The organism is Enterobacter sp. LM3 (assembly GCF_046622475.1).
Taxonomy (GTDB): Bacteria; Pseudomonadota; Gammaproteobacteria; order Enterobacterales; family Enterobacteriaceae; genus Enterobacter; species Enterobacter cloacae_P.
In genome coordinates this window covers 125,099-355,784 of sequence record NZ_JBJURN010000004.1, presented here as the reverse complement: position 1 = coordinate 355,784, position 230,686 = coordinate 125,099, and the positions used below count along the sequence as shown (strand labels likewise).

193 protein-coding genes, 8 tRNA genes, 1 other RNA gene and 3 pseudogenes (2 of these 205 cut by a window edge) are annotated in these 230,686 nt (G+C 53.9%); 128 read left to right on the top strand and 77 right to left on the bottom strand.

All coding sequences use genetic code 11. The annotated features are described in order from the left end of the window. From rpoE to acpS, 11 genes are all read left to right on the top strand, one after another. Window positions 1-105, top strand: the end of a protein-coding gene (rpoE, locus tag ACJ9N4_RS07665; protein ID WP_006176728.1) for an RNA polymerase sigma factor RpoE. Its footprint begins 471 nt before the window's first position; the window shows 105 of its 576 coding nt (coding positions 472-576); its start codon lies beyond the left edge, outside the window; it ends in the stop codon at window positions 103-105. Between the two features lie 31 nt (window positions 106-136). Continuing rightward, the gene (rseA, locus tag ACJ9N4_RS07660; RefSeq protein WP_014832926.1) at window positions 137-787 is read left to right on the top strand and encodes an anti-sigma-E factor RseA; all 651 of its coding nucleotides are present in this window, start codon (window positions 137-139) and stop codon (window positions 785-787) included. Beyond that, entirely contained in the window at window positions 787-1,740 is a 954-nt protein-coding gene (gene rseB, locus ACJ9N4_RS07655; protein ID WP_182272325.1) for a sigma-E factor regulatory protein RseB, read from the top strand. The genes rseA and rseB overlap by 1 nt, the downstream gene beginning before the upstream one ends. Then, the gene (gene rseC, locus ACJ9N4_RS07650) at window positions 1,737-2,213 is read left to right on the top strand and encodes a SoxR-reducing system protein RseC (protein ID WP_182272324.1); all 477 of its coding nucleotides are present in this window, start codon (window positions 1,737-1,739) and stop codon (window positions 2,211-2,213) included. The genes rseB and rseC overlap by 4 nt, the downstream gene beginning before the upstream one ends. Before the next feature lie 185 nt (window positions 2,214-2,398). Next, a complete protein-coding gene (gene lepA / locus ACJ9N4_RS07645) occupies window positions 2,399-4,198 on the top strand; it encodes a translation elongation factor 4 (RefSeq protein ID WP_182272323.1) in 1,800 nt (599 codons plus the stop codon). Between the two features lie 15 nt (window positions 4,199-4,213). Next, complete coding sequence (lepB, locus tag ACJ9N4_RS07640) at window positions 4,214-5,188, top strand: signal peptidase I (RefSeq protein WP_182272322.1); 975 nt, start codon at window positions 4,214-4,216, stop codon at window positions 5,186-5,188. 222 nt (window positions 5,189-5,410) lie between these two features. Next, window positions 5,411-6,091: a ribonuclease III gene (rnc, locus tag ACJ9N4_RS07635; RefSeq protein WP_003860711.1), complete on the top strand. Its 681-nt coding sequence runs from the start codon at window positions 5,411-5,413 to the stop codon at window positions 6,089-6,091. Further along, a complete protein-coding gene (era, locus tag ACJ9N4_RS07630; RefSeq protein ID WP_182918794.1) occupies window positions 6,088-6,993 on the top strand; it encodes a GTPase Era in 906 nt (301 codons plus the stop codon). The genes rnc and era overlap by 4 nt, the downstream gene beginning before the upstream one ends. A gap of 131 nt (window positions 6,994-7,124) precedes the next feature. Then, on the top strand, window positions 7,125-7,832 hold the full coding sequence (gene recO / locus ACJ9N4_RS07625; protein WP_182920057.1) for a DNA repair protein RecO: 708 nt from the start codon (window positions 7,125-7,127) through the stop codon (window positions 7,830-7,832). Window positions 7,833-7,864: 32 nt separating this feature from the next. After that, window positions 7,865-8,596, top strand: a complete 732-nt coding sequence (gene pdxJ, locus ACJ9N4_RS07620; protein WP_182272320.1) for a pyridoxine 5'-phosphate synthase — start codon at window positions 7,865-7,867, stop codon at window positions 8,594-8,596. Continuing rightward, window positions 8,596-8,976, top strand: a complete 381-nt coding sequence (gene acpS / locus ACJ9N4_RS07615; RefSeq protein WP_182272319.1) for a holo-ACP synthase — start codon at window positions 8,596-8,598, stop codon at window positions 8,974-8,976. The genes pdxJ and acpS overlap by 1 nt, the downstream gene beginning before the upstream one ends. Here acpS and ACJ9N4_RS07610 read toward each other — a convergent pair. Further along, window positions 8,973-9,233, bottom strand: a complete 261-nt coding sequence (locus tag ACJ9N4_RS07610) for a YfhL family 4Fe-4S dicluster ferredoxin (RefSeq protein ID WP_008502177.1) — start codon at window positions 9,231-9,233, stop codon at window positions 8,973-8,975. The two genes, acpS and ACJ9N4_RS07610, sit on opposite strands and share 4 nt — an antisense overlap. A gap of 56 nt (window positions 9,234-9,289) precedes the next feature. Further along, the gene (locus tag ACJ9N4_RS07605; RefSeq protein ID WP_182272318.1) at window positions 9,290-10,138 is read right to left on the bottom strand and encodes a MurR/RpiR family transcriptional regulator; all 849 of its coding nucleotides are present in this window, start codon (window positions 10,136-10,138) and stop codon (window positions 9,290-9,292) included. Between the two features lie 117 nt (window positions 10,139-10,255). Here ACJ9N4_RS07605 and murQ point away from each other — a divergent pair, with 117 nt between their 5' ends. The 3 genes from murQ to tadA all read left to right on the top strand — a co-directional run bounded on the left by murQ (window position 10,256) and on the right by tadA (window position 13,127). Next, window positions 10,256-11,149, top strand: a complete 894-nt coding sequence (murQ, locus tag ACJ9N4_RS07600) for an N-acetylmuramic acid 6-phosphate etherase (protein ID WP_182272317.1) — start codon at window positions 10,256-10,258, stop codon at window positions 11,147-11,149. Window positions 11,150-11,161: 12 nt separating this feature from the next. Continuing rightward, complete coding sequence (locus tag ACJ9N4_RS07595; protein ID WP_182918793.1) at window positions 11,162-12,523, top strand: PTS transporter subunit EIIC; 1,362 nt, start codon at window positions 11,162-11,164, stop codon at window positions 12,521-12,523. 64 nt (window positions 12,524-12,587) lie between these two features. Then, window positions 12,588-13,127, top strand: a complete 540-nt coding sequence (gene tadA / locus ACJ9N4_RS07590; protein WP_182272315.1) for a tRNA adenosine(34) deaminase TadA — start codon at window positions 12,588-12,590, stop codon at window positions 13,125-13,127. Here the strand turns inward: tadA and mltF are convergent. After that, complete coding sequence (mltF, locus tag ACJ9N4_RS07585; protein WP_182272314.1) at window positions 13,015-14,565, bottom strand: membrane-bound lytic murein transglycosylase MltF; 1,551 nt, start codon at window positions 14,563-14,565, stop codon at window positions 13,015-13,017. The genes tadA and mltF overlap by 113 nt on opposite strands. 267 nt (window positions 14,566-14,832) lie before the next feature. Between mltF and purL the strand changes: the two genes are divergently transcribed. From purL to glnB, 5 genes are all read left to right on the top strand, one after another. Beyond that, window positions 14,833-18,720, top strand: coding sequence for a phosphoribosylformylglycinamidine synthase (purL, locus tag ACJ9N4_RS07580; protein WP_411500380.1), 3,888 nt, complete (start codon window positions 14,833-14,835; stop codon window positions 18,718-18,720). A gap of 530 nt (window positions 18,721-19,250) precedes the next feature. Then, window positions 19,251-20,684, top strand: coding sequence for a two component system sensor histidine kinase QseE/GlrK (gene qseE, locus ACJ9N4_RS07575; RefSeq protein WP_182918791.1), 1,434 nt, complete (start codon window positions 19,251-19,253; stop codon window positions 20,682-20,684). Continuing rightward, a complete protein-coding gene (gene qseG, locus ACJ9N4_RS07570) occupies window positions 20,681-21,433 on the top strand; it encodes a two-component system QseEF-associated lipoprotein QseG (RefSeq protein WP_182272311.1) in 753 nt (250 codons plus the stop codon). The genes qseE and qseG overlap by 4 nt, the downstream gene beginning before the upstream one ends. Continuing rightward, window positions 21,430-22,767 (top strand): two-component system response regulator GlrR, encoded by a 1,338-nt coding sequence (gene glrR / locus ACJ9N4_RS07565; RefSeq protein WP_196390357.1) that lies wholly within the window; start codon window positions 21,430-21,432, stop codon window positions 22,765-22,767. The genes qseG and glrR overlap by 4 nt, the downstream gene beginning before the upstream one ends. A 65-nt stretch (window positions 22,768-22,832) precedes the next feature. Further along, a complete protein-coding gene (gene glnB, locus ACJ9N4_RS07560; RefSeq protein WP_003860685.1) occupies window positions 22,833-23,171 on the top strand; it encodes a nitrogen regulatory protein P-II in 339 nt (112 codons plus the stop codon). A 41-nt stretch (window positions 23,172-23,212) separates the two neighbouring features. Here the strand turns inward: glnB and ACJ9N4_RS07555 are convergent, their stop codons facing one another. The 5 genes from ACJ9N4_RS07555 to hmpA all read right to left on the bottom strand — a co-directional run bounded on the left by ACJ9N4_RS07555 (window position 23,213) and on the right by hmpA (window position 31,547). After that, on the bottom strand, window positions 23,213-24,679 hold the full coding sequence (locus tag ACJ9N4_RS07555) for an oligopeptide:H+ symporter (protein ID WP_411500379.1): 1,467 nt from the start codon (window positions 24,677-24,679) through the stop codon (window positions 23,213-23,215). 62 nt (window positions 24,680-24,741) lie between these two features. Further along, window positions 24,742-26,886 carry a lysine decarboxylase CadA gene (cadA, locus tag ACJ9N4_RS07550; protein WP_182272308.1) on the bottom strand — a complete coding sequence of 715 codons (2,145 nt, stop codon included), beginning with the start codon at window positions 26,884-26,886 and terminating at the stop codon, window positions 24,742-24,744. An 83-nt stretch (window positions 26,887-26,969) separates the two neighbouring features. Beyond that, the gene (gene cadB / locus ACJ9N4_RS07545) at window positions 26,970-28,304 is read right to left on the bottom strand and encodes a cadaverine/lysine antiporter (RefSeq protein ID WP_182272307.1); all 1,335 of its coding nucleotides are present in this window, start codon (window positions 28,302-28,304) and stop codon (window positions 26,970-26,972) included. Between the two features lie 349 nt (window positions 28,305-28,653). After that, window positions 28,654-30,207, bottom strand: a complete 1,554-nt coding sequence (gene cadC, locus ACJ9N4_RS07540; protein ID WP_182918788.1) for a lysine decarboxylation/transport transcriptional activator CadC — start codon at window positions 30,205-30,207, stop codon at window positions 28,654-28,656. Window positions 30,208-30,356: 149 nt separating this feature from the next. After that, a complete protein-coding gene (gene hmpA / locus ACJ9N4_RS07535; RefSeq protein WP_196390355.1) occupies window positions 30,357-31,547 on the bottom strand; it encodes an NO-inducible flavohemoprotein in 1,191 nt (396 codons plus the stop codon). Window positions 31,548-31,851: 304 nt separating this feature from the next. Between hmpA and glyA the strand changes: the two genes are divergently transcribed. Continuing rightward, window positions 31,852-33,105, top strand: a complete 1,254-nt coding sequence (glyA, locus tag ACJ9N4_RS07530) for a serine hydroxymethyltransferase (protein WP_014071358.1) — start codon at window positions 31,852-31,854, stop codon at window positions 33,103-33,105. 54 nt (window positions 33,106-33,159) lie between these two features. Here the strand turns inward: glyA and ACJ9N4_RS07525 are convergent, their stop codons facing one another. Next, entirely contained in the window at window positions 33,160-33,582 is a 423-nt protein-coding gene (locus tag ACJ9N4_RS07525; RefSeq protein ID WP_182272304.1) for a DoxX family protein, read from the bottom strand. A 116-nt stretch (window positions 33,583-33,698) separates the two neighbouring features. Beyond that, window positions 33,699-34,889 (bottom strand): ROK family transcriptional regulator, encoded by a 1,191-nt coding sequence (locus ACJ9N4_RS07520; RefSeq protein ID WP_182918786.1) that lies wholly within the window; start codon window positions 34,887-34,889, stop codon window positions 33,699-33,701. Between the two features lie 113 nt (window positions 34,890-35,002). On the opposite strand from ACJ9N4_RS07520, the gene ACJ9N4_RS07515 reads away from it, so the two are divergent. The 4 genes from ACJ9N4_RS07515 to ACJ9N4_RS07500 all read left to right on the top strand — a co-directional run bounded on the left by ACJ9N4_RS07515 (window position 35,003) and on the right by ACJ9N4_RS07500 (window position 41,845). Beyond that, window positions 35,003-38,278: a DUF5107 domain-containing protein gene (locus tag ACJ9N4_RS07515; RefSeq protein WP_182918785.1), complete on the top strand. Its 3,276-nt coding sequence runs from the start codon at window positions 35,003-35,005 to the stop codon at window positions 38,276-38,278. 69 nt (window positions 38,279-38,347) lie between these two features. Then, window positions 38,348-39,784 (top strand): sugar porter family MFS transporter, encoded by a 1,437-nt coding sequence (locus ACJ9N4_RS07510; RefSeq protein ID WP_182272301.1) that lies wholly within the window; start codon window positions 38,348-38,350, stop codon window positions 39,782-39,784. After that, the gene (locus ACJ9N4_RS07505; RefSeq protein ID WP_395122310.1) at window positions 39,784-40,632 is read left to right on the top strand and encodes an aldose 1-epimerase; all 849 of its coding nucleotides are present in this window, start codon (window positions 39,784-39,786) and stop codon (window positions 40,630-40,632) included. The genes ACJ9N4_RS07510 and ACJ9N4_RS07505 overlap by 1 nt, the downstream gene beginning before the upstream one ends. A gap of 73 nt (window positions 40,633-40,705) precedes the next feature. Then, a complete protein-coding gene (locus ACJ9N4_RS07500; RefSeq protein WP_182272299.1) occupies window positions 40,706-41,845 on the top strand; it encodes a 3-phenylpropionate MFS transporter in 1,140 nt (379 codons plus the stop codon). Here the strand turns inward: ACJ9N4_RS07500 and csiE are convergent, their stop codons facing one another. Then, window positions 41,846-43,123 (bottom strand): stationary phase inducible protein CsiE, encoded by a 1,278-nt coding sequence (gene csiE, locus ACJ9N4_RS07495; protein WP_182272298.1) that lies wholly within the window; start codon window positions 43,121-43,123, stop codon window positions 41,846-41,848. A gap of 125 nt (window positions 43,124-43,248) precedes the next feature. Here csiE and ACJ9N4_RS07490 point away from each other — a divergent pair, with 125 nt between their 5' ends. Beyond that, window positions 43,249-43,887: a DUF1007 family protein gene (locus ACJ9N4_RS07490; RefSeq protein WP_411500378.1), complete on the top strand. Its 639-nt coding sequence runs from the start codon at window positions 43,249-43,251 to the stop codon at window positions 43,885-43,887. Further along, on the top strand, window positions 43,878-44,858 hold the full coding sequence (locus ACJ9N4_RS07485) for a nickel/cobalt transporter (protein WP_182918783.1): 981 nt from the start codon (window positions 43,878-43,880) through the stop codon (window positions 44,856-44,858). Before ACJ9N4_RS07490 ends, ACJ9N4_RS07485 begins: the two co-directional genes overlap by 10 nt. Window positions 44,859-44,925: 67 nt before the next feature. On the opposite strand, the gene suhB is transcribed toward ACJ9N4_RS07485, so the two are convergent. Then, window positions 44,926-45,729, bottom strand: a complete 804-nt coding sequence (gene suhB, locus ACJ9N4_RS07480; protein WP_182272295.1) for an inositol-1-monophosphatase — start codon at window positions 45,727-45,729, stop codon at window positions 44,926-44,928. Between the two features lie 131 nt (window positions 45,730-45,860). On the opposite strand from suhB, the gene trmJ reads away from it, so the two are divergent. The 11 genes from trmJ (at window position 45,861) to sseB (ending at window position 54,681) form a co-directional block, all read left to right on the top strand. Beyond that, window positions 45,861-46,592, top strand: a complete 732-nt coding sequence (gene trmJ, locus ACJ9N4_RS07475) for a tRNA (cytosine(32)/uridine(32)-2'-O)-methyltransferase TrmJ (RefSeq protein ID WP_182272294.1) — start codon at window positions 45,861-45,863, stop codon at window positions 46,590-46,592. Between the two features lie 221 nt (window positions 46,593-46,813). Continuing rightward, complete coding sequence (gene iscR, locus ACJ9N4_RS07470) at window positions 46,814-47,305, top strand: Fe-S cluster assembly transcriptional regulator IscR (protein WP_182272293.1); 492 nt, start codon at window positions 46,814-46,816, stop codon at window positions 47,303-47,305. A 184-nt stretch (window positions 47,306-47,489) separates the two neighbouring features. Further along, entirely contained in the window at window positions 47,490-48,704 is a 1,215-nt protein-coding gene (gene iscS, locus ACJ9N4_RS07465) for a cysteine desulfurase (protein ID WP_182272292.1), read from the top strand. 27 nt (window positions 48,705-48,731) lie between these two features. Beyond that, window positions 48,732-49,118: a Fe-S cluster assembly scaffold IscU gene (iscU, locus tag ACJ9N4_RS07460; RefSeq protein ID WP_003860661.1), complete on the top strand. Its 387-nt coding sequence runs from the start codon at window positions 48,732-48,734 to the stop codon at window positions 49,116-49,118. A gap of 13 nt (window positions 49,119-49,131) precedes the next feature. Next, window positions 49,132-49,455: an iron-sulfur cluster assembly protein IscA gene (gene iscA / locus ACJ9N4_RS07455; RefSeq protein WP_003860659.1), complete on the top strand. Its 324-nt coding sequence runs from the start codon at window positions 49,132-49,134 to the stop codon at window positions 49,453-49,455. A gap of 77 nt (window positions 49,456-49,532) precedes the next feature. Beyond that, window positions 49,533-50,048 carry a co-chaperone HscB gene (hscB, locus tag ACJ9N4_RS07450; protein ID WP_182918782.1) on the top strand — a complete coding sequence of 172 codons (516 nt, stop codon included), beginning with the start codon at window positions 49,533-49,535 and terminating at the stop codon, window positions 50,046-50,048. A 14-nt stretch (window positions 50,049-50,062) separates the two neighbouring features. Next, window positions 50,063-51,913: a Fe-S protein assembly chaperone HscA gene (gene hscA, locus ACJ9N4_RS07445; RefSeq protein ID WP_196390349.1), complete on the top strand. Its 1,851-nt coding sequence runs from the start codon at window positions 50,063-50,065 to the stop codon at window positions 51,911-51,913. Window position 51,914: 1 nt separating this feature from the next. Further along, the gene (gene fdx, locus ACJ9N4_RS07440; protein ID WP_182272289.1) at window positions 51,915-52,250 is read left to right on the top strand and encodes an ISC system 2Fe-2S type ferredoxin; all 336 of its coding nucleotides are present in this window, start codon (window positions 51,915-51,917) and stop codon (window positions 52,248-52,250) included. Between the two features lies 1 nt (window position 52,251). Next, a complete protein-coding gene (iscX, locus tag ACJ9N4_RS07435) occupies window positions 52,252-52,452 on the top strand; it encodes a Fe-S cluster assembly protein IscX (RefSeq protein ID WP_411500377.1) in 201 nt (66 codons plus the stop codon). Between the two features lie 53 nt (window positions 52,453-52,505). Then, window positions 52,506-53,792: an aminopeptidase PepB gene (gene pepB, locus ACJ9N4_RS07430; protein ID WP_411500376.1), complete on the top strand. Its 1,287-nt coding sequence runs from the start codon at window positions 52,506-52,508 to the stop codon at window positions 53,790-53,792. Between the two features lie 112 nt (window positions 53,793-53,904). Beyond that, a complete protein-coding gene (gene sseB, locus ACJ9N4_RS07425; RefSeq protein WP_182272286.1) occupies window positions 53,905-54,681 on the top strand; it encodes an enhanced serine sensitivity protein SseB in 777 nt (258 codons plus the stop codon). A 49-nt stretch (window positions 54,682-54,730) separates the two neighbouring features. Here the strand turns inward: sseB and sseA are convergent, their stop codons facing one another. Beyond that, the gene (gene sseA, locus ACJ9N4_RS07420) at window positions 54,731-55,582 is read right to left on the bottom strand and encodes a 3-mercaptopyruvate sulfurtransferase (RefSeq protein ID WP_411500375.1); all 852 of its coding nucleotides are present in this window, start codon (window positions 55,580-55,582) and stop codon (window positions 54,731-54,733) included. A 257-nt stretch (window positions 55,583-55,839) separates the two neighbouring features. On the opposite strand from sseA, the gene ACJ9N4_RS07415 reads away from it, so the two are divergent. The 13 genes from ACJ9N4_RS07415 (at window position 55,840) to ACJ9N4_RS07355 (ending at window position 75,464) form a co-directional block, all read left to right on the top strand. After that, the gene (locus tag ACJ9N4_RS07415; RefSeq protein ID WP_411500374.1) at window positions 55,840-60,792 is read left to right on the top strand and encodes an alpha-2-macroglobulin family protein; all 4,953 of its coding nucleotides are present in this window, start codon (window positions 55,840-55,842) and stop codon (window positions 60,790-60,792) included. Between the two features lies 1 nt (window position 60,793). Further along, window positions 60,794-63,118: a peptidoglycan glycosyltransferase PbpC gene (gene pbpC, locus ACJ9N4_RS07410; RefSeq protein ID WP_182274557.1), complete on the top strand. Its 2,325-nt coding sequence runs from the start codon at window positions 60,794-60,796 to the stop codon at window positions 63,116-63,118. Window positions 63,119-63,275: 157 nt separating this feature from the next. Then, window positions 63,276-63,707 carry a nucleoside-diphosphate kinase gene (ndk, locus tag ACJ9N4_RS07405; RefSeq protein ID WP_182272283.1) on the top strand — a complete coding sequence of 144 codons (432 nt, stop codon included), beginning with the start codon at window positions 63,276-63,278 and terminating at the stop codon, window positions 63,705-63,707. Window positions 63,708-63,876: 169 nt separating this feature from the next. Then, window positions 63,877-65,043 carry a bifunctional tRNA (adenosine(37)-C2)-methyltransferase TrmG/ribosomal RNA large subunit methyltransferase RlmN gene (locus ACJ9N4_RS07400; protein ID WP_182272282.1) on the top strand — a complete coding sequence of 389 codons (1,167 nt, stop codon included), beginning with the start codon at window positions 63,877-63,879 and terminating at the stop codon, window positions 65,041-65,043. Between the two features lie 293 nt (window positions 65,044-65,336). Continuing rightward, complete coding sequence (gene rodZ / locus ACJ9N4_RS07395) at window positions 65,337-66,344, top strand: cytoskeleton protein RodZ (protein WP_411500373.1); 1,008 nt, start codon at window positions 65,337-65,339, stop codon at window positions 66,342-66,344. Window positions 66,345-66,370: 26 nt separating this feature from the next. Beyond that, a complete protein-coding gene (ispG, locus tag ACJ9N4_RS07390; RefSeq protein ID WP_411500372.1) occupies window positions 66,371-67,489 on the top strand; it encodes a flavodoxin-dependent (E)-4-hydroxy-3-methylbut-2-enyl-diphosphate synthase in 1,119 nt (372 codons plus the stop codon). Window positions 67,490-67,569: 80 nt separating this feature from the next. Then, on the top strand, window positions 67,570-68,844 hold the full coding sequence (hisS, locus tag ACJ9N4_RS07385) for a histidine--tRNA ligase (RefSeq protein WP_182272279.1): 1,275 nt from the start codon (window positions 67,570-67,572) through the stop codon (window positions 68,842-68,844). Window positions 68,845-68,857: 13 nt separating this feature from the next. After that, entirely contained in the window at window positions 68,858-69,478 is a 621-nt protein-coding gene (locus ACJ9N4_RS07380; protein WP_395122326.1) for a YfgM family protein, read from the top strand. A 10-nt stretch (window positions 69,479-69,488) separates the two neighbouring features. Then, window positions 69,489-70,667, top strand: coding sequence for an outer membrane protein assembly factor BamB (bamB, locus tag ACJ9N4_RS07375; RefSeq protein ID WP_182918777.1), 1,179 nt, complete (start codon window positions 69,489-69,491; stop codon window positions 70,665-70,667). A 112-nt stretch (window positions 70,668-70,779) separates the two neighbouring features. Beyond that, complete coding sequence (gene der / locus ACJ9N4_RS07370) at window positions 70,780-72,255, top strand: ribosome biogenesis GTPase Der (RefSeq protein WP_182274556.1); 1,476 nt, start codon at window positions 70,780-70,782, stop codon at window positions 72,253-72,255. A 301-nt stretch (window positions 72,256-72,556) separates the two neighbouring features. Further along, a complete protein-coding gene (locus ACJ9N4_RS07365; protein WP_182272276.1) occupies window positions 72,557-74,098 on the top strand; it encodes a peptide MFS transporter in 1,542 nt (513 codons plus the stop codon). A gap of 63 nt (window positions 74,099-74,161) precedes the next feature. Then, the gene (locus ACJ9N4_RS07360) at window positions 74,162-75,196 is read left to right on the top strand and encodes a Gfo/Idh/MocA family oxidoreductase (protein ID WP_411500371.1); all 1,035 of its coding nucleotides are present in this window, start codon (window positions 74,162-74,164) and stop codon (window positions 75,194-75,196) included. Window positions 75,197-75,248: 52 nt separating this feature from the next. Beyond that, complete coding sequence (locus ACJ9N4_RS07355; protein WP_182272274.1) at window positions 75,249-75,464, top strand: zinc ribbon domain-containing protein; 216 nt, start codon at window positions 75,249-75,251, stop codon at window positions 75,462-75,464. Here the strand turns inward: ACJ9N4_RS07355 and xseA are convergent. Next, window positions 75,461-76,834 carry an exodeoxyribonuclease VII large subunit gene (gene xseA / locus ACJ9N4_RS07350; RefSeq protein WP_411500370.1) on the bottom strand — a complete coding sequence of 458 codons (1,374 nt, stop codon included), beginning with the start codon at window positions 76,832-76,834 and terminating at the stop codon, window positions 75,461-75,463. The genes ACJ9N4_RS07355 and xseA overlap by 4 nt on opposite strands. Before the next feature lie 159 nt (window positions 76,835-76,993). Here xseA and guaB point away from each other — a divergent pair, with 159 nt between their 5' ends. The 4 genes from guaB (at window position 76,994) to ACJ9N4_RS07330 (ending at window position 83,715) form a co-directional block, all read left to right on the top strand. Further along, window positions 76,994-78,460, top strand: coding sequence for an IMP dehydrogenase (guaB, locus tag ACJ9N4_RS07345; RefSeq protein ID WP_182272272.1), 1,467 nt, complete (start codon window positions 76,994-76,996; stop codon window positions 78,458-78,460). Between the two features lie 68 nt (window positions 78,461-78,528). Further along, a complete protein-coding gene (guaA, locus tag ACJ9N4_RS07340; protein ID WP_182918774.1) occupies window positions 78,529-80,106 on the top strand; it encodes a glutamine-hydrolyzing GMP synthase in 1,578 nt (525 codons plus the stop codon). Window positions 80,107-80,485: 379 nt separating this feature from the next. Then, window positions 80,486-81,766 carry a DUF262 domain-containing protein gene (locus ACJ9N4_RS07335; protein ID WP_411500369.1) on the top strand — a complete coding sequence of 427 codons (1,281 nt, stop codon included), beginning with the start codon at window positions 80,486-80,488 and terminating at the stop codon, window positions 81,764-81,766. Then, the gene (locus tag ACJ9N4_RS07330; protein WP_411500368.1) at window positions 81,763-83,715 is read left to right on the top strand and encodes a DUF262 domain-containing protein; all 1,953 of its coding nucleotides are present in this window, start codon (window positions 81,763-81,765) and stop codon (window positions 83,713-83,715) included. The genes ACJ9N4_RS07335 and ACJ9N4_RS07330 overlap by 4 nt, the downstream gene beginning before the upstream one ends. A gap of 635 nt (window positions 83,716-84,350) precedes the next feature. Here the strand turns inward: ACJ9N4_RS07330 and ACJ9N4_RS07325 are convergent. Together ACJ9N4_RS07325 and ACJ9N4_RS07320 are read right to left on the bottom strand one after the other, a co-directional pair. Then, window positions 84,351-85,544: a hypothetical protein gene (locus ACJ9N4_RS07325; protein ID WP_411500367.1), complete on the bottom strand. Its 1,194-nt coding sequence runs from the start codon at window positions 85,542-85,544 to the stop codon at window positions 84,351-84,353. A gap of 66 nt (window positions 85,545-85,610) precedes the next feature. Continuing rightward, on the bottom strand, window positions 85,611-85,910 hold the full coding sequence (locus ACJ9N4_RS07320) for a hypothetical protein (RefSeq protein WP_276294358.1): 300 nt from the start codon (window positions 85,908-85,910) through the stop codon (window positions 85,611-85,613). A 495-nt stretch (window positions 85,911-86,405) separates the two neighbouring features. Between ACJ9N4_RS07320 and ACJ9N4_RS07315 the strand changes: the two genes are divergently transcribed. Both ACJ9N4_RS07315 and ACJ9N4_RS07310 read left to right on the top strand, forming a co-directional pair. After that, a complete protein-coding gene (locus ACJ9N4_RS07315; protein WP_004853132.1) occupies window positions 86,406-86,639 on the top strand; it encodes a type II toxin-antitoxin system Phd/YefM family antitoxin in 234 nt (77 codons plus the stop codon). Between the two features lie 29 nt (window positions 86,640-86,668). Further along, window positions 86,669-87,001, top strand: a complete 333-nt coding sequence (locus ACJ9N4_RS07310) for a type II toxin-antitoxin system RelE/ParE family toxin (protein WP_411500366.1) — start codon at window positions 86,669-86,671, stop codon at window positions 86,999-87,001. A gap of 5 nt (window positions 87,002-87,006) precedes the next feature. Here the strand turns inward: ACJ9N4_RS07310 and ACJ9N4_RS07305 are convergent, their stop codons facing one another. Then, on the bottom strand, window positions 87,007-87,837 hold the full coding sequence (locus ACJ9N4_RS07305) for a MurR/RpiR family transcriptional regulator (protein WP_182272269.1): 831 nt from the start codon (window positions 87,835-87,837) through the stop codon (window positions 87,007-87,009). Between the two features lie 294 nt (window positions 87,838-88,131). Between ACJ9N4_RS07305 and ACJ9N4_RS07300 the strand changes: the two genes are divergently transcribed. From ACJ9N4_RS07300 to iolB, 10 genes are all read left to right on the top strand, one after another. Next, window positions 88,132-89,637 carry a CoA-acylating methylmalonate-semialdehyde dehydrogenase gene (locus ACJ9N4_RS07300; RefSeq protein ID WP_182918773.1) on the top strand — a complete coding sequence of 502 codons (1,506 nt, stop codon included), beginning with the start codon at window positions 88,132-88,134 and terminating at the stop codon, window positions 89,635-89,637. Between the two features lie 11 nt (window positions 89,638-89,648). After that, a complete protein-coding gene (iolD, locus tag ACJ9N4_RS07295) occupies window positions 89,649-91,574 on the top strand; it encodes a 3D-(3,5/4)-trihydroxycyclohexane-1,2-dione acylhydrolase (decyclizing) (RefSeq protein WP_182918772.1) in 1,926 nt (641 codons plus the stop codon). A gap of 301 nt (window positions 91,575-91,875) precedes the next feature. Next, a complete protein-coding gene (gene iolG, locus ACJ9N4_RS07290) occupies window positions 91,876-92,862 on the top strand; it encodes an inositol 2-dehydrogenase (RefSeq protein WP_182272266.1) in 987 nt (328 codons plus the stop codon). Window positions 92,863-92,894: 32 nt separating this feature from the next. Next, window positions 92,895-93,824, top strand: coding sequence for a substrate-binding domain-containing protein (locus ACJ9N4_RS07285; RefSeq protein ID WP_182918771.1), 930 nt, complete (start codon window positions 92,895-92,897; stop codon window positions 93,822-93,824). A 50-nt stretch (window positions 93,825-93,874) separates the two neighbouring features. After that, window positions 93,875-95,422 carry a sugar ABC transporter ATP-binding protein gene (locus tag ACJ9N4_RS07280; RefSeq protein ID WP_182272265.1) on the top strand — a complete coding sequence of 516 codons (1,548 nt, stop codon included), beginning with the start codon at window positions 93,875-93,877 and terminating at the stop codon, window positions 95,420-95,422. A gap of 11 nt (window positions 95,423-95,433) precedes the next feature. After that, window positions 95,434-96,462 carry an ABC transporter permease gene (locus ACJ9N4_RS07275; RefSeq protein ID WP_182272264.1) on the top strand — a complete coding sequence of 343 codons (1,029 nt, stop codon included), beginning with the start codon at window positions 95,434-95,436 and terminating at the stop codon, window positions 96,460-96,462. A gap of 10 nt (window positions 96,463-96,472) precedes the next feature. After that, the gene (locus ACJ9N4_RS07270) at window positions 96,473-97,606 is read left to right on the top strand and encodes a Gfo/Idh/MocA family protein (RefSeq protein ID WP_182918770.1); all 1,134 of its coding nucleotides are present in this window, start codon (window positions 96,473-96,475) and stop codon (window positions 97,604-97,606) included. Between the two features lie 12 nt (window positions 97,607-97,618). Then, on the top strand, window positions 97,619-99,523 hold the full coding sequence (locus ACJ9N4_RS07265; RefSeq protein ID WP_182918769.1) for a bifunctional 5-dehydro-2-deoxygluconokinase/5-dehydro-2-deoxyphosphogluconate aldolase: 1,905 nt from the start codon (window positions 97,619-97,621) through the stop codon (window positions 99,521-99,523). 14 nt (window positions 99,524-99,537) lie between these two features. After that, window positions 99,538-100,428 carry a myo-inosose-2 dehydratase gene (gene iolE, locus ACJ9N4_RS07260; protein WP_182272261.1) on the top strand — a complete coding sequence of 297 codons (891 nt, stop codon included), beginning with the start codon at window positions 99,538-99,540 and terminating at the stop codon, window positions 100,426-100,428. 9 nt (window positions 100,429-100,437) lie between these two features. Further along, complete coding sequence (iolB, locus tag ACJ9N4_RS07255) at window positions 100,438-101,262, top strand: 5-deoxy-glucuronate isomerase (protein ID WP_182918768.1); 825 nt, start codon at window positions 100,438-100,440, stop codon at window positions 101,260-101,262. Window positions 101,263-101,327: 65 nt separating this feature from the next. On the opposite strand, the gene ACJ9N4_RS07250 is transcribed toward iolB, so the two are convergent. Then, entirely contained in the window at window positions 101,328-102,548 is a 1,221-nt protein-coding gene (locus ACJ9N4_RS07250; protein ID WP_182918767.1) for an MFS transporter, read from the bottom strand. Between the two features lie 108 nt (window positions 102,549-102,656). Here ACJ9N4_RS07250 and ACJ9N4_RS07245 point away from each other — a divergent pair, with 108 nt between their 5' ends. Further along, on the top strand, window positions 102,657-103,103 hold the full coding sequence (locus tag ACJ9N4_RS07245; protein WP_182272259.1) for a winged helix-turn-helix transcriptional regulator: 447 nt from the start codon (window positions 102,657-102,659) through the stop codon (window positions 103,101-103,103). A 90-nt stretch (window positions 103,104-103,193) separates the two neighbouring features. Here the strand turns inward: ACJ9N4_RS07245 and ACJ9N4_RS07240 are convergent, their stop codons facing one another. After that, window positions 103,194-104,399 (bottom strand): MFS transporter, encoded by a 1,206-nt coding sequence (locus ACJ9N4_RS07240; RefSeq protein ID WP_182918766.1) that lies wholly within the window; start codon window positions 104,397-104,399, stop codon window positions 103,194-103,196. A 98-nt stretch (window positions 104,400-104,497) separates the two neighbouring features. Between ACJ9N4_RS07240 and ACJ9N4_RS07235 the strand changes: the two genes are divergently transcribed. After that, window positions 104,498-105,388 carry a LysR family transcriptional regulator gene (locus ACJ9N4_RS07235; protein ID WP_182918765.1) on the top strand — a complete coding sequence of 297 codons (891 nt, stop codon included), beginning with the start codon at window positions 104,498-104,500 and terminating at the stop codon, window positions 105,386-105,388. On the opposite strand, the gene ACJ9N4_RS07230 is transcribed toward ACJ9N4_RS07235, so the two are convergent. Continuing rightward, window positions 105,385-105,573: a YfgG family protein gene (locus ACJ9N4_RS07230; RefSeq protein WP_182272256.1), complete on the bottom strand. Its 189-nt coding sequence runs from the start codon at window positions 105,571-105,573 to the stop codon at window positions 105,385-105,387. The two genes, ACJ9N4_RS07235 and ACJ9N4_RS07230, sit on opposite strands and share 4 nt — an antisense overlap. Before the next feature lie 351 nt (window positions 105,574-105,924). Here ACJ9N4_RS07230 and ACJ9N4_RS07225 point away from each other — a divergent pair, with 351 nt between their 5' ends. Then, window positions 105,925-108,165, top strand: coding sequence for an EAL domain-containing protein (locus ACJ9N4_RS07225; RefSeq protein WP_411500365.1), 2,241 nt, complete (start codon window positions 105,925-105,927; stop codon window positions 108,163-108,165). A 4-nt stretch (window positions 108,166-108,169) separates the two neighbouring features. On the opposite strand, the gene ppx is transcribed toward ACJ9N4_RS07225, so the two are convergent. The 4 genes from ppx to purM all read right to left on the bottom strand — a co-directional run bounded on the left by ppx (window position 108,170) and on the right by purM (window position 113,656). Next, window positions 108,170-109,708 carry an exopolyphosphatase gene (ppx, locus tag ACJ9N4_RS07220; RefSeq protein WP_182918764.1) on the bottom strand — a complete coding sequence of 513 codons (1,539 nt, stop codon included), beginning with the start codon at window positions 109,706-109,708 and terminating at the stop codon, window positions 108,170-108,172. 3 nt (window positions 109,709-109,711) lie between these two features. Next, complete coding sequence (gene ppk1, locus ACJ9N4_RS07215; protein WP_182918763.1) at window positions 109,712-111,772, bottom strand: polyphosphate kinase 1; 2,061 nt, start codon at window positions 111,770-111,772, stop codon at window positions 109,712-109,714. 208 nt (window positions 111,773-111,980) lie between these two features. Continuing rightward, on the bottom strand, window positions 111,981-112,622 hold the full coding sequence (gene purN, locus ACJ9N4_RS07210) for a phosphoribosylglycinamide formyltransferase (protein WP_182272252.1): 642 nt from the start codon (window positions 112,620-112,622) through the stop codon (window positions 111,981-111,983). Next, a complete protein-coding gene (gene purM, locus ACJ9N4_RS07205; protein ID WP_182272251.1) occupies window positions 112,619-113,656 on the bottom strand; it encodes a phosphoribosylformylglycinamidine cyclo-ligase in 1,038 nt (345 codons plus the stop codon). The genes purN and purM overlap by 4 nt, the downstream gene beginning before the upstream one ends. A gap of 266 nt (window positions 113,657-113,922) precedes the next feature. Between purM and ACJ9N4_RS07200 the strand changes: the two genes are divergently transcribed. From ACJ9N4_RS07200 to ACJ9N4_RS07185, 4 genes are all read left to right on the top strand, one after another. Next, a complete protein-coding gene (locus ACJ9N4_RS07200) occupies window positions 113,923-115,353 on the top strand; it encodes a 6-phospho-beta-glucosidase (RefSeq protein WP_182272250.1) in 1,431 nt (476 codons plus the stop codon). Window positions 115,354-115,526: 173 nt separating this feature from the next. Beyond that, entirely contained in the window at window positions 115,527-116,153 is a 627-nt protein-coding gene (gene upp / locus ACJ9N4_RS07195) for a uracil phosphoribosyltransferase (RefSeq protein WP_182272249.1), read from the top strand. A gap of 95 nt (window positions 116,154-116,248) precedes the next feature. Next, window positions 116,249-117,538 (top strand): uracil permease, encoded by a 1,290-nt coding sequence (gene uraA / locus ACJ9N4_RS07190; RefSeq protein ID WP_182918762.1) that lies wholly within the window; start codon window positions 116,249-116,251, stop codon window positions 117,536-117,538. Window positions 117,539-117,758: 220 nt separating this feature from the next. Next, window positions 117,759-118,460, top strand: coding sequence for a DnaA inactivator Hda (locus ACJ9N4_RS07185; RefSeq protein WP_220471161.1), 702 nt, complete (start codon window positions 117,759-117,761; stop codon window positions 118,458-118,460). Window positions 118,461-118,561: 101 nt separating this feature from the next. Here the strand turns inward: ACJ9N4_RS07185 and ACJ9N4_RS07180 are convergent, their stop codons facing one another. The 3 genes from ACJ9N4_RS07180 to celB are packed head-to-tail and all read right to left on the bottom strand — an operon-like array spanning window position 118,562 to window position 122,265. Next, window positions 118,562-119,986, bottom strand: a complete 1,425-nt coding sequence (locus ACJ9N4_RS07180) for a leucyl aminopeptidase family protein (RefSeq protein ID WP_182918761.1) — start codon at window positions 119,984-119,986, stop codon at window positions 118,562-118,564. Then, on the bottom strand, window positions 119,983-120,942 hold the full coding sequence (locus tag ACJ9N4_RS07175) for a N(4)-(beta-N-acetylglucosaminyl)-L-asparaginase (protein ID WP_182918760.1): 960 nt from the start codon (window positions 120,940-120,942) through the stop codon (window positions 119,983-119,985). The genes ACJ9N4_RS07180 and ACJ9N4_RS07175 overlap by 4 nt, the downstream gene beginning before the upstream one ends. Window positions 120,943-120,945: 3 nt before the next feature. Next, entirely contained in the window at window positions 120,946-122,265 is a 1,320-nt protein-coding gene (gene celB / locus ACJ9N4_RS07170) for a PTS cellobiose transporter subunit IIC (protein WP_182918759.1), read from the bottom strand. A 147-nt stretch (window positions 122,266-122,412) separates the two neighbouring features. On the opposite strand from celB, the gene ACJ9N4_RS07165 reads away from it, so the two are divergent. Then, the gene (locus ACJ9N4_RS07165) at window positions 122,413-123,237 is read left to right on the top strand and encodes an XRE family transcriptional regulator (RefSeq protein WP_182918758.1); all 825 of its coding nucleotides are present in this window, start codon (window positions 122,413-122,415) and stop codon (window positions 123,235-123,237) included. Here the strand turns inward: ACJ9N4_RS07165 and arsC are convergent. Both arsC and bepA read right to left on the bottom strand, forming a co-directional pair. Further along, window positions 123,234-123,590, bottom strand: coding sequence for an arsenate reductase (glutaredoxin) (gene arsC / locus ACJ9N4_RS07160; protein WP_182918757.1), 357 nt, complete (start codon window positions 123,588-123,590; stop codon window positions 123,234-123,236). The genes ACJ9N4_RS07165 and arsC overlap by 4 nt on opposite strands. Window positions 123,591-123,608: 18 nt before the next feature. Continuing rightward, window positions 123,609-125,072 carry a beta-barrel assembly-enhancing protease gene (bepA, locus tag ACJ9N4_RS07155; protein WP_182918756.1) on the bottom strand — a complete coding sequence of 488 codons (1,464 nt, stop codon included), beginning with the start codon at window positions 125,070-125,072 and terminating at the stop codon, window positions 123,609-123,611. Between the two features lie 220 nt (window positions 125,073-125,292). Here bepA and ACJ9N4_RS07150 point away from each other — a divergent pair, with 220 nt between their 5' ends. After that, the gene (locus ACJ9N4_RS07150) at window positions 125,293-126,357 is read left to right on the top strand and encodes an AI-2E family transporter (protein ID WP_182272241.1); all 1,065 of its coding nucleotides are present in this window, start codon (window positions 125,293-125,295) and stop codon (window positions 126,355-126,357) included. A 95-nt stretch (window positions 126,358-126,452) separates the two neighbouring features. Here ACJ9N4_RS07150 and bcp read toward each other — a convergent pair whose 3' ends face one another. Continuing rightward, window positions 126,453-126,923, bottom strand: coding sequence for a thioredoxin-dependent thiol peroxidase (bcp, locus tag ACJ9N4_RS07145; protein WP_182272240.1), 471 nt, complete (start codon window positions 126,921-126,923; stop codon window positions 126,453-126,455). After that, window positions 126,923-127,492 carry a glycine cleavage system transcriptional repressor gene (locus tag ACJ9N4_RS07140; RefSeq protein WP_182272239.1) on the bottom strand — a complete coding sequence of 190 codons (570 nt, stop codon included), beginning with the start codon at window positions 127,490-127,492 and terminating at the stop codon, window positions 126,923-126,925. Before ACJ9N4_RS07140 ends, bcp begins: the two co-directional genes overlap by 1 nt. A gap of 145 nt (window positions 127,493-127,637) precedes the next feature. Here ACJ9N4_RS07140 and dapA point away from each other — a divergent pair, with 145 nt between their 5' ends. From dapA to ypfH, 6 genes are all read left to right on the top strand, one after another. After that, complete coding sequence (dapA, locus tag ACJ9N4_RS07135; RefSeq protein WP_182272238.1) at window positions 127,638-128,516, top strand: 4-hydroxy-tetrahydrodipicolinate synthase; 879 nt, start codon at window positions 127,638-127,640, stop codon at window positions 128,514-128,516. Between the two features lie 16 nt (window positions 128,517-128,532). Next, window positions 128,533-129,567, top strand: coding sequence for an outer membrane protein assembly factor BamC (gene bamC / locus ACJ9N4_RS07130; protein WP_182272237.1), 1,035 nt, complete (start codon window positions 128,533-128,535; stop codon window positions 129,565-129,567). Window positions 129,568-129,676: 109 nt separating this feature from the next. Continuing rightward, window positions 129,677-130,390: a phosphoribosylaminoimidazolesuccinocarboxamide synthase gene (purC, locus tag ACJ9N4_RS07125; protein ID WP_014071282.1), complete on the top strand. Its 714-nt coding sequence runs from the start codon at window positions 129,677-129,679 to the stop codon at window positions 130,388-130,390. Window positions 130,391-130,509: 119 nt separating this feature from the next. Further along, on the top strand, window positions 130,510-131,379 hold the full coding sequence (locus ACJ9N4_RS07120) for a neutral zinc metallopeptidase (protein WP_182272236.1): 870 nt from the start codon (window positions 130,510-130,512) through the stop codon (window positions 131,377-131,379). After that, window positions 131,379-133,352 carry a tRNA(Met) cytidine acetyltransferase TmcA gene (locus ACJ9N4_RS07115; RefSeq protein WP_182920056.1) on the top strand — a complete coding sequence of 658 codons (1,974 nt, stop codon included), beginning with the start codon at window positions 131,379-131,381 and terminating at the stop codon, window positions 133,350-133,352. Before ACJ9N4_RS07120 ends, ACJ9N4_RS07115 begins: the two co-directional genes overlap by 1 nt. 73 nt (window positions 133,353-133,425) lie before the next feature. After that, window positions 133,426-134,121 (top strand): esterase, encoded by a 696-nt coding sequence (gene ypfH / locus ACJ9N4_RS07110; protein ID WP_182272235.1) that lies wholly within the window; start codon window positions 133,426-133,428, stop codon window positions 134,119-134,121. Between the two features lie 54 nt (window positions 134,122-134,175). Here ypfH and ACJ9N4_RS07105 read toward each other — a convergent pair whose 3' ends face one another. Genes ACJ9N4_RS07105 through ACJ9N4_RS07095 form a run of 3 tightly spaced genes read right to left on the bottom strand, consistent with a single transcriptional unit; the run spans window position 134,176 to window position 135,887 of the window. Further along, window positions 134,176-134,373: a YpfN family protein gene (locus ACJ9N4_RS07105; protein ID WP_182272234.1), complete on the bottom strand. Its 198-nt coding sequence runs from the start codon at window positions 134,371-134,373 to the stop codon at window positions 134,176-134,178. Window positions 134,374-134,398: 25 nt separating this feature from the next. Continuing rightward, window positions 134,399-135,526, bottom strand: a complete 1,128-nt coding sequence (gene dapE / locus ACJ9N4_RS07100) for a succinyl-diaminopimelate desuccinylase (protein ID WP_182272233.1) — start codon at window positions 135,524-135,526, stop codon at window positions 134,399-134,401. Window positions 135,527-135,536: 10 nt separating this feature from the next. Further along, complete coding sequence (locus ACJ9N4_RS07095) at window positions 135,537-135,887, bottom strand: ArsC family reductase (protein ID WP_182918755.1); 351 nt, start codon at window positions 135,885-135,887, stop codon at window positions 135,537-135,539. 387 nt (window positions 135,888-136,274) lie between these two features. Between ACJ9N4_RS07095 and ypfM the strand changes: the two genes are divergently transcribed. Next, complete coding sequence (ypfM, locus tag ACJ9N4_RS07090; protein ID WP_015572204.1) at window positions 136,275-136,334, top strand: protein YpfM; 60 nt, start codon at window positions 136,275-136,277, stop codon at window positions 136,332-136,334. 120 nt (window positions 136,335-136,454) lie between these two features. Here the strand turns inward: ypfM and acrD are convergent, their stop codons facing one another. Further along, window positions 136,455-139,568 (bottom strand): multidrug efflux RND transporter permease AcrD, encoded by a 3,114-nt coding sequence (gene acrD / locus ACJ9N4_RS07085; protein WP_411500364.1) that lies wholly within the window; start codon window positions 139,566-139,568, stop codon window positions 136,455-136,457. A 201-nt stretch (window positions 139,569-139,769) separates the two neighbouring features. Further along, window positions 139,770-141,464: a nitrate/nitrite two-component system sensor histidine kinase NarQ gene (gene narQ / locus ACJ9N4_RS07080; protein ID WP_182918753.1), complete on the bottom strand. Its 1,695-nt coding sequence runs from the start codon at window positions 141,462-141,464 to the stop codon at window positions 139,770-139,772. 151 nt (window positions 141,465-141,615) lie between these two features. Between narQ and aegA the strand changes: the two genes are divergently transcribed. The 3 genes from aegA to ACJ9N4_RS07065 all read left to right on the top strand — a co-directional run bounded on the left by aegA (window position 141,616) and on the right by ACJ9N4_RS07065 (window position 145,380). After that, window positions 141,616-143,592 (top strand): formate-dependent uric acid utilization protein AegA, encoded by a 1,977-nt coding sequence (aegA, locus tag ACJ9N4_RS07075; protein WP_182918752.1) that lies wholly within the window; start codon window positions 141,616-141,618, stop codon window positions 143,590-143,592. A gap of 67 nt (window positions 143,593-143,659) precedes the next feature. Further along, on the top strand, window positions 143,660-144,256 hold the full coding sequence (nudK, locus tag ACJ9N4_RS07070; protein ID WP_182272228.1) for a GDP-mannose pyrophosphatase NudK: 597 nt from the start codon (window positions 143,660-143,662) through the stop codon (window positions 144,254-144,256). Window positions 144,257-144,336: 80 nt separating this feature from the next. Then, on the top strand, window positions 144,337-145,380 hold the full coding sequence (locus ACJ9N4_RS07065) for a DUF1176 domain-containing protein (protein WP_182918751.1): 1,044 nt from the start codon (window positions 144,337-144,339) through the stop codon (window positions 145,378-145,380). Between the two features lie 48 nt (window positions 145,381-145,428). Here ACJ9N4_RS07065 and ygjK read toward each other — a convergent pair whose 3' ends face one another. The 6 genes from ygjK to ebgR all read right to left on the bottom strand — a co-directional run bounded on the left by ygjK (window position 145,429) and on the right by ebgR (window position 155,047). After that, window positions 145,429-147,780 (bottom strand): alpha-glucosidase, encoded by a 2,352-nt coding sequence (ygjK, locus tag ACJ9N4_RS07060; RefSeq protein WP_182918750.1) that lies wholly within the window; start codon window positions 147,778-147,780, stop codon window positions 145,429-145,431. A 17-nt stretch (window positions 147,781-147,797) separates the two neighbouring features. Continuing rightward, entirely contained in the window at window positions 147,798-148,856 is a 1,059-nt protein-coding gene (gene ygjJ, locus ACJ9N4_RS07055; RefSeq protein WP_182272225.1) for a protein YgjJ, read from the bottom strand. Between the two features lie 38 nt (window positions 148,857-148,894). Then, window positions 148,895-150,331 (bottom strand): amino acid permease, encoded by a 1,437-nt coding sequence (locus ACJ9N4_RS07050; protein ID WP_182272224.1) that lies wholly within the window; start codon window positions 150,329-150,331, stop codon window positions 148,895-148,897. A 56-nt stretch (window positions 150,332-150,387) separates the two neighbouring features. Next, window positions 150,388-150,837 (bottom strand): beta-galactosidase subunit beta, encoded by a 450-nt coding sequence (locus ACJ9N4_RS07045; RefSeq protein WP_182918749.1) that lies wholly within the window; start codon window positions 150,835-150,837, stop codon window positions 150,388-150,390. Next, the gene (ebgA, locus tag ACJ9N4_RS07040; RefSeq protein ID WP_182918748.1) at window positions 150,834-153,917 is read right to left on the bottom strand and encodes a beta-galactosidase subunit alpha; all 3,084 of its coding nucleotides are present in this window, start codon (window positions 153,915-153,917) and stop codon (window positions 150,834-150,836) included. The genes ACJ9N4_RS07045 and ebgA overlap by 4 nt, the downstream gene beginning before the upstream one ends. 146 nt (window positions 153,918-154,063) lie before the next feature. Continuing rightward, a complete protein-coding gene (gene ebgR / locus ACJ9N4_RS07035) occupies window positions 154,064-155,047 on the bottom strand; it encodes a transcriptional regulator EbgR (RefSeq protein ID WP_182272221.1) in 984 nt (327 codons plus the stop codon). Between the two features lie 137 nt (window positions 155,048-155,184). Between ebgR and ACJ9N4_RS07030 the strand changes: the two genes are divergently transcribed. Then, on the top strand, window positions 155,185-155,517 hold the full coding sequence (locus tag ACJ9N4_RS07030) for a tRNA-binding protein (protein ID WP_182918747.1): 333 nt from the start codon (window positions 155,185-155,187) through the stop codon (window positions 155,515-155,517). Window positions 155,518-155,572: 55 nt separating this feature from the next. On the opposite strand, the gene tkt is transcribed toward ACJ9N4_RS07030, so the two are convergent. Beyond that, on the bottom strand, window positions 155,573-157,561 hold the full coding sequence (gene tkt / locus ACJ9N4_RS07025) for a transketolase (RefSeq protein ID WP_182918746.1): 1,989 nt from the start codon (window positions 157,559-157,561) through the stop codon (window positions 155,573-155,575). 19 nt (window positions 157,562-157,580) lie between these two features. Next, window positions 157,581-158,531: a transaldolase gene (tal, locus tag ACJ9N4_RS07020; RefSeq protein WP_182918745.1), complete on the bottom strand. Its 951-nt coding sequence runs from the start codon at window positions 158,529-158,531 to the stop codon at window positions 157,581-157,583. A gap of 293 nt (window positions 158,532-158,824) precedes the next feature. Between tal and maeB the strand changes: the two genes are divergently transcribed. Then, window positions 158,825-161,104, top strand: coding sequence for an NADP-dependent oxaloacetate-decarboxylating malate dehydrogenase (gene maeB / locus ACJ9N4_RS07015; RefSeq protein WP_182918744.1), 2,280 nt, complete (start codon window positions 158,825-158,827; stop codon window positions 161,102-161,104). A 43-nt stretch (window positions 161,105-161,147) separates the two neighbouring features. Here maeB and hemF read toward each other — a convergent pair whose 3' ends face one another. Together hemF and amiA are read right to left on the bottom strand one after the other, a co-directional pair. Further along, complete coding sequence (hemF, locus tag ACJ9N4_RS07010; protein WP_196390321.1) at window positions 161,148-162,047, bottom strand: oxygen-dependent coproporphyrinogen oxidase; 900 nt, start codon at window positions 162,045-162,047, stop codon at window positions 161,148-161,150. After that, on the bottom strand, window positions 162,047-162,922 hold the full coding sequence (amiA, locus tag ACJ9N4_RS07005) for an N-acetylmuramoyl-L-alanine amidase AmiA (RefSeq protein WP_182918742.1): 876 nt from the start codon (window positions 162,920-162,922) through the stop codon (window positions 162,047-162,049). The genes hemF and amiA overlap by 1 nt, the downstream gene beginning before the upstream one ends. 213 nt (window positions 162,923-163,135) lie before the next feature. On the opposite strand from amiA, the gene ACJ9N4_RS07000 reads away from it, so the two are divergent. From ACJ9N4_RS07000 to pdxK, 10 genes are all read left to right on the top strand, one after another. Then, on the top strand, window positions 163,136-163,561 hold the full coding sequence (locus tag ACJ9N4_RS07000) for a GNAT family acetyltransferase (protein WP_023308738.1): 426 nt from the start codon (window positions 163,136-163,138) through the stop codon (window positions 163,559-163,561). Beyond that, on the top strand, window positions 163,548-163,997 hold the full coding sequence (locus ACJ9N4_RS06995; protein ID WP_182272214.1) for a DUF2919 domain-containing protein: 450 nt from the start codon (window positions 163,548-163,550) through the stop codon (window positions 163,995-163,997). The genes ACJ9N4_RS07000 and ACJ9N4_RS06995 overlap by 14 nt, the downstream gene beginning before the upstream one ends. A 62-nt stretch (window positions 163,998-164,059) precedes the next feature. Further along, a complete protein-coding gene (locus ACJ9N4_RS06990) occupies window positions 164,060-164,635 on the top strand; it encodes an RpoE-regulated lipoprotein (protein WP_182918741.1) in 576 nt (191 codons plus the stop codon). A 92-nt stretch (window positions 164,636-164,727) separates the two neighbouring features. Continuing rightward, window positions 164,728-165,627, top strand: coding sequence for a Dyp-type peroxidase (locus ACJ9N4_RS06985; RefSeq protein ID WP_182918740.1), 900 nt, complete (start codon window positions 164,728-164,730; stop codon window positions 165,625-165,627). A 172-nt stretch (window positions 165,628-165,799) separates the two neighbouring features. Continuing rightward, a complete protein-coding gene (locus tag ACJ9N4_RS06980; RefSeq protein ID WP_411500363.1) occupies window positions 165,800-166,813 on the top strand; it encodes a sulfate ABC transporter substrate-binding protein in 1,014 nt (337 codons plus the stop codon). Beyond that, a complete protein-coding gene (cysT, locus tag ACJ9N4_RS06975) occupies window positions 166,813-167,646 on the top strand; it encodes a sulfate/thiosulfate ABC transporter permease CysT (RefSeq protein ID WP_182272210.1) in 834 nt (277 codons plus the stop codon). Before ACJ9N4_RS06980 ends, cysT begins: the two co-directional genes overlap by 1 nt. Beyond that, window positions 167,646-168,521 carry a sulfate/thiosulfate ABC transporter permease CysW gene (cysW, locus tag ACJ9N4_RS06970; RefSeq protein ID WP_182272209.1) on the top strand — a complete coding sequence of 292 codons (876 nt, stop codon included), beginning with the start codon at window positions 167,646-167,648 and terminating at the stop codon, window positions 168,519-168,521. The genes cysT and cysW overlap by 1 nt, the downstream gene beginning before the upstream one ends. Further along, window positions 168,511-169,605: a sulfate/thiosulfate ABC transporter ATP-binding protein CysA gene (gene cysA / locus ACJ9N4_RS06965; protein ID WP_182272208.1), complete on the top strand. Its 1,095-nt coding sequence runs from the start codon at window positions 168,511-168,513 to the stop codon at window positions 169,603-169,605. Before cysW ends, cysA begins: the two co-directional genes overlap by 11 nt. A 118-nt stretch (window positions 169,606-169,723) precedes the next feature. Next, a complete protein-coding gene (cysM, locus tag ACJ9N4_RS06960) occupies window positions 169,724-170,635 on the top strand; it encodes a cysteine synthase CysM (RefSeq protein ID WP_182918738.1) in 912 nt (303 codons plus the stop codon). 5 nt (window positions 170,636-170,640) lie between these two features. Then, entirely contained in the window at window positions 170,641-171,477 is an 837-nt protein-coding gene (gene pdxK / locus ACJ9N4_RS06955; RefSeq protein WP_182918737.1) for a pyridoxine/pyridoxal/pyridoxamine kinase, read from the top strand. Window positions 171,478-171,521: 44 nt separating this feature from the next. On the opposite strand, the gene crr is transcribed toward pdxK, so the two are convergent. From crr to cysZ, 5 genes are all read right to left on the bottom strand, one after another. Next, a complete protein-coding gene (crr, locus tag ACJ9N4_RS06950) occupies window positions 171,522-172,031 on the bottom strand; it encodes a PTS glucose transporter subunit IIA (protein ID WP_003861316.1) in 510 nt (169 codons plus the stop codon). Between the two features lie 40 nt (window positions 172,032-172,071). Next, window positions 172,072-173,799, bottom strand: coding sequence for a phosphoenolpyruvate-protein phosphotransferase PtsI (ptsI, locus tag ACJ9N4_RS06945; RefSeq protein WP_182272205.1), 1,728 nt, complete (start codon window positions 173,797-173,799; stop codon window positions 172,072-172,074). Window positions 173,800-173,843: 44 nt separating this feature from the next. Continuing rightward, window positions 173,844-174,101: a phosphocarrier protein Hpr gene (gene ptsH / locus ACJ9N4_RS06940; protein WP_000487600.1), complete on the bottom strand. Its 258-nt coding sequence runs from the start codon at window positions 174,099-174,101 to the stop codon at window positions 173,844-173,846. A gap of 317 nt (window positions 174,102-174,418) precedes the next feature. Continuing rightward, window positions 174,419-175,390 (bottom strand): cysteine synthase A, encoded by a 972-nt coding sequence (cysK, locus tag ACJ9N4_RS06935; protein WP_182272204.1) that lies wholly within the window; start codon window positions 175,388-175,390, stop codon window positions 174,419-174,421. Between the two features lie 163 nt (window positions 175,391-175,553). Beyond that, a complete protein-coding gene (gene cysZ, locus ACJ9N4_RS06930; protein WP_182272203.1) occupies window positions 175,554-176,315 on the bottom strand; it encodes a sulfate transporter CysZ in 762 nt (253 codons plus the stop codon). Between the two features lie 230 nt (window positions 176,316-176,545). Between cysZ and zipA the strand changes: the two genes are divergently transcribed. The 3 genes from zipA (at window position 176,546) to ACJ9N4_RS06915 (ending at window position 179,822) form a co-directional block, all read left to right on the top strand. Continuing rightward, window positions 176,546-177,520, top strand: coding sequence for a cell division protein ZipA (gene zipA / locus ACJ9N4_RS06925; protein ID WP_182918735.1), 975 nt, complete (start codon window positions 176,546-176,548; stop codon window positions 177,518-177,520). Between the two features lie 69 nt (window positions 177,521-177,589). Next, a complete protein-coding gene (ligA, locus tag ACJ9N4_RS06920) occupies window positions 177,590-179,605 on the top strand; it encodes an NAD-dependent DNA ligase LigA (RefSeq protein WP_182918734.1) in 2,016 nt (671 codons plus the stop codon). 1 nt (window position 179,606) lies between these two features. Further along, window positions 179,607-179,822, top strand: coding sequence for a DUF3820 family protein (locus ACJ9N4_RS06915; protein ID WP_003861328.1), 216 nt, complete (start codon window positions 179,607-179,609; stop codon window positions 179,820-179,822). On the opposite strand, the gene ACJ9N4_RS06910 is transcribed toward ACJ9N4_RS06915, so the two are convergent. Continuing rightward, window positions 179,819-180,814, bottom strand: coding sequence for a bile acid:sodium symporter family protein (locus tag ACJ9N4_RS06910; RefSeq protein WP_182272200.1), 996 nt, complete (start codon window positions 180,812-180,814; stop codon window positions 179,819-179,821). The two genes, ACJ9N4_RS06915 and ACJ9N4_RS06910, sit on opposite strands and share 4 nt — an antisense overlap. Window positions 180,815-180,903: 89 nt before the next feature. Between ACJ9N4_RS06910 and ACJ9N4_RS06905 the strand changes: the two genes are divergently transcribed. Then, on the top strand, window positions 180,904-181,836 hold the full coding sequence (locus ACJ9N4_RS06905; RefSeq protein ID WP_182272199.1) for a LysR family transcriptional regulator: 933 nt from the start codon (window positions 180,904-180,906) through the stop codon (window positions 181,834-181,836). Here the strand turns inward: ACJ9N4_RS06905 and ACJ9N4_RS06900 are convergent. Continuing rightward, a complete protein-coding gene (locus ACJ9N4_RS06900) occupies window positions 181,827-182,168 on the bottom strand; it encodes a FlxA-like family protein (protein ID WP_182272198.1) in 342 nt (113 codons plus the stop codon). The two genes, ACJ9N4_RS06905 and ACJ9N4_RS06900, sit on opposite strands and share 10 nt — an antisense overlap. 193 nt (window positions 182,169-182,361) lie before the next feature. Here ACJ9N4_RS06900 and xapA point away from each other — a divergent pair, with 193 nt between their 5' ends. The 3 genes from xapA (at window position 182,362) to ACJ9N4_RS06885 (ending at window position 185,451) form a co-directional block, all read left to right on the top strand. Next, complete coding sequence (gene xapA, locus ACJ9N4_RS06895; RefSeq protein ID WP_182918733.1) at window positions 182,362-183,186, top strand: xanthosine phosphorylase; 825 nt, start codon at window positions 182,362-182,364, stop codon at window positions 183,184-183,186. A gap of 51 nt (window positions 183,187-183,237) precedes the next feature. After that, on the top strand, window positions 183,238-184,494 hold the full coding sequence (locus tag ACJ9N4_RS06890) for a nucleoside permease (protein ID WP_182918732.1): 1,257 nt from the start codon (window positions 183,238-183,240) through the stop codon (window positions 184,492-184,494). A 69-nt stretch (window positions 184,495-184,563) separates the two neighbouring features. Continuing rightward, window positions 184,564-185,451 carry a LysR family transcriptional regulator gene (locus ACJ9N4_RS06885; RefSeq protein ID WP_182272196.1) on the top strand — a complete coding sequence of 296 codons (888 nt, stop codon included), beginning with the start codon at window positions 184,564-184,566 and terminating at the stop codon, window positions 185,449-185,451. 51 nt (window positions 185,452-185,502) lie between these two features. Here ACJ9N4_RS06885 and ACJ9N4_RS06880 read toward each other — a convergent pair. The 5 genes from ACJ9N4_RS06880 to ACJ9N4_RS06860 all read right to left on the bottom strand — a co-directional run bounded on the left by ACJ9N4_RS06880 (window position 185,503) and on the right by ACJ9N4_RS06860 (window position 186,036). Beyond that, a non-coding RNA gene (locus ACJ9N4_RS06880) (RtT sRNA) lies at window positions 185,503-185,630 on the bottom strand. A 27-nt stretch (window positions 185,631-185,657) separates the two neighbouring features. After that, window positions 185,658-185,733, bottom strand: a tRNA-Lys gene (locus ACJ9N4_RS06875). A gap of 4 nt (window positions 185,734-185,737) precedes the next feature. Further along, a tRNA-Val gene (locus ACJ9N4_RS06870) sits at window positions 185,738-185,813 on the bottom strand. Between the two features lie 29 nt (window positions 185,814-185,842). Continuing rightward, window positions 185,843-185,918, bottom strand: a tRNA-Val gene (locus ACJ9N4_RS06865). Window positions 185,919-185,960: 42 nt separating this feature from the next. Next, window positions 185,961-186,036 (bottom strand) — tRNA-Val (locus ACJ9N4_RS06860). Between the two features lie 258 nt (window positions 186,037-186,294). On the opposite strand from ACJ9N4_RS06860, the gene gltX reads away from it, so the two are divergent. Beyond that, a complete protein-coding gene (gltX, locus tag ACJ9N4_RS06855; RefSeq protein WP_182918731.1) occupies window positions 186,295-187,710 on the top strand; it encodes a glutamate--tRNA ligase in 1,416 nt (471 codons plus the stop codon). 50 nt (window positions 187,711-187,760) lie between these two features. Here gltX and ACJ9N4_RS06850 read toward each other — a convergent pair whose 3' ends face one another. After that, on the bottom strand, window positions 187,761-188,156 hold the full coding sequence (locus tag ACJ9N4_RS06850) for a YfeC-like transcriptional regulator (protein ID WP_182272194.1): 396 nt from the start codon (window positions 188,154-188,156) through the stop codon (window positions 187,761-187,763). A gap of 1 nt (window position 188,157) precedes the next feature. After that, window positions 188,158-188,520 carry a YfeC-like transcriptional regulator gene (locus tag ACJ9N4_RS06845; protein WP_182272193.1) on the bottom strand — a complete coding sequence of 121 codons (363 nt, stop codon included), beginning with the start codon at window positions 188,518-188,520 and terminating at the stop codon, window positions 188,158-188,160. Window positions 188,521-188,737: 217 nt separating this feature from the next. Here ACJ9N4_RS06845 and ACJ9N4_RS06840 point away from each other — a divergent pair. The 4 genes from ACJ9N4_RS06840 (at window position 188,738) to ACJ9N4_RS06825 (ending at window position 191,451) form a co-directional block, all read left to right on the top strand. Beyond that, window positions 188,738-188,813: transfer RNA gene (locus ACJ9N4_RS06840), tRNA-Ala, on the top strand. Between the two features lie 41 nt (window positions 188,814-188,854). Beyond that, a tRNA-Ala gene (locus tag ACJ9N4_RS06835) sits at window positions 188,855-188,930 on the top strand. Window positions 188,931-188,971: 41 nt separating this feature from the next. Next, a tRNA-Ala gene (locus ACJ9N4_RS06830) sits at window positions 188,972-189,047 on the top strand. 214 nt (window positions 189,048-189,261) lie between these two features. Then, complete coding sequence (locus ACJ9N4_RS06825) at window positions 189,262-191,451, top strand: EAL domain-containing protein (RefSeq protein WP_411500362.1); 2,190 nt, start codon at window positions 189,262-189,264, stop codon at window positions 191,449-191,451. 44 nt (window positions 191,452-191,495) lie between these two features. On the opposite strand, the gene ACJ9N4_RS06820 is transcribed toward ACJ9N4_RS06825, so the two are convergent. Continuing rightward, entirely contained in the window at window positions 191,496-192,683 is a 1,188-nt protein-coding gene (locus ACJ9N4_RS06820) for a NupC/NupG family nucleoside CNT transporter (RefSeq protein WP_182272191.1), read from the bottom strand. Window positions 192,684-193,034: 351 nt separating this feature from the next. On the opposite strand from ACJ9N4_RS06820, the gene ACJ9N4_RS06815 reads away from it, so the two are divergent. Next, window positions 193,035-194,273: an Nramp family divalent metal transporter gene (locus ACJ9N4_RS06815; RefSeq protein WP_182272190.1), complete on the top strand. Its 1,239-nt coding sequence runs from the start codon at window positions 193,035-193,037 to the stop codon at window positions 194,271-194,273. 34 nt (window positions 194,274-194,307) lie between these two features. Here the strand turns inward: ACJ9N4_RS06815 and ACJ9N4_RS06810 are convergent, their stop codons facing one another. Together ACJ9N4_RS06810 and mgrA are read right to left on the bottom strand one after the other, a co-directional pair. Next, window positions 194,308-194,649 carry a DUF2502 domain-containing protein gene (locus ACJ9N4_RS06810; RefSeq protein ID WP_182272189.1) on the bottom strand — a complete coding sequence of 114 codons (342 nt, stop codon included), beginning with the start codon at window positions 194,647-194,649 and terminating at the stop codon, window positions 194,308-194,310. A 126-nt stretch (window positions 194,650-194,775) separates the two neighbouring features. Then, entirely contained in the window at window positions 194,776-195,774 is a 999-nt protein-coding gene (mgrA, locus tag ACJ9N4_RS06805) for an L-glyceraldehyde 3-phosphate reductase (protein WP_182918730.1), read from the bottom strand. 184 nt (window positions 195,775-195,958) lie between these two features. Here mgrA and ipdC point away from each other — a divergent pair, with 184 nt between their 5' ends. Next, a complete protein-coding gene (gene ipdC, locus ACJ9N4_RS06800) occupies window positions 195,959-197,617 on the top strand; it encodes an indolepyruvate decarboxylase (protein ID WP_182272187.1) in 1,659 nt (552 codons plus the stop codon). Here the strand turns inward: ipdC and ACJ9N4_RS06795 are convergent, their stop codons facing one another. After that, window positions 197,618-198,853: an ion channel protein gene (locus ACJ9N4_RS06795; RefSeq protein WP_182272186.1), complete on the bottom strand. Its 1,236-nt coding sequence runs from the start codon at window positions 198,851-198,853 to the stop codon at window positions 197,618-197,620. It lies immediately after the preceding gene. Between the two features lie 205 nt (window positions 198,854-199,058). Between ACJ9N4_RS06795 and glk the strand changes: the two genes are divergently transcribed. Continuing rightward, window positions 199,059-200,024, top strand: coding sequence for a glucokinase (gene glk, locus ACJ9N4_RS06790; protein WP_411500361.1), 966 nt, complete (start codon window positions 199,059-199,061; stop codon window positions 200,022-200,024). A gap of 37 nt (window positions 200,025-200,061) precedes the next feature. On the opposite strand, the gene ACJ9N4_RS06785 is transcribed toward glk, so the two are convergent. After that, window positions 200,062-200,793: a LytR/AlgR family response regulator transcription factor gene (locus tag ACJ9N4_RS06785; RefSeq protein ID WP_411500360.1), complete on the bottom strand. Its 732-nt coding sequence runs from the start codon at window positions 200,791-200,793 to the stop codon at window positions 200,062-200,064. A 13-nt stretch (window positions 200,794-200,806) separates the two neighbouring features. Further along, window positions 200,807-202,504 (bottom strand): LytS/YhcK type 5TM receptor domain-containing protein, encoded by a 1,698-nt coding sequence (locus ACJ9N4_RS06780; protein ID WP_411500359.1) that lies wholly within the window; start codon window positions 202,502-202,504, stop codon window positions 200,807-200,809. A 29-nt stretch (window positions 202,505-202,533) separates the two neighbouring features. Here ACJ9N4_RS06780 and ACJ9N4_RS06775 point away from each other — a divergent pair, with 29 nt between their 5' ends. Both ACJ9N4_RS06775 and alaC read left to right on the top strand, forming a co-directional pair. After that, on the top strand, window positions 202,534-202,665 hold the full coding sequence (locus ACJ9N4_RS06775; protein WP_269062536.1) for a hypothetical protein: 132 nt from the start codon (window positions 202,534-202,536) through the stop codon (window positions 202,663-202,665). A 225-nt stretch (window positions 202,666-202,890) separates the two neighbouring features. After that, the gene (alaC, locus tag ACJ9N4_RS06770) at window positions 202,891-204,126 is read left to right on the top strand and encodes an alanine transaminase (protein ID WP_182272182.1); all 1,236 of its coding nucleotides are present in this window, start codon (window positions 202,891-202,893) and stop codon (window positions 204,124-204,126) included. A gap of 55 nt (window positions 204,127-204,181) precedes the next feature. On the opposite strand, the gene ypdK is transcribed toward alaC, so the two are convergent. From ypdK to ACJ9N4_RS06750, 4 genes and pseudogenes are all read right to left on the bottom strand, one after another. Then, window positions 204,182-204,253, bottom strand: coding sequence for a membrane protein YpdK (ypdK, locus tag ACJ9N4_RS06765; protein WP_099458937.1), 72 nt, complete (start codon window positions 204,251-204,253; stop codon window positions 204,182-204,184). Window positions 204,254-204,591: 338 nt separating this feature from the next. Then, on the bottom strand, window positions 204,592-205,512 hold the full coding sequence (gene lpxP, locus ACJ9N4_RS06760; RefSeq protein WP_182274552.1) for a kdo(2)-lipid IV(A) palmitoleoyltransferase: 921 nt from the start codon (window positions 205,510-205,512) through the stop codon (window positions 204,592-204,594). A gap of 286 nt (window positions 205,513-205,798) precedes the next feature. Beyond that, window positions 205,799-206,275, bottom strand: coding sequence for a WbuC family cupin fold metalloprotein (locus ACJ9N4_RS06755; RefSeq protein WP_411500358.1), 477 nt, complete (start codon window positions 206,273-206,275; stop codon window positions 205,799-205,801). A 134-nt stretch (window positions 206,276-206,409) separates the two neighbouring features. Then, a pseudogene (locus ACJ9N4_RS06750) lies at window positions 206,410-206,676 on the bottom strand (DUF4942 domain-containing protein); the annotation flags it as partial. 479 nt (window positions 206,677-207,155) lie between these two features. On the opposite strand from ACJ9N4_RS06750, the gene ACJ9N4_RS06745 reads away from it, so the two are divergent. From ACJ9N4_RS06745 to ACJ9N4_RS06730, 4 genes and pseudogenes are all read left to right on the top strand, one after another. After that, complete coding sequence (locus ACJ9N4_RS06745) at window positions 207,156-207,281, top strand: hypothetical protein (protein WP_269475509.1); 126 nt, start codon at window positions 207,156-207,158, stop codon at window positions 207,279-207,281. Window positions 207,282-207,970: 689 nt separating this feature from the next. After that, window positions 207,971-209,326: a carbohydrate porin gene (locus ACJ9N4_RS06740; protein WP_182918726.1), complete on the top strand. Its 1,356-nt coding sequence runs from the start codon at window positions 207,971-207,973 to the stop codon at window positions 209,324-209,326. Window positions 209,327-209,518: 192 nt separating this feature from the next. After that, a pseudogene (locus ACJ9N4_RS06735) lies at window positions 209,519-210,931 on the top strand (PTS transporter subunit EIIC); the annotation flags it as partial. Window positions 210,932-211,048: 117 nt separating this feature from the next. After that, complete coding sequence (locus tag ACJ9N4_RS06730) at window positions 211,049-212,578, top strand: carboxylesterase/lipase family protein (RefSeq protein ID WP_182918725.1); 1,530 nt, start codon at window positions 211,049-211,051, stop codon at window positions 212,576-212,578. Window positions 212,579-212,648: 70 nt separating this feature from the next. Here ACJ9N4_RS06730 and ACJ9N4_RS06725 read toward each other — a convergent pair whose 3' ends face one another. The 3 genes from ACJ9N4_RS06725 to surE all read right to left on the bottom strand — a co-directional run bounded on the left by ACJ9N4_RS06725 (window position 212,649) and on the right by surE (window position 216,931). Beyond that, window positions 212,649-214,046 carry a glycoside hydrolase family 1 protein gene (locus ACJ9N4_RS06725; protein ID WP_182918724.1) on the bottom strand — a complete coding sequence of 466 codons (1,398 nt, stop codon included), beginning with the start codon at window positions 214,044-214,046 and terminating at the stop codon, window positions 212,649-212,651. 17 nt (window positions 214,047-214,063) lie between these two features. Then, entirely contained in the window at window positions 214,064-215,932 is a 1,869-nt protein-coding gene (gene bglF, locus ACJ9N4_RS06720) for a PTS beta-glucoside transporter subunit IIABC (protein ID WP_182920055.1), read from the bottom strand. 129 nt (window positions 215,933-216,061) lie between these two features. Then, window positions 216,062-216,931 carry a 5'/3'-nucleotidase SurE gene (gene surE, locus ACJ9N4_RS06715; protein WP_411500357.1) on the bottom strand — a complete coding sequence of 290 codons (870 nt, stop codon included), beginning with the start codon at window positions 216,929-216,931 and terminating at the stop codon, window positions 216,062-216,064. Window positions 216,932-217,391: 460 nt separating this feature from the next. Between surE and ACJ9N4_RS06710 the strand changes: the two genes are divergently transcribed. The 4 genes and pseudogenes from ACJ9N4_RS06710 to ACJ9N4_RS06695 all read left to right on the top strand — a co-directional run. Next, the gene (locus ACJ9N4_RS06710) at window positions 217,392-218,189 is read left to right on the top strand and encodes a histidine phosphatase family protein (protein ID WP_411500356.1); all 798 of its coding nucleotides are present in this window, start codon (window positions 217,392-217,394) and stop codon (window positions 218,187-218,189) included. Between the two features lie 93 nt (window positions 218,190-218,282). Further along, a complete protein-coding gene (locus ACJ9N4_RS06705; RefSeq protein WP_411500355.1) occupies window positions 218,283-219,626 on the top strand; it encodes an OprD family outer membrane porin in 1,344 nt (447 codons plus the stop codon). A 166-nt stretch (window positions 219,627-219,792) separates the two neighbouring features. Beyond that, the gene (gene licT / locus ACJ9N4_RS06700) at window positions 219,793-220,623 is read left to right on the top strand and encodes a BglG family transcription antiterminator LicT (RefSeq protein ID WP_182918721.1); all 831 of its coding nucleotides are present in this window, start codon (window positions 219,793-219,795) and stop codon (window positions 220,621-220,623) included. A 255-nt stretch (window positions 220,624-220,878) separates the two neighbouring features. Further along, window positions 220,879-221,001, top strand: a pseudogene (locus tag ACJ9N4_RS06695) (IS3 family transposase); the annotation flags it as partial. A gap of 53 nt (window positions 221,002-221,054) precedes the next feature. Here the strand turns inward: ACJ9N4_RS06695 and ACJ9N4_RS06690 are convergent. Both ACJ9N4_RS06690 and ACJ9N4_RS06685 read right to left on the bottom strand, forming a co-directional pair. Continuing rightward, a complete protein-coding gene (locus ACJ9N4_RS06690) occupies window positions 221,055-221,342 on the bottom strand; it encodes a tyrosine-type recombinase/integrase (RefSeq protein ID WP_411500354.1) in 288 nt (95 codons plus the stop codon). Between the two features lie 362 nt (window positions 221,343-221,704). Further along, window positions 221,705-221,779: transfer RNA gene (locus ACJ9N4_RS06685), tRNA-Arg, on the bottom strand. Window positions 221,780-222,257: 478 nt separating this feature from the next. Between ACJ9N4_RS06685 and mlaA the strand changes: the two genes are divergently transcribed. Then, window positions 222,258-223,010 (top strand): phospholipid-binding lipoprotein MlaA, encoded by a 753-nt coding sequence (gene mlaA, locus ACJ9N4_RS06680; RefSeq protein WP_182272180.1) that lies wholly within the window; start codon window positions 222,258-222,260, stop codon window positions 223,008-223,010. 44 nt (window positions 223,011-223,054) lie between these two features. On the opposite strand, the gene fadL is transcribed toward mlaA, so the two are convergent. Continuing rightward, window positions 223,055-224,395 carry a long-chain fatty acid transporter FadL gene (fadL, locus tag ACJ9N4_RS06675; protein WP_182918719.1) on the bottom strand — a complete coding sequence of 447 codons (1,341 nt, stop codon included), beginning with the start codon at window positions 224,393-224,395 and terminating at the stop codon, window positions 223,055-223,057. A 372-nt stretch (window positions 224,396-224,767) separates the two neighbouring features. Here fadL and ACJ9N4_RS06670 point away from each other — a divergent pair, with 372 nt between their 5' ends. The 4 genes from ACJ9N4_RS06670 (at window position 224,768) to sixA (ending at window position 229,445) form a co-directional block, all read left to right on the top strand. Next, window positions 224,768-225,052 (top strand): YfcZ/YiiS family protein, encoded by a 285-nt coding sequence (locus ACJ9N4_RS06670; protein WP_182272179.1) that lies wholly within the window; start codon window positions 224,768-224,770, stop codon window positions 225,050-225,052. A 240-nt stretch (window positions 225,053-225,292) separates the two neighbouring features. Continuing rightward, window positions 225,293-226,603 carry an acetyl-CoA C-acyltransferase FadI gene (gene fadI / locus ACJ9N4_RS06665; protein ID WP_182272178.1) on the top strand — a complete coding sequence of 437 codons (1,311 nt, stop codon included), beginning with the start codon at window positions 225,293-225,295 and terminating at the stop codon, window positions 226,601-226,603. After that, a complete protein-coding gene (fadJ, locus tag ACJ9N4_RS06660) occupies window positions 226,603-228,750 on the top strand; it encodes a fatty acid oxidation complex subunit alpha FadJ (protein ID WP_182918718.1) in 2,148 nt (715 codons plus the stop codon). The genes fadI and fadJ overlap by 1 nt, the downstream gene beginning before the upstream one ends. A 209-nt stretch (window positions 228,751-228,959) precedes the next feature. Then, window positions 228,960-229,445 carry a phosphohistidine phosphatase SixA gene (gene sixA, locus ACJ9N4_RS06655; protein WP_182272176.1) on the top strand — a complete coding sequence of 162 codons (486 nt, stop codon included), beginning with the start codon at window positions 228,960-228,962 and terminating at the stop codon, window positions 229,443-229,445. A 48-nt stretch (window positions 229,446-229,493) separates the two neighbouring features. On the opposite strand, the gene smrB is transcribed toward sixA, so the two are convergent. Then, window positions 229,494-230,045, bottom strand: a complete 552-nt coding sequence (smrB, locus tag ACJ9N4_RS06650; protein WP_182272175.1) for an endonuclease SmrB — start codon at window positions 230,043-230,045, stop codon at window positions 229,494-229,496. A gap of 145 nt (window positions 230,046-230,190) precedes the next feature. On the opposite strand from smrB, the gene prmB reads away from it, so the two are divergent. Next, window positions 230,191-230,686 carry the 5' portion of a 50S ribosomal protein L3 N(5)-glutamine methyltransferase gene (gene prmB / locus ACJ9N4_RS06645; RefSeq protein WP_182272174.1) on the top strand. 437 nt of this gene lie beyond the right edge of the window, so 496 of the gene's 933 nt are visible here — the first part of the coding sequence; it begins with the start codon at window positions 230,191-230,193; the stop codon falls past the right edge of the window.

Sequence of the window (230,686 nt, the reverse complement as noted above, 5' to 3'; positions counted from 1 at the left end):
GAGATAGCCGCTATCATGGATTGTCCGGTCGGCACGGTACGTTCACGAATATTCCGTGCGCGAGAAGCTATTGATAATAAAGTTCAACCGCTTATCAGGCGTTGACGATAGCGGGATACTGGAAAAGGTATTAGGCATGCAGAAAGAAAAACTTTCCGCTTTAATGGATGGTGAAACGCTGGATAGTGAGCTGCTCAACGAGCTGTCCCATTCTCCCGAGATGCAAGAGACCTGGGAGAGCTATCATCTCATCCGTGACACACTGCGCGGTGACACTGGCGAGGTTCTCCATTTCGATATCTCAGCCCGCGTAATGGCGGCTATTGAGAACGAGCCTGTTCATCAAACCACACCGCTGATCCCTGAAGCTCAGCCTGCGCCTCACCAGTGGCAGAAAATGCCGTTCTGGCAAAAGGTGCGTCCGTGGGCCAGTCAACTTACCCAAATGGGTGTGGCTGCATGCGTATCGCTTGCAGTTATCGTTGGCGTCCAGCACTATAATACTCAGTCTGAAACTAACCAGCAGCCAGAAGCGCCAGTGTTTAATACACTGCCGATGATGGGCAAAGCCAGCCCGGTAAGCCTGGGTGTACCGGCTGATGCCTCCGCCAGTGGTGGTCAGCAACAGCAGGTTCAGGAGCAACGCCGTCGCATTAATGCGATGTTGCAGGATTACGAGTTGCAGCGTCGTCTGCACTCTGAACAGCTTCAGTTTGAGCAGGCACAAACCCAGCAGGCCGCTGTGCAGGTGCCAGGAAACCAAACTTTAGGAACGCAATCGCAGTAATGAAGCAACTTTGGTTCGCCATGTCTCTGATGGCGGGTAGCCTGTTCTTCTCTGCCAACGCCTCGGCTGATGTTTCATCCGGGGCGTTGTTGCAGCAAATGAATCTGGCCAGCCAGTCACTCAATTACGAGTTGGCATTTATCAGCATCAATAAGCAGGGTGTCGAGTCGTTACGCTATCGGCATGCCCGCCTTGATAACCAGCCTCTCGCCCAGCTTTTACAGATGGATGGCCCGCGCCGGGAAGTTGTCCAGCGTGGCAAAGAAATCAGCTATTTCGAGCCAGGCCTGGAACCTTTCACGCTGAATGGCGACTATATTGTCGATTCTCTGCCATCACTCATCTACACCGATTTTAAACGTCTTGCCCCTTACTACGATTTTATCTCGGTAGGGCGTACGCGCATTGCGGACAGACTGTGTGAAGTCATTCGCGTTGTCGCGCGTGACGGTACGCGCTACAGCTATATCGTCTGGATTGATGCCGAGACGAAGCTGCCAATGCGCGTTGACCTGCTTGATCGTGATGGTGAAACGCTGGAACAGTTCCGGGTGATCTCCTTTACCATTAACAATCAGGTGGGGAGCAGCATGCAGAATCTGGCGAAAGCCAGCTTACCGCCGCTTTTGTCCGTGCCTGCGGGAGATTCCATTAATTTCAACTGGGTACCATCCTGGATCCCACAAGGGTTTAGCGAAATCTCCAGCAGCCGTCGCCAGTTACCGACCATTGAAACACCGGTTGAATCGCGCCTCTATTCCGATGGTTTGTTCAGCTTCTCGGTGAACATCAACCGCGCAACGGCAAACAGCACTGAACAAATTCTCCGTACCGGGCGTCGGACGGTTAGCACGACGGTACGCGATAATGCAGAAATCACCATTGTCGGCGAATTACCGCCGCAAACCGCGAAGCGCATTTCTGACAGCATTAAATTCAGGGCCGGACAATGATTAAAGAGTGGGCCACGGTCGTATCGTGGCAGGACGGCGTTGCGCTGGTGAGCTGTGATGTAAAAGCTTCATGCAATAGCTGTGCGTCCAGAGCCGGCTGTGGAAGTCGCGTGCTGAATAAACTTGGACCGCAGACTTCGCACACGCTCTCTGTGTCGAGCGAACAACCGCTGGTGGCAGGGCAAAAAGTGGAACTGGGTATTGCTGAAGGTAGTCTGCTCAGTTCCGCCATGCTGGTTTACCTCTCCCCACTGGTGGGGTTGTTCGTGATGGGGGGGATCTTCCAGATGCTGTTTGGCACCGATGTAGCCGCTATGTGCGGTGCTGCGTTGGGGGGCGTTGGCGGATTTTGGCTTGCCAAAGGTTTCTCCCCTAAGCTTGCCGCTCGTGAAGAGTGGCAACCCGTCATTCTTAGCGTTGCGCTGGCTCCAGACCAACTTCGTGTCGAAACGCTCTCTTCTGAGGCCCGGTGATCCACCGGGCTTTATCATTATTTACATCTCAAAAATGAAAACGACGTTTCTTCACGCTATACCTGGCTCTAAGTGCATTTCCAGGTTACAGGTATGTAGTGTAGAATGCTGCGTTTTCGCACTGAAAAACGTCAGGCTAAGAACAGCGGCCTCCAGGAATTCGTAAGGCATAATTATTTAACTATATGAAGAACATACGTAACTTTTCGATCATTGCTCACATTGACCACGGTAAGTCGACGCTGTCTGACCGTATTATCCAGATTTGCGGTGGCCTGTCTGATCGTGAAATGGAAGCCCAGGTTCTGGACTCCATGGACCTGGAACGCGAACGTGGTATCACCATTAAAGCGCAGAGCGTTACGCTCGATTACAAGGCGGCTGATGGTGAAACCTATCAACTGAACTTTATCGACACCCCAGGCCACGTTGACTTCTCCTATGAAGTTTCACGCTCGCTGGCGGCCTGTGAAGGCGCGCTGCTGGTGGTGGATGCCGGGCAGGGCGTAGAAGCTCAGACCCTGGCAAATTGCTACACCGCGATGGAAATGGATCTTGAGGTTGTACCGGTTCTCAACAAAATTGACCTGCCGGCAGCCGATCCAGAGCGCGTAGCGGAAGAGATTGAAGATATTGTCGGTATTGATGCGACCGATGCTGTGCGCTGCTCGGCGAAAACCGGCGTGGGTGTTCCTGACGTGCTGGAACGTCTGGTGCGTGATATTCCACCGCCAGAAGGTGACCCGGATGCGCCACTGCAGGCGCTGATCATCGACTCCTGGTTCGATAACTACCTGGGCGTTGTCTCGCTGGTACGTATTAAAAACGGCACCATGCGTAAAGGCGACAAAATCAAGGTGATGAGTACCGGCCAGGTCTATAACGCAGACCGTCTGGGGATCTTCACGCCAAAACAGGTTGACCGTACTGAGCTGAAATGCGGCGAGGTGGGTTGGCTGGTGTGTGCAATTAAAGACATCCTCGGTGCACCGGTTGGCGATACGCTGACGCTGGCGCGTAATCCGGCAGATAAAGCACTGCCTGGCTTCAAAAAAGTGAAGCCGCAGGTCTATGCCGGTCTGTTCCCGGTCAGCTCCGACGATTATGAGAACTTCCGTGACGCGCTTGGCAAACTGAGCCTGAACGATGCTTCCCTGTTCTACGAGCCAGAAAGTTCAACGGCGCTGGGCTTCGGCTTCCGCTGCGGCTTCCTCGGCCTGCTGCACATGGAGATCATTCAGGAACGTCTGGAACGTGAATACGATCTGGATCTGATCACTACCGCGCCCACCGTAGTGTATGAAGTAGAGACCACGTCGAAAGAGGTTATCTACGTCGATAGCCCGTCCAAACTCCCGCCGCTGAACAATATTCATGAGCTGCGTGAGCCTATTGCAGAGTGTCACATGCTGCTGCCGCAGGAATTCCTGGGCAACGTGATCACGCTGTGTATTGAGAAACGTGGCGTACAGACCAACATGGTTTACCACGGTAACCAGGTGGCACTGACCTACGAAATCCCGATGGCGGAAGTGGTACTCGACTTCTTCGACCGTCTGAAGTCGACCTCTCGTGGCTATGCGTCACTGGATTACAACTTCAAACGCTTCCAGGCCTCTAACATGGTGCGTGTGGACGTGCTGATCAACGGCGAGCGTGTTGATGCGCTGGCGCTGATCACCCACAACGATAACGCGCCGTACCGTGGCCGTGAGCTGGTTGAGAAGATGAAAGAGCTGATCCCACGTCAGCAGTTCGACATCGCGATTCAGGCGGCTATTGGCAACCATATTATCGCCCGTTCTACCGTGAAACAGCTGCGTAAAAACGTTCTGGCTAAATGCTATGGCGGTGACGTCAGCCGTAAGAAAAAGCTGCTGCAGAAGCAGAAAGAAGGTAAGAAGCGTATGAAGCAGGTCGGTAACGTTGAACTGCCGCAGGAAGCATTCCTTGCCATTCTTCATGTTGGTAAAGACAGCAAATAACTTTAAGGAGTTGGCATGGCGAACATGTTTGCCCTGATCCTGGTCATCGCTACCCTGGTGACGGGTCTGTTGTGGTGCCTGGATAAGTTTATTTTCGCCCCGAAACGCCGTGAACGTCAGGCTGCCGCGCAGGCAGCCACTGGCGAACAGCTGGATGCGAAAACCCTGAAGAAAGTCGGCCCGAAACCGGGCTGGCTGGAAACAGGTGCATCGGTATTCCCGGTGCTGGCGATCGTTCTGGTTGTGCGTTCGTTTATTTACGAGCCATTCCAGATCCCATCAGGTTCAATGATGCCAACGCTGTTGATTGGCGATTTTATTCTGGTCGAGAAGTTTGCCTACGGCATTAAAGATCCTATTTACCAGAAGACGCTGATCGAAACCGGTCATCCTAAACGTGGCGACATTGTGGTATTTAAATACCCGGAAGATCCGCGTCTGGACTACATCAAACGTGCTGTAGGTTTGCCGGGTGATAAAGTGACCTACGATCCGGTAGCCAAAGAAGTGACCGTACAGCCAGGCTGCAGCTCCGGTACTGCATGTGAAAACGCGCTACCAATCACTTACTCGAACGTTGAGCCAAGTGATTTTGTGCAGACCTTTGCTCGTCGCAATGGTGGCGAGGCAACCAGCGGTTTCTTCCAGGTACCAAAAGGCGAAACCAAAGAGAACGGGATCCGTCTGGTCGAACGCAAAGAGACGCTGGGTGATGTTACGCACCGTATCCTGACCGTACCTATTGCGCAGGATCAACTGGGTATGTACTACCAGCAACCAGGTCAGCAGCTTGCCAGCTGGATCGTACCGCCGGGACATTACTTCATGATGGGTGATAACCGCGATAACTCTGCGGACAGCCGTTACTGGGGCTTTGTGCCGGAAGCGAATCTGGTTGGTAAAGCGACCGCAATCTGGATGAGTTTTGAGAAACAGGAAGGCGAATGGCCGACCGGTGTCCGTCTGAATCGTATTGGCGGCATCCATTAATTCTCATTAATTGAACACGTAGCCGTGGTTATTCGCGGCTACGTGAATTATTTAAGCGATAAATCTGTTTGAACTAACGACATCCCCTGTCGTTGTGTATAGAATATTCCCCCGAAGTTTAAGGTTGGCCCTGTAAGGGTGCCACGGCACACGAAACCGCGTTGGTTTTCTCAGGTCGGTTTCGTGTGCTGCATTTTTGACGCATTCATTTATTGGTATCGCATGAACCCCATCGTAATTAATCGGCTTCAACGTAAGCTGGGCTACACTTTTCATCATCAGGAGTTGTTGCAACAGGCATTAACCCATCGAAGTGCCAGCAGCAAACATAATGAGCGTCTCGAGTTTTTAGGCGACTCTATTTTAAGTTTCGTGATTGCCAATGCGCTTTATCATCGTTTCCCGCGTGTGGACGAAGGTGATATGAGCCGCATGCGCGCCACGCTGGTACGGGGTAACACCCTTGCGGAAATCGCACGCGAATTTGAACTGGGTGAATGTCTGCGTCTTGGGCCGGGTGAACTGAAAAGCGGCGGCTTCCGTCGTGAATCTATTCTTGCCGATACGGTCGAAGCATTAATCGGTGGCGTGTTCCTGGACAGCGATATCCAGACCGTAGAAAAGCTGATCCTGAACTGGTATCAGACCCGTCTGGACGAAATCAGTCCGGGCGATAAACAAAAAGATCCGAAAACGCGTTTGCAGGAATATTTGCAGGGTCGTCACCTCCCGCTGCCATCTTATCTGGTGGTGCAGGTGCGTGGTGAAGCGCACGATCAGGAATTTACCATCCATTGCCAGGTCAGTGGCCTGAGTGAACCGGTGGTTGGCACAGGTTCTAGCCGTCGTAAGGCGGAACAAGCTGCCGCCGAACAGGCGTTAAAAATGCTGGAGCTGGAATGAGCGAAGAAAAAACCTATTGCGGATTTATTGCCATCGTCGGACGTCCGAACGTCGGTAAATCCACCCTGTTGAATAATCTGCTCGGGCAGAAGATTTCTATCACCTCTCGTAAGGCGCAGACCACGCGCCACCGCATCGTCGGTATTCATACTGAAGGCGCGTATCAGGCGATTTATGTCGATACTCCTGGCCTGCATATGGAAGAGAAACGTGCCATTAACCGCCTGATGAACAAGGCGGCGAGTAGCTCGATTGGCGACGTAGAGCTGGTAATTTTCGTTGTGGAAGGCACCCGCTGGACGCCAGACGACGAAATGGTGCTGAACAAGCTGCGTGATGGCAAAACGCCGGTGATCCTGGCTGTCAACAAAGTGGACAACGTGCAGGACAAAGCCGATCTGCTGCCGCACCTGCAGTGGCTGGGCAGCCAGATGAACTTCCTCGATATCGTTCCGCTGTCTGCTGAGACTGGCCTGAACGTCGATACCATCGCGGGTATCGTGCGTAAGCATTTGCCGGAAGCCATTCATCACTTCCCGGAAGAGTACGTTACCGATCGCTCCCAGCGTTTTATGGCCTCTGAAATCATCCGTGAAAAACTGATGCGTTTCCTGGGCGCAGAGCTGCCGTATTCAGTGACGGTTGAGATCGAACGTTTCCAGAGCAACGAGCGTGGTGGTTATGACATCAACGGCCTGATCCTCGTTGAGCGTGAAGGGCAGAAGAAGATGGTGATTGGCAACAAAGGTGCCAAGATCAAAACCATTGGCATCGAAGCCCGTAAAGACATGCAGGACATGTTTGAAGCACCGGTTCACCTGGAACTGTGGGTGAAAGTGAAATCTGGCTGGGCTGATGATGAGCGTGCTCTGCGCAGTCTCGGTTACGGCGAAGACCAGTAGTTTTCATACTCTATGGCTTTCGAGGTGCAGGAAGGCGGCAAGACCGCGAATCCCCGGGAGCTTACTTCAGTAAGTGACTGGGGTGAACGGGCGCAGCCAACGCACCTGCAACTTGAAAGACGACGAGTATGATGGAAGGATGGCAGCGCGCCTTTGTATTGCATAGTCGTCCCTGGAGCGAAACCAGCCTCATGCTGGACGTCTTCACGGAAGAGTCGGGCCGCGTGCGCCTTGTTGCGAAAGGTGCACGTTCCAAACGTTCTAATCTGAAAGGTGCATTACAGCCTTTCACACCGCTGCTGGTTCGCTTTGGTGGGCGAGGGGAAGTCAAAACCCTGCGCAGCGCTGAAGCCGTTTCCCTGGCGCTTCCCCTTTCTGGCATCACGCTGTACAGCGGTCTGTATATCAATGAACTCATCTCACGCGTTCTTGAACATGAGACCCGCTTCTCTGAACTTTTCTTTGATTACCTGCACTGTATCCAGGCGCTGGCTGGCGCAACCGGTACGCCTGAACCCGCATTGCGCCGGTTTGAACTGGCGTTGCTGGGGCATCTGGGATACGGCGTCGATTTTTTGCACTGTGCCGGCAGCGGTGAACAGGTCGAAGATACAATGACCTACCGTTATCGCGAGGAAAAAGGCTTTATTGCCAGCGTCGTCATCGATAACAGTACCTTCACTGGTCGTCAGCTCAGGGCGCTGTTTGAACGAGAGTTCCCGGATCAGGATACCCTGCGCGCCGCAAAACGCTTTACCCGAATTGCGCTCAAGCCGTATCTTGGTGGCAAGCCCTTAAAGAGCCGCGAATTATTCAGGCAGTTTATGCCTAAGCGTTAGATTACTGTATTAAAAGAAAATCGAGGATTGTCATGGCTGAATTACTGTTAGGCGTCAACATTGATCACATCGCTACGCTGCGTAATGCGCGCGGCACGGCTTATCCTGATCCGGTTCAGGCGGCATTTATCGCCGAGCAGGCTGGCGCTGACGGCATTACCGTTCACCTTCGTGAAGATCGCCGCCACATTACCGACCGTGATGTGCGTATCCTGCGTCAGACGCTGGATACCCGCATGAATCTGGAGATGGCCGTTACCGAAGAGATGCTGACGATTGCCTGCGACACCAAACCGCACTTCTGCTGCCTGGTACCGGAAAAACGTCAGGAAGTCACCACCGAAGGCGGCCTGGATGTGGCCGGTCAACGCGACAAAATGCGTGATGCCTGCAAACGTCTGGCGGATGCGGGCATTCTGGTTTCTCTGTTTATTGATGCGGATGTCGAACAGATTAAAGCCGCGGCTGAGGTGGGCGCGCCGTATATCGAAATCCACACGGGTTGCTATGCCGACGCTAAAGACGATGCCACACAACTCAAAGAGCTGGAGCGTATCGCCAAAGCGGCCACCTATGCGGCAAGCCTGGGACTGAAGGTTAATGCCGGTCACGGCCTGACCTACCACAACGTGAAAGCGATTGCTGCACTGCCAGAAATGCACGAACTGAACATTGGTCACGCCATTATTGGCCGGGCGGTGATGAGTGGTCTGAAAGAGGCGGTCTCAGAAATGAAACGCCTGATGCTGGAAGCACGCCAGTAATGGCCATTCTGGGCTTAGGCACGGACATTGTTGAAATAGCCCGTATTGAAGAGGTGATCGCCCGTAGCGGCGATCGCCTGGCCAGACGCGTGCTGAGCGACAATGAATGGGTTATCTGGGAAGCGCATCAACAGCCTGTGCGCTTTCTGGCAAAGCGTTTTGCGGTGAAAGAGGCGGCAGCGAAAGCCTTTGGGACAGGCATTCGCAACGGCCTGGCATTTAACCAGTTTGAAGTGTTCAACGATGAGCTGGGTAAACCGTGTCTGCGTCTGTGGGGCGAGGCGCAAAAACTGGCGGAAAAACTTGGCGTGGCACACATGCATGTGACGCTTGCCGATGAACGCCGCTACGCCTGTGCCACGGTGATTATTGAAAGTTAAAGTTTGTCCGCGTGATGCATCAGGACAAACTTGTCCCACAGTTGTTCTTCGCTTTCGACGTGTGCCGGATCTTTGAGGATAGTATTGGGGATAGGGCACACTTTCTGGCAGGTCGGCGTTTCATAGTGGCCGATGCATTCAGTGCAACGGTCGCTGTTAATCTCATAAATGCTGTCACCCATTGAAATTGCCTGGTTTGGGCATTCGGGTTCGCACATATCGCAATTGATGCATTTTTTGGTGATTAACAGCGCCATCAGGAAATTCTCAGAAACAACACAAACAGGGCGGGCATTATATGCGCATTCCCTGCTCAAACCAATTTTTTTACCAGCTCTTCACTGTGACGGATACGTTTCGGGGCGTGCTCCAGATCTTGCTGAACCAGCGCCATAAACAGCAGATCGGTCAGCATCATTTGCGCGCTGGTGGACGAGATAGCGGCGCTGCGTGTGGCCTGCTCCTCCGCAATGGTATACAGACAGCGCGTTGCCCGCTGTTGTAGTGAATTGGGGGTAAAACCGGTGATTGCCAGAATTTTACCGCCGACACGCAGGGCCTCATCGGTGGCCATGTTGATCTCGCGACGCTCGCCGGAATAGGAAATAGCCAGCAGTAGATCGCCAGGATCCATCGCCTGCACGGTGGCCAGAAGGGCATGCATATCCTGTTCGACAATGGCGTTATAGCCGATTTTTGTCAGCTTCCAGCCAAAATTACGCGCCACTAAGCCGGAGGCACCAATTCCGGTCAAAATGATACGCCGGGCAGTGCGCAGCATCGCTACGCTTTCCAGCAACTTCTCTTCAGTATTCACGTCAAGGGTGGCATGCATGGCCGCCACATTCTCTTTGATGAGCTTTTCGCCCACCAGACGCATCGGGTCATCGCCACGGATCTGATTATGCACCGGCATCGACTGCGGATTAGGGTTATTCACCAGTGCTTCGCTAATCGCCAGCTTCAGTGCCGGGAAGCCTTTAAAGCCAATCTTCTGGGCAAACTTCACCACGCTGGACTGACTTACACCGGCCTCACTCGCCAGCTGTTGCGAGCTGAGATGGCGCGCGTGATCGGGCTGAGAAAGTAAAAAATCCGCCAGCTTTTTGTCGCTTTGAGCAAAGCCCGCATAACGCTGGCGAATGCGAATTAAACAGTTCATAGGTTCTCCTGGCGAAAATGTGATTGTCTGCGCAAATAAGAATTTTGCTCGCCTGAATGAATTTTATATTCCATTATAGTGTGATTATTATGAATTAAAAATTCTCGAGGTACAAAGATGAATCTTGGCTCACTTGTTTCTGAAGCGCGTAACCCGCAAACGCTGGATCTGGATGCACTCTCCACCCTGGAGTTGGTTAACCGTTTCAATCAACAGGATACGCTGGTCGCGCTGGCAGTGAAAGAGACATTGCCGGAGGTCGCGAAGGCAGTCGATGCGGCGGCGGCGGCGCTGAAAGCCGGCGGTCGCATTATTTATATGGGAGCGGGCACCAGCGGGCGTCTTGGGGTACTGGATGCATCCGAATGTCCGCCGACCTTTGGCGTCCCACACGGTCTGGTTGTCGGGCTGATTGCCGGTGGGCCTGGTGCATTACTGAAAGCCGTCGAAGGGGCGGAAGACAGCAAACAGTTGGGCGAGGACGATCTGAAGGCACTGAATCTGACCGCGCAGGATCTGGTTGTCGGGCTGGCAGCATCCGGACGTACACCTTATGTCATTGGGGGGCTGGAATACGCCAGACAGACCGGCTGCACCACGGTGGCTATCTCCTGTAACCCAGGTTCGCCGATTGCGCAGGTTGCTGCCATTGCAATCTCCCCGGTTGTCGGGCCAGAAGCGCTTACCGGCTCCACGCGTCTGAAATCAGGAACGGCACAAAAGCTGGTGCTCAATATGATTTCCACGGGAGCAATGGTGAAGTTCGGTAAGGTCTACCAGAACCTGATGGTGGATATGAAAGCCACCAATATTAAGCTGGTGGACAGAGCCTGCCGTATGGTGGTGGAAGCGACAGGGGCAAGCCGTGAAGAGGCTGAAGCGGTACTCAAACAGACGGACTACGACGTGAAGCCCGCCATTCTGATGATCCTGAGTGGGCTGGATGCTGCTGCTGCGAGAGCGAAGCTCAATGTGCATCATGGATTCTTACGGGCGGCATTAGAAAACTAAAAAGAGGCGTGTATGGAAAAAACAGCAGCGCTCGCCAGCGGGATTTTGCAGGGTATCGGCGGGGAAAAAAATATTCAGCGTCTGGAAAACTGCATGACGCGCGTGCGCGTCGAAGTGCATGATGATGACCAGCTTGATATCGCGCGTCTTAAGCAACTCCCCGGCGTGAGCGGATACGTCAAACAGGGGCAACAGCATCAGCTGATTGTCGGGCCGGGTAAGGCGGCGCAGGTCGTGGATAAGATGCGTACGCTGATGGGCGGGAAGGCGGAGGCGTCGTTTGACGATGCCGAACGCACCAAAACGCAGGTTAAGGCCAAATACAAAGCCCCGATGAGCGATGCGCTGCGACAGCTGGCAAACGTCTTTATTCCGCTGATCCCGGCGTTTATTGCCTCCGGGTTGATCACCGGGATCATCAATATCCTCAAGCGCCCGGATATCGTGGGGGACTTTGCGACCCACTATCCAAATTTACTGGGCATTCTGGGGATCTTCGGCAGCGCCGTGTTTGCCATCATGAACATTCTGGTGGGGGTCAACACCGCGAAGGTGTTTGGCGGCTCGCTGGCAATGGGCGGCGTGATGGCGGGCATTCTTTCCAGCCCACAGCTGGCTCAGATTACGCTCTTTGGTGAGGCGTTACAGCCGGGGCGCGGCGGTGTTATCGCCGTGCTGCTGGTGGTCGCGCTGATGTGCTGGATAGAGAAGCGGCTGCGGAACATTCTGCCGGGTTCTCTGGAGCTGATCCTCAATCCGCTGCTGACCACGCTGGTTACGGGCAGCATTGCTATCATTGCGCTACAGCCACTGGGCGGCTGGATCTCCGAATCCATTGCGCATGGGGCATCCTGGGCTATCGATCGCGGTGGGTTCCTCGTCGGTGCGGTGCTGGCCGGGACTTTCCTGCCGTTGGTGCTGACGGGGCTGCATCAGGGGCTGGTGCCGATCCACGTTGAACTGGTTCAGGCGCATGGTTATAACGCACTGTTCCCGATACTGGCGATGGCCGGGGTCGGGCAGGTGGGGGCTTCGATTGCCGTGCTGATGAAAACCCGTAATACGCGACTGAAAAAAGTGATTAAAGGGGCACTGCCGGTTGGCTTGCTGGGGATTGGTGAACCGCTAATTTTCGGTGTCACGCTGCCGTTAGGCAAACCTTTCCTGGGAGCCTGTCTTGGCGGTGCGGTGGGCGGGGCGCTGATCAGCTACTGGAAGGTGGCGACGGTGATCACCTTTGGGATCTCCGGTTTACCTCTGGCGCTCACGATCGTCACCGGAAAAGTGATGCTCTATCTGGCAGGTTTTCTGGTCGCGGTGATCGCCGGGTTCCTGTTTACCTGGCTGTTAGGATTCAACGATCCCGAAGAGTGAGTTCTACCCGGTCAAAGCAAGATCTCAGCAACTCGAATAGTCTTATCCATAGCGGGTGTGTATAATGCCGCCCGCTTTTAGACTGGAGTATCAACCGTTGTCCAACCCCGAGCTTGATCATGAATACTGGATGCGCCACGCGCTGATGCTGGCTCAACGCGCGTGGGATGAAGGCGAAGTGCCCGTGGGTGCGGTGCTGGTTCATAACAACCAGGTGATTGGGGAAGGGTGGAACCGCCCTATTGGCCGCCATGACCCCACCGCTCACGCTGAAATCATGGCGCTTCGTCAGGGCGGGCTGGTGCTGCAAAACTATCGCCTGCTCGACACCACGCTGTATGTCACCCTTGAACCGTGCGTGATGTGTTCCGGCGCGATGGTACACAGTCGTATCGGTACTCTGGTCTTTGGTGCGCGGGATGAAAAAACCGGCGCGGCCGGTTCGCTGCTGGACGTGCTTGGACACCCGGGGATGAACCACCAGGTGAAGACTATCGGCGGGGTACTTGCACCAGAGTGTTCGGGGCTATTAAGTGATTTCTTTCGAATGCGGCGTCAGCAGAAAAAGCAACAAAAGGCAGAATTGAAGTTGTCGGACGATTAATTTCGTCCGGAGCCACGACCGGATAGCTTTGTGCCAGCTGTTTGGTCTCTACCGCCTCTTTTTCCTTCTCCAGCAGATAACCTACCAGGCTAATCTGATACTTACGAATATTCTCCACATAGGCGTAGGCTTCATGCCCGCGCGCATAACCGTAGGTCAGCTTGTTGTACCACGGCTTCTGGCTCAGCAGCGGCAGACGCTGTTTTACGTCAGACCAGCTATCCGGGTTGCCTTTCGTTTTGGCCGTCAGCGTGCGTGCATCCAGCATATGTGCGTAGCCCATGTTGTAGGCTGCCAGCGCAAACCAGATACGTTCCTCTTCCGGCACCGTGTCCGGGACTTTGGTCATCATATCCTGCAAATAGCGCGCACCGCCGCTGATACTCTGTTCTGCATCGGTACGGTCGCTCAGGCCGAGGCTCTGCGCAGTATTTTTGGTCAGCATCATTAAGCCGCGGACCCCGGTGGGGGAGGTGGCCTGGGTATCCCAGTGCGATTCCTGATAGGAGATGGCTGCCAGCAACCGCCAGTCGATCTCCTGCGCGTACTTTTCGAATAGCGGTTGCAGATCCGGCAGTACGCTATCTACTGCGCGCAGGAAGGTGCGGGTATCGACGTAATCAAAGTCTTCGCCATGCCCAAGATACTTCTCTTCCAGGCGCGCCAGCGTGCCATCCTCATTGATGGAGTTGAAGAAATCGAGCATCGCTGCCGGAACGGTCTGATCGTCATCCCGCTGTGTGAACCAGGTCACTGGCTGTTCGTCAGTGACATCAAGTGCCACGGCGATTTCAGGATGAACGCGCTGGAAAAGGCTAATCGCTACAGAATCGGCAATGGTGTAGTCCAGCTTCTTGTCTTTCACCTGCTCAAGCAGTTCAGTCGTGCCAAGTTTAGGGTCAACCGTCCAGCTGAGTGCCGGGTATTTCTTCTCTTTAAGCCCACGTAAATCGTCAATCACCACATGTCCGGGAGCGATGATTAATTGCTGATCGTTAATGGCGGCCAGCGTTCGCGGACGCTGATTGCCGACGCGGTAAACCAGCTGCTGTGAAACGGAGTAGTAGGTTGGGCCTGGCTGATAGTTCTTGCTGCGCTCGCTGTTGTACACCAGCCCGGCGGCAAGGATATCGGCATCGTCGTTATCCAGGTCATCAAACAGCTGGCTGATGTTCTGGCGTACGGTAATTTTGAGCTTCACACCCAGGTAGCTGGCGAACTGCTGAGCCAGTTCATAATCCAGACCGATCGTTTTGCCGTTGATGTCGCCGTAAATCAGCGGTGAGCTCAGGGTACTGACGCGCAACTCCCCCCGCGCCTTAATCGCAGCGATACGGTTTTCGGCTTTGCCGAACCAGGGGATAGAAGGCCAGAGGGCCACTGCCAGCAGCAAGGTAACAATGCCGATGAGCAGATAATTAATCTTTAATTTTTTCAATTAGTTAATTCTCTGCGACGCCGGTTGCCTCAGTATGCTGTAGCCATGTTAAGAATAAGGTTTGTCATTGAATGAGCGGCATTTTGCGCAAAGTTACGCCACTTGGCAACAAATTAGAGAGACAGGTCACATCTATCGTTAAACGTAAACGTTGATTTTATTTCGACGCAAACGGTTTCGTCTGCGCTCAGGATTCTCTATAATGACGCCCGTTTTCCCCCCTTGCGCACACTGTAAGCGCCCCGGCGCTTCGAAGACGAGAGACTTATGATGGAAATTCTGCGTGGTTCGCCTGCACTGTCTGCCTTCCGTATTAACAAATTGCTGGCACGTTTTCAGGCAGCCGACCTTCCGGTAAGCAATATTTACGCTGAGTATGTCCATTTTGCTGACCTGAATGCACCCCTGAATGCAGAGGAGCGCGTACAGCTGGAACGCCTGCTCAAGTATGGCCCAAGTCTGAGCAGCCATACGCCAACCGGCAAACTTATCCTTGCGACGCCTCGTCCTGGTACCATCTCCCCCTGGTCTTCCAAAGCCACCGACATCGCCCACAACTGCGGTCTGAGCCAGATTAACCGTCTGGAACGCGGTGTGGCGTACTATGTGGAAGCCTCTACCCTGAGCGAAGAGCAGTGGCAGGCCGTTGCCGCTGAGCTGCACGATCGCATGATGGAGAGCGTGTTTACCTCTCTGAACGACGCGCAGAAGCTCTTCTCCCATCACCAGCCTGCGCCAGTACAGAGCGTGGATTTGCTGGGGCAGGGCCGTCAGGCGCTGATTGACGCCAACCTGCGTCTCGGTCTGGCGCTGGCAGAAGACGAAATTGACTACCTGCAGGATGCGTTTGTTAAGCTGAACCGCAACCCGAACGACATCGAACTCTATATGTTTGCGCAGGCCAATTCTGAGCACTGCCGCCACAAGATTTTCAACGCCGACTGGATTATCGACGGTGAACAGCAGCCGAAGTCGCTGTTCAAAATGATTAAAAACACCTTCGAACAAACCCCTGACCACGTGCTGTCTGCCTATAAAGACAACGCAGCGGTGATGGAAGGTTCCGAAGTAGGCCGCTTCTTCGCCGATCGCGAAGCCGGGCGCTATGACTTCCATCAGGAGCCTGCGCATATCCTGATGAAAGTCGAAACTCACAACCACCCGACGGCGATCTCTCCGTGGCCAGGTGCCGCGACCGGTTCCGGCGGTGAAATCCGTGATGAAGGCGCAACCGGGCGTGGCGCTAAACCGAAAGCGGGTCTGGTCGGTTTCTCTGTTTCCAACCTGCGTATCCCGGGCTTCGAACAGCCGTGGGAAGAAGATTTCGGCAAGCCGGAACGTATTGTTACCGCGCTGGATATCATGACCGAAGGCCCGCTGGGTGGCGCTGCGTTCAACAACGAATTTGGTCGTCCGGCACTGAACGGTTATTTCCGTACCTATGAAGAGAAAGTGGAGAGCCACAACGGCGAAGAGCTGCGCGGTTACCACAAACCGATCATGCTGGCGGGCGGGATCGGCAACATTCGTGCCGATCACGTGCAGAAAGGCGAGATTGTCGTCGGTGCGAAGCTTATCGTACTCGGTGGCCCGGCGATGAACATCGGTCTGGGCGGCGGGGCGGCTTCGTCTATGGCCTCCGGCCAGTCTGATGCAGACCTCGACTTTGCTTCCGTACAGCGCGACAACCCGGAAATGGAACGTCGTTGCCAGGAAGTGATCGACCGTTGCTGGCAGCTGGGCGATGCCAACCCCATCCTCTTTATTCACGACGTGGGCGCGGGTGGTTTATCTAACGCCATGCCAGAGCTGGTGAGCGATGGTGGTCGCGGTGGTCGTTTCAACCTGCGCGACATTCTGAGCGATGAGCCGGGCATGAGCCCGCTGGAAATCTGGTGTAACGAATCTCAGGAACGCTACGTGCTGGCGGTTGCCGCCGACCAGTTGCCGCTGTTTGACGAGCTGTGCCGCCGCGAGCGCGCTCCGTATGCCGTTATCGGTGAAGCCACCGAAGAGCAGCACCTCTCCTTAAGCGATACCCACTTCGACAACCAGCCGATCGATCTGCCGCTGGACGTCCTGCTGGGTAAAACGCCGAAGATGACCCGCGACGTGCAGACCCGTAAAGCGGCGGGTAAAGCACTGGATCGCCAGGGCATCACCGTTGCTGAAGCGGTCAATCGCGTACTGCACCTGCCAGCCGTGGCAGAGAAAACCTTCCTCGTGACCATCGGCGACCGTACCGTGACCGGTATGGTGTCGCGCGACCAGATGGTCGGCCCGTGGCAGATCCCGGTGGCGAACTGCGCCGTGACCACCGCGAGCCTCGACAGCTACTACGGTGAAGCAATGTCGCTGGGTGAACGTACCCCGGTGGCGCTGCTGGACTTCGCTGCTTCTGCCCGTCTGGCTGTCGGTGAAGCGCTGACCAACATCGCCGCGACGCAGATTGGTGATATCAAACGCATCAAACTGTCTGCAAACTGGATGGCCGCAGCGGGTCACCCTGGCGAAGATGCCGGCCTGTATGAAGCGGTAAAAGCGGTTGGTGAGGAGCTGTGCCCTGCACTTGGCCTGACCATTCCGGTGGGTAAAGATTCCATGTCGATGAAAACCCGCTGGCAGGAAGGTAATGAGCAGCGCGAGATGACCTCTCCGCTGTCGCTGGTGATCACCGCGTTTGCGCGTGTGGAAGACGTGCGTCATACCATCACCCCACAACTGGTGACCGAAGACAACGCCCTGCTGCTGATTGATCTTGGTAAAGGCAATAACGCCCTGGGGGCGACTGCACTGGCACAGGTTTATCGCCAGCTGGGTGATAAGCCCGCTGACGTGCGTGACGTGGCGCAGTTAAAAGGCTTCTACGACGCCATTCAGGCGCTGGTGGCACAACGTAAACTGCTGGCCTACCACGACCGCTCCGATGGTGGTCTGCTGGTGACCCTGGCTGAGATGGCCTTCACCGGCCACTGTGGCGTTGAGGCGAACATTGCTTCTCTGGGTGACGATCGTCTGGCGGCGCTGTTTAATGAAGAACTGGGCGCAGTCATTCAGGTGCGTGCGGTAGATCGCAATGCGGTTGAAGCTATTCTGGCTCAGCATGGCCTGGCAGACTGCGTACACTATCTGGGTAAAGCCGTAGAGGGCGACCGCTTCGTGATTGAAGCAGACGGCCACGCGGTATTCAGCGAAAGCCGCACTACGCTGCGTATGTGGTGGGCAGAAACCACCTGGCAGATGCAGCGTCTGCGCGACAACCCGGAGTGTGCCGATCAGGAACATGACGCGAAGGCCAACGACAACGATCCGGGCCTGAACGTGAAACTCTCCTTTGATATCAACGAAGATATCGCCGCACCGTACATTGCGACTGGCGCGCGTCCGAAAGTGGCCGTGCTGCGCGAGCAGGGTGTCAACTCCCACGTTGAGATGGCGGCTGCCTTCCACCGTGCGGGCTTTGATGCCATTGACGTTCACATGAGTGACCTGCTGGCAGGGCGTACCGGTCTGGAAGATTTCCAGGCGCTGGTCGCGTGCGGCGGCTTCTCTTACGGTGACGTGCTGGGTGCGGGTGAAGGCTGGGCGAAGTCCATCCTGTTCAACAGCCGCGTGCGTGACGAGTTCGAAACCTTCTTCCACCGTCCGCAGACGCTGGCTCTGGGCGTGTGTAACGGCTGCCAGATGATGTCTAACCTGCGTGAGCTGATCCCGGGCAGTGAAGCCTGGCCGCGCTTTGTACGTAACCAGTCTGACCGCTTTGAAGCGCGTTTCAGCCTGGTCGAAGTGACGCAAAGCCCGTCTCTGCTGCTGCAGGGTATGGTCGGTTCACAGATGCCAATTGCCGTTTCTCACGGTGAAGGTCAGGTTGAAGTGCGTGATGCAGCACATCTGGCTCAGCTTGAAAGCAAAGGCCTGGTGGCGCTGCGCTTTGTCGATAACTTCGGCAAGGTCACGCAAACTTATCCGGCTAACCCGAACGGCTCGGTAAACGGTATCACCGCGGTGACCAGTGAAAGTGGCCGTGCAACCATTATGATGCCGCACCCGGAACGCGTGTTCCGTACCGTGAGCAACTCCTGGCACCCGGAAAACTGGGGCGAGGACAGCCCGTGGATGCGTATCTTCCGCAATGCGCGTAAGCAGTTGGGTTAAGTTTTAAAACGAGTGCCCTCACAGGCCCGGTAGGCGTAGCGCCACCGGGCTTTTTTTTGTCGCAATACTGCGACAACCCGATAATACAACCGTCTCCAAAAGGCGACACTTAACTTGTTGATTTATATGTATCTGATAATGTTCCCGTTAAGGTGTTGCTAATTAACGACACTTAGCTCGAAAATCATTCACGGATTAATGAATTTAAAGAATCACTTAAATCCATTATTATCAATGAGATAAGTTATTTGTTTGCATTCTGGCACGGCTGTTGCATAATAACAGCCAGTGGCTCATTCACCCTCTTATGTCAGCCCCTTCGGGACGCGCTACATAAACTTAGAATGACGCACAAAAAGGTGCCTGCCGTCCAACTACTGATTATAGCGATGCTTTATCAGGCCAGGGCGAAACGTCGAGTTAGGCACCGCCTCATTTCATAACAAAGCCGGGTTTTTACCCGGCTTTGTTGTATCTGAAGGGCAGACTCAGTTACGCTCTCCTCACCCCCATATTAAGAGAGTAATGCGTTGAAACGCTGGCCTGTTTTCCCTCGCTCCCTGCGACAGCTTGTCATGATGGCATTCTTGCTGATCCTGTTGCCCCTGCTGATACTGGCATGGCAGGCATGGCAAAGTCTGAATGCGCTAAGTGCCCAGGCGGCATTGACTAACCGCACGACGTTGATTGACGCCCGGCGCAGTGAAGCCATGACCAATGCAGCGCTGGAGATGGAGCGCAGCTACCGGCAGTATTGCGTGCTGGACGATCGCACCCTGGAAAAGGTCTATCAGAACCAGCGTAAACGCTACAGTGACATGCTGGATGCCCACGCCGGTGTGTTGCCGGACGATAAGCTGTATCAGGCGTTGCGTCAGGATCTAAACAGCCTTGCTCAACTACAGTGTAAAAACAGCGGGCCAGATACCGATGCCGCTGCGCGTCTTGAAGCGTTTGCTGCGGCCAATACCGAGATGGTGCAGGCCACGCGCACGGTGGTGTACTCGCGCGGGCAGCAACTGCAACAGGAGATTGCCGAGCGCGGTCAGTTCTTTGGCTGGCAGGCGCTGGTGCTGTTCCTGGTCAGTCTGGGGCTGGTTTTGCTGTTTACCCGCATGATCATCGGCCCGGTGAAAGGTATCCAGCGGATGATTAACCGTCTGGGGGAGGGGAAATCCCTCGGGGACACGGTGGCCTTTAAAGGTCCGCGTGAGTTACGCTCCGTCGGTCAGCGAATTATCTGGCTTTCTGAGCGTCTGGCATGGCTGGAGTCGCAGCGTCACCAGTTCTTGCGTCATCTTTCTCATGAGCTCAAAACACCACTCGCCAGTATGCGCGAAGGGACGGAACTGCTGGCGGACGAAGTGGCGGGGCCGCTAACCTCTGAGCAAAAAGAGATTGTCGAGATCCTGGATGCCAGTAGCCGTAATCTGCAAAAGCTGATTGAACAACTGCTGGACTACAACCGTAAGCTGGCTGATGGGGTGGTGGTGCTGGAAAAAGTCGAGATTGAGCCACTGGTGGACATGGTGATCTCCGCCCACAGCCTGCCAGCAAGAGCTAAAATGATGCATACGGAGGTGGATCTCAATGAGTCTGCCTGCCTGGCTGAACCCATGCTGTTGATGAGCGTTCTGGATAATCTTTATTCCAATGCGGTGCACTATGGTACTGAATCCGGTACCATTTACATCCGAAGTTATACCAGGGGTTCCCGGGTGTTTATCGATGTAGCGAATACGGGTACCCCCATTCCGGATGACGAAAAAACGATGATCTTCGAGCCCTTTTTCCAGGGGAGTCATCAGCGAAAAGGTGCGGTAAAAGGAAGTGGTCTGGGGCTCAGCATTGCCCGCGACTGCATACAACGCATGCAGGGTGAGCTTAAGATCGTCAGTGACGATCGTTCGGATGTGTGTTTTCGTATTGAACTGCCTCTTGAGCCGGAAAAAACAATGAAATGAGTCTATATCTGGTGAGTATGTCACACGTCTTTTCCCGCGCAGTGCGCGCGGTATTTTCCAGCAAAACAATGCGTCTGAGCGTCTCCTGTTTGCTTCTTGCGGGATGCGTTTCCCATGCACCTAAAAGTGCTATCAGCGATAAACAAAACGATAAATGGCCGGAGAATCAGCTGGCGGATTTCCTGACCACCCGGTGTGACGATCTCTGGAATTTGTCCGGGCATGAGGTTGACTCGAACCCGCTGTACTGGTTACGCGGGATAGATTGTTCCCAGCGCCTTGCTCCAGCCGCTGCCCGCGCTCAGGCAGCGCTGTGGGGCAATGAAACCTGGCAGGAAAATTTCAAACGCGCGATTTTACTGGCTGATGCCAAAATCACGCCTGTCGAACGCCGCGCCAATACCGCACGTCTGGATGCCGTCAGCGCAAATATTCCCGCGCAGGTTCGCCCGGTTTACCAGCTGTGGCGTGACGGGCAGGCATTACAACTGCAGCTCTCTGAGGAGCGTTCTCGCTATAGCAAACTGCAGCAATCGTCTGATGCCGAACTCGATACACTCCGCCAGCAACAGCAATTTTTACGTACACAGCTGGATACCACGACGCGCAAGCTTGAAAATCTGACCGATATCGAAAGACAACTTTCGACGCGTAAACCTGCGGGCAACTACCTGCCTGACGGGTCGAAAGGCAATTCTGCCACGACACCGGACAACGATACGCAGAAACAAGAGGATGTGAAGCCATGACAAGCCGTAAACCTGCCCATCTGTTGCTGGTGGATGACGACCCGGGGCTGTTAAAGCTGTTGGGGATGCGCCTGGTCAGTGAAGGCTACAGCGTGGTGACAGCGGAAAGCGGGCAGGAGGGGCTGAAAGTGCTTGGCCGCGAGAAAGTTGATCTGGTGATAAGCGACCTGCGGATGGACGAAATGGACGGCATGCAGCTGTTCGCGGAGATCCAGAAGCAGCAGCCAGGCATGCCGGTGATTATCCTGACTGCGCACGGGTCGATCCCGGATGCCGTTGCCGCGACACAGCAGGGCGTGTTCAGCTTCCTGACCAAGCCGGTGGATAAAGACGCGCTCTATAAAGCTATCGACAGTGCGCTTGAACACACGGCTCCATCGAATGATGAAGCATGGCGGGAGTCGATTGTCACGCGTAGCCCCATTATGCTGCGTCTGCTTGAGCAGGCGCGGATGGTGGCGCAATCTGACGTCAGCGTGCTGATTAACGGCCAGAGCGGAACCGGGAAAGAGATCCTGGCACAGGCTATCCACAACGCCAGCCCGCGCAGTAAAAATGCCTTTATCGCCATTAACTGTGGCGCGTTGCCGGAGCAACTGCTTGAGTCTGAACTGTTTGGTCATGCCCGTGGAGCCTTCACCGGCGCGGTGAGCAGCCGGGAAGGGCTGTTCCAGGCGGCTGAAGGCGGTACGCTGTTCCTCGACGAAATTGGCGATATGCCAGCGCCGTTGCAGGTCAAACTGCTGCGGGTGTTGCAGGAGCGAAAAGTTCGTCCGCTTGGCAGCAATCGCGATATCGATATTAACGTGCGTATTATTTCCGCCACGCACCGCGATTTACCGAAAGTGATGGCGCGCAATGAGTTCCGTGAAGATCTCTACTACCGCCTGAACGTAGTGAACCTGAAAATTCCCGCCCTGGCCGAGCGTGCGGAAGATATCCCGCTGCTGGCGAACCATCTGCTGCGCCAGTCTGCCGATCGTCACAAACCTTTTGTGCGCGCGTTTTCCACTGATGCGATGAAACGGCTGATGACCGCAAGCTGGCCGGGCAACGTGCGCCAGCTGGTGAACGTTATTGAGCAGTGCGTGGCGCTGACGTCATCGCCGGTCATCAGCGATGCGCTGGTAGAGCAGGCGCTGGAGGGGGAAAACACGGCGCTGCCAACCTTTGCGGAAGCGCGCAACCAGTTTGAGCTTAACTATCTGCGCAAACTGCTGCAGATCACCAAAGGCAACGTGACCCACGCGGCGCGTATGGCCGGGCGCAACCGCACCGAGTTCTACAAGCTGCTGTCCCGCCATGAGCTGGAAGCAAACGATTTTAAAGAGTAATGCCGTATGGTACTGTGGGCAATCGATTACGAGGCAGCTTACAGGCAAGAGTTTAAGGACCCACCATGAAAAAGATTGATGCGATTATTAAACCTTTCAAACTGGATGATGTACGTGAAGCGCTGGCAGAAGTTGGCATCACCGGGATGACAGTGACAGAAGTGAAAGGTTTTGGTCGCCAGAAGGGCCACACCGAGCTTTACCGTGGCGCAGAGTACATGGTGGACTTTCTGCCGAAAGTGAAAATTGAAATCGTGGTGAGCGACGATATCGTGGATACCTGCGTGGATACCATTATCCGCACGGCGCAGACGGGTAAAATTGGCGACGGTAAAATCTTCGTCTTTGACGTGGCGCGTGTGATCCGAATTCGTACCGGTGAAGAAGACGACGCGGCGATTTAAGTGCGGCCCTTCGCTGCCACTCCCTGGCGGCGAAGGTGAGGTTAATTGCGCTCCGTTTCCGGTAAGGTGAGCGGCGTGTGGTTAAAGCGCCTTCTTATGCAGACGAGCGCCACGATCAACACCACGCAGCCCAGCGTCCACTCGCCCATCTGAGAGAAAAAGTGTTCGTAGGCAGCAATTGCCGTGTCGCTGATTTGCGATTCTGTGGTTTGTTGCGCCACCAGCCCCGCCAGCCAGTTGGCGACCGCACCGGTTGCCAGCATGTAAATCCCCGTCAATACACCCATTACGCCAGGCAAATTCAGGCGGGTGATTTGCGCCATCGCCACCGGGTCAATAAACAGTTCGGCAAATCCCATCAGCGCCAGACCGGCGATCATCATCCCCATCGAAGCCTGACCGTGAAGCCCGCCACGGCGCGCATTGAGCGCCAGCAGCATAAAGCCGCCACCCATTAACAGCAGGCCAAGCGCGAACTTCAGCCACACGCGTATTGTGGAGCGGATGTTGCTTTCAGGGCGCGCAAGCCAGGTTAATGCAATACCTGCAGCCATAACCGCAACGGCGTTTACCGACTGAAACAGCGCTGTCGGTACTTCAAAACTGAGCAGGTGGCGGTTAACAAAGTGATCGATAAACAGGCTAATAGAGCTGCCGCCTTGCTGCGCCAGTACCCAGAACAGCGTCCCCGCCATCATCAACAGCACGATTTGCCACAGTGCGCGGCGATGTTCGGGGAAGGCGAGCATAATGCGTGTGACCACCACAATGGCAAAGACGCACACCACCGCCAGCAGATAGCCTGACCCGTTGTTTTCCAGCAGCAGGGTGAAGAATACCGGTGCGACGCACAGCATCACCAGCAGCCAGCCCCAGACAGGAAGCGCACACTTCACGGTGCTGAGCGCCCGTTTGTCGATGCCGCGCGTATGGCGGAAATGGCGATGACCGCTGAGGAAAATGAGCAAACCAATAAACATGCCAATACCCGCCAGAGCAAAGCCAACATGCCAGCCGTACCACTGTGCTGCCAGCCCACAGGCAATCGGTGCTGCGATAGATCCCACGTTTCCTGCGGCATAAAGCAGGGAAAAGCCGCCATCGCGACGTGGATCGTCGTGGGCGTAAAGTTCTCCCAGCAGGCAACTGATATTGGATTTAAACAGACCATAGCCGCAGATAATGATCGCCAGCGCGACATACAGACTCCATGTTGAATGGGATCCCATGCCCAGTACAACGTGTCCAAGCGTCATCAGCAGCGCGCCGGCAATGACCGCCGCACGGTTGCCGAGCAGGCGGTCGGCCAGCCAGCCGCCGAGAATAGGGGTAACGTAAACCAGAGACGCGTAGGCGCTGAAGAGCGTAATGGCATGGCTGTCATCAAAGCCAAGCTGGTGGGTGAGGTAGAGGATGAGGAGGGCACGCATGCCGTAAAAGCTGAAATATTCCCAGATCTGGATCGCTACGATGTAATAAATCGCGCGCGGTTGTGAGGGTGTTTGCATGTCATCTCCTGAACGGCGTGAAAAAAGGGAAGCGGCAGACCACTTCCCTTTGATACTTCTACTTATTTAGTGTTTTCTTTCAGCACTTTAACGGTGTAGCGACCATCCGCCTGGCGGTACGCGCCGTGGATATCGGTTTCAAAGCCCGGATAATGAGCGCCGATTTCACACAGCATCTGCAGGAATTCCAGTACCGGACGGCTCTCTTCAGCGATCATCTCGCCTGGCATAACCAGTGGTACTCCCGGAGGATACGGCAGGATCATGTTGGCGTTAACGCGGCCCACCATCTCATCGAGATAAACCTCTTCCGTCTCGCCATGCAGCTCTTTCTGGAACGCGGTGTACGGGGTCATAACCATTGTCGGCAGCACTTCAAACGCGCGGAACATCAGGTCAGGCAGGTTGTGGTGTTCAACCAGCTTGTGAATGTTTTGCGCCAGATCCTGAATACGCATGTCTTCGTAGAATTCAGGGTTCTCGCGATAGAGCGAAGGCAGCATGTTTTTCACGCGCAGGTTCAGGTCAAAGGCGCGTTTGAAATCGGTGAGCGCGCGCAGCAGGCTCAGCGCTTTAGTTTTATCGATACCGATGCTGAACAAGAACAGCAGGTTGTACGGACCGGTTTTCTCTACCACGATACCTTGCTCATCGAGGTATTTCGCCACGATGCTGGCCGGAATACCGAAATCGCTCATGGTGCCGTCTTTCTTCATCCCCGGCGTCAAAATGGTGACTTTAATCGGGTCGAGGTACATGTGCTCGTTATCGATGTTTTTGAAGCCGTGCCATGCGCTATCGGAACGCAGTGCCCAGCATTCAGGCTCATCAATATGTTCTGGCTGCCACACGTCAAAGAACCAGCCGTCAGACTCGCCGTTCAGACGTTTGATCTCTTTACGGAAGCGGATGGCACGCTGGATAGAACCGTCGATCAGACGTTTACCCGAATTCCCTTTCATCATCGCTGCCGCGGTTTCGATGGAGGCGACGATACCGTAGTGCGGAGACGTCGTGGTGTGCATCATGTAGGCTTCGTTGAACGTCTCTTCGTTTACATCACCCTTCACGTGGATCATGGACGCCTGAGAGAATGCTGCCAGCAGCTTGTGTGTGGACTGGGTTTCATAAATCACTTTACCTTCCACACGATCGCCGCTCATCCCGCATTTACCCGCGTAAATCGGTGAGAAGTTGGTGTAAGGCACCCATGCAGAGTCAAAGTGGATGGATTTTACATCCAGCGTTTTCTTGATGTAATCGGTGTTGTAGAGCAAGCCATCATACGTTGAGTTGGTGATAACTGCATGCACAGGCCAGGTCGCGTTCGGCGTCTCTTTCACGCGTTTGGCGATGGTCGTATGCTGGAATTCGCTCTGCGGAATACCGCCGAGAATGCCGTACGCGTTACGGGTCGGACGGAAGTAGAGCGGCGTAATGTCACTCATCATCATCAGATGGGTCAGCGATTTGTGGCAGTTACGGTCAATCAGTACGGTGCTGCCAGCAGGCGCGGAGTACATACCAACGATTTTATTCGCGGTGGATGTCCCGTTTGTCACCATATAGCTGCGTTCGGCGTTGAATGCGCGGGCGATGTACTCTTCGGCTTCTTTATGCGGACCGCTATGGTCGAGCAGCGAACCGAGTTCAGAGACGGAAATCGAGATATCCGACTTCATCGTGTTCGGGCCAAAGAAGTCGTAGAAAATGCTGCCGACCGGACTTTTCTGGAACGCGGTGCCGCCCATATGACCTGGCGTACAGAAAGTGTATTTCCCTTCACGCACATATTTAAACAGCGCTTTGGTCAGCGGTGGCAAAATAGTGTCGATGTATTCATCGGTGTTCTGTTTGATCTTGGCAGCGATATCGTCAGCAGCGCCGAGGGCATATTCAAAGAAACGCACTTTCATGCGCAGATCGTTCAGGCTGACATCAAGCGTTGAGTAAGTGTTCGCGAACGCGTACAGAGGCATGTACTCGTTCATTTTGCTGATCTCTTCGCACAGTTCGAGATTGTATTTGTCCCAGTCGAAAATCACGCCGCACAGTCGCGAATTGTTCTCAATCAGTTTCAGTAAATCTTCGCGGTCGTTAGGGTAAACAATGCGGAAATCCAGGCGCTCAAGGGCGCGATGCAGTTCACGAATAGGCTCTTCTTTAAAGTAGACGCCCATGTGATTCATAATTGCGATAACGTTCATAGTCGTATCTCCAGGTGTAAAAGGCCCCTCCCGTCACGGTGTGACAGGTGTCAGGAGGAGCTCAGAGAAAGGGGGGTTAGTGATTAACGCGCGTCGGCGACACGACTTTCAGCATCAATGTTGTTCTGGCGCTGGTACATTTTGCGGCCGTAGAACATCAGGATGATGAGGCTGACGATAAAGGTACCGGACAGTTCGAACGAGTTAGCACCCATCAGCGCGATGAAGCAGAATGCACAGCCGAGTACGGAACAGATGAGGCTTGTCAGATTGCGGACGTTAACGCCTTCAAAGCGAATCAGGTCAACACAAGAGTAGAAGTACGGCAGCATGGTCAGCAGGACGGCAATACCGGTCAGTTCGCCGAACAGGTCGGAGGCTTTACCACCGCTGGAGTTCATCACGGTGATGAGTACCATCAGCACGGTCATTTTGACGGCGGCCAGCAGCAGACCTTTTTTCGGAATACCGTTGCTGTCGACTTCGCCATACACTGCCGGGAAGTTACCGTCAGTGGCGGCACGAACCCCGGCCTGACCTACCAGCATCATCCAGGAACCCAGAGAGGTCAGGCAGGCGAATGCGGTGAAGGCGGAAACAATTGGCGCGGCCCAGCTGCCCATGATGGTTGATGCGCTGATAGCGAACGGCGCACCGGACGCGGCCATCTCTGAAGCCGGATACATACCGGAAATAACCTGAGTCGCGGCAATATAGACGATACCTGCCAGTGCAGTACCCAGCATGGTTGCCAGCGGTACGGTGCGTTTCGGGTTTTTCACCATGCCGGTGCTGACCGCTGCGGATTCAACGCCAACGAATGCCCACAGGCACAGCAGGATACTTTTGACCACCGCATGTGGATCGGTTGTGGTTGAGGTGTTCCAGTTTGCCTGATAGATAGCGGCGTCAAACCAGTGCCAGCCCGCGATAGCAGTAACAACCACCGGGATCAATACCAGCACCAGGCCGATGGTGGTCAGACGGCTAACCCAGGTACCACCCAGCATATTCACGAAGGTGAAGATCCAGACAATCGCAATACAGGCGAGACCTGCCGGTATAGGGTTATTTAATGCCGGGAAGAACGTGGAGAGATAAGATACGGCGGTAATACCGATAGCCAGGTTACCAATCCAGTTTGCATGATAATAAAGCACGCCGGTCTGGAAACCGAAAGCTGGGGATAATTCTCCCGCGTAAGCAATCGGACCACCCTGTTGTGGGTTTTTGGTCGCCAGTCGTGCATAAACATAGGCCAGAGACATCGCACCGATAATAGAAATCACCCAACCCCAGATAGCAATACCGCCGATACTGGCAAGGTTCGCCGGTAATAAAGCAATACCGCTACCCATCATATTTCCGGCGACGACGCCGGTACAGGCAAATAGCCCGATCTTTTTGGCTGAACTCATGTTCATTTCTCCTGAGCTTTATTTTTTGAGGTGCGGGTCGTTATCTGATGTCACTCAGCGATCCGACCGACTGGCGACAAGATTACGGATGCGGGAAGGAAAAATCCTAAAGATAAAATGAAATAAAAAACAACTTCAAAAAAATGACACCATGAGGTTTTTTTATTAACACATCAGGATAAAAAGTTTAGGTCAGGAAAAGATAAATATTGTTATTTTATAGTCTGTTGGTGATGTAATCTGGCGGGGTGTTTATGTTGCCATGAGGTAACAATCAATACACCATGGCAACAATTTAACTACTTTAATAAGAGTGTTATTTAACGCGGTAATGATGCTGCGCTATTTTTCACTGTTCATTTTTCAGAAAGGTTTGTAAGTACGGAACGATTTTTTTGATTGAGGTATGAAAAACACCATTCTCAATCCAGTAGAGCGTGTTATCCCCTGGGCGTAAATTAAACGCTGTAATATAGGCGTCGGCAGCCAGACGATTTTCGCCCTTCATTTCGTATACTTTTCCTAACAGCACATAATTTAACCATGACATTTCAAGATCAATGCTTTTATTAATGTCAGTGTATGCGTCATCAATATCGCCTTTAGTTAGCGCATCGATGGTTTGTATTTGATACCACGGCGCAGTGTCCTGAACGCCTGGTCGTTGTGCTATTTTGTCCAGCTCATTATTGAGCCCTTGCAGCTGTGTTTTATCAAATTGCTGCTGCGAATGACGTAATACATCAACCAGAATTTTTCCCGATAAGGCGAAAGTAAAGTCTGGTGCGTCTTTCGTGACCATCTCAAGTATTTCACTGGCTTTATTTAATGATGCAACATCACCTTCCACAATCAGCTGGTTTGCCTGGTAGTATTGCGCCAGCGGCATACTTTTCGAATGGCGGAATTGCTCAAGCAGTGCCTGCATGCGCGGCGGCCAGGGCTGCGTCAACACCGAGGAAAGGCTATGGAGGAGATCCTCCTGCACTGATAGCAGCGTGTTGTCGGTAATAAAATAACGCTTGTCCAGCATGATGGAGCTGTCGGCGTTATCGACCAGCAATACCGACATAAAGCACTGCTGTGCCCGGTAGTGGCGCTGATTTACGAATTTGATGGTGAGCGTTTTCCCTGAACTGCTGGGCTCTGTCACGTTATAGTTGGTCTTGTCATGCACCATAAAGGTGGAGAAGGTATTCAGCGACGTGGTGATCAGATTGCCAAGGCCAATCGCATAGGACTGTTGAGACGTCCAGCTATTACAGGAGTTACCGGGCTCAAAGCGCACGTCAATATCTCGCGGATTGAGCAGCAGGCGCGTACTGGTGACCGGGGGATGGGAGTTGACAAGCGACATTAATACCAGCGCAATCAGCGCGCCGAGTGAAGACAAAAACAGTAGCCAGGTCCAGAACGTTGCGATGCGCTTGCGCCGATCGACTTTGTCCCGTGCCAGGCGAAATGAGGGTGACGGTAAAGCTGACGAGGTCATCGTCTGAGGCTGTGTTTCTGTTACCCTGATGGGAAGCACTGCGGGTGGTGTGGCGAGAGAAGGGGGAGTGATATCTGGCTCTTCTTCCGTACACCAGACGGCAGTGGCGGTAAGCTTGTAGCCGCGCTTTGGCACCGTGGCGATATATTCAGGGCTTTGTTCGTTACCATCCTTCAGCGACTTACGAAGTTCAGAAATGCTCTGGGTCACTACATGACTGGTGACAATGTTGCGCATCCAGATGTTATCAATAAGCTCATCCCGGCTCAGTACCTCATCGGGGTGTCTGGCGAAATACATCAAAAGGTCAATTAAACGTGGTTCAAGCGTTAGCTGACGGCCCTGACGGCTAATTTGATTTACGGACGGGGTAACCAGCCAATCGCCAACGCGCACAACAGGTTGTTGCATAAAAAAAGCGCCCTAAAGCGGAAAAGGGGAAGGATCAATCATAACACAAATGACTTACCCATTATTGATAAGCAACATGAGTCAGTACCGGGGATGAAAATAACAAAACGGGCACCGCAGGACGCGGCACCCGGGGGGAAATGTGGAGTTTACAGTACCTTATGTGGGCCAAAACACTCGTAATGAATGTTTTCTGGCTTCACGTTCAGTTCTACCAGCTGCTTCGCGGCATACTGCATAAACGCCACTGGCCCACAGACGTAGAACTGCATCTCTGGTGCGCTGAACGCACCCTCATGCTGGCTTAAATCGATCAGACCTTCGCTGTCGAAACGGGCAGCGGCGCGGTCGGCCTCCGTCGGCAGACGATACCAGGTGTGTGCGTTAAAGCGTGGCAGGCCAGTCGCCAGCGTTTTCACTTCATCCGCAAATGCGTGTACATCGCCGTTCTCGGCGGCGTGGAACCAGTTCACCTGTGCATTGTGATGAGACTTCGCCAGCGTATCCAGCATCGCCAGCATTGGCGTTTGACCCACGCCCGCGGAGATCAGCGTTACAGGCGTATTCGCTTCAACGGTCATAAAGAAGTCGCCGGCAGGTGCCGCCAGCTGAACCACATCGCCCACATTCGCTTCATTATGCAGCCAGGTAGAAACCTGACCACCGTCTTCGCGTTTCACGGCAATGCGATAACCTTTACCGTCGGGTTTGCGGGTCAGGGAGTATTGACGGATCTCCTGGTGCGGGAAGCCTTCAGGCTTCAGCCAGACGCCCAGATACTGGCCTGGCTGATAATCAGCGACCGGCTGGCCATCAACCGGCTCGAACTCAAAGCTGGTAATCAATGCACTGCGTGGTGTTTTCCCGACGATGCGGAATGCACGTGTACCTTCCCAGCCGCCGTTTTTATTGGCGTTCTCGCTGTAGATCTGTGCTTCACGGTTGATAAACACGTTTGCCAGCACGCCGTAGGCTTTACCCCATGCGTCCAGAACGTCCTGACCCGGGCTGAACATCTCATCCAGCGTCGCCAGCAGGTGGCCGCCGACAATGTTGTACTGCTCTGGTTTGATCTGGAAGCTGGTATGTTTCTGCGCAATTTTCTCTACCGCAGGCAGCAGCGCCGCCAGGTTTTCGATATTGCTGGCATAAGCCGCGATGGCGTTAAACAGGGCTTCACGCTGATCGCCGTTACGCTGGTTGCTCATGTTGAAAATCTCTTTGAGCTCCGGGTTATGCGTGAACATGCGATCGTAGAAATGGGCGGTGAGTTTAGGACCCGTTTCAACCAGCAGGGGAATAGTGGCTTTAACGGTAGCGATGGTTTGAGCGTCGAGCATAGCAGCTTCCTTCAGATGTGACTTTAATGATGTATTTTTAATGCATCTTATAAAAAATACCCCTGCGTTGTAAATGGTTCTTTGCATCATGAAAAATATGCATCACAAACCTGAAAAGAAATCCATTGATAATGGCGAGGGCTTTATTCCTCAAACCCTTGCGTGGCGTGAAGGAAAACGTTTGCGTAAAATCGTTTGTCAAGACCTGTTATCGCAGAACTAATCAGTTATACTGTTGCGCGTTGTCCAACTGGACTGCCTTTTCAGGCCAAAATTTTATTGTTAGCTGAGTCAGGAGATGCGGATGTTAAAGCGTGAAATGAACATTGCCGATTATGATGCCGAACTGTGGCAGGCTATGGAGCAGGAAAAAGTACGTCAGGAAGAGCACATCGAACTGATCGCCTCCGAAAACTACACCAGCCCGCGCGTTATGCAGGCGCAGGGTTCTCAGCTGACCAACAAATATGCTGAAGGTTACCCGGGCAAGCGCTACTACGGCGGTTGCGAGTACGTTGATATCGTTGAGCAACTGGCGATTGATCGTGCAAAAGAACTGTTCGGTGCTGACTACGCTAACGTGCAGCCGCACTCAGGCTCTCAGGCTAACTTCGCGGTCTACACCGCTCTGCTGCAGCCGGGCGATACCGTTCTGGGTATGAACCTGGCACAAGGCGGTCACCTGACTCACGGCTCCCCGGTTAACTTCTCCGGCAAACTGTACAACATCATCCCTTACGGTATTGATGAGTCCGGTAAAATTGACTACGAAGACATGGCGAAGCAGGCTAAAGAGCACAAGCCGAAAATGATCATCGGTGGTTTCTCTGCTTACTCCGGTATCGTTGACTGGGCAAAAATGCGTGAAATCGCAGACAGCATCGGTGCTTACCTGTTCGTTGATATGGCGCACGTTGCAGGTCTTATTGCCGCAGACGTTTACCCGAACCCGGTTCCACATGCTCACGTTGTGACTACCACTACCCATAAAACCCTGGCAGGTCCACGCGGTGGCCTGATCCTGGCGAAAGGCGGTAGCGAAGAGCTGTATAAGAAACTGAACTCTGCCGTCTTCCCAAGCGCGCAGGGTGGCCCGCTGATGCACGTTATTGCGGGTAAAGCGGTTGCGCTGAAAGAAGCGATGGAGCCAGAGTTTAAAGTTTACCAGCAGCAGGTTGCGAAAAACGCCAAAGCGATGGTAGAAGTGTTCCTGAACCGTGGCTACAAAGTGGTGTCTGGCGGTACTGAAAACCACCTGTTCCTGCTGGATCTGGTTGATAAAAACCTGACCGGTAAAGAAGCTGACGCTGCCCTCGGCCGTGCCAACATCACCGTGAACAAAAACAGCGTGCCTAACGATCCGAAGAGCCCGTTCGTGACTTCCGGTATCCGTATCGGTTCTCCGGCTGTCACTCGCCGTGGCTTTAAAGAAGCAGAAGTGAAAGAGCTGGCTGGCTGGATGTGTGACGTTCTGGACAACATCAATGACGAAGCGGTAATCGAGCGCGTCAAAGGTAAAGTTCTGGATATCTGCGCACGTTTCCCGGTATACGCATAATTCCTCTGCTTTGCAGAAATAAAAAAGGCCGCGTTTGCGGCCTTTTTTTATGGTTTAGCGCCGGTCAAGGGATATTGCCCCCGGCCCCACGATAGCCAGCAAAATAAATGCACCAGCAATACTGATATTCTTGTAGAAGTTAATCATGTTTGGCACAACCGCATCACCGGTCATATCCCAGTAACGGTGGCCAATAATTGCCGTACCCAGCGTGTAGAAAATAAAGAGCACGGCGACAGGGCGGGTGAAAAAGCCGAGCACGATCAGAATTGCAGCGGGGATCTCCATCACCACCGCAATAATCGCTGCCAGCATCGGCATCGGTGCGCCCAGTGAGGTCATATATTGTACGGTTCCGCTAAACCCTATGAGTTTCGGATAGCCAAAGATGATAAACAGCACAGCAAGTGCGATACGGGCAATCAACAGCAACAGGTGGCGTGACTGACCGAAATCAAAATAGCGTAGAGTGTTCATAGCAGGCTCGTTTTTGAGGGGACCTGTTTTAAAACTAATACACAAATCAATACTCTGCCATTCAGCTTTTCTTCATAAATCAGGTATCAGGGTGATTTAAAAAATGGGTATCGCTATTATTCACCTAACTGCGATTCCACATATAAATAACCAATCCCCAGAATTTGCTGCGTGCGGCTGAGTCGGCCAAAACTGATATGCGTTGCTTTAATTCCCGGCCCATCATTTTTATCAAAAGGGTTAAATCCTGTTTGGTGAGTGATGGCATTGAGCCAGCTCTCTCCAAACGCGCAGCTACGCCCGTAAAGCCATATCTGGTTAATATTCAGGATATTGAGAAAATTATACAGGCTCAGACCAATAGCGTTGGCCGCGTTTTCTACCCACGCCTGAACCCGTACGTCTCCTTGCTGCCAGGCGTGGATCAGTGCGCTGGTCGTGAGTTGTTCCGGTGAGAATTCTGCTCCAGGCTGGGTTTTTAACCAGACGCGGGCCTGCTTCTTCAGAGCGCTCAACGAGGCGATCGTTTCAAGGCAACCGTAGCGGCCGCAGTCACAGGCGTTGCCGTCTGGATCCACAATAGTGTGCCCGATCTGTCCACTTCCGTAGAGGTTGCCGCGATAAATCTGATCGTTTATTACAAAGGATGAACCAATTCCGTAATCGACGTTTATGACGCAAAAATCTTGATCCGCCCCAGGGTTTTGCCATTTTTCCGCCAGAGCCAGCATCACGCAGTCATTATCTATCCTGACGTGGATCCCCAGCTGTTCCTCAAGCAGATATTTCATCTCGAGCGGTGCTTTCCACTGCGCTTGTGGCATCGTTTGCGATACCCCTGTGACCGGGTCGACCTGCCCATGCACGCCCAACGCAAGATTGATTCGCTGTTCAGGGTAACGTTTGTGATACTGCCGCCAGCAGTTTGCTATCGCGCCGAGAAGGGTCTGTGGATCGGGCGCATTGATGGTGATGTGCTGAAGATCGCCCACTGCCAGCAGGCGGGCATCCGCAAGCTGACACTCAATGCTGGTGGGTGAGACCGTCATGCATAGCGTCCATGCTCCATGATGGGGGATTTGATAGCTACCACTATTGAGCCCGCGGGCACTCATTTTTTCTGCCGAATGGCTGATTCGCCCCTCATCAAGCAGTTCTTCAAGAATGTTGCTCACCGCCGGAATTGACAGCCCCGTCAGCTGCGCCAGACGCGATTTACTCAGCTGTTTTTCACGCCATAAATGCGACAAAAATATCACCTTGTTGGCCTGACGAACCCGTGCATTATTCAAACCCGCTCGCAACATATACTTAACTCCCTTAACTGTATTGCGTGAACGCTGCGCATTTTAGCAGCGAATACACACTATAAACTCGATGTATTCCATTTTTTACTTTATTTCATTTAGTGGAGAGCAGAATGCACGGTTCAGTTAAGGTATGGCAGGAAACCATTACCCTTCCGACGTGGACGACAGGGGCTGAAGATCCCAACCCCATGTTTCTGGAAAAACGCGTCTATCAGGGCTCCTCAGGCGCGGTCTATCCCTACGGCGTCATTGATACGCTGACCGGGGAACGCGAAATGCGCGACTACCAGGCGGTTTGGCTGGAGAATGATTTCATTCGTGTGATGCTACTGCCTGAACTTGGCGGACGTATCCATCGTGCTTACGACAAAGTAAAGCAGCGTGATTTCGTCTACTACAACGAAGTGGTTAAACCTGCGCTGGTGGGGTTGTTGGGGCCGTGGATCTCCGGTGGTATCGAGTTCAACTGGCCGCAGCATCACCGCCCAACAACCTTTATGCCGGTTGATTTCACCCGGCAGGCTGGTGAAAACGGCGAGCAAACCGTCTGGATGGGGGAAGTGGAGCCGATGCGTGGCCTGCAGGTGATGACGGGATTTACTCTCTATCCTGACCGCGCGTTGATCGAAATCACCGGCAAAGTCTTTAACGGTAATGTGACACCGCGCCATTTCCTGTGGTGGGCGAACCCGGCTGTCAAAGGTGGCGATGCGCACCAGAGTGTCTTCCCACCGGATGTCACCGCCGTTTTTGATCACGGTAAGCGTGATGTCTCGGCTTTCCCTATCGCCACGGGTACTTACTACAAGGTGGACTATTCGGCGGGAGTGGATATCTCCCGCTACCGAAATGTACCAGTACCAACCTCCTACATGGCTGAAAAATCAGATTACGATTTTGTCGGGGCTTACCATCACGATGAACGAGGTGGCCTGCTGCACGTTGCCGATCACCATGTCTCGCCGGGTAAAAAACAGTGGAGCTGGGGTTACGATGATTTTGGCCAGGCCTGGGATCGTAATCTGACTGATGAAAATGGCCCCTATATCGAACTGATGACCGGAGTGTTCACCGACAACCAACCAGACTTCACGTGGCTCGCACCGTTTGAAGAGAAGATCTTCGTTCAGAACTTCCTGCCCTATAGCGAGTTGGGGATGGTGCAAAATGCCAGCACTCAGGTGGCGATGAAATTGGTCAGAGAGTCGCCGCTGCTGCAGACTGGGATCTACGCCATTGCCCCGCTGGATAACATCCTCGTCGAACTGAGTGCCGACCAGAAGCCGATTTTTGAAACCCATCTGACGTTAGCGCCGGGAGAAAGCTGGCAACAAACATTGCCGGATAATTACCCGCAGCGCTTAACCATGACGGTTAAGTCGGCACAGGGCCAGACGCTACTTCACTATCAGGAACATCAGGCACAGGAGACATCGTTACCCGATCCTGCCCGCGCCCCTGCAATGCCAGAAAACATCACTAACGCTGATGAGCTCTATTTTATTGGTCAGCATCTGGAACAGTACAACCATGCCAGCCGCTTTGCGGCTGATTATTACCGCCGGGCGATTGAACTCGACCCATATGATTATCGTAACAACGTTGCCCTGGGCACGCTTGCACTTAACTCCGCTGACTGGGTACTGGCGGAACGCTGTGCCCGCGCCGCACTCACGCGTGCCCATCGGTTGAATAAAAACCCCCGCGATGGAGAGGCCAGCATGCTGTTGGCAACGGCACTCGAGCGACAGGGGGATATCACAGGGGCATGGGATAACTACTTCAAAGCATCGTGGAGCGGCAACTGTCGGGATGCGGCATTTTGGGCACTGGCACGTCTGGCGATGAAGCGTGGCGATGCGAAAGACGCCCTCGAAAAAGTCACTGTTAGCCTGCAGGTAAACGGGGCAAACCATCTGGCAATGGGGCTGAAAGCACTGGCGCTATTTGATTGCGGGCACCAGGACGAGGCACTGGACTTTATCAGTCAAAGTCTGACGCAGTATCCGCTGAGCTATCCGCTTCACTGTGCGCGTTGGCTGCTCGCTCAGGACCCGGAATCACAGGCGATGTTGTTGCAGGTCACCGGGCGGCGCGGGATTAACGCCAGTATGCTCTCCGGGTGGCTGGTTTCTCTGGGACGCACAGATGCGGCAGAGAAGGTGCTGATGCTGCTGGACTGCCAGGAGACAATTCCGTTGCTGTGGCAGGCATCACTGAGCCAAAAACGAGAGGTGCGTGAGCGCTTACTGGATGCGGCGCAGAACTGCCACGCCCGGCATGTTCGTTTCCCCAATACGCTCGATGAAGTTCAGATGCTGCAGACTCTCAAAGATGATCCGTTTGCAGGTTATCTGCTGGGCTGTTTCTGGTATAGCAAACGCCGGTATGACGAGGCCGTTTCCTGTTGGCAGGATACTTTAGTGCGCCTGCCGGACTATGCGCCTGCGCACCGTCTGTTGGGGATCTATGCCTGGAATAAGCAGCACGACGCGACAGCTGCGATGGCCAGACTGCAGCGGGCCGTTGACATCGAGCCGGACAATGCCCGTTTTCTGTTTGAGCTGGATTACCTGAAGAAGCTAACAGCCACAGCGGCCAGCGAGCGCCTGAGCCTGCTTGAGACTCATATGGCGGTTGTTATGCGACGTGATGATCTGACGGCGGAGCTGTTAAGTCTGTGGAATAGCCAGGGGCAGTATGCGGCGGCGGCGCAGATCCTACAGACTCGCCAGTTCCATCCCTGGGAGGGCGGCGAGGGCAAAGTCACCGGGCAATATCTTCTCAACCAGATGCACCAGGCGTTAGATGCCATTGCGGAGAACGACATCCCCGCGGCCATGCGCTGGCTGGGAGAAGCGCTCCAGTATCCGCGCAACCTGGGGGAAGGGCGCTTACCCGGACAGACAGATAATGACATCAGATATCTGCTTGGCTTCTGTGCGCTGAAAAAAGGTGAGCTGCAGCAGGCGCAGTTGCACTTCCAGCAGGCTGCGTGCGGTGGCACAACGCTCGACGCTGGCCGCTACTACAACGACCAGCCAGCGGATTATCTGTTCTGGCAGGGTATGGCGTTACGGGCAGGCGGTCAGGTGGAAGAGGCCGGGCGGCACTTCCGTAGTTTCCTGAAATGGGTAGAGCATCACCACAACGATATCCCCGAAGCCGATTTCTTTGCAGTATCGCTTCCGGATCTGGTTGTTCTTGATACGTCTGCAGCGGTGCAGCACCAGCAACACTGTCTGTTTATCGAGGCGTTGGGGCATCTGGGGCTGGGCGAAATGTCAGCCAGTCAGAAAGCGATGCAACAACTGCTGGCGATAAATCCTGCTCACGATAAAGCGCATCTTATTCTGCATGCACAGCGATGCGGCATCTTTGCCTGAACCTTAACCGGGCGGGAGAACCCGCCCAAACCCTACTGTTCCCTGCGTTTCCCTTATAGAGGAATCAAAATGAATAACGCGCAGACACATCTCAAAATGGGCTACATCTGGACGATCTGTCTGGTGGCGGCCTGCGGTGGTTTATTGTTTGGTTATGACTGGGTGGTGATTGGTGGTGCGAAGCCGTTTTATGAGGCGTACTTTTCGATTACCGATCCTGCTCAGTCTGGCTGGGCGATGAGTTCTGCTCTGGCCGGATGCGTGTTTGGCGCGCTCATTTCTGGCTGGTGCGCCGACCGTCTCGGACGAAAGATCCCGCTAATTCTCTCGGCAATCCTGTTCAGCGCGTCGGCGTTGGGTACGGCGCTGGCGAGCAATTTCGATATGTTCATTATCTACCGCATTGTCGGTGGGTTGGGGATTGGTCTGGCGTCGGCATTGAGCCCGCTCTATATCGCCGAGGTCAGCCCGGCGGAAAAGCGTGGACGCTTTGTTGCCGTTAACCAACTGACCATTGTTATCGGTGTGCTGGCGGCACAGTTGGTAAACCTGATGATTGCCGATCCTGTTGCCAGCGGTGCCACGCAGCAAACACTCCTCAACACCTGGAACGGCCAGGTGGGCTGGCGCTGGATGTTTGGTGCAGAGCTGCTCCCGGCAGTGGTCTTTCTGGTGCTGATGTTCCTGGTGCCTGAATCACCGCGCTGGCTGATGAAAGCCGGAAAAACGGAGCGTGCCCGGGCCACACTTGAACGAATTGGCTCCACGGCTTATGCCAGTCAAACCTTGCAGGAAATAGCCCAGACGCTGGTGAAAGACAACAACAAAGTCTCTTACTCTGCGCTGCTCGCCCCTCAGGTTAAACCCATCGTCATTATCGGGATGGTGCTGGCGGTGTTTCAGCAGTGGTGCGGTATCAACGTCATCTTTAACTACGCTCAGGAGATATTTGCCTCCGCCGGATTTGATATCAACGGAACCCTGAAATCCATCGTTGCCACCGGTATTATCAACCTGGTCTTTACTATCGCGGCATTGCCGCTGGTGGATAAACTTGGGCGACGCAAGCTAATGTTACTGGGCGCAAGTGGTCTCACCGTGATCTACGTGCTGATTGCCGGAGCTTATGCGTTGGGGATCATGGGGTGGCCGGTACTGGTGCTGGTTCTGGCGGCTATTGCCATTTATGCCCTGACGCTGGCCCCGGTAACCTGGGTGCTTCTCTCTGAGATCTTTCCTAATCGCGTGCGTGGTATGGCGATCTCGCTGGGAACGCTGGCGCTGTGGATCGCGTGCTTCCTGCTCACCTACACCTTCCCGTTGCTGAATGCCGGGTTGGGCGCAGCGGGCAGCTTCCTGCTGTACGGGATCATCTGTGCGCTGGGCTTCATCTATATTCTGCGAAATGTCCCTGAAACCAAAGGTGTGACGCTGGAGGCACTGGAAACCCAGCTGGCGCAGCGACACGGGGTGGCCCCTGCGGTTAAGCAGGAACAGGCACACTGATGGTGCAGGCTATTACTCTGGAAAACGCGCATCTGCGGTTGCGCGTTGATCCACAAGGTGGTGCGATAAACGCGCTGTTCTCACTCCATCATCAGCGCCCTGTTTTGCAGGCACCGCCGGGCCAGCAGCCGCTGTTTCCAATGCTGCCGCTGGCAAATCGGGTCGCCGGGAATCGGTTTTTGCTGCATGGTCGTGAGGTGGTATTACCGAAAAGCCCGCGTGACACCGATTTTTATCTGCATGGTGACGGTTGGATCAAGCCCTGGCAGGTTGTTTCCTTCTCCGCCACCGAGTGTGTATTACAGCTTCGAAGCATAGAGCCCTGCGGTTTCGACTATCTGGTGCAACTGTGTTACCGACTTGTCGATAATGTGTTCCATGTCAGTCTGACGCTCACCCACTGTGGCACAGAACCCATGTTGTATGGATTAGGGGCTCATCCCTGGTTCTGTTTTGAACCTGGGAGTACGGCACAGTTCAGCGCCAGTGGTTACTGGCCGGAAGGGGAAAACCACCTGCCGCTGCAATGGCAGGGGGAGCTACCCGCTCACGCGGATTTTCATTCGGCGCAATATGGACGAGATGAGTGGCTGAATGTCTGCTATTCCGGCTGGAGTGGGCAGGCGATATTGCGAAATAATGAGATGGAAATCACACTTCTTTCGCAAACTCCCTGGTTGATGCTATTCAGAATGTCGGGGCAGTCATTTCTTTGCCTTGAACCTCAAAGCCACCCGGTAAATGCCCACCAGATGCCGGGACAGCCAGGTTTGGTGATGCTTTCTGGCGGGGAGGAAACCCATTTTTCAATGGCAATAGTGGTCAATTCAACAGTGGAAAAATGTTAATTTATTGTTAATGTGACACTTGCGCCTCCCGGCGTTTACCGCCAGACTAGCGCCTTCATTTCGGGAGGGATTCATGGTTTTGCATTCCACGCGCTGGCTGGCGCTCAGCTATTTCACCTACTTTTTTAGCTACGGCATTTTTCTGCCTTTCTGGAGCGTCTGGCTCAAAGGCATCGGGCTTACCCCAGAGACCATCGGTGTGTTGCTTGGCGCAGGACTGGTGGCGCGATTTCTGGGAAGCCTGCTGATTGCACCGCGCGTCAGCGATCCCTCCTTACTGATTAAAGCGGTGCGTATTCTGGCGCTGTTGACGCTGGTCTTTGCCGCCTGTTTCTGGGTCAATAACACGTTTGCCTGGCTGATGGTGGTAATGGTGGGTTTTAACCTGTTCTTCTCACCGCTGGTTCCGCTGACGGATGCGCTGGCGAACACCTGGCAAAAGCAGATTACGATGGACTATGGCCGCGTGCGCCTGTGGGGGTCTATTGCCTTTGTCATCGGCTCCGCGCTGGTGGGGAAACTGGTCAGTCTCTACGATTACCATGCGATTCTGGCTCTGCTGAGTCTTGGTATCGCCTCTATGCTACTGGGGATGTTGCTGCGTCCGTCAGTGATGCCGCAAGGGGAAAGCCGACATCAGGAAAGCGCAGGCTGGCCCGCCTGGCGTAGCCTGGTGACACAAAGCTGGCGGTTCCTGGCCTGTGTCTGTCTGCTCCAGGGGGCGCATGCCGCGTACTATGGCTTCAGTGCCATTTACTGGCAAGGCGTGGGTTACTCCGCGTCTGCCATTGGTTACCTGTGGTCGCTTGGCGTGGTCGCTGAAGTGGTTATCTTTGCGCTCAGTAAAAAACTATTCCGACGCTTTGGCGCGCGTGATTTGTTACTGCTCTCCGCCGTGTGCGGCGTGATCCGCTGGGGCATTATGGGCTGGACAGCCGAACTACCGTGGCTGATTGTGGCGCAGATCCTGCACTGTGGTACCTTCACCGTGTGTCATCTGGCGGCGATGCGTTATATCTCAGCGCGTGAGGGTGGGGATGTTATCCGCCTGCAGGCGGTCTATTCTGCGGTGGCAATGGGCGGTAGTATTGCCGTGATGACGGTCTTTGCGGGCTTCCTCTACCAGCATCTGGGGCACGGCGTGTTTTGGGTGATGGCACTGGTTGCATTGCCTGCGATGATCGTTCGCCCAAAAGTGGTCGCGCGCGCGTAACTACGATTCCAGCATGGCGCGAATATGTTCTTGTTGCTGCGCGTTCAGCGCCTCAACGGCGTGGATCAGCGGCGGCGAGAACAGTGGCAGAGCGGTCGGGTAAGGGGTAATCACCAGTGCGGCTTCGCGCGGTGCCCCCTCTCTCTGGAAGGTCTGCAGCGTCAGATAGCGAATGTTGAGCGGGAGCAACGTCAGTTCCCGCAACTGTTGCTCAATCAACGCTTCGCATTCTTTATCCGTTCCCGTCAGTAACACCACCTGTTTTTCATGCAGATCGGTCTCCTGCATCAGCCAGGCACCAAAAATCACGGCGACCAGGCTCATCTCTTCATCGGAGAAACGTAGCCCAAATTCAGCTTCCAGTTCAAATAACGCCTCTTTGGTGGTACGCAGCAGGCGCGGGTAAAGGCGGTGGATCTCTTCTGGCAGGCTGTTATCAATACCGATTTCAAACAGTGAGCGGTCAAGCGCCTGGGCAAGATGAATATACAGCTGATCGGTCAGCCCTTGCTCATCGCTAAAGTTCATTCCCGTCTGCGCCCGAAAGCGCGCAATCATTCGCACAATTGTCCGGCGCAAACGCTGATCCTGCTGGTGTTTATCGAGCACCGGATCGGGGGTGCGCAGCATCATAAACAACAGTGCCAGAAACAGGTGTTCATCCGTGTGAGGAGCCTGAGGAACGCGCCGTTTCCAGTGACGTACGATCTCCTGCGCGGTGAAATATTCCCCCCGCGACTGCGCCCAGCTGCGCTGAATACGGGAAAACTGCGGCGTATTGCCCTGATGATGCTGAATCAGACAATATTGCAAATAGAGCTGCAAAAACTGGATATCGCGGCACTCAAACTGGCGCTGAAGCTTGCGTGAGCAGAAGTTGATCAGCGCCCGCAGGTTAGTATCGTCGTAGAGAGGACGGGCAATTCCGTGTCGTTTAAGCGCGGTTTTTAGCGCGGGAGTAAACTGGTGCGAGACAAAATGAGGGCAAAGCCGGAGCGCCCTGCGCAGCCAGTGCAGCAGGCATAAACGCTGATTCAGGGCAGAACCTTCAATTCGGTAGCTGCCGTCAGGGTGCGTGACGATATCAAGCCGGTGATAGCGCTGGATTTCATCGCGCGTCTCGGCTATATCTTGCCGTGCCATAGCGTCGTCCACGCCATTGGCAGCGATTATACTCTGTGCGGTGACGACAGCATCGGGCAGGTAAAGCATCAAAAGCACCTGGCAGCGGCGCTGCGAACTGGAAAGCACAGATGGAATTTCAAGCGTCGTCATCATCTGTCGGGTATCCAGTGTGAATGTTTGATAAGGATAGCTAAAGGATGGGCGCTGAAAAGCGCACCGGCAGGCCTTTCACTCAGGATTGCTGGTGAACATCACAGAATTTTTGACGTGAGGAATTGATGCAAATAGTTAAACAAAGTGCGATGACGTTATTTTTGGCGGTTTCCACTTTCGCCGCCAGCGCACATCCTCACAGTTTTATCAGCCTGAAAACCGGGCTGGTAACCGACGGGGGGCAGCTCAGTGGCCTTAAAATGCGCTGGACGATGGATGAAATCACCTCGGCTGACCTGCTTTATGATGCGGGAAACGCAAAGCCAGGCGATGAGATCTGGAAAAAGCTGGCGGCGGAAGTGATGGCTAACGTACTGGGTCAGCACTACTTCACGGAGTTCTGGCATAACGGGCAAAAGGTGAAATTTCTGAACCGCCCGACGGAGTATGGTATGTCGCGCGATGGTCATCAGGCGGTGTTAACGTTTGTGCTCCCGCTGGCGCAACCTCAGCCGCTGGCAGGACAGACGTTCACCTTCTCAACCTTTGACCCGACTTACTACGTTGATATGAGCTACGCAGAGGACAGCGACGTGCAACTGCCCGCGACGCTGCAAAAAACCTGCAAAATAGCGGTTCACACGCCGAAACCCAGAGAAGAGACGCTGAACTTTGCGGTCTCACTCGACAAGGAAGATGCCCCACCTGAGGATATGGAGTTGGGTAAACAGTTCGCGCAGGAGGTGACGTTACAATGTCAGTGATCGCCTCTCCGGTTCGGAAACCGCGCCGCTGGCTACACCTCTGGCCGCTGGCGCTCTTTTTGCTGTTAGCCATTTTCGGTTCGCTGTGGCTGTGGCAAGCCTGGCCCCAGGTGCTGATGAAAAGCATCATCTGGCAGCGCGAGCTTAACCAGCAGATGAGCGGGCTGCTGAAGGCCGTGGCGGAAAACCCGACCAAAGCGGGTGGCTCTCTGCTGGCGTTCAGCTTTATCTACGGTGTACTGCACGCTCTGGGGCCGGGGCATGGCAAGATTGTGATCACCACCTGGCTTGCCACCCATCCTTCGAAACTGAAATCAAGCATCGGTCTGACGCTGGCCTCTTCACTGCTTCAGGGCGGCGTGGCGATTGTGCTGGTCGCGGTCGTCCTTTCGCTTTTACAACTTCCTGCTCGTCAGTTGCACATGAGCAGTTTCTGGCTGGAGAAGGGGAGCTATGCGCTGGTGGGTGTGCTGGGGTTCATCCTCTGCTGGCGGGCGTTGAAAAAACTGCGCCAGTTACTGCAAAAAACCAAATTTAAAACCTTTATGCCGCATCACGTGCATGATGCCCACTGCGGCTGCGGGCACCAGCATCTGCCGACGCAGGAACAGCTGCAGAACGGCGACGACTGGCGCGCACGTTTAATGATTGTTCTTTCGATGGGAATGCGCCCGTGTTCGGGAGCGATTATGGTGTTGCTGTTCAGTAAGGTGATCGGTGTTTTCGGCTGGGGGATGCTCTCGGCGCTGGCGATGGCCGCGGGAACGTCACTCACTATTTCGTCGCTGGCGTTGCTGGTACACAGCTTCCGTCAGCTGGCGGTAAAACTCAGCGGTAATAAAACACCGGTGCTATGGCGACAGATAGGGTGGACAACGCTCGCGCTGGCGGGCGGCGTAATTTTGCTGGTGGCGGCGATAACGATGTGGATGAGTGCGGTGCCGGTGGGCAGGGGATTGAGGCCGTTTTAGTCGGGTGCGGTCTGATGTCCTCACCCTGACTTTAACCCTCTCCCACGGGGAGAGGGAATGACCGGGATTAACGCTTCAGCGCGTCACTCAGTTCATCACGCATGTTTGCCAGCATGGCTTTAACGACGCGAGGGTTACCTGCAACGATGTTGCCGGTAGACATATAGTTGTGGCCGCCGGTGAAGTCGCAAACAATCGCACCTGCTTCACGTGCGATCAGCTCGCCCGCAGCAAAGTCCCACGGCTTCAGTGCCAGTTCGAAGTAACCGTCAACGCGACCGGTCGCAACGTAGGCCAGATCCAGCGCAGCAGAACCGGTGCGACGGAAGTCAGCACATTCGGTGAACAGTTTGCCCAGGATATTCATATAGGTGGTTGCGTGCTGTTTCGCCTTGAACGGGAAACCGGTCGCCAGAATGGTACCGTCCAGATCGCGTGCATTGCTGCAGCGCAGACGGTAGCCGTTCAACTGTGCGCCCTGGCCACGGGTGGCGGTGAACAGTTCGTTACGCATTGGATCGTAAACCACGGCGACTTCAGTACGGCCTTTGATGCGTACTGCAATAGATACAGAGAAGTGTGGCAGGCGTTTTACAAAGTTGGTGGTGCCATCCAGTGGATCGATAACCCATTGAACATCCTGATCGGTACCTTCATGTTCACCGCTTTCTTCGGTGATGATGGTGTGCTGCGGGTAAGATTTGCGGATCGTTTCGATAATAATCGCTTCTGCGGCTTTATCGACGTTAGTCACGAAATCATTGCTGCCTTTCTGGCTGGTTTCTACGGAGTCAGGGGTTTCGTAGTGTTTGGCAATTACATTACCCGCCTTGCGCGCTGCGCGCACGGCGATGGTCAGCATCGGATGCATCGGTCTCTCTCACTGGATGTTAAAGAACGGGAAAATCGGCGCAGAGTATAGCAGCGAGATCGGAATCTGTCTCTCGTTTATGGTAATATGTCCGAATATTCTTCAGACACTGAATTCAGACGTAAAAAAATATGCTGCAAAACATTCGAATCGTGCTGGTCGAAACCTCGCACACCGGCAATATGGGCTCTGTTGCTCGCGCTATGAAAACGATGGGTTTAACAAACCTGTGGCTGGTTAACCCACTGGTGAAACCAGACTCTCAGGCGATTGCCCTGGCGGCCGGAGCCAGTGATGTGATCGGCAACGCACAGATTGTCGATACTCTGGACGAAGCGCTGGCAGGCTGCAGCCTGGTGGTAGGAACCAGCGCCCGTTCACGTACGCTGCCGTGGCCAATGCTGGATCCGCGCGAATGCGGCCTGAAAAGTGTCGCTGAAGCAGAACAGGCACCGGTTGCGCTGGTATTTGGTCGTGAGCGCGTTGGCCTGACCAACGACGAGCTGCAGAAATGCCACTACCACGTCGCGATTGCGGCCAACCCGGAATACAGCTCGCTGAACCTGGCGATGGCCGTGCAGGTTATTTCCTATGAAGTGCGCATGGCATGGCTGGCGACGCAGGAAAAAGAGAGTGCAGAGCCTCAGGAAGAGACAGCGTACCCGCTGGTGGATGACCTGGAGCGCTTCTATGGTCACCTGGAGCAGACGCTGCTTTCCACCGGTTTTATCCGCGAAGGTCATCCGGGGCAGGTGATGAATAAGCTGCGCCGCATGTTTACCCGCGCACGCCCTGAAAGCCAGGAACTGAACATCCTGCGCGGCATTCTGGCGTCGATTGAGCAGAAGAATAAAGAAGAGTAGTACCTGTTTGGTATCTCCCTCTCCCCGTGGGAGAGGGGCGGGATGAGGGCATCAGGCCGCACCCATGCTATGAAGGCACAGAAAGTTAAATACCTGACTAAAACAGTCAAGTAAATAGTTGACCAATTTAGTCGGGAATGTCAGACTTGGCCCTGCTATGCAATACCCCCATTTTACAATAAAAAACCCCGGGCAGGGGCGAGTTTGAGGTTAAGTAAGACATGAGACTGACATCTAAAGGGCGTTATGCCGTAACCGCGATGCTGGACGTTGCACTCAACTCCGAAGCGGGCCCGGTTCCATTGGCAGATATTTCTGAACGACAAGGGATCTCCCTCTCTTATCTGGAACAGCTGTTCTCCAGACTGCGTAAAAATGGACTGGTTTCCAGCGTTCGTGGCCCAGGTGGCGGTTATCTGCTGGGTAAAGACGCGGGCAGTATTGCGGTAGGTGAAGTCATTAGCGCAGTTGACGAATCTGTTGACGCGACCCGTTGCCAGGGTAAAGGTGGTTGCCAGGGCGGCGATAAGTGCCTGACCCACGCGCTGTGGCGCGATCTGAGCGACCGTCTGACCGGCTTCCTGAACAACATCACCCTGGGTGAACTGGTTAATAACCAGGAAGTTCTGGATGTCTCTGGCCGTCAGCACAACCATGATTCACAACGCAGCACCCGCGCGCAAGACGCAATCGACGTTAAATTACGCGCTTAATTTGCCCGTTATATTTTGTGCCGCAACTGCGCTGGCCGCACTTGCTGCAACACGAACTATTTAGGGCAAAGATTATAAGATTTCAGAATCAGGCCGGGGCGAAGACAGCCCCGTGTACTCGGTCGTACATCCAGCCGGTTGCCTGATTCCTTGCATTGAAGCGATGTACGGAGTTTATAGAGCAATGAAATTACCTATCTATCTCGATTACTCCGCAACCACGCCGGTGGACCCGCGTGTTGCCGAGAAAATGATGCAGTGTCTGACCCTGGACGGAAACTTTGGTAACCCAGCTTCCCGTTCACACCGTTTTGGCTGGCATGCTGAAGAGGCGGTCGATATCGCCCGTAATCAGATTGCTGACCTGGTGGGTGCCGACCCGCGTGAAATTGTTTTCACCTCCGGTGCGACCGAATCCGACAACCTGGCGATCAAAGGTGCAGCCAACTTTTATCAGAAAAAAGGCAAGCACGTCATCACCAGCAAAACCGAACATAAAGCCGTGCTGGATACCTGCCGCCAGCTGGAGCGTGAAGGGTACGAAGTGACCTATCTGGCTCCGCAGAGCAACGGGATCATCGACCTGAAAGAGCTCGAAGCGGCGATGCGCGATGACACCATCCTGGTTTCCATCATGCACGTGAACAACGAAATCGGCGTCGTACAGGATATCGCGACCATTGGCGAAATGTGCCGTGCGCGCGGCATCATCTATCACGTGGATGCGACCCAGAGCGTGGGCAAACTGCCTATCGACCTGAGCCAGCTGAAAGTGGATCTGATGTCCTTCTCCGGCCACAAAATCTATGGCCCGAAAGGCATCGGTGCGCTGTACGTGCGTCGTAAGCCACGTATCCGCATCGAAGCACAGATGCACGGCGGTGGTCACGAGCGCGGCATGCGTTCAGGTACTCTGCCTGTTCACCAGATCGTGGGTATGGGTGAAGCGTACCGCATTGCGAAAGAAGAGATGGAAACCGAGATGGCGCGCCTGCGCACATTGCGTAACCGTCTGTGGGACGGCGTGAAAGATATGGAAGAAGTGTATCTGAACGGCTCCCTCGAGCAGGGCGCTCCAAACATCCTCAACGTCAGCTTCAACTATGTTGAAGGTGAGTCGCTGATCATGGCGCTGAAAGACCTGGCGGTTTCTTCCGGTTCTGCCTGTACGTCTGCAAGCCTGGAGCCATCCTACGTGCTGCGTGCACTGGGTATGACCGACGAGCTGGCACACAGCTCTATCCGTTTCTCTTTAGGTCGTTTCACTACCGAAGAAGAGATTGACTACACCATCAAGCTGGTTCGCAACTCCATTGGTCGTCTGCGCGATCTTTCTCCACTGTGGGAAATGTTCAAACAGGGCGTGGATCTGAACAGCATTGAATGGTCACATCACTAATCGGTACCCAATAAGGAGAATTCAATCATGGCATACAGCGAAAAAGTCATCGATCATTACGAGAACCCGCGCAACGTTGGCTCTTTTGACAACAGCGATGAATCTGTCGGTAGCGGCATGGTCGGTGCACCGGCGTGCGGCGACGTGATGAAGTTGCAGATTAAAGTCAACAATGAAGGTATCATTGAAGACGCGCGCTTCAAGACCTACGGCTGCGGTTCTGCTATCGCTTCCAGCTCCCTGGTAACCGAATGGGTAAAGGGCAAATCTCTGGACGAAGCACAGGCAATCAAGAACACGGACATTGCTGAAGAACTCGAACTGCCACCGGTGAAAATTCACTGCTCTATCCTGGCAGAAGACGCGATCAAAGCCGCTATTGCGGATTATAAAAGCAAACGTGAAGCAAAATAATTGAGGTTTGAGTATGTCGATTACCCTTAGCGACAGCGCTGCCGCGCGAGTAAGCTCTTTTCTGGCGAACCGTGGTAAAGGCTTTGGCCTGCGACTGGGCGTACGTACCTCCGGCTGTTCTGGTATGGCTTACGTACTGGAGTTTGTTGATGAACCGGCGTCTGACGACACCGTGTTTGAAGACAAGGGCGTGAAGGTGGTGGTCGATGGCAAAAGCCTGCAATTCCTCAACGGCACTCAGCTGGACTTTGTAAAAGAAGGCCTGAACGAAGGGTTCAAATTCACGAACCCGAACGTCAAAGACGAGTGTGGTTGCGGCGAAAGCTTCCACGTTTAACCGTGCGTCATCCGATGAACCCCACCGCAGTAACCTGTGCGTGGGGTTTGTTTTAATCGGCTACCCCTGAGATTGTTATGGATTACTTCACTCTCTTCGGACTACCCGCTCAATACCCGATTGATCTCCAGGCGCTGACGATCCGTTTTCAGGATCTGCAACGTCAGTATCATCCGGACAAATTCGCCAGTGGTACTCAGTCAGAGCAATTGGCTGCGGTTTCACAATCTGCGACCATCAACCAGGCCTGGCAGACGCTGCGCCACCCGCTGACGCGCGCAGAATATCTGCTTTCGCTCCACGGTTTTGACCTGGCGAGCGAACAGCACACCGTGCGCGATACGGCGTTTTTGATGGAACAGCTGGAACTGCGTGAAGAGCTGGATGAGATTGAACAGGCTAAAGACGAAGCGCGTCTGGAAAGCTTCATCAAACGCGTGAAGGTCATGTTCGATTCCCGCCATCAGCTGATGGTGGCGCAACTGAACGACGAGACCTGGGATGTGGCGGCAGACACTGTGCGCAAACTCCGTTTTCTCGATAAACTGCGAAGCAGTGCGGAACAATTCGAAGAAAAGCTGCTCGATTTTTAATTTCGGAAGCAATTATGGCCTTATTACAAATTAGTGAGCCTGGCTTAAGTGCCGCACCGCACCAGCGTCGTCTGGCGGTGGGTATTGACCTGGGCACCACCAATTCCCTCGTGGCGACCGTGCGTAGCGGCCAGGCGGAAACGCTGGCTGACGAGCAGGGCCGCCATCTGCTGCCTTCCGTGGTCCACTACCAACAGCAGGGTCACGTGGTTGGCTATGACGCACGCGCTAACGCTGCGCGCGATCCGGCTAATACCATCAGCTCTGTGAAGCGCATGATGGGCCGTTCTCTGGCCGATATTCAGACCCGTTATCCGCATCTGCCGTATCAACTGCAGGCAAGTGAAAATGGCCTGCCGATGATGGCAACGGCAGCCGGCCTGCTGAACCCAATCCGCGTCTCGGCAGACATCCTCAAGGCGCTGGCAGCGCGTGCTACGGCAACGCTCGGCGGCGATCTGGACGGTGTGGTGATCACCGTTCCGGCCTATTTCGATGATGCACAGCGTCAGGGTACCAAAGACGCGGCGCGTCTGGCGGGCCTGCACGTTCTGCGTCTGCTGAACGAACCGACGGCAGCCGCTATTGCCTACGGCCTCGACTCTGGTCAGGAAGGGGTGATTGCGGTTTACGATCTCGGCGGCGGGACTTTTGATATCTCTATTTTGCGCTTAAGCCGTGGCGTTTTTGAAGTGCTGGCCACCGGCGGAGATTCCGCGCTGGGTGGTGATGACTTCGACCATCTGCTGGCCGATTTCATTCGCGAGCAGGCGGGCATTGCCGATCGCAGCGATGCGCGTGTACAGCGTGAACTGCTGGATGCGGCTATCGACGCCAAAATTGCGCTCAGCGACGCGCAGGCTGTCACGGTTAACGTGGCGGGCTGGCAGGGTGAAATCACCCGTGAACAGTTTAATGACCTGATCACTTCTCTGGTAAAACGCACGCTGCTGGCCTGCCGTCGCGCACTGAAAGATGCGGGTGTTGAGGCAGACGACGTGCTGGACGTGGTTATGGTGGGTGGCTCTACCCGCGTGCCGCTGGTGCGTGAGCGCGTAGGTGAATTCTTTGGCCGCACGCCGCTGACCTCCATCGATCCGGACAAAGTGGTTGCCGTTGGCGCGGCTATCCAGGCCGATATTCTGGTCGGCAACAAACCAGACAGCGAAATGCTGCTGCTCGATGTGATCCCGCTCTCTCTGGGGCTGGAAACGATGGGCGGCCTGGTGGAGAAAGTGATCCCGCGTAATACCACCATTCCGGTGGCGCGTGCGCAGGAGTTCACCACCTTTAAAGATGGTCAGACCGCGATGTCCATCCACGTGATGCAGGGCGAACGCGAACTGGTGCAGGACTGCCGTTCACTGGCACGCTTTGCGTTGCGCGGTATTCCGGCACTGCCAGCGGGCGGGGCGCATATTCGCGTCACCTTCCAGGTGGATGCGGACGGCCTGCTGAGCGTCACGGCGATGGAAAAATCGACCGGCGTTGAATCGTCCATCCAGGTGAAACCGTCTTACGGTCTGACCGATGGCGAAATCGCCTCCATGATTCAGGATTCAATGAGCTACGCCGAACAGGATGTGAAGGCGCGCATGCTGGCTGAACAAAAAGTGGAAGCCGCTCGCGTGCTGGAAAGCCTGAACGGTGCGCTCGCTGCTGATGCCGCGCTGCTCAGCGCCGCTGAGCGTCAGGTCATTGACGATGCCGCCGCGCACTTAAGCGCAGTGGCGGAAGGCAATGACGCTGACGCAATAGAAGAAGCCATTAAAAACGTTGATAAACAAACCCAGGACTTTGCTGCTCGCCGCATGGACAAATCTGTCCGCGTCGCGCTGAAAGGCCAGTCCGTGGACGAGGTTTAATATGCCAAAGATTGTTATTTTGCCTCATGCGGACCTCTGTCCGGATGGTGCAGTTCTGGAAGCGAAGACCGGTGAAACCATCCTCGATGTTGCCCTGCGTAACGGTATCGAAGTGGAACACGCCTGTGAAAAATCCTGCGCCTGTACGACCTGCCACTGCATCGTGCGTGAAGGTTTCGACTCTCTCGCTGAGAGCACCGAAGACGAAGACGACATGCTGGATAAAGCATGGGGTCTGGAGCCAGACAGCCGCTTAAGCTGCCAGGCCACGGTGACCGATGAAGATCTGGTCGTGGAATTCCCACGCTACACCATCAACCACGCACGCGAGCATTAATATGGGACTGAAGTGGACAGATAGCTGTGAAATCGGCGAAGCACTCTTTGATGCTAACCCGGATCTCGATCCGAAAACCGTACGATTCACCGACATGCATCAGTGGATTTGCGATCTGGAAGATTTTGATGATGATCCCAACGCATCCAATGAAAAAATTCTGGAGGCGATTCTGTTAGTCTGGTTAGATGAGGCTAACTAAATCACATTACGGGCTGCCTTCAGGCGGCCCGTTTGCTAATAAGGATAAATAAAATGACCGAAGCGATGAAGATTACGCTCTCTACACAGCCTGCGGATGCACGCTGGGGCGAAAAAGCCACTTACAGCATCAACAACGACGGTATTACCCTGCACCTGACTGGCAACGATGATTTGGGGCTGATCCAGCGCGCGGCGCGTAAAGTGGATGGCCTGGGTATTAAACATGTCCTGCTGGACGGTGAAGGCTGGGATACTGACCGCAGCTGGGCATTCTGGGCAGGTTACAAAGGCCCGAAAGGCACCCGTAAAATTGAGTGGGCGAACCTCGACGCTGCGGGCCAGAAAGAGCTGGAAAGCCGTCTGACCATTATCGACTGGGTGCGTGACACCATCAACGCCCCGGCGGAAGAGCTTGGTCCTGAGCAGCTGGCACAACGTGCCGTTGACCTGTTGTGCGGCGTGGCGGGCGATAAGATGTCTTACCGTATAACCAAAGGTGAAGACCTGCGCGAACAGAACTACATGGGGATCCACACCGTGGGCCGCGGTTCTGAACGTCCACCGGTGTTGCTGGCTCTCGATTACAACCCAACCGGTGATAAAGAAGCGCCGGTCTTTGCCTGCCTGGTCGGCAAGGGCATCACCTTCGATACCGGCGGTTACAGCCTGAAGCAGAGCGCATTCATGGACTCCATGAAGTCCGATATGGGCGGCGCGGCCACTATTACCGGTGCGCTGGCATTCGCCATCACCCGTGGTCTGAACAAACGCGTGAAGCTCTACCTGTGCTGTGCAGACAACATGGTCAGCGGTAATGCCTTCAAGCTGGGCGACATCATTCGCTACCGTAACGGTAAAAACGTCGAAGTGATGAATACCGATGCAGAAGGCCGCCTGGTACTGGCCGATGGCCTGATTGACGCGTCTGCGCAGAAGCCAGAGCTGATTATCGACATGGCAACCCTGACCGGTGCGGCGAAAACCGCGCTGGGTAACGACTACCACGCACTGTTCAGCTTTGACGACAAGCTGGCAGCCCGCCTGCTGGTGAGTGCCGCTGCGGAAAACGAACCGTTCTGGCGTCTGCCGCTGGCCGAGTTCCATCGTAGCCAGCTGCCGTCTAACTTTGCCGAGCTGAACAACACCGCAAGTGCAGCGTACCCGGCGGGTGCGAGCACTGCAGCAGGCTTCCTGTCTCACTTCGTAGAGAACTACCATGAAGGCTGGCTGCACATTGACTGCTCCGCAACGTACCGTAAAGCGGCGGTTGAGCAGTGGTCTGCGGGCGCGACCGGTCTGGGCGTACGTACCGTTGCGAACCTGCTGACGGCTGAGTAATCGTCATTGCCCTCACCCTAACCCTCTCCCACGGGGAGAGGGGGATGGTTTGCTCCCTCTCCCTTGAGGGGGAGGGCCGGGGTGAGGGGGAAATGCATCATCTGGAATTGTTATGTCCGAAACCAAAAACGAATTAGAAACCCTGCTGGAACAGGCGGCGACCGAGCCCGCCCACCGTCCGGCATTTTTCCGCACGTTGCTGGAATCCACCGTCTGGGTGCCGGGAACCGCAGCAGAAGGTGAGCAGGTCGTTGAAGACAGTGCGCTGGATCTGCTCCACTGGGAGAAGGACGATGGCACTTCGGTGATCCCGTTCTTCACCTCTCTGGAAGCGCTGCAGGAAGCGGTGGAAGACGAACAGGCGTTCGTCGTCATGCCCGTTCGCACGTTATTTGAAATGACGCTGGGTGCAACGTTGTTCCTCAACGCCAAACTGCCGACCGGGAAAGAGTTCACGCCGCGTGAAATTAGCCATCTGATTGGCGAAGAAGGTAACCCGCTCAGCACGCAGGAAGTGCTGGAGGGGGGCGAGACGTTGCTGTTATCAGAAGTGGCAGAACCGCCTGCGCAGATGATTGACTCCCTGACCACGCTTTTCAAAACCATCAAGCCGGTGAAACGCGCGTTCCTTTGCTCCATTAAAGAGCGTGCGGACGAGCAGCCAGTGCTGCTGATTGGTATTGAAGCGGACGGTGATATCGAAGAGATCATTCAGGCGACGGGAAGCGTTGCCACCGATACGTTGCCGGGCGATGAGCCAATTGATATCTGTCAGGTGAAGAAAGGTGAGAAGGGCATCAGCCACTTTATTACCGAGCACATCACGCCGTTCTATGAGCGTCGCTGGGGCGGGTTCCTGCGCGATCTCAAAACCAACCGCATTATCTAAACGCGGCGGGGTGAAGACTCACCCCGCCGTATTTCTTAGCAGGCCGCTCTCAGCGGGTAGGCTCAGGCTCAACCGGCAGATCGTCGCGGGCTCCCCATTCGCTCCAGGCTCCGTCGTACAGCGTCACGTCGTTTGCGCCAAGGGTTGCAAGCGCCAGAATCACCACGCACGCCGTCACGCCAGATCCACAGCTGGCAATAATCGGACGATGTAAATCGACGCCCTGACGGTCAAAAATGGTGTGCAGCTCGTCGGTAGTTTTCAGTTCACCCTCAAACACCAGATCGCCCCACGGTACGTTCAGCGCACCCGGAATATGACCACGCTTCAGGCCAGGACGAGGCTCATCGGCTTCGGCGTTGAAACGTGGTGCGGGGCGGGCATCGACAATTTGTGCCGTTTTTTCATGACTGATAACCAGAACATCGGTCAGGCGTTTCACGACGTTTGCGTCAAACGTTGCGTCGAAATCCCCTTCAGGCAGCGTCACGTCACCTTGTTGCAGTGGCAGCTCGTCGCGCTTCCAGCCTGCGAGACCGCCCGCCAGAATTGAAACTTTTTCGACGCCGAAGTTTTTCAGCATCCACCACGCACGCGGCGCAGAGAAGAGGTTACCTTCGTCGTAGACCACCAGGTGCTTGTCACGACTAACGCCAAGCTCGCGCATCGCCACGGAAAACGCTTCCGGGCGCGGCAACATGTGTGGCAGAGAAGAGGTGTGGTCGGACAGGGCTTCGATATCAAAAAACACTGCACCTGGCAGATGCCCTGCGCGGTATTCGCCGGGAATATCGCGGTGCTCTTGCCCGGGAGGGGCCATCCGGGCATCAATAATCTGGACTTCCGGGTCGTCACTGTGCTCAATCAGCCAGTCGGTGGCGACAAAATATGAGGTGGACATGGTTGCCTCCATTCTTTTCCGTAAAAAAGGATTGTCGGTGTTTTTTCTGACACCGACAAGCAGAGCGCGTTCAACTCGCGAGCAAGCCCTTATTTTTTCACCGCTTCGTCATCCTGTCCGGTTTTTTGCCGGGGCTGGGTCCCTCGCTTTGCGAGGCGCTTTCCAGATTCTAAAATTGGACTTTTTGTATTAATCAAACTTGAGGATAATACTTATCCGGATGACGACCAACAGGCTCCACGGGCCAGGGACAAAGGATGAAACCGTTTCGCTTAGCCGCGATTTCTCTCGCGCTACTCACCACCTTCACGCTTGTCGGCTGTGATAACAGCGACAATAAACCTCAGGCTGTATCACCCGCAGCATCAACGGCAACTGCAGTAAAAACACCGGAAAAACCCGATGCTGAAACGCTGGCAAAACTGGCTGCACAGAGTCAGGGCAAGGCGCTAACCCTGCTGGATACCTCTGAAGTTCAGCTCGACGGTGCCGCTACGCTGGTACTGACGTTCTCTGTTCCGCTGAATCCCGATCAGGATTTTGCAAAGACGGTGCACGTGGTGGATAAGAAAAGCGGCAAAGTGGACGGGGCGTGGGAGCTTGCGCCGAACCTGAAAGAGCTGCGTCTGCGCCATCTGGAACCAAACCGCAATCTGGTCGTTACCGTTGAACGTGACCTGCAGGCGCTGAACAAGGCGACCTTTGGTATCGATTACGAAAAAGCGCTGACTACCCGGGACGTTGAGCCGACCGTTGGCTTCGCCAGCCGTGGCTCGTTGCTGCCAGGTAAAGTGGTGGAAGGTCTGCCAGTGATGGCGCTTAACGTCAACAACGTGGATGTGAACTTCTACCGCGTGAAGCCTGAATCGCTGGCCTCCTTTGTCAGCCAGTGGGAGTACCGTAACTCCCTGACCAACTGGGAGTCCGATAACCTGCTGAAGATGGCGGAACTGGTTTACACTGGCCGTTTTGACCTCAACCCGGCGCGCAACACGCGTGAGAAACTGCTGCTACCGCTGCGTGATATCAAGCCGCTTCAGCAATCTGGTGTCTACATCGCAGTGATGAACCAGGCCGGACACTACAACTACAGCAATGCCGCGACGCTCTTCACACTAAGTGATATTGGGTTGTCCGCTCACCGTTATCATAACCGTCTCGATATCTTCACCCAGAGTCTGGAAAACGGTGCGGCGCAATCTGGCGTAACCGTCACTCTGTTGAATGACAAAGGGCAGACACTTGCCCAGGCGAACAGCGATGCCGACGGCCATGCAAAACTGGAGACAGACAAAGAGGCGGCGCTGATTCTGGCCAGCAAAGATGGCCAGACCACTCTGCTTGATCTCAAGTTACCAGCGCTTGATCTGGCGGAATTTGATATTGCAGGTAGTCCGGGCTACAGCAAGCAATTCTTTATGTTTGGCCCGCGTGACCTCTACCGCCCGGGTGAAACGGTGATCCTCAACGGCTTACTGCGCGACAGCGACGGCAAACCGCTTCCTGCCCAGCCGGTGAAACTTGATGTACTGCGCCCTGACGGACAGGTGGCTCGCACCGTGGTCGTCCAGCCTGAGAACGGCCTCTACCGCTTTAATTATCCGCTCGACAGCGGAGCGCAAACCGGGATGTGGCATATTCGTGCCAATACGGGCGATAACCTGCAGCGCCTGTGGGATTTCCACGTTGAAGATTTTATGCCGGAGCGTATGGCGCTGAACCTGACCGGACAAAAAACGCCGGTTTCGCCACAGGATACTGTCGATTTTAACGTAGTGGGTTATTACTTGTATGGCGCACCTGCCAATGGTAACTCGCTGCAGGGCCAGCTCTTCCTGCGTCCGCTGCGCGACGCCGTTACTGCGCTGCCGGGGTTCCAGTTTGGTGATATCGCCGAAGAGAACCTGAGCCGTAGCCTGGATGAAGTGCAGATTACGCTGGATGAACAGGGGCGTGGACAGGTTTCCACAGAAAGTCAGTGGAAAGAGGTGCATTCCCCTCTGCAACTGATCCTGCAGGCCAGCCTGCTGGAATCTGGTGGTCGTCCGGTGACGCGTCGTGCCGAGCAGGCTATCTGGCCTGCTACCGAATTACCGGGTATTCGCCCACAGTTTGCCAGCAAGGCAGTGTACGACTACCGCACGGACACTACCGTCAACCAGCCGATTGTTGATGAAAACGGTAACGCCAGCTTCGACATTGTGTATGCCGATGCTACTGGCGCGAAAAAGGCTGTTTCCGGGCTTCAGGTTCGTCTGATCCGCGAGCGTCGTGACTACTACTGGAACTGGTCAGAGAGCGATGGCTGGCAGTCTCAGTTTGATCAAAAAGATCTTGTGGAAGGTGAACAGGAACTGACGCTCAAGGCCGATGAGACAGGCAAAGTCACCTTCCCGGTGGAGTGGGGCTCCTACCGTCTGGAGGTCAAAGCACCCGATGAGATGGTCAGCAGCGTGCGCTTCTGGGCAGGTTACAGCTGGCAGGATAACAGCGACGGTACCGGTGCTGCTCGCCCTGACCGCGTAACGCTAAAAATCGATAAGCCTGCTTACCAGCCCGGCGATACCATTCAGCTGCATATTGCGGCACCGGCTGCGGGCAAAGGCTATGCGATGATCGAATCCAGCGAAGGGCCGCTGTGGTGGAAAGAGATCGATGTACCGGCAAATGGGCTGGATCTCTCCATTCCGGTGGATAAAACCTGGAAACGTCACGATCTTTACCTCAGCACGCTGGTGGTTCGCCCGGGTGATAAATCCAAATCGGCCACGCCGAAACGCGCGGTCGGGTTGTTGCATCTGCCGATGGGTGACGAAAATCGTCGACTGAATATCGCCCTGGATAATCCGCAGAAGATGCGTCCTGACCAGACGCTGTCCGTGAAGGTGAAGGCCAGCGTGAAAGAGGGCGCAGTACCGCAGAAAGTGAACGTACTGGTTTCGGCGGTCGATAGCGGCGTACTGAATATTACCGACTACGTCACGCCGGATCCGTGGCAAGCCTTCTTTGGTCAGAAGCGTTATGGCGCGGATATCTACGATATCTACGGCCAGGTGATCGAAGGTCAGGGCCGTATGGCTGCACTGCGCTTTGGTGGTGACGGTGATGAACTGAAGCGCGGCGGTAAGCCGCCAGTGAACCATGTCACCATTATTGCGCAGCAGACACAACCGGTAGAGCTGGATGCCAACGGCGAAGGCACCATTACGCTGCCGATTGGTGATTTCAACGGCGAGCTGCGTCTGATGGCGCAGGCCTGGACGGAAGAGGATTTCGGCAGCAGCGAAAGCAAGGTGATTGTGGCCGCGCCGGTCATTACCGAACTCAACACGCCACGCTTCCTCGCCAGCGGAGATACCTCCAGACTGACGCTGGATATCACTAACCTGACTGACCAGCCGCAAACGCTGAACGTCGCCTTAACCGCGACCGGCAAGCTGACGCTGGAAGGCGCTCAGCCACAACCGGTTCAGCTCGCTCCAGGTGTCCGCCGCACCATGTTCATTCCGGTTCGTGCACTGGATGGTTATGGTGATGGTGAGATTAGCGCTCAGGTGACCGGCCTTCAGCTTCCTGGTGAGACGTTTGCACCGCAGCAGAAGAGCTGGAAAATCGGTGTCCGTCCGGCATTCCCGGCACAAACGGTGAATACCGGAGCGATGCTGAACCCTGGCGAGTCATGGACCGCACCAGCGCAGCATATCAACGGTTTCTCTCCTGCAACGTTGCAGGGCCAGCTGTTGCTTAGCGGTAAACCGCCGCTGAATCTGGCGCGCTACATTCGTGAACTGCAGGCTTATCCGTACGGCTGTCTGGAACAAACTACCAGTGGTCTGTTCCCGTCGCTCTATACCAACGCAGCACAGTTGACGGCGCTTGGCATCAAAGGCGATACGGACGATAAACGCCGCGCGGCCATTGATATCGGTATCTCCCGTCTGCTGCAGATGCAGCGTGACGACGGGGGCTTTGCACTGTGGGATAAAAACGGCCCGGAAGAATACTGGCTGACCGCCTACGTTACTGACTTCCTGGTTCGCGCAGGCGAGCAGGGCTACAGCGTACCCACCGATGCGGTAAACAATGCTAATAACCGTCTGCTTCGTTACCTGCAGGACCCCGGCACAATGTCCATCCGCTACAGCGATGACACGCAGGCCAGCAAGTTTGCGGTGCAGGCGTATGCCTCGCTGGTACTGGCGCGTCAACAGAAAGCACCGCTCGGTGCGCTACGTGAGATCTGGGATCGCCACGGGCAGGCGGCTTCTGGTCTGCCCCTGATGCAACTGGGTATGGCACTCAAATTGATGGGGGATGCACCGCGCAGCCAGCAGGCGCTGGATCTGGCGCTTAAGACGCCGCGTAACGACAGCAAAAACTGGATGGCGGATTACGGTAGCCCGCTTCGTGATAACGCCCTGATGCTCTCTCTTCTGGAAGAGTACAAGTTGTTGCCGGATGCGCAAAATGCACTGCTCAATACCTTATCTGAAGAGGCATTCAGCCAGCGCTGGCTGTCAACGCAGGAGAGTAATGCGTTGTTCCTGGCCGGACGTTCACTGCAAACTCTGAGCGGGGCATGGCAGGCGAAAACGTCTCTGTCGGATACCGCATCTGGCGGTGACAAGGCGCAGGTACAAAACGTGAACAGTGACCAGCTTGGCGCACTGCAGGTAACCAATACCGGCACTGCACCGCTGTGGGTACGCCTTGATAGCACGGGTTATCCGGAATATGCGCCTCAGCCAGCGTCTAATGTACTGCAGGTTGAACGTCATATTCTGGCGACCGATGGCAGCACGAAATCACTCTCTTCACTGAAGAGCGGCGAACTGGTGCTGGTGTGGCTTGACGTTAAAGCCAGCCAGAACGTACCGGATGCACTGGTGGTGGATCTGCTCCCGGCGGGGCTGGAACTGGAAAACCAGAATCTGGCGAACAGCAGTGCCAGCCTGCAGGACAGCGGCAGCGAAGTGCAGAACCTGCTCAGCCAGATGCAGCAGGCAGATATCCAGCATATGGAATTCCGCGACGACCGCTTTGTGGCGGCTGTGCCGGTTAATGAAGGACAACCGGTCACGCTGGTTTATCTGGCGCGCGCCGTGACGCCGGGAACCTACCAGGTACCTGTCCCGATGGTGGAGTCCATGTATGTTCCGCAGTGGCGGGCAACGGGTGCGGCCAGTGGCCCGCTGATTGTTGTTCCGTAATATGCTGATTGCACGTCTGATACGCTCCCGCTGGCTGTGGCTGGCGGGAGCGCTTCTCATTGTATGGGGGCTTATCTTTGCCGCCGACCGCCTGTGGCCGCTACCTCTGAAAGAGGTTAACCCCGCGCGGGTGGTGGTCGATGAGAAGGGAACGCCACTCTGGCGTTTTGCCGACAGCGAAGGTATCTGGCGCTATCCGGTCACTATTGAAGAGGTATCTCCGCGCTACCTTGATGCCCTGATCCAGTACGAAGATCGCTGGTTCTGGGATCACCCTGGAGTGAACCCTTTTGCAGTGCTGCGTGCCGCCTGGCAGGATCTCACCTCCGGGAAGGTTGTGTCTGGCGGGAGTACGCTCACCATGCAGGTCGCTCGCCTGCTGGATCCACATCCGCGCACCTTTGGCGGCAAGATCCGTCAGCTCTGGCGGGCAATGCAGCTGGAGTGGCACCTCTCCAAGCGTGAGATCCTCACGCTTTATCTCAACCGGGCCCCGTTTGGTGGAACGCTACAGGGAATTGGTGCCGCGAGCTGGACGTACCTGGGCAAACCACCATCACAGCTGAGCTATTCTGAAGCCGCACTTCTCGCGGTATTGCCGCAAGCACCTAGCCGCTTGCGTCCTGACCGCTGGCCGGAACGTGCCGAAGCGGCACGCAATAAAGTGCTTGAGCGGATGGTGACGCAGGGTGTCTGGTCAGCCAGTCAGGTGAAAGAATCCCGTGAAGAGTCTGTATGGCTGGCACCACGGCAGATGCCGCAACTGGCACCACTGTTTTCACGCATGATGCTCAGTAAAAGCCGCGATACAAAAATTGTCACCACGCTGGATGCCGCCCTGCAGCGGCAGCTTGAAGAGCTGGCCATGAACTGGAAATCCCGGTTACCGGCACGCAGTTCGCTGGCAATGATCGTGGTGGATCATACGAATATGAAAGTGCGTGGTTGGGTTGGCTCGGCCGACATCAACGATGACAGTCGTTTTAGCCATGTGGACATGGTTAGTGCGATCCGATCGCCTGGATCGGTGCTGAAACCGTTTATCTACGGTATGGCGCTGGACGATGGCCTGATCCACCCCGCTTCGTTACTTCAGGACGTGCCGAGAAAAACGGGGGATTATCGCCCGGGAAATTTTGACAGCGGGTTCCACGGGCCTGTCAGCATGAGTGAAGCGCTGGTTCGTTCCCTCAACCTGCCAGCCGTCCAGGTGCTGGAAGCGTACGGGCCAAAACGTTTTGCGGGGATGCTGAGCAACGCGGGACTGCCGTTGATCCTGCCTGCTGGTGCGCAGCCGAATTTATCGTTGATCCTGGGGGGCGCAGGCGCACGGCTGGCGGATATCACTGCCGCGTACAGCGCCTTTGCCCGACACGGTAACGCGGGAAGATTGCGCTTACAACCTGGCGATCCGCTGATCGAACGCCCGCTGTTGTCGCAAGGCTCGGCATGGATCATTCGTCGTATTCTGGCTAATGAGGCACAACCGCTGCCGGACGATGCACTGCCACAGGTTGCACCGCTGGCATGGAAAACGGGAACCAGCTATGGCTACCGTGATGCCTGGGCCGTCGGGCTTAATGCCCGCTATGTTATTGGTATCTGGACGGGGAGGCCGGACGGTACGCCAGTGGCCGGGCAGTTTGGTTTTGCGAGTGCTGTTCCGCTGTTGAACCAGGTGAATAATCTGCTTCAGTCGCGATCAACGTTAGATGAGGCGCGTCTGCCGCGTGACCCTCGCCCGGAAAGCGTGGGGCGGGGTGTTATCTGCTGGCCGGGCGGACAATCGCTGCCGGAAGGCAGTGAAAACTGTCGGCGTCGCCTGTCGACCTGGTTGCTGGAGGGCAGCGAACCTCCCACGCTTCTGCTGCCTGAGCAGGAAGGTATTCGTGGGATCCGTTTCCCCGTCTGGCTGGATAAGACGGGTAAGCGCGTCGCGGCAGACTGCCCGGACGCAGCCGAAAAAGTTCTGGATGTCTGGCCGCTGCCGCTCGAACCGTGGCTTCCAGCAACGGAGCGTCGTGCGGTGCGGGTTCCCGCCTCTTCTGCAACCTGCCCGCCACTGTCGCAGGATGCACCTGCGCCACTCATGTTGACGGGTGTGCGTGAAGGCGCGGTTATCAAACGTCTGCCTGGCGAGTCCCGTGTTTCACTCCCGCTGCAGGTGACCGGTAATAGCGGTGAACGATGGTGGTTTTTGAACGGTGAGCCACTGGATGTGAAAGGGCGGGTTTACACACTACAGCTTGATAAATCGGGTGATTATCAGTTACTGGTAATGGATGAGGCGGGGCAGGTGGCGACGGTGAATTTTGTGCTGCAGTAACGTAAAAAGCGCTTTCAGATGTGAGCTGTTGCTAAAACTCGTCTTATTTTAAAAAAATGTTACCTGAATCCATAGGCAATGGCGCTATTGCTCATTATAATCCGCGCCACACCATACTCAGGTATGTAAAACAACAGAACATTTGACAGAGGTTATCATGGCTATTGAACGTACTTTTTCCATCATCAAACCAAACGCGGTGGCAAAAAACGTTATTGGCAGCATCTTTGCTCGTTTTGAATCAGCAGGGTTCAAGATTGTTGGCACCAAAATGCTGCACCTGACCGTTGAGCAGGCGCGCGGTTTCTACGCTGAGCACGAAGGTCGCCCATTCTTTGACGGCCTGGTAGAGTTCATGACCTCAGGCCCGATCGTTGTATCCGTACTGGAAGGCGAAAACGCAGTACAGCGTCACCGCGATCTGCTGGGTGCAACCAACCCGGATAACGCGCTGGCAGGTACTCTGCGCGCGGACTACGCAGACAGCTTCACCGAGAACGGTACCCACGGTTCTGACTCTGTTGAGTCTGCTGCTCGCGAAATTGCCTTCTTCTTCGGTGAAGGCGAAGTATGTCCACGTACCCGTTAATTTAACGGTTTCGTTTACATATTATTTTCGTAAATGCCGCGTGCAAACGTGGCATCCCTGCGCCAGACTTTGTACAATGCAACGCCCCGGATGAGCAGACAGCTTTCCGGGGCGTTTCTTTTCAACCCTCCACGGGCCATAACGTGTAACAACGAGGCCGGAAAAAATTATGTCTGAATTAGTGAATACCTCCGAAGTCGTCATTCCTGCGGTTCCAAATAAAAATGGAAAAATTAACCTGTTGGATCTGAACCGTCAGCAGATGCGCGAGTTCTTTAAAGAGATGGGCGAGAAGCCGTTTCGTGCCGATCAGGTCATGAAATGGATGTACCACTATTGCAGCGACAACTTTGATGACATGACTGACATCAACAAAGTGTTGCGTAATAAGCTCAAAGAAGTGGCGGAAATCCGTGCGCCGGAAGTGGTGGAAGAGCAGCGCTCTTCAGATGGCACCATCAAATGGGCGATTGCCGTTGGCGATCAGCGCGTTGAAACCGTCTACATTCCGGAAGAAGACCGTGCCACGCTGTGCGTGTCATCCCAGGTGGGTTGTGCGCTGGAGTGCAAATTCTGTTCTACCGCTCAGCAAGGTTTTAACCGTAACCTGCGCGTGTCTGAAATCATCGGCCAGGTATGGCGCGCCGCGAAAATCGTGGGTGCAGCAAAAGTGACCGGCACCCGCCCAATCACCAACGTGGTGATGATGGGGATGGGAGAGCCGCTGCTGAACCTGACTAACGTGGTTCCGGCAATGGAAATCATGCTCGACGACTTCGGTTTTGGTCTGTCCAAACGTCGCGTGACGCTGTCTACCTCAGGCGTTGTGCCTGCGCTGGATAAACTGGGCGACATGATTGACGTGGCGCTGGCAATCTCCCTGCATGCACCGAACGACGAAATCCGTGATGAAATTGTACCGATCAACAAAAAGTACAATATCGAAACCTTCCTCGCGGCTGTGCGTCGTTACCTGGAGAAATCCAATGCGAACCAGGGTCGTGTGACTATCGAATATGTGATGCTGGATCACGTGAACGACGGTACTGAGCATGCGCATCAGTTGGCTGAGTTGCTGAAAGATACGCCATGCAAAATCAACCTGATTCCGTGGAACCCGTTCCCGGGCGCGCCGTATGGCCGTAGCTCGAACAGTCGTATCGACCGCTTCTCCAAAGTGCTGATGGAGTATGGTTTTACGACTATCGTGCGTAAAACCCGTGGCGATGATATTGATGCGGCATGCGGCCAGCTGGCAGGCGAGGTGATTGACCGTACCAAACGTACTCTGCGTAAACGCATGCAGGGCGAGACGATTGCGGTCAAATCTGTTTGATTATTATGCACTCACGGCGCATTTTCTGCGCCGTGACGCATAAGCTTACTGAATATTCAGTCATATTAATGATGACTGAATAATAATTACGGTGCGTTTCATACGACTTTCGGGCAGTATGTAACGTCGTAACAACAGTTTAGCTTCGTGGGCAGGGCTGCACTGTCATCTACGGGCTGACAGTCTTATACTGTCTGTTCAAGGTTAACTGACCAGAAGTTTCGCGGTGCGGGTGGCATTGTGACTCACCGGCACCTGGACCCTTATTTTTCACGTACCAGTAGTTGTAGCGAATGAATACTGAAGCCACTCACGACCAACATGAAGCACTCTCCACTGGCGTTCGTCTTCGCAACGCCCGTGAACAACTCGGACTCAGCCAACAAGCCGTTGCAGAACGCTTGTGTCTGAAGGTTTCCACGGTTCGCGATATTGAAGAAGATAAGGCACCTGCCGATCTGGCTTCAACATTCTTGCGTGGTTATATCCGCTCTTACGCAAAACTGGTGCATATCCCCGAAAACGAATTACTGCCAATGATGGAGAAGCAGGCACCTGTACGTGCAGCAAAAGTTGCGCCGATGCAGACCTTCTCTCTGGGGAAACGTCGTAAAAAACGTGATGGTTGGCTGATGAGCTTTACCTGGCTGGTGCTGTTTGTGGTTATCGGTCTGACGGGGGCATGGTGGTGGCAAAACCACAAAGCGCAGCAGGAAGAGATCACCACAATGGCCGATCAGTCCTCCGCTGAGCTTAACCAGGCCGGCAATGGTAATGCGCAAAGTGTACCGCTCAGCACTGACGGCGCGGCAAGCTCCAGCGAACCGCAAACGGCGGCAACGGATGTTCCTGCAACCGACGCTGCGCAGACGCCAGCGGCAACGGCGGACACGCAAGCACCTCAGGCTCAGGATCAAAACGCAGTTGTTGCCCCTTCTCAGGCTAATGTGGATGCGGCTCCTGCCGCTACTGCGCCAGCGAATAACACCGCAGCGTCACTGCCTACTGGCCAGGCTGGCACGATGACTCCTGCAGCCGATCCAAACGCGCTGGTGATGAACTTCAGCGCCGACTGTTGGCTGGAAGTGACTGATGCAACCGGTAAAAAACTTTTCAGCGGCTTACAGCGTAAAGATGGCACGTTAAACCTGACGGGTCAGGCTCCGTATAAGCTCAAGATTGGCGCTCCTTCAGCGGTACAGATCCAGTACCAGGGCAAACCTGTCGATCTGAGCCGCTTTATCAGAACTAACCAGGTTGCGCGTCTTACCGTTAATGCCGAACAATCAGCAGCACAGTAACAGACGGGCAACGCGGGAGATTTTTCATGCATAACCAGGCTCCGATTCAACGTAGAAAATCGAAACGGATTTACGTTGGGAATGTGCCAATCGGCGATGGGGCACCTATCGCCGTTCAGTCAATGACCAACACGCGCACCACGGATGTGGAAGCAACGGTCAACCAAATCAAAGCATTAGAGCGTGTAGGTGCGGATATTGTCCGCGTCTCTGTGCCGACAATGGATGCCGCTGAGGCGTTCAAACTGATCAAGCAGCAGGTGAACGTCCCGCTGGTTGCAGATATCCACTTTGACTACCGCATTGCACTGAAAGTGGCCGAGTATGGCGTGGATTGCCTGCGCATCAACCCGGGCAACATCGGTAGCGAAGAGCGTATCCGTACGGTTGTGGATTGCGCGCGCGACAAAAACATTCCAATTCGTATCGGCGTGAATGCCGGTTCTCTGGAAAAAGATCTGCAGGAAAAATACGGTGAGCCAACACCACAGGCACTGCTCGAATCCGCTATGCGCCATGTTGATCACCTGGATCGTCTTAACTTCGAACAGTTCAAAGTTAGCGTAAAAGCGTCCGATGTATTCCTGGCGGTAGAGTCTTATCGTCTGCTGGCAAAGCAGATCGATCAGCCTCTGCATCTTGGGATCACCGAAGCTGGCGGCCTGCGTAGCGGTTCCGTTAAATCGGCAATCGGTCTTGGTTTGCTGCTTTCCGAAGGGATCGGCGACACCCTGCGTGTTTCGCTGGCAGCCGATCCAGTTGAAGAGATCAAAGTTGGTTTCGATATTCTGAAATCACTGCGTATCCGTGCGCGTGGGATCAACTTCATTGCCTGCCCAACCTGTTCACGTCAGGAGTTTGACGTGATCGGTACCGTGAATGCTCTGGAGCAACGCCTGGAAGACATCATCACCCCAATGGACGTCTCCATTATTGGTTGTGTGGTGAACGGCCCGGGTGAAGCACTGGTGTCAACGCTGGGCGTCACCGGCGGCAACAAGAAAAGTGGTCTCTATGAAGATGGCGTTCGCAGAGATCGTCTGGATAATAGTGACATGATCGACCAGCTTGAAGCCCGCATTCGCGCCAAAGCGACGATGTTGGATGAAGCGCAGCGTATCAGCGTTCAGCAGGTTGAAAAATAACGTGATGGGAAGCCGCTCGCTTCCCATGTATGATTGAACCCATTCTTTGGGTTTTTTTTGTATATAGAAAGAGAATAAACGTGGCAAAAAACATTCAAGCCATCCGCGGCATGAACGATTATCTGCCTGGCGAAACCGCCATCTGGCAGCGCATTGAAGGCACACTGAAACAGGTGCTCGGCAGCTACGGTTACAGCGAAATCCGTTTGCCGATTGTAGAGCAGACCCCGTTATTCAAACGCGCGATCGGCGAAGTGACCGACGTGGTTGAAAAAGAGATGTATACCTTTGAGGACCGCAACGGCGACAGCCTGACTCTGCGTCCGGAAGGTACGGCGGGCTGCGTACGCGCCGGCATCGAACATGGTCTCCTGTACAATCAGGAGCAGCGCCTGTGGTATATCGGTCCGATGTTCCGCCACGAACGTCCGCAGAAAGGGCGTTATCGCCAGTTCAACCAACTGGGCGTGGAAGTCTTTGGTCTGCAAGGCCCGGACATTGACGCCGAGCTGATTATGCTGACGGCTCGCTGGTGGCGTGCGCTGGGGATCTCTGAGCACGTTTCGCTGGAACTGAACTCTATTGGTTCGCTGGAAGCGCGTGCTAACTACCGTGATGCGCTGGTCGCGTTCCTGGAACAGCACAAAGAGAAGCTGGACGAAGACTGCAAACGCCGTATGTACAGCAACCCGCTGCGCGTTCTTGATTCCAAAAACCCTGACGTACAGGCGCTGCTGAATGATGCTCCTGCGCTGGGTGACTACCTGGATGACGAGTCTCGTGAACACTTTACGGGTCTGTGCAAACTGCTTGAAGCTGCGGGCATTGCCTATACCGTGAACCAGCGCCTGGTGCGCGGTCTGGACTACTACAACCGTACTGTGTTCGAGTGGGTAACCTCAAGCCTGGGTTCTCAGGGGACGGTTTGTGCGGGTGGTCGTTATGATGGCCTGGTTGAACAGCTTGGTGGTCGTGCAGCTCCGGCTGTCGGCTTTGCGATGGGTCTTGAGCGACTTGTTTTGCTGGTTCAGGCAGTTAATCCGGAATTTAAAGCAGATTCCGTTGTCGATATATACCTGGTGGCTTCAGGTGCGGATACGCAGTCTGCGGCGATGCAGCTTGCAGAACGCGTGCGTGACGCACTACCAGACGCTAAGCTGATGACCAACCACGGCGGCGGCAACTTCAAAAAACAGTTTGCTCGTGCCGATAAGTGGGGCGCAAGTATTGCACTGGTGCTGGGTGAGTCCGAAGTGGCTAACGGCGAAGTGGTAGTGAAAGACCTGCGCTCTGGTGAGCAAACAACGGTAACGCAGGACGGCGTTGCGGCGCACTTGCGCTCTTTGACTTTCTAAGGAGAAGGACTGCGTGGAAATTTACGAGAACGAACACGACCAGGTTGATGCGATAAAACGCTTCTTTGCTGAAAATGGCAAGGCTCTGGTTGTTGGGGTTATTTTAGGTGTAGGTGCGCTGGTAGGCTGGCGTTACTGGAATAATCATCAGGCCGATTCTGCGCGCGGCGCGTCTCTGGCGTATGAAAATACCGTCAGCGCTATTCGTGCCGACGCGCCACAGACGTTGACGGCAGCAGAGAAATTTGCGGCTGACAATAAAAACACTTATGGTGCGCTGGCCGCACTGGAAGTTGCGCAGCAATTTGTTGATAAGAACGAGCTGGAAAAAGCGGCGGCACAGCTGTCGCAGGGGCTTACGGCTGCCAGCGATGAAAACCTGAAAGCGGTTATTAATCTGCGCCTGGCACGTATCCAGGTTCAGCTGAAAAAGGCCGATGATGCGCTGAAAACGCTCGATACCATCAAAGGCGAAGGCTTTGCAGCCATTGTTGCCGATCTCCGTGGTGAAGCGCTGCTGAGCAAAGGTGACAAAGAAGGTGCGCGTAAAGCGTGGCAAGCTGGCGTAGAGAGCAAGGCTTCACCTGCGCTGAGCGAAATGATGCAGATGAAAATAAATAATTTGTCCGTCTGAGAGGGACCCGATGCAATTGCGTAAATTACTTCTGCCAGGACTGCTTTCTGTTACGTTATTGAGTGGCTGTTCACTGTTCAGTGGCGAAGAAGATGTTGTCAAAATGTCCCCGCTGCCGACTGTTGAAAACCAGTTTACCCCGTCAACCGCGTGGAGTACCTCCGTGGGGGATGGAATTGGTGAGTTCTATTCCAACCTGCATCCGGCATTTGCTGACAGCGTTGTCTATGCGGCTGACCGCAAAGGCACCGTGAAAGCGGTTAACGCTGATGACGGGAAGGAAGTATGGTCCGTTAACCTGGCGGAAAAAGATGGCTGGTTCTCCCGTAAACCTGCGCTGCTCTCTGGCGGCCTGACCGTTGCCGGTGGTCATGTGTATGTGGGAAGCGAAAAGGCACAGGTCTATGCACTGAACACCAGTGATGGTTCTGTGGCCTGGCAAACGACGGTTGCTGGTGAATCTCTGTCTCGTCCGGTAGTGAGCGATGGCCTGGTTCTGATTCACACCAGCAACGGCCAGCTGCAGGCGCTGAACGAAGCAGATGGTCTGGTGAAATGGACCGTTAACCTGGATATACCTGCGCTCTCCTTGCGCGGTGAATCCGCGCCGGCTACCGCGTTTGGTGCTGCCATTGTTGGCGGCGACAACGGTCGTGTGAGCGCAGTGTTGATGCAACAAGGTCAGATGATTTGGCAGCAACGTATCTCCCAGGCGACCGGTACAACCGAAATTGACCGCCTGAGTGACGTCGACACAACGCCAGTTATCGTTAACGGTGTGGTTTACGCTCTGGCGTATAACGGTAACCTGACCGCGCTGGATCTGCGCAGTGGCCAGATCATGTGGAAACGTGAGTTGGGCTCAGTGAATGATTTCGTCGTTGATGGCAACCGTATCTATATGGTTGATCAGAACGACCGCCTGCTGGCGCTGAACACCGAAGGCGGCGTAACGCTGTGGACGCAGAGCGATCTGCTGCACCGTCTGCTGACCGCGCCGGTCATGTACAACGGTAGCCTGGTGGTAGGTGATAGCGAAGGTTACATGCACTGGGTTGATCCGGAAACGGGTCGCTTCACTGCTCAGCAAAAAGTCGACAGCTCAGGCTTCCTGACGGAGCCGGTTGTAGCGGATGGTAAGCTGCTGATCCAGGCAAAAGACGGCACGCTGTACGCGATCACGCGCTAATTACCCGGCTGTTGTAGTATACTAAACGGCTCCTGTTCACTCAGGAGCCGTTTTGACATTTTTAAAAACGCCGCGAAAGCGACGTGATTTTGAATTTTATGAGGCTTCAAACATGGTACCTGTGGTCGCGCTTGTCGGGCGCCCTAACGTTGGAAAATCCACTCTTTTTAACCGTTTAACACGCACCCGTGATGCGCTGGTTGCGGATTTCCCGGGGCTGACGCGTGACCGTAAGTACGGTCGTGCAGAGGTGGAAGGACGCGAGTTCATCTGTATCGATACCGGCGGTATTGACGGGACAGAAGATGGCGTTGAGACCCGCATGGCGGAGCAGTCTCTGCTGGCGATTGAAGAAGCAGACGTGGTTCTGTTTATGGTGGATGCCCGTGCGGGCCTGATGCCAGCGGACTCCGCGATTGCTAAACATCTGCGCTCACGTGAAAAGCCAACCTTCCTGGTGGCGAACAAAACTGACGGCATCGATGCCGATCAGGCGGTTGCTGATTTCTGGTCTTTAGGCCTGGGCGATATCTATCCTATCGCGGCATCTCATGGTCGTGGTGTGACCAGCCTGCTCGAAACCGTTCTGCTGCCGTGGGTTGACGAAGTGAACCCGCCGGAAGAAGTGGACGAAGACGCTGAATACTGGGCGCAGTTCGAAGACGGTGAAGAAGGCGAAGAAGAAGAGCCTGAAGAGGCATTCAACCCGCAGGATCTGCCAATTAAACTGGCGATTGTGGGCCGTCCAAACGTAGGTAAGTCTACGCTTACTAACCGCATTCTCGGTGAAGAACGTGTCGTTGTATACGATATGCCTGGCACCACCCGTGACAGCATCTACATCCCGATGGAGCGCGATGAGCGTGAGTATGTACTCATCGACACCGCGGGTGTGCGTAAGCGCGGAAAAATCACCGATGTGGTAGAAAAATTCTCCGTAATCAAAACGCTGCAGGCGATTGAAGATGCCAACGTAGTGTTGCTGGTTATCGACGCACGTGAAGGTATTTCCGATCAGGATCTGTCGCTGCTCGGCTTTATCCTCAATAGTGGGCGCTCACTGGTTATCGTGGTCAACAAATGGGATGGCCTGAGCAATGAAGTGAGAGAGCAGGTGAAAGAGACCCTGGACTTCCGTCTGGGCTTTATCGACTTTGCTCGTGTGCACTTTATCTCTGCACTGCACGGTAGTGGTGTGGGTAACCTGTTCGATTCCGTACGTGAAGCGTATGACAGCTCCACCCGTCGTCAGAGCACCGCGATGCTGACCCGTATCATGAATATGGCAGCAGAAGACCATCAGCCACCGCTGGTGCGTGGCCGTCGCGTGAAGCTGAAATATGCCCACGCCGGTGGTTATAACCCACCGATTGTGGTGATCCACGGTAATCAGGTGAAAGACCTGCCGGACTCTTATAAACGCTATCTGATGAACTACTTCCGTAAATCGCTGGACGTGATGGGCACACCTATCCGTATCCAGTTCAAGGAAGGGGATAACCCGTTTGCTAACAAGCGTAACACTCTGACGCCAAACCAGATGCGTAAGCGTAAGCGTTTGATTAAACACATTAAGAAAAGCAAATAAGCACTGCCGATCTCACTAAAACCCGCGCCTGTCGCGGGTTTTTTTTCGCTCATTCTTACCGCCCGTTTTCCCGGTGTGATGTCAATCGCTATTCATTTTTAACCATGTTTAAATCTAAGAAAGTAGACAATTGTCGAATTTTCATCTTAAAGTCCAGGGTTGGGTACTAGACAAAACTGGTGCCAGGTTATCAAATAGTTAAATAATTTTTCGCCGCCTGTAAAAAATCGGCCAGATACGTAACTGGCCGGCGTACATTGCGGTGCTTACCAGCACGACGACATACCTTTTCGGGAGAATTATGCAATCCTCTGTTAATCAAAAAGAAAGCCGAACGTTCTTCGGCCATCCGTATCCGCTTGGCTCGTTGTTCTTCACTGAGATGTGGGAGCGTTTCTCGTTTTACGGCATTCGCCCGCTGCTGATCCTGTTTATGGCTGCCACCGTTTATGACGGCGGGATGGGGCTGGCGCGTGAAAATGCCTCGGCGATTGTCGGGATCTTTGCCGGTACCATGTACCTGGCTGCACTGCCGGGTGGCTGGCTGGCGGATAACTGGCTGGGTCAGCAGAGAGCCGTCTGGTACGGTTCGATTCTGATCGCACTCGGTCATTTGTCGATTGCGCTCTCGGCCATTATGGGTGACAACCTGTTCTTTATCGGCCTGATGTTTATTGTGATTGGCTCCGGCCTGTTCAAGACCTGTATCTCGGTCATGGTCGGGACGTTGTATAAAAAAGGTGATGCGCGTCGTGACGGCGGTTTCTCGCTGTTCTACATGGGCATCAACATGGGATCGTTCATCGCGCCGCTTATCTCCGGCTGGTTGATTAAATCCCACGGCTGGCACTGGGGCTTTGGTATCGGCGGCATCGGGATGCTGGTGGCGTTGATCATCTTCCGCGTGTTTGCCGTTCCGGCGATGAAACGCTATGACAGCGAAGTCGGTCTGGATTCCACCTGGAACAGCCCGGTGGTGAAGCGCAATGGCGTGGGAACCTGGCTGCTGGCGCTGGCAGCAGGTGTTGCGGTTATCGTTACGCTGATTGCACAGGGCGTGATTGTGATTAGGCCGGTCGCGATTGCCAGCATGCTGGTGTACGTGATCGCGGTGTCCGTTGCCCTCTACTTTGTTTATCTGTTCGTCTTTGCCGGCCTGACCCGTAAAGAGCGTGCCAGACTGCTGGTCTGCTTTATCCTGCTGGTTTCCGCTGCGTTCTTCTGGTCTGCGTTTGAGCAAAAGCCAACGTCATTTAACCTGTTCGCTAACGACTACACTAATCGCATGATCGGTGGTTTTGAAATTCCGGCCGTGTGGTTCCAGTCGGTCAACGCGTTGTTCATTATCCTGCTGGCACCGGTGTTTAGCTGGGCATGGCCGAAGCTTGCCAGCATGGACATTCGTCCGGGCAGCATCACCAAGTTTGTTATCGGTATTCTCTGCGCTGCGGCGGGCTTTGGCCTGATGATGCTGGCGGCGCAGAACGTGCTGAACAACGGTGGCGCAGGCGTTTCTCCGTTCTGGCTGGTGGGCAGCATCCTGATGCTGACGCTTGGCGAGCTGTGCCTGAGCCCGATTGGTCTGGCGACCATGACGCTGCTGGCTCCGGAAAGAATGCGTGGGCAGATGATGGGGCTGTGGTTCTGTGCGAGTGCGCTGGGTAACCTGGCGGCGGGTCTGATTGGTGGTCACGTGAAGGCAGACCAGCTTGATATGCTGCCGGATCTCTTCGCTCGCTGCTCCATTGCACTGGTTATCTGTGCCGCGGTACTGATCGTCCTCATTGTTCCGGTTCGTCGTATGCTGGAAAATGTGCAGACTAAACCGGCTACTAGCGCCTGATAACACCTCGAGGTTGCCGGGGCAGGCGTTACGCCCCGGCAATTTACTCAACGAGGTAAGAACATGCTGTTAGGGTTTGTTGGTCTTGGTGCAGTGGTTGAAACGGCTTACCTGCCCGCAATACGAAATCTCTTTGATGAATCTCCGCGCTGTTCAGGTTTTGATGTTCAGCCCGTCAAACAGCCTGAAGGTGTAACCCGTTGTGCATCACTCGCTGAACTGCTCTCCCAACCTCTTGATACTCTGTTTATTACCACCGCCTCCCTGAACCATCTTGAGGTGCTTGAGCAGGCAATTGCCTCACCCGTGTCGCGTATTGTGGTCGAAAAACCGATTGTCGCCACGCTTCCCCAGATTGAAAAACTCAAATCATTGCTGGAACTGCCCGGCGTCGCGTCCCGCGTGCTGGCGCTCGATCACTGGATGGCGCGTCTCGAAACGGTGAAGCAGGCGCTGGTCAGTACGTTTTCTGATGTCGTCAGAATTGAAGGTTTTCTGCAGGAGCCGAGCGGCTATAACCCCGCAGGGGAACCCATTGCGCTCAACTTTGCTACCGGTGAACCGGACACGCGTACACTGCATCACCCCGATGGCGTTATTCTGGATATCGGGACTCATGTGCTGGCGATGCTGCGTGAAACGGTACGTTATCTGGGCGGGCGTGATGAAATGGCGTTACGGGTGGTAACGGCCAAAGATCGGCTGGGACGCGATATTATAAAAGGCGATCTGACCACGGCTGAAGGTGAGGCGCATCTTCAGGGGCACATTAGCGGCGTGCCGGTGGATATCTGGCTCAACAAATATGCAGGCCCCGCCGGTGGGCAAAAAGGGCTGCGGCTGTATTTGCGTGACGGGCGGATTATCAGCCACGATCGGCGCGGCGCAGAAGATGTGCTGGAGCGTATTGATGGCGATGATATTCAGCACTGGCACATTCCCGGCACGATTTACGAACACTGTCTGGCTGAGCATATTCTGGGTGAGTACAGTTTGTTTGAACGCGATCCGCAAGAGGTGAGCCGTACGACACAGCGCAGGCTTGAGGAAGTCGAACTGTTGTTGACTCTACAGCAACAGTTGCGTGGTCCACACTGAGCGCATCGTGGTAAAATCCACTCAAACTTGAATGTCTTTTAAAGGAGTCACCATGTCCATTACCTGCCCGGAGTGTCATGCCGAACTGGAGCCACAAAACGGTGTGGCGCACTGCGATAACTGCAATAAAGATATTCAGCTGGAAGCCCGCTGCCCGGAGTGCCATAAGCCTCTCCAGGTATTAAAAGCCTGTGGTGCGGTGGATTACTTCTGTCAGAATGGCCACGGGTTGATCTCTAAAAAGCGCGTGGAGTTTGTGCCGGTTTAATCCGGTTTTTTCTTCCGCGTTTTCTTCGCTGCGGTCACACCTTTCACTTCGCTTTCCACCCAGCCGTCTGACAGGCGGGTGGTGAGCATATCACCGGCTTTCACCTGCTTAGTTTGCTTCAGCACTTTGCCATCCGTCGCGGTGGTCACGCTGTATCCGCGTGCCAGCGTGGAGAGAGGACTGACGGCTTCCAGATGGGTCACCGCATTACCGAAACGCTCGCGGGAGCGACTCAGACGGGTTCGCAGGTTCTCTGCCAGACGATACTCCAGCTGTTGAATACGCGTTTGCGCCCGGTAAATCTTCGGCTGTGGGTTTTGCTGGTTCAAACGCTGGATGATGCGCTGCTGGCGCGACACTGCACGCCTGAGCTGATTATCCAGTGCGGTGTTCATTCGCTGACGCAGGCGATCCAGCACGGTTTGCTGTCGCGCCAGGCGTAACTGAGGATGTTGTTGTTGCAGGCGATGATGAAGCTGGGTAAAGCGACGGGTACGGTTGGCAAGGAAATAGTCCATCGCCATCTCCAGACGCTGCTGGCCGTTCTGAAGCTGACGCAGCAGCTCCAGCTGATTACGGCTCACCACTTCCGCCGCTGCAGATGGCGTAGGGGCGCGTAAATCTGCGACAAAGTCGGCGATGGTGACATCCGTTTCGTGCCCCACGGCGCTTACAACGGGGATAAGGCTGGCGAAAATAGCCCGCGCCACGCGCTCGTCGTTAAAGCTCCACAAATCTTCCAGCGAACCACCGCCACGCCCAACGATTAACACGTCGCACTCCTGACGCGCATTCGCCAGTTCAATCGCGTGGACAATCTGCCCTGGCGCGTCGTCACCCTGCACGGCGGTCGGGTAGATGATAACGGGCAGGGAAGGGTCACGACGCTTGAGCACATGCAAAATATCGTGCAGGGCTGCACCGGTTTTTGAGGTGATCACCCCAACGCAGTGGGCAGGTGAGGGCAGCGGTTTTTTGAACTGTTGATCGAATAAACCCTCTTCCGAGAGCTTTGCTTTCAGCTGTTCGTATTTTTGCTGCAACAGACCTTCACCCGCAGGCTGCATGCTTTCGACGATGATTTGGTACTCACCGCGCGGTTCATACAGGGTGATATTGGCGCGAACCAGAACTTGCTGGCCATGCTGAGGACGAAACGTCACGCGGCGGTTACTGTTGCGGAACATTGCACAGCGTACCTGAGCGGTATCGTCTTTGAGCGTAAAGTACCAGTGGCCGGATGACGGCTGCGTGAAGTTAGAGATTTCACCGCTGATCCAGACTTGCCCCATTTCCTGCTCAAGCAGTAAACGAACCGTTTGATTAAGGCGGCTAACAGTAAAAATTGAGGGGGTTTGAGAGGATAACATGTGAGCGGGATCAAATTCTAAATCAGCAAGTTATTCAGTCGATAGTAACCTGCTGAGAGGGGAGTGCAAGTTTTTTTTATAAAAAAGTGTGGATGCAATCGGTTACGCTCTGTATAATGCCACGGCAATATTTAACCACCCAGGTCAGAGATATTGCCCATGCTACGTATCGCTAAAGAAGCCCTGACGTTTGACGACGTCCTCCTTGTTCCCGCTCACTCCACCGTTCTGCCGAATACTGCCGATCTCAGCACGCAGTTGACCAAAACCATTCGCCTGAACATTCCTATGCTCTCTGCGGCAATGGACACCGTGACTGAAGCGCGCCTGGCAATCGCCCTGGCACAGGAAGGTGGCATTGGCTTTATTCACAAAAACATGTCTATTGAGCGTCAGGCGGAAGAAGTTCGCCGCGTGAAGAAACATGAATCCGGGATCGTGTCTGACCCACAGACCGTTCTGCCAACCACAACCCTGCACGAAGTGAAAGCCCTGACCGAACGTAACGGTTTTGCCGGTTACCCGGTCGTGACTGAAGCTAACGAACTGGTCGGTATTATCACCGGCCGTGACGTGCGTTTCGTCACCGACCTGAACCAGCCTGTCAGCGTTTACATGACGCCGAAAGAGCGTCTGGTGACCGTTCGTGAAGGCGAATCCCGTGACGTTGTGTTCGCGAAGATGCACGAAAAACGCGTTGAGAAAGCGCTGGTTGTGGATGCAAACTTCCACCTGCGCGGCATGATCACCGTTAAAGATTTCCAGAAAGCAGAACGTAAACCTAACGCCTGTAAAGACGAGCATGGCCGTCTGCGCGTGGGCGCTGCGGTGGGTGCTGGTGCGGGCAATGAAGAGCGTGTTGACGCGCTGGTTGCTGCTGGCGTTGACGTACTGCTGATTGACTCCTCCCACGGCCACTCCGAAGGCGTTCTGCAACGTATTCGTGACACCCGTGCGAAATACCCTAATCTGCAGATCATCGGCGGTAACGTCGCGACTGGTGCAGGCGCTCGCGCCCTGGCTGACGCGGGTTGCAGCGCGGTGAAGGTGGGTATCGGCCCTGGCTCCATCTGTACTACCCGTATCGTCACCGGTGTGGGCGTTCCACAGATCACCGCCGTGTCTGACGCGGTTGAAGCACTGGAAGGTACCGGGATCCCGGTTATCGCTGACGGCGGTATTCGTTTCTCTGGTGACATCGCTAAAGCCATTGCGGCCGGTGCGGCTGCAGTGATGGTTGGCTCCATGCTGGCCGGTACTGAAGAATCTCCGGGTGAAATCGAGCTGTATCAGGGGCGTTCTTACAAATCTTACCGTGGCATGGGCTCCCTGGGCGCGATGTCCAAAGGTTCCTCTGACCGTTACTTCCAGACCGACAACGCAGCGGACAAACTGGTACCGGAAGGTATCGAAGGTCGCGTTGCCTATAAAGGCCGTCTGAAAGAGATCATTCACCAGCAGATGGGCGGCCTGCGTTCCTGTATGGGTCTGACCGGCTGTGGTACCATCGACCTGCTGCGTACTAAAGCGGAATTCGTACGTATCAGCGGTGCGGGTATCCAGGAAAGCCACGTTCACGACGTGACGATCACCAAAGAGTCCCCGAACTACCGTCTGGGCTCCTGATTTTCTTCGCCCGACTTCGCGTCGGGCGATTTATTTAATCTGTTTCACTTGCCTCGGAATTAGCGTCAATGACGGAAAACATTCATAAACATCGCATTCTCATCCTGGACTTCGGTTCTCAGTACACTCAGCTGGTAGCGCGTCGCGTGCGTGAACTGGGCGTTTACTGTGAGCTGTGGGCGTGGGATGTTACGGAAGCACAGATCCGCGAATTCAATCCAAGCGGCATCATCCTTTCCGGCGGCCCGGAAAGCACCACTGAAGACAACAGCCCGCGCGCACCGCAGTACGTGTTCGAAGCAGGCGTGCCGGTATTCGGCGTTTGCTACGGCATGCAGACGATGGCAATGCAGCTGGGCGGCCACGTAGAAGGTTCTAACGAGCGTGAGTTCGGCTATGCGCAGGTTGAAGTGGTTACCGATAGCGCGCTGGTGCGCGGTATTGAAGACTCCCTGACCGCAGAAGGCAAACCGCTGCTGGACGTGTGGATGAGCCACGGCGATAAAGTGACCGCTATCCCGTCTGATTTCGTGACCGTTGCCAGCACCGAAAGCTGCCCGTTCGCAATTATGGCGAACGAAGAAAAACGCTTCTACGGCGTGCAGTTCCACCCGGAAGTGACCCACACCCGTCAGGGCATGCGCATGCTGGAGCGCTTCGTGCGTGACATCTGCCAGTGCGAAGCGCTGTGGACGCCAGCAAAAATCATCGACGACGCCATTGAGCGTATCCGTCAGCAGGTTGGCGATGACAAAGTGATCCTCGGCCTGTCCGGCGGCGTTGACTCCTCCGTCACCGCAATGCTGCTGCATCGTGCTATCGGCAAAAACCTGACCTGCGTCTTCGTGGATAACGGTCTGCTGCGCCTGAATGAAGCGCAGCAGGTGATGGACATGTTCGGTGACCACTTCGGTCTGAACATCGTTCACGTGGAAGGCGAGAAGCGTTTCCTGGATGCGCTGGCGGGTGAAAATGACCCGGAAGCCAAACGTAAAATCATTGGTCGCGTGTTCGTGGAAGTGTTCGACGAAGAAGCGCTGAAGCTGGAAGACGTGAAGTGGCTGGCGCAGGGGACTATCTACCCGGACGTTATCGAATCTGCGGCATCCGCAACCGGTAAAGCACACGTCATCAAATCTCACCACAACGTGGGCGGCCTGCCGAAAGAGATGAAGATGGGCCTGGTTGAACCACTGCGTGAGCTGTTCAAAGACGAAGTGCGTAAGATTGGTCTGGAGCTGGGTCTGCCGTACGACATGCTCTACCGTCACCCGTTCCCGGGCCCGGGTCTTGGCGTGCGCGTGCTGGGCGAAGTGAAGAAAGAGTACTGCGACCTGCTGCGTCGCGCGGACGCTATCTTCATCGAAGAGCTGCACAAAGCCGACCTGTACAACAAAGTGAGCCAGGCGTTTACCGTGTTCCTGCCGGTTCGCTCCGTTGGCGTAATGGGCGATGGCCGCAAATACGACTGGGTTGTCTCCCTGCGTGCGGTAGAAACCATCGACTTTATGACCGCGCACTGGGCGCACCTGCCGTACGACTTCCTGGGACGTGTGTCCAACCGCATCATCAACGAAGTTAACGGCATTTCCCGTGTCGTTTATGACATCAGCGGTAAGCCACCGGCTACGATCGAGTGGGAGTGAGGCTATTATTTAACCTATTTTTTTATTTGATTTAGTGAGTGCCATTGATGATATTGACTGCATTATCAATGGCATTTTTCATGGTATAAGGCCGACGCTGAATCGAAGATATAGCAAATACCATGTGACCGTATCAGCAAATGCCATGGTATTGACAACCGGGTGCAGCGCTGTGCTGATGCCATCGATGCCCGCTTTTGGTCATAACCGCTCTCTCGACCCAAGCCTCCAGATCGTTAAATATGCGCCAGAGGAGTACTTCGTGATCGAAATTGTGAACAAGACAGCCGCCGTTCGGAATTGAAGTCTCAATATGGGTGAATAAAGTTTCGGAAAATACGCTGAGAAAATAGAAAAGCTTCAATGACGGGACATAGCAATGGCGATTAAAGGAGAGGACGGTGTTAGTGCAGTCACCGTTGATGAACTACTCAAGCAAGGCCTTCGGATACCGAACTATCAACGACCATACAGTTGGGAAGTATCGACCGCTCTACAACTGGTGGATGATCTCAGCGAAGCTCTTCGAGATACCGAACGAAAAGATATTCCCTATGTTTTGGGTGCAATCATTCTTCACGATGATGGTGAGTCTCTCAATGTAGTCGACGGACAGCAACGTCTGCTGACTTTGCGAATGATTCTTGCGGCCTTAGATCCGATAAATCATCAGATTTCGGTGTCTGGTAACAGCGAAACCCCTGTCTCCCTGGTTTGGATGGCGCTTCAAAGGCACCTGTCGCAGTTGGAAGATAAAAAAGATTTTTTGGATTTTATCTGTCACAAATGTCAGTTGGTGCGTATTGTGACGGACGATATTGATGAGGCATTTCGTGTCTTTGATTCCCAGAACTATCGCGGCAAACCGCTTGCCCCTCACGACTTGCTCAAAGCACACCACCTGCGCGAAATGCACGATGAGTCCGCTGCTATGAAAGTGGCTGTCGTTGAGGCTTGGGAAGCCGTAAAAGATGAGGATCTGGACAGGCTTTTTTCTACTTTTTTATACCGGATATCCAAGTGGTCACGAGGCGAGAGCTCGCTCGAGTTTACTATTCGGGACATCGGCATGTTCAAGGGCATTTCATCACGATCCCACAGACCATTTTCGCCAAATCTGCGATATCACCTTGCAGCACAAGCCGCTATGCCACTTCTAAGTGCATGGGCGGTGTCCTCTACACATGATGCACGAAATGCTGGGCGCAGCCGCTTTCAGCTTGATGCCCCCATAATCGCTGGGCGCTCATTTTTCGATATGGTGACATTCATGCTTGGCGAATTGAAGATACTGGAGAAAGAGGTTATCGACAGAGGTTTCAAAAACTTTGGCCCATCTCAAAGTCGCTACCGCTACGTGTACGAATTGTTCATTGCCGCGCTGCTTTGCTATACAAACAAGTTTGGCGATGAAGATGTGGATGAAGTGCGAAATAGGTTATTCGCATGGGCATATGCCTTGCGGGTCGAGTTACTTCGTGTGCAATTTGTATCTGCTGACAACCGAGCGCGAGGTAAAAACGATGCAAATAAATCACCTTTTGTTTTGCTACGCAACGCGATGACTGGAAGTGTTGTCCGCAAACTTCCAATAGCAAGTCAGCCATACAACGATAACCACGAAAAGGAACTCGTTGCTTTTATCAAGGGGCTGCAATGAGCAAGAAGGAGTTGAAACCCGAACTGTTAACAGTAGGCAAGCTATTCACGGACAATTATCTGATTCCTGTTTATCAACGGAACTATGCTTGGCGGGCCGAACAGATTGAGCAACTTATCAGCGATATTCAAGACTCGGTAGTTGGGGACCAGGACGACTATTTTCTTGGGAACCTTGTTGTAATCAAGCGGGGTGGAGAGGACGAGTTCGAGGTCATAGATGGACAACAACGACTTACAACCCTCTATCTGCTTCTGACCTTCTTGGAGCAAGATGGTGAGGGTGAGAAGCCGTCGGTTGGTCATGCAGGCCACTTGCAATATGAGTCGCGCGCACGGGCAACGGAAGCCCTGCGGCGAGTAGCACAGGAGGCGGCTAAGGAGCACGTCCGACCGCAGGGCTCCACGAGTAATGCAGATGCTGGCATCCATGAAGGCTACAGCATCATCAATCAGTTCTTCAAACAAAATGAAGCCCTTAATCGCTCACGCGAAAAATTCTCCGATTTTTTGCTAACGAAGGTGACTGTCGTCCGTGCCTCGCTGCCACCCAATACCGACCTCAATCGCTACTTCGAGATCATGAACACTCGTGGGCAGCAACTTAAGCAGGTTGATATTGTTAAGGCTCGCCTGATGAGCAGGCTGCCCAATCAATATGAACGCGAATGCTTCGCGTGGGTTTGGGATGCCTGTGCTGACATGGATTCTTATGTCCAGATGTCTCTGACCCGTGGTGACACCAGTTTGCGAAACAAAGTATTTGGCGATGAATGGTCCTGGCTGGAGGTGACCAGCTTCGCGTCGCTAATGGAAAGTAGTCCGCAATCCGGCACCAATTCATCAAGGCAATCCTCCGAAGGGGGATCGTTGTCCTTGGATGAGGCGTTGTCAAAATACGCTAAAGAGATCGAGTCAAATTCCACTGAAGACGAGGGCAACGAGCGGTTTCGTTCGACTATTGAGTTTCCGGCCTTTCTGCTACACGTTCTAAGAATTATAAAAGGCGATGAGGTCGAAGACGAAGGCCAGCTTGACGACAAGCGCCTCATCAAGTCATTTGACGACGCCGTAAATAATGCACCCGATGCTAAAGCCGATTGGGTGCGTAGTTTTGCATTCATGCTTCTCAAGTGCCGCAACCTCTTCGATGGCTTCATCTTGAAGCGTCAATTCACGGTGAACAACGGTGACAATGGCGATTGGTCTCTCCAGCGATTGAAGAAAGGCGGCACGGACAAGAAGCCAACCCCGACGTACATCCATGTTTTCTCGGCCAGCAATGGAAACTTAGAGGAGGACGGCGGTGCTGACCCACATACCCGAGATGTATTGTTGCTTCAGTCCATGCTTCGGATTACCTACACTTCTCCGCGAACGATGCACTGGATTACCAAAGTTCTTCGCTGGCTATCCGTTAAAGCCCCTCAAGACGCGAAACATGCGGATCTTGCCGATTTGTTGAAGGGGTATGCCCGCAGCAAGGTTAAAGAGACATTCCCCTTTGAGGAAGATCAGCAACCACAAGGGTTTGGTATCAGCCGTATCGTCTTTTCATACCTCGACTATCTTCTGTTGAGTGATTCCTCAAAACGAGATTTCAAATTTCAGTTCAGAACTTCCATTGAGCACTTTTATCCACAGCATCCGGACAAAGAACAGTCGGGCGCGGCTGTTTCAGGTTCTAGCCTTAACCTGCTTGGCAACCTCGCGCTCGTAAGCGTCAGCGCGAACTCAAAATTCAGCAATAGCCTTCCCAGAGCGAAGGCCGAAAACTTCAAGGATACGATTGAACTTCAAAGTCCCAAGCTCAAGAGAATGGCGGAAATCACTCGAAATACAAGCTGGGACGATCAGCAGATAACAGCACATCATGAAGAGATGGTGACATTGCTTCGTGATGATGTAAGTCTGGTGGAGGCAAGCGGAAGATCCTACCAGGGGCGTTGACTTCTTTGAATAACCGCTTTTGGACGAATGTCCCTTGTGGAGTGCAAGTTGTCAGTCTAAAAGCGTTTTGCGTCGGGCGATACGATCAGTACAGCTCCCAGGTTTTCTTACCATGGTATTTTGTGTGGTATCGACATGCAAAGATAATGCTATTCTGTTGATTTTACAGTGTTTTAAGGCGGCACTGATCATCGAGTGGGAATGAGTTATTTCGTAACTAATTGATTATAAATAATTACTCTATGCCATCGATGATTTTGTTCACATCATCAATGGCGTTTTTTATGGTACTTCACAGAGGACCATATTGCCAAGACCGATAATATGTGATTGATCTATTAAGATTCTGGTAGCATTTTCGGTTGTAGGATGGCCAAATGCTTGTCTCTGTGTGACGTTTATTAGGGCTTCGCTAGTGTATTGTGCCAAAGTCGAATAATGTTAGTGGCGGCGGAGAAAGGGGCGTCAATTTACACAGTGCGAATGTGAGACTAGTGCTAATGGCCCATCCGAACACTCGGGGCAAAACCTTGATTGACCGTTATGCGTTTGGAACCGATGGCAACTGTCCTCAGCTCTGATGCTTAGTTATGGCGAGGTAGGCCGCGAAGCAATATCAACCTAGGTACAAGCACTCATGGAAGCCAGCCCGTCAAAATCAGAATGATCGTCCTTAAGTCATGATCATCAGGTAACCTTGAGGGAACTGATTCTGGATAGTTCAACCCATCATGTAGTGTCTTCATCGCCTCTTCACCCAGTACCGAGAGCCAGTCATTGACCCGTAAGCTCTCGCACAGTCGCTGCGCGCTATCGTATATGACATCGTAATGACGTTTCTGATCCTCCATCAATTGAACTTCAAAAGCACTAACTTTATCGGTGACTAAGGCCTCGTCAAGATGCTGTTTGACTCGTAACTCTGTCTGGTAAAGGAATATCAGATGTGCGCGCAGACAATGACCACGTGATTGAATGTGTGGCATATTGTCGGTCTGCCAATCAGTGTAGGTGCTCGAAAGGGAGGGGAATCGTTTCAAATACTCCAGAGCCTGTAGGTGATAAAACCCAACATAGATCGCACGCAGTATTCGTATAGGGTCTTCACCGTCTATGAGACCTTCAGCCAATACAAAATCTGAGGCGAAGATGTCACAAAATACCTCCTCTTCAGTTTGTGATTTAGCTAGCGAGGAAAGTTGTGCTTGTCTAAAGCGCTGACCCTCCTCAGATTCTAGTCCCAATCTGATATCACGAATTGCAGCATCGAAATCTTGATGATGCAGGGCTGCAGAAGGTCTATCGCGGAACGACTCAAGCGATTCATTCAGCGGTTTTTTTTTCACTTGAACTTGGTGCTGAATGAGGAATTGTACGTGCTCACGCATAACTGGTAAGAGTGTGGGCTTTGAGAAAACACGATGCCCAAGTTCGTGGTAAAGCAAGAATCGCTCATGGGTCCGTGTCAGCAAGTTGCGCCAAGTCTCGTCTGAGTGTCTAGGATCTAGAACTTCACGCGAGGAGTGGTATACCGACGCACAATGTAATGCGTTAGCTAACTGCCCAACATCAATAAGTCTCTCTGCCAACACTTTGTGAAAATAGACAAGCGATGGGTGCGCATCCTCCGACTCTATGAAAAGCCTGTTCAGCATATTCATCGTCTGACCGATGTACTGGTCATAAATTAACCAAGACACTCCTGACACAGTAACGTGTTCTACCCTTCGCGTCGATGAGTACACGATTTTGATATCGAGAGGTAAACCTAACTGTTCTGCAATCGACTTCAGGCGCAGGATTGTAGTTTCGTATAGCGTCTCGTTCACTCTTGCTCCAATGTTTAGGCGCGTAGCAGTGATGAGTCGGTCAATCGACGAGGTTTTCTTCATCGGCTAATTGTGGGGTTTGTTGACGACATTACTCTTGAGGATATCCATAAGGGTTTTTTCGCTAACACCATGGATCTCAATACCATCAACAAGTACCCGTACATGCTTCTTCGCGGCAATCTGTGCTAGTACAACTTTGACAATGCCGGTAATTACCAATGGTCCCAGCGTCATCACCGCAGTGAAAAGCTGGACACCATCTATTCCTTGGTGCTCAGAAGAAAAACCATCGGAATCCTTGCCAAGTAATTCTAATTGCTCCAAAACCTGCACATCAGAAACCTCAATTGCAATTTCAGACATTCTATTCCTCGTAAAATGTTCGCGCCGATCTACTAAAAGTGATCCATGGTGCTGATTGAAAGCTATGCCAGATCGTCAAACCGCGTGAAGGTTTGTAAGGTTGCGGGCAATCTTACATGATATGACTATTGAGCCGCAATCTGTGTAGGTCAGGAGTGTAGAAGTGATCGTAGTGCTGCTTGTTGAGGCTGGTCGGCAAGCACCGTTAGCTGTCGCAGAAGTGAGTGTTGTCTGAATGCAACTGTAGGTGGTGTTTTTCGTGGTATCTGCTAAGTAATTACTTTCAGTGTATTGATTTATTTATATTTTATCTCATCATTGATAGCTGAGTGGGAATAAGTTTCCCCCGTTAGTCAGTGAACAAAACCCTCTGTTATTACAGAGGGTTTTTTTATCTACGGCGATGCTGACCTTAGGAAACGTCAATCGGCTATTGTTGGTGGTCTAAATATGGTCTATATTAAAACTAAGGCATGACCATCAGGTGGACGCATCATGAAAGTAGAGACAATCAGCTACGTTAAAAAGAACGCGGCAACGCTCGATCTGTCAGAACCCATCCTGGTTACACAAAATGGTGTACCTGCTTATGTTATAGAATCCTATGACCAGCAGCAGGAACGGGAAAATGCCATTGCTTTGCTGAAGCTTCTTACCCTGTCAGAAAAAGATAAAGCGGAAGGGCGCGTGTTCTCCAAAGACCAGTTGCTGGATGGGCTTGCGGATTAATGCAGAGTGCTTAACGTTAAGGGACTTTCATGGAACAGCGGGTGACCTTTGAGTACACGCTTACGGTAAAGCACTGCCTCGACACAATAACGGGTTTCCTGCGCCGTATTGATGTTGAGCCACGCCCGGTTATCGCAGATATTCTCACACAGTTTGAGAGTACCGTTGGTCAGTTCCCGCAGGGGTGCCAGATTTGCCCTGAGCTACTGAAAATTGGCTGTGCCAAATACCGGGAGTTTAACCACGCTGAAGGCTACCGGGTTTTGTACTCAGTAGACGGAACGTTAGTGACAGCACATGCGATCCTGGCACATCGACAGGATATCCAGCAGTTACTTTTTAAGCGTCTGATAACCATGTAATGACCTCACTTCCCGCCACCCAACTGATACGCCAGCGCCACCACCAGCGACTGCACCAGGCATAGCGTTGCTGACTGAGAGCGGAACGCATCCACCTGCGCCTCTTTCACCACAAAGCAGAGATCGCTAAATGTCGCCAGCGGGCTTATCTGGCTGTCGGTGATCACAATCTGCCGTGCGCCAACGCTGGCGGCGGTTTCGCTGACCATCACCGTCTCTTCCGCGTACGGCGAGAAGCTAATCGACACCACAATGTCGCGTGCCTTAATGCGGTTGATCTGTTCGCGCAGCATTCCGCCCATCCCGTCGAGCAGAACAGGGCGGCACTCCAGATGGCTCAGGGCGTAGGTCAGATAGGCTGCTACGCTAAAAGAACGGCGCAGGCCAGCAATGTAGATGGTATCGGCTTCAGCCAGTAGCTGTACCGCGCGTTCGAGCATTTCCGGTTCGGCACGGGCGGCCAGCTGCTGAAGTGCCTGCGCATTGGAACGCGCAAACTCCTGCAGGATATCCAGCGGCGTTTCCGGGACGGCTTCGCTCTCCATTTCGCGGAACATTCGCGCGCGGTCGCTGTAGCTGGCGGTCTCTTCAACCAGGTTCATTCGAAACAGCTGTTTCATTTCGTTGAAGCCGGTGAAGTCAAACGCGTTAGCAAAGCGGATCAACGTCGACGGTGGAACATCGGCGCGTTCAGCAATGACGGCGACCGTATCAAAGGCCACGCTGTTCGTGTTATCCAGCACATAGCGGGAGACCTGCTGCAGCCTCTTACTCAGGTTATCGTAGCGATCGCGGATTTGCTGCTGCAGTTCGTTCAGGCTGGTTGCTGTCGTCATTTTGTCCCCCAAATACAGTTTTATGATTCTAAACGCAAAACCGCGTCTTTTAAATGTCGGCCATCCATCTGGCATCAAAAATGAAACAGAAGCTTCAGCCATTGACTCGTGTGAAATTCCTTAATAGCGCAGGCTGTGCCAGTGATGTTGGTCGTTAACATAAAAATCCATCCTTGATCACAATAATCATCATTTATTTTATTTCAACTTAAAATGGAATATTTGTTTCATATATAGTGTTCAGTAAACACAGTGTTCAGGTAACAATCACGTATCAACAGCGAGAGGTTAAGGATGGAGACGGTAGCGAATTTTATTCACGGCGAATGTGTCACCGGTTCAGGCCAGCGCGTTCAGGCAATCTTCAACCCGGCCACTGGCGAGCAGATCCGCCAGGTGGTGATGAGTACGGCACAGGAAACCGGGCAGGCCATTGCGGCCGCGCAGCAGGCGTTTCCGGCGTGGTCACGTCATTCTCCGCTTAAACGCGCACGAGTGATGTTCCGCTTCAAAGCGTTGCTGGAGGAGAACACCGAGAGGCTTGCCCGCTTAATTAGCGAAGAGCATGGCAAAGTGTTTTCCGACGCGGTCGGTGAACTGACCCGTGGACTGGAAGTGGTGGAGTTCGCCTGCGGTATTCCGCATCTGCAAAAAGGTGAGCACTCTGCCAACGTCGGTACCGGCGTCGATAGCCACTCGCTGATGCAGCCGCTCGGAGTTTGTGTCGGGATCACACCGTTTAACTTCCCGGCGATGGTGCCGATGTGGATGTTCCCGATTGCGCTGGCGACGGGTAATACCTTCGTGCTGAAACCGTCGGAAAAAGATCCTTCCTTGGCACTCGCACTGGCAAAACTGCTGAAAGAGGCCGGGCTGCCGGACGGTGTATTCAACGTCGTGCAGGGCGATAAAGAGTCCGTTGACGTGCTGCTGACTGACCCGCGCGTGCAGGCGGTGAGTTTTGTCGGCTCAACGCCAATTGCGGAATACATTTACCAGACTGCATCCGCCCACGGTAAACGCTGTCAGGCGCTGGGTGGGGCGAAAAACCACTGCATTCTTATGCCAGACGCCGACATGGATATGGCGACGAATGCCATTATGGGCGCAGCCTATGGTGCGGCGGGTGAACGCTGTATGGCGCTCTCTGTGGTGCTGGCGGTCGGTGATAAAGCAGCAGATGACCTTTGTGCGCGGCTGGAAAAACAGATCGCCGTACTGCGCGTTGGGCCAGGTCTGGATCAGACGCCGGAAAACGAGATGGGGCCACTGATCTCCTCAGTACACCGTAGCAAAGTGCTGGGCTATATCGACAGCGGAGAATCACAGGGGGCGAACCTGCGCGTCGACGGGCGTGGTTTCAGTGTTAAAGGCCATGAGAAGGGTTACTTTGTCGGGCCGACCCTGTTCGATAACGTCACGCCAGAGATGACCATCTATAAAGAAGAGATTTTCGGGCCGGTGCTTTCTGTGGTGCGCGTAGCAGATTACAACAGCGCAGTGGAACTGATTAACCGTCATGAATATGGTAATGGCACGGCGATTTTCACCCGTGACGGCGGCTGCGCGCGGCGCTTCTGCGAAGAGGTACAGGCCGGTATGGTTGGTGTAAACGTGCCGATCCCGGTACCGATGGCGTTCCATAGCTTTGGCGGCTGGAAGCGTTCCATTTTTGGCGCACTTAACGTCCACGGCAATGACGGCGTGCGTTTCTACACCCGAATGAAAACCGTCACTGCGCGCTGGCCTGAAATGCAGCAAGACACCGGCGCTGCATTCTCCATGCCGACGCTGGGCTGACAGGAGGTGTTATGCAAACCGAACGTATGACTATGGCCCAGGCGCTGGTCAGGTTCCTGAATCAACAATATGTCTGTGTCGATGGACAAGAAACGCCCTTCGTGGAGGGCGTGGCGACCATCTTTGGTCATGGTAATGTGCTTGGCATCGGTCAGGCGCTGGAGCAGGATGCCGGCCATCTGAAAGTGATGCAGGGATGTAACGAGCAGGGCATTGCCCATATGGCGACAGGATTCGCCAAACAGCACCGTCGCCAGCGTATTTTTGCCGTGACGTCATCCGTCGGGCCGGGGGCGGCTAACATGGTGACGGCGGCAGCGACCGCCACGGCGAACCGCATCCCGCTGCTTCTGCTACCGGGTGATGTTTATGCCAGTCGCCAGCCAGACCCGGTGTTGCAGCAAATTGAGCAGTATCACGATCTCAGTATCAGCACCAATGATTGCTTCCGTCCGGTTTCCCGCTACTGGGATCGTATCAACCGGCCGGAACAGTTAATGAGTGCGATGTTAAGTGCGATGCGAACGCTGACTGACCCCGCAAACACGGGGGCGGTGACTATTTGCCTGCCGCAGGATGTGCAGGGCGAGGCGTGGGATTATCCGCTGAGCTTCTTTGCGCGTCGCGTGCATCACATAGAGCGTCGACCGCCTGACCCACAGCGTCTGGCACGGGCTCAGGATCTGATTGCCCGCAAACACCGTCCGCTGGTGGTATGCGGTGGTGGGGTGCGCTATTCCGGTGCGCATGATGCGTTTCGCGAGTTTGTCGAGACGCTGCAACTGCCGTTTGCCGAAACCCAGGCCGGAAAGGGGGCGCTGGTCAGCGATCACCCGCTGAACATGGGGGGGATTGGAGTGACGGGCGGGATGGCGGCGAATCAGCTCGCCCCGCAGGCCGATCTGGTGATTGGCATCGGGACACGCCTGACGGACTTTACGACGGGCTCAAAAGCGCTGTTTTCCCATCCGGATGTTGAGTTTCTGCTGCTGAACGTAGCGGAGTTTGATGCCCTGAAGCTGGACGCCACCGCGCTGATTGCCGATGCCCACACCGGGCTGACGGCATTAACCCAGGCGCTTAAGCATTACCGCAGCCGCTGGGGTGATGAGATCTCACTGGCGCGGGAAGCCTGGCACGACGAGTGCCGCCGTCTGTGGATGCGGGACTGGCACCCTGATGATGCGCCCGAAGTGGCGGGGCATCTTGATGCACAGCTGGCAGAGTACGGCGACACGCTCAACACCCGGTTGACCCAGACGCGGGTGCTGGGGCTTATTAACCAGCATATTGAAGATAACGCCATCGTGGTGGGGGCCGCCGGTTCGCTGCCGGGGGATCTACAGCGGCTCTGGCAGGTCAAAACGCCGGACAGCTACCATCTGGAGTACGGCTATTCCTGTATGGGATACGAGATTGCCGCCGCCATCGGGGCGAAGCTGGCGAAACCACAGCAGCCGGTTTACGCCGCAGTGGGAGACGGCTCATACATGATGCTGCACTCCGAGCTGCAAACGGCGGTGCAGGAGGGGATAAAAGTCACCATTCTGCTGTTTGATAACGCCAGCTTCGGCTGTATTAACAACCTGCAGATGGGGCACGGAATGGGCAGCTTTGGCACGGAAAACCGCCACCGCAACCCGCTTACCGGGCGGCTGGACGGGCCACTGGTGAAGGTCGATTTTGCCAAAAATGCCGAAAGCTATGGCTGTCGCGCATGGCGGGTGCATGATGAGCAAAGTCTTCTGACGGCGCTGGAAGCGTCCCGTGCGCATCCCGGGCCAACGCTACTGGATATCAAAGTGCTGCCGAAAACCATGACCCATGATTATGCGTCCTGGTGGCGAACCGGTGATGCGCAGGTGGCTGAATCACTTGCGGTTCGTCACGCGGCTGAGCAAACCCAGGAGATGCTGAAAAAAGCCCGTCAGTATTAAGTTTTCCCACCGTAACGAAATTTTCATTTCATTTTCTTTTTTCCCTCACCCGGACCCTCTCCCCACAGGGGAGAGGGAGAAAAGACGGCTCTGTACCGTTCCCTCTTCCCTTTGGGAAGAGGGTTATGGTGAGGGGCATATCGTCCACGATGTTGTGAGATTGATAACAAAATTTATCTCATTCATCTCAAAAGTGTTAACCCGCACTCAAAAACATAATTTTCACTATTTATAAAAATGAAATAAATGTTTTATTTATAGGGTCGTTAGTTCACAGCATTCACCAACACCGGGAGCCGTTATGTTTAACATTGCTTTACTGGGCGCTGGCCGAATTGGCCAGGTACATGCAGCTAACATCGCCAGCCACAACGCGACCACGCTCTGGTCCGTGGTCGACCCGAATCAGGAATTTGCCACTCGTCTCGCGACACACTATCAGGCGCGCCAACAGAGCCTGGATGAAGCGATGAACGACCCTAATGTTCATGCCGTGCTGATTGCCTCCGCCACGGATACCCACGCGGATCTGATTGAAATGGCTGCCCGTCATGGCAAAGCCATCTTCTGTGAAAAGCCCGTACACCTGGATCTTGCCCGCGTGCGCGACTGTCTGAAAGTGGTCAAAGAGTATGACGTACCGCTGTTCATCGGCTTTAACCGTCGTTTTGACCCGCAGTTTCGTCGTGTGAAAACCGACGTGCTGGCCGGGCGTATCGGTAAGCCGGAATCGCTGCTGATCATCTCGCGCGATCCGTCTCCTCCGCCTGCAGAATATGTGCGCGTTTCCGGCGGCATGTTCCGTGATATGACCATCCATGATTTTGATATGGCGCGCTTCATCATGGGTGAAGAGCCAGTGTCGGTGTTTGCCCAGGGCAGCAATCTGGTTGACCCGGCGATTGGTGAGGCGGGCGATATCGACACCGCGTTTATTGTCCTGAAATATGCCTCCGGCGCGATGGCAACCATCGTTAACAGCCGTCGCTCTGCCTACGGCTACGACCAGCGTCTTGAGCTGCACGGCTCTGAAGGGCTGCTGTGCGCGGGCAATATCCTTGAAAACCAGGTGCAGCATTACGGCAAACAGGGCTGCACCAGTGCGCTGCCGGAACACTTCTTCCTGCAACGCTACAAATCCGCCTATGCCGCGGAATGGGAACACTTCGTTGCGGTACTGCGCGGCGAAACGGTTCCTGATTGCAGCGGCGATGATGGTGAACGTGCGCTGTACCTTGCGGATAAAGCGCTGGAATCACTGCGTAGCCAGCGTGAGATCGTCCTCTAAACCACAACAACCCTACACAGAGAGACATAATAATGAAAAAACTGATCTTAGCCGCCCTCATCGCCATGACATCCGGGGCAGCAATGGCCGAAAGCGAGCAAATCGTATTCAGTACGCCAAACCTGGCCATGCCGTTTGAAGTCCACATGCAGCGCACGGCAGTGAAAGCGGCGAAAGAAATGGGGGTGAACCTGCAGGTGCTGGATGGTCAGGGAAGTTCGCCGAAGCAGGTGGCTGACCTGGAAAATGCCATCACCCGTGGGGCGCAGGGATTCATCGTCTCCCCGAATGACGTGAACGCCGTTTCCAGCGCGGTAGATGAAATTCAGGATGCGAAACTGCCTATCGTCACGCTCGACCGCTCCGTCGACAGCCAGAAGAAAGTGCCGCACTTTGGCGCTAACAACTATAAAGGGGGGCAGGCGATTGGCGACTTCGTCAAAACCAAATTCCCCAACGGGGCAGACATCATTCTGCTGACCGGTCAGCCAGGTTCCTCCTCTAACATCGAGCGCACCAAAGGCATTCGCGACAGCCTGAAAGCGGGGGGCGATAAGTACAAGATCGTCGCCGATCAGACCGGTAACTGGATGCGCTCTGAAGGCATGCGCATTGTGGAAAGCGTACTGCCGTCGCTGCCAAAACGCCCTCAGGTGATCCTCTCTGCGAACGACGATATGGCGCTGGGCGCGATTGAAGCCCTGCAAGGGCAGGGCGTGAAGCCGGGTGAAATTCTTGTCACCGGCTTTGATGCGGTGCCTGAAGCGCTGGCCCGCGTGCGCGACGGTTGGCTGGCGGTGACAGCCGATCAGCGTCCGGGTTTCGCGGTACAAACGGCGATGAGCCAGCTGGTGGCGAACGTGCGTGAGAAGAAAGCGATCACCGGTGCTGACTACCCACCAACGCTTATCACCAAAGAGAACCTGCAGCAGGCTGAGCGTATCGGTGAGGCCGGTAACTAACATATTCGGAGCCGCCCCAGCGGCGGCTCCTTATGAGGAGGAGCAGACTGATGTCGCAACCCTTACTGAAAGTGACCGACCTGGCAAAAAGCTTTTCCGGCGTCTGGGCGCTGAGCAGCGCTCAGTTGACCGTCGGCAGCGGAGAAATTCACGCTCTGCTGGGTGAAAACGGAGCGGGAAAGTCCACGCTGTTGAAAGCACTTGCGGGCGCACAGCCGCAAACGCGCGGGGATATCTGGTTCAACGGCGAAACGCTGCCAGTGGATGATTCTCCGGTGGCGCGGCAGAACAAGGGCATTATCACTATCTATCAGGAATTTAACCTGCTGCCCAATATGACCGTCGCGGAAAATATGTTCCTGGGCCGCGAGCCGCGCAAGCGTAACCTGATTGTCGACGAGAAGGCGGTAAATCAGGAAGCGCAGGTCATTCTCGATTACCTGCAGCTGAACGTTGCGCCGACTACGCCTGTTGCTCGTCTGAGCGTGGCCCAGCAGCAGATGGTGGAAATCGCCCGGGCGCTGACGCTGAACGCCAGACTGATCATTATGGACGAGCCTTCCGCAGCCCTGAGTGACAGCGAGGTGGAGAGCCTGCACCGCGTGGTGCGGGAGCTTAAAAGCCGTGGCGTGAGCATTATTTATGTCACTCACCGTCTGCACGAAGTCTTTCAGCTTTGCGATCGGTTTACCGTTTTCCAGGATGGCCGCTTCACTGGCTCCGGGGCGGTCGCGGATACCACCGTAGAGCAGTTGATCCGCCTGATGGTGGGACGCGACGTGGCCTTTAACCGTCGCCCTTCCAGCGAAACGCATCATGAAGACAAACCCATTCGTCTGGCGGTGAAGGGGCTGAGCCGTGAAAAGCCGCCGCTGGATCCACATGGCATTGCGCTGCATGACATCAGCTTCCACGTTCATGCTGGCGAAGTGCTGGGGATTGCCGGGCTGGTGGGGGCCGGGCGAACCGAAGTGGCGCGCTGCCTGTTTGGTGCCGACGCCTTTACCTCCGGTGTGTTTGAACTGGACGGCGTACCGTATCAGCCGCGCGACCCGCTTTACGCACTGGATCAGGGCGTGGCGCTGGTGCCGGAAGATCGTAAAAAAGAGGGCGCGGTGCTGGGCCTGTCAATTCGCGACAACCTGTCACTCTCCTGCCTCTCTTCATTGCTGCACTGGCGCTGGTTCGTCAACACCCGCAAAGAGGACGACCTGATTGAGTCTTACCGTCAGGCGTTGCAAATCAAGATGGTCAACAGCGAGCAGGAGGTACGTAAGCTCTCCGGCGGGAATCAACAAAAAGTGATCCTCGCACGCTGCATGGCGCTGAACCCGCGCGTGCTGATCGTTGATGAGCCGACGCGAGGCATTGACGTTGGCACCAAATCGGAAGTGCATCAGGTGCTGTTTGATATGGCAAAAAAAGGCGTGGCGGTGATCGTGATCTCCTCCGATCTGCCTGAGGTGATGGCGGTTTCTGACCGGATCATCACCCTGAGTGAAGGCCGGGTTACCGGCGAGATCCACGGCGACGACGCCAGTGAAGAGCGGCTTATGACGATGATGGCCATCAACCACAACGCCCTGAACGCGGCATAACGGAGTTTCTCATGACGCAAATGATTTCTAAAACGCAGGTTCCGGTTAAACGCGCCGGGCGCATCGATCCCATCGCCTTTTTTGAGCGCTTCGGGGTGTTGATTTTCATGATCCTGCTGCTGATTTTCTTTCAGTTGCAGAACAGCAATTTTCTCTCTGAACGCAATATTTTCAATATCCTGACCGAAGTGTCTATCTACGGGATCATGGCCGTGGGGATGACCTTCGTCATTCTGACCGCCGGGATTGACCTGTCCGTGGGGTCCATTCTGGCGGTCTGCGCCATGACTGCCGCGTATGTGATTAAGGGTGACAACTTCACCACCGTCGATCCCAACGCCTGGGGCGGCATGAGCTGGCTGATTGGGCTGGGGATTTGTCTGGCAATGGGGACTGCCATTGGCTTCCTGCACGGTCTTGGCGTGACGCGCCTGCGTCTGCCGCCGTTTATCGTCACTCTCGGCGGGATGACCATCTGGCGTGGTCTGACGCTGGTGATTAACGACGGCGCACCGATTGCCGGTTTCGACCCGGGCTACCGCTGGTGGGGGCGTGGCGAGCTGCTCGGCATTTCGATTCCAATCTGGATCTTTGCTCTGGTCGCCATTGGCGGTTATCTGGCACTGCATAAAACCCGCTGGGGGCGCTTTGTGTACGCCATCGGTGGCAACCCGGAGGCGGCGCGCCTGGCCGGGGTCAATGTGAAGCGGGTGTTGGTGAGCGTCTACGTGCTGATTGGCTGTCTGGCGGGGCTGGCGGGCTTTATCCTCAGCGCGCGTCTGGGGAGTGCGGAAGCGGTGGCCGGGATCTCATTTGAGCTGCGCGTCATTGCCTCGGTGGTGATCGGCGGGACTTCGCTGATGGGCGGCTACGGACGTATCGGCGGCACCATCATCGGCTCGATCATTATGGGCATTCTGATTAACGGCCTGGTACTGATGAACGTCTCGGCCTACTACCAGCAAATTATTACCGGGTTAATTATCGTTCTGGCTGTGGCATTTGATACCTATGCCAAGAGCCGTCGCGGCGCATTGTGAGGGATAAATAATGAAAGAAGTACGCATTGGACTCATCGGTACCGGGTATATCGGCAAGGCACATGCCATTGCCTATGCCCAGGCACCGACGGTGTTTAACCTGCGCGGCAAACTGGTACGCGAAATGGTGGCGGAAGTGACCCCGGAACTGGCGGCCGAACGGGCGCAGGCGTTTGGCTTTAACCGCTCTACCGGTGACTGGCGCGCGCTGGTGGCGGATCCGGCCATCGACGTGGTGGACATTTGCTCGCCCAACCATCTGCATAAGGAGATGGCGCTGGAAGCGATTCGCCACGGCAAACACGTTTATTCGGAAAAGCCGCTGGCGCTGAATGCCCACGATGCGCGTGAAATGGTCGAGGCCGCCGAACGGGCAGGGGTGAAAACGCTGGTGGGTTTCAACTACATGAAAAACCCGACGGCACAGCTGGCGAAAGAGATTATTGCGCGCGGAGAAATTGGCGAGGTGATCCACTTCTACGGCACGCACAACGAAGACTACATGGCCGACCCGCTTTCCCCCATTCACTGGCACTGTTTTAAAGAGACGGCAGGGCTGGGGGCGCTGGGCGATCTGGCGGCGCATATTGTCAACATGGCGCACTATCTGGTCGGTGATATTGAGCAGGTCTGTGGTGACCTGAAGATTGTGGTGCCGGAGCGCCCGGCGAAGGTCGGTTCGGCGGAAATGATCGCGGTGGAAAACGAGGATCAGGCTCATGCGATGGTGCGTTTCGCGGGCGGGGCGCAGGGGGTCATTGAAACCTCCCGTGTCGCCTGTGGCCGCAAGATGGGGCTGTCGTATGTGATCACCGGTACCAAAGGAGCCATCAGTTTTACCCAGGAGCGGATGGCGGAACTGAAACTTTACCTGCATGACGATCCGGTCAACCGCCAGGGGTTCCGCACGTTGCTCGTTGGCCCGTCGCACCCGGACTATGGCGCATTTTGTATGGGGGCAGGGCATGGTATCGGTTTTAACGATCAAAAAACCGTGGAAGTGCGTGACCTGGTGGACGGCATTGCCACCGGTACGCCGATGTGGCCGGACTTCGAAGAGGGCTGGAAGGTGTCACGCGTACTTGACGCCATTGCACTCTCACACCAGCAAGGCCGCTGGCTGAACGTGAACGACATTGTCTGAAGAGGTATCAACGTGGAAAAGCAGTTTGATGTGATATGCATGGGCCGCGTGGCGGTTGACCTCTACAGCCAGCAGATTGGCGCGCGGCTGGAGGATGTGTCGAGCTTTGCGAAATATCTCGGCGGTTCGTCCGGCAACGTGGCGTACGGCACGGCGCGCCAGGGCTTACGCTCGTCGATGCTGGCGCGCGTCGGCGATGAACATATGGGGCGCTTCCTGCGCGAAGAGTTAAACCAGGTGGGCTGCGATACCAGCCATCTGATTACCGATAAAGAACGCCTGACGGCGCTGGTGCTACTCGGCATTAAAGACCGGGACACCTTTCCACTGATTTTTTACCGCGATAACTGCGCGGATATGGCGATTACCGCCAGCGATGTAGATGAACAGTACATCGCTTCCGCACGTTGTCTTGCCATCACCGGGACGCATCTTTCTCATCCGCAAACGCGCGAAGCGGTACTGACGGCGCTGAACTACGCCCGTCGGCACGGTCTGCGCACGGTACTGGATATCGACTATCGCCCGGTACTGTGGGGGCTGACCTCATTAGGTGACGGCGAAACGCGCTTTATTGCTGCCGATAAGGTGACCCGCGAGCTGCAGGAGGTGCTGCATCTGTTTGACGTGATTGTCGGCACCGAAGAGGAGTTCCATATCGCGGGCGGCAGCACCGATACGTTGCAGGCGCTGGTACAGGTTCGCGCGGTAAGTAAGGCTACGCTGGTCTGCAAACGCGGCGCGCTGGGTTGCTCGGTTTATACCGATGCCATTCCGCCACGTCTGGATGATGGCCTGACGGTGACCGGCGTGCGCGTTGAAGTGCTGAATGTGCTCGGCGCGGGGGATGCATTTATGTCTGGCCTGCTGCGTGGTTATCTTAACGATGAGGGCTGGGAGCAGGCGTGCCGCTATGCTAACGCCTGTGGGGCGCTGGTGGTGTCGCGCCACGGTTGTGCCCCCGCAATGCCGGGCAAAATTGAGCTGGATGATTACCTTTCCCGTGCAGCGCAGGTACCGCGTCCCGACCTCGACCCGCATCTCAACCATCTGCACCGCGTCACGACCCGTCGGCGTCAATGGCCGGAGCTGTGCGTCATGGCCTTCGATCACCGTAGCCAGCTTGAAGAAATGGCGATGCAGTGCGGTGCGTCTCTGAAGCGTATTCCGGCGCTGAAGCAGCTGATCCTGCAGGCCAGCCGCGAGGCGGCAAACTGCGCCGGGCTGGAAGGTAAAGCCGGGTTGCTGTGTGACGGTACCTTTGGTCAGGACGCGCTGAATTCGATTACCGGTGAAGGCTGGTGGATTGGCCGTCCGATTGAGCTGCCAGGTTCCCGTCCACTGGAGATGGAGCACGGCAATATCGGTACCCAGCTCATCAGCTGGCCGCAGGAACATGTGGTGAAATGCCTGGTCTTTTTCCATCCGGAAGATGCGCATGGCCTGCGTCTGGAGCAGGAGCAGAAAATCGCCGAGGTGTACCACGCCTGCTGCCAGTCCGGGCATGAGCTGCTGCTGGAGGTGATCCTGCCTGCCAGCATGCCGCGCAGTGACGAGCTGTATCTGCGTGCCATTTCCCGCTTCTACAACCTGGGGATTTACCCCGACTGGTGGAAACTGCCGCCGCTCTCTTCCGCTGGCTGGACGGCGCTGGGCGAGATCATTGAACGCCGTGACCCGCACTGTCGCGGCGTGGTGATCCTCGGGCTTGATGCGCCGGCAGAGCAACTGCGTGCCGATTTCAAAGCCGCCGCCGGTCAGGCGCTGGTGAAAGGGTTTGCCGTGGGGCGCACGCTGTTTGGCGATGCCTCCCGCGCGTGGCTGAAACACGATATTGATGATGCGCAGCTGGTCGCGCGCATCCGGGACAACTACCTGCAGCTTATCGCCTGGTGGCGTGAGCGCGGACAAGCATAATTCAGGAGACAAAGATGACTGTGCAATTAGGCATTAACCCGCTGACATGGACCAACGACGATTTGCCTTCTCTTGGCGCGGAGACGCCACTGGATACCTGTCTGAGCGAAGGAAAAGAGGCCGGGTTTGCCGGTTTCGAACTGGGCAACAAATTCCCGCGTGAAGCGCGACTGCTTGGCCCCATTCTGCAGCGTCATGATTTACAACTGGTCTCCGGCTGGTATTCCGGTCGTTTACTGGAGCGCAGCGTGGAGGAGGAGATTGCCGCCGTGCAATCGCACCTCACGTTACTGCGTGAACTGGGCGCGAAGGTGCTGGTTTTCGCTGAAGTGAGCGGCTGCATTCATGGCGAGCAGCAGACCCCGGTTCACCTGCGTCCCCGCTTCCCGCAGGAACGCTGGAAAGAGTACGGAGAAAAGCTCACCGCGTTTGCCCGCTATACGCAACAGCAGGGCGTTCAGATTGCCTATCATCACCATATGGGGACGGTGATTGAGTCCGCTGAAGACGTGGATAACCTGATGATTCACACTGGTGAAGAGGTTGGGCTACTGCTGGATACCGGTCATCTGACCTTTGCCGGCGTCGATCCGCTGGTGGTCGCGCAGCGCTGGGCATCCCGCATTAATCATGTTCACTGCAAAGATGTCCGTGCCGACGTGCTGGCCGACGTCAAAAATCGCAAAACCAGCTTCCTGGATGCGGTGCTGAGCGGCGTTTTCACCGTGCCGGGCGACGGCAGCGTGAACTACCCGCCGATTATGGCATTGCTGAAAGCGAACCAGTATCAGGGCTGGCTGGTGGTGGAAGCTGAGCAGGATCCGGCTATCGCACACCCGCTCACGTATGCCCGTCTGGGATATAACAATCTGAGCCGCCTGGCGCGTGACGCCGGGCTTATCTGAGGAGGTGACATGTCACGTCTGTTATCACGCTGGCAGCAGCCCAACGCGGAAGGTTGTACGCAGTCAGTCACGCCGGAACGTGCAGGCTGGGGGCTCGTTGGCTTTGACGTTTATGAGCTGGAGGAGGGGCAGGCGCTGACGCTGCCCGCTGTCGGTGAAGAGCGCTGTCTGGTGCTGGTGGCCGGACGCGCTGCCATCAGCACTCCCACGGCGCAGTTTAGCGATATCGGTGAGCGGATGAGCCCGTTCGAGCGGATCAAACCCTGGGCGGTTTACGTTACGCCGAACGAAGCGGTGCAGGTGAAGGCGTTGACAAAGCTGGAGCTGGCGGTCTGTTCTGCACCGGGTAAAGGGACGTACCCGACGCGACTGATCGCGCCACAGGATATTGGCGGTGAAGCGCGCGGAAAAGGCCATAACCAGCGCTATGTGCATAATATTCTGCCGGAAGATAAGCCTGCCGACAGTTTGCTGGTGGTGGAGGTCTGGACCAACGAAGGCTGTACCAGTTCGTATCCGAGCCACAAGCACGACACGGATAATCCGCCAAACGAAACTTATCTGGAGGAGACGTACTATCATCGTCTCAACCCGGAGCAGGGTTTCTGCATGCAGCGCGTCTACACCGACGACAGAACGCTGGATGAGTGCATGGCGGTCTATAACCGTGACGTGGTCATGGTGCCGAAGGGCTATCACCCGGTGGCGACGATGGCCGGGTATGACAGCTATTATCTCAATGTGATGGCAGGCCCGGTGCGCAAATGGATGTTCACGTGGGAGGATGACCACGCGTGGATTAACAAGGATTATCCCGCGCACAACCGGTCCTGATACGTGTTAAACCCGCAAGATGGAGTGACCTGCTGTATGGGGCCTTTTCATCAATGCGGGTTTTTTTATGCCTGATCTACGGATTTTTGCGTTATCCACCAGAACAGTAGCGCGAGCAGGCTGACCGTTCCGCCGAGCAGGCACACACCCTGCCAGCCAACGGCGGCATAGGTTATTGTCGTGCCTATCGCCCCAAACCCGCTGCCGGTGGCATAGAAAAGCATATAAAGGCCAACCAGCCGGCTATGTGCCTCGGGGCGGGTGCGGAAGATCAGGCTTTGGTTGGTTACGTGCAGCGCTTGTCCTCCCAAATCGAGCAACACGATGCCGATGAGCAGGATGCCGAGCGAGCGGTCCATCAGCGACAATGGCCACCATGCTAACAGTAAGATGACCAGCGCTGCCGCGCTGGTGTTCCGGGCATATCCCCGATCGGCCCATTGCCCTGCACGGGTAGCGGCAAGTGCTCCCACCACGCCAGCCAGACCAAACGCCCCAATCGCGGTATGTGAGAAGTTATAGGGTGGCGAACTCAGTGGAAGCACCAGTGCGCTCCAGAAAATATTGAACGCAGCAAACATCAGCAAGGCCAGTATGCCGCGTACTTGCAGCACTTTTTCTTTCCGTAGCAGGGTCAGCATTGAGCCAATAAGTTGCGGATAGCTCATTACAGTGGGAACGTCTGGCAGACGGGGGAGTTTCCACCACAGTGGAAATGCGATGATGACCATAAGCACGGCGGCACAGAGATATACTCCGCGCCAGCCTGCTATGTCACTTATGCCGCCGGAGAACACTCTGGCGAGTAACAGGCCAATAAACACGCCACCTTGTGCCGCACCAATGACGCGCCCTTGTTCATGGGGCGACGCGGCGCTGGCGGCATAAGCAATTAACCCCTGCGTCATTGCGGTACCCAACATGCCGGTGGCGAGCATGCCTGCCAAAAGGGTTGAGGAAGTCTGCGCTATGCCGACGGATATCAGCGCGGCCACAAGAGCCAACAGTTGTATTGCCATCAGGCGTTTGCGATCCACGTTGTCCCCCAATGGAACAACGAACAGCAAAGCCAGCGCGCAGCCGAGTTGCGTGGCGGTAACAACGCCGCCAACAGCCGCGTGACTGATACCGAAGTCCCCGGCCAGCGCATCAAGCAAAGGCTGTGCGTAATAGACGTTAGCGACGCTTAATCCGCTGGCGATGGAAAACAGCCATATCAGGCTGCGGGGCATGTCAGTGGTGTTCTGTCTGTCTGACGGTAGTGGCGATGTTAGCGATGTTTTCACGATCCCGGCCTCATGCAACCTGGTTTCAAAATGAAACTGGTTGAATGCTAGGGTATGTGGTTTTAAAATGCAACTGGTTATCGCAATCTGACGCTAGCGAGGAAATCTATGTCGACCCGTAAACCGACAACAAATGAATTTTGTCCCGTGCTTCGCTGTGTCGATCTTATCGGAGATCGCTGGTCGCTGCTTATCGTGCGTGATGCCTTTGATGGAATGCGTCGGTTCGGCGATTTTCAGCGCAGCCTGGGCGTCGCGCGAAACATTCTGTCCGATCGACTGAAAAAGCTGGTTGATGCGGACATTCTGGCCATGCAGGGCGCTTCAGATGGTACGGCGTATCAGGAGTATGTCCTGACGACGAAGGGGGAAAGCCTGTTCCCCATCGTCGTGGCGCTGCGGCAATGGGGGGAACAACATTTGTTCGAACCAGGAGAACGCCATTCATTGTTGGTTGATAACCGTACCGGAAAGCCGGTTCCATTTATGGCCCTGACAGCGCAGGACGGCACGGTACTGACAGCGGTCGGTACCCGGGTGAAAAAGGTAGAGTGAAGCCCGGTTTCTCCTTTGTCATTCAGCTCCGCTGAATGCGGGCGTATGTTATCGTCTTTATGTTTGCTCCTGATGGTTTTTTGTATCGGGTTATCCGCGAGGCTGCCGGGATACGGTGGGATACATTTTGCTGACAGATTCTGGGCGGATGTGCCTGTTACGACGCACAATAACGACCGCCAGCGCAGCGATGACCAGCGTCAGGCTCAGGGAAAACCATTGCGCTCCGGCAATCCCGAGCATGTTATTCAGCCACGCATAGGCAAACGGAGATGCCGCCGCCATCAGCTGTCCCGGGATAAGCAATACCCCGGTGCGTCTGGCATAGCTTTCAGCGCTGAACAACTCCAGCGGCAGCGTGGCTTTGACTATTGTCACCAACCCGTTTATCGCACCATACCCCAGCACAAATCCGGCGGCGAGCCACACAAATTTCGACCCGCCCAGCCCGACCAGAAAACAGAGCGGCATGGCAAGCGAGGTCAGTAGCGTCAGCCTGAGCGGTGTCAGGCGCGTACCTGCCATCACTTCCATCAGCCTTGCGCCAGTTTGACCAAATCCCCATAGCATCCCGATGCCAACCGGAAGGCCAAAGCTGGCGATAAATTCCGGCAGATGTGTAGACGTACCGTTAGAGACAAAGGTGATGAGAGCGATAAATGCCGCATAGAGCCATCCGTTATGCGGGTCATCTTTCGATACAGACGCTTCTGTTTTTACAATGACGGGAGGCTTGTGGTGAGGCAGTTGGCAGATAAGCACAGCACTCAGCAGGCCAAAAAGGGCGTAAATCAGAAGCGCATCCTGCCAGTGCATCACCTTGAGTAACGCATCGCCCAATGGCCAAAATACGGCAGATGCCAGGCCACCTGCCAGCGTTACACGGGAAATCGTACGTCGGGCCTGTTGGCCGTAGAGATTTACCAGAGAGGCGAAAAGCGCGTCATACAGCGAAAGACGCATGCCAATGCCGGTGATGAGCCAGATGCCGTACCAGCCCGTTAACGTAGAGGTATACGTCATTACTACACAGCTTGCGGCAATCAGTAAGGTTCCGCCCATCACGACACGTTGCCCGCCAAAGCGAGCCAGCAAGCGGGCGACAAAAGGGGAGACGGCGGCCATCATCAGCATGGCGAGAGTCAGGCCGAGATAGATGTCGGGTGATGACCATCCCCGGTCGTGGGCAATTGCCTGTGCAAAGGTACCCGGCATGTAAAAAGAGATACCCCAGTTGATGAGCTGATTGCAACCGGCAGTCAGAGAGAGGCACCGGGGAAGTGCAGGTGTTTCCATTATTTTTCATTCCGTTAATGCAGTTGTCCTCAGCATAACGGGCGCGGTATTGTGCTGGCAGGCTCGTGACCTTATGACCTGTATAAGAGAAACTTTGAATGACGACGCTAAATCTGGGCAATCTGGCGACTTTTCGCCTGGTGGTACAGCGGGGCAGCTTTTCAGCCGCAGCGGATGTGCTTGGCCTTTCTCAGCCTGCGGTTAGCCTGCAAATCCGCCAGCTTGAGCAATTTCTTCAGACGCGATTGATTGAACGTACAGGGCGCGGCATTAAAGCCACCGCTGCCGGGCTGGCACTGTTAAGCCACGGGGAGCGTATTGAACAGGTAGTGGATGAGGCTATTCGTTCCGTCAGCGAGTTTAACCGCGAGGTCAGCGGCACAATCACGCTCGGGACGGGGGCAACAGCCTGTATCCATCTTTTGCCCCCGCTGTTGCAACAGCTACGAAACGATTACCCGTTATTAAAGGTGGGCGTCACGACCGGGAACACGCTCGATATTGTTCGGGCGATTGAAGAGAATCGTCTGGACATGGGGCTGGTCACGCTGCCTGTCAGCGGGCGCACGCTGGATGTCATGCCGGTGATGAATGAAGAGTTCGTCTTTATTGTTTCGCAGGAGCAGCCCGGCCCGTGGGATCTGCTGACGCCAGAGGTCTTGCACGCTCAGCCCTTGATTGCGTTCGAATCGGGAAGTGGCACGCGTGCGCTAATTGACGGCTGGTTTGAGGCCTGCGGGATCGCGATAGCGCCCGTGATGCAGCTTGGAAGCATTGAGGCTATCAAACGTATGGTGCGTGCAGGGCTTGGCTACAGCATCGTGCCGCGAATGGCGGTGGAAAACCTGGACGATCGTGAAGGGTTAAGTGTGCATTCACTGACACCGGTTTTGCAGCGCCAACTGGCTGTTGTAATGCGTCAGGACAAAATCCTGAGCAAAGGGATCTCTGCCATTATACGGATGCTGCAAAATACGCCGCTGGCTTAGCGATCGGCAGTGTCGACGGACAGACTGGTTTGCTGAGATTGCATTTTATCCTGGTGGTGATACCAGGCACCAATGGAGGAGTAAACAAAGCGGCCAAAGAAAAACAGGAAGCTGATGAGCAGTATGATGCGGGTCATCCGAGTGTTAAACCGATGTCGTTTGTGCATACGCGTGGCCTGACTCACTGTGTTTTCCTGGGCATACCCTTTTGGGCGATACGGTTATTAAGGCACAGTGGGAAGACGGGGTCAATTCTGTGATGTGTAAAAAACCGTCAACATTTACATTTGTTAATGTTATTGAACGTAACGTATGCATTTATTACGTTGATAACAACAAAGAAAGTAACCAAAAAAAACGTAAATAAGGGGTGTTCAGATTAAATAGTTTGATTTAAGTCAACGGGTTCCCGGCCCCGATAACTAAAATCCATCCTCCACGATATTCGCTCTGTACTCTTTCGGGCGGCATGTATGTCAGGTCGGATGCCTGTCTTCATTTTCCCTCTGGAGCGAAAGGGGTTTAACCGGGCATCTATGAAAATTATCCCCTTCCTGAATCACAATAAAGATCGCTGGTGGGCGCTCCCTCTTATTTTACCCGTCGTTCTGTTGCCCGCGATTAGCGTGGCGAATACCTTTACGCAAATGGGCGACGGTATTGTGGCACTGTATTATTTGCCGCTCTCGTTCCTGCTTTCACTGATGATGTTCTTTGGTCTGGAAGCGCTCCCCGGGATCGTGTTGTCGCTGTTGTTCCGCTACTACGCGTCGGTTGGGCTGTTTGAAACCGTCGCCAGCATATTTCATTTTATTGTCCCCTTAGTGCTCTGCTGGGGCGGCTACCGCGTGTTTGCTCCCGGACGCAATATGACCGCTTATGGCGATGTGCGCCTGATGGCTCAGCGTCTCTTCTGGCAGGTCTTTTGCCCGGCGACGCTGTTCCTGCTGTTGTTTCAGTTTGCGGCCTATCTTGGTATCTATGAGAGCCGTCAGAGCCTGGCGGGGCTGAACCCTCTCAATATTTGTACGCTCATTAACTATCAGGCGCTGTTAGTCAGTGGGCTTACCGGTGTGCCGCTGAGCTACTTGCTTATCCGGCTGATCCGTCATCCACGGTATATCAGGGGATTTATTTCCCAGATCCGTTTGCAGATAGACAAAAAAGTCACGGTTATCGAATCTCTGCTTTGGGTTACGGTGATGGGCGGGCTGCTTTCGCTGCTCCTGATCCCGATGAATGAAAACAGCTCTATTTTCAGTACCAACTACACCCTGTCGTTGCTGATGCCAGTGATGCTCTGGGGCGCGATGCGCTGTGGTTATAAGCTGATGTCAATAATCTGGACGCCGGTTCTGCTGGTGTCGATTCACTATTTCTACCGTTACATTCCGCTGCAGCAGGGGTATGACATTCAGCTGGCGATCACCTCATCCAGCTATCTGGTGTTTTCGTTTGTGGTGATTTACATGTCGATGCTGGCAACACGGCAGCGCGCCATTAATATGCGTTCCCGCAGGCTGGCGCTTCTCGACCCGGTGGTACACATGCCGAACCTGCGGGCGCTCTCGCGCGATCTGGCTAAATCACCGTGGTCAGCGCTCTGCTTATTACGTATTCCTGAGCTGGAAGTTCTGGGGCGGAACTACGGCGTGATGTTGCGTATTCAGTATAAACAGCAGCTGGCGCAATGGATTAACGGTACGCTCCAGCCCAATGAACGGGTTTATCACCTGACCGGTTATGATCTTGCTGTGCGGCTCAATGTGGAATCGCACCAGCAGCGCATTGATGCCCTGGATGCGCATATCAAGGAATTCCGCTTTATCTGGGATGGGATACCACTGCAGCCTCAGGTGGGGGTGAGCTATTGCTATGTACGCTCGCCGGTAAACCATCTCCACCTGATGCTGGGTGAGCTGAGCGTGATTGCCGATCTGTCGCTCTCGACCAACCACCCGGAGAACCTGCAGCAGCGTGGTGTCACCCATTTGCAGCGCACCCTGAAGGATAAAGTGGCGATGATGGGGCGTCTGCAAAGCGCGCTCGACCGAAATGCCTTTACCCTGATGGTTCAGCCTGTCCGGGGGCTGCGTGGCGATTGTTATCACGAAGTATTGCTGCGGATGCCGGATACGGACGGCACTTTGCTCTCTCCCGATCGGTTCCTGCCCGTAGCCCAGGAGTTTGGTTTGTCGTCGCGCGTTGACCTGTGGGTACTGGAGCGCACCTTACGCTTCCTGGCTGAACACCGTGACAGGCTGCCTGGTCAGCGTTTTGCCATTAATCTGGCACCGCCAACCGTGTGTCGGGCGCAGTTCCCGCTCGAGGTGAGCCGTCTGTTGGCAAAATATGGCGTGGAGGCCTGGCAACTGATATTCGAAGTGACCGAGTGCAGCTCGTTCGGGAGTGCGGAGCAGGCAATACAGACACTCAGGCAACTGCAAAAAATGGGCGTACGCATTGCGATCGATGATTTTGGTACCGGCTATGCGAGCTATGCCCGGCTGAAAAGCGTGGATGCCGATATTCTCAAGATAGACGGCAGCTTTATTCGCAATATCGTCAGTAACAGCCTGGATTATCAGATAGTCGCGTCCATTTGCCATCTGGCGCGCATGAAGAAAATGCTGGTGGTGGCAGAGTATGTGGAAACTGAAGAGATACATAGCGCGGTTCACGCGCTAGGTATCGACTATGTACAAGGATATTTGATAGGCAAACCGGTTGCCCTTGAGTCGCTGTCGCAAGCCGGGGCGTCGCAGGTGGACGCCTGAGCCATTACGCTGCGACGTCGGCGCTTTCTTCTTCGATTTTAAGCAGCCAGCCGGTGACCGCTTCCCAGTACTGTTGCTCTTTTTCCAGATCCAGCAATACCAGCGCATTCTGACTAAACCAGTCGTGCGGGAAGCTCAGCGTCCAGTGGTGATCATCCGTTTTGAGTTTCAGCGTCGGCGGCGTGGTGGTGGCCTGGCGCTGGTTATTGAGCAACACCCCCAGACGCAGCAGTTGAATCAGCGGCAGGAACTGCTTTTTCTTAAACAGCGTGAAGCGCGGCAAATCATCGAGCTTGATGACTTTACGATGGTAACGAACCAGCGTGGCCATCATGGTTTGCTGCTCCTGGTTGAAGCCAGGCAGGTCGCTGTTTTGCAGAATATAGGCCGAATGGCGATGCATTCCGCTGTGGTTAATATTCAGCCCCACTTCGTGTAGCATCGCCGCCCATTTCAGCAGGGCAGCAAGCTGCGGGTGCGCCAGCTTAGGATTCTGTTCCTGCCATTGATCGTATATCTGAATGGTCGTTTCCAGGACGCGCTTCGCCTGCTCGCGGTCGATGTTGTACTGATTTGCCAGACTTTGCGCGGTGCGGCTGCGAATATCCTGGTGGCGGAAGCGGCCTTCCATTTCATACAGCACGCCTTCACGCAGCGCACCGTCGGAGAGACGCAGTTCCTTAATGGCCAGCGAATCAAACACACCGCACAGGATCGCAAGACCCGGTACAAATACCGCTTTACGTTCTTCGGACAGACCCGGCAGGCTTAAGGCGTCAAAACTTTTATGCTTAATCACCTCGTCGGCCAGCAGCGTCAGGCGTTCAGGAGTGATAAAACCGTCTTTTTCACCCATTGCCAGCAGCACTTCATGCGCCGCCTTGATGGTACCCGATGCGCCCAGCGCCACGTTCCAGCCCTGAATGCGGTACTGCCAGGCCAGGTTTTCCAGTTTCTGGATCGCCGCCATGCGCGCCCGCTGGAAATTCTCGCGAGTGATGGTTCCACCCTGGAAATACATCTGCGCGAAGCTGACGCAGCCCATACGGCGGCTCTCCACCAGACGAGGCTCAAAGTCTTCGCCAATCACCAATTCCGTTGAGCCACCGCCGATATCAATGACCAGCTTGCGGCCTTTTTCTGGCTGCGTATGCTCCACGCCCATGAAAATCAGACGCGCTTCTTCATTGCCGGAGATTATCTCAATCGGGTAGGGGATGACTTTTTCCGCACGCTTGAGAAATTCAGGTGCGTTCAGCGCCTGGCGTAACGTATGCGTACCTACGATACAAACGCTGGACGGTGAGAATCCCTGCAGGCGTTCAGCAAACAGCGACAGGCAGTTCAGGCCGCGCTCCATTGCCTCTTCGCTGAGCATGCTGCGCTCGTCAAGACCATCCGCCAGGTGTACCCTCTGCTTCAGACGGCCGATGATCTGCATCGCGCCATCCACCTCACGGGCGATGACCATGTGGAAACTGTTAGAACCAAGATCGACTGCGGCGAATTCCTGCGGTCGTGGGGTCTTATCATTTATCGGCATAGGTTAATCGGGTTGCTCGAGTGATTTGATATAGTCGTAAATCGCCAGTTGCGACCGCACTTTGCGGCGGTTGCCGCGCGGTACATAGCGGTTACTGAGTTCTTTGTCGATATGGCGTGCTTTCACCGTATCGCTAAACAAAATCTCGATAATGTCGAGGATCTGCTGCTTCAGACGTGGATCAAGCAGCGGAGCCGCAACTTCAATGCGGTAATCAATATTGCGCGTCATCCAGTCCGCAGAGGAAAGATAAACCTGTTTATCACCCGCATTATCGAAAATATAGATCCTGTCGTGTTCCAGATAGCGGTCAACGATGCTAATAACGCGAATATTTTCGCTGATACCTTCCAGCTCCGGGATCAACGAACACATACCACGGATCAACAAATTGACCGGTACACCTGAACTGGATGCCGCATACAGCCTGTCTACCAGCCCTTTATCCACCAGGTTATTGAGCTTCAGCGTGATGCCGGACGACAATCCTTTCTGCGCGTTGGCGATCTCTTTGTCGATCATCTCGTACAGCAGGCGGCGCGAGTTCTGCGGTGACACCAGCAGATAGTCGAAGCTCACCGGACGGTACGGGTTCTCGATGAAGTTAAACACCCGACGCACTTCGTTGGTGATGCGCGCATCGGCGGTCAGCAGCGAGTAGTCAGTATAAATACGCGCGGTTTTCTCGTTAAAGTTACCGGTACCGATATGGGCATAACGCACCACATCGTCTCCCTCTTTACGGGATACGAGGAACAGCTTGGCGTGAATTTTCAGCCCCGGTGCGGAGAAGATAACGTGTACGCCCGCTTCCGTCAGACGGCGCGCCCAGTGAATGTTTGCCTCTTCGTCGAAACGCGCCTGCAGCTCAACCACCACGGTGACTTTCTTACCGTTGTGCGCCGCGTGGATCATCGCGTCGATGATGCGCGAATCTTTTGCCACACGGTAGATGTTGATTTTAATCGCCAGCACGCTGGGGTCGAAGGAGGCCTGACGCAGCAGTTCCAGCACGTGCTCAAAGGTGTGATACGGATAGTAAAGCAGGACATCGCGTTCGCGAATGGCGTCGAATCCGTTGCGGAATTTATCAAACCAGAGATGACGCAGGCGCGGCAGCGGTTTGTTCACCAGATTGGTTTTGCCGACGTTCGGGAAGCCAATAAAGTCTTTAAAGTTGTGGTAACGGCCACCCGGCACAATGGAGTCATAGCGCGAAATGGTCAACTTCTCGCGCAGCATTTCCACCATCGCGTCTGGCATATCGCGCTGATAGACAAAGCGCACTGGCTCTGCCGTCAGGCGTTGCTTGAGGCTGGAGGACATCAGCTCCATCAGACTGGCTTCCATCTCGTGTACCAGGTCATATTCGGCGTCACGGGTCATCTTCATTGAGTAGGCGTTTAACGCGTCATAATCGAAGAAGCCTTTAAAGATGTCGTCCAGACAGTAGCGCAGAATGTTGTCCAGCAGGATCATTGGCTTACGTCTGCGCGGGGTTTCCGGCGGCAGGTTCACAAAGCGTGGAACCTTATCGGACGGGATCTCCAGCAGTGCGTAGCGGATGGTGTCGCCGCGAATGATTTCCACCGCCAGATAGGTGTAATCATCTTTCAGGAACTGCACCAGGTCGGTTTCGCGGTTAATCAGAATCGGGGTAATGTGCTGGCGCAGATACTGTTTGAAGTAATGTCGCAGCCAGTTTTGTTGGTTAACAGAGAGCTGGCGTTCGTTAATCAGGAAGATTTGGTTGCGTGCCATTTCCAGCAGCAGTTCGTTATACAGGCTGTCAAATTCCTGATCGGCTTTCAACACGCGGGCCTGGATTTTTCCCAGCAGATGGCGCGAGTGAGAGTTTAAGCCCTGCTCTTCGCTGATGATGATTCGCCGTTTCAGCTCGGCAAAGCGAACCTTGTAGAACTCATCCAGGTTATTGGAATAAATACCCAAAAAACGCATACGCTCAATCAGCGGGTTACTTTTGTCTGCCGCTTCCTGGAGTACACGCTCGTTGAATGCTAACCAGCTTAGCTCTTTCTCGATATATAACTTTTCCTGACCCATTACAGCTCACACTCCAGTTCAATCACAGGACGTGGTAAATCCGTCTCGTCCTTATTATGGCGAGCATTTCCACGATATGTCCAACAGTGCCAGAAAAGTATGACAGTTATTTTTTTTCTGGGGGATTTTAGAGGGTTGGGGGAAGGGCGTGTCGGGGGGGGGGGCGATGTGTTGGTCGGGTAAGCGCAGCGCTACCCGACATAACAAACTACTCTTCGGCCGCATATCCCTGCGCAGGAAGCTGAACGCCATCCAGCCAGGCTGCGCCGTCGCGCATTTCCAGACGCCCGTCGACAAACCAGCTTACCACCAGTGGGTAAATGGCGTGTTCCTGGGTTTGCACGCGTTCGGTCACATCGTCTTCGTTGTCACCGTCAAAGACCGGCACTTTTGCCTGCAGGATCACCGGCCCACCGTCCAGCTCGTCGGTCACGAAATGCACAGAGGTACCGTGCTCTTCATCGCCGTTTTCCAGAACCTGGCGATGGGTGTGCAGGCCTGGGTATTTCGGCAGCAGAGAAGGGTGGATATTGAGCAGGCGACCGGCATAGTGGGACACGAATGCCGGGCTCAGGATACGCATATACCCCGCCAGCACCACGACATCGGGTGCGTAGGCGTCAATCTCTTGTACCAGTTCGCGGTCAAAGGCTTCGCGACCGGCAAACTGACTGGCTTCCAGCGCGTGCGCGGGGATGTTTTCCTCCCGGGCACGCTCAAGGCCGAACGCATCAGCCTTGTTACTGAAAACTGCCCGAATGGTGCCATTGATCTTCTTCTGTTTGCAGGCGTCTATGACGGCCTGCAAATTGCTTCCGTTGCCGGAAATGAGCACCACAATGTTTTTCATTCAATGACCACACGCTGTTCGGAATCGGATGCTTTGATAATACCGATTTTCCACGCGTTTTCACCTTTCTCATTCAGCAGCTTAACTGCTTTGTCCGCTTCGCTTGCAGGCAGGGCGATAACCATGCCCACGCCGCAGTTAAAGGTACGGTACATTTCGTGGGCGCTCACGTTGCCTGCGGTTTGCAGCCATTTAAAGACGGACGGCCACTGCCAGGAAGATTCGTCGATCACGGCCTGGGTGTTATCCGGCAGTACGCGCGGAATGTTTTCCCAGAAACCGCCGCCGGTCAGGTGGGCAATAGCGTGAACGTCGACGTTCTCGATCAGTTCCAGTACGTTTTTCACGTAGATGCGGGTTGGGGCCAGCAGGTGGTCTGCCAGTGGTTTGCCATCAAGTTCGGTGGTCTGTGGGTCACAGCCGCTGACTTCGAGGATTTTACGTACCAGAGAGTAGCCGTTAGAGTGCGGGCCGCTGGAGGCCAGCGCAACCAGCACATCGCCGTCAGCCACTTTGCTGCCGTCGATAATTTCTGATTTTTCTACCACACCGACGCAGAAACCTGCGACGTCATAATCTTCACCGTGGTACATGCCTGGCATTTCAGCGGTTTCACCGCCGACCAGCGCACAGCCTGACTGCAGACAGCCTTCGGCGATACCGTTAATCACGCTGGCTGCGGTATCCACGTCCAGTTTGCCAGTGGCGTAGTAATCGAGGAAGAACAGCGGCTCTGCGCCCTGAACCACCAGGTCATTCACACACATCGCCACCAGATCGATACCGATCGTGTCGTGACGCTTAAGATCCATCGCCAGGCGCAGTTTTGTACCTACACCGTCAGTACCCGAGACCAGAACAGGTTCACGATATTTTTGCGGCAGTGCGCACAGTGCGCCGAATCCACCCAGACCACCCATCACTTCCGGGCGGCGGGTTTTTTTCACCACACCTTTGATTCGGTCAACCAGCGCATTACCTGCGTCAATATCAACACCGGCATCTTTGTAGCTGAGAGAAGTTTTGTTGGTCACGGCTTAAATCCCCACGCGATTGCATAGCTAGTAAGAAAAATCGGCGCAATTCTAACAGTCCAGGCAAACGTTTGCGAGCCTATTCTCGGTGAGAGGATTTTTTTTTCTGTGCGGCCTGTGAATGCAGCCAAACTTGACTCTGTTCACGAAAATGAAACCGGTTTCGGTAATCTGCTTGCAACCCGGATCCGCTTTGCACATCATCGAACTGAAACCGGTTTCTGTAACTGTTTTTGCAGAAAATAACGCAGAATGAGGGAAAGAGAATGCCAGGATTTAAAGAAGGTTTTCTGTGGGGTGGTGCTGTTGCGGCGCACCAGCTTGAAGGTGGCTGGAAAGAGGGGGGCAAGGGGGTTAGCGTCGCCGACGTCATGACTGCCGGAGCCCACGGCGTGCCGCGTGAAATTACCAACGGCGTACTGCAGGGGAAAAATTATCCTAACCATGAGGCCATCGACTTCTACCATCGCTATAAAGAAGACATCAGACTCTTTGCCGAAATGGGGTTCAAATGCTTCCGTACCTCTATCGCCTGGACGCGCATTTTCCCGAAAGGGGACGAGCTGGAGCCAAACGAAGCTGGCCTGAAGTTCTACGACGACCTGTTTGATGAATGCCTGAAGTACGGCATTGAGCCGGTTATCACCCTGTCGCACTTCGAGATGCCTTTCCACCTGGTGACCGAATACGGTGGCTGGCGTAACCGTAAGCTGATCGACTTCTTTGTCCGCTTCTCGAAAGTCGTTTTCCAGCGCTATCAGCACAAAGTGAAGTACTGGATGACCTTTAACGAGATCAATAACCAGGCGAACTTCCACGAAGACTTTGCGCCATTTACTAACTCCGGGCTGAAATACGAGCCGGGTGAAGACCGCGAACCGGTGATGTTCCAGGCGGCACATTATGAGCTGGTGGCGAGTGCCCTGGCGGTGAAGGCGGGGCGTGAGATTAACCCGTCGCTGCAGATTGGCTGCATGATTGCCATGTGCCCAATCTATCCGCTGACCTGCGCGCCGGACGATATGATGATGGCGATGAACGCGATGCATCGTCGCTACTGGTTTACCGACGTTCACGTGCGCGGCAAGTACCCGCAGCATCTGCTTAACTACTTTGCCCGTCGTGGGTTTGCTCTGGATATTACCGAAGAGGACAACGCCGCGCTGAAGCAGGGCTGTGTGGATTACATCGGTTTCAGTTATTACATGTCGTTCGCTACCAAAGCGACGGCGGATAACCCAACGCTGGACTACGACGAAAGCAAGAGCCTGGTTTCCAACCCGTATGTGCAGAAATCTGACTGGGGCTGGCAGATTGATCCGGTGGGTCTGCGCTACTCCCTGAACTGGTTCTGGGATCATTACCAGCTGCCGCTGTTTATTGTGGAGAACGGTTTTGGCGCTATCGACGTGCAGGAGCGCGACGGTACGGTGAACGATCAGTACCGTATCGACTACCTCGCTGCGCACATCAGCGAGATGAAAAAAGCCGTCGTAGAAGATGGCGTTGACCTGATGGGGTATACCCCGTGGGGTTGTATTGACCTCGTTTCTGCCGGAACCGGCGAAATGAAAAAACGCTACGGCTTTATCTTTGTTGATAAAGATAACGAAGGAAATGGCACGCTGAACCGCAGTAAGAAGAAGTCGTTTGACTGGTATCAGAAGGTGATTTCGACGAACGGTGATAATCTTTAATCAGCGCCACTGGGCAAAATCTTGTATCGCAGCCGGAGCTTCCCTCCGGCTTTTTTTGTCTCTTAACCACTTTGCTTGATGTACGTCAAGCAAGTTGGGTATGGCGTAATCCGAAAAAAGCGGTATAATCCGGCGATTTTTTTTGTGGCTGCCACCCCCGAAGGAGAAAAAGTATGAAGATTGTTGAAGTGAAACACCCGCTGGTAAAACACAAGCTGGGCCTGATGCGTGAGCATGACATCAGCACGAAACGTTTTCGCGAACTGGCCTCTGAAGTTGGCAGCTTACTGACTTATGAAGCGACCTCTGATCTGGAAACGGAAAAAGTGACCATCGAAGGCTGGAACGGCCCGGTACAGGTTGAGCAGATCAAGGGTAAGAAAATTACCGTTGTGCCAATCCTGCGTGCTGGCCTCGGCATGATGGAAGGGGTGCTGGAGCACGTGCCTAGCGCGCGTATCAGCGTGGTCGGTATCTACCGTAACGAAGAAACTCTGGAGCCGGTTCCTTACTTCCAGAAGCTGGTGTCTAACATTGACGAGCGCATGGCGCTGGTGGTTGACCCGATGCTGGCAACCGGTGGTTCCATGATTGCCACCATCGACCTGCTGAAAAAAGCGGGCTGCAGCAGCATTAAGGTGCTGGTTCTGGTCGCTGCACCGGAAGGGCTCGCGGCGCTGGAAAAAGCACACCCGGACGTTGAGCTGTATACCGCGTCTATCGACCAGGGGCTGAACGAGCACGGGTACATTATCCCGGGGCTTGGTGATGCCGGCGATAAGATTTTTGGTACTAAATAATCGAATAACAAATGAAAAGCCGACTTTGATAGTCGGCTTTTTTTTGAATAAAACGACCCAACCGCTAACAACAAACAACACGTGAGGAAAACACTATGACGCGCCGTGCTATCGGGGTGAGTGAAAGACCGCCGCTTTTACAGACAATCCCGCTTAGTTTGCAGCACCTGTTCGCCATGTTTGGCGCAACCGTGCTGGTGCCAATCCTGTTTCACATTAACCCGGCTACTGTTCTGCTGTTTAATGGCGTCGGTACGCTGCTTTACCTCTTCATCTGTAAAGGTAAAATCCCGGCATATCTGGGGTCGAGCTTTGCTTTTATCTCTCCGGTTTTACTGTTGCTGCCGTTGGGTTATGAAGTCGCACTGGGCGGCTTTATCATGTGTGGTGTGCTGTTCTGTCTGGTTTCTTTCATTGTGAAGAAAGCCGGTACGGGCTGGCTGGACGTGATGTTCCCGCCTGCGGCAATGGGCGCAATCGTTGCCGTCATTGGTCTCGAACTGGCGGGTGTGGCGGCGAACATGGCCGGTCTGTTGCCTGCTGACGGTCAGTCACCGGACTCCAAAACCATTATCATCTCGCTGGTCACGCTGGGTGTGACGGTATTTGGTTCCGTGCTGTTCCGTGGTTTTATGGCGATTATCCCGATCCTGATCGGCGTGCTGGCGGGCTATGCGCTCTCCTTTGTAATGGGTGTCGTCGATACCACCCCAATAGCTCAGGCACACTGGTTCGCGCTGCCAACCTTCTACACTCCTCGCTTCGAATGGTTTGCTATCTTCACCATTCTGCCCGCTGCGCTGGTGGTCATTGCTGAACACGTGGGCCACCTGGTGGTCACGGCGAACATTGTGAAACGCGACCTGATCCGCGACCCGGGTCTGCACCGTTCCATGTTTGCTAATGGCCTGTCTACTATTATCTCCGGCTTCTTTGGCTCTACGCCAAACACCACCTATGGTGAGAATATCGGCGTAATGGCGATTACCCGCGTCTACAGTACCTGGGTTATTGGTGGCGCAGCTATTATTGCTATCCTGCTCTCTTGCGTTGGCAAGCTGGCAGCGGCTATCCAGATTATCCCGGTACCGGTGATGGGCGGTGTCTCTCTGCTGCTGTACGGGGTAATCGGTGCTTCCGGTATCCGCGTGCTGATCGAGTCCAAAGTGGATTACAGCAAAGCGCAAAACCTGATCCTGACCTCCGTTATCCTGATCATCGGCGTGAGCGGTGCGAAGGTACACATCGGTGCGGCAGAGCTGAAAGGGATGGCGCTGGCAACCATCGTGGGTGTGGCCCTGAGCCTGATCTTCAAGCTGATCTCCGTTCTGCGCCCGGAAGAAGTGGTGCTGGATGCTGACGACAGCGAAAAAGCATCACATTGATCGTATATGCACAAAATCTTTCAAGTTGCATCAAGGCGGCAAGCCTGAGGATCCCCAGGCGCTTACTCAAGTAAGTGACTGGGGTGAGCAGACGCTACCTTTGCCTCGGTAGCCTGAAGGATGACGTGTAAAACCGGGCGGACGATCCGCCCGGTTCTCACCTTGCAGGTTCCGTGCTAAACTCGTTGCCGATTTTATGTAAGATCTGGTTGAGGTACTTCTGAACGGACCGGCACAGCTTTCTCTGCCACTCTATTTACCTGACGATGAAACTTTCGCGAGTTTCTGGCCGGGTGATAACCCCTCTTTACTGGCTGCACTGCAAAACGTGCTGCGCCAGGAACACAGCGGATACATCTATATCTGGTCACGCGAAGGCGCGGGGCGCAGCCACCTGTTGCATGCCGCCTGTGCAGAACTTTCTGCGCGGGGTGATGCAGTAGGCTATGTGCCGCTGGATAAACGTACCTGGTTTGTGCCTGAAGTGCTGGAGGGAATGGAACATCTCTCACTGGTCTGCATCGATAATATCGAATGTATGGCGGGGGATGAACCGTGGGAAATGGCGATCTTCAACCTCTATAACCGTATTCTGGAATCGGGGAAAACCCGGTTGCTGATCACCGGCGATCGTCCGCCGCGCCAGCTCAATCTGGGGTTGCCGGATCTGGCTTCTCGTCTGGACTGGGGGCAAATTTATAAGCTGCAACCGCTGTCTGATGAAGACAAACTTCAGGCGCTACAGCTGCGGGCAAGACTGCGCGGGTTTGAACTGCCGGAAGACGTGGGGCGTTTCCTGCTGAAGCGTCTTGACCGGGAAATGCGCACGCTGTTTGATACGCTTGACCAACTCGATCGCGCCTCTATTACCGCCCAGCGTAAGCTGACCATTCCGTTTGTGAAAGACATTCTGAAGCTTTGATGTGCCTTTCTCCCTCAGCTTTTTGGGGGAGGGCCGGGGTGAGGGTACCCGCGTGCGCATAACCGTAGGCCGGGTAAGCGCAGCGCCACCCGGCAAAAAACTCAGGCAATATCCCCCAGTAAGTGCTCAATCAGCAGTGGAATCGGCCTGCCTGATGCCACGCTTCTGCCACTCTCGCGCCACAATGCCGTCCCGCTAATATCCAGATGCGCCCACGGAATGTCTGGTGGGCAGAAATGGTGGAGCAGCCAGGCCGCCGACGCGCTGATTGCCGCATTATTGGTCGGCGTGTTGCACAAATCGGCGATGGCGCTGTCGGTCTGCTTTTTTAGCCGTGCATCCAGTGGCAGGGACCACACTTCATCACCGCTCTGTTGACCTGCCGATGTTAGCGCCTGACGTAACGGTTCATCCTGCGTCATCAATCCGCTCAGCTCATACCCCAGCGCTTTCACTACTGCACCTGTCAGGGTCGCCATATCAATAATAAAATGTGCATCCGGGTGACGCTGACTGGCCCAGGCAATGGCGTCCGCCAGCACCAGTCGCCCTTCGGCATCAGTATTGTTGATTTCTACCGTCAGGCCGTTACAGGCGCGAGCAACCGTTCCCGGCTGCATGGCATCCGGCCCGATGGCATTTTCCGCCAGCGCCAGCACGCCCATTATGCGAACGGGCAGGCCCAGCTCTGCGACGGTAAGCATCAGCCCCAGCACGTTTGCCGCACCACACATGTCATATTTCATGGTGTACATGCCCGCACCCTCTTTCAGCCACAGACCGCCGGTATCAAAGGTAATGCCTTTGCCTACATAGCAGCGCACCGGGCCGTCATCCACGCCGTTGTAGTGAATGGCCAGCAGCCGCGGCGGGCTGGAGGCCCCTTTGCCAACGGCATGCAGTAACCCTAACCCCTGCGCGACGATCTGCTTCTCATCGAGGATTTCACATTGCAGAGCAGGGAAGGCTCCGCACAATTTTTTCGCCTCTTCCACCACAAACTGTGGAGTACACCGATCGGAAGGTGTATCTGCCAGACGCCGTGCGGCGACCATGCCACGGGCAATAACCTGCTGCTGGTGGAAGATTGTTTCCAGCTTTTGTTGCTGTTCCGGGCGGCAAAGGGCGGTAATGTGGCGCAGGCGCACTGCCGTTTCATCGCTTTTCTTTAGCTGCAGATCGCTGAGCCTGTGCGCCTGATTAAAGAGAAAACGCAGCACCTGTGTCAGAACAACGTCGTCGATTTCTGTGGCATCCAGCACGACGTTCGCACTCACGGGTGAGGCAAGCAGCGGACGCAGCGCGGTCAGTAAACCTTCGGTCAGGCTGTCCTGCCAGAGCGTATCCGGCAGCAGCGTGACTCGGGCAAAGGGGGCGCAGCCGAACCGGGTATCGGCGACGGTTTTCTGCTCCCGCATTTCAGCAATGAGTGCCGTCTCCGGCAGCAACGTGCTGGTGGTGCGGGCAATTAAATGACTTTGCGGTTGAGCATCTGAAAGTGTCGTGATGAGTTGCCAGGTAATCATGATTGTTCCTCAATCGGCGCGCGGATACGCTCGGCATAGGCCTGCATCCATTCATCATCGACGGCCTGATAATGGGTCTTCTCGCGCTGGCGCTCGGTGCGAAATACGGTGAGTGGCTGACGGGCCGTGGCTACCACAAACGAAAAGGTTTTGATGTTAGTCGCCGCCCCGAATTCGCCTTTGTTGTTCATGCATACCACCGAGAGATCGCCCGCGCGGCCAAAACGTGACATCAGCTTGTCTTCCAGTTCAAACACTACCGAGTCTGCTGCCTGCTGCGGTGACATGCCCTGAGCCATGCGGCGGACGATTTCGTAGCTGGTGCAGCCTTTCATCAGGTCTTCGCCAACGCCAGTGGCGGTGGCGGCACCGGTTTCGCTGTCGCAGTAAAACCCGGAGCCAATAATCGGTGAGTCGCCAATACGACCACGTTTTTTCATAAACAGGCCGCTGGTGGAGGTCGCCACGCTCATCGACCCCTGCTTGTCGAGGCCAATAATCCCGACCGTGTCGTGGCCATCGTACGGGCTTAAACCTTTATCCAGCGTTTCACGGCAGCGCTTGCGGTAATGTTGCATTGCGCGGTCGGTCAGCATGGTTTTGTCGGTAAAGCCCTGGCTCAGCGCCCATTCGCGTGCGCCCTGGCCAACCAGCAGGCTGTTATAGCGCTGGCGACTCAGCGCGTGGGCCACACGTACCGGGTTGGCAATATCCACCAGGTTGCCCACGGCACCAAAAGCCAGCGTGTCGCCATCCATGTAAGCTGCGTCCAGTTCGACTTCGCCATTCTCGGTAGGCAGCCCGCCGTAGCCGACGGATTTATAAAACGGGAAGTCCTCTACGGTAGCAACGGCATCGACCACTGCGGCGGCGACCGGTTTCCCCGCAGCCAGCGCAGACGCAGACTCTGTGACTCCCTCCAGCGCCATTCGCCAGGTTGCGATAATTCCCCACATGCTTTACTCCTGTTTTGCAAGTGTCGTGTCGGTTTGCGTAACGGTGGCAATTTCCGCTGCGCGGTATTGTTTATCCACAATACGCATGAAAGGCAGGTACAGCATGGCACCAATCAGCAGATTGATAAGCTGCATGACGCTGCCGCTAAGATGTCCCGTGACGATAAAGCCGCTGATGACAGGCGGCAGCGTCCAGGGGATAAAGACCCCGGTTGTGACGGCGACCGCACCAATTTTCATGGCGGCATATTGCACGGTGACCAGCACCAGCGGTACCAGGTTGAACGGGATGAGCATGATCGGGTTCATGATCACCGGCAGGCCAAACAGAATCGGTTCGTTGATGTTGAACACCGAAGCACCCGCACCCAGCCGCGCCACTTCACGCATGTTTTTACTGCGGGCAAAAATCAGCATCGCAATCACCAGCGACAGCGTTGCGCCCGCGCCGCCCATCCAGATCATGTCAAAAAACTGTTCGGTAATAATATGTGGCGGCGTGATACCGGCCTGAATGGCGGCAATATTGTCGGTCTGGTTCTCCATCCACAGCGGACGGATAATGCCGTTGATCATCGAACCGGAGTTAATACCCACTGACCACAGAATGGTGATGCTGAACACGGTCATCAGCGCGCCAAAGTAAGAGGTGCCGTAGTGGCGTACCGGCGTGGCGACCACTTCGTAAATAAATTGATGAATGGTGTTGTAGTGGGTGTTTTCAAAGACGATACGAATACCCAGCACCAGAATCATCACCAGCAGGGCAGGGATCAGTGCGGCGAAAGACTCCTGCACTGCAGGCGGTACACCGTCAGGCATTTTGATGACCAGATTCTTGCGCTTCAGCCAGCAGAACAGCTCCGTCCACAGTAGCGAACCGATCATGGCGACGAACAGTCCTTTACTGCCAATCCACTCTACGGGTATCACGGTAATGCCGCCGTTTTCGGCCACTTTGATAAACGGGGTCAGGATCAGAAACGCGACCAGCGCCAGAATGCCGCAGGAGATGCGGTCTTCCCCATAGTGTTCCGCCAGGCGGAACGCCACCAGGAAACTAATGAACAGAGACATGGTCGAGAACACCGCATTGAACGGAATTTCTATAATGGCGCTCCAGCTTTCACCAAAGGCCTGAGACATAAAGTGCTGATAGGTTTGGTTCGGGAAGGAGGAGATCACCAGCAGAATGGAGCCGACGATGATAAACGGCATGAATGAGACGTAGGCTCCGCGAATGGCACACAGATGGCGCTGCTGCGCCGTTTTGGCCGCCAGCGGCATCAGTTTTGCTTCAAGAAATCCCAGAACATTGTTCATTGTGAACTCCGTACAAGATTGAGTGGTGTTGTTTATGTTATGTCTGTGGATTATCAGTGAAGCGTGGCGAGCGAAAGGTGAAATCGGTCACAAAGCATTCGCCCGTTTAATATAAATCTCACAAGATTAGTTAATGGGATCATTGCGATGGAAATCAAACTGCATGCCAATGCCACCACCACGCCACGGATCCGGCGCTACCTCCAGCAGTCTGATAAAAGCGACAGAGAGCTGGCTATCGAACTTGGGATCTCCGTTACTACCGTCCGGCGCTGGCGCAACCGTGACCAGGTTTCGGATAACCAGACCACGCCAAAAGTGATACACAAAGCAATGAGACAAGAGCAGGTGGTTCTGGTGAATGTCCTGCGTGAGGCCATCGGTGCGCCGCTGGATGAGCTGTTGCTTCTGGTTAATGAAGGGCTGGGGATCGCCGTTTCCCGGGCGACCCTGAACCGCTATCTCAGACCCGCGCCTGCGAAACAAAAGGCGGTGCCATTGCAGGGGAAAAAGGCGCTGAAGGCAGGCGTCGTGCCGCATCAACTGGTGATGCACCATCTGCCGCTGTCGTTGCATATGGAGGATGGTGGAGAGCAACATCTGCTGTGGGCGCGTGAACCGGTGAGCGGCTGGTGCTACGCCCGACTCTATGCGGGGTTATCGCCTCAGTTGCTGGTTAACTGGACGCGTGAGCTGCTTGATGTCTGTCCGGCCTGTATACAATCTCTTGAGACTTTTGGTTTTGAGGTGGTATTGCCGGAGCGGAATATCGCTGTAAAAGCGCATCCGCAAAAACACAAAGCCGTTCAGGTGACCCTTCCGTTAGGGGAGATCATTCCGCGCGTGCAGCGTGAACCTGTTGGAAGGGTGCTGATCGAAATGTGTGAATTTTACAACCGGGGAAAAGCGCAGAAAAAACTGGGAGAGAGTACGCCGCAGGCCTTTCTTGAAGCGCTGCGGCGTCAGGATTAGAGGATCTCGAGTACGTCTTCCGGTGGCCGCCCGATGCGGGCCTGGCCATTTGCCACCACGATTGGACGTTCAATCAGCTTCGGATTTTCGACCATCGCCTGGATCAGCTCAGCCTCAGTGAGACGAGTGTCATCCAGGCTGAGCGACTTATAAAGGTCTTCTTTCTGGCGCATCAAGGCTCTTGCACTGCCCATGCCCAGCATGTGCAGCAGCTGGCGAAGGGTTTGTGCGTCTGGCGGAGTCTCCAGGTACAACACCACTTCCGGGTCAACACCGTTAGCCTTCAACAGGCTGAGGGTGTCACGGCTCTTGGAGCAGCGAGGGTTGTGATAAATTTTTACCGCGTCTGTCATGTCCTGAATTCTCCTGTATTACATCTTCGCGTACGGCTTGAAGCGCTGTTGCAGATCGCGCAGCTGATCGATGCGCGCATCGTAACGGGCCTGTTGCAGGCTGCCGAGCTTGACCTGCGAGCTGGCGTTACTGAGCATGGAAATGGCCTGATCAAGACGGCCTACCAGCGCAAAGCCTTCAGCACGCGCAGCCAGCTCCTGATCGCGGTTACCGAGCTGCGCTTCGGCCTGGGCGAGCAAGTCCCAGCCGTTTTGATCGTCTTTATTGTTAAAGGTGTAGCGGTTCAGAATGGTCGCCGCTTCACCCGGCTGACCGCCCTGTAAGTAAGCATTCGCCAGGTTAAGCTGCAGTACCGGGTTGGTACGTACATCTTTTGCTCCCTTCAGGCGGTTAATCGCATCGGTGGTTTTTTTCTGTCCCAGATCGATATCGGTCGCGAGATCGAGATACCATGGGTTGCCCGGTTCGGCGGCCAGCAGTGGTTGCAGCATTTTACGTGCGTCATCGTATTTGCTGGCTCCCATCGCCTGTAGTGCCTGACCATACTGCGCGGCATTTTTCTCGCGCACGTTGCCTTTTGCCAGGGCATCCAGCAGGTCGCTGGTGAGCTGGTTTCGCCCGGAGTTGTACATACCCAGCGTTCTGACTTTCGCCATGTAGAAGTCTTGTGAAGACTGTACGACCACCGGACGCATCTGGTTGGCGCGGTTACGCGCGTCCGACAGGCGGCTTTCTGGCAGCGGGTGAGTCAGCAGAATTTCAGGAGGACGCGTGGAATAGCGCGCCTGATCGAGCAGTTTTTCCAGGAAGGTTGGCATGGCCTGGGGATCAAAACCCGCACGCTGCAATACCTGAATCCCGATACGGTCTGCTTCCTGTTCGTTTTGCTGGGTGAAGCTGATCATCCCCTGACGCGTTCCCGCCAGCGTACCGGTTAACGCTGCCATCCCGGCCTGCGGGCTGGCCATGGCCAGCAGAATAGAACCCAGCGCGCCGACCCAGGTCAGCGGGGCGTTACGTTTCTGGTCTTCCATTGCACGCGCCAGATGGCGCTGGGTGACGTGTGAAATTTCGTGCGCCATGACCGAAGCCAGCTGGCTTTCGTTATCAGAGTAACGGAATAACGCCGAATGCAGCACCACGTTACCGCCAAAGAAGGCGAAGGCGTTGATTTCGTCGTTATTAATTAAATAGAAGTGGAAGGGGGTTTTGACTGAATTGGCATGTGCAACCAGGCGCATCCCCAGACCGTTGATGTACTGTACCAGTAAAGGGTCATTAATCAGTGGGGCGCTGCCGCGAAGCTGGCGGACATAGTAATCACCCATTTGCATCTCCTGCCCAATGGAGAGCGTGCTTGCTGCTGAGGTGCCCATATCCGGCAATGAATCGGCCGAGTCAGCGAAAGCTGGCAACACCTGACCGACCGTCAGTGCGGCAATCAGTGTCGCAACCAGTGTTTTTCTCAACTGCCTGAACATAACCACTGTCCTGTATTTTGGATGTGCTAATTTGACCGATGAACCGGCATATCGTTCATCTCCACTGCCCTGCGAGTGTAGCCGTGTTGAAGCATGAAGAAAATCCCATTCATCAGGGTTTTGCAATTCGTGACAGTGCGTCAAAAAGGAAAGTCTTTTTTGTGGCAGTTAGATACAATTCACATTCTCACTCCCGCCATCCGATTCAGGGAAGGGTTGTATGCTCGAAATGTTAATGCAGTGGTATCGGCGTCGGTTTAGTGACCCGGAAGCCATTGCTTTGCTGGTTATCCTGGTTGCCGGGTTCGGTATTCTGTTCTTCTTTAGTGGTCTTCTGGCTCCGCTGCTGGTGGCGATTGTACTGGCGTACCTGCTGGAGTGGCCAACGGCGCGCCTGGAAAATATCGGCTGTTCGCGCCGCTGGGCGACCAGTATCGTGCTGGTACTGTTTGTCGGCATATTGCTGCTGATGTCATTTGTGGTAATGCCTGTTGCCTGGCAGCAGGGGATCAACCTTATCCGCGATATGCCCGGTATGTTGAATAAGCTTTCTGATTTCGCCGCCACGCTGCCGCGTCGTTATCCTGCGCTGATGGATGCCGGGATTATTGATGCGATGGCGGAAAACATGCGTGCCCGCATCATGACGATGGGGGATTCGGTGGTGAAGTACTCTCTGGCGTCGCTGGTGGGGCTGCTCACTCTGGCTGTATACCTTGTGCTCGTTCCGTTAATGGTTTTCTTCCTGGTCAAAGATAAGGACCAGATGCTGAATGCCGTTCGCCGTATTCTGCCGCGCAACCGTGGTCTGGCCGGGCAGGTCTGGGAGGAGATGAACCAACAAATCACCAACTACATTCGCGGCAAGGTACTGGAGATGATTGTCGTGGGCGTCGCGACCTGGATTGGATTCCTGATCTTTGGTCTGAACTACTCCTTGCTGTTAGCCGTGCTGGTGGGGTTTTCAGTACTGATTCCGTACATCGGTGCGTTTGTGGTGACTATCCCGGTGGTGGGTGTCGCGCTGTTCCAGTTTGGCCTGGGTACCGAGTTCTGGAGTTGCTTCGCGGTGTACCTGATCATTCAGGGGCTGGATGGAAACCTGCTGGTGCCGGTGCTGTTCTCGGAAGCGGTGAACCTGCATCCGCTGGTGATTATTTTATCCGTGGTGATTTTCGGTGGTCTGTGGGGATTCTGGGGCGTGTTCTTTGCTATTCCGCTGGCAACGCTGATTAAAGCCGTAGTCCATGCGTGGCCGGATGCGCCTGCGGTTGACAAAACGTAGAGATAGTGGGGCCTGATACCCTCGCCCCAACCCTCTCCGACGGGAGAGGGCGTAAACACTAAAAACGGCAACCGGGGTTACCGTTTTACTGTTTATCAGGCGCTCGCTTTCAGCCAGTTCAACACCACGTCGTGGTGATTGCTGGTTTTGAAGTCATCGAACACGTGTTCAACTTTACCGTCGGCATCAATCAGGAAGCTGATGCGGTGAATACCGTCGTAAGTTTTGCCCATAAAGGACTTCTCACCCCAGACGCCAAACTGCTCGCATGTCTGGTGGTCTTCGTCGGAAAGCAGCGTGAAGTTCAGCAGCTCTTTTTCCGCAAAACGTGACAGCTTCTCTGGTTTATCGGTGCTGATGCCCAGCACTTCCACGCCGACTTTTTTCAACTCATCCATGTTGTCGCGTAACCCACAAGCCTGCACGGTACAGCCAGGCGTCATGGCTTTCGGGTAAAAATAGACCAGAACACGCTGTCCCTGGAAGTCGGTCAAATTTACTTGCTCACCGTCTTGATCCGGTAAGCTAAATTTCGGTGCGATGTCACCGGCTTTCAGTGGATTCATTACTCAACTCCATCCTGTTCATGCTGCGAATAATTGACGACGCTTATACTGCCTTGCGCGTTTAACTCTGTACAGAGGGCTTTGAACGCTTGCTCGATATTTGACGCATCCTGCGAGGCAGGGCTATGCGCGGTAATTTGAATAAAGAGCGTGGGAACGGCACTGTCATCCCCTGGCTGTGTGCGGGAGACCAGTTCAGCAATGTTCATCTGATGGCTGTCAAAAAGCGCTGTAAAACGTTCAATCAGATGCGGTGAATCAGGGACTTCAACCTGCACCCAGACGGTTGCAGGCATTGCCGGACGTGGACGTGCGGTGGTGCGTTTCATCACGATCAGCAAATCCAGCTCTGCGCCTTTGAGCGGCAGGGTCGATTCGATAAGCGTAATGGCATTCCATGTCCCGGAAAGCAGCATAATAAATGTGAACTCTTCGCCCAGCATCGCCAGACGACTGTCTTCGATATTACAGCCGCAGCTGCTTACGTGGCGGGTGATGGTATTCACTATCCCCGGCCTGTCAGCACCCAGCGCAGTGATAACCAGGTAATGTTGTGATGAGGTTGTCAAACCCGTTCTTCCTTTGCTTGGTTAAGTCTTCCTAAGGAAAGCATAAAAAAAACATGCATACAACCGCCTGAAGGCCTCAGGTCGCTTGCTTTTATTACAGTTCCAAACGTACCATTGAGACTCTTGTTCGCACAGAGGATGGCCCATGTTCACGGGAAGTATTGTCGCGCTTGTTACACCGATGGATGAAAAAGGTAATGTCTGCCGGTCAAGCATGAAGAAGCTCATTGATTACCATGTCGCCAATGGAACCTCGGCGATCGTTTCGGTAGGGACTACCGGTGAATCTGCAACGCTGAGCCACGAAGAGCACGGCGATGTGGTTATGCTGACCCTTGAACTGGCTGATGGGCGTATTCCGGTCATCGCAGGTACGGGAGCCAATGCAACCGCAGAGGCAATTAGCCTGACCAAACGTTTTAACGACAGTGGCATCGTGGGTTGTCTGACGGTGACACCATACTACAACCGTCCTACTCAGGAAGGTTTGTTCCAGCATTTCAGCGCCATCGCTGAACATACTGACTTGCCACAAATTCTGTATAATGTGCCGTCCCGTACTGGCTGCGATATGCTGCCGGAAACCGTTGGTCGTCTCGCGGAAGTAAAAAATATTATCGGGATTAAAGAGGCCACAGGGAACTTAAGCCGCGTTCATCAGATCAAAGAGCTGGTTTCAGATGACTTTATCCTGTTGAGCGGTGATGATGCGACCGCGCTGGACTTTATGCAGCTCGGTGGTCACGGCGTGATTTCCGTAACGGCGAACGTTGCGGCGCGTGATATGGCTGAAATGTGCAAGCTGGCGGCAGCGGGTCACTTTAATGAAGCTCGCGTGATCAATCATCGTCTGATGCCATTGCACAATAAATTATTTGTCGAACCCAATCCGATCCCAGTGAAATGGGCCTGTAAGGAGTTGGGACTTGTAGCAACCGATACGCTGCGTCTGCCAATGACACCGATTACCGACCACGGTCGTGAAATCGTCACTGCTGCGCTGAAGCATGCCGGTTTGCTGTAAAGTTTAGGGAGATTTGATGGCTTATTCAGTACAGAAGTCGCGCCTGGCGAAGGTTGCGAGTGTTTCGCTTGTTATGCTGCTCGCTGCCTGTAGTTCAGACTCGCGCTACAAGCGCCAGGTGAGCGGTGATGAATCCTATCTGGATGCGACACCGCTTGCTGAACTTCACGCACCGGCTGGCATGATCCTGCCGATTCAGAACGGCGATTATAATATCCCCGTGGCTAACGGCAGCGGTCTGGTTGGTAAAGCACTTGATATTCGTCCACCAGCTCAGCCCCTGGCTCTGGTGAACGGGGCGCGTACCCAGTTTACCGGTGATACGGCGTCTCTGATGGTTGAAAACAGTCGTAACAGTACGCTGTGGCCGCAGGTTGTTAGCGTTATTCAGTCGAAGAATTACACGATTGCAAAACGCGATGACGCCAGCCAGAGCTTAACCACCGACTGGGTTGAGTGGAACCGTCTGGATGAAGATCAGCAGTACCGTGGTCGTTATCAAGTCTCCGTTAAACCACAGGGTTATCAGCAGGCGGTTACCGTTAAGCTGTTAAACCTGGAGCAGGCGGGTAAACCGGTTGCTGACCCAGCCTCCATGCAGCGTTACAGCACCGAAATGCTGAACGTGATTGCCGCAGGTCTTGATAAGAACGCGACCGACGCGGCGAACTCTGCACAGGGCCGCAACGGTGTGACCTTCGATGTCCAGAGCGCTGCAGACGAAACCGGTCTGCCAATGCTGGTGGTACGTGCGCCGTTTAACCAGACCTGGCAGCGCCTGCCAGCGACGCTGGAAAAAGTGGGAATGAAAGTGACCGACAGCACGCGTTCAACGGGTAGCGTCACGGCAACATATAAACCGCTGTCTGACAGCGCATGGCAGGAACTGGGTGCGCATGATCCGCAACTGGCCTCCGGCGACTACAAGATTCAGGTAGGCGACCTCGATAACCGCAGTAGCCTGCAGTTTATCGATCCGAAAGGTCATACGCTGACCCAGTCGCAGAACGATGCGCTGGTCGCGGTCTTCCAGGCTGCATTCAGCAAATAAATATGAGGGCTGGTTAATCCAGCCCTTTTTATTTTAGTGCTACGCAAACGTGTGCGTGGCATAATATCCCCAGTTTTGAACACAAATCATCACACCAGGAGTAATGAAGATGCAGAAGCAAGCTGAGTTGTATCGTGGCAAAGCGAAGACCGTATACAGCACGGAAAACCCGGATCTGTTGGTGCTCGAGTTCCGCAATGATACGTCAGCAGGGGATGGCGCGCGCATTGAGCAGTTCGATCGTAAGGGCATGGTGAACAACAAGTTCAACCACTTCATTATGACCAAACTGGCCGAAGCGGGTATCCCGACCCAGATGGAAGCGTTGCTGTCCGATACGGAATGTCTGGTGAAAAAACTGGATATGGTTCCGGTTGAGTGTGTCGTTCGTAACCGTGCCGCGGGCTCCCTGGTGAAGCGTCTTGGCATTGAAGAAGGTATTGAACTGAACCCACCGCTGTTCGACCTGTTCCTGAAAAACGACGCCATGCACGATCCAATGGTCAACGACTCTTACTGTGAAACCTTTGGCTGGGTGAACAAAGAGAACCTGGCGCGCATGAAAGAGCTGACCTACAAAGCCAACGACGTGCTGAAAAAACTGTTTGATGATGCGGGTCTGATCCTGGTCGACTTCAAGCTGGAGTTTGGTCTGTTCAAAGGCGAAGTGGTGCTGGGTGATGAATTCTCACCGGATGGCAGCCGTCTGTGGGACAAAGAAACTCTGGATAAAATGGACAAAGACCGTTTCCGTCAGAGCCTGGGTGGCCTGATTGAAGCCTATGAAGCGGTTGCCCACCGCTTAGGCGTTAAGCTCGACTAACCCCTCTGTCGCCAAAGGATGTTCGCATCCTTTGGCTTCTTACCGTTGTTTCCTATGGTAATCTTGCCGCTAACCGCCTACGATCATAACTATTATAAATGGAATAGTTCGAGGTAGTTATGCGCTGGCAAGGGCGTCGTGAAAGTGACAATGTAGAAGACAGACGCAGCAATGATGGCGGTGGCCCTTCAATGGGCGGCCCCGGCTTCCGGCTACCCAGCGGAAAGGGCGGTATCATTCTGCTTATTGTGGTTCTGGTTGCGGGTTACTACGGTGTCGATCTTACCGGTTTAATGACCGGACAACCTCTTCAACAGCAGCAACACTCTCAGCGCTCCATCAGCCCGAATGAAGATGAAGCGGCTAAATTTACCTCCGTTATCCTCGCCACCACAGAAGACACGTGGGGTCAGCTGTTCGATAAAATGGGGCGAACCTACCAACAGCCGAAGCTGGTGATGTACCGTGGCGCGACCCGTACCGGATGCGGAACCGGGCAGTCGGTGATGGGGCCGTTCTACTGCCCGGCTGACAGCACTGTCTATATCGATCTCTCTTTTTACGATGATATGAAACGCAAACTGGGTGCCGACGGCGATTTTGCCCAGGGGTATGTGATTGCGCATGAAGTCGGACATCACGTGCAAAAATTGCTGGGTATTGAGCCTAAAGTACGTCAGCTGCAGCAAAATGCCTCTCAGGCAGAGGTGAATCGTCTTTCTGTGCGTATGGAGCTACAGGCAGACTGCTTTGCGGGGGTCTGGGGCCATACCATGCAGAAGCAGGGCGTTCTTGAATCAGGTGACCTGGAAGAGGCGTTAAATGCCGCGCAGGCCATTGGGGACGATCGCCTTCAGCAGCAGAGCCAGGGGAGGGTGGTACCGGACAGTTTCACACACGGTACGTCTGAACAACGTTACAGCTGGTTCAAGCGCGGTTTCGACAGCGGCAACCCGGCGCAGTGCAATACCTTTGGCAAAGCCATGTGATGTTGCCGTTTGAACGTCTGATTAACCAGCTCCAGCGTAAAGGGCATCGTCGGCTGGTGGTGCTCAGCGGCGATGCGCCGTGGGCACAGGCACAGGCCGTTGCTCTGCGAGATACCCTGCCTGGCGACTGGCTGTGGCTGGATGAAAACCACTCACAAGCCATCAGTGGGCTGTTGGGACGCGAGTTTCTGCACGCGGTTTTTGATGCCCGTACCGGGTTTGATGTTTCAGCCTTTGCAGCACTGAGCGGGACGCTGCGTGCCGGGAGCCTGCTGGTGTTGCTGGTTCCTCCTCTCTCTGGCTGGGCGAGGACGCCGGACAGCGATTCCCTTCGCTGGAGCGACACCGCCGAACCGATTGCCACTCCGCATTTTGTGTACCATTTTTGCCGGACGATTATCGCCGATCCTGATGCGATCGTGTGGCAACAAGAGCAGCCTTTATCACTTCCTCCATTTTCTGATGAACCTGACTGGCTGCCTGCCAGCGGTGCGCCGCAGCGCGAGCAGGCCGATATTCTGGCGGTACTCCTGGCAATGAAAAACGGCGTGGTGGCCGTCACGGCTGCGCGCGGGCGCGGAAAGTCGGCGCTGGCGGGGATGCTATTAAATCGCATACCGGGCCGGGCCGTTGTCACCGCTCCGACAAAAGGGGCCACGGATGTGATAGCCCGTTTTGCCGGGGAACATTTTTACTTTATGGCTCCGGATGCGCTGCTGGCGTCCACGCTGGAGGCTGACTGGCTTGTTGTTGATGAGGCGGCGGCTATTCCTGGCCCGCTTCTGGAGAAACTGGCCGCGCGTTTTCCTCGCGTACTGCTGACGACGACGGTTCAGGGCTATGAAGGTACGGGGCGAGGATTTTTGCTGAAATTCTGCACCCGCTTCAGCGACTTGCAACGCTATAGCTTATCAACACCGGTTCGCTGGGCTGCCGGGTGTCCACTTGAACGGGTGGTCGCCCGCGCGCTGTTGTTTGACGATGCGCTCATCGACCAAAAACCGGAAGGTGAAGTATGTTTAACCTCACTGGAGCCACAGGCGTGGGAAAGCAACCCGGCGCTTGTGGCGAGCGTTTATGAACTGCTGTGTGCCGCGCATTACCGCACATCACCGCTGGATTTACGCCGCATGATGGATGCGCCCGGCCAACACTTTGCTGTCGCACAAACCGGCTCTGCCATTGCTGGCGCGCTCTGGCTGGTGGATGAGGGCGGTTTAAGCCCTGAACTGAGCCGCGCGGTGTGGGCGGGTTTTCGTCGGCCTCGTGGGAACCTTGTGGCGCAGTCGCTGGCGGCACATGGCTGCTCTCCTCTGGCGGCGACGCTTAAGGGGCGGCGGATAACCCGCATTGCCGTTCATCCCTGGCGTCAACGGGAAGGTATCGGACAGGCGCTGATCCACAATGCAAGGGGTCAGGATTATCTGTCGGTCAGTTTTGGTTATACCGACGAGCTGTGGCGTTTCTGGCAACGATGTGGTTTTGTGCTGGTGCGAATGGGCAGCCATCGCGAAGCCAGCAGTGGCTGCTACACCGCAATGGCGTTACTGCCACAGAGCGAAGCGGGGCATCGGCTGTGTGAACAGGCGCAACAACGCCTGCGTCGCGATGCGCGGATCCTGTCGTTCTGGAATGACGAAAAGATCCCGGTGGAGGATGGCTGGGAAGCTACCCTTAATAATGACGACTGGCTGGAACTGGCGGGGTTTGCCTTTGCCCACCGGGCGTTTTCTACCTCTGTTGCCGCGTTAACACGCTTGCTGCTCGCCGTGGAGATGCCGCTCCCGGCCCTGCGCGGTAAAATTGAGGGGAAAAAAGACGACGCACAACTCAGTGCTGAACTGGCGCTCTCCGGGCGAAAAGCGCTGCTGGCAAGGCTTCGCAGCGAAGCGATACAGGCGCTTGAATGTCTTGATAATCCGCGCTGTCAGACGCTGAAGAACACGGTTTTGCAATGGCAATTTTTTCAATGACTTCTTCAGTAAAGTGGCATGGTCATTCACTCCGGGAGGTGTAGGATCCAGGTCATCAATTAAGGAGACCGCCATGAAACACGACCATTTTGTTGTTCAAAGTCCCGACAAACCGGCTAAACAGTTACTGCTTCTGTTTCATGGTGTTGGCGATAACGCCGTCAATATGGGGCAGATTGGCAGCTGGTTTGCACCTGTTTTTCCCCAGGCGCTGATTGTCAGCATTGGTGGTGTGGAGCCGTGTGGCCCGAACGGGCGACAGTGGTTCTCCGTGCAGGGCGTGACGGAAGAAAATCGTCAGGCGCGGATTGATGCCATCATGCCGACCTTTATCGAAACGGTACGCTACTGGCAGCAGCAAAGCGGCGTAGGCGCGGATGCCACGGCGCTGATTGGCTTCTCGCAAGGGGCCATCATGTCGCTGGAGAGTGTAAAAGCGCAGCCGGGTCTGGTCTCACGTGTTATTGCCTTTAACGGCCGTTTTGCGACGCTACCGCAAAGCGCAACAACGCAGACCACAATCCATTTGATCCACGGTGGTGACGACCGGGTGATTGAGCTTTCGCATGCGGTTGCCGCGCAGGAAGCCCTGATCCGCGAAGGCGGGGATGTCACGCTGGATATCGTTGACGATTTGGGTCACGCGATTGACGATCGCAGCATGCAGTTTGCACTCGACCATCTGCGTTATACCGTACCGAAGCACTACTTTGATGAAGCGCTCAGCGGCGGTAAGCCGGATAACGATGATATTGTAGAGTTTATGTGAGAAAAGACCCTCTCCCCTTGTGGGGAGAGGGTTAGTGCGAGGGGGATGAACGAATTACTTCTTCTGGTCTTTCTTCGGCCAGTTGTCGTCATCGTCCCACTTGTCGTTAAAATCACGATGTGGCGGAAGGTCAGGCTTGTTGGCGAGGAATTTTTTGTGGTCAACGCGCTTAAGATCTTTAATTACGTTAAGCACCACGCCAACCAGAAACACCAACACCAGAATCCACCAGTACTTTGAAAGCCAATCCATTTGCTATTCCTTCTCAGAACAGTCGTCAGGCGACGAGCTGCTCCATGATGCGTTGATACATACGGGCCAGTAGTTGTAAATCTGCCGCATTTACACATTCATTTATTTTGTGAATGGTTGCGTTCACCGGCCCCAGTTCGACAACCTGAGCGCCCATCCGGGCGATAAAGCGTCCGTCTGAGGTACCGCCCGTCGTCAGCAGTTGTGGCTTAATTTCATTATAGTGTGCGATGGCACTCACTACCGCATCCACCAGTTTCCCGCGCTGCGTCAGGAACGGCTGGCCGGAAAGCCACCACTCCACGGTATAGCGCAGTTGATATTTTTCCAGCAGCGCGATCACGCGCGCTTTGATCATCTCGTCGGTCAGTTCCGTACTGAAGCGGAAGTTAAACTGGACGAAGAAATCACCCGGGATCACGTTGTTGCTGCCGGTACCGGCCTTCACATTGGCAATTTGCATGCTGGTAGGCGGGAAGAACTCATTGCCTTTGTCCCACTCAATGCCTACCAGCTCGTTCAGCATCGGTGCTGCGCGATGCACGGGGTTATCGGCCAGGTGAGGATAAGCTACGTGCCCCTGGACCCCATGAATGGTCAGGTTACAGGTCAGCGATCCGCGACGACCGTTTTTCACCACATCGCCCACCACTTCGGTACTGGACGGTTCGCCGACCAGGCAGTAGTCCAGACGTTCGTTGCGCGCCATCAGCGCCTCTACCACCTTCACGGTGCCGTGATGAGCGCTGGCTTCTTCGTCGGAGGTGATCAGAAACGCGAGGCGGTTTTTATGGTTCGGGTGCTGGGCAACAAAGCGTTCCGCCGCCACGACCATCGCCGCCAGCGAGCCTTTCATATCTGCCGCACCGCGGCCGAATAGCATGCCATCGCGGATGGTGGGTTCAAACGGTGGGTTGATCCAGCGGTCCGCATCACCTGCGGGAACCACATCGGTATGACCAGCAAAGGCCAGCGTTTCACCCTGGCCGCGCCATGCCCAGAAGTTCTGCGTGTCGCCAAAATCCATACGTTCAACGGTAAACCCGATGGCACGCAGGCGCTCAATCATTAATGCCTGACAACCTGCGTCGTCCGGGCTAAGGGAAGGACGGCGAATAAGCTGCTGAGTCAGCTCAATGACCGGGCATGACATAAACTACACCTCAACGAAAAAAGTCAGAATAAAGGGTTTCACTGAAACCCAGCAGCATAGGCTGCCCGGGCGCGCAGAGCAATGGGCGTTTGATAATTGCTGGCATTTCGAGCATCAGACTGGCTGCGCTGTCGGCGTTGTTGATGCTGGCACGCAGTGATTCGTCCAGTTTACGCCAGGTGGTTCCACGGGTATTGAGCAGCGCTTCCCAGCCCAGTTCGCTGATGGCAGTATGCAGAAATTCTGCATCAAGCCCATCGGCGCGGTAGTCGTGGAAGCGATACTGCACATTGTGTGCTTCCAGCCAGCGGCGAGCCTTTTTGATGGTGTCACAATTTTTAATGCCGTACATCACAATCATGGTGAATCCTTTTGTTCTTATGATGATTAAATGTTCAGTAATTTCGAATTTTTATCCTTAAGTGGAATATAACACATTCGGGAATTCTATTAATTTACAATTCTTCTTAATTCAACTCACACCTGTAAGCTGAATATTCTTTCATCATTTAAGCATAGATGTTCATAAGGGTTAAATTTCTAATAAACTCAGTCAGTAATTTAGAATTTACCTGCCTGTAAGGTTATTTCAAAATATTGCTATACGTCACACAAAATTTACGACCCTGCGTTCATATTTATCATAAATCCAGGACGGTAGCGGGGTACAATCGGTGCATCTGGTTAGATTGTCTTCACAATGATGGTACGTTTTCGTAGAATACGCATAATAATAAGAGAGGTTGTTATGATTGAACGTGAACTGGGGAACTGGAAAGATTTTATCGAAGGCATGCTTCGTAAATGACATTCAGGAAGAATTGCAAGAGCACTAAAATAAGTAAAATAACCATAGTGTGAGTTAATCACACAGTAAAAAGGCGGCTATAAGAGCCGCCTTTTTTTATACCCTAAATAATTCATTGGGTTATTCAGAACGTTCCCTGAGAGGGAAGCGGCGACGCACCAGCACAAAGAACAGAGGAACAAAATAAATGGCCAGGATTGTGGCTGAAATCATGCCACCCATGACGCCCGTACCCACCGCGTGCTGGCTACTGGAGCCTGCGCCTGAACTGGTTGCCATAGGTAATACGCCAAAGACAAACGCCAGAGAGGTCATCAGGATCGGGCGTAAGCGCTGACGGCAGGCGTGTAGCGTGGCAGCCATTAGCTCATGCCCTTTGGCATTCATCTCGTTGGCAAATTCGACGATCAGAATGGCGTTTTTTGCCGACAAACCGATAACGGTGAGCAGCCCTACCTGGAAGTAAACGTCGTTTTCCAGACCGCGCATCCAGGTTGCCAGCAGTGCGCCGATCACACCAAGCGGTACCACCAGCATGACCGAGAACGGCACTGACCAGCTCTCATAGAGCGCGGCAAGGCAAAGGAATACCACCAGCAGCGACAGCGCATACAGTGCAGGAGCCTGAGCCCCGGAGAGACGCTCCTGGTAAGACATTGCCGTCCACTCCAGACCAAACCCGGTGGGTAACTGTTGCACCAGTTTTTCCATCGTGTCCATTGCGGTACCGGTACTGACGCCCGGGGAGGCCTCACCGATGATTTCAACAGCAGAATAGCCGTTATAGCGTTCCAGACGTGGTGAACCGCTCTCCCAGTGCGAAGAGGCAAAGGCTGAGAACGGCACCATGCCGCCTGAATTATTACGCACAAACCAGCGGTTGATATCGTCCGGTAACATACGGAACGGTGCGGCAGACTGAACATACACCTTTTTCACGCGGCCACGATCCATAAAATCATTCACATAGCTGGAGCCCCACGCCGTCTGCAGGGTGTCGTTAATATCGGCGATGGACACCCCCAGTGCCTGCGCTTTGCGCTGTTCGATATCAACCTGCAGCTGCGGGCTGTCATCCAGACCGTTATGTCGGACGCGGGTCAGGTCAGGATTTTTTCCCGCCAGCTCTAACAGTTTATCGCGCGCCGCCATCAGTGCCGTGTGGCCAGCGCCCGCGTGATCCTGCAGTTCCATATCAAACCCGGCGGAGCTGCCGAGGCCGCTGATGGCCGGAGGGCTGCTGGCAAAGACGCGCGCTTCCTTGATGTGTGCAAAGGCTTTTGTCGCGCGCTCGATAATGGCAAACGACGTGCCCGTTTTTGTGTCGCGCTCGTTCCAGTCCTTCAGGCGTACAAACATACGGGCGACGTTCTGCCCGTTACCCCCCGGGCCTGAGCCGACGGTCGAAAATACCGAAATGATGTTATCTTTCTCTTTGGTGAAGAAGTACTGTTCCACCTTTTCGACCACTTTCAGAGTCTGCTGTTGCGTTGCGCCGCTCGGTAGTTGCACCGAGGTGGTGAACATGCCGCGGTCTTCCATCGGCAGGAATGAGGTGGGGAGGTGCAGGAACAGCCAGACCATTCCGCCCAACAGCACAACGTAAATCATCATCCAGCGCAGGCTGCGGTGCAGCACCTTACCGACGCCCATTTCATAACGTGCGGCATTGCGGTTGAACATACGGTTAAACCAGCCGAAAAAGCCTTTCTGGCCGTGGTGTTCACCTTTATTCAGCGGCTTAAGGAGGGTGGAACAGAGGGCAGGGGTGAGGATCAACGCCACCAGCACGGAAAGCACCATTGCGGAGACGATGGTTATCGAGAACTGACGGTAAATGGCACCGGTTGTGCCGCCAAAGAAGGCCATCGGAATAAAGACCGCCGAGAGCACCATCGCGATGCCGACTAATGCTCCCTGAATTTGCCCCATTGATTTACGCGTCGCCTCGCGCGGCGAAAGCCCCTCTTCGCTCATGATACGCTCGACGTTTTCAACCACCACGATGGCGTCATCCACCAGAAGGCCGATAGCCAGTACCATTGCGAACATGGTCAGGGTGTTGATGCTGTAACCAAACGCGTAAAGCACCGCAAAGGTGCCAAGCAGCACTACTGGCACGGCAATGGTTGGGATCAGCGTGGCGCGGAAGTTTTGCAGGAACAGGTACATCACCAGGAACACCAGCGCGATGGCTTCCAGCAGGGTCTTCACCACATCCTCAATCGAGGCTTTAACGAAGGAGGTGGTTTCATAGGCGACTTTGTACTCCAGACCGTGCGGGAAATACTGCGACAGCTCATCCAGTCGGTCTAACACCAGCTTCGCCGTAGCCATTTCATTTGCACCGGAGGCCAGCTTAATGCCCAGACCGGAGGCCTGATTACCGTTAAAGCGGCTCAGGTAGTCATACTTCTCCGCCCCCATTTCCACCGTGGCGACATCGCCCAGGCGGACTTCAGAACCGTCCTGATTCACGCGCAGGGTAATATCGCGGAACTGATCGGGTGTCTGGAGCAGCGACTGCGAGTTAATGGTGGCATTCAGCGCTTGTTTATCGACGGAAGGCGTTCCCCCCAGTTGCCCTACGGCTATCTGAGCATTCTGGGATTTAATGGCATTCGTGACGTCGGTTGCCGTCATCTGGAAGCTGTTCAGCTTGTTGGGATCAAGCCAGATACGCATGGAGTACTGTGAGCCGTAGGCGTCGATATCGCCGACGCCGTTAATACGGCTGATCGGATCCTGAATATTACTGGCAACGTAGTCCGCAATATCCTGCTTATCCATTGAGCCGTCGGTAGAGACAAAAGCGATGGTCAAAATGTTAGTGTCACCGGTTTTACGCACGGTAACGCCCTGGTTCTGAACCGCCTGAGGCAGTTTGCGCATGGCCGACTGTAACTGGTTTTGCACCTGTTGCACCGCTTCGTCCGGGTTGCTACCCGCCGTGAAGCTCAGGGTGACCGTGGCCTGGCCCGTGGCGCTGCTTTGTGAGGACATGTACATCAGGTTATCCAGACCTGTCATGTTCTGCTCGATAACCTGCGTCACGGTATTTTCCAGCGTCTGCGCCGAAGCACCAGGGTAGTTAGCCGTGATGCGCACGTTTGGCGGAGCCAGATCGGGGTATTGCTCAACAGGAAGTGAAGTAATGGCCAGGACACCTGTCAGACACAACAGAATGGCAAGTACCCAGGCAAAAATGGGGCGATCGATGAAAAAATTCGCCATGAAAGTGTGACCTCGTTTTGCTGCACGTCATTATTGTATATTGCCTGCAACACTGTAACGGCAAGACAAAGGCCAAACGTGGAGAAATAAAGGAGATAGTGTAAATTATCATTCCCTTTTTACCTTCTCCCCCACGCAGGCTCGGGTGAAAATATCACGTATCCGTAAGACGGGCTGTTGATATAGCGCCTTACTTTGCCGTTATTTATCCGCAAGCGGGGAGGGAGAACGGAATGTTACACTCACCTGCGTTCCACCGTTTTGCGGCTGTGAAAAGTGCAGCGCTCCTCCGAGCCGCCCCGCGCGTTCGCGCATAATGTTTAGCCCGTAATGTCCCGGCGGTTCGCTGGCCTCGCCAATGCCGATACCGTTATCGCGAATGTTCACGATGTGAGTGCCATCCGCAGAGGTCACGCAGCTCACGGTGATCTCGCTGGCCTGGGCGTGCTTAATGGCATTCAGCACGGCTTCACGCACGATCTGTAATAAATGCACCTGCTTTTGTGCGTCCAGTGCCAGGGAAGAGAGACGACAGTCAAGATACAGCTTCGCCTGTGTTTGACTCTGCAACCCGTCCAGCGACTCCTGGAGTGCGGCGGGAAGATTGGCGTGGTTAAGCGTCAGACGGAACGTCGTGAGCAGTTCACGTAGCTGATGCCAGGCGTTGTTTAATTCGCGGGAGAAGTCCGTGATGATGGTTTGCGCCGGGGTGTTCTCCTCCGGTATGGCATGACGGAGGAGCGTAAGCTGGATGCGTAAATACGACAGCACCTGCGCCAGCGAATCATGCAGCTCGCGGGCAATCGTCGCGCGCTCTTCCATCAACAGCAATTGCTGGTAATGCTTTTGTGCCTGGTTGAAATAAAGCCCGCGCCCCAGCATTGTCGCCACGCTTTGCATCAGCGTTTGGGGCACCGTGTCCGTTTCGCTTTGCCAGCGCAACTCACCATACAGGGTATCCTGCATCAGCACTGGCAGGCTTTGCAGTGGGGCACTTTTCGACGCATTCCCTTCGCATAGCCGCCAGTCGTCGCTGGTTCGTAGCTCCAGGTAATTCATCTGCGTGTATTCGTGCACAATCTGCAAAATATGTCTGAAACTGTGGCTGTCTATCTGGCCGGTATTCAGTGCCTGAGAACATTTGAACAACATTTCGAGCTGTTGATGGGCTTCATTCAGATGCTGCGTCTTTTCCGCAACGGAGTGCTCAAGCGAGCGATAAAGCGTGTGTAGCTCGGCCGACATATGGTTGAACGCGTGGGAAAGTTGACCCAGTTCATTCGGCAAAGCGGTATCTGGTGCGGGGGTATCAAATTGTCCCTGCTCAATGCGTTCACTTGCTGCCACCAGATTGTTCAGCGGCAAAACCACCTGGCGACGGATCCGTCGCAGGGTTAACGCCGTCAGCAGCAGGATGCCAAGACCGCCAGCCAGCGATATCAGGATGACCAGCTGTATTTTATGTTCGGTGTAATGCTGGAGCGTGAGCACAAAGGTATCGATGTGGCCGACAAAATCTTCAATGTGATCCTGATACCACGCGGTATCTCCGCTGGCGATACGCTTATCCATCTCCTGCCAGGCAAGATGCAGTTGCTGATAGCGCTGTTTGACATCGTCCGGTACGTACCAGCGGTTCAATTTCTGCAGGGCAGGCGCGCTCAGGGTTTGTTGCCAGATCTCGCGATGCGCCACCAGCGAGGGGCTGTGTCGCTGCATCTCGTAGCCCAGTCGGTAACTCTGCATGCGCAGTGAACCGGCAATATTGATGGCTTCGGCGTCACGCTGGCTACTGGCGAGCGTCAGCAGGGCGATGGTGCTGGTCAGAACCGACAGCACAATAATCGAAAAGAAAGCCCGGGCCAGGCTTCCGGAAACGGGTCGTTTAACGGTCACAGAACAGCTTCCTGAATAAAATTGATCTGCCACAGGTTCACTGGAAATAGTTTGGCTTCCGGGCATGTGAATATTGCCTGATCGCGCCACCGTGGGTAAATACAGTACTTATATAAAGAATAAGGTTATTGAACCAAAAACAGGTGTTGTTATGAATCGTTTTATTATGGCCAACAGCCAGCACTGTATTGGATGTCGTGCCTGCGAAGTCGCCTGCGTGATGGCGCACAACGGTGAAGAGCACGTCCTGAGCGAGCGCCATTTTCATCCCCGCATTACGGTGCTCAGGTCAGGCGAAAAGAAAACCCCCGTCACCTGCCACCACTGCGAAAATGCGCCCTGTGCACAAAGCTGTCCGAACGGGGCCATCAGCAAACACGACCACAGCGTACAGGTGAATCAACAAAAATGCATTGGTTGCAAAGCCTGTGTGGTCGCCTGCCCATTTGGCACGATGGAGATTATCGTCACGCCGCTCGACAACGACAGCGTGAAGGCCGAAGCACACAAATGTGACCTCTGCCTGACGCGCCCGCAAGGCCCGGCCTGTATCGAAAATTGCCCGGCGGATGTCCTGACGCTGGCGACACCCGCCGTCCTCGACAATCTGGCAAAATCGCGTCGTCAGCGCACTGCTCGTCTGGAAGCGCAACCCTGGCATGGCGAAGCGGTTGGTCATGACGTGGTGCAAACTAAACTGCAGCAGATGCAAAACACGCCGCAACGCGGTGAGCCGGATAAGCTCAGCCCGCAGGAACGCGCCGGCCATTTTAATGAAATCACCCTGCCGTTTCGGGCAGAACAGGCTCAACGTGAAGCCTCGCGCTGCCTGAAATGCGGGGAACACAGTATTTGCGAATGGACGTGCCCACTGCACAACCACATCCCGCAGTGGATTGAACGTGTCAACGCAGGAGATATCGCCGGTGCCGTGGCGCTCTCTCACCAGACCAACTGTTTACCTGAAATTACCGGCCGCGTCTGTCCGCAGGACAGATTATGTGAAGGGGCCTGCACAGTGCGTGATGAATCAGGTTCAGTGACCATTGGTAACATCGAGCGCTATATCTCTGACCAGGCGCTGGCGATGGGCTGGAAACCGGATATGAGTAATGTTTCCCCGGTGGGGAAACGGGTGGCCGTTATCGGAGCAGGGCCTGCCGGGCTCGCCTGCGCTGATGTGCTGGTGCGCAGCGGTGTGAGCGTCACCGTCTATGATCGTCACCCGGAAATTGGCGGTCTGCTGACGTTTGGCATTCCGGCCTTCAAGCTGGATAAATCGTTGCTCGCGCGGCGCAGAGAGATATTTACTGCGATGGGGATCCATTTTGAACTGAACTGTGAAGTGGGCCAGGACGTGTCGATGTCTCAGCTACGAAGCGATTACGATGCCCTGTTTATTGGTGTCGGCACCTACCGTTCCATGAAGGCCGGTATACCGCACGAGGACGCACCGGGCGTGTATGACGCGCTGCCTTTCCTGGTGGCGAACACGCGCCATGTGATGGGGCTGGAATCGACGGTCAAAGAACCGTTTATCGACACCCGGGGTCTGAACGTGGTGGTGCTCGGTGGGGGAGATACCGCGATGGACTGCGTGCGTACCGCGTTACGTCACGGTGCGGCGAAGGTCACCTGCGCCTACCGTCGGGATGAAACCAACATGCCTGGCTCGAAAAAAGAGGTGAAGAACGCAAAAGAAGAGGGCGCTGAATTTGAATTTAACGTCCAGCCCGTTGAGCTAGTGCTTGCCGCTGACGGGCAGGTTAACGGCATTCGGATGCTGCGCACCGAACTGGGTGACGCGGATGCCCAGGGACGCCGTCGGCCTGTTCCGGTGGCGGGCAGTGAGTTTGTTATGCCTGCTGATGCGGTGATCATGGCGTTTGGTTTTAATCCGCACGCGATGCCGTGGCTGCAGGCGCAGGGTGTCGAGACGGATGACTGGGGGCGTATCATTGCCTCCGTAGAGGGGCGCTATCGCTACCAGACCACCAACCCGCAAATTTTTGCCGGGGGTGATGCGGTACGCGGTGCGGATCTGGTGGTGACTGCGATGGCAGAAGGACGTCATGCCGCGCAGGGCATTCTCGACTGGCTTGAAGTAAACGCGCCAAAAATGCACTAAATCCGGCGAGCGACAAAGCGGGGTTCACGGCGTAGTATAAATGCACTTATTATGCCGTGGAGCCCGTATGACCCTGAAAATCGACGTTATCAAAGACAAAATCCTATCTGAAAATTACTTTGTCCTGCGTAACATCACCTATGATTTAACGCGTAATAACGGTGAAGTTATCCGCCATAAACGCGAGGTCTACGACCGTGGCAACGGGGCAACCATTCTGCTCTACAACCGTGAAAAGCAAAGTGTGGTGTTGATTCGCCAGTTTCGGGTGGCGACATGGGTCAATGGCAACCCGGATGGACGGTTGATTGAAACCTGCGCGGGTCTTCTTGACGACGATGAGCCAGAAGTGTGTATCCGCAAAGAGGCCATCGAAGAGACGGGCTTTGAAGTGGGGAACGTTAAAAAAGTCTTCGAGCTGTTTATGTCGCCAGGCGGCGTGACGGAACTCATCCATTTCTTCATTGCGGAATACAGCGATGCCCAGCGAACGCACCGGGGCGGCGGCGTAGACGATGAAGATATTGAAGTGCTGGAACTTCCCTTTTCCCGGGCGCTGGCGATGGTCCATTCAGGGGAGGTTAAAGACGGTAAGGCTGTGATATTGCTGCAGTATTTACAAACATCCGGCTTAATGGGCGATGTTTCGGACAACTCTATCTGATAAATCCGATTGAGCACGCCAGGCTTGAACACGAAGATATTATCCAGATATGCGTTTTTGTTTCCGGGATTGTGCCATTCATGCGCCACTGCGTTTTTGTTCTCTGTTTATTTTGCGTACTCCCCACGCCGTGGGTGTGGGCTGCGCCTTCTCAGCAATCGTTCTCTGACTGGCAGGTCACCTGCAATAACCAGAATTTTTGCGTTGCGCGCAATACCGGTGAACATCGCGGTCTGGTGATGACGCTCAGCCGCAGCGCCGGGGCGAAAACCGATGCCACGCTGCGTATCGATCTTGGCGGCCTTTCTGCCCCCTCCGTAAAAGAGCCCGACATTGCGCCACGCCTGCTGCTGGATAATGCCCCGCTTAAATTTGAACCGCTGCACTGGCAGTTAACCCCCTGGCATCTGAAAACGGATGTCGCCGCTACCATCACGGCATTTTTGAAAAGCATTCAGGAAGGGAAGGCGCTGACCCTGCGTGGCGGCAACCAGGTTATCTCGCTGGTCGGTCTGAAAGCTGCCTTGCTGTTTATTGACGCCCAGCAAAAACGCGTTGGCAGCGAAACGGCCTGGATTAAAAAAGGGGGCGAGCCGTCGTTAAGCGTGCCGCCTGCGCCGGCCTTAAAAGAGGTGGCGGTGGTGAACCCGACACCCACGCCGCTGTCTCACGGTGAACTGAACGACCTGCTGGATTACGGTACCTGGCGGATGAATAACAGCCAGTGCTCGCTTGATCCAAACCGCCGGGAAGTGCGCGTGACTGCGCTAACCGACGACAAAGCGCTGCTGATCATCAGCTGTGAAGCAGGGGCATACAATACCGTCGATTTGGCGTGGCTGGTGTCGCGCAAAAAACCGTTTTCCGCCCGCAGCGTGAGGCTGCGTCTGCCGTTTACCCCTGTAAGCGACAGCAGTGAAATGGAGCTGATGAATGCCCGCTTTGATGAAAAAACGCGTGAACTGACCACGCTCGCATTAGGGCGTGGTATTGCGGATTGCGGGATCCAGACTCGCTGGCGTTTTGACGGTCAGCACTTCCGTCTGGTGCGTTATGCCGAAGAACCCAGCTGTGATAACTGGAATGGGCCAGATGCCTGGCCCACGTTGTGGATCACGAGGTAGCGTTTTGCCGGGTGGCAACTACGCTTGCACGGGCGAAAGCCCGACCCGTTAGTTTTTGCGGAAAAAGTCGTTATACAGCATGTACAGATGTGCCGCGCTCCAGGAGAAGTTAGGTGCGCCTTGCTGCGCGCCGGTCAGCGGGTTGTAGTTTTCCTGAATTGGGCCATCGGACGTTAACCCCTTCGCATGCTTAAAGAAGGTTTCCGCCAGAGTTTGTGCCTGTTCACGGTAGCCATAGCGTTCCATCCCTTTTAATCCAAACCAGAACTGGTCGACCCAGACGCGGCCACGCCAGTAGATATCCGGGCCAAACGCCGGGTTGGTCAACGCGGCCGTGCCGAGCGGCACGTATGTGTTGAACTCTTGCGGATCCAGCATCACCTTCACCACGGCGTCAGCATGTTCCTGCGTTGCTGCACCATTAAACAACGGCGACCAGCCTTCCGGCCCCTTACCGCGTTCGACGATAGGTTTGCCCGCGCAGCCGTTCTCCAGCGGCTTATCCTCAATGCGAATGTCGTAGTAAAAACCGCTTTTCGCATCGAACATACAGGTATTGATATAGGTCGCGAGCTTATCCGCCAGCTGGCGATAGTGGCTGGCTTCCTGCTCTTTCCCAAGCAGGCTCGCCATTTGCGCCAGATAGTGATTGTCGCTGTACATATAGCTCGCCTGGTCGACGGACTCCTGCAGTAACGAATAGCCCAGCAAGTTGCCCTCTTTGCTGCGGTTTTCCGCGAATTTTACCGTCCAGTCGCTGCGTTTCCCGCCGTTTTCGACGTATTTATCCAGCTGTGCTTTATCAATAAACCCGAACACGGCGGCATCGTCACGTCCGGATTCCCACGAGGCGGCAACCTGCGCCGGGATCTCCAGACTGTCATAATGCCCTTTGTCGATCACCCTGGCGTAGTTGTTCAGACCAGAGAGTGATTCCGCGTTATCGCCTTTCTTAACGGTAAACAGCATTTCACCGTCAGGGGTGTTATGGGCTTTGTCACGTGTCGCACCGTACTCCGGCACGCCGTTGCCGTTATGGTCCCGGTTACGTAGCCACCAGTCATGATAGGCAACCAGTTTTGGATACATCTCTGCCAGCCAGGCCTTATCGTGCGTGGTGTTGTAGACCTCCATCACTGACCAGGCCGCCAGGCTCGGTTTGGTATTGCGCTCGTTCCAGTTGCCACCGTCGCCACCGCGTTCCGGGCTCAGGTTCCAGGCGATAAGATCCGGTACAAAACCGGCATCCTGCGGGCGCAGAGGATCGTCGGCTTTGATTTGCCACGAGAAGACCGCGCGGATGTTCTCTTTGGCGATATCCGGGTTGAAATGCGACATTGCAAACGCCTGTTTCCAGGTATCCCACGGCCAGGTCTGGTTACCGGAGAACCAGCGTCCGGTTACGGATGGTGTTACCGTGTTGTAACGTACCGCGCCGCCAGGCGAGCGCCAGTTACCGTTCAGCGTTTCAATCGCTTTCACCGCCACGCGGGTTTGTTCCGGTGTTGCATTCGGGTTGGTTAGCCCTTTCTGCAGATAGCCCTCCCAGCGTTGTTGTGAGGCGGCAATGTAGGAGGCGGGACGCGCCAGGATATCGCGGATTTGCGGCTGTTCGCGTTTGACCTCATCTGCATTCAGCAAATGTGAATAGGTGGTATACAGCGTGGTGCTGCCTGTAATGTGCGCCCGGCTGGTAAAACGATGCCCGTCGACCGTGGTTTCGACGGGTAATGATTTATGCACCTGATATTCAGAACTGCCGGAGGTCAGCAGATCCCACGTCGAACGCACTTTGCCAAAGGTGACCTTCAGGCCATCGCGGGTGGTGACAATTTTGCGCTGATAATCGGGAAATGCTCCGTCGATGGTTTTATCCGAAAGCGGTTTACCTTCTTTGGCCTCCAGCTTTTCCAGCAGTTCGCCGTCCCACACCAGATCGAGCGGTGTCTTGCTGGTGATACGGGTTTCCAGCAGTGACGTGCGGGAGGAGGCAAAGCGTAACGTCATCTCTATTTGTACATCTTTCGCGCTCAGTTTCTGCACCAGCGCACCGGGAACACTCCAGGCCTCAAGGGTGAAATCCACTTTTTTGCCGTTCTGGTACACGCTCAGGCGGTCAAAATTGGTCGCCATAAAGTTGATGTACTCTTCGGTAAGTAGCGCTACGCCGGGAAACCCTCCCTGAGTGTGTGGCCCGTCTGGCAGCAGATGACCATGCCAGGCACCCAAATCGAAAAAGGGATTAAAGCGCTGGTGGTCGTCATAGTCGAAATCGTGCATATACTCCGGCGCACCGGTGCGGTTGACGACGTTTTTAAAGTCGTTTGCGGTTGCCGCATGGGCCGAAAAACTCAGCGCCAGAGCACAGGCCAGTGGCGTAAGTGCGGATGTAAATTTCATGGTGGAAGATCCCTTTTTTACCAGTAGAAGTATTGCATCAGGAAGACCTGGTCACTGGGGTCGCCGGAGGCATTTTTCATGTAGAAGCGGCTGTCGGCAGCAGTGGCAAAGCGTCCACCGCCGTACTCGTACCAGATACCAAACTGCATAAACGACGTGGTTTCATCGGTGGCATTGTCCGGACGATGCTTTGCATAGCTGTAGGCGGTGGAGAGATACACGCCTTTTAACGCCTCAATCATGGCGCTGAGCATATAGCCGGTTTCGGTGCCGGAGACATGCTGGCCTCTGGCGCGTCCGGTATGATGCCAGGCGCGTGCGGCCAGGTTTGGTGACAAAACACCGGTTAAAAAGAGCTGGCCGGTACCATCGGTGACTTCAAGGCCGTTCATCCAGGTGACACCTTTCACAATGTCATACTGGATATAGCCATTCGCCATTGCCGGATAAGTGTACTTATCGTCATAGCGATCGTATTTGCCAAAGTGCAGCCATGCCTTGCTCTCGTCATGGTGCCCGGCAGGCGTGGCGGTGATGCTATAGCGCAGGTCGCCGGAGAGATTTTGCACCTTGAGCGCGTACATAATGTCGCGGGTATTGGGGATCACATAACCCAGGTCGGGGGTGAAATCCCCCCACCATTGCAGGTCATCCAGGGAGGAATCCTGCCGCAGACTGAGCATGATCTCGGTACTGTTATCGGTTTTATAACCGCCGTAAAAGCGGTTGAGCCCGCCTTCAAAACCGCCCCAGCTGTGGTCAGGCACCCAGGCGTTGCCCTGATGGTCAGCCTGAACGGTCCAGCCTTCACCGTAAATCAGGCCGAACCAGTTCCCCTGTTTCATCTCCAGACCGCCCTCAATATAGGTGCCGTCGCTGTATTTATGTTTATCTTTACCTTCTAAATCCATATATCCGCCGACACCCAGTTCGCCATAAAAACGGAATGACGAAGAGGTGATTTCCGGCGTTTTGGTATCGTCGTGTTCGGCAGGTCGTGCCTCCTCTGCGGCAAATGACGGGCAGCAAAAAGAGAGGGCAGCGAGTGCCCCAAATGTTTTTACTTTAATTTTCATGCACTCATCCCAATGAGAAAAAATCCATGCCTTCAGTGTTAGTTAATATTCGAGGCCGGTGATGCTTCAATTTCTTGTTGTTCTTTTGATAATCCTTTTACGTATTTGCTGTATTTCCACCAGGCAAATCCGAGGAATAAAACAATGCCGCCGACGTTATAGAAAATAATCGTCAGAATATTGCCACCGGTCGGGAAGGTTGAGGCCACAAAACCGATGGTAAAAATCACAATCAGCATCGATACCACTACCATGCCCGTGGTGCGTGAGCCCATTTTGAAATCGCGTGGCAGATGATCGAGCTTACGGCGCAGGTTCAGGTACGCCAGCATGATGAACAGCGGCGGCAGCATTGATGCGGCGGCGGTCATGTTGATGACGGTGTTCATCAGCTCCTGCGCGGTATTCGACCCCATTGTCGGGATAATCATTAACGGGATCACAATCAGATACTGGATCCACGCCGCGCGTGCCGGTACGCCGTTTTCGTTCAGCGCCACGGTTTTGGGGCCAAAAATGCCGGTCGGGATTTCAGAGAAGAAAATTTTGACCGGGGTTGCCGTCCACATCAGCAGGGAGCCGAACATCGCGGTAAAGGAAACCAGCCCGACAAAGCGGTTCATCAGCACTTCCGGCAGGCCAAACCATACCGCCAGACCGTGGAACACCTGCACCGAGCCGCCGGTAAATTTCAGCTCTTTGCTGCTGATAAAGACGTTAATCAGCACCGAGGAGATGGAGTACAGCACGCCGATGAATATCCCCGCCAGAATGATCACTTTAACGAAGGATTTGGAGCCGCCCTTAACGTCATTGACGTATACCGCAACGGATTCCGCACCACCGGCAGCCATAAATATCCAGGTGGTAATACCGAGGAATGCCCAGTTGAAGTTCGGGATCATCGCATCCACGGTGATAGGGTCGGCAGGCTGAACGCCACCCATCAGAGCCGCGCCCGCCAGCAGAATATAAGAGAGGGTCAGCAATAGCATCAGCGTGGAGGTGACGGAGGTAATCGGCCCCAGCATTTTCGCCCCGTTGGTAGACACCCAGGTGGAGAAGGCGAACAGCACCATACTCAGTACTGTGGTGGCAAACGGCGTAAGAATGTACTCATAACCCAAAAAGGCGTAAGAGGCGTAGGCGATGACGCGCGGTAATAACGAGGTAAAGAAGAACAGGTTAACAAACCAGTAGGTGTAGGCGGTAATAAACGCCCAGCGTCCACCCAGCGAACTTTTCACCCAGGCGTAAACCCCGGCTTCGGAGTTTTTATTCAGTGAAACAAACTCTGCAATGATTAAGCAGAACGGAATGAAATAGAACAGGGTGGCTAAAAAGAACATCGGCGCTGAGGCGAGGCCCAGCTCGATATTGTTGTTGATGACGTTATTAAAACTAAACACGGCGGCAAACGTCAGCGACAGCAGGCCGAATTTGCCGATGGTATTACGCTTAGTGACTTCAGACATAACATATCTCCGGGTACGAGGAGGATAGCGGTGCTTCATTGGCACCGCTGGCTTTTTTATTTGTTATGAAAATAACCGTCTTCGATGGTCACATTGAGGACGACTTTTTTTGCAGGCGTATCACTGATGAAGCGATACGCCTCGTGGTTCTCACAAATGACGATTTGCCCCTCGCGCACCTGTTCGGTGTGACCCACACCTTTCAGGTATTCGCGGTCGGTTTCATCGCGATAACACGCCACAAGCTGAAGGGTTTCTTTTGCGGCGAATTCAATTTTTTGCATTCCCTGCAGGTAGTAATGCACCTCGAAGTAGCGGCGATGGCCGACGAACAATGCGTCGGTACTGGCATCACCGGTCACACGGTAGGCCAGCGAGTCGCCAATCGAGTGGGCAACGCCGGGCTGGATATTGTCGATGTTGTTTATGGCCTCTACGCAGCGCTGCCACTTGCGGCCCGTGCGATAAAGCTGCTGGAACTGTTCCAGGCTGTCGAGAACGATCATTTGTCTGCCTCGCTGTGCGAATTCATGGAGAAGAAACCGGTGCCAAACTGATGGTGCGCCAGCGCCTGCGAGGCGGCTTGTCCACCGTCCAGTGGGAGCAGGGTGAACCCGTAGCGGAACGGTCTGAACCAGACGCGCCAGGAGTCGAGCACTTCGCTTCCCCAGGAGTTGGAGCCTAAACCCAGTACCTGATGGTCAAGGTTGAGGGTAATGTCATCGCAACGATGCAGTTCATTGCAGTGCTGTGCCGCGTGGATGTTCTCTGCCGTGTAGTGCCATGCGCTAAAGTGGATTGGTTGCTCAGGCACCACCAGAAGTCCGCTGCCGTGACGGTTGGCAAGCGTTGCCCAGCGCACCTGCTGGCGGTTGCCGTTGTTCTGCGGGAAGGGGTAATTTTCGAACATCTTATCCACCGTGGTGTGCCACAGATCGATGGTGCTGGCCTGCTGGCTGTCGGGGTAGTTTTCCCCTGGCCCGCGTCCGTAGTAGCTCACCTGGTCAAATTCGCCGTTGATGCCGAGCGTAAAGCCGATGCACGGAATGATGTGCGGGTAATCGCCGTAGCGTTCACCGCTCAGCTCAACGTTGATTTGCCCGTCGGCGGTGATGCGCCAGCGATAGGTGCAGCGCATTCCAAAATCAAACACCGGCGGGGCAATCAGCGTGCGGGTGGTAATGAAAACCGCGTCGTCATGCTGCTCAACGTCGAAACTACGCAGATGCTCCTGCATGATCTGCAGATGGTTGGGTTGCCACAGCCCTTCATACTCCTGCTTGTGGTTATCAATCATCGGCTTGAAGAAGTTAATCTTCGGTTCGCGGGTAATCTTTTCCTCGCCGTTAACCTGCCAGACACTGAGTTTTCCCGTTACTTTAGAGAAGATCGCGCGGAAGTTATGCCCGGTCACGGTGTAACTCAGGCGGTCTTCTTCCCGTTTCAGCGGCGTGGCGTTGGTGTTGATCAGCGGCGTCGCATGCGCAGTGCGCGCTTTTAACGGGAACTGGTATACCGCAATGTTGTGTCCCGCTTCGCTATAGCGGGTACGGCTATTTTTGCTGACGCGCACGGTCAGGAACGCTTCGCGCTCATCGAGTTCAGGCAAGTCCAGACTCACGCTGCGCGAACTGTCTGGTGCCAGCCCGGTCACAACCAGCGGCTGGCTGTGCAGCGTTTCACCTTCAGCACGCACTTCGGCAAGCAGGGTGTAATCATCCAGCGTGGTGAACCAGAAGCGGTTTTCAATGTTCAGCTCACCGTTCTGCCAGCGCAGTTTGACCGGAGCGATAACCTGTTTGTATTCGCGCAGTCCCGGGCCTGGCGTTTGATCGGAGTAAATGAGTCCGTCGAGACAGAAGTTGTAGTTATTCGGGTAATCGCCAAAGTCGCCGCCGTAGGCGTAATACGTGTTACCGCTGGCATCAGCCGTCTGAATGCCGTGGTCACACCACTCCCAGACATAGTGACCCTGAATGCAGTCGTGGCGGTCGAATACGTTCTGATACTCGGTTAACCCGCCGGGGCCGTTACCCATTGCATGGGCGTATTCGCAGATAATGCGCGGTTTGGCATGCGGATATTCACCGAATAAATTCATCAGCGGCACGCGGGTATACATGGTGGAGATGATATCCACCACCTCAGCGTCGCGATCTTCTTCGTAGTGCAGCAGGCGCGTGTCATCCAGCGCTTTTGCCGCCCGGGCCATCGCGCGGATATTGCAGCCGTAGCCAGACTCATTTCCGAGCGACCAGATGATGATTGACGGGTGGTTTTTCTGCGCATGAATGTGGCGTTCGATACGCTCAACGTAGACATGCTCCCACGCCGGATCGTCGGTGATGCGGCTCAGGTCACCGACGTTGGCAAAACCGTGAGACTCCACATCCGTTTCCGCCATCACGAACAGGCCGTAGATGTCGCACAGTTCATAAAAGCGTGGGTCGTTCGGGTAGTGGGCGGTACGAACCGAATTAATGTTGTGTTGCTTCATCAGGATCAGATCGCGCTCAACGCGATCCATTCCCACGGCCCGGCCTTTCTGATGATCGTTATCGTGACGGTTAACGCCGTGCAGCTTCAGGTAGTGGTTATTGACGTAAAACAGGCCGTCACGCACCTTGATGTCACGAAAACCGATACGCTGCGGGATCACTTCCAGCGTCTGTCCGTGCTCATCTTTTAATGTTATGACCAGGTGGTAGAGATACGGTGATTCTGCAGACCACTGCTGCGGCTGCCTGACCTCCATGCTAAAGGATGTCTCACCGCTGCGGCCGATGGTCAGGCTGCCGGTCACGCCCTGATGGAGCACCGTCTCACCGTCATAGAGGGTATAGTCCAGCGATACGCTGGCAGGTTGCGGAGCAAGATTTTCCAACTCAAGCTGGCAGAAGAGAGTGGCGTTCTGGTACGCCTCGTCGAAGGTGGTTTTGACCGTCACATCACGCACGTGGGTCGGTTTTTTACCCACCAGATAGACGTCGCGGAAAATACCCGCTGTCCACCACATGTCCTGGTCTTCAATATAGGTGGAATCTGCCCACTGCATGACCCGCACGCACAGCAGGTTTTGCCCGCCATGAACCGCGTCACTGATATCAAACTCAGCGGTCAGTCGGCTACCCTTGCTAAAGCCAATGTAGCGGCCATTCACGTAGACTTCGAAGTAGGTTTCGACACCGTCAAATTTGATAATGGTCTGCTTGTCTTGCCAGTTGTCTGACAGGGTGAACCAGCGCTGATATGCCCCGGTTGGGTTATCCGTTGGTACCCACGGTACATCTACCGGGAAGGGGAAGCCTTCATCGGTATACTGCAGCTGGCCGTGGCCTTCCATTTGCCACATACCGGGCACGGTAATATCACCCCAGTCCGCCATGTAGTGTGAGGTGAAGTTTTCGGGCACCAGCAGTGGATGAGTGAAAAAGCGAAAATTCCACTGGCCGCTTAATGACAGAAAGTGGCTACTGGCTTCGCGGGCAAATGTGCGAGCCTGGGCAACGGTATCGTAAGCGAAGAAGTACGCACGCGGCGGGAGCCGGTTCTCGTGCGTGAGTTGAATATTTTCCCAGCGATTCATGTGATCTCCCTGTGGGGTAAAACATCATTGCTGAGTATTTTAGTAAAAATTTTACTAAATAAAATCAGTAAAGCCGATTTGCTTTAACCCGATCACGAAATAAAAAAATGCCGGGCGTGCCCGGCAAACTGTTTGAAGGGAGAGAATTAGCGTGTAGTGCCGCGCAGTTTCAGTACGCTCGGTACGAAAACCTGCAGCGGCAGCGCCCGGCCATCGCGGGATTTTTCCAGCAACAGGTTAACGCCCTGGCTGCCCATCATTTCAGAGTGAATACGCACGGTGGAGAGTGGCGGGAAGGTGAAGCGAGCGGTCGGGATATCGTTCACGCTAATCAGCGAGATATCCTCCGGGATCGCCAGCCCTTTCTCATGGATGGCGCGCAATACGCCGATGGCAATGGAGTCGGAGGCCACAAACAGCGCGGAGGGCCAGGTTTTCTGTGACAGCATCATTGTTGCCAGCCCGTAGCCGGAGGAGCTGGAAAAACCACCGCGCCAGATGTCCTGTTCCGATACGACCCCTTTCAGGCGGCCATATTCCACAAAGGCAACTTCACGGATATCGGCTTTGCCTGGTTCATCTTCACCACCGATAAAACCAATGCGCTTAACACCCTGAGCAATAAAGAAATCGATGATCTGTTTGCTGATGCGTGAGAGGTCGATATCTACGGCATCGTACTCGCTGCCCGGTTCGTGAAAGTCGATAAAGCAGACGTTGTCAGTCAACGCGGTTGCCGCACTCCGGATGGCCGGGGACGGTTTGCCGACAATCAACACGCCGGTGAGCTTTTTAATGTCTGGCAGAGTAGCAAAGGCATAGCAGTTACTTAGCTCAACACCCAGTTTTTCACACTGCGTCTCGATACCGTGGCGGATGGCAAGGTAGTACGGGTCGTTAATTTCCAGCTCTTGCTGGTAGCTGTACAGCGCCAGGATATGTTGCTGACCGGTGGTACCTGCCTGCATTTTTCGGGATGTGCTGCTCTTGTACTCCAGCTTCTCGGCAATCTCCAGAATGCGGTGTTTGGTCTCTTCTTTTACATTCAGCGTTGGGTCGTCATTGAGAACCCGGGACACCGTTGCCAGTGAGACGCCAGCCTCCGTCGCAATGTCTTTGAGCGTTGCCATGTTTTTCCTTATTCCCCACGTTTTATCCCATTGTAAAGGATGCGTTCGGACATGCATCTGTTTTTAGTAAATTTCCCGGCGGTTGCCTTGGGCAAATGGTGTGCTAGTATTTAGTAAAATTTTACTAAGGAGTGATAATGGAAACGATAGCCTACGATGACTTTGCAAAGCTGGAGATCCGTGTAGGGACGATTGTGGACGTCAAACGCCATGCTAATGCCGACAAGCTCTATATCGCGCAGATAGAGGTGGGTGGTAAAACGCTGCAAACCGTCACCAGCCTGGTACCCTACTACCGGGAAGAGGAGTTGAAGGGGAAAACCGTGGTGGTGTTATGCAATCTGGCCAAGGCCAAAATGCGCGGCGAAACCTCCGAATGCATGCTGCTCTGTGCTGAAACCGATGATGCCAGTGAAAGCGTATTGTTAACGCCGGAGCGGGTGATGCCGGCTGGTGTACGGGTGGTATAAAAAAAGCCGGGTGGAGGCTACGCCTTACCCGGCCTGCAAAACGACAGTTCCGGTGTTACATAATGCTCAATGCTTGCTCAACCACGTTCTCAACGGTAAAGCCAAAATACGGGAACAATTTATCGGCAGGAGCCGATTCACCGTAACCCCGCATCCCGACAATCGCGCCTTTCAGCCCGACATATTTATACCAGTAGTCGGCAATACCGGCCTCAACCGCCACGCGAGCCGCGACGTTTGCGGGTAAAACCGATTCACGGTAGGCCTCGTCCTGGGCGTCAAAAATATCGGTTGAAGGCAGGGAAACCACGCGCACGGTGTGACCTTCGGCGGTCAGTTTCTCCGCCGCTTTCACCGTGATTTCCACTTCAGAACCGGTGGCAATCAGAATGACGTCCGGTTTGCCGCCGCTGTCTTTCAGGATGTACCCGCCACGGGCGATGTTTTTGACCTGCTCCGGCGTGCGTTCCATCTGCGTCAGGTTCTGACGCGACAGGATCAGCGCCGTTGGCCCGCTGTGGCGCTCAACCGCCAGTTTCCAGCCCACTGCCGCTTCGACCTGATCGCACGGACGCCAGGTGCTGAAATTAGGCGTCAGACGCAGGCTTGCCAGCTGCTCGACCGCCTGGTGCGTCGGGCCATCTTCGCCCAGACCAATCGAATCGTGGGTGTAGACCATAATTTGCCGCGCTTTCATTAACGCCGCCATACGCGCTGCGTTACGGGCATACTCCACAAACATCAGGAAGGTGGCGGTATAAGGTACAAAACCACCGTGGTGGGCGATACCGTTGGCAATGGCGGTCATCCCAAACTCACGCACGCCGTAATGGATATAATTCCCGGCACTATTTTCCGTCAGGGATTTCGAGCCAGACCAGATAGTCAGGTTGCTGGGAGCCAGATCTGCCGAGCCGCCCAGCAGTTCGGGCAGGATTGGCCCGATGGCGTTCAGCGTGTTTTGTGACGCCTTACGGGTGGCAATTTTTGCCGGGCTGGACTGCAGATTTTCAATCAGCGCCTGGGTTTTCGCTGCCCAGTCCTCCGGCAACCCTCCGCTCATGCGGCGGGAAAATTCGGCGGCCAAATCCGGGTGTGCTTTTTTGTAGGCGGCAAATTTCTCGTTCCAGGCGTGCTGAACCTTTTCACCTTCTTCACGGGCATCCCACGCTCTGTAGATCTCTTTTGGGATCTCAAAAGCGGGATATTTCCAGCCCAGTTTCAGCCGGGTCAGCGCCACTTCCTCTTCACCCAGCGCTGCGCCGTGCGCTTCTTCTTTACCCGCCTTGTTCGGTGAGCCGAAACCAATTACCGTGCGGCAGATAATCAGCGACGGTTTGTCCTTCACGCTTTGTGCCTCAAGAATCGCTTTTTTCACCGCGTCAGGATCGTGACCATCAATGTCATGCACCACGTGCCAGTGATACGCCTCAAACCGTTTTGCTGTATCGTCGGTAAACCAGCCTTCGGTTTCCCCGTCGATGGAGATGCCATTGTGATCGTAAAAACCGATCAGCTTGCCCAGCCCCAGCGTGCCCGCAAGAGAACATACCTCGTGCGAAATCCCCTCCATCAGACAGCCGTCGCCCATAAACACGTACGTGTAGTGATCGACAATGTCGTGCCCTGGCTGGTTGAACTGTGCGCCCAGCGTGCGTTCGGCAATCGCCATTCCAACCGCATTCGCTAACCCCTGGCCGAGCGGTCCGGTGGTCGTTTCAACGCCCGGCGTATAGCCGATCTCCGGGTGGCCTGGTGTTTTCGAATGTAGCTGGCGGAAGTTTTTTAGCTCTTCAAGAGGAAGGTCATAACCGGACAGGTGTAGCAGGCTGTAGAGCAGCATTGACGCGTGACCATTGGAGAGAATAAAACGGTCACGGTCGTACCAGGTGGGATCGTTCGGGTTGTGCTTCAGAAAGTCGTTCCACAACACTTCGGCAATATCTGCCATGCCCATCGGTGCGCCAGGATGGCCGGAATTGGCTTTTTGCACGGCATCCATGCTGAGGGCGCGAATGGCATTGGCAAGCTCTTTACGGGACATAGTTCACTCCGTGGCAAGGTTAAAGTTTGGCGGCGAGAAGATCTTCCAGTTTGCGCTGGTCGACGGCGAACAGGCGGATGCCTTCCGCCAGTTTATCCACGGCCATCGCGTCCTGATTGTGCTCCCAGCGGAACTCCGCTTCGGTCATGGCTTTGGGTTTCGGGAGCACGGTTGAGGAGGGCACCAGCTTGCGCACCACCGTCTCTTCTTTTTCCTGCAACTCTTTGAGCAGGTTAGGGGAGATAGTCAGGCGGTCACAGCCTGCCAGCGCCAGGATTTGCTCGGTACGACGGAAGCTGGCTCCCATTACGATGGTGTTATAGCGGTGCAGTTTGAAGTAGTCGTAGATATTGCGAACCGATTTTACGCCGGGGTCTTCATCCACCACATACGGATCCATAGGCTGTTTAGCCTGATACCAGTCGTAGATACGTCCGACAAAAGGTGAGACGAGGAACACGCCCGCTTCCGCGCAGGCGCGAGCCTGAGCAAACGAGAACAGCAGCGTCAGGTTGCAGTGGATACCCTCTTTTTCCAGGATTTCTGCGGCGCGAATTCCTTCCCAGGTTGAGGCGAGCTTAATCAGAATGCGTGACTTATCAATACCCTGCTCCTGGTAGAGTTCGACAAGATGACGGGCTTTGCTGATGCTCTTTTCTTTATCAAAGGAGAGGCGAGCATCGACTTCAGTCGACACGCGTCCCGGAATGCTTTTCAGAATTTCGGTACCGAAATTAACGGCCAGTTTGTCGCTGGCCTCGATGACCTTCTGCTCCTGTGTTTTCCCGCGCTGTTTACCGTAGGCAATGGCGTCATCAATCAGATGACTAAAATGAGCAAGCCCTGCCGCTTTGAGCAGCAGCGAGGGGTTCGTGGTCGCATCTTCAGGCTGATAGTGACGAATCGACTCAATATCGCCGCTGTCGGCGACCACGGTGGTGAATTGTTTGATGCCATCTAGTTGGTTCATAAGTAATTACTCCATGGAAATAAAAGACTTACCCGAGTGCGTTAGTTCACACTTCTGAAAAATGCATGATGGACTTAACAAAAAAAGCATAGCAGACGGGGGAGGCATTGCGCCCTGAGACGGGTAACATGCCAGTTATAAATTGATAACAATTTTTGTGCTGCAATGGTGAGAGTTTGGCGGCCTTCAAAGTTTGTGAGGCTGCCTGCGGCGATACTATGTGGCACCCCAGGGTGTGGCATCAGGATCGTAAACATCACCCTTTTTGACCGAAACGTGAAAGGAATAACAAGATGGATGAGCAGTTGAAGCAAAGTGCCCTCGATTTTCACGAGTTTCCTGTCCCGGGCAAAATTCAGGTTTCCCCAACTAAACCGCTGGCAACCCAGCGCGATCTGGCGCTGGCCTATTCGCCAGGCGTGGCGGCTCCTTGCCTTGAAATCGAAAAAGATCCGCTGGCAGCCTACAAATACACCGCGCGCGGCAACCTGGTGGCGGTTATTTCTAACGGCACGGCGGTGCTGGGCTTAGGTAACATCGGCGCACTGGCCGGTAAGCCGGTTATGGAAGGGAAGGGCGTTCTGTTCAAAAAATTCGCCGGTATTGACGTGTTTGATATCGAGGTGGATGAGCTCAATCCCGACAAATTCATCGACGTGGTGGCCGCTCTGGAGCCAACGTTTGGCGGTATTAACCTCGAAGACATCAAAGCGCCGGAATGTTTTTACATTGAGCAGAAACTGCGTGAACGTATGAACATTCCCGTGTTCCATGATGACCAGCACGGTACGGCGATTATCAGCACGGCGGCCATTCTGAACGGCCTGCGGGTGGTGGAGAAAAATCTCTCTGACGTGCGCATGGTGGTGTCCGGTGCGGGTGCGGCGGCTATCGCCTGTATGAACCTGCTGGTGGCGCTTGGGATGCAGAAACACAATATTGTGGTCTGTGACTCCAAAGGCGTTATTTATAAAGGCCGCGAGCCGAACATGGCGGAAACCAAAGCGGCCTACGCGGTGGAAGACGACGGCAAGCGTACGCTGGACGACGTGATTGACGGCGCGGACATCTTCCTCGGCTGTTCTGGCCCGAAAGTGTTGACTCAGTCAATGGTGCAGAAAATGGCGCGTGCGCCAATGATTCTGGCACTGGCTAACCCTGAACCGGAAATTCTGCCGCCGCTGGCTAAAGCGGTGCGTGAAGATGCCATTATCTGTACTGGTCGTTCGGACTACCCGAACCAGGTGAACAACGTGCTCTGCTTCCCGTTCATCTTCCGCGGTGCGCTGGACGTTGGTGCGACGGCTATCAACGAAGAGATGAAGCTGGCAGCCGTTCGTGCTATTGCTGAACTGGCCCACGCCGAGCAGAGCGAAGTGGTCGCCTCGGCGTATGGCGATCAGGATCTGAGCTTCGGCCCGGATTACATCATTCCAAAACCGTTCGACCCGCGTCTGATCGTAAAAATTGCGCCAGCGGTCGCTAAAGCGGCGATGGATTCCGGCGTGGCAACACGTCCAATTCAGGATTTCGACGCCTACGTCGATAAGCTCACCGAGTTTGTCTACAAAACCAACCTGTTTATGAAGCCGATCTTCTCTCAGGCACGTACCGACGCGAAGCGTGTGGTACTGGCAGAAGGGGAAGAGGCGCGTGTGCTGCATGCCACTCAGGAGCTGATTACTCTGGGGCTGGCGAAGCCGATCCTGATTGGTCGTCCGAGCGTCATCGAGATGCGTATCCAGAAGCTGGGGCTGCAAATCAAGCCGGGCGTTGATTTTGAGATCGTGAACAACGAATCCGATCCACGCTTCAAAGAGTACTGGAGTGAGTACTACACCATCATGAAACGCCGCGGGATCACCCAGGAGCAGGCTCAGCGGGCTGTGATCAGCAACACTACGGTGATCGGCGCGATCATGGTTCACCGCGGTGAAGCGGATGCCCTGATCTGCGGTACCGTTGGTGACTATCACGAACATTTCAGCGTGGTGCAGGAGATCTTCGGCTATCGCGAAGGTGTGCATACCGCCGGTGCGATGAACGCGCTGCTGCTGCCAAGCGGTAACACCTTTATTGCTGATACCTACGTTAACGACGATCCCTCACCGGAAGAGCTGGCGGAGATCACCGTGATGGCGGCGGAAACTGTGCGTCGCTTTGGTATCGAGCCGAAAGTGGCGTTGCTGTCGCACTCGAACTTTGGTTCATCTAAATCACCGGCGGCCTGTAAAATGCGTCAGACGCTGGAGCTGGTGCGTGAGCGTGCGCCGGAGCTGATGATTGACGGTGAGATGCACGGCGATGCTGCGCTGGTAGAAAGTATTCGTAATGAACGTATGCCGGACAGCCCGCTGCGAGGCTCAGCGAACGTGCTGATTATGCCGAACGTGGAAGCCGCGCGTATCAGCTATAACCTGCTGCGCGTTTCCAGCTCTGAAGGGGTCACCGTTGGGCCGGTACTGATGGGTGTGGCAAAACCGGTTCACGTGTTAACGCCGATTGCTTCCGTGCGCCGTATCGTGAACATGGTGGCACTGGCAGTGGTTGAGGCGCAGACGCAGCCGCTGTAACTTCGTTACCCCTCTCCCAAAAGGGGTGAGGGGTAACGTGTGTTTAAACCCAGTCCCGAACCTTTATAAACTCACTTAAGGCAGCCTCCGGGCTGCCTTCTTTTGGCTCGAAATTATACTCCCAGCGTACCAGCGGCGGCATCGACATCAGAATCGATTCCGTGCGTCCGCCCGTTTGCAGGCCGAATAACGTGCCGCGATCCCACACCAGATTGAACTCGACATAGCGTCCGCGACGGTAGAGCTGGAACTCGCGCTCACGTACGCCGTAGTCGGTGTTTTTACGGCGCTCGACGACAGGCAGATAAGCGTCGGTATACCCCTGACCGACGGCCTGCATAAAGCGGAATGCGGTATCAAAATCCGGCGTATTCAGATCGTCAAAGAACAGCCCGCCAATACCACGTTGCTCGTCACGGTGCTTCAAATAGAAATAATCATCGCACCACTTTTTATATTTTGGGTAAACGTCTTCACCAAACGGCAGACAGAGGTCGCGCGCGGTGGTGTGCCAGTGTACGGCGTCCTCTTCAAAGCCATAGTAGGGTGTTAAGTCAAAACCACCACCAAACCACCACACCGGATCGGCTCCCGGTTTTTCCGCAATGAAAAAGCGCACGTTGGCGTGGCTGGTCGGGACAAACGGGTTATGCGGATGTACGACCAGAGAAACGCCCATCGCTTCGAAACTGCGGCCTGCCAGCTCAGGACGGTGCGCCGTGGCGGAGGCGGGCATGGCATCGCCGTGAACGTGGGAGAAATTGACCCCTGCCTGCTCAAAGATGCCGCCGTTACGCAGCACGCGGCTACGTCCGCCACCACCTGCTTCACGCTGCCAGTTATCTTCCTGGAATTCAGCGCCGTCTGCGGCGGCCAGTTTCTGGCAAATCTCATCCTGCAACTGCAGCAGGAATGTTTTGACCAGTTGTGCATTGGGTTTCATCAACGTTTCCTGGAGTGCGCTTTCTGGTTATCGAACCAGTTGAAATAACTGATTATCCCGGAGGCGATGGCGTTGGCGATCTTCTGGCGAAATGCCGTGGTACCGAGCAGACGCTCTTCTTCCGGGTTAGTAATAAAAGAAGTTTCGACCAGCACCGACGGAATCGACGGCGATTTCAGTACCACAAACGCGGCCTGTTCGGTGCCTTTACTGTGCAGTCGGTGCACCGGCTTAATCTTCTTCAGAATGTGCGAACCGAGCGTCAGGCTGTTTTTAATGGTGTCCGTCTGAACGAGGTCAAACAGTACCTGTTGTAACAGGTGATCTTTATCAGTGGCTTTTTTCCCGGCCACTTCATCTGCCCGGTTTTCGCGATCGGAGAGATATTTTGCCATCGCGCTACTGGCCCCGCGGTTGGAGAGTGCAAACACCGATGCACCCGCCGCCGATGGGTTGGTAAAGCCGTCTGCGTGAATCGACATAAACAGGTCTGCACCGTGCTGGTGGGCAATTTCCACGCGGTCATACAGCGGAATGAAGGTGTCGCCAGAGCGTGTCAGACGGGCGTCAATGCCGTTGCTGCGTAAAATTGCGCGCACATTTTTTGCAATTGCCAGTACGACATGTTTTTCTTTAGCGCCGTTTTTGCCAATCGCACCGGTATCAATGCCGCCGTGGCCCGGATCGAGCATGACAACGCGTTTCGCACCGGGTTTTTTCGCCTTCGGTTTGCTGTGTCCATTACTGGTTTTAAGCGTGCTCTCTTCTTTTGCCTGAGCCTGCTTTGCGATGCCTGTTAACGTTAAGGCCGCCAGCCCCGCTTTGAGAACCTGACGACGCGATGTGAGTGCTTTTAATGGTTTGAATGTGCTCATGCGGCCTGAATTGAAAAAATTGGGATCCTGGTGTTATATCGTATCTCGATTAACGTTACGACAATCCTTACCTGGGAATTGTTTTACTTTTCATTTCAATACGTGACAAAGTGACATTATGCCAAATTTTGGCGAGATTTTCCCCGATTATTGGATAAACGTGGCGTTCGCGTCATAATCACTGTTTTTAAACCCGAAAAGGCGGTTAATACCATGGAGATACGCGTTTTTCGCCAGGAAGATTTCGAAGAGGTGATCACCCTTTGGGAGCGCTGCGATCTGCTGCGTCCGTGGAACGACCCGGAAATGGACATCGAGCGTAAGGTTAATCACGACGTCAGTCTGTTCCTGGTTGCGGAAGTCAACGGTGAGGTGGTCGGTACCGTGATGGGTGGTTATGACGGTCATCGTGGCTCGGCCTATTATCTGGGTGTCCACCCGGAATACCGGGGGCGCGGTATCGCCAATGCGCTGCTCAATCGTCTGGAAAAGAAACTGATTGCCCGTGGTTGCCCGAAAATTCAGATCATGGTGCGGGAAGATAACGATGTGGTGCTGGGCATGTATGAACGCCTGGGCTATGAGCATTCTGACGTGCTGAGCCTGGGCAAGCGTTTGATCGAAGATGAAGAATACTGATATCCATCCGGCAGACTATGACGCGCAGGGGCGTGTCAGGCTGCCTTTTTTATTCTGGTGCGTGCTGCTGTTGCAGGCACGAACCTGGGTGTTGTTTGTGATGGCGGGGGCGTCGCGCGGGCAGGGTGATACATTACTGACGCTCTTCTATCCCGATCACAATGCGTTCTGGTGGGGGTTATTGCCGGGTGTGCCTGCGGTACTGGCATTTTTGTGCAGCGGGCGACGGCATATGATCCCCCGTCTGTGGGGGGCGCTGCGTGGGTTGCTTATTCTCGCGCAAATTGCGCTGCTGTGCTGGCAGCCCGTGCTCTGGCTGTCCGGCGAGCCCCTCACGGGAATGGGTATTGCGCTGGTGGTGGCGGATATTGTGGCGCTGATGTGGCTACTCACTAACCCGCGTCTGCGCGCCTGTTTTACACCAGAGTCAGATTAAGCGGCACTTTTTGTCGATGCCGTACTCCAACAAGCGTTGATTTAACAAGAAAGGACGTTTCAATGAAATCGCTGCGTTTACTTTTATGCGCTCTTCCGCTGGTATTAACCGGCTGTTCAACGCTTTCGTCGATCAACTGGTCGGCGGCTTATCCGTGGAACTGGTTTGGCTCTTCAATGGAAGTGACCGAGCAGGGTGTGGGTAAAATTACCGCCACGACGGCGCTGGATCAGGACGCCATACAGGATGCCCTGAGCAGCGACTACCGTCTGCGAAGCGGCATGAAAACCGAAAATGGCAACATCGTGCGCTATTTCGAAGCGATGAAGGGCGACAAGCTGGCGCTGGTGATTAACGGTGACAAAGGCATGGTAAACCGCATTGCGGTACTGGATGAAAATATCCCGACGGCAGGCGGCGTGAAAGTGGGCACACCGTTTAGCGATCTCTATAAACAGGCCTTCGGCAACTGCACCAGTGCCCCTTCTGACAACAAGGTTGCGGTGGAATGTAAGGCCGAAGGTAGTCAGCATATCAGCTACCTTTTCACCGGAACCTGGAGCGGCCCGGAAGGGTTGATGCCGTCTGACGATACGCTGAAGAACTGGAAAATCAGTAAAATTATCTGGAAGCAGTAATTTGCGCCTGAGCAAGCCGCCTTGTTGAAATCAGGGTATAATGACCGCCATCAATGCCACGTTGTCGTGGCATCTTTATTTCAGGAGGAGCGATGTCTCAGGTTCAGAGTGGCATTTTGCCAGAACATTGCCGCGCGGCGATTTGGATTGAAGCCAATGTCAAAGGGGACGTGGATGCCCTGCGTGCGGCCAGTAAAGTGTTTATTGATAAACTGGCTTCCTTCCAGGCCAAATTCCCTGACGCCCAACTGGGGGCCGTTGTTGCCTTTGGCAATACTGTCTGGCACCAGCTGAGCGGTGGTGAAGGGGCGGAAGAGCTGAAAGATTTTATCCCTTACGGGAAAGGTCTGGCTCCGGCAACCCAGTACGACGTGCTGATCCATATTCTCTCTTTGCGTCATGACGTGAACTTCTCTGTTGCTCAGGCGGCGGTTTCAGCCTTTGGCGACAGCATTGAGGTGCAGGAAGAGGTCCACGGCTTCCGTTGGGTAGAAGAGCGCGATCTGAGCGGTTTCGTCGACGGGACTGAAAACCCGGCAGGTATTGAGACACGCCGTGAAGTGGCGGTTATTAAAGACGGTGTGGATGCGGGCGGCAGCTACGTGTTCGTCCAGCGCTGGGAGCACAACCTCAATCAGCTTAGCCGCATGAGCGTGCACGACCAGGAGATGATGATCGGCCGAACCAAAGAAGCCAACGAAGAGATCGACGGCGACGAGCGTCCGGCAACCTCTCACCTGACCCGCGTTGACCTCAAGGAAAACGGCAAAGGGCTGAAGATTGTCCGCCAGAGCCTGCCGTATGGCACGGCAAGCGGTACTCATGGCCTCTATTTCTGCGCCTACTGCGCGCGTCTGTATAACATTGAACAACAGCTGCTGAGCATGTTCGGTGATACCGACGGCAAGCGTGATGCGATGCTGCGCTTCACCAAACCGGTGACCGGTGGTTACTACTTCGCTCCGTCCGTTGAGCGTCTGCTGACGCTGTAATTGCCTTTCTCCCTCTCCCGGTGGGAGAGGGTTGGGGTGCGGGCAACAGGCCGCACCCTTATTCTCTTTTCTGCTTCTAAATCACCAAACGGTATATAAAACCGTTACTCCTTTCGTCCTCGTTATAAATATTATGACTATAAGATAGTCATCACATTTATAAGGGTGCGCAATGGCCGTTACTGTACTGAAAAAAGGATCTCTGGCGCTGGCGGGTTTACTGCTGGTAGCACAGGCGCAGGCAACTGAGCTGCTGAACAGTTCCTATGATGTATCCCGCGAGCTGTTTGCCGCCCTCAACCCGCCGTTTGAACAGCAGTGGGCAAAAGAGAACAATGGCGACACGCTGACCATCAAACAGTCTCACGCCGGGTCGTCTAAGCAAGCGCTGGCAATCCTTCAGGGGCTGAAGGCGGATGTGGTGACCTATAACCAGGTAACCGATGTGCAGATCCTGCACGACAAAGGCAAGCTGCTCCCTGCTGACTGGCAGAGCCGTCTGCCGAACAACAGTTCGCCGTTCTACTCCACGATGGGCTTCCTGGTACGTAAGGGCAACCCGAAAAATATTCACGACTGGAACGACCTCGTGCGTTCTGACGTGAAGCTGATTTTCCCGAACCCGAAAACCTCCGGTAACGCGCGCTATACCTATTTAGCTGCGTGGGGCGCGGCAGACAAAGCTGACGGTAACGACAAAGCGAAAACTGAACAGTTTATGACTCAGTTCCTGAAAAACGTCGAAGTGTTTGATACCGGTGGTCGCGGTGCGACGACGACTTTCGCAGAACGGGGTCTGGGCGATGTGCTGATTAGCTTTGAATCGGAAGTGAATAACATCCGCAAACAGTATGAAGCGCAGGGCTTTGAGGTTGTGATCCCGAAAACCAACATTCTGGCCGAGTTCCCGGTGGCATGGGTAGATAAAAATGTCCAGGCCAACGGTACAGAGAAGGCGGCGAAAGCCTACCTCAACTATCTGTACAGCCCGCAGGCGCAGACCGTGATCACTGATTACTACTACCGCGTGAACAACCCGGACGTCATGAACAAACTGAAAGATAAATTCCCGCCGACCGGGCTGTTTCGCGTGGAAGACCATTTCGGCTCCTGGCCTGATGTGATGAAAACGCATTTTGCCAGCGGCGGCGAGTTAGACAAATTGCTGGCGGCGGGGCGTAAGTAATGTTTGCAGTATCCACACGACGCGTGCTGCCGGGCTTTACCTTAAGCCTCGGAACCAGCCTGCTGTTTGTCTGCCTGATTTTGCTGTTACCGCTCAGTGCGCTGGTGATGCAGCTCGCGCAGATGAGCTGGTCGCAGTACTGGGAAGTCGTTACCAACCCACAGGTGGTGGCGGCCTATAAAGTGACGCTACTGTCGGCGTTTGTGGCCTCGGTTTTCAACGGTGTGTTCGGCCTGCTGATGGCGTGGATCTTAACCCGCTATCGCTTCCCTGGCCGTACGCTGCTCGACGCGTTAATGGATCTGCCGTTTGCTCTGCCCACTGCCGTCGCCGGTTTAACGCTGGCCTCGCTCTTCTCCGTGAACGGGTTTTACGGCGAGTGGCTGGCGAAGTTTGATATCAAAGTGACTTATACCTGGCTCGGTATCGCGGTGGCGATGGCCTTTACCAGCATCCCGTTTGTGGTTCGTACCGTACAACCGGTGCTGGAAGAGTTAGGCCCGGAATATGAAGAAGCCGCGGAAACGCTGGGTGCCACGCGCTGGCAGAGCTTCCGCAAGGTCGTGCTGCCGGAACTGTCTCCGGCACTGCTGGCGGGCGTGGCGCTGTCGTTTACCCGTAGCCTCGGTGAGTTCGGCGCAATTATCTTTATCGCCGGGAATATCGCGTGGAAAACAGAAGTGACCTCGCTGATGATTTTTGTGCGTTTGCAGGAGTTTGATTATCCGGCGGCGAGTGCCATCGCTTCGGTGATCCTCGCTGCATCGCTGCTGCTGTTGTTCTCGATTAACACTCTGCAAAGTCGCTTTGGTCGACGCGTGGTAGGTCACTGATGGCGGAAGTTACTCAATTGAAGCGCTATGACGCTCCCCGCATTAACTGGGGAAAATGGGTTCTGATTGGTACGGGCGTGCTGGTATCCGCCTTCATCCTTGTCGTGCCAATGGTTTACATCTTTGTTCAGGCGTTCAGCAAAGGGCTGATGCCGGCGCTGGAAAATCTCGCCAACCCGGACATGCTGCACGCCATCTGGCTGACGGTACTGATTGCGCTGATTACCGTCCCGGTCAACCTGGTGTTCGGGACGCTGCTGGCCTGGCTGGTGACGCGCTTTAACTTCCCTGGCCGCCAGCTGTTGTTGACCCTGCTGGATATTCCGTTTGCCGTGTCACCGGTGGTTGCCGGTCTGGTTTACCTGCTGTTTTACGGATCCAACGGCCCGCTGGGTGGCTGGCTGGATGAGCACAACCTGCAGATTATGTTCGCCTGGCCGGGGATGGTGCTGGTGACGGTGTTTGTCACCTGTCCGTTTGTGGTGCGCGAACTGGTGCCGGTGATGTTAAGCCAGGGTAGCAACGAAGACGAGGCGGCGGTTCTGCTGGGGGCGTCCGGCTGGCAGATGTTCCGCCGCGTGACGCTGCCGAACATTCGCTGGGCACTGCTCTACGGCGTGGTCTTGACCAACGCCCGTGCGATTGGTGAATTCGGCGCGGTGTCGGTGGTCTCTGGCTCGATTCGCGGCGAGACGTTGTCGCTGCCGTTACAGATTGAATTACTGGAACAGGACTACAACACCGTCGGTTCCTTTACTGCCGCTGCGTTACTGACGCTGATGGCGATTTTGACCCTGTTTTTAAAGAGTGTGGTGCAGTGGCGTTTAGAGAATCAGGAAAAACGTCAGCACCAGGAGGGAAATCATGAGCATTGAGATTGCCAATATTAAGAAGTCTTTTGGTCGCACCCAGGTGCTGAATGATATCTCGCTGGATATCCCCTCCGGACAAATGGTGGCGCTGCTGGGGCCGTCTGGCTCCGGTAAAACCACGCTGTTGCGTATTATCGCCGGGCTTGAGCATCAGACCAGCGGGCACATCCGTTTTCACGGTACCGACGTCAGTCGTCTTCATGCCCGCGATCGTAAGGTGGGCTTTGTGTTCCAGCATTACGCACTGTTCCGCCATATGACCGTGTTCGATAACATCGCGTTTGGCCTGACCGTGCTGCCGCGCCGTGAGCGTCCGGATACTGCCACTATTAAAGCGAAGGTGACCAAACTGCTGGAGATGGTGCAGCTTGCTCACCTGGCTGACCGCTTCCCGGCGCAGCTTTCCGGCGGGCAGAAGCAGCGCGTTGCGCTGGCGCGTGCCCTGGCCGTTGAGCCGCAAATCCTGCTGCTGGATGAGCCGTTTGGCGCGCTGGATGCGCAGGTGCGTAAAGAGCTGCGCCGCTGGCTGCGTCAGCTCCATGAAGAACTGCAGTTCACCAGCGTTTTCGTAACCCACGATCAGGAAGAGGCAATGGAAGTCGCTGACCGCGTGGTGGTGATGAGCCAGGGAAATATTGAGCAGGTTGATGAGCCAGAACAGCTCTGGCGCGAACCGGCGACCCGCTTTGTACTGGAGTTTATGGGGGAAGTGAACCGTCTGCAGGGCACCATTCGCGGTGGACAATTCCACGTGGGCGCGCACCGCTGGCCGCTGGGCTACACCTCCGCGCACCAGGGGGCTGTCGATCTGTTCCTGCGTCCGTGGGAAGTGGACGTCAGCCGTCGCACCAGCCTGGATTCACCGTTGCCGGTTCAGGTGCTGGAAGCTAGCCCTAAAGGTCACTACACCCAATTGGTGGTACAACCGCTGGGCTGGTATACCGAGCCGCTGACCGTGGTTATGCGCGACGAAGAGGCCCCGTACCGCGGTGAGCGCCTGTTTGTTGGCCTGCAGCACGCCCGTATTTACCACGGCAATGAGCGTATCGAGACGCGTGAGGATATTGCTCTGGCAGAGTCAGCCTGATAGGTTATTGCGTAGTTTATCGCCCGGTGACGCTGCGCTTACCGGGCCTACAGTTATTACAGTGTCTTGTAGGCCGGGATCGCTGCGCGTCACCCGGCTTTTTTATTGAGTAAAAATCGTGAATACACTCGAACATACCATTGGTAATACCCCTCTGGTCAAACTGCAGCGCATGGGGCCGGACAACGGCAGCGAAATCTGGGTGAAGCTCGAAGGCAATAACCCTGCGGGGTCGGTGAAGGACAGGGCGGCGTTGTCCATGATTGTCCAGGCAGAAAAACGTGGTGAGATTAAGCCCGGCGATGTGCTGATTGAAGCCACCAGTGGCAATACCGGTATTGCGCTGGCAATGATTGCCGCCCTGAAAGGCTACCGTATGAAGCTACTGATGCCGGACAACATGAGCCAGGAGCGTCGGGCCGCGATGCGCGCTTACGGTGCGGAGCTGATTCTGGTGACCAAAGAGCAGGGGATGGAAGGGGCGCGCGACTTAGCGCTGGAGATGGCTGAGCGTGGCGAAGGTAAACTGCTCGATCAATTCAACAACCCGGATAACCCGTATGCGCACTATACCACCACCGGCCCGGAAATCTGGCAGCAGACTGGCGGGCGCATCACCCATTTTGTTTCCAGCATGGGAACCACGGGAACCATTACCGGCGTGTCACGTTTTCTGCGCGAGCAGGAAAAAGCGGTAACCATTGTTGGCCTGCAACCGGAAGAGGGGAGCAGTATCCCCGGTATCCGTCGCTGGCCTGCGGAATATATGCCCGGCATTTTTAATGCCCGGCTTGTGGACCAGGTGCTGGATATTCACCAGCGCGAGGCGGAGAATACCATGCGAGAACTGGCCGTGCGCGAAGGTATCTTCTGCGGCGTCAGTTCAGGTGGCGCGGTGGCGGGGGCTATCCGGGTAGCCCAGGCTCATCCGGGGGCGGTGGTGGTGGCGATTATCTGCGATCGCGGCGATCGTTATCTTTCTACTGGCGTCTTTGGTGAAGAGAGTTATTCGCAGGGGGCGGGGATTTAAGCGTCATGGAGATGATTTTATTCCGGGACAAAACCCGGGCGCAGCAAACCGATATTGTCGCGGTGCAGTCACAGGTGGTGTATGGCAGCGTGGGTAACAGCATTGCTGTGCCCAATATCAGAACGCACCAGCTGAACGTTACGGCGGTACCAACGGTCCTGTTCAGCAATACGCCTCATTACGATACCTTCTACGGTGGTGTGATCCCCGATGAGTGGTTTAGTGGTTATCTGAAGGCGCTGGAAGAGCGCGAGATTTTACGCGAGCTGAAGGCGGTGACCACCGGTTATATGGGCAGCGCCAGCCAGATCCAGCTTCTGGCCCACTGGCTGAAGGCCATCAGGGTGCAGCACCCCGATCTGCTGGTGCTGGTCGACCCGGTCATCGGTGATGTTGACAGCGGGATGTACGTGAAGCCCGGTATTCCGGAAGCTTACTGCGAGCATCTGCTGCCGCTGGCGCAGGGCATTACGCCAAACGTATTTGAACTGGAAGTGCTAAGCGGCAAGCCGTGTCGTTCGCCTGAAAGCGCTATTGCAGCGGCACAGGGGCTTTTGTCTGATACGCTGAAATGGGTGGCTATCACCAGCGCACCGGTTGCCGGTGACCCGGAAAACATTCATGTGGTGCTGGTGACCAAAGAGAGTGTGACCGTGAGTGCGCACCCACGTGTAGAGACGGATCTGAAAGGAACGGGCGATCTGTTCTGTTCGGAGCTGGTCAGTGGGATTGTGCAGGGTAAAACCGTTGCCGATGCTATCCGCAGGGCGGGCGACCGTGTAACTGACGTGATGGTCTTTACGCAGGAAAAAGGCTACGACGAGCTTATCCTCCCCGCATAAACAAAAATGGCACCCGAAGGTGCCATTTTGCTGTGCGGCAAGAATTACTTCTTGATGCGGATAACCGGGGTTTCACCCACGGTGACGCTGCCAGACAGTTTGATCAGTTCTTTGATTTCGTCCATGTTGGAGATAACAACCGGAGTCAGGGTAGACTTGGCTTTTTCTTCCAGCAGTGGCAGATCAAATTCAATCACCGGGTCGCCAACTTTCACACGCTGGCCTTCTTCCGCGATACGTTTGAAGCCTTCGCCTTTCAGTTCAACAGTGTCGATACCGAAGTGAACGAACAGTTCAATACCGCTATCAGATTCGATAGAGAACGCATGGTTGGTTTCAAAAATTTTACCGATGGTGCCGTCAACTGGAGCAACCATTTTGTTGCCAGTTGGTTTGATAGCAATGCCATCACCAACGATTTTCTCAGCAAACACTACATCCGGCACGTCTTCGATGTTGACGATCTCGCCGGAGAGCGGAGCAACAATCTCAATAGTTCCGGAGTCTTTCTTATCATCAGAAACCAGAGATTTCAGTTTATCGAACAAACCCATGATCTTCTCCTAAGCAGTAAATTGGGCCGCATCTCGTGGATTAGCAGATTGTTTTTTCTTCAATGAACTTGTTAACCAGCGTCATTAACTCGTCCGTTGTCGGTTGAGCAAGAGCCTGCTCTGCTAACACCTTCGCATCTTCGAAGTTCGTGTTACGGATAATCTTCTTAATGCGTGGGATGGAAATGGCGCTCATAGAGAATTCGTCCAGACCCATACCCAGCAACAGAAGTGTAGCACGTTCGTCGCCTGCAAGCTCACCACACATGCCAGTCCATTTACCTTCTGCATGAGAAGCATCAATAACTTGCTTAATAAGCGTCAGTACGGACGGTGACATTGGCTGGTAGAGATGTGAAATCATATCATTACCACGGTCAACTGCCAGGGTGTACTGCGTTAAATCATTGGTACCGATACTAAAGAAATCAACTTCTTTGGCTAAATGACGCGCAATGGTCGCCGCAGCTGGTGTTTCCACCATCACGCCTACCTCGATTGCTTCATCAAATGCTTTACCTTCGTCACGCAGTTCCTGCTTGTAGATTTCGATCTCTTTCTTCAGTGCACGCACTTCTTCAACAGAGATGATCATCGGGAACATGATGCGCAGTTTACCGAAAGCGGAAGCACGCAGGATAGCGCGAACCTGGTCACGCAGGATCTCTTTACGATCCATGGCGATACGCACTGCACGCCAGCCCAGGAACGGGTTTTCTTCTTTCGGGAAGTTCATGTACGGCAGCTCTTTGTCGCCACCGATGTCCATAGTACGGACGATAACCGCCTGAGAGCCACAGGCTTCAGCAACAGCCTTGTACGCAGCAAACTGTTCTTCTTCAGTTGGCAGCGCGTCACGGTCCATGAACAGGAATTCAGTACGATACAGACCAACACCTTCCGCACCGTTGCGCTCAGCGCCATCAACGTCACGTACGGTACCGATGTTCGCGCACACTTCTACCTGATGGCCGTCCAGCGTGATTGCCGGCAGGTCTTTCAGTTTAGCGAGTTCCGCTTTCTCGGTAGCAACTTGCTCCTGAACGGCGCGCAGCTGCTCGATCTCTTCGTTAGTGGGGTTGACGTAAACCACGTTGTTTACGGCATCCAGAATCAGATAGTCGTCGTTTTTCACCTGAGCGGTGACGCTACCGGTACCCACGATGGCAGGCAGTTCCAGAGAACGCGCCATGATTGAGGTGTGGGAAGTACGGCCACCTGCATCAGTGATGAAACCCAGCACCTTTTTCAGGTTCAGCTGTGCGGTTTCAGACGGGGTCAGGTCAGCGGCAACCAGGATAACTTCGTCCTGAATCGCGCTCAGGTCGATAATGGCCAGACCCAGGATGTTGCGCAGCAGGCGCTTACCGATGTCACGTACGTCAGCCGCACGTTCTTTCAGGTATTCGTCATCCAGTTCTTCCAGGGCAGTCGCCTGACCTTCGATAACTTCATGAGCCGCCGCATCGGCAGTCATGCCCTTATCTTTAATCAGGGCTATGATTTCCTGCTCCAGCTCCTCATCTTCAAGCAGCATGATGTGCCCTTCGAAGATGGCTTCTTTTTCTTCACCGAAAGTTTCGCCAGCTTTAGTTTTGATCGCTTCCAGTTGCGAAGATGCCTTGGCACGACCGCTCAGAAAACGTTCAACTTCCTGATCAACCTTGTCGGCAGAAATTTTTTTCCGGTCAATGACGATTTCGTCTTCTTTCAGCAGCAGTGCTTTGCCGAAAGCGATACCCGGGGATGCTAAAATGCCTGAAATCATAACCCTACCTTACTTGTGACTGATATTGAAAAGAACCCGGAAACTTACTCGAGCTCAGCCATCAGTTTTACCAGATGCTCAACAGCTTTCTGCTCATCTTCACCTTCAGCAGAGATGGTGACGACGGTGCCCTGAGTCAGACCCAGAGTCTGCAGTTTGAACAGGCTTTTTGCGCTAGCGCTTTTGCCGTTAGAAGTCACAGTGATTTCAGAAGTGAAGCCTTTCGCTTCTTTGACAAACTGAGCAGCAGGGCGGGTGTGCAGACCGTTCGGAGCGGTAATGGTAACTTCTTGCTGGAACATTGTATTTCCCCAACTTATAGGTTTAGTGTTGTGGAACTAAAGTCTAGCCTGGCGACTGAACTTTAGCCTGTATTGTTAGCGCTGACGTTTCGATCGTCATTAAACATTATGCAGTGAAAGCAAGACTTGAACCAAATCATAAAATCGATTCAGCAAGGTCATTTCATTCACCGATTAATTTCACGCATCAAAATAATTGCTGGTTTAAATACCAGACCCAACGGGGTGAATCAATGCCAGGAGGGGTAAAACTTTGAAGCAGGCCACAAAAAAGCACCCGGAAAGGTGCTTTTTTACGCGTTTTTAACATACTGGCATCACTGTTGCAGTTCTTTCTCAGTGAAGAGATCGGCAAACAGTGCAGTGCTTAAGTAACGCTCACCCGAGGATGGCAGGATAACCACAATATTCTTATTGGTAAAGGTTTCATCTTCCAGAAGTTTGATCGCGGCCGCAACGGCAGCGCCGGAAGAGATCCCTGCCAGAATACCTTCTTCGTCCATCAGACGACGCGCAGTGGAGATAGCCTCTTCGTTGGTGATGGTCACCACTTTGTCGATCAGCTTCAGATCCAGGTTGCCCGGGATGAAGCCTGCGCCGATCCCCTGAATTTTGTGCGGGCCAGGTTTTAGCTCTTCGCCTGCCAGGGCCTGAGTGATCACCGGAGAATCCGTGGGTTCTACGGCAACGGTAATCAGATCTTTTTTGCCTTTTGTGCCTTTTATATAGCGAGTCACGCCGGTCAGCGTTCCGCCGGTTCCTACGCCGGAGATAAACACGTCAACCTGACCGTCTGTATCTTCCCAGATTTCCGGGCCAGTGGTTTTTTCGTGGATTTCCGGGTTCGCCGGGTTGCTGAACTGCTGCAGCAGCAGGTATTTAGCCGGGTCGCTGGCCACAATTTCTTCGGCTTTCTGAATGGCACCTTTCATGCCTTTCGCGCCTTCGGTCAGTACCAGGTTTGCACCCAGCGCTTTCAGCAGTTTGCGACGCTCGATGCTCATGGTTTCAGGCATGGTCAGCGTCAGTTTGTAGCCGCGTGCGGCAGCAACATAAGCCAGCGCGATACCGGTGTTACCGCTGGTGGGTTCAACCAGTTCGACGCCAGGCTTCAGAACGCCACGTTTTTCAGCATCCCAAATCATGTTTGCACCGATACGGCATTTTACGCTGAAGCTTGGGTTACGTGACTCGACCTTCGCCAGAATGCGTCCATTACCGATACGGTTCAGTCGAACCAGCGGCGTATGACCGATAGTCAGCGAGTTGTCTTCATAAATCTTACTCATGGCCTGTCCTTAACTGTATGAAATTGGGATACCGACCCAGCATACCTGTTGAATAAGTATGGGGAAGTAAGGAATTCGCATATCTATATGCTGCAAGGAAATAATGGGGATCAGTATGGAATAAGGGATAGCATAAGCTACCCCTGATTTACACATTTTTGCATTACTTCCATAACGCGTGCTTAGCACGGTAGCAGTCCACCCACATTGCTGTCGCGCCGCAAACCGCCACCGGCATGATAAACAGGTTCAGGAAGGGGATCATGGTGAACAGGCTGGTGAGTGCGCCAAACTGCATATTGGCAACTTTCTGCGTACGCAGGGCAGTGCGCATCTCTTTAAACGGTACCTTGTGGTTATCGAACGGGTAGTCGCAATACTGGATCGCCAGCATCCAGGCGCTAAACAGGAACCACAGCACCGGGGCGACCGTCTGACCAACACCCGGAATGAAATAAAGTATAAGCAGCACAATCGCGCGTGGCAGATACCAGGCAAATTTCTGCCACTCGCGTTTCATGATCCGCGGGATATCTTTCATGATCCCCAGCACGCCAGTATCGGGCGGTGTGGCACCGGTAAGACGCGCTTCTAATTGTTCCGCCAGCAGGCCGTTAAACGGCGCGGCTATCCAGTTGGCAATGGTTGAGAAGAAATAGCCAAACACCAGCAGGACGGAGATCACCACAATTGGCCACAGCAGGTAGCTCAGCCACTGCAGCCAGTCTGGTACATGACCCATGATGGCAGGCACCCAGCTTTCCAGCTTTGTGAATAACCACCAGAAGGCACCTCCCATCAGGATGATGTTGATAAGCAATGGCAGAATAACGAAACGGCGAATGCCTGGCAGGGAGACCAGTTTCCAGCCCTGAGAAAAATACCAGACGCCGCTGCGTGGGGTAGAAGATGATGTTGAAACCATAACCAGGCTGTACTCCTTTTTACACAACCAGTGGAATTGCCCGCCTATATTATCCAGTTATGGATTAATGACCAGTTCGGAAATGTTCGAAAAAACAGCAAAAAGCACAATTTAGTTCATCTTTATGCTGTGAATGCTCTGCACACACTTGCACTTGACGTAAACGGCAAATACTCTTAGTGAGTAAATGTTTGCCGTGGTGGCAAGGTGTTAGAACAACAGAGAATATAATGATGCAGGATTTGCGTCTGATATTAATCATTGTTGGCGCGATCGCCATAATCGCTTTACTGGTACATGGTTTCTGGACCAGCCGTAAAGAGCGTTCTTCTATGTTTCGCGATCGCCCACTGAAGCGCATGAAGTCCAGTCGTGATGACGATGACGGTGAAAACGACATCGATGAGAACGACGATGACGGCGTGGGCGAAGTTCGTGTTCATCGGGTCAATACTGCGCCCGGCGCAGCTCATGGGGAGCATGAAGCCCCTCGTCAGCCTCCGCAGCACCAGTATCAACCACCGTATGCCTCTGCTCAGCCGCGCCCACAGGCGTCGCAGCCTGCGGAAGAACCGGTGCGTCAGCCGCCGCAACAGCCGGTACATCATCAGCCTGCCGTGCAGCAGCCTGTGCAGCCACAACCTGTGCAGCCACAACCTGTACAGCCGCAGCAGCCTGTTCACCAGCCTCAGCCTGTGCAAGTGCAGCCAGCACCACAGCCTGCGCCAGTCGTTGAGCCAGAGCCGGTTGTTGAACCTGAACCGGTGGTTGAAAAACCGCAGCGCAAAGAAGCGGTGATCATCATGAACGTGGCCGCGCATCATGGCAGCCATCTGAATGGTGACGTTCTGCTTAACAGTATTCAGCAGGCCGGCTTCAAGTTTGGCGATATGAATATCTTCCATCGCCATCTGAGCCCGGACGGTAGCGGCCCGGCGCTGTTCAGTCTCGCCAATATGGTGAACCCTGGCACGTTTGATCCGGAAATGACCGGCGATTTCGTGACGCCGGGCGTAACTATCTTTATGCAGGTGCCGTCCTACGGTGACGAACTGCAAAACTTCAAGCTGATGCTGCAGTCCGCTCAGCACATTGCCGACGAAGTGGGTGGTGTGGTGCTGGATGACCAGCGTCGTATGATGACGCCGCAGAAATTGCGTGAGTATCAGGACCGCATCCGCGAAGTTAAGGAAGCCAACGCGTAATCGTCGCGTTTTCTTCAACTCCTCCTCAACCCCCGCATGTCGGGGGTTTTTTCTCATTGATGGTGCGATATGGACTCAATCGAACAACAACTGACTCAACTGCGAACCACGCTTCGCCATCATGAATATCTCTATCATGTTATGGACGCGCCGGAAGTGCCGGATGCGGAGTATGACCGTCTGATGCGTGAACTGCGCGAGCTGGAAATGCTGCACCCGGAGTTCATTACCCCAGACTCCCCGACCCAGCGCGTAGGGGCTGAACCGCTTGGTGCGTTCAGCCAGATCAGCCACGAAGTACCAATGCTGTCGCTGGATAACGTCTTTGATGAAGAGAGTTTTCTGGCGTTTAACAAGCGCGTACAGGATCGCCTGAAAAGCAGCGATACCCTGAGCTGGTGCTGCGAGCTGAAGCTGGACGGTCTGGCGGTCAGTATTCTTTATGAAAACGGTGTGCTGGTCAGTGCGGCTACCCGTGGCGATGGCACCACCGGTGAAGATATCACCAGCAACGTGCGTACTATTCGGGCAATTCCACTGAAGCTGCGTGGTGAAAACATTCCTGCACGTCTGGAAGTGCGTGGTGAAGTGTTCATGCCGCAGGCGGGCTTCGAAAAAATCAACGAAGAAGCGCGTCGCACGGGGGGGAAAGTGTTTGCTAACCCGCGTAATGCGGCAGCGGGCTCACTGCGCCAACTGGATCCGCGTATTACCGCGAAGCGACCGCTGACGTTCTTTTGCTATGGCGTCGGTATTCTGGAAGGTGGTGAACTGCCGGATACGCACCTGGGGCGCTTACTGCAGTTCAAAGAGTGGGGCTTACCGGTAAGCAACCGCGTACAGATTTGTAATTCTCCGGAAGCCGTACTGGCGTTCTACCACAAGGTCGAAGAAGACCGTCCGACGCTCGGTTTTGATATCGACGGTGTGGTGATCAAGGTTAACTCACTTGAGTTACAGGAACAGTTAGGTTTTGTGGCTCGTGCACCGCGCTGGGCTGTGGCTTTCAAATTCCCGGCGCAGGAACAGATGACTTTCGTTCGCGACGTGGAGTTCCAGGTGGGGCGTACGGGCGCGATTACCCCGGTTGCGCGTCTGGAACCGGTACAGGTTGCCGGTGTGCTGGTCAGTAACGCCACGCTGCACAACGCCGATGAAATTGAACGTCTCGGCCTTCGTATTGGTGACAAAGTCGTGATTCGTCGTGCGGGCGATGTGATCCCGCAGGTCGTTAACGTCGTTGAGTCAGAACGCCCTGAAGATACCCGGGCCATTGAATTCCCGACGCACTGCCCGGTTTGTGGATCGGACGTTGAACGTGTTGAAGGCGAAGCGGTCGCCCGCTGTACGGGCGGGCTCATCTGCGGGGCACAGCGTAAAGAGTCACTGAAGCACTTTGTGTCCCGTCGGGCGATGGACGTGGACGGCATGGGCGACAAAATTATCGATCAACTGGTGGAGAAGGAGTACGTCCACACGCCTGCCGATCTGTTCAGACTGACTGCCGGGAAACTGACCGGTCTTGATCGCATGGGGCCAAAATCGGCACAAAATGTGGTTAACGCTCTGGAAGCGGCTAAGCAGACTACCTTTGCCCGGTTCCTCTATGCGCTGGGCATTCGTGAAGTGGGCGAAGCCACGGCGGCGGGACTGGCGGCTCACTTTGGTACGCTGGAAGCCCTGGAGAGCGCGAGTATTGAAGAGCTGCAGAAAGTCCCGGATGTGGGCATTGTGGTCGCGACGCACACCTTTAACTTCTTTGCCGAAGAGAGCAACCGTGAGGTGATTGGTCAACTGCTGGAAGAGGGTATCCACTGGCCTGCACCGGTTGTCGTCAATGCGGAAGAGATCGACAGCCCGTTCGCCGGTAAAACGGTGGTGCTGACCGGTAGTCTGAGCCAGCTTTCACGTGATGACGCCAAAGCGCGTCTGGTCGCGCTGGGGGCAAAAGTGGCAGGCAGCGTGTCGAAGAAAACGGACCTGGTGATCGCCGGGGAAGCCGCCGGTTCGAAGCTTGCCAAAGCGCAGGAGCTGGGCATTGAGGTTATCGATGAAGCGGAAATGCTGCGTCTGTTAGGAGAGTAACGTGGAGAAAGAACAGCTCGTTGAGATAGCCAATACGGAGATGCCATTTGGCAAATATAAAGGCCGCAGGCTGATCGATTTGCCGGAAGAGTATCTGCTGTGGTTCGCCCGTAAGGATGAGTTTCCTGCCGGGCGGCTGGGCGAGCTGATGGCCATCACGTTACTGATCAAAACGGAGGGGCTGACGCAACTGGTTCAGCCCCTGAAACGTCCTTAAGCCTTCGCGGCGTGGGTCTCTTCCTGCGCCCGTTTTTCCGTCTGGCGCTTGTAACGACGCGCCAGCACCGCGCAGACCATCAGCTGGATCTGATGGAAAATCATCAGCGGCAGTACCATCATCCCAATCATTGAGGTCGGGAACAGGATATTGGCCATCGGGATACCGTTGGCCAGGCTCTTTTTCGACCCGCAGAAGACAATCGTGATTTCATCCGCTTTATTGAAACCACACTTGCGCGCGACAAAAACGTTTACCGTAATCACCATCGCCAGCAGGATAATGCTGACCACCACGATAAACAGCAATGAGCCAGCACCGACCTTATGCCAGATGCCATTCACCACCGCTTCACTGAAGGCGGAATAGACCACTAACAGAATCGACGTCTGGTCGGTTTTTGAGATCCACTTCTTGTGCTTCGCAACAAAAGCCCCCGTCCACGGACGAGAAAGATGCCCAAGGACAAACGGCAGCAGCAGTTGCAGACAGATTTTACCGACCTGCTCCAGGTTGCCTTCCGCACCGTGCATATTCATCAGCAGGCCAACCAGCAGCGGCGAGATGAAAATCCCTAACAGGCTGGAGGCCGAAGCCGAACAGACTGCCGCAGCAACGTTACCGCCCGCCAGTGACGTAAAGGCAATGGCAGACTGAACGGTGGCGGGCAGAATGCACAGATAAAGGAAACCCGTATAGAGCGCCGGGTCGACATTAACCGGTGCCCACCAGGCGAACAGGACGCCAAGGATCGGGAATAAAATGAACGTGCTGCACATTACCCACAGGTGCAGCCGCCAGTGACCCCCCCCTGCAATAATGGCTTCACGGGACAGTTTGGCCCCGTGCATAAAGAACAGTAGCGCGATAGCCGCCGTTGTCAGCCCTTCAACGAAAGGCACATAACTTCCACGGGCCGGGAAAAAGGAGGCCAGTAAAACGGTGATAACCAGAGTAAGCGTGAAAGGATCAAGAATTCGGAACAGTTTCATAGTGACTCCTGAAAGCAGATATCGCTATTGTGCTTTTTTCCATTTGAGAAATAAAATTGATTTATTGCATCCATTTATGAATTAAACAGATGAATTATTCACTACGACAGCTTCGCATTTTCGTGACCGTTGCACATGCCCGCAGTTTCAGCCGGGCAGGAGAGGTAATCGGCCTGAGCCAGTCGGCCGTCAGCCACAGCGTTAAAGAGCTGGAGAGCCAGACAGGTGTGCGGCTACTTGACCGTACCACGCGCGAAGTGGTGCTTACCGAAGCGGGGCAGCAGCTGGCTATGCGTCTGGAGCGGTTACTGGATGAGCTGAACAGCACGCTGCGGGATGTTGGACGCCTGGGGCAACAGCTTTCGGGAACTGTGCGGGTGGCGGCGAGCCAGACGATCTCAGCGCACCTTATCCCGCAGTGTATTGCCGAAAGCAACGATCTTTACCCGGATATCAACTTTGTGCTGCACGACAGGCCACAGCAGTGGGTGCTGGAGAGTATCCGTCAGGGGGATGTGGATTTTGGTATCGTTATCGATCCCGGCGCAGTCAGCGATCTGGAATGTGAAGTTGTGCTCTCAGAGCCATTTTTGTTGCTCTGTCGCGACGACGATCCGCTTGCATCACTCCCGCGCGTGACATGGCAGGCGTTACAGGGCGCGAACCTGGTGTTACAGGATTATGCCTCGGGAAGCCGTCCGTTGATTGATGCCGCTCTGGTCGCGCAAGGCGTCCAGGCGACCATCGTGCAGGAGATAGGCCACCCGGCCACCTTGTTTCCAATGGTAGAGGCAGGAATTGGGATCAGCGTATTACCGGCGCTGGCACTGCCGTTGCCGCAGGGAAGCCGCTTGCGGGTAAAACGCTTTACCCCCAGCATCGAACGCCAGTTAATGCTGGTGCGCCGTAAAAACCGTTCACTTTCGGGAGCGGCGCATGCCTGCTGGGAGGTAGTGCGTATGCAGGCCCAGCGTTTAATGGAGGCCCGCACGCACGATCCACTGTTTAACGATCAGATGTAGATATCAATCTTATGTTCAGAGGAAGGCTTGTTGACGCTTTGCTCTACGGCCTGAGCATTTCCCTGTTCCGGCATGGACTCTTCGGCCTGCTGACGCTGCAATTGCGCCAGCTGTGCCTGCAGCATGGTAATCTGGGATTCGAGTAACTCCTGCTGTTTTTTCTTTTCATCTAGAGGCGCATCACTCAATCCCAATTCCTTGAGTTGCTGAGTGGCTTTTGTTAACTGTTTGGTCAACTGGCTAATCCGGGAGGCAATGTCATTGCCACCAGAACTGTTCCCGCTGCTGCCAATTTCTAACGCTGACAGTGACGCTGCCTGGATAGTGGTCATATTGAGTTCCTTTTCACCATAAAAGAGTGATATCGGCAGGAAAATGGAGAGCTTGAGTGAGGGCAGGGTTATTGATAGTGAACCTGTATCGTTGAGGCGGGAAAAGTGTATTGGTGATAAGCCGCTGGCTCCAGATATAAGAATGAGGTCATGCGATCCGTGATATCGCAAACTGAGTCCTCAAGGAGCTTTTATGACCCTCTCAAATAATCCATGGTACTGCGCCGACATCATCCGTGCCGCGAAACCTGATTTTACGCCTCGCGTTGCCTTTATCCTCGGTTCTGGTCTCGGCGCACTCGCCGACCAGATTGATGACGCTGTGGCTATTTCCTATGAAAAACTGCCCGGATTTCCGGTGAGTACCGTTCACGGCCATGCGGGTGAGCTGGTATTAGGCCACCTCGCAGGGGTTCCGGTCGCCTGTATGAAAGGACGTGGTCATTTCTATGAAGGCCGCGGCATGGCCATCATGACCGATGCTATCCGTACCTTTAAGCTGCTGGGCTGCGAGCTGCTGTTTAGCACTAACGCGGCGGGCTCATTACGTCCTGAGGTGGGGCCGGGAAGCCTGGTTGCCCTGAGTGACCATATCAATACCATGCCGGGTACGCCGACAGTGGGGCTGAATGACGAGCGCTTTGGCGATCGCTTCTTCTCGCTCGCCAATGCCTACGATGCGGATCTCCGTGCCGTTCTGCAAACGGTGGCTGCCAAAGAGGGCTTCCCACTGCATGAAGGGGTGTTTGTCTCTTATCCCGGCCCTAACTTTGAGACCGCCGCCGAGATCCGAATGATGCAAATCATCGGGGGTGACGTGGTAGGGATGTCCGTCGTACCTGAAGTGATCTCAGCGCGCCACTGTGGCTTAAAAGTGGTGGCTGTTTCAGCGATAACCAATCTCGCTGAAGGTCTGGGCGATGTGAAATTGTCTCATGAGCAGACGCTCGCTGCCGCCGAGCTTTCCCGCCAGAACTTCATCAATCTCATCTGCGGTTTTCTGCGCCATGTTGCCTGATAAAAAATAAAGTGGCCCGCGAGGGCCACACACTGCGATAAGGAAAGCGTTATGAACATCACGACTCGCTTAAAGATGATGTCCTTTATGCAATATTTTATTTGGGGGAGTTGGCTTGTCACCCTCGGTTCTTACATGATTAACACCCTGCATTTTACCGGTTCTGACGTGGGCATGGTCTACAGCTCCAAAGGGCTTGCGGCGATCGTAATGCCCTCGCTGGTGGGGATCATTGCGGATAAATGGCTGCGCGCAGACCGCGCGTACATGATCTGCCATCTTGTCTGTGCCGCTGCACTTTGTTATGCCGCACAGGTCAATGAGCCCGGGTTAATGTTCTGGGTCATGCTGGTCAATGCGATGGCTTTTATGCCGACCATTGCGTTGTCGAACACGATTTCATACTCCTGTCTTGAACGCGCGGGGCTGGACACGGTGAGCCATTTTCCGCCTGTGCGGGTGTACGGTACCGTAGGCTTTATTGCGGCGATGTGGGCCATTAGCCTGATGGGGGCAGAGTTAAGCAATGTGCAGCTCTACATTGCGGCCGGTGCTTCGCTGGTACTGGCACTCTATTCTCTGACGTTGCCGAAGATCCCGGTCGTGCAGAATAAAACGTCTCAGACGCTGGCCAGTAAGCTCGGCCTGAATGCGTTTGTCTTATTTAAACAGCCCCGCATGGCCGTGTTCTTTTTGTTTGCGATGTTGCTTGGCGCGGTCCTGCAGATCACCAATACCTTCGGTAGCCCATTTCTCCACGATTTTGCACGTAACCCGGTGTATGCAGAGAGCTTTATCGTGAAATATCCGTCAATTTTACTCTCTGTCTCGCAGATGTCGGAGGTGTTCTTCATTCTGACGATCCCCTTTTTCCTCCGGCGTTTTGGTATTAAGACCGTCATGTTAATGAGCATGGTCGCCTGGATGCTGCGGTTTGGGCTGTTTGCGTTTGGCGATCCGTCAGCCACGGGCTTTGGGTTGTTGTTGCTGTCAATGGTTGTCTATGGCTGCGCGTTCGACTTCTTCAATATTTCCGGTTCGGTATTTGTCGAGCAGGAGGTGAACTCTGACATCCGCGCCAGCGCGCAAGGGTTATTTATGACCACCGTTAATGGCATCGGCGCGCATGTCGGGTCTGTGTTGAGCGGTATGGCAGTGGACTACTTCTCGGTGGATGGCGTGAAAGACTGGCAAACCATCTGGCTGGTATTCGCGGCCTATGCGCTGGCGCTTGCGGTGGTGTTTTACCTGAGCTTCAACTACCGGCATTCGGGAAAAAACAGCGAGATGCGCACAGTCGCGCATTAAAGGTTTTCCCTTTGATATTCAAAAGGCTTTAAGGTGAGGGTTTCCGTGTTATCGCCAGGATATGTTTTGATGGAACGCGTTTACCGAACCGATCTGAAGCTACTGCGCTATTTTCTGGCCGTGGCTGAGGAGCTTCATTTTGGCCGGGCTGCCGCCCGTCTCAATATGTCGCAGCCGCCGTTAAGCCTGCATATTAAAGAGCTGGAAAGCCAGTTGGGTACGTTGCTTTTTACTCGTCACTCGCGAAGCGTGGCGTTGACTCATGCGGGTAAAGTGCTGATGGAAGAGTCCCGCAGGTTGCTCGCCAGCGCAAACCAGGCGCTGGCGCGTGTCGAACAAATTGGCCGGGGTGAGGCAGGGCGTATTGAGCTGGGGATCGTCGGTACCGCCATGTGGAGTGAGGTGCGCACGGTAATGCGCACCTTTTTAAAAGCGCATCCGAATGTTGATGTTATCTTTCGGGAAAAGTCCCCGGTAATGCAGATGGCGCTGCTTGAGCGCCGGGAACTGGATGTCGGGATCTGGCGAATGGCGACTGAACCCACGGCAGGGTTTACCAGTATCCGGCTACGCGACGCCGCATTCCTGGTCGCGATGCCGGAAGATCACCGGTTAGTGGGAGAAACCACCATTACGCTAACCGACCTGCAGAACGAGTATTTTGTCACTATGCCGTCAGCGCATTCAGACTGGTCATTTTTACAGCGTGTATGTCAGCAGGCCGGCTTCTCTCCCTTGATTGTGCGTGAAGCTGTTGAGCCGCAGACGGTACTGGCGATGATCAGTATGGGAATGGGTATTACGCTGGCGGCAGACAGCTACGCGCAGATGCAATGGCCGGGCGTGGTGTTCCGCCCGCTAAAAGAGCGTATACCGGCAGATTTATATGTGGTGTATGACGAGAAACAGGCTACCCCAGCGGTAGATAAGTTGATAGCGACGCTGACGGCAGGGTAGGGTGTCAAAACGCAGATAGCAAAAAAGCGCCTTTAGGGCGCTTTTTTACATTGGTGGGTCGTGCAGGATAACTCGCTTCGCTCGCCCTTCGGGCCGTCGCCGTAAACGGCTCCGGTGTCTCACTGCGTTCGGCTCGAACCTGCAGCAGGTTCGAATCATCTATATCGCAGATAGCAAAAAAGCGCCTTTAGGGCGCTTTTTTACATTGGTGGGTCGTGCAGGATTCGAACCTGCGACCAATTGATTAAAAGTCAACTGCTCTACCAACTGAGCTAACGACCCGAAATGGTGGGCGATGACGGGCTCGAACCGCCGACCCCCTCCGTGTAAAGGAGATGCTCTACCAACTGAGCTAATCGCCCATTTCGGAACTGCTGCGATAAGGTGAGAATGGTGGGCGATGACGGGCTCGAACCGCCGACCCCCTCCGTGTAAAGGAGATGCTCTACCAACTGAGCTAATCGCCCAATCTCAATTCTTATCTACACTGCGAGTCTACGTGAAGTAGATGGTGGGTGATGACGGGCTCGAACCGCCGACCCCCTCCGTGTAAAGGAGATGCTCTACCAACTGAGCTAATCACCCCCGCTGTGTGGAGTCGCATTATAGGGAGAGTTGAAAATGAGTCAACGCCTTTTCTAAAGTTTTTATTCGTTCGTCGTAAAATTAGACAAAACGATCGCAAAACGGGCTATGGCGCATGATTTCTAAACAAAAATCGTAATCTCCATCACGATACAGGGATCAACATTGAGGAATCGCCCCACAGTGATAGAATATTGCCCATTGTTTTTTCCCCAGGATTTGCCGATTGCCGGCATCTTTATAACGTAAGGCCATTTCATGAAAATCAAAACTCGCTTCGCGCCCAGCCCGACAGGCTATCTGCACGTCGGTGGTGCACGTACTGCTCTCTATTCCTGGCTTTTTGCACGCCACAACAAAGGTGAGTTTGTGCTGCGTATTGAGGACACCGATCTCGAGCGCTCCACGCCGGAAGCAATTGAAGCCATTATGGATGGTATGAACTGGCTGAATCTGGAGTGGGATGAAGGCCCGTATTTCCAGACCAAACGTTTTGACCGCTATAACGCTGTAATCGATGAGATGCTGGTCGCGGGTACTGCTTATAAGTGCTACTGCTCTAAAGAGCGTCTGGACGCGCTGCGTGAAGAGCAGATGGCAAACGGCGAAAAGCCGCGTTATGACGGCCGCTGCCGCCACGATCACAGTGAGCATGCTGCTGATGAGCCTTGTGTAGTGCGTTTTGCTAACCCGCAGGGCGGCTCCGTTATCTTTGACGACCAGATCCGTGGCCCGATCGAATTCAGCAACCAGGAGCTGGACGATCTGATCATCCGCCGCACCGACGGTTCCCCAACCTATAACTTCTGCGTTGTAGTCGATGACTGGGACATGGAAATCACCCACGTTGTTCGTGGCGAAGACCATATCAACAACACGCCGCGCCAGATCAACATTCTGAAAGCGCTGAATGCGCCAGTGCCGGTGTATGCGCACGTATCCATGATCAACGGTGATGACGGTAAAAAACTGTCTAAACGTCATGGCGCAGTGAGCGTTATGCAGTACCGCGACGACGGCTATCTGCCGGAAGCGCTGTTGAATTATCTGGTGCGTCTGGGCTGGGCCCATGGTGACCAGGAAATCTTCAGCCGCGAAGAGATGATCGAACTGTTCTCACTGAGCTCGGTTAGTAAGTCTGCCAGTGCGTTCAATACCGAAAAATTGCAGTGGCTGAACCATCACTACATCAATACCATGCCGCCAGAGTATGTTGCGACCTATCTGCAGTGGCACATTGAGCAGGCCAACATTGATACCCGTACCGGCCCTGAGCTGGCAGATCTGGTGAAACTGCTCGGTGAGCGTTGCAAGACTCTGAAAGAGATCGCTGAAAGCTGCCGCTACTTCTATGAAGAGTTCGACGAGTTTGACGCTGACGCGGCGAAGAAACACCTGCGCCCGGTTGCACGTCAGCCGCTGGAAGTGGTACGCGACAAACTGGCTGCCATTACTGAATGGACGGCTGAGAATGTACATCACGCCATTCAGGCAACAGCGGATGAGCTGGAAGTGGGTATGGGTAAAGTCGGTATGCCACTGCGCGTCGCCGTTACCGGTGCAGGCCAGTCTCCGGCTCTGGACGTGACCGTTCATGCGATTGGAAAGTCACGCAGCGTGGCGCGTATCAACAAGGCGCTGGGCTTTATTGCTGAGCGCGAAAGCCAGCAATAACTCAGTCTGACAGATGAAAATGAAAAACGGCAGGGTGACCTGCCGTTTTTTTATGCGTGTAATTCAGCAATGCCGAGACGAGCAAGAAACCCTTGTATACCTTCGCGCTTTAGCAATACGTGAAGACGTTCCTGTTCGGTCTGGGTCATGTTTTCCAGCGAGTCAATTATTTGAGGGAGCAACGTTGATGGTGCTGATTCACCGTACAGAGACGGGGCTTCTGCCAGTTGGTAGATCGCCTGACGGCTACGAATGGCCGGGAGACTGATAATGTGCTCCTTCACTCGTGCATCAATATGAATCAGCCGTGCCCGCCCACCTTTCACGCCATTAATCCCTTCGGTTTTCCACCCTTTCTGGCGTATCCAGCGGTTAACCGTTTGTCTGGCTACACCCAGAGTGTCCGCCAGCTCTTCCGTGGTCATTTTATTGCGTAATTTTTTCATATCAGTTCTGGTCGCGAATCCCTAAACGTTGCAACAATCCGGTAATCCCTTCCCGCAGTAACAGCGATGTCATCTGCTTTTGCTCATCCGGCGTCATTTCATTTGCCAGTGTCAGAAGTAAAGTGTGGAGTGAACCTTCATGGTACGCGTTTTCCGGCATGTCAGGCATTTCGGATACCCGGCGTGCGCTGCGAATAAAATCACGCACTTTTTCATTCACATGCACCAGACGGGCTTTCCCACCCTGTACTCCTGGTTTTGGCGATGTAATCCAACCCTCTTTACGTACCCATTTATTGATGGTCTGGCGGCTATAGCCAGTGAGCAGGGCTAACTCTTCTGGCGTCATTCGTTCCTTGATCATGCAATTTCCTGAGTATTAGTGGGGTTAATTAGTGGTTCATTTTATAGCACCGTTTTACGTGAAAATGTGACAGGTTTAACTCCTGACTGCGAGCAGGCTCGCAAAGTGATTTATTTGCATGATTTTTCAGCGATTGAAAGGTTGTAATGGATTTTGACGTTGACACTCAGCAATGGAATTCATATTATGCCGCCCGTCAACATGACAGCTTTACGATGGGGCTATAGCTCAGCTGGGAGAGCGCTTGCATGGCATGCAAGAGGTCAGCGGTTCGATCCCGCTTAGCTCCACCAAACTCTGAACCCAACAGAGTGCGGTATGTAAAGTCACATGTGGGGCTATAGCTCAGCTGGGAGAGCGCTTGCATGGCATGCAAGAGGTCAGCGGTTCGATCCCGCTTAGCTCCACCAAACTCTGAACCCAACAGAGTGCGGTATGTAAAGTCACATGTGGGGCTATAGCTCAGCTGGGAGAGCGCTTGCATGGCATGCAAGAGGTCAGCGGTTCGATCCCGCTTAGCTCCACCAAAATTCAGACCCTCGTCGAAAGACGGGGGTTTTTTTATGCCTTTGTAAAATCCCCTTTCACTTTTGTTGCCTGAAAGGGGATGTTTCTATACCTCACCACAATCTACATCAATAAACGGGTCTATAAATGGACTTGAACTTGATTCGCTCAATTAATAATCATATTATCCGCTGGGTCAAATAGTGCTGATGGATAAATAGATTATCTAACTTAATGAATAGAAAAGCTTACAATAATATAAACATATTTATAATTGCCCTGGCGCTATGCCTGGTTGCGGTGCCATTTTCCCGTTATATCTCTCCGCATGCTATTGTTAATGGGCATGATGTATATTTAGCGTGGTTACCGTTAAGTGTCATGCTGGCTGTTATTTTATTGTTTGGCCGTCGGGCAATTATTCCCGTTCTGTTAAGTTTTATCGTTACCAATGTTTATAGTTTTCATTTAACGGTACTGCAGCACGCGGTGTTGTTGTTTTGTCAGACCTTTCCTGCGTTTGCCGTCTGCGGTGTGATTCGCCTGATCCTGGGGAAGCGCTGGCGTTATGGTTTGCCCAATAAGTTCATCGGTATTCGTATTTTCTGGCTTGGCTTTATGTTGCCTGCAGGAATCAAACTGTCGATGTATCTGGCAGGATATTTATTTGATTTTCCACTGACTATCTCGACCTTCTTCGGTGAAGGAACAGCAATTTACAATGTGGTTGATATTCAAAGCTTGATTTGTGCCGTATTGATATTTACCATGATGTTCTATTATCCATTAAGAATGGCACTTAACCCCGGTTATGCCAGAATATTCTGGCGGGGGAGTGTTAAACCCATATTCTTTACTAAACAGCCTGTTTATATCTTTACCTGGTTGATGGTTCTGATTGCTGTGATTGCAATTCTGTGCATGCCTCTGCAATCAGCCATTATTGCCGGTTATCTTATGCCGGTGATTTTTATCCTGTTTACCCTGGGGATCAGTCGTCTGAGCTATGCTCTTATCTCTTTGCTCTGGGCTGCATCTGCATTCCTGTTATTAACCTATAACTATAACTTTCTTAATGGTGTCGAATCAGGACACTCGCTCTCCTTTATCCTGTCGGTACTGATCTCTTTTGCTATCTGTTTGCTCTACATGTCGCGGATCTACCGCAGAAGCGAATGGCTGAAGCAGGGCTGGCAGGAGAGGGCGTTAACCGATCCATTGACGGGGTTACCCAATATTCGTGCGCTTGAAGACTACCTGTTCGTTCATCCTGACGCTAAAGTGTGCTGTCTGCGGATGGACAACCTGGAGTTTTTGAGCCGTCACTATGGCATTCTCATGCGGGTCCACTGCAAACGGATGATTACGACATCTCTGCAGCCATTATTGCAGAAAGATGAGAAGCTCTTTCAGCTGCCAGGAAGCGAGCTGGTGCTGGTATTGCTGGGGCCAGAAACCGCTGAACGCCTGCAACATATGGTCGACCAACTGAACAGCCGCAAGATTTTCTGGAACAATACCGGGCTGGATATTGAGTTTGGTGCCTCCTGGGGCAAGGTGGAGAATGGTGAAACGTTGCATCATACGCTGGGGCAACTGAGCTGGCTGGCCGAGCAATCATGCGGTGCGCATAACGTTCTGGCACTGACAAATAGCCTTGAAGCTGCCTCGGGACAAACGACGGAACGGGTTCTGATGTTAGGGCGGGTTAAGCATGCTCTGGAGGCAGGCAAATTTCACTTATATGCACAACCGATCCAAAACGCCGATGGCAACGGGTACTATGAAATTCTGACGCGTATGGAAAGTGAGGGAGAGATTCTGTCACCCGATCGCTTTATCCCGTTGATTGCTCAGTTTAACCTCAGCCACCAGTTCGATCTGAGCGTCGTGGAGAAATTACTGGTGTGGCTTCACGAACACCCTGCGACGCATGCGGGTACCCGTTTTTCTGTCAACCTGATGCCGCTGACGCTGATGCAAAAAGAGGTGGCCAGCGAGATAATCGCGCTCTTTGAACGCTATGCTGTTGCCCCTCAGGCTGTCGTTATTGAGATCACCGAAGAGCAGGCATTTTCCAATTCAGGAAGCAGCATCAAAAATATCCAGCAACTTCGGGATTACGGTTTCCGTATTGCGATTGATGATTTCGGTACCGGGTATGCCAACTACGAGCGCCTCAAGCGTCTGCAGGCAGACATCATTAAGATTGACGGCTGCTTTGTGAACGATATTTGCACCGATAGCATGGATGCCATGATCGTGCAGTCAATTTGCAATCTGGCGAAAACGAAAGCGCTCTGTGTGGTTGCCGAATATGTGGAAACACCAGCGCAGCGGGAGATGTTGCTACGCTTTGGTGTGGACTATCTGCAGGGCTACCTGATAGGCAAGCCCACGTCGCTTAGCGAATTACGGGCATAAAAAAACCAGGAGCATTGGCTCCCGGTTTTTGTCAGTTGTTCTGATTACAGTACCAGTGCTGCGATAGAGGCAGACAGTACGCTCACCAGGGTAGAGCCGTAAACCAGCTTCAGGCCGAAGCGAGAAACAACGTTACCCTGTTCTTCGTTCAGACCTTTAATCGCACCGGCGATAATACCGATGGACGAGAAGTTCGCGAAGGAAACCAGGAATACGGAGATGATGCCTTCCGCGCGTGGAGAGAGCGTGCTGGCAATTTTCTGCAGATCCATCATGGCCACGAATTCGTTAGAAACCAGTTTGGTTGCCATGATACTGCCCACCTGCAGCGCTTCGTGAGCCGGAACACCCATTACCCATGCAACAGGGTAGAAGATATAGCCCAGAATGCCCTGGAAGGAGATACCCAGAACCGCCGCGAACAGGGCGTTCAGGGCAGAAATCAGGGCAATAAAGCCGATCAGCATTGCAGCAACGATAATCGCCACTTTGAAACCAGCCAGAATATACTCACCCAGCATTTCGAAGAAGCTCTGACCTTCGTGCAGATTTGCCATCTGCAGGTTCTCTTCGCCTTCTTCAACACGGTATGGGTTGATCAGAGACAACACAATAAAGGTGCTGAACATGTTCAGAACCAGCGCGGCAACCACGTATTTCGGTTCCAGCATCGTCATGTACGCACCCACGATAGACATGGAAACGGTGGACATTGCTGTTGCTGCCATCGTGTACATACGGTTACGGGACATTTTACCGAGAATGTCTTTATACGCGATGAAGTTCTCAGACTGACCCAGGATCAGTGAGCTTACGGCGTTGAACGATTCCAGTTTACCCATACCGTTGACTTTGGACAGCACGGTACCAATGGCGCGAATAACGACAGGCAGCACGCGGATGTGTTGCAGGATACCGATAAGCGCGGAGATGAAAACGATAGGGCACAGCACTTTCAGGAAGAAGAATGCCAGGCCATCGTCATTCATTTTACCGAAGACAAAGTTAGTCCCTTCGTTGGCGAATCCGAGCAGTTTTTCGAACATTTCGGAGAAGCCTTTCACGAAGCCGAGCCCCACGTTGGAGTTCAGGAAGAACCACGCGAGTAAAACTTCAATAACGAGAAGCTGAACAACAAAGCGGATGCGGATTTTTTTCCGGTCATGACTGACCAGTAACGCAAGCGCAGTAACGACAACAAGTGCCAGTACAAAATGAAGGACGCGGTCCATATTTGCTCCAAATATGAGGCAGGTTTAATTTTCATGCACATTCTATGTAACAAGCGTAAAGAAAACGAGATCAAAGCCACACTATAGTCACATCCTGTGATGAGTCTCAAAAATAGTGATCAACAAGACATTTTTGTTATGTTAGGTAAATGAGTGAAAAGTTAAGTTTGTGTGCTAGTCTTCACCAAAGACTGTGCGATTTCATTTTCTGTACGATCGCTCCAGCGTACCTGCCCCATCTATCGTTCAATGCTATCAGAGAAATCACTATAAACTTTCCAAATGATCTTGATAATCATTCTCATTTTGATAGCATTAAACATAGCAAAGGCTATATTTCCAGAGGCAGAAATGACAAACAGTCGCGTAGAGGGTAGCAGTGGCAGAGCAACGCGCAAGTTGCGGTTCGCATTAATGGGACCCGCGTTCATTGCTGCTATTGGTTACATCGATCCGGGTAATTTTGCGACCAACATTCAGGCCGGGGCCAGCTTCGGCTATAAGCTGCTGTGGGTGGTTGTCTGGGCTAACCTGATGGCAATGCTGATTCAGATGCTCTCGGCAAAGCTGGGGATTGCCACGGGGAAAAACCTGGCGGAGCAAATCCGTGACCATTATCCTCGTCCGGCAGTATGGCTGTACTGGATCCAGGCCGAAATCATCGCAATGGCAACTGACCTCGCTGAATTTATCGGGGCGGCTATCGGTTTTAAGCTGATCCTCGGGGTGTCGCTGTTGCAAGGGGCCGTGCTGACCGGGATCGCCACCTTCCTTATTCTGATGCTACAGCGTCGGGGGCAAAAACCGCTGGAAAAAGTTATCGGCGGACTGCTGTTGTTTGTTGCTGCGGCGTATATCGTCGAGCTGATTTTCTCGCAGCCAGACCTGGCGCAGCTCAGTAAAGGGATGGTGATCCCGAGCCTGCCAACCTCTGAAGCCGTGTTCCTGGCCGCCGGGGTGCTGGGGGCGACCATCATGCCGCATGTTATTTACCTTCACTCTTCCCTCACGCAGCATCTGCACGGTGGGACGCGTCAACAACGTTACTCGGCAACTAAATGGGATGTGGCTATTGCCATGACCATTGCCGGTTTTGTAAACCTGGCGATGATGGCAACCGCTGCCGCCGCTTTCCACTTTAACGGACACACGGGTATTGCCGATCTCGATCAGGCCTACCTGACGCTGGAGCCGTTACTGAGCCATGCTGCCGCGACGATATTTGGCCTGAGCCTGGTGGCGGCTGGCCTCTCTTCCACGGTCGTGGGGACGCTGGCAGGGCAGGTTGTCATGCAGGGTTTCGTGCGTTTCCATATTCCACTGTGGATACGTCGCTCCGTCACCATGCTGCCCTCATTCATCGTGATTCTGATGGGACTTGATCCGACCCGGATACTGGTGATGAGCCAGGTGCTGCTGAGTTTTGGTATTGCACTGGCGCTGGTACCGCTGCTGATGTTTACCAGCGACAAATCTCTGATGGGCGATCTGGTTAACACGACACTGGTGAAAAGAGCCGGGTGGGCTATCGTGGTGGTGGTGGTGGCGCTGAACATGTGGTTGTTGGTTGGTACAGCGTTAGGACTCTAAAAAGAAAAAGGAGCCGAAAGGCTCCTTTTTGCTGTTAGTGGTGATGACCGTGTCCGTGACCTCTGCCGCCACCCCAGTCGCCACGACGGTCACTACGATCGTCCCAGCCTTCACGGTAACCACGCTCATACGCGTTGTTTTTATACCAGCCGCGATGGCGACCGTTATCATGTTTCCACCAGCGGTCATCACGCCATTCATAATGACGGTGCCAGTAGTCACGGTCGCGCCAGTAGCCACCGTCCCAGTATCTGCCGTAGTCGTCACGATCGCCAATTTGTAATTTAATTGATGGCAACAGGGTGATTTCGCCGGCATTGGCGACCAGCGGGGCTGAAGCCAGTAACACCGCTGCAAGAATCAGTGACCTGAACATACTTTTCTCCTTCACGATCGGGGCCGCTGTGCGGCCTGTTAACGTAATTTTACGAGTTGGTAAAGCCTCGTTTCATCACCTCAATTCCTAATTCATGAATGAGAGCACTTTTTGCTAAAAGTGGTTTTATTTTGAGCTGTTCAGAATTACTTCAATGGCGGCGAGTTCATCTGCTGAAAAGTGGCGATTTTCCAGCATGCCAACGGCGTCATCAATCTGCGCCGTTTTACTGGCACCAATTAGCACGGAGGTCACGGCGTCATGGCGTAATACCCAGGCCAGCGCCATCTGCGATAGCTTTTGACCGCGGCTTTCAGCCAGCGTGTTCAGCTTACGAACCTTTTCCAGCTTCTCTTCGGTGATCTGTTCAGGATTCAGGAACTTGCTACCGCTGGCTGCACGTGAGTCTGCTGGAATGCCATTCAGATAGCGATTGGTCAACTGACCACCTGCCAGTGGTGAGAAGGGAATACAGCCGACACCTTTTTCCTGTAATACGCTCAGTAAACCGTCTTCTGGCGCACGTTCAAACATGGAATATTTCGGCTGGTGGATAAGACATGGGGTACCGAGATCCTCCAGAATCTCAATGGCCTGCCGGGCCAGATCCGCAGGATAGTTGGACAAACCGACATACAGGGCTTTGCCCTGACGCACCAGATGATCGAGCGCTTTCATTGTCTCCTGCAGCGGCGTTTCCGGGTCGGGACGGTGATGATAGAAGATATCGACATACTCCAGCCCCATGCGCTTCAGGCTCTGATCCAGGCTGGAGATCAAATACTTGCGCGAGCCCCAGTCACCGTAAGGACCATCCCACATGGTATAACCCGCTTTTGTCGACACAATCAACTCGTCGCGCCAGGGCAGGAAATCTTCCTGTAAAATACGGCCAAAATTACGTTCGGCTGAACCCGGAGGTGGGCCATAGTTGTTGGCGAGATCAAAATGGGTGATGCCAAGATCGAAGGCGCGCTGTAAAAGTTGACGGCTGTTTTCGATGAGCGTGGTGTCGCCGAAATTATGCCAAAGTCCAAGCGAGATGGCGGGTAACGTGAGTCCGCTGCGCCCGCAGCGGCGATACTGCATTGTCTGATAACGATTTTTGTCCGGCTGATAACCCATTCTCGTGACCTCTGGCAATGAAAAGAAAAAAGAGTGTATGCGTTTACACTAACGTGAAGAAAAAGAGAATAGCGCAGCCTTTTTTGTAAAGCATTCTTTCCATCCCCTTCTTATTGCCATTTCTGGACAGTCATCACGCTTCTTTAATACTCAAAGTGAGGTCAACATAAGAAGGATACCTGTCATGCGTACCCCATACTGCGTCGCCGATTACCTGCTGGACCGTCTTACAGATTGTGGTGCCGATCATCTGTTTGGCGTGCCGGGCGACTATAACCTGCAGTTTCTCGACCACGTGATAGCCAGCCCGGATATCTGTTGGGTGGGCTGTGCAAATGAGCTGAACGCAGCATACGCTGCCGACGGCTATGCCCGATGTAAAGGCTTTTCCGCGCTGCTGACGACGTTCGGTGTCGGAGAATTAAGTGCCATGAATGGCATCGCAGGCAGCTTTGCCGAATATGTTCCGGTGTTACACATTGTCGGTGCGCCGGGTATGGCGTCACAGCAAAGAGGGGAGTTATTGCACCATACGTTAGGTGATGGTGAGTTCCGCCACTTTTATCATATGAGCGAGCCTATCACTGTCGCGCAGGCGGTTCTTACCGAACAAAATGCCTGTTATGAAATCGACCGGGTGCTCACGACCATGCTGCGGGAACGTCGCCCTGGCTACCTGATGTTACCTGCCGACGTGGCAAAAAAAGCCGCCACACCGCCTGTAAGCGCTCTCACAGTGAAGCCTGTTCATGCCGATAATGCCTGTCTGAAAGCATTTCGCGATGCTGCCGGAAACAAACTGGCTATGAGCAAACGTACTGCGCTGTTAGCCGACTTCCTTGTGCTGCGTTATGGTCTGAAGCATGCGCTGCAGAAATGGGTGAAGGAGGTGCCTATGGCGCATGCGACTATGCTGATGGGGAAAGGGATATTCGACGAGCGGCAGACCGGTTTTTACGGGACATACAGTGGCTCAGCGAGTACGGGGACGGTAAAAGAGGCAATTGAAGGCGCTGACACCGTGCTATGTATCGGTACCCGCTTTACCGATACACTGACGGCCGGTTTTACCCATCAGCTTGCCACGGCGCAAACGATAGAAGTGCAGCCTCATGCTTCGCGCGTCGGTGATGTCTGGTTTACCGGCATCCCCATGCTGCAGGCGATTGAGACGCTGGTGGAGCTCTGCAAACAGCACGTACACAATCACCCTGTACCATCTTCTCACAGCGGTTTTTCCTTCCCGCAGCCGGATGGTTCGCTCACACAGGAAAACTTCTGGAACACGCTGCAAACCTTTATTCGTCCCGGTGACATTATCCTTGCCGACCAGGGAACCTCTGCCTTCGGGGCGTTTGTATTGCGCTTGCCTGCCGATGTGAATTTTATCGTCCAGCCTCTCTGGGGGTCGATTGGTTACACGCTGGCGGCGGCCTTTGGTGCGCAGACGGCGTGTCCGAACCGGCGCGTCATTGTGCTCACCGGAGATGGTGCGGCGCAGCTGACCATTCAGGAGCTTGGCTCAATGCTGCGTGATAAACAGCATCCCATTATTCTGGTGCTTAATAATGAAGGGTACACGGTTGAAAGGGCGATCCACGGGCCAGAGCAACGGTATAACGACATTGCGTTGTGGAACTGGACACAAATTCCACAGGCACTCAGTCTGGATCCTCAGGCTGAGTGCTGGCGGGTCAGTGAAGCGGAACAACTGGCGAACGTCCTCGAAAAAGTGGCGCACCACGAGCGACTCTCGCTGATTGAGGTCATGCTGCCAAAAGCGGATATTCCACCGCTGCTGGGAGCCATTACCAAAGCGCTGGAGGCGCGCAACCGCGCCTGATTATTTGTCGTTTCTCCAGGCCATCATCATCGGTTTGCCCGCCAGCAGGAGCCAGGCGGGCAACATCACGATACAGAGCAGGGGGAACAGCGTGGAATCAGGTACCACTACGGCGGCCATAAACAGGCTCAGCCACGCATCGCGAGTGACCACCAGAACCAACCCCAGAATGGAGCATGAAACGGTAATCGCCGCCGGAACAGCCTCCACATGTTCATGCAACATCAAACCCAGCGCTACGCCGACAAAGACCGCCGGGAAAATACGCCCGCCGCGAAAACCACATGCCGCTGCCACCACCAGTGCTGCCAGTTTTATCAGTGCAAACAGCAGATAATCTGACACGTTAAATACCTGGCTGAATGCCAGCTGTTGCATTTCATCGAGGCCCTTAAATAGCGTCACTGTTCCGCCGATAGCCCCTAAAATCCCCAACATCAGACCTCCGGCACCCAGAATCAGTACCGGATGTTTGAGTCTGTGAATCAGCCGGTGCAGGCGTGGAAGGCACCATACCGCGACCATGCCCAGTGCAATGGCGATAGCCACCACAATCGCACCGCTGAAAATATCGGCTATCTGCATCTGGCCGTAATGGGGTAAAGAGAGTGAAAAATGGGGATGGAAAAACAGGCTGGTGGTGAGAGCCCCGGCAGCGGCTGCCATCAGTGGAGCAAAGAGTCTGTCCCAGAGCGGTACGTCGCTATTGCCGCTGAGCGTCTGAGAGAAAATCAGCGCGGCAGCGACGGGCGTTCCGAACAGCGCACCAATGGTGCCGGCTGAGGCCAGGATCGTCCAGTCCAGTGCGCCGACGCGGGGGAAAATGCGTGAACCAAGAAAAACCGCCAGGCCAATGTTGACCGCCATGATCGGATGTTCTGGCCCCAGACTGACGCCGCCCGCCAGACCTAAAATCAGGGCGATAATCAACCCCGGCAGGGCCGAAGGGGTGACCGGAGCACCGATCAGGGGTTCCTGCGCTGGATCTGGCCCGGCGTGTCCCGGGCTAAAACGAATGACCAGACCCACGGCAATACCGGTTAACGTCAGCATCAAAATGATCCATGCCGGAGAATCAAAGCTGATACCGAGTTTTGCGGGGAGTGAAGTCCATAACATCGTTTGCAGCACCGACGCGACTTTCATCACGACGATGAGCACCATACTTGAGGCAACGCCAATAATTAACGCCGGGATTGCCAATAACAGCATGGTTCTGGCTCGCGGGTGGAGCATGATGATTTCCTTGTACAAAACGGTATAACGTTACTTTGCACAATCAGCCCTGGCGCAATAATGCAAAAGGTGCTGAAACGGTAAAGTGATTCTGTGATGAAGATCGATAATCCTGGGGCATTCACCTTCCGGTCGTTGTTGTTATCACGCCTTGAATTTACAGTGTCCCAAAGATTTATTCTGACTTTAGCGGAGCAGTAGAAGAATGACAAAGTATGCTTTGGTAGGTGATGTAGGCGGCACGAACGCACGCCTTGCATTATGCGATGTACATAGCGGTGAAATTTCCCAGGCGAAAACCTATTCAGGGCTGGACTACCCAAGCCTGGAAGCTGTTGTTCGCGTTTATCTCGATGAGCATAAGACAAGTGTTGAAGATGGCTGCATCGCCATTGCCTGCCCGATTACCGGTGACTGGGTGGCGATGACTAACCATACCTGGGCATTCTCCATTGCCGAAATGCAGAAGAACCTCGGCTTTGCGCATCTTGAAATCATCAATGACTTTACCGCAGTTTCAATGGCAATTCCGATGCTGAAGCCAGAGCACCTGATCCAGTTTGGCGGCACTGCACCGGTAGAAGGTAAGCCGATTGCCGTTTACGGCGCGGGTACCGGTCTGGGCGTGTCGCACCTGGTTCACGTTAATCAGCGCTGGGTGAGCCTGCCGGGTGAAGGGGGGCACGTGGATTTTGCACCAAACAGTGAAGAAGAGGGCATCATCCTCGAAGAACTGCGTGCCGAGATCGGCCACGTTTCTGCTGAACGCGTGCTTTCTGGCCCGGGGCTGGTGAACCTGTATCGTGCAATTGTGAAATCTGACGGTCGTCTGCCGGAAAATCTGCAGCCGAAAGACGTGACCTCGCGTGCGCTGGCGGACAGCTGCATCGACTGCCGTCGCGCATTGTCGCTGTTCTGCGTCATTATGGGGCGTTTTGGTGGCAACCTGGCGCTGAATCTTGGCACCTTCGGTGGCGTCTATATCGCGGGTGGGATCGTGCCACGTTTCCTCGACTTCTTTAAAGCCTCGGGGTTCCGCGGTGGGTTCGAAGATAAGGGGCGCTTCAGAAGTTACGTACAGGACATTCCTGTGTATCTGATTGTGCATGATAACCCTGGCCTGCTTGGCTCGGGCGCGCATTTGCGTCAGGTTCTGGGTCAGATCCTCTGACGTCTGTAACCCTCTCCTGCGGGAGAGGGGCTTTCCCTTACAGGTGCATCAGCTGGCGGAATTCTTTCACCTTGCTGCGGCTCACCGGCACCTGAAAATCGAGATCTTTCAGACGCAAAATGTAGGTGTTGTTAAACCAGGGCTCGATCTCGCGGATCTTATTTAAATTCACGCAAAACGAACGATGACAGCGGAAGAAGTGCGCCGTCGGCAGTTTGCTGCAAAACTCGGTGATGTTCATCGCCATCACATACGATTCACGCCGTGTATAGACAAACGTCATCTTTTCATGCGCTTCGGCATAGTAGATATCGTCGATGGGCGTCACGATGATACGTTCATCCTTGACCAGATTAATGGTGTCATTCTCACGTACCGCCGGGCTGGTGCTTGCAGGTGCGGCCTGCTGCTGCCATGCTGCTTCCAGTTTTTGCAGCATGCTGATAATGCGTGATTCCTGGTAAGGTTTGAGGATGTAGTCAAACGCTTCCAGTTCAAAAGCCTCTACAGCGTGCTCTTTCCAGGCGGTAACAAAGACAATAAACGGTTTATTGGCAAACTGGTTGATGTTTTGCGCCAGCAACACGCCGTCCAGCGACGGAATGTTGATATCGAGAAAAATGGCGTCGACCCGGTTGTGCTGCAAAAACTTCAGCACGTCCAGACCATCTTCAAAGGTGCCGACAATCTCCATCTGGCTATGCGTTTTGATAAGCCAGCTCAGCTCCTGTTGAGCCAGAATCTCATCTTCCACAATGATGACTTTCATGTGTTACTCCGGCCTATGGCAACAGTGATGTCGGTGCATGAACGGGGGAGCGTTCATTCGGAACGTAAAAAGCGATTTCGGTGCCAGGCTCAAGACGGCGAATATGCAGTCCGTCGCCATACAGCAGTTTGACCCGGTGATGCACATTCAGTAACCCAATTTTATTACCCGGCATCTCGTTTGATTCAACGCGTTCAATCACTTTCGGGTCGATACCGTGTCCGGTATCGCGCACCGCAATGCGCACGCGGTTGCCGCTCTCAGTCACGCTGATGGTGACCACGCCTTTCCCTTTACACGGCTGAATACCGTGGACAATCGCGTTTTCAACCAGCGGCTGAATCAGCAGGTTTGGGATCACGCAGTTGACCTCTTCATCAATATCATAAATGACCGTGAGCTTGTCGCCGAAGCGAGCCTGCTCAATCGCAATGTAGTCTTTGATTTGATAAAACTCTTTTTTGATGTCGATCTGCTCGTCATCTTTCAGCTCAATGTTGTAGCGCAGATAGCGCGACAGGTTAAAAATCAGCTGGCGCGCGGTGTCCGGATTGAGGCGAATGGAGGAGGAAATCGCATTCAGCGCGTTGAACAGAAAATGGGGATTTATTTTACTTTGCAGCGCGCGTAACTCTGCCTTATTTGCCATCTCGCGCAGCTGCTCCGCGCGAGACACTTCCAGCTGGGTGGAGATAATCTGTGACAACCCGATGGCCATCTCCTGCAGTGAGGAGGTGATCTGGTGTGCATGGCAGTAGTAAATCTTCAGCGTGCCCGTCACGACCCCTTTCTCCCACAGGGGGATCACCAGCATGGAGTGGATTTCTGGTGTTCTGTAGGCTTCATCATTGTTTTTAATGATGATTTTACCGTAATTGATCGCCTGCTTTGTGGTTGGGCTGATGGTGTCATCGTTATCGTGGTAGTTATGTTCGCCTACACCTACGTAGGCCAGCACGCGGTCGATATTGGTAATGGCGACGGCATCGGCGTGAATATCGCGGCGAATGATATCGCAGACCTGGCGCAAGGATTCAGCGTTAACGTGGCGGAACAGCGGCAGCGTTTTGTTGGCGATATCGAGCGCCAGCTTGGCCTGACGCGCAGCGCTGGCCTCTTTTTCCCCTTCGACGCTTTGCACCAGTAACACAATAAAACCGATGCAGACGCTGCCGAGGATCATCGGAATGCCGATTTTCGAGACAATATCCAGACCCAGAGCCGTGGTGGGTGCCAGGACCACCACCAGGATCATGGTCAGCGTTTCACACGCCATACCTGCGATGATCCCGGCGCGCCAGCGCTGTTTTTTCGGCACTTTGCGGCTAATCCAGCCAGAGAGCACCCCGGCAATAATGCTGGTAATAAAGCACGGAATCGCCGTCACACCGCCGATATCAATCAGGTAACGGTGGGTACCGGCAATAATCCCCGTAATCACCCCCACCCACGGGCCGAATAAAATACCGCCAGACATCACTGCGATAATACGTACGTTGACCAGAGAGCCTTCTACCGGAACCCCAGACCAGGTACTGAACAGGGCAAACAGCGAAAAGATGGCCGTGACGGCCAGCAGCTCTTTTGGCGAGTGTGCAGACTTGTGCAATAGCTCGCGGAACAGGCGAATGCGAATGAGGAAGAACAGGCAAATCAGCATTAATGCCGCACGGTCAAAAACCGCGAGGAGCATATCGAATATTTCGTGCACGAGAGAACCAGCAAAAACGGGAAAGGACCATGATAAAAAACCTGGCGCGTATTGACCAGCTATTCACCTGGTTTATCAAATGGGGAAAAACCATGACTTTCAAAGGGGATAGTTTATGGGAGCCTGAAGACGCCGGATTTTTTATTGGTGGCGAAGGCTGAGGTAACGGTTTTGATATCATCATGTTAAATAACAGGTATTAAAAATACACATTAAGAGGAACAGCTTCCGCATTTAGGCGCAGCAGGGTTCCTGTTTTAACGCGATCTCTTTTTTTTAATTTCCCTCTCGACAGCACGTTTTTTTTCAGGTTATTTTCTAAGCATGCCACATCGGTGGCAGCGTCGCTCGGACGGTCCGGGCGCTAACGTTAATCTGAGGAATCTATGGCTGAATTCAGTCCTGAACGCCGTTTCACGCGTATCGATCGTCTCCCCCCTTATGTTTTCAATATCACTGCTGAACTGAAAATGGCTGCGCGTCGGCGCGGCGAAGACATTATTGATTTCAGCATGGGTAACCCCGACGGCCCTACGCCACCACATATTGTTGAGAAATTATGTACGGTTGCCCAGCGTCCCGATACGCATGGCTACTCAACGTCTCGCGGCATTCCCCGATTACGTCGTGCTATCTCCCGCTGGTACCAGGATCGCTATCAGGTGGATATTGATCCTGAAAGCGAAGCCATTGTTACCATCGGTTCGAAAGAGGGGCTGGCACACCTGATGCTGGCGACGCTGGATCATGGCGATACCGTTCTGGTGCCGAACCCAAGCTATCCAATCCACATCTACGGTGCGGTGATTGCCGGGGCGCAGGTTCGTTCTGTGCCGCTGGTCGAAGGGGTCGATTTCTTTAACGAGCTGGAACGTGCTATCCGTGAAAGTTATCCGAAACCAAAGATGATGATCCTCGGTTTTCCGTCGAACCCAACGGCACAGTGCGTCGAGCTGGATTTCTTCGAGAAGGTCGTCGCGCTGGCTAAACGTTATGACGTGCTGGTGGTTCATGATTTAGCCTATGCCGATATTGTATATGACGGCTGGAAAGCGCCTTCGATTATGCAGGTTCCGGGCGCACGTGATGTGGCGGTGGAGTTCTTCACCCTGTCGAAAAGTTACAATATGGCGGGCTGGCGCATTGGCTTTATGGTGGGTAACAAGACGCTGGTCAATGCACTGGCACGGATTAAGAGTTACCACGACTATGGCACCTTTACACCGCTTCAGGTGGCTGCCATTGCCGCCCTGGAGGGCGATCAGCAGTGTGTCCATGAGATTGCTGCCCAGTATAAACGCCGTCGCGATGTGCTGGTAAAAGGTTTGCATGAAGCTGGCTGGATGGTGGAAATGCCGAAAGCGTCCATGTACGTCTGGGCAAAAATCCCTGAGCCGTATGCAGCAATGGGGTCGCTGGAGTTTGCCAAGAAGCTGCTACAGGATGCGAAGGTGTGCGTCTCTCCGGGTATTGGCTTTGGTGATTATGGCGACACCCATGTGCGATTTGCACTGATTGAAAACAGCGACCGTATTCGTCAGGCGGTGAGGGGCATCAAGAGTATGTTCCGGGCCGACGGGCTTCTCTCATCAAAGAGCGTCGCTGAACATCCCGAGTTGTAACGACATAAAAAAACAGGAGCCAACGGCTCCTGTTTTTTTAACTGTGTTTGCTTTGCTAGATCATCAGGGCAAAGGTTCCGGCCCACACTAAAACAATCACCGAAATGCCCATAAAGAAATATTTCACGTTTCATCGCTCCGCGTATCTTATGGTACGCATTGAAAAACAGAGTCCACCTGATGATAGAGAGCTGAAATTGGGCGCTTACAATGCCGCTAACTCCAGCTCAGAATTCTGCGCTTCCCGCTGCCAGACGGCGCTAATGTACGCTTAAATATGAGGGGTGACAAGCGGGATTTTTTTAAATAATTTCCGTTACTTACGACTGTCGTGGAACGGCGACAGTTTGATTTCAGTACGCAATAAATAGGTGTTGAGCGACGTAAAGAAAAAACAGTTACTCAGGGCAATTACAGGTGATTGAAAAGGTTAGTTTCCTGGCGAAACTAACCTTCTGAACGGGCTTAAATATAGAGTGAGGATTCGCCAAGCGGACGCGTTTTAAAGCGGCGGTGCATCCACAGATACTGCTCAGGCGCGCGCATAATCTCTTTTTCAATCACTTTGTTGATAAACGCTGCGGCCTCACATTCCTTTTCCGGGTAGTTAGCCATTTCAGGCGAAATGTGCAGACGATAACCTGACTTATCCGCTTTTCTCACCATTGTCACGGTCAACATGGCGGAACCCGACAGACGCGAAATCACAAAGGTACCGTTGGTCGTGGCGACATCTTTAACCGCAAAGAAGGGGGCAAAGCTGCTGCCTTTACGTCCATAATCCTGGTCCGGGGCAAACCAGACGGCTTCGCCTTTCTTCAGGGCACCGACCATCCCGCGCAGGTTATTGCGGCTGATCATTGCCTTGTTGGAACGCATGCGACCGCGCGTTTGCACCCACTCCATCAGCGGGTTGTTGTGCGGGCGATAGGTTGCCATCATCGGCTGACACAGCCCCATCACGCGGCCACCCAGCTCCAGCGACATAAAGTGAACGCCAACAACCATCACGCCACGGTTTTGCATCTGCGCGCGTTTCAGGTTATCCAGGCCTTCCACATCAAACCATTTGCGGACACGCTCATCGGGCCAGAACCAGGCCATCCCGGTTTCAAGCAGCGCCATCCCGATTGATTTGAAGTTTTCAGAAATGAGTTTTTCACGCTCTTCGGCATTGTACTGCGGGAAGCAAAGTTCAATGTTTTTGCGCGCAATAGATTCACGACGTTTGAGGAAATAGCGAGATGCACTGCCCAGTTTTGAACCCAACAGACGCAGCACAGGGTAGGGCAGTTGCACCAACAACCAAAGAACGCCAAGACCAAACCATGTAAACCAGTAACGCGGGTGTAAAAACGCACGTTCAAATTTGGATTGAGACAAGATAGTGGAACCTATGTAAAGCCTGTAAAGGTAGCGCAGAATTCGCGATACGACGTGCCGATAAGACCGTTGTTCAAGGTGATGGTTGCAGGCTTTACCGAACTTTACGGCGTTGCCTGGCCACTGCTGACGTTGGGTGGGCGGCGTAATGTAGCACCGTTATACGATATGTGCTATTACTCGTTTTTGATTAAAAAAGCGGCAGTGTGAAAGGTGATTGATTTGTTTGTTTTTTAATCATGGACAGATACCCGATGGTACCTATCCATGTATTCATTAGAGTGATGTATTACGCGTTAAAAGCCGCATCTCCGGGTTGTACCTGCTTGTACCACGCCATCAGTTCGGCTGTTCCGGCTTCACCTTCGGCGGGAGCCCAGGCCGCGAAATCCTGTTCAGCAACGGGTTGATAGCCACCGTGTTTGACTTCAAAGATAACGCCACCGTGATCCAGCGACAGCACGGCGTGCCAGGTTCCCGCATCCATCTCCAGTGCCATACACTCTTCACCCAGTACGGTGCGGCGGGTGACGATACCGTTGTCGTCAAAATTCAGTACCACAAAGCGCCCGCTGAGGGGAAGCAACAGTTCAAAGGTATGCGGGTGACGATGGGGACGGATATAGGTACCTGGCTCCATCGCAATGGCCAGACGCTGAACGGCGTCGCTCAGTTCCGGGTGAAAATTACGATGAGCACGTAAGCGCGGAGAGTTTGCCGCTTCTTCACTTTGTTGCTTCAAATCGCTAAAGGTGATTTGTTTCATTTAAGCCGCCTGAAATGGATACAGAGTCAGTATGTTCGGGTTGAACGAAAGAGTGTACGGGAAGGGGGAAGAATAGTCATAGTCTTCTGCAAACTTCGGATTTAATTTTTAATTAATTGATAATTATGTGTGTATGAACCCTTCTGAAAATACCTGATTGCAAACATCTCATCCATGTAACGATTAATGTGCCTGTTCTCATGGATATGGTTTCCGAGACGATGGGTAACGTCGGTGCGGTTGTCGGGAATGGATTTTCCATCGAGCAGTATCAGCATGCGTCCAAGATCCGCCAGACGATCGCTCAGTCACCCCCAGTTAAGCCCAAATCCCCATCAGTCATATTTGGCCAGCCACATCACGATGATTTTCGCGCCAAATTTGCAGGGGCTGTTGGTGCGACAGCTTTTCTTAGTGAAGTGAATGCGGGGCATTTTACTAATGGTCGACAATTATCTGCTTCGTGTGGTCTGGTTCCCTGACAGCATAGTTTAGGCAGAAAAAACATCCTGTCATCCATGACTAAAAGCAGGAATCGTGGCCTCAGAACTCTAATCATTCATAGTGCCCGTTCTGTTATGCACTGGGCTAGGTATATGGCTGAAACGCCTTACCGAGTGAAGAGGCTAAATGAAAGCCACAATTGTGCTGGTCAATATACTAATACGTATCGTCTGGCGATTACTGGCCGAATAAACAACTCTTTGTATCGGAAGGGCTTTATTTTGGGGCTAACCATCGCTGTGCCTGAGGAACAGCGTTCCTCCTGAGTTTACAGGTTCTGATGAGAGAACGGTAAGCTCACCCTACAACAGCCTTAAGTGTGCTGAGGCAGTAACATACCTGTGTAGTGATAAGGAAACAGGGTGCGGATGACATCATGGCGCGGGTCATCAGCCCCACTAACGACGCCGGATATATGGCAGTAAACCGTATCAACCCGGGGCTTACACAACGCGGGACAGTAGAAAGCGGAGGTGATACATCGACAGAACTGGAAAAGTAACTCAAAAGTGTAGTTGCCAATTCTGACCTGGGTGGACTGGAACAACAATCGGCAATTGCTGGGACGGCTGGGCGACATCCCTCTGTCAGAAGCAGAGAAAACGTATTACGCTTTCCCTGGGAAAAAGTAACTGGCAGCCTTAGTCTCCGGACTTAATTTTCGCCATGAAATCCGGGGGCAATTAAGACAGCTTTCTGATTAAAAAGGCAATAGAGTTGATTAAAAGGAAGTTTCTGTTTCATCATTCAGCCCTTTAAATTTAGTGGAGAAATATTTTTTAAATATGCCTGAGAGGGTATAAAAAGGCACGGTGCCGCGTAATGACTTCGAAAGTGAGTTACAATCACGCAAGTGATACATTGTTCACATATTTATACCGTAGCGCATACTGAATGTTTGCAACACGGTGGAAGGATGATACAGTCCCTTCTGTTTACAACTCAGGATTGTTACTGGCTAACAGGCAAAACCTAAGTGTTCCGCGCAAGCGGTGCACTTAGGTTTTTTTTTGCCTGTCGTTAATGAGGAGGTACATTTAGACGCATTCTACCTATTAGTTTAACTTTATTTAAAGTAGCGTTTTGCGGTTATTACTGACCGCAGGGGTAGCTATTATCTGAAATAAAATGATAACGGGAAATATATAAATTTCCTGCCATCGGTTACGCATTGAATAAATAGGTCTCATTATGGCATATAAAAAAATACATTATAAGCTCTACGCACTTGCCTTATTGACGGTATCGCCATTCACAACGGCACAAGATTGGAACGGGACGGTACTGGGTTTTGAAGCTCCACCTGCCCCTGTATTGGGCGACATGCTCGGCATTCGTAAGATCCTCAACGACAATGGCTTTACCTACAATCTGGGATATCTGAACGAAATCGCCTGGAACGGTGGAGGCGGGTACAACCATGATTCACATGTGGCCTATATTGATCAGTTCGCGCTGACCTTCAATCAGGATCTAGAACGCTGGACCGGGATCCCTGATGCTCGTATTGAAGGGAATATTGTTAACCGTAACCATGATGACAACCTGACGACCAAACGTGTCCAGGATCCGCGCGTTCCGTTTAACGATCTGACCCAGGAGAGCTGGGGTGGGGGGTCCATTACTCGTCTGGGCTGGTTGACTTTTGCTCGGAGCTTTGATGATCGTCGCTTGACCTGGCGTGTCGGCATGATGAACAAAGTCCAGACATTCGACCAAATCATCCCTTGTGATTCCCAACTACTCTCTCAGTGCGGCGGTAAGTCTGCTTACTCACTGACCTGGAGCAACTGGAACATGCATACCTGGGGCACCACGCTGGAGTACAAAATTACGCCAACCGTGACCTTAAAAGGTGGGGTGATGGAGCAAAACCCGGATGCAACCAGCCGCAGTCATGCATGGAGTTGGTCGACGAAAGGCAGTAAAGGCGTATTGCTGCCACTAGAAATTGAAACCCGTCCTATCATCAATGGATTACCGGGGATTTACAACTTCGGTGTGCTTTACACCAATGCGCCGCAAACCGATCTCTATCGAGGGAAATCTGGTGGTGCCGGTGCTACCGATCCGAATGGTTATACGAAACATAGTGATACCTGGTTTATGTATACCGGTTTTAACCAGCAATTGACACAGCATGAAGGTGATCCAAATCGTGGCTTGAGCACCTCACTGAGCTTCAGCCTTGCAGACCAAAGTACGAACGTTATCCATTCCGTGCTGGCTTCCACGTTCCGCTACCGTGGACTGTTCGATGCTCGTCCGAACGACACCATCGGTATTGGTGCAACCTGGTTCAATGCGAGCAACGAGTTTGCGCATAATCAGCGGTATATGAATAGCATCAGCGGCATTTCTGACTACAACAATCTGGGTTATCGCCCTGTACCCGGCCACTCTATGAATGCTGAGATCTATTATCGCTTCCGTCCGGTTTCGTGGATCGAACTGCAGCCGGGTATTCAGTACTGGCATAACCCTGGTGGCGTTTCAGAGACCCAGGATGCCTGGGTTACAGAGCTGAAAACGGTGGTGACGTTCTAATACATAAACATCCAGTACAGCCAGAGTCGTCATGCTGTTTTATTACTGGCAAATAACAGAATGGGATTGTTACTGCACTATGCAGGCAAAACCTGAGCGCGTTCGCTGAATGTGGAACGTTCTTGGGTTTTTTTTTTTATTTTTCTACTCAGTCAGTCGGTGACTACGGACACCGGACGTAAGGAACATCATATGAAACATCAAGCGCTGGCGAAAAAAATCATCGACCACGTCGGTGGTAAAGAGAACATTAACAGTCTGGTGCATTGCGCCACCCGACTTCGCTTCAAATTAAATGATAACCAAAAAGCTAATGCTCAAGTGCTAAAGCAATGCCCGGGTGTGATTATGGTCGTCGAAAGTGGCGGTCAGTTTCAGGTCGTCATCGGGAATGATGTGGGTGATGTCTGGCAGGCTGTGTGTGTTGAAGCCGGTCTGATGGATGATGCCCCTGCAGCGAGGGAGAAAAAAGGTAATAAAAGTAGCATGCTGGGGCATGTGATTGACATTGTATCTGGGATTTTTACGCCCTTTATCGGCGTGCTGGCGGCCTCCGGTATTCTCAAAGGAATGCTGGCCCTGGCAGTTGTTTGCGGATGGTTAACCACCGATAGCGCTACCTATAAAATCTGGTTTGCTGCCAGTGATGCGCTGTTTTTCTTCTTCCCACTTGTGTTGGGTTACACCGCCGGGAAGAAGTTCGGTGGTAATCCGTTTATTACGATGGTAATCGGCGGCGCGCTGACCCATCCGCTGATGATTGATGCGTTTACAGCCAGTCAACAAGTTGGCGCTATCACGGAAACCTTCCTTGGCATTCCGGTAACCTGGTTCAACTACAGCGCGTCAGTGATCCCGATTATTCTCGCATCGTGGGTGAGTTGCTGGCTGGAGAAAAAGAGTTCAGTACTGCTGCCATCGTCCATGAAGAACTTTTTTGCGCCACTGATCTGCTTAGTGGTTACGGTACCGCTGACCTTCCTGATTATTGGCCCGCTGGCTACCTGGATTAGTCAGTTCCTCGCTAATGGCTACCAGTGGATTTATGTCCTTGCCCCTTGGCTGGCAGGTGCGGCAATCGGCGCACTGTGGCAAGTGTGCGTAATCTTCGGCCTGCACTGGGGTCTGGTCCCGCTGATGATCAACAACCTGGCTGTGTTGGGCCATGACACGATGCTGCCCATGCTGCTGCCAGCCGTGATGGGTCAGGTCGGCGCAGCGCTAGGGATCTTCCTGCGTAGCCGTGATGCCCGGCAGAAAATGCTGGCTGGCTCCTCCGTGACGGCCGGTATTTTCGGTATTACTGAACCTGCAGTGTACGGCGTAAACCTGCCACTCAGACGTCCGTTTATCTTTGGTTGCATCGCGGGGGCGGTAGGGGGAGCCATTGTAGGCTTCAGTAATACCCACGTGTACTCCTTCGGATTTGCCAACATCTTTACCATTGCACAGATGATTCCGCCGGGTGGCGTCGATGCCACTTTATGGGGGGGCATTATCGGCACGGTGGTGGCGCTGCTTCTGAGCTGCACAATGACGCTGGTTGCAGGACTGCCGGGGTTGAATGCACAAAATGCGGCGACAGGTTCGACCACGAGTGATGAAAATGAGCTCAAACAGCATCCATAAATAACGCCACAAACGCGATCTTAACGTTATACACCGGGAGGAGGGTCGCGACTGACCTTCTTCCCAATTGGCTTATTAAAGCAGGGGATTGACATGCGATACACATTAGCGATTGGATTCACCTTTATCTGTTGGGCTGGCCTGGCTCAGGCCGCTGACCCTGAAGTGAGGGTGACGGATGGACGTATTTTGGGAAGTGAACATCAAGGCGTTTATGCTTTTAAGGGCATTCCGTTTGCCGCACCACCCGTTGGGGCACTTCGTTGGCAGCCCCCGCAGCCAGTAACAGCCTGGCAAGGTGTTCGTTCGGCAAAACACTACGGAAAAGATTGTCTACAAGAACCGTTTCCAGGGGATGCCGCGCCGTTAGGTATAGGGTTTAGCGAAGATTGCCTGACGCTCAACGTGTGGCGACCGGCTAACGCCAGCGGCAAATTGCCTGTCATGGTCTGGATTTATGGCGGTGGGTTTGTCAATGGAGGCTCATCCCCTGCGGTGTATGCCGGAGACGCCTTTGCCCGCCAGGGTGTGGTGTTCGTCAGCTTTAACTATCGTGTGGGACGTTTTGGCTTTTTCGCCCATCCGGCACTCGCTAACGATCCACTGCGGGGTAACTACGGTCTGATGGACCAACTTGCCGCGCTGAAATGGGTCAAAAATAATATAACTAACTTCAATGGCGATCCGGACAATGTCACGCTATTTGGCGAGTCAGCAGGGGGCTTCTCCGTTAACAGCCTGTTGACCAGCAAAGAAGCGTCGGGTCTGTTCCAGAAAGCCATTATCCAGTCCGGCTCTGGTCGTCACAGTATCGTCCCACACCAGAACTGGCAGCAGGCAGAAAAAGCCGGTCTGGCATTTGCCGCCAAACACGGCGTCAACGGCAATGACGACAAGGCGCTGGAGGCGCTGCGACATCTTCCTGCCAACGAGGTGGTCAGTGGCCTTAATATGGCCACCATGCAAAGCCCGGATTACTCCGGACCGATGATCGATGGGCGTATTATCACCGCAGAACCGCACGAACTGTACAGTAAGGGGAAATTCAATAAAGTGCCGCTGATTATTGGTACAAACGACGCGGATATTGGTTTTGCACCACAGGTCACTGCACGAGAACAGGCGTTTGCTCCGTTTGCGGCTGACCTGCGCGGCAAAGCGGCCCAGGCTTATCGCGATATGTCACCGCAGCAGACTGCCAACGCCATTGCCAGCGATAGCTTTATGGTTGAACCGGCGCGCTATATGGCCCGGGTGTGGAGTGATAACCAGCTTCCTGTGTGGCAGTATCGTTTTGGTTACGTGGCGCAGGCACTGAGTGACCAGACGTCTGGCGCGCAGCATGCCAGTGAAATTCCGTATGTTTTTAATACACTAATGGCACGTTATGCCGATACGGTGAAACCGCAAGATCAGGCCGTGGCCGCCCAGCTTAATCGGTATTGGGTAAATTTTGCCAGGAGCAGCCAGCCCAATGAGAAAAATCTACCTGAATGGCCAGCTTTCAACCGTCAGGCAGACAACCTGTTGTTGATCCCTGCGGCAGGAGCGCAACAGACACGGACCCAGCGCGATCCGTGGCAAGAGAGACTGGATTTAGTCGAAACGCTGGTAAAGGAATAATGCATTTACTTTAGTTGGTAAGAATAAAAAATACCCCGTCAGCAATGATGGGGTATTTTTGTTTATGCGATTACGCTTTCAGCAACTTGCCGTGGCTGGCGATAATTCCTTTGTACCAGTAAAAGCTCTCTTTGCGACTGCGCGCCAGCGTACCCGAACCATCCTGCTGCAGATCAACGTAGATAAAGCCATAGCGTTTGCCAACTTCGGCTTTTGACGCGCTAATCAGATCAATTGGCCCCCACGAGGTGTATCCCATGAGTTCCACTCCATCTTCGATCGCTTCGCGTACCTGGACAAGGTGATCGTTGAGATAGCTGATACGATAGTGGTCGTGAATGCGACCCTCGTGGTCCGGTGTATCCTGGGCACCGAGCCCATTCTCAACGATAAATAGCGGTTTCTGGTAGCGATCCCAAAGAACGTTCAGCAGTGTGCGTAAGCCCACAGGATCTATTTGCCAGCCCCACTCGGAGCTTTCAAGATGCGGATTGGGTACCATATCGAGAATATTTCCCTGCAACTTCTCGACCAGTTCAGCATCTGCTGTGACGCAGCCAGTCATATAGTAACTGAAGGAGATAAAATCAACGGTGTGGCGTAACGCGTCATGATCCTGCGGCTCAATATGTAATGTGATGTCGTTTTCACGGAAAAAACGCTGCATATAACCCGGATAAGCCCCACGACACTGGATGTCGCCAAAGAACTGCCACTGTCGGTTGTCCAGCAACGTGGCAAAAACGTCTTCGGGTTTGCAGGTAAGCGGGTAGGTGAGGCCACCTAGTAGCATGTTGCCAATTTTGGCATCAGGAATAATGTCATGCAGTGCTTTAACTGCCAGGCCGCTGGCCACCAACTGGTGGTGGATCGCCTGGTATATCTCTGCTTTGCTACAGCCGTCTTGCAGGCCGACACCGGTTAACGGTGCATGCAGGGACATGTTGATCTCGTTGAACGTCAACCACAGTTTGACTTTGTGCTGATAGCGAGTGAAAACGGTACGGGCATAGCGCTCAAAGAAGGTGATGACGTCACGGTTTCCCCAGCCACCATAGTTTTCAACCAGCCACCAGGGCATCTCGTAATGCGACAAGGTTACCATTGGCTGGATATTGTGGCGCAGCATTTCATCAAACAAGTTGTCATACCATGCCAGTCCGGCCTCATTCGGCGTGTTTTCATCCCCCTGCGGGAAGATGCGGGTCCAGGCAATTGACACGCGCAAACAGGTGAAACCCATTTCGGCAAACAGCGCGATATCTTCCGGGTAACGGTGGTAGAAGTCGATGGCGACGTCTTTAATGCTGTGCTGACCTTCGTGGCGTGCGACAACGTTACCGAAAATACCGTTGGGCAGCATGTCTGATGTTGACACGCCTTTACCATCTTCCTGCCATGCGCCTTCAATCTGGTTTGCCGCCATTGCGCCGCCCCATAAAAATCCGTCCGGAAAAGTGTTGTTCATGGTGATCTCCTTTAAAATTAGCGTTTGACGCACAGGAACGGATCGCCAGCATTGACGTACGGTGTTTCATGCTGGTGTTCCAATCCGGCAAAGTCGTCACTGTTGCTCAAAATGATAGGGGTGCTCAGGTCAAAACCTTTACTGAGAATGGCTTCACGATCGAAGGTAATCAGCAGTTCACCGGGGTGAATCTTATCGCCCTCTTTAACATGCGCCGTGAAGTGTTCACCGTTAAGTTTGACGGTATCAATACCGACGTGAATCAGGATCTCAATACCGCTGTTGCTGAGTAACCCAATGGCATGGCGTGTTGAAAACAGGCTGGCAACTTCGCCACTGAAGGGGGCAACGACTCTTCCTTCTGACGGGATGATGGCTGCACCGGAACCCATCAGACCACTGGCGAAGGTGGCATCTGGCACTTCATCAAGTGCAATGGTGACGCCACTCAGGGGGGCAAGTACCATATTTTCATCGAGAGTTGCGGTAATGGTTGCCTGAATTGGCGTTGAAGTTGCTGATGTGGCTGGCTGGCCCGCAACAATGGTCATCAGACAGGCGAAGAGGAATGAAACACCCACACCGATAATGGCTCCCCAGACGGTGAAATCAAAACCGCTTGTCGGAATGATTTGTGCCAGAGTGAAGATACTGGCCAGCCCAAAAGAGTACACTTGGCTCAGGCTAAAGCCGACGATTGCGCCGCCGATGGCTCCCCCGACGCAACCAAAAATAAACGGGCGACGATAGGGTAGCGTTACACCATATACGGCAGGTTCGGTGATGCCAAAGACACCGGCAACAGCGGCTGAGCCGGACAGTGCTTTCAGACGCTGATCGCGGGTTTTGATGAAAACTCCCAGAGCAGCGCCGACCTGCCCAAATACGGCTGGCAGCAGGATAGCCAGCATGGGATCGTGGCCCACCACAGCCATGTTATTCATCATCAACGGGATCAGTCCCCAGTGCAGACCGAAGATCACGCACACCTGCCACAGGCCACCGAGAATGCTACCCGCCAGCCAGGGGGCGAATTTATAAATGGTCTGAAAACCGGCCGCCAGAAGTTCGCCAAGACCCGTTGCCAGTGGACCAATTACCAGAAAGGTTAATGGCACGGTGACGGACAGGCAGATAAGAGGTGTGAGGAAGTTTTTTACCGCAGAGGGCAGTACCTTGCTGCACTGGCGTTCCAGCCAGCAACAAAACCAGGCGGCAAAAATAACGGGAATTACCGAGGAGGCGTAGTTAATAAACACCACCGGGAGTCCGAGGAATGTCTCAGTTGCGCCATCTGCACTCGCGTGAAATGCGTTAATCATCATCGGGTGGATCAGGGCACCGCCGATCACCATAGTTAAGAAGGGATTGCCACCAAATTTTTTGCCGGCGGTGTAGCCGAGCACCATGGGCAGGAAATAAAACAATGCATCGCCGGAAGCAAACAGAATACGCCAGGTTCCGCTGTTTTCGGTCATCCAGCCGCAAACAAGACTAAGGGCGAGAAAACCTTTGAGGATACCGCAGGCTGCCATCACACCAAGAAATGGCGTAAAAATACCCGAAACTATATCGATAAATTTTGCCAGTAAACCACCTTTATTGTCTGATTGTTCTGTCCGGCTGGGGACATCATCGCTGATGCCGGCTACCTGGCAGAGGGCCAGCCAGACATCATGGACGTGGTTGCCAACAACAACCTGAAACTGGCCACCACTCTCGACGACCATAATAATGTCGGGATTGGCTTTCAGCGTCTCAGCGTCGGCCAGGCTGTCATCCTTAAGCTTAAAGCGAAGCCGGGTTGCACAGTGCACCACGCTGTTGATGTTTTCGCCACCGCCAACGTGGCGCAAGATATCGCTGGCCAGTTCCTCAAATTTCATGTTCATTCATCTTATCCGTACTGAGATCTTTAAAACCGAGTACCGAACGGCCAACCGCCGGTACTACAGGTTTTGCCCGCCTGCGAAATCATTATGCGTCGGGCATTGCGCGACGCGCGCAGCAATGGACTATTTTTTTAGCAATGCTTCGTATTGTGCCTGGAATGCGGGTGCATCCCAGGATCCGTCGAACAGGGTATAGGTGATATATCCCTTATTGAGCCAACCTGAATCAGTCTCGTTCTGCGTGTTTTCCAGTGCGGCCGGGTTGATGGTCTGTTTTGCCTGGCCGTTGGCCATTAATTCATAACCGATTTGTGGCACCGGGAACCTTTCATTTTCGACGTAGCGCACCCCTTTGATCTCCTCTTTTGCCAGTGCAGGGTAGTTGATGCTCAGCCCAGAACCTTTTGGCAGCAGCGCCGTACCTGGCGTGCGTCTGGCATTAAGGGTTTCAACGACCTCCACGACATAATCAACGGAGTCGGACCAGTACTTGTGAGTGCTTGGCCATTTGTTCTTCATTTCTTGTTCGCTAAGGATATAGCCGATACTGGCGGCGATCGCCGGGTAGCCGTAGCGGATTGCTCGTGCCGCTGCGCTGACGGTCCCGGAGTTCACCTGCGCCATCCCGGTGTTGGGGCCGTCATTCACGCCTGAAATTACCAGGTCCGGAGGGCTGTTTTTCAGCACGCCCTGCAAGCCGAAATCGACGGCGTCAGCGGGCGTTCCGGGGAAGCAGAAACGTTTGTCGGTGACTTTTTTGACATCGAACAGCTTACCGGTTTTAAAAGTAATGGCTGAACCAATACCGCTCTGATTTGTGTCGGGGGCTACCATCCAGACATCAAAACCTTTTGCTGCCAGCTTTTCCTGTAATGAGATACTGCCGGGAGATTCACAACCATCATCATTGACAATCAGTATTTTCAGTGGCGCAGCGAAGGCAGAACAGGCAAACATGGGCAGTAACGTTGCAGCGAGGAGAGTTATTTTCATCTTTAATCCTTATTTCTGACTGGCGGGGGCTGAATTCAGCGCAAAAAAAAACCTAAAGCACTTCGCTGCAGCGTGGCTGCATAAAAGTGCCTTAGGTTTTGCCTGATTCAGTAACAATCCCAGAACTGCAACGAAAATACGCGTTGGAATCGATTTAGTCCAGATGTCCCCGCTGGTTTCTGTGACCGGTTTCACTTTTTTGGCTTAATATATCATGTTTGCGAGTGTAAATAATCCAATAAGCTACCCGCATTATGAAAGCGATCATGTTCCTACATTTTCTTTTAATAAATATGATGTCATGCAAAATCATTAGTGATATGGTTTCAGTCCATTGGATTGTTACTGTATCCACAGGCAAAACCTATGCTCATCTTCCCGATCAAAATTAACTGATCAGGAAGTTAGCATAGGTTTTTTTGTTTCTGGCGTATAGAGAATGATAAACGGAAGGTCACACGTGAAAAAAATGTTTCTTGCTTTACTGGCTCTGGTTAGCGTGATTAATAGCCAAATGGTGATGGCAAATAATAAGAGTAATGCCCCTGGTGAACAAGGCGTAAACATCTATATTGCACGTCATGGTAAAACGTTTTTAAATACATTTGATCGTGTTCAAGGATGGGCGGATTCCCCTCTTACCGATCAGGGTCGCCAGATCGCACGCTATTTAGGTGAGGGGATGAAAAATATTCATTTTGATCGTTTCTATTCCAGTGATGCCGGCAGGCAGCGTGAAACAATGGCAGTGATTTTAACTCAGAAGGGTATCACTGATTATCATCTAAATGAACTGCCAGGCCTACGTGAGGTTTTTTTTGGCAGTTTTGAAGGGGCGCGTAATAAAGAAATGGCCAATGCTGCTGCGCACAAGCTCGGCATGGCAGATGGTGGTGAATTATTCAATGCTATGATGGCTGGCAAAATCGCACTGCGCGATAGCCAGAATGCGCTGGCAAGCGCCGATCCCAGCGGTCTGGCAGAGAATTATGCGCAGGTAAAAGCGCGCACATGGGCTGCGTTGGGCAGCATTGTCGAACGGGCAAAATCTCAGGGTGATAAAAATGTTCTGGTTATTTCATCCGGTATGTCAATGCAAATCATGATCTCTGATTTGACCTCTGATCCGGCCAGAAATAAACCCATTGCCAATGCCGCAGTAGTGAAAATAGTGTATAAAAATGGCCGTTATACTGTGCCAGAGATCGGTACGTTGAAATATGTTGATGCAGGGAAGAAATCTCTCGCGGGTGAATGACGACATAATTTACTGATTTTTCTTTTAGGGCTTGATTCAGGTATGCCATTTTTTTTTGGCAGTACCCGGCTTTTGCCTCTTTTGGGATAATAAATGAATCTGACACGTATCGCTTTTGCGTTTGTTACGCTTGGGGTTTCTGCATCTATTTGGGCCACCGACAATAATGGAATTGCATCTTCAGCTATCCAGTCTGATGCAGGGTATATTTCCCCTTTTATTTCCGATTCGCATTTAACACTGTCTGCCAAGAATTACTGGAAATATCTGAAGGAGGATATCGCCAACCCTAAACATGTGCACAGTGCGTGGGGGCAGGGGGTCGCCGTTGACTATCAATCCGGGTATTTTGCTGACATTATCGGTGTTGATGCTGTTTATTATAGCGCCATAAAATTAGGTGCAAGTGATTACTTTAATTCTCGTGGTATTCTGTACAACAAGGGCAAAGGAAATAAAAAAGGCAATGCGGAAGGGTTTTCTAAATTTGGTCAACGCAATATTAAAATGAAGTATGCGCTGGGCGACACACAACTGAATGCCCGCTGGGGCTGGCAGACATTCAAGAACTATGGCGTGATTTCAAGTTCCACCCGACTCTCTCCAACCACTTACTCCGGTATTAGCGGTGGGGCGGTCTACGGAGATGTGGCACTTCACGGGGCGTATTTAGAAAACGCGATGGAACGTAATTCGCCAGAAAAGGTACATTTCCAGACCAATACCGGGCGGGATATTGATTATCTGGTTGGAGGGGATGTGAAGTGGAAAACACCGCTGATGGATGTTCAGTATGCGTATGGCGAAAGCCAAAACTATCTGCGCCGCCAGCTGTTGTTTAGCAACCTCAGGCCACTTCCACGGCTGAATATTGGCAGCCAAATCTACGCCACTCAGGCACTGGATGACTATCGCGCCATGCCCGCCAATAAACGCGATTTTGACGATCAAGCCTGGCATTTCGCCCTTGATATTACCTGGAAAGCAGACCGCTGGAGTAATAAATGGGGTATCGGCTATACCGATGCCAGTAAAGCCAATGAAATTGGTTTCTATCCACGCCATCTGAGTAAAAACTCGCGTGGAACGTTTATCTCAATGGCTTACGCGGGTGATGATTACATGCGTGATGGTGAGTTGGTGATGGCCGACATGGCTGATTATCAGTTAACACCGGCGTTGACCGTGGGTCTGGTTGGTAACATTGCGCAGTTCAACTACAAGGGCAACCATGTCCGCTCCGGTGAGATTAACGCCTTCAGTCGCTGGGTTCCCACCGATCCGGTGTTTAAAAACCTGACGGTGTGGGCAATGGTTGGTCCTGGATGGTCATACAAAAGCAAGGGAAAAACACCGGTGCTTACCGACGGACACTACACGCGGGCACATACTCTAGCCTCTGAAATTATCATTGAGTACCGCTTTAATATGTTCTGAATTGGGTAAAAATAGCGCGCGATCTGAATCACGTTTTTTACCCAGGCGGTTCAAATAAAAACGCTGAAGTGTTAGATTACACGAATGGATTGTAACTGCGTACTGCAGGCAAAACCTGATTTCTGGCGACTGTCAGGAGTCAGGTTTTTTTGTTTTTGGGGTTCAGATGCTCATCGCCAAAATTCTTAATAATAATGTTGTCGTTATTCTCGATGCACAGCAGCGCGAACAGGTTGTGATGGGGCGTGGTCTTGCGTTTCAGAAGCGGGTTGGTGACGCGCTGGATGAGTCGCGTATCGAGAAAGTGTTCGCACTGCAAAGTGATGAACTGGTTAATCGTTTGGGGGATCTGATGAATCAGATCCCGCTGGAGGTGATGACTACCTGCGACCGCATTATTGAACTGGCGCGCTTGCGGTTGGGAAAACTACAGGAGAGTCTGTACATTACCCTGACTGACCATTGCCACTACGCCATTGAACGACAAAAAAAAGGGCTGGCGATCAAAAATGCGCTGTTATGGGAAACCCAGCGCCTGTACCCACGGGAATTTGAACTGGGACAGGAGGCGAGGACGATTATCAGCCAACGGCTCAATGTTGATCTGGCGGAAGATGAAGCCGGATTTATTGCACTTCATCTGGTGACCGCGCAGCTTAATAGCGAAATGCCTGAGGTAATGCACATCACTCAGGTGATGCAGGAGATCCTTAATCTGGTGAAGTATCAACTGCATCTGGAATACGATGAAAGTACTCTGAGCTACCAGCGCTTTGTGACTCATCTGAAATTCTTTGCTCAGCGCATGCTGACACGTACCGTGGTGCCGGATGATGATGAAACGTTGCATAGTGCAGTCAAAGAAAACTATTCCCGGGCCTGGAGATGTGCCGAGAAAATTGCATTGCATTTGCGCAAGGCGTACCAGCGGGAACTGACCACTGAGGAGATCATGTTCCTCACCATTCACATTGAGCGTGTGCGAAAAGAAGTTTGAGTGTAGTGGATCGATAATTCAGGACACCTGGAAATCCTGATTGGACTTACCACGCCCCGGTAGATGATCCTGCCCTATAGTTTGAGAATAGGAGGAGCATATGGGTACACCACGATTTACACCTGAATCTCAGGGCACAGCTGAAGCGCACTGAAGAGGAACGGGATATTCTGAAAAAGGTCGCGCGGTACTTTGCCCGTATATGGTTATCGGCGGATCCATGGCGATTTGAATGAAATCAGGGAAACATGCGGTAAAAGCCGGGAGCTGGCCCGGGTGGATATCTTCGATTACATTGAAGTGTTCTGTAACCGGGTCCGGCGTCACAGTCATCTCGGCGACGTCACTCAGGAGGCCTTTGAACAGGCCTCGTCGTGAGGACAGAATTTGTCTACGATTGCGGGGTCAGTCCATTACGTTTCTTGAACCTGTCAGCATGAGCAACCGAGAAGCGTAATGAGACTTCCTGAGTAGTTTGACCGCTTGCCCAAAAACTCCGGTAGTTCCGCGGAGGTAAGAAAGGGATAGTGCTGTTTTTCATGTCTTTGCAACGCGGCACCAAGAACAGTCGCCGGGTTGTATTCGGCGCGACCTGTCACAATCGCGTAGCGAAAGACCTCACTACAACGCTGACGCACTTTGTTAGCAAGTTCTGGTGCTCCCCGTTTTTCCATTCGCTGCAATACAGATAAAAGCTCCAGGGGCTTAATTTCATTCACTGGCTGAGAGACTAAATAAGGGAAGACATTATTTTAAAAGCTCGCATAACGTAGTCAGCATAATTCTTCGGCCAGCCAGAGATTTTTGCGTCGTACCACTCGAGAGTGATTGCTTCAAAAGTGTTTGTAACCAAGATCTTTTTGGCTAGCTGCTCGGCTTTTTTGACCTCACTGGGATTCTTATCATTCGCTATACCTTTCTGGCTTCATCTCGTTTAGCGCGAGCTATAAGGCCCCATATACGTATTGATTTACGTTGAAATGGGTAGACACCGGCTGACATGGAGTTGTCGATATTGGAGGTTTAATACTGGTTACAAGGGGGGGTTATTGAATTCGGTAGACGTCAGGAGAGGTGTATCTGGTGTCCCCTGCAGGAATCGAACCTGCAACTAGCCCTTAGGAGGGGCTCGTTATATCCATTTAACTAAGGGGACGAAGCGGCACGAGTATAGCGTTATTTGCACTTTGCGTTAAGCGCACAACCACCTGACTGCTTAAAGAGTCACCATTCAGGCCAATTTTTTTGCTGATTTATCATTATTTTCCTCATTTCTGGTTTCTCTCTTCACTTTTTTTGCGTGTGGATTTCCGTCATTGCAGCCCAGGATTAGGGAGACGCTGGTGGTGAAGCGCAGTCAGCTTTGCCTGGCAGCCGTGGGGATGCTCTTAAATTACCGGCGATGGCAACAAAGGCGATACATCTCTTTCAAAGTTATTATAAAATTCCCGGCGAAACGAAACCTTAAAGCCAGGCTATGCTGAGATCAGAGTGACGGTGATTACTGCCCGTAATTGTGTTCGTGGACATCGGTAAACGTGCTGTTACAATCGCTTGCACGTGTACAGACGGAGCGCCAGATGCTCCGTTACGGATGGCAATCAACGATAGCCATACTGAACAGGGAGATATTTATGAAACTTCGGCTGTCGGCGCTTGCGCTGAGCGCAACGGTGCTTGTGGGTTGTGCCAGCACTGGAGAACAAACGGGACGCTCCGATCCTCTCGAAGGATTTAACCGTACCATGTACAGCTTCAACTATAACGTGCTGGATCCATATGTTATCCGTCCGGTAGCGGTTGCATGGCGTGACTACGTTCCCCAGCCTGCACGTAACGGGTTGAGCAATTTCACCAGTAACCTGGAAGAGCCTGCGGTGATGGTGAACTACTTCCTGCAAGGCGACCCGTACCAGGGGATGGTGCATTTTACCCGCTTCTTCCTGAACAGCCTGTTAGGGATGGGTGGCTTTATTGATGTTGCCGGTATGGCTAACCAGAAGCTACAGCGCGAGCAGCCGCACCGCTTCGGCAGTACTCTGGGCAATTATGGCGTTGGTTACGGCCCGTACATGCAGTTACCGTTCTACGGTAGCTTTACGCTCCGTGATGATGGCGGCGATATGGTGGATACGCTGTATCCGGTGCTGTCGTGGCTGACCTGGCCGCTGTCGATTGGTAAATGGACGGTGGAAGGGATTGAAACACGTGCGCAGCTGCTCGACTCTGATGGTCTGCTGCGTCAGTCTTCTGATCCATACATCATGGTGCGTGAAGCCTACTTCCAGAACCATGACTTTATTGCCAATGGCGGCAAGCTGAAGCCGGAAGAGAATCCAAACGCGAAGGCTATCGAAAACGAACTAAAAGATATTGATTCGCAGTAAATAAAAAAGGTGAGCAATGCTCACCTTTTTTGATCCCTGCGCGATTAGAACGCGTAGTTGAAGTTAGTACCGAACAGCCAGGCTTTACCTTCAGAACGGAACTCGTACGGGCCTTCTTTGATGTTCACGCTCTGACCGTGCATGTAGGAGGCACCGACGTCAACAGAAGCATCTTTATTGAACGCATAAGTGGCACCCGCGCTCAGCCAGAAACGGTCCTGATCCGGGATAGAGATGGAACGGGTCTGAGCCGGAACCGGGCTATCATCAAAGGCGATACCGGTACGGAAGGTCCAGTTAGTATCGTAGTAGTAGGTTGTACCCAGCGCGATACGGTAAGAGTCTTTAAAGCTCTCATCTTTATAGAACAGTGTCTGGCCATTTGAGCCAGTTGCTTTCAGCTCCTGGAACTGACTCCAGCTGGTATAAGCCATGCTGTAGTGAATTGCCCATTGCGGTGCAACGCGGTTGTAACCGGAAACTTCCCACATCTCTGGCAGGTTGAGCGTCAGAGAGCCCGGAACGGTCCTGCCACCGGTTGGGTACGGGAAGCCCGGGATAGCGGTGTTCATATTACTGTTGTAATCGCCGTCGAAGTCGATTTTAACTTCAGAACGGTAGGTTAAACCCCAACGGTTGTTTTTATCCAGCTCATACAGAATACCGGCGTTCCAGCCATAGCCCCACTCGCTGCCTTTCAGGCGTGCAATCTGGGTATCGGCCGGGATGGCGGCCAGCTGTTTCGCTTTTGCGATAGCGGCTGGACGTGCTGCTGCAGGCAGGTTTGGTACCTGAGCCAGAATTTGACCGGCCGCCAGCATACCGGCATCACCCGCATTGCGCTCGATTTTTGCATCGGCGTAGACGGCATCAAAACCAAGACCAAAACTCCAGTTTTCGGTCAGACGATAAGCGCCACTCAGGTTCAGGTTGACGGTTTTCAGGTCAGTTTTACCGCCCATCGTGCCCGCAGCATAGTTATCGCCATACTCGGTCGCCAGACCAAAGTTAGAAGTAACAGATGCTCCCCAACCAAACTGATCGTTAATAGGTGCAACAAAATGTACGTTAGGAACCCAGGCGTTTGGGGCGATATTGTCCGCATTCAGGCTCTTACCGGACGGTGATTTACCGGAGATATTGACATCCGGGTCAATATAGACCGCACCGGCAGAGAACGTCGGGCGGTCAAACATCATAATCAGGGCTGGGTTACGACTTGCGTTACCTGCATCATCAGCGATAGCGCCTTCCCCGGAATACGCACGGCCCAGGCCAGAGGAAGAAAATTCGTTTAACTGAAATCCCGCTGACCAGGCGGAAGTAGAGACGATTGCCACTGCGACTGCCAGCGCAGTCTTGTTGAACAGGGTTTTCTGGCTCATGACCATAACCTCATCGAGTTATTTTTATTCAATAATTGTTACATACCGTAACAGGAGCGCGAAGTGTAGGGTCTGAGGTATAACAGACAAATCAGACCAGTGGCGTGAGTATAGGTCTGACCAGCTAGAATGTTGCAAGTTTGTTTATTAATATTTTCAAACATGTTTCCTGAAACGAGATCTGGTTGGCAAAAATGTGACCATCGCGACTCACTCAAAAGGGTGATTTTTGTTTTAGATCATTTTTTAGTGTGATATTGGTCACTTATCCACTTTTACGCCATTAACGGCTGGAGAGCGTCAGCATCGGGGCGTAAAATATCAGTATCGTGTTTATCTCGCGCCTGGCGCGAATACAGAGGAAATTGAGCTATGAGTAAATGCAGTGCTGATGAAACCCCGGTTTGCTGCTGTATGGATGTTGGTACCATCATGGACAACTCCGATTGCACCGCCTCCTACAGCCGCGTGTTCGCTAACCGTGCTGAAGCGGAAGAAACCCTGACCGCACTGAGCAAGCGCGCGCGCGATGTGGAATCCGAGCCGTGCGAAATCAAGTCCACTTTCACGGAAGTGGAAGGTGGCGTGAAGCTGGATATCGATTTTGTATTTGCCTGCGAAGCCGAAACGCTGATTTTCCAGCTGGGTCTGCGTTAACCTCTGCGGCCTGATACTCTCACTCCCGACCATTTCCCAGGGGTGAGCGTGCAACCACTAAAAAACGGTAACCTTCGGGTTGCCGTTTTGCTTTTACCTCCGTGACGTTTTCTTTTTCTTCTCTGTGTTTTAGCTCGCACTTTTTCGTTTCCCTGATTGGCTGAATGTAAAAAAATGGTTAAGACTATTATCAGGTCAGACCACTTTGTGTTTGCGCAAAAAATTTTACAGGGGAGTGTTATGAGTCAGGCATTACCGCTTATTACCCGTCAGGGCGATCGCATTGCCATTGTCAGTGGATTGCGTACACCGTTCGTGCGTCAGGCTACGGCGTTTCATGGCATACCCGCTGTCGATTTGGGGAAAATGGTGGTGGGGGAGATGCTGGCTCGCAGCGAAATACCGCCTGAGGTGATCGAACAACTGGTTTTTGGCCAGGTGGTTCAAATGCCGGAAGCACCAAATATTGCGCGTGAAATTGTCCTGGGCACGGGGATGAATGTACATACCGATGCCTACAGCGTCAGTCGCGCCTGTGCGACCAGCTTCCAGGCCGTCGCTAACGTGGCGGAAAGCCTGATGGCAGGGACTATCCGTGCCGGGATTGCCGGCGGGGCAGACTCCTCCTCGGTGCTGCCGATCGGCGTGAGTAAAAAACTGGCGCGCGTTCTGGTGGACGTTAACAAAGCCCGCACTGTCGGGCAGAAGCTCAAACTCTTCTCGCGTTTACGCTTACGCGATCTGATGCCTGTCCCGCCCGCTGTGGCTGAATACTCCACCGGCCTGCGCATGGGCGACACCGCCGAACAGATGGCGAAAACCTACGGTATTACGCGTGAACAGCAGGACGCGCTGGCGTATCGTTCGCATCAGCTTGCGACAAAAGCCTGGGCGAAAGGCAAACTGGCCGATGAAGTGATGACCGCCTATATTCCGCCTTACCGCGAACCCCTCGTGGAAGATAACAATATTCGCGGTTCGTCGACGCTGGCCGATTACGCAAAACTGCGTCCGGCATTTGATCGTAAACATGGCACCGTCACAGCGGCTAACAGTACACCGCTGACGGATGGCGCAGCTGCAGTGATCCTGATGACGGAGTCCCGCGCCAGAGAGCTGGGTATCAAACCGCTGGGTTATCTGCGCAGCTACGCGTTCACGGCCATTGATGTCTGGCAGGACATGCTGTTAGGGCCAGCCTGGTCCACGCCGCTGGCGCTGGATCGTGCGGGGCTGACTCTTGCTGATTTAACCCTGATTGATATGCACGAAGCCTTTGCCGCGCAAACTCTGGCAAACGTACATCTTCTGGCGAGCGAGCGTTTTGCCCGTGATGTTCTTGGTCGCACCCATGCCACGGGTGAAGTGGATGAAAGTAAATTCAATGTGCTGGGGGGCTCCATTGCCTACGGTCATCCGTTTGCGGCGACAGGGGCAAGGATGATCACTCAGACATTGCATGAGTTACGCCGTCGTGGTGGCGGTTTTGGTCTTGTCACCGCCTGCGCGGCAGGTGGCCTGGGCGCAGCAATGGTTCTGGAGGCGGAATAATGGACATGGTATCTGCATTTAATCTGACCGTTCGCCCCGATAACGTGGCTGTTATCACCATTGATGTACCTGATGAAAAAATGAATACCCTGAAGGCCGAGTTTGGCGTTCAGGTCCGTGAGATGTTAAAGCAGATCCGCGAAAACAAGATGATTCGCGGTCTGGTATTTATTTCGGCAAAGCCGGACAACTTTATTGCCGGGGCCGATATCAACATGATCGCCCGCGCACAAAGCGCTCAGGAAGCCGAAGCGCTGGCACGCCAGGGGCAGCAGGTCATGGCGGAAATCCATGCTCTGCCGATCCCGGTGATCGCTGCGATCCACGGTGCGTGCCTGGGCGGTGGTCTGGAGCTGGCGCTGGCCTGCCATAGCCGTATTTGTACTGACGATGCGAAAACCGTATTGGGGCTGCCAGAAGTGCAGTTAGGGCTGTTGCCAGGCTCTGGTGGAACGCAGCGCCTGCCGCGCCTGATTGGCGTCAGTACGGCGCTGGAGATGATTTTAACCGGTAAGCAGTTACGCGCCCGCCAGGCGCTGAAAGCTGGCCTGGTTGACGAAGTGGTACCGCATTCTATTTTGCTGGATGCCGCCGTTGAGCTGGCACTGAGGGGACGTCAGGCAAAACGCCATCTCCCGGTGCGTGAACGCGTCCTTGCCGGGCCGCTGGGGCGTGCGCTGTTGTTTAGCATGGTGGGCAAGAAAACCGAACAAAAAACCAAAGGTAATTATCCGGCGACGAAGCGGATCCTGGAGGTTATTGAAACCGGGTTGTCGCAGGGCTGCAGCAGCGGCTATGCCGCAGAAGCAAAAGCCTTCGGCGAGCTGGCGATGACGCCACAGTCGCAGGCGCTGCGCAGCATCTTCTTTGCCAGTACCGACGTCAAAAAAGACCCGGGCAGTGAGGCCGAACCTGCTCCGCTGCGCTCGGTTGGCGTACTGGGCGGTGGGCTGATGGGCGGCGGTATTGCGTTTGTCACCGCAAGCAAAGGCAAATTACCCGTCCGTATTAAGGACATTAACGCGAAGGGGATCAACCACGCGCTACAGTACAGCTGGCAGAACCTTGATCAGAAGGTCAAGCGCCGCCATATCAAGGCTAATGAGCGTGATAAAACCCTGGCGTACATCACTGGTACGACGGATTACAGCGGTTTTGCGCATCGAGACCTGGTCATTGAAGCGGTATTTGAAGACCTGGCACTTAAGCAACAGATGGTGGCTGACGTCGAGCAACACTGTGCGCCGCACACCATTTTTGCCTCAAATACGTCGTCATTACCGATTGGCGATATTGCGTCGAAAGCCGCACGGCCGGAGCAGGTCATTGGTCTGCATTTCTTTAGTCCGGTTGAAAAAATGCCGCTGGTAGAGGTTATTCCCCACGCCACGACCAGCCCACAAACCGTTGCCACTGTGGTGAAGCTTGCGAAAAAACAGGGCAAAACCCCCATCGTGGTAGCAGACAAAGCGGGCTTCTACGTTAACCGTATTCTGGCTCCCTATATCAATGAAGCCATGCGGTTACTGACGGAAGGGGAGAAGATCGAACATGTGGATGAGGCGCTGGTAAAGTGTGGTTTCCCTGTCGGCCCAATCCAACTTTTGGATGAGGTAGGAATAGATACCGGCACTAAAATTATACCTGTACTGGAAGCAGCTTATGGCGATCGTTTTAGCCCACCTGCAAACATTGTTTCTGCAATTTTGAAGGATGATCGCAAAGGCAGAAAAAATGAACGCGGTTTCTATCTTTACGGTGCAAAAGGGCGTACAAGCAAGAAACAGGTCGACCCTTCAGTTTATGGGCTTATTCCGACGACCGGGCAGGGAAAATTATCGTCAGCCCAGTGTGCTGAACGCTGTGTGATGATGATGCTTAACGAAGCCGCTCGCTGTTTTGGCGAGCAGGTTATCAAAAACGCGCGCGATGGCGACATCGGTGCTGTGTTTGGTATTGGTTTCCCGCCGTTCCTCGGCGGCCCGTTCCGGTATATGGATACCCTCGGTGCGGGTGACGTGGTTGCGACCCTGCAACGTCTTGCCTCTCAGTATGGCTCGCGGTTTACACCGTGTGATGAATTATTGCAGATGGCGGAACGGGGCCAGACATTTTGGTCTTCAAGGGAAACTGCTCTCGTAAGTTGAGGTCAAAGAAGGGTAAATCCTGAAGTGAGTAAACCTGTTCTGGCGAATTTGTAAACAGATATTGACTATACTTACGCCATTGAGGTAAAAAACAGCGTTTCATTCACCGAATGGATCAGGCACAATGCCCGACCACCAGGTTTTCTACCTCTCCGACGTTATCGCAGGTAGTCAACGCTGGTGATTCTGGTTAACAAAAGCGGTGCAATATGCAAGTTTTTATCATGCGTCACGGCGACGCGGCACTCGATGCCGCCAGTGACTCAGTACGTCCTTTGACCGTCTGTGGCTGCGACGAATCCCGTCTGATGGCTAACTGGCTTCAGGGGCAAAAAGTGGACATCGAACGTGTGCTGGTGAGTCCATTCCTGCGCGCAGAACAGACGCTGGATGTGGTAGGGGAGTGTATGAACCTGCCGGCCGGTGTCGATGTTCTTCCTGAACTTACCCCGTGTGGCGATGTTGGCCTTGTGAGTGCCTATCTTCAGGCGCTGTGCAATGAAGGTGTCGCGTCTGCGCTGGTCATTTCCCATCTGCCACTGGTTGGCTATCTGGTATCTGAGCTGTGCCCGGGTGAGACGCCACCGATGTTCTCGACGTCCGCTATTGCCAATGTTTCCCTTGATGAAACGGGCAAAGGGGTCTTCAACTGGCAAATGAGTCCGTGCAATCTGAAGATGGCTAAAGCTATCTGACGTGACGTGCGACAGGGCGGGGTGCAGGCTGTGCCTCCCGCCATCCTGTCAGGGCAGCTCGGGCGGCTGCCACTCTTCAACCTCAATCAACACCAGCAATGCGGCATCACCGCCGTACTCTTTTGGTGCCTGATGAAAAGCCATTACGTGTGGATGCTGAGCCAGCCATAGCGGCGTCTGTTGCTTCAGGATATGTTTACCGTGCCCGTGCATCACGCAGGTGCAAAAAACATGCTCACGGCGGCAGGCGGCAATCAGCGCCCCCAGCTCCTGTTTCGCCTGCATCTGTGTTAACCCGTGCAGATCGAGAAACAGCTCCGGCGAATAATCCCCCCGACGTAATTTTTTCAGCTCAAAGTGGCTGACGTCTTCACGGACGTACTTCACGGCTCCCTGCGTATTAAGCAGCGGCTGAAATTCATCTGAAAAATAGTGGCTGTTATCGGCCTGTTCCTGCAGAAGACGCTTGACCGGTACTTCGGTGATTTTTTTGCGCTGCGGGCGGTGGACAATGGTGTCCTGCCTGATTTGACGCGTCCCGGTCATAAGCTGTCGGAAGAGCGTCTGATCCTCCTCGCTGAGCGATGTTTTCTTTTTCATTTGTCTGTCTCATCTCTGAATTCCCGTAGTGTACCTGACTAAACGCATTTTTTAACCTCAAGCGGTACGCGTCATTGCTGATTTATCGCCGTCTTCATGGCAAACTAGCCGCCGAAAATTATGCGAGCATGCCCTGGAGGAAAGAGTGGATAAAATTTTTGTCGATGAAGCAGTAAACGAGCTGCATACCATACAGGACATGTTGCGCTGGTCGGTTAGCCGCTTCAGCGCCGCCAATATCTGGTACGGACACGGTACCGATAACCCGTGGGATGAGGCCGTTCAGCTGGTGCTGCCGTCCCTCTATCTGCCGCTGGATATTCCGGAAGACATGCGCTCCGCGCGCCTGACGTCCAGCGAAAAACACCGCATTGTTGAGCGTGTGATCCGCCGCGTTAACGAGCGCATTCCGGTTGCCTATCTGACCAACAAAGCCTGGTTCTGCGGTCACGAGTTTTACGTGGATGAGCGTGTTCTGGTGCCGCGTTCGCCGATTGGTGAGCTTATCAACAACCACTTTGATGGTCTGATTAACCATCAGCCGCAGCACATTCTGGATATGTGTACCGGTAGCGGTTGTATCGCTATTGCCTGTGCGTATGCCTTCCCGGAAGCGGAAGTGGACGCAGTGGATATCTCCA

Bases quoted from the DNA above. Each gene is read 5' to 3' on its own strand.
- rseA (WP_014832926.1), top strand. From the start codon at position 137: ATGCAGAAAGAAAAACTTTCCGCTTTAATGGATGGTGAAACGCTGGAT.
- rseB (WP_182272325.1), top strand. From the start codon at position 787: ATGAAGCAACTTTGGTTCGCCATGTCTCTGATGGCGGGTAGCCTGTTC.
- rseC (WP_182272324.1), top strand. From the start codon at position 1,737: ATGATTAAAGAGTGGGCCACGGTCGTATCGTGGCAGGACGGCGTTGCG.
- lepA (WP_182272323.1), top strand. From the start codon at position 2,399: ATGAAGAACATACGTAACTTTTCGATCATTGCTCACATTGACCACGGT.
- lepB (WP_182272322.1), top strand. From the start codon at position 4,214: ATGGCGAACATGTTTGCCCTGATCCTGGTCATCGCTACCCTGGTGACG.
- rnc (WP_003860711.1), top strand. From the start codon at position 5,411: ATGAACCCCATCGTAATTAATCGGCTTCAACGTAAGCTGGGCTACACT.
- era (WP_182918794.1), top strand. From the start codon at position 6,088: ATGAGCGAAGAAAAAACCTATTGCGGATTTATTGCCATCGTCGGACGT.
- recO (WP_182920057.1), top strand. From the start codon at position 7,125: ATGGAAGGATGGCAGCGCGCCTTTGTATTGCATAGTCGTCCCTGGAGC.
- pdxJ (WP_182272320.1), top strand. From the start codon at position 7,865: ATGGCTGAATTACTGTTAGGCGTCAACATTGATCACATCGCTACGCTG.
- acpS (WP_182272319.1), top strand. From the start codon at position 8,596: ATGGCCATTCTGGGCTTAGGCACGGACATTGTTGAAATAGCCCGTATT.
- ACJ9N4_RS07610 (WP_008502177.1), bottom strand. From the start codon at position 9,233: ATGGCGCTGTTAATCACCAAAAAATGCATCAATTGCGATATGTGCGAA.
- ACJ9N4_RS07605 (WP_182272318.1), bottom strand. From the start codon at position 10,138: ATGAACTGTTTAATTCGCATTCGCCAGCGTTATGCGGGCTTTGCTCAA.
- murQ (WP_182272317.1), top strand. From the start codon at position 10,256: ATGAATCTTGGCTCACTTGTTTCTGAAGCGCGTAACCCGCAAACGCTG.
- ACJ9N4_RS07595 (WP_182918793.1), top strand. From the start codon at position 11,162: ATGGAAAAAACAGCAGCGCTCGCCAGCGGGATTTTGCAGGGTATCGGC.
- tadA (WP_182272315.1), top strand. From the start codon at position 12,588: ATGCCGCCCGCTTTTAGACTGGAGTATCAACCGTTGTCCAACCCCGAG.
- purL (WP_411500380.1), top strand. From the start codon at position 14,833: ATGATGGAAATTCTGCGTGGTTCGCCTGCACTGTCTGCCTTCCGTATT.
- qseG (WP_182272311.1), top strand. From the start codon at position 20,681: ATGAGTCTATATCTGGTGAGTATGTCACACGTCTTTTCCCGCGCAGTG.
- glrR (WP_196390357.1), top strand. From the start codon at position 21,430: ATGACAAGCCGTAAACCTGCCCATCTGTTGCTGGTGGATGACGACCCG.
- glnB (WP_003860685.1), top strand. From the start codon at position 22,833: ATGAAAAAGATTGATGCGATTATTAAACCTTTCAAACTGGATGATGTA.
- ACJ9N4_RS07555 (WP_411500379.1), bottom strand. From the start codon at position 24,679: ATGCAAACACCCTCACAACCGCGCGCGATTTATTACATCGTAGCGATC.
- cadA (WP_182272308.1), bottom strand. From the start codon at position 26,886: ATGAACGTTATCGCAATTATGAATCACATGGGCGTCTACTTTAAAGAA.
- cadB (WP_182272307.1), bottom strand. From the start codon at position 28,304: ATGAGTTCAGCCAAAAAGATCGGGCTATTTGCCTGTACCGGCGTCGTC.
- cadC (WP_182918788.1), bottom strand. From the start codon at position 30,207: ATGCAACAACCTGTTGTGCGCGTTGGCGATTGGCTGGTTACCCCGTCC.
- hmpA (WP_196390355.1), bottom strand. From the start codon at position 31,547: ATGCTCGACGCTCAAACCATCGCTACCGTTAAAGCCACTATTCCCCTG.
- glyA (WP_014071358.1), top strand. From the start codon at position 31,852: ATGTTAAAGCGTGAAATGAACATTGCCGATTATGATGCCGAACTGTGG.
- ACJ9N4_RS07525 (WP_182272304.1), bottom strand. From the start codon at position 33,582: ATGAACACTCTACGCTATTTTGATTTCGGTCAGTCACGCCACCTGTTG.
- ACJ9N4_RS07520 (WP_182918786.1), bottom strand. From the start codon at position 34,889: ATGTTGCGAGCGGGTTTGAATAATGCACGGGTTCGTCAGGCCAACAAG.
- ACJ9N4_RS07515 (WP_182918785.1), top strand. From the start codon at position 35,003: ATGCACGGTTCAGTTAAGGTATGGCAGGAAACCATTACCCTTCCGACG.
- ACJ9N4_RS07510 (WP_182272301.1), top strand. From the start codon at position 38,348: ATGAATAACGCGCAGACACATCTCAAAATGGGCTACATCTGGACGATC.
- ACJ9N4_RS07505 (WP_395122310.1), top strand. From the start codon at position 39,784: ATGGTGCAGGCTATTACTCTGGAAAACGCGCATCTGCGGTTGCGCGTT.
- ACJ9N4_RS07500 (WP_182272299.1), top strand. From the start codon at position 40,706: ATGGTTTTGCATTCCACGCGCTGGCTGGCGCTCAGCTATTTCACCTAC.
- csiE (WP_182272298.1), bottom strand. From the start codon at position 43,123: ATGATGACGACGCTTGAAATTCCATCTGTGCTTTCCAGTTCGCAGCGC.
- ACJ9N4_RS07490 (WP_411500378.1), top strand. From the start codon at position 43,249: ATGCAAATAGTTAAACAAAGTGCGATGACGTTATTTTTGGCGGTTTCC.
- ACJ9N4_RS07485 (WP_182918783.1), top strand. From the start codon at position 43,878: ATGTCAGTGATCGCCTCTCCGGTTCGGAAACCGCGCCGCTGGCTACAC.
- suhB (WP_182272295.1), bottom strand. From the start codon at position 45,729: ATGCATCCGATGCTGACCATCGCCGTGCGCGCAGCGCGCAAGGCGGGT.
- trmJ (WP_182272294.1), top strand. From the start codon at position 45,861: ATGCTGCAAAACATTCGAATCGTGCTGGTCGAAACCTCGCACACCGGC.
- iscR (WP_182272293.1), top strand. From the start codon at position 46,814: ATGAGACTGACATCTAAAGGGCGTTATGCCGTAACCGCGATGCTGGAC.
- iscS (WP_182272292.1), top strand. From the start codon at position 47,490: ATGAAATTACCTATCTATCTCGATTACTCCGCAACCACGCCGGTGGAC.
- iscU (WP_003860661.1), top strand. From the start codon at position 48,732: ATGGCATACAGCGAAAAAGTCATCGATCATTACGAGAACCCGCGCAAC.
- iscA (WP_003860659.1), top strand. From the start codon at position 49,132: ATGTCGATTACCCTTAGCGACAGCGCTGCCGCGCGAGTAAGCTCTTTT.
- hscB (WP_182918782.1), top strand. From the start codon at position 49,533: ATGGATTACTTCACTCTCTTCGGACTACCCGCTCAATACCCGATTGAT.
- hscA (WP_196390349.1), top strand. From the start codon at position 50,063: ATGGCCTTATTACAAATTAGTGAGCCTGGCTTAAGTGCCGCACCGCAC.
- fdx (WP_182272289.1), top strand. From the start codon at position 51,915: ATGCCAAAGATTGTTATTTTGCCTCATGCGGACCTCTGTCCGGATGGT.
- iscX (WP_411500377.1), top strand. From the start codon at position 52,252: ATGGGACTGAAGTGGACAGATAGCTGTGAAATCGGCGAAGCACTCTTT.
- pepB (WP_411500376.1), top strand. From the start codon at position 52,506: ATGACCGAAGCGATGAAGATTACGCTCTCTACACAGCCTGCGGATGCA.
- sseB (WP_182272286.1), top strand. From the start codon at position 53,905: ATGTCCGAAACCAAAAACGAATTAGAAACCCTGCTGGAACAGGCGGCG.
- sseA (WP_411500375.1), bottom strand. From the start codon at position 55,582: ATGTCCACCTCATATTTTGTCGCCACCGACTGGCTGATTGAGCACAGT.
- ACJ9N4_RS07415 (WP_411500374.1), top strand. From the start codon at position 55,840: ATGAAACCGTTTCGCTTAGCCGCGATTTCTCTCGCGCTACTCACCACC.
- pbpC (WP_182274557.1), top strand. From the start codon at position 60,794: ATGCTGATTGCACGTCTGATACGCTCCCGCTGGCTGTGGCTGGCGGGA.
- ndk (WP_182272283.1), top strand. From the start codon at position 63,276: ATGGCTATTGAACGTACTTTTTCCATCATCAAACCAAACGCGGTGGCA.
- ACJ9N4_RS07400 (WP_182272282.1), top strand. From the start codon at position 63,877: ATGTCTGAATTAGTGAATACCTCCGAAGTCGTCATTCCTGCGGTTCCA.
- rodZ (WP_411500373.1), top strand. From the start codon at position 65,337: ATGAATACTGAAGCCACTCACGACCAACATGAAGCACTCTCCACTGGC.
- ispG (WP_411500372.1), top strand. From the start codon at position 66,371: ATGCATAACCAGGCTCCGATTCAACGTAGAAAATCGAAACGGATTTAC.
- bamB (WP_182918777.1), top strand. From the start codon at position 69,489: ATGCAATTGCGTAAATTACTTCTGCCAGGACTGCTTTCTGTTACGTTA.
- der (WP_182274556.1), top strand. From the start codon at position 70,780: ATGGTACCTGTGGTCGCGCTTGTCGGGCGCCCTAACGTTGGAAAATCC.
- ACJ9N4_RS07365 (WP_182272276.1), top strand. From the start codon at position 72,557: ATGCAATCCTCTGTTAATCAAAAAGAAAGCCGAACGTTCTTCGGCCAT.
- ACJ9N4_RS07360 (WP_411500371.1), top strand. From the start codon at position 74,162: ATGCTGTTAGGGTTTGTTGGTCTTGGTGCAGTGGTTGAAACGGCTTAC.
- ACJ9N4_RS07355 (WP_182272274.1), top strand. From the start codon at position 75,249: ATGTCCATTACCTGCCCGGAGTGTCATGCCGAACTGGAGCCACAAAAC.
- xseA (WP_411500370.1), bottom strand. From the start codon at position 76,834: ATGTTATCCTCTCAAACCCCCTCAATTTTTACTGTTAGCCGCCTTAAT.
- guaB (WP_182272272.1), top strand. From the start codon at position 76,994: ATGCTACGTATCGCTAAAGAAGCCCTGACGTTTGACGACGTCCTCCTT.
- guaA (WP_182918774.1), top strand. From the start codon at position 78,529: ATGACGGAAAACATTCATAAACATCGCATTCTCATCCTGGACTTCGGT.
- ACJ9N4_RS07335 (WP_411500369.1), top strand. From the start codon at position 80,486: ATGGCGATTAAAGGAGAGGACGGTGTTAGTGCAGTCACCGTTGATGAA.
- ACJ9N4_RS07330 (WP_411500368.1), top strand. From the start codon at position 81,763: ATGAGCAAGAAGGAGTTGAAACCCGAACTGTTAACAGTAGGCAAGCTA.
- ACJ9N4_RS07320 (WP_276294358.1), bottom strand. From the start codon at position 85,910: ATGTCTGAAATTGCAATTGAGGTTTCTGATGTGCAGGTTTTGGAGCAA.
- ACJ9N4_RS07315 (WP_004853132.1), top strand. From the start codon at position 86,406: ATGAAAGTAGAGACAATCAGCTACGTTAAAAAGAACGCGGCAACGCTC.
- ACJ9N4_RS07310 (WP_411500366.1), top strand. From the start codon at position 86,669: ATGGAACAGCGGGTGACCTTTGAGTACACGCTTACGGTAAAGCACTGC.
- ACJ9N4_RS07305 (WP_182272269.1), bottom strand. From the start codon at position 87,837: ATGACGACAGCAACCAGCCTGAACGAACTGCAGCAGCAAATCCGCGAT.
- ACJ9N4_RS07300 (WP_182918773.1), top strand. From the start codon at position 88,132: ATGGAGACGGTAGCGAATTTTATTCACGGCGAATGTGTCACCGGTTCA.
- iolD (WP_182918772.1), top strand. From the start codon at position 89,649: ATGCAAACCGAACGTATGACTATGGCCCAGGCGCTGGTCAGGTTCCTG.
- iolG (WP_182272266.1), top strand. From the start codon at position 91,876: ATGTTTAACATTGCTTTACTGGGCGCTGGCCGAATTGGCCAGGTACAT.
- ACJ9N4_RS07285 (WP_182918771.1), top strand. From the start codon at position 92,895: ATGAAAAAACTGATCTTAGCCGCCCTCATCGCCATGACATCCGGGGCA.
- ACJ9N4_RS07280 (WP_182272265.1), top strand. From the start codon at position 93,875: ATGTCGCAACCCTTACTGAAAGTGACCGACCTGGCAAAAAGCTTTTCC.
- ACJ9N4_RS07275 (WP_182272264.1), top strand. From the start codon at position 95,434: ATGACGCAAATGATTTCTAAAACGCAGGTTCCGGTTAAACGCGCCGGG.
- ACJ9N4_RS07270 (WP_182918770.1), top strand. From the start codon at position 96,473: ATGAAAGAAGTACGCATTGGACTCATCGGTACCGGGTATATCGGCAAG.
- iolE (WP_182272261.1), top strand. From the start codon at position 99,538: ATGACTGTGCAATTAGGCATTAACCCGCTGACATGGACCAACGACGAT.
- iolB (WP_182918768.1), top strand. From the start codon at position 100,438: ATGTCACGTCTGTTATCACGCTGGCAGCAGCCCAACGCGGAAGGTTGT.
- ACJ9N4_RS07245 (WP_182272259.1), top strand. From the start codon at position 102,657: ATGTCGACCCGTAAACCGACAACAAATGAATTTTGTCCCGTGCTTCGC.
- ACJ9N4_RS07240 (WP_182918766.1), bottom strand. From the start codon at position 104,399: ATGGAAACACCTGCACTTCCCCGGTGCCTCTCTCTGACTGCCGGTTGC.
- ACJ9N4_RS07235 (WP_182918765.1), top strand. From the start codon at position 104,498: ATGACGACGCTAAATCTGGGCAATCTGGCGACTTTTCGCCTGGTGGTA.
- ACJ9N4_RS07225 (WP_411500365.1), top strand. From the start codon at position 105,925: ATGAAAATTATCCCCTTCCTGAATCACAATAAAGATCGCTGGTGGGCG.
- ppx (WP_182918764.1), bottom strand. From the start codon at position 109,708: ATGCCGATAAATGATAAGACCCCACGACCGCAGGAATTCGCCGCAGTC.
- ppk1 (WP_182918763.1), bottom strand. From the start codon at position 111,772: ATGGGTCAGGAAAAGTTATATATCGAGAAAGAGCTAAGCTGGTTAGCA.
- purN (WP_182272252.1), bottom strand. From the start codon at position 112,622: ATGAAAAACATTGTGGTGCTCATTTCCGGCAACGGAAGCAATTTGCAG.
- ACJ9N4_RS07200 (WP_182272250.1), top strand. From the start codon at position 113,923: ATGCCAGGATTTAAAGAAGGTTTTCTGTGGGGTGGTGCTGTTGCGGCG.
- upp (WP_182272249.1), top strand. From the start codon at position 115,527: ATGAAGATTGTTGAAGTGAAACACCCGCTGGTAAAACACAAGCTGGGC.
- uraA (WP_182918762.1), top strand. From the start codon at position 116,249: ATGACGCGCCGTGCTATCGGGGTGAGTGAAAGACCGCCGCTTTTACAG.
- ACJ9N4_RS07180 (WP_182918761.1), bottom strand. From the start codon at position 119,986: ATGATTACCTGGCAACTCATCACGACACTTTCAGATGCTCAACCGCAA.
- ACJ9N4_RS07175 (WP_182918760.1), bottom strand. From the start codon at position 120,942: ATGTGGGGAATTATCGCAACCTGGCGAATGGCGCTGGAGGGAGTCACA.
- celB (WP_182918759.1), bottom strand. From the start codon at position 122,265: ATGAACAATGTTCTGGGATTTCTTGAAGCAAAACTGATGCCGCTGGCG.
- ACJ9N4_RS07165 (WP_182918758.1), top strand. From the start codon at position 122,413: ATGGAAATCAAACTGCATGCCAATGCCACCACCACGCCACGGATCCGG.
- arsC (WP_182918757.1), bottom strand. From the start codon at position 123,590: ATGACAGACGCGGTAAAAATTTATCACAACCCTCGCTGCTCCAAGAGC.
- bepA (WP_182918756.1), bottom strand. From the start codon at position 125,072: ATGTTCAGGCAGTTGAGAAAAACACTGGTTGCGACACTGATTGCCGCA.
- ACJ9N4_RS07150 (WP_182272241.1), top strand. From the start codon at position 125,293: ATGCTCGAAATGTTAATGCAGTGGTATCGGCGTCGGTTTAGTGACCCG.
- bcp (WP_182272240.1), bottom strand. From the start codon at position 126,923: ATGAATCCACTGAAAGCCGGTGACATCGCACCGAAATTTAGCTTACCG.
- dapA (WP_182272238.1), top strand. From the start codon at position 127,638: ATGTTCACGGGAAGTATTGTCGCGCTTGTTACACCGATGGATGAAAAA.
- bamC (WP_182272237.1), top strand. From the start codon at position 128,533: ATGGCTTATTCAGTACAGAAGTCGCGCCTGGCGAAGGTTGCGAGTGTT.
- purC (WP_014071282.1), top strand. From the start codon at position 129,677: ATGCAGAAGCAAGCTGAGTTGTATCGTGGCAAAGCGAAGACCGTATAC.
- ACJ9N4_RS07120 (WP_182272236.1), top strand. From the start codon at position 130,510: ATGCGCTGGCAAGGGCGTCGTGAAAGTGACAATGTAGAAGACAGACGC.
- ACJ9N4_RS07115 (WP_182920056.1), top strand. From the start codon at position 131,379: ATGTTGCCGTTTGAACGTCTGATTAACCAGCTCCAGCGTAAAGGGCAT.
- ypfH (WP_182272235.1), top strand. From the start codon at position 133,426: ATGAAACACGACCATTTTGTTGTTCAAAGTCCCGACAAACCGGCTAAA.
- ACJ9N4_RS07105 (WP_182272234.1), bottom strand. From the start codon at position 134,373: ATGGATTGGCTTTCAAAGTACTGGTGGATTCTGGTGTTGGTGTTTCTG.
- dapE (WP_182272233.1), bottom strand. From the start codon at position 135,526: ATGTCATGCCCGGTCATTGAGCTGACTCAGCAGCTTATTCGCCGTCCT.
- ACJ9N4_RS07095 (WP_182918755.1), bottom strand. From the start codon at position 135,887: ATGATTGTGATGTACGGCATTAAAAATTGTGACACCATCAAAAAGGCT.
- acrD (WP_411500364.1), bottom strand. From the start codon at position 139,568: ATGGCGAATTTTTTCATCGATCGCCCCATTTTTGCCTGGGTACTTGCC.
- aegA (WP_182918752.1), top strand. From the start codon at position 141,616: ATGAATCGTTTTATTATGGCCAACAGCCAGCACTGTATTGGATGTCGT.
- nudK (WP_182272228.1), top strand. From the start codon at position 143,660: ATGACCCTGAAAATCGACGTTATCAAAGACAAAATCCTATCTGAAAAT.
- ACJ9N4_RS07065 (WP_182918751.1), top strand. From the start codon at position 144,337: ATGCGCCACTGCGTTTTTGTTCTCTGTTTATTTTGCGTACTCCCCACG.
- ygjK (WP_182918750.1), bottom strand. From the start codon at position 147,780: ATGAAATTTACATCCGCACTTACGCCACTGGCCTGTGCTCTGGCGCTG.
- ygjJ (WP_182272225.1), bottom strand. From the start codon at position 148,856: ATGAAAATTAAAGTAAAAACATTTGGGGCACTCGCTGCCCTCTCTTTT.
- ACJ9N4_RS07050 (WP_182272224.1), bottom strand. From the start codon at position 150,331: ATGTCTGAAGTCACTAAGCGTAATACCATCGGCAAATTCGGCCTGCTG.
- ACJ9N4_RS07045 (WP_182918749.1), bottom strand. From the start codon at position 150,837: ATGATCGTTCTCGACAGCCTGGAACAGTTCCAGCAGCTTTATCGCACG.
- ebgA (WP_182918748.1), bottom strand. From the start codon at position 153,917: ATGAATCGCTGGGAAAATATTCAACTCACGCACGAGAACCGGCTCCCG.
- ebgR (WP_182272221.1), bottom strand. From the start codon at position 155,047: ATGGCAACGCTCAAAGACATTGCGACGGAGGCTGGCGTCTCACTGGCA.
- ACJ9N4_RS07030 (WP_182918747.1), top strand. From the start codon at position 155,185: ATGGAAACGATAGCCTACGATGACTTTGCAAAGCTGGAGATCCGTGTA.
- tkt (WP_182918746.1), bottom strand. From the start codon at position 157,561: ATGTCCCGTAAAGAGCTTGCCAATGCCATTCGCGCCCTCAGCATGGAT.
- tal (WP_182918745.1), bottom strand. From the start codon at position 158,531: ATGAACCAACTAGATGGCATCAAACAATTCACCACCGTGGTCGCCGAC.
- maeB (WP_182918744.1), top strand. From the start codon at position 158,825: ATGGATGAGCAGTTGAAGCAAAGTGCCCTCGATTTTCACGAGTTTCCT.
- hemF (WP_196390321.1), bottom strand. From the start codon at position 162,047: ATGAAACCCAATGCACAACTGGTCAAAACATTCCTGCTGCAGTTGCAG.
- amiA (WP_182918742.1), bottom strand. From the start codon at position 162,922: ATGAGCACATTCAAACCATTAAAAGCACTCACATCGCGTCGTCAGGTT.
- ACJ9N4_RS07000 (WP_023308738.1), top strand. From the start codon at position 163,136: ATGGAGATACGCGTTTTTCGCCAGGAAGATTTCGAAGAGGTGATCACC.
- ACJ9N4_RS06995 (WP_182272214.1), top strand. From the start codon at position 163,548: ATGAAGAATACTGATATCCATCCGGCAGACTATGACGCGCAGGGGCGT.
- ACJ9N4_RS06990 (WP_182918741.1), top strand. From the start codon at position 164,060: ATGAAATCGCTGCGTTTACTTTTATGCGCTCTTCCGCTGGTATTAACC.
- ACJ9N4_RS06985 (WP_182918740.1), top strand. From the start codon at position 164,728: ATGTCTCAGGTTCAGAGTGGCATTTTGCCAGAACATTGCCGCGCGGCG.
- ACJ9N4_RS06980 (WP_411500363.1), top strand. From the start codon at position 165,800: ATGGCCGTTACTGTACTGAAAAAAGGATCTCTGGCGCTGGCGGGTTTA.
- cysT (WP_182272210.1), top strand. From the start codon at position 166,813: ATGTTTGCAGTATCCACACGACGCGTGCTGCCGGGCTTTACCTTAAGC.
- cysW (WP_182272209.1), top strand. From the start codon at position 167,646: ATGGCGGAAGTTACTCAATTGAAGCGCTATGACGCTCCCCGCATTAAC.
- cysA (WP_182272208.1), top strand. From the start codon at position 168,511: ATGAGCATTGAGATTGCCAATATTAAGAAGTCTTTTGGTCGCACCCAG.
- pdxK (WP_182918737.1), top strand. From the start codon at position 170,641: ATGGAGATGATTTTATTCCGGGACAAAACCCGGGCGCAGCAAACCGAT.
- crr (WP_003861316.1), bottom strand. From the start codon at position 172,031: ATGGGTTTGTTCGATAAACTGAAATCTCTGGTTTCTGATGATAAGAAA.
- ptsI (WP_182272205.1), bottom strand. From the start codon at position 173,799: ATGATTTCAGGCATTTTAGCATCCCCGGGTATCGCTTTCGGCAAAGCA.
- ptsH (WP_000487600.1), bottom strand. From the start codon at position 174,101: ATGTTCCAGCAAGAAGTTACCATTACCGCTCCGAACGGTCTGCACACC.
- cysK (WP_182272204.1), bottom strand. From the start codon at position 175,390: ATGAGTAAGATTTATGAAGACAACTCGCTGACTATCGGTCATACGCCG.
- cysZ (WP_182272203.1), bottom strand. From the start codon at position 176,315: ATGGTTTCAACATCATCTTCTACCCCACGCAGCGGCGTCTGGTATTTT.
- zipA (WP_182918735.1), top strand. From the start codon at position 176,546: ATGATGCAGGATTTGCGTCTGATATTAATCATTGTTGGCGCGATCGCC.
- ligA (WP_182918734.1), top strand. From the start codon at position 177,590: ATGGACTCAATCGAACAACAACTGACTCAACTGCGAACCACGCTTCGC.
- ACJ9N4_RS06910 (WP_182272200.1), bottom strand. From the start codon at position 180,814: ATGAAACTGTTCCGAATTCTTGATCCTTTCACGCTTACTCTGGTTATC.
- ACJ9N4_RS06905 (WP_182272199.1), top strand. From the start codon at position 180,904: ATGAATTATTCACTACGACAGCTTCGCATTTTCGTGACCGTTGCACAT.
- ACJ9N4_RS06900 (WP_182272198.1), bottom strand. From the start codon at position 182,168: ATGACCACTATCCAGGCAGCGTCACTGTCAGCGTTAGAAATTGGCAGC.
- xapA (WP_182918733.1), top strand. From the start codon at position 182,362: ATGACCCTCTCAAATAATCCATGGTACTGCGCCGACATCATCCGTGCC.
- ACJ9N4_RS06890 (WP_182918732.1), top strand. From the start codon at position 183,238: ATGAACATCACGACTCGCTTAAAGATGATGTCCTTTATGCAATATTTT.
- ACJ9N4_RS06885 (WP_182272196.1), top strand. From the start codon at position 184,564: ATGGAACGCGTTTACCGAACCGATCTGAAGCTACTGCGCTATTTTCTG.
- gltX (WP_182918731.1), top strand. From the start codon at position 186,295: ATGAAAATCAAAACTCGCTTCGCGCCCAGCCCGACAGGCTATCTGCAC.
- ACJ9N4_RS06850 (WP_182272194.1), bottom strand. From the start codon at position 188,156: ATGAAAAAATTACGCAATAAAATGACCACGGAAGAGCTGGCGGACACT.
- ACJ9N4_RS06845 (WP_182272193.1), bottom strand. From the start codon at position 188,520: ATGATCAAGGAACGAATGACGCCAGAAGAGTTAGCCCTGCTCACTGGC.
- ACJ9N4_RS06825 (WP_411500362.1), top strand. From the start codon at position 189,262: ATGAATAGAAAAGCTTACAATAATATAAACATATTTATAATTGCCCTG.
- ACJ9N4_RS06820 (WP_182272191.1), bottom strand. From the start codon at position 192,683: ATGGACCGCGTCCTTCATTTTGTACTGGCACTTGTTGTCGTTACTGCG.
- ACJ9N4_RS06815 (WP_182272190.1), top strand. From the start codon at position 193,035: ATGACAAACAGTCGCGTAGAGGGTAGCAGTGGCAGAGCAACGCGCAAG.
- ACJ9N4_RS06810 (WP_182272189.1), bottom strand. From the start codon at position 194,649: ATGTTCAGGTCACTGATTCTTGCAGCGGTGTTACTGGCTTCAGCCCCG.
- mgrA (WP_182918730.1), bottom strand. From the start codon at position 195,774: ATGGGTTATCAGCCGGACAAAAATCGTTATCAGACAATGCAGTATCGC.
- ipdC (WP_182272187.1), top strand. From the start codon at position 195,959: ATGCGTACCCCATACTGCGTCGCCGATTACCTGCTGGACCGTCTTACA.
- ACJ9N4_RS06795 (WP_182272186.1), bottom strand. From the start codon at position 198,853: ATGCTCCACCCGCGAGCCAGAACCATGCTGTTATTGGCAATCCCGGCG.
- glk (WP_411500361.1), top strand. From the start codon at position 199,059: ATGACAAAGTATGCTTTGGTAGGTGATGTAGGCGGCACGAACGCACGC.
- ACJ9N4_RS06785 (WP_411500360.1), bottom strand. From the start codon at position 200,793: ATGAAAGTCATCATTGTGGAAGATGAGATTCTGGCTCAACAGGAGCTG.
- ACJ9N4_RS06775 (WP_269062536.1), top strand. From the start codon at position 202,534: ATGATAAAAAACCTGGCGCGTATTGACCAGCTATTCACCTGGTTTATC.
- alaC (WP_182272182.1), top strand. From the start codon at position 202,891: ATGGCTGAATTCAGTCCTGAACGCCGTTTCACGCGTATCGATCGTCTC.
- ACJ9N4_RS06755 (WP_411500358.1), bottom strand. From the start codon at position 206,275: ATGAAACAAATCACCTTTAGCGATTTGAAGCAACAAAGTGAAGAAGCG.
- ACJ9N4_RS06745 (WP_269475509.1), top strand. From the start codon at position 207,156: ATGGCGCGGGTCATCAGCCCCACTAACGACGCCGGATATATGGCAGTA.
- ACJ9N4_RS06740 (WP_182918726.1), top strand. From the start codon at position 207,971: ATGGCATATAAAAAAATACATTATAAGCTCTACGCACTTGCCTTATTG.
- ACJ9N4_RS06730 (WP_182918725.1), top strand. From the start codon at position 211,049: ATGCGATACACATTAGCGATTGGATTCACCTTTATCTGTTGGGCTGGC.
- ACJ9N4_RS06725 (WP_182918724.1), bottom strand. From the start codon at position 214,046: ATGAACAACACTTTTCCGGACGGATTTTTATGGGGCGGCGCAATGGCG.
- bglF (WP_182920055.1), bottom strand. From the start codon at position 215,932: ATGAAATTTGAGGAACTGGCCAGCGATATCTTGCGCCACGTTGGCGGT.
- surE (WP_411500357.1), bottom strand. From the start codon at position 216,931: ATGAAAATAACTCTCCTCGCTGCAACGTTACTGCCCATGTTTGCCTGT.
- ACJ9N4_RS06705 (WP_411500355.1), top strand. From the start codon at position 218,283: ATGAATCTGACACGTATCGCTTTTGCGTTTGTTACGCTTGGGGTTTCT.
- licT (WP_182918721.1), top strand. From the start codon at position 219,793: ATGCTCATCGCCAAAATTCTTAATAATAATGTTGTCGTTATTCTCGAT.
- mlaA (WP_182272180.1), top strand. From the start codon at position 222,258: ATGAAACTTCGGCTGTCGGCGCTTGCGCTGAGCGCAACGGTGCTTGTG.
- fadL (WP_182918719.1), bottom strand. From the start codon at position 224,395: ATGAGCCAGAAAACCCTGTTCAACAAGACTGCGCTGGCAGTCGCAGTG.
- ACJ9N4_RS06670 (WP_182272179.1), top strand. From the start codon at position 224,768: ATGAGTAAATGCAGTGCTGATGAAACCCCGGTTTGCTGCTGTATGGAT.
- fadI (WP_182272178.1), top strand. From the start codon at position 225,293: ATGAGTCAGGCATTACCGCTTATTACCCGTCAGGGCGATCGCATTGCC.
- fadJ (WP_182918718.1), top strand. From the start codon at position 226,603: ATGGACATGGTATCTGCATTTAATCTGACCGTTCGCCCCGATAACGTG.
- sixA (WP_182272176.1), top strand. From the start codon at position 228,960: ATGCAAGTTTTTATCATGCGTCACGGCGACGCGGCACTCGATGCCGCC.
- smrB (WP_182272175.1), bottom strand. From the start codon at position 230,045: ATGAAAAAGAAAACATCGCTCAGCGAGGAGGATCAGACGCTCTTCCGA.